This window comes from Flavobacterium aquiphilum, from assembly GCF_027111335.1.
Lineage (GTDB): Bacteria > Bacteroidota > Bacteroidia > Flavobacteriales > Flavobacteriaceae > Flavobacterium > Flavobacterium aquiphilum.
The window spans coordinates 2133434-2364119 of sequence record NZ_CP114288.1 but is presented as its reverse complement, the minus strand read 5'-3'; the positions used below and the strand labels follow the sequence as shown (position 1 = coordinate 2364119).

Sequence of the window (230686 nt, the reverse complement as noted above, 5' to 3'; positions counted from 1 at the left end):
TACCCTTACCGCGTTCTCCCCCTTTTGCATCAAAACCACACCTCCAACCGTTTCTCCTTTACCATTTCGGGTCATTGCTCCGTATCGGGGCGCAAATCCAAATTTAACTTCGGCTATGTCTTTTATCAAAATGGGAACACCTGAATTGTTTTTTATCACAATATTATTGATGTCATCGATATTTTGGATTAATCCTTCGCCTCTAATAAAATAAATATTGGGGCCTTTATCAATATAACTTCCGCCCGTGTTCTCATTATTGTTTTGCAAAGCATCAAAAACATCTATAAGTGTAAGATTATTGGCCGCTAGTCTATCCGGCTTCACCGAAACTTCATATTGTTTTAATTTACCTCCAAAACTACTTACATCGACAACTCCAACAGTTCCCAACAATTGACGTCGAACAATCCAATCTTCAATCGTTCGCAACTCCGTTAAATCATATTTCTTTTCGTAACCTTTTTCAGGAACCAACACATATTGAAATATTTCGCCAAGTCCGGTAGTTGGTGGTAATAATTCAGGCGTACCATATTGCCTTGGAATATTATCGCTTGCCATATTAATTTTTTCATCAACACGTTGCCGCGCAATATTAATTGGTACATTGTCTTTGAAAACAATTGTAATTACAGATAAGCCTGAACGACTTATACTCCGTAATTCAACCATATCCATCAATGACTTAAATTCGGTTTCTAATGGGTAAGTTATAAATTGTTCTACCTCTTGGGTAGCTAAATTTGGAGCGGTGGTAATAACCTGCACCTGATTATTGGTAACATCCGGCAGTGCATCGACACTTAATTGTGTAAACGAATAAACGCCAAGCACAATAAATATCACCAATAAAACTCCTGTTATCAGTTTGTTATTTACTGAAAAATTAATGATTTTGTGTATCATTTTTAAAGTATAATGAATGAGTAAATTTGATCCAAAAAAGATCTATTATATTTGTGAAAAAGCCACAATTTACGATCCCAATTTTGAATAAAAATTGAAATCAGGTTTCATTACACTATTTGAGGAGGTTGCCAAATACTTCCGAAGAAATTGGAAGCCAAAATTGATTTGTATTCAGGGATTTTGTTTTCAACATCTTTTTTGATAATAACAAAATCAAACCTGCAAATGGTATTATCGAAGGCAAAAACTTGTGAATTACAACAATTGCAAATGCAAAAAGGGGAACAGGCATCAAAATCCTGATTATGGTCTGAACTGCTTTTTTCAACAACAGTTTGAGATGAACTATTCTCTTCCCTATCTGCACATGGCAAACAGGAAAGCAGTAAAAAAAGAATTGATAATATAGTACTTGTCCATTTCACGAAAACAAATTTAAATTTTAAAATTAAAAAAAGAATCATTACTACTCAAAAAACAGAAAATAGTGATTTTTATCTTAGTTTTCAGTTGTTTCCTCTACTACTTGAATCAATTCTTGATTTTTTTTTCACCAACAATCAAAATTTCATTCCTCCCCTTAGTTTTAAGAAGAATGCTCTCAACTAATTTCAAACAATCGTCAATACTATTTCCATTAGCATTTACACCAGTATTCAAACCATGATAAGGCTTGTATTTATTCAGATAAGTGACCGAAAACAATCCTAAAGTAGGCGTTCCTGTAGCACTGGCGAGATGCATAATTCCACTGTCTGCTCCAATAAACAAATCCGTATTGGCTATAACAGAACCTATTTCAAAAACATCTTTACTATAAAATGTTGGTGCTTTGAATGAAATTTGGGAAACATTTTCAACCGGTAAAACTTCAATGAAATTATACTCAGGAAATTCTTTTTTCAATTTTCCATAAAAAACTTCCCACCATTCTGTTGAATAACATTTAGCACCTGTTGCGAAAGTAAACAAACAAATAGTTCTTTTCTCATTACCAACTAACTTGCTAACTATTTCCTTCCCTTTTTCTATTTCAACCGAACTTAATTTAATATCTAGTGGAGCAACTGGCAAATTATTCACTTTGAATCCACTTGGCTTAAAAAAGCACGAAAATTATACACCGGATATTTAGCAATATGCTCATCGTCATCATGTCGCAACAAATTAAACTGTGATGCATCACCAAAAAATCTATATTTAGAATCCGAAAATTGAGTAGCCAATCTTCCAGATGATGAATTACAATCAACATTTATAACAATATCGTAGTGTTGTCTTCTCATAGCGAACCAAACTTTGAAATATTCAAATAAATGGTCAAAAGCTTTTTTTGGTAAGACAAAAATATTATCTACATATTCATAATTTTTAAATAATGTCTGAGCCAAAAAACCTTTTCCAAACAAGTCAATTTTTGCCTCCGGAAACATTGCATTTATCTCTTGCAATAAGGGCGTAATCAGTAATAAGTTACCTAAACGATGATTAGGCCTGCAAATCAAAACTCTCTTAATAACATTTGGATTATTACTCAAACCTTTACAACATGAACGAGAACCAATGTTCTTCGTCATTTGACGCATCAAAAATCTTCTGAACCCATTTATCTTCCTAGCGATATCCATTGCCATAATTATTTTATTTTTCCTTAATTCACAACCCATTCATTCATTAAAATCGTAATTCTCTTTTTTTAGTGAATCATTTTTTAAAACCTTTTTAATATTGAAACAATAAAAAACATCCATCATGATTCTGCTTTCCACAGAAACACATAATATTCTGAAACACAATTAGATATTATGCCAGTATGGGTTTTAAAAAACTAAATCAAATAAAATAATCGTTCTTTCAGAATTTATAATAAACTATTGACCATCAACAATCTTAGTAAATTTTCCTGAAGCATCAAAAATAATATCAAAATTCTTCCCTTTTTTTCTTATTTCAGCTTCTTATGTAAGTTTATTTTTATAATCTTTTATTCTTGCCGTTTCCAAAATTTTATTTGAAGGATAATTTTTCTTCAAGTAATCCAAAGAAGTTAAAGGAAGCTCATTAACTATTATCTCAACTTCAAATTCTTTGCGATTTCCCATTTTGCCATAGACAACAGAAGTTCTGATCCCATTGTGTCTAAATTCAGCTTCGTAGAAATCATCTTCTCGTGTCCAAAGTACTTTTTGATTAGGAAATTCTTTTTGAAATGATTCACTAACGATGCTAGGTATTGATACCTTCTTTTGCGACGTTTTCATTTCCATAAATAATGTCACGCAAAAAATTAGCGAAAATATTAAAAACACTTTTTCACCTACTTTCCCAAAATTACTTTTTCGGTTTTCCCGACACGGACCTAAATGGTTGACGGAAGTAACATCTCTCGATTTCATATTTTTGGATTTAAAGTTAGCTGCCTCTAATTTTCTGTTACAAATATTAGATACAATTCTATTTTAAATCTATGCTAAAAAAGAAATTGTAATCTTTTATTTAATTGTCAAAACAAAAGAATGAATTGGGCTTACAAACTTATAAGCTAGCGATAATCCGCTAACTTCAGCTATTTCATTTGCAATGGGCAATCCCAATCCAAGTGACAGATGAGAAGTAGAATCCTTTTGGAAACGTTTACATTTCACAAAACAATTCAAAGAATGATTATAGAAATGCCTATTTTTCAAAATCAAATAATAAACAAACTAATTATATACCTCGAAAAGCTTAATTCTATTGAAATTCTATATTATACCATTTACACATACAAAATAGACCAATCTACTTGTTCTTTTTCTCCAATACTTCCTCAAAAAATAATTCCGTAACTAAGGCTATGCAATGATTTTTATTGTTGTCTTGAAAAAAAACAACTTCGCATCTTTGGACTATTGTGTATATATAAATGGTATTACAATACAATCAATTTAGAAACCGTATATTTCAATTCATCATTCCCAAAGTTGGGGAACTTTACGGATTTTCTTTTTGTTAATCCACTTATTCAATTTATAACACAAAAAAGCAGAACCGCTCCCCACGATTGCTCCTGCCAAAACGTCGGAAGGATAATGCACGCCAAGATACATACGGGAATAACCTACGGCACCTGCCCATAAAAAAGACGGCGCAATAACATACCATTTGGGATAAACCATACTTAATGATGTCGCTGTTGCAAAAGCTGAAGACGTATGTGCCGATGGGAAAGAATAACTGGATTCTTCGGTAACATTATCTATTTCAGGATATGTTTCATAAGGTCTTTCCCTCTTAACTATACTTTTTAAAGCAACAGATATAAATACCGAAGCAGCCAAAGATTCACCAATGAAAATTGCCTTTTTCTTAGTTGTACTGTCTTTTTCGATCATACCAACAGCATAAATAATTATAGGAGTACCTAAACTAACAGGCATCGCACTATTGGTAATCCCTTTCATTGTCGATTCGAGATTAGTATTTCGATTACCATTAATTTTCTTTAAAAGATCAATATCTGCATTTTGAGCATTTGAAATTGAAATACAAAAAAGGAATACAAAAAGGGAAAAAAATTTAGACATATTGACTTTGTAATTTGTTTAAAAAAATCGGCTGTGCCAACTGTCTATTGCAGGAACTTCCCAAGATTCATTGAACTCTTCGATATTGTTAACCAAATTATTAAAAACAATCGTGTTTTCTGTAACCGATTTGTCTTTTACCATTTTTTTGAAATCCATCAATGGTTTGTGTGCAATATGGTCTCCTTGCTTGAAGGTTACATTCATTTTATCCAATAAATCGACATTGTATTTTTTTTCCAAACCTTGGATAAATTCAACTGAAGAATCGATAGAACAACCTGTCGCCGCCTGTACTTCTTGATTTACTGCAATGATTATAAAACGATTGTATTTCAACAAATAGGATGATTCAAGACTAGTTCCATGTGCGGCCCATTCGTTAAGAAACGATTGCAAATCGTTTTCGATTTCAGATAACTCGGCATCCGAAAATTTTCTATTCGATTGATAAATCCAAATTTTGGATTCTTCCGGTAAATTTTCAAAAGGAACGTACATGGTAATTATAATTTTAGATTGCAGATTTTAGACTGCAGATTTATGAATTTATATTTTTTTATTTAAAAGGAGGAAATATATCCAAATCCTACTTGCTTGCCGTTGTAATAAGGAATAAACGCAGATTTTTTGTTTGGATTACTTTTTGAGGCAAATAATTTATTTACTGTCGGAAACAACCAATAGCCCGCTTTTGCACTCAATATCCCGATTCCCGCACCTGCAACAACATCGGTAAGCCAATGACGATTATTATACATCCTGAACGCTCCCGTAAAAGTAGCAACTGCATACCCCGAAACACCGTACCAAATAGAAACATCTTTATATTCCTGATATAAAAATTCAGCTCCCATAAAAGCGGTTGCCGTATGTCCCGATGGAAATGAATTATTACTGGTATGATCCGGTCTTTCAACTTTGGTAATGGATTTTAACCCTGTAACCGTAGCCGTCATTATCAAAAACGAAGTGCCAAGAATAATCGATTTATCCTTCAGATTATTTTTCCCTTCCACACCAAGAGCACCTAAAGCATAGACTGAAGCGGCCGGAGCATATTGCAAAAAGTCATCAACGGTTATTTGTTTGTCGATGTGCTCTGTAACTTCTTCACTGATTTCAGAATTTAAATCTTTCAATTGGTCGCTATTAATTCCAATTACCCCAAATCCGATAAAAGTCGCAGGGATTATTAATTGTTTTACATTAAACTTTAATTGCTTAACAGTAGTTGAATCATGAGGAATTGAATCTTGAAAATTTATTTTAGCTGTCGTTTGAGCAAATAAGGAACTCCCTATTAGTAACATCAAAATGGAAACAAATTTTCTCATAGCTACTTTTTTTACAAATCCTGAGCGTTGGCAATCAATTCGGCTACATCCATTACTTTTACATCACCTTCTTTTTCTTTGTGCTTTACACCATCAGTCATCATGGTGTTGCAAAAAGGACAACCTGCTGCGATAATGTCAGGCTTTGTTTCAAGTGCATCTTCAGTTCTTTCCACATTGATTTCTTTATTACCTGGCTCTGCATCCTTAAACATCTGCGCTCCACCGGCACCACAACACAAACCATTTGCTTTGGAACGCTTCATTTCGACTAATTCGGCATCCAATTTTTGGATTAAATCCCTTGGCGCTTCATATACATTATTGGCTCTGCCCAAATAACATGGATCATGGAAAGTAATTCGTTTTCCTCTAAATTGTCCTCCCTCGATAGTTAAACGCCCTGAATCCAACAATGATTTAAGAAACTCTGTGTGATGAACTACTTCATAATCTCCTCCCAATCCTGAGTATTCATTTTTTAAAGTATTAAAACAATGCGGACAAGCAGTTACTATTTTTTTTATTTCATAAGCATTAAGCACTTCAATATTCATCATGGCCTGCATTTGAAATAAAAACTCATTTCCTGCTCTTTTTGCGGGATCACCAGTACAACTTTCTTCTGTACCCAAAACGGCAAAGGAAACATTGGCACGATTTAAAATCCGAACAAACGCTTTTGTTATTTTCTTTGCTCTATCGTCAAAACTTCCTGCACAACCTACCCAAAATAAAACTTCTGGTTGTTTTCCTTGAGCTAGCATTTCGGCCATTGTTGGCACAACTAAATTTTCTGACATTGTATTAATCTTTATCCCCACCCCAACCCTCCCCGAAGGGGAGGGAGGCAAGAAGTGAATATGTTATTTTATATTTTTACTTAACTATTTTAAAATCATTTTAAAACACTAGCTATGTTACGCTCTTATCTTCCTACTTTACCTCCCTCCCCGAAGGGGAGGGCTGGGGAGGGGATTTCTTATTCATTTTTCCAATTCAAACGATCCTGTTGGCTGTATTGCCATGGTGCACCATTATTTTCAATATTTGTCATCATTGCATTTAAAGGCATTGGTGCGGCACTTTGCTCCATCACAAGATAACGTCTCATATCCATAATGATTGAAAGCGGACTGATATTTACAGGGCATTCTTCCACACAAGCGTTGCAGGATGTACAAGCCCATAATTCTTCGGGAGTGATATAATCGTTTAAAAGCGATTTATTGTCCGGTACAAAAACGCCTTTATTAGCATCGATATTTTTCCCTACTTCTTCTAATCTATCTCTTGTATCCATCATGATTTTACGTGGAGATAATTTTTTGCCTGTTTGATTGGCAGGACAAGAAGAAGTACAACGCCCGCATTCGGTACACGTATAGGCATTTAATAACTGAACCCAATTTAAATCCTGAACATCACTGGCTCCAAATTTAGCAGGAACTTCATTTTCCGAAGCTGGTGCCGCCGCAAATGGATCGGCATTTGGATCCATCATTAATTTCACTTCTGCAGTTACTGATGCCAAATTATCAAATTGCCCTTGCGGATTTAAATTGGCAAAATACGTATTAGGAAAAGCCAATAAAATATGCAGGTGTTTTGAGAAATATAAATAATTCATAAAAACCAAAATACCAACGATATGCAACCACCAAAAGACTTCATTTAACATCATTACCAATTCATTGGACATTCCGTTGAATAATGGAGCAATAAACTGGCTAATAGGAAAAGAACCTGCTTTTATAAAATGAGAAAATCCGCCGGGTACATTTTGCAAATGCAAATCCGTGGCATTCATTAAAAAAAACAAGGACATTAAAGTAATTTCAAAATACAGGATGCAATTAGCATCGCCTTTTGGCCAACCTTTTAAATCCGAGTGGATGAATCTTTTTAGTTTAATGATGTTTCTTCTAATTAAAAACACACTAACTGAAACCAATACCAGTAATGCCAATATCTCAAAAGAACCGATTAAAAAATCGTATGCAACCCCAATCGGAGCAAAAACCCTATGGGTTCCAAATAAACCGTCGATAATAATTTCCAGAAGCTCAATGTTGATAATCACGAAACCAACATAAACTATAATATGAAGTACACCAGCAACGGGTCTCTTTACCATTTTGGATTGCCCTAAAGCAATCATTAGCATATTTCTCCAGCGAGCCTTTGAATTATCGTTGCGATCGACATCAACTCCTAGCTTAATATTTCTAATGATTTTCTTCACATTCGAATAAAAATATCCGAATCCAATAATCAAAACTATGGCAAATAACACATTACTAAGGTAACTCATAGATAGTAGTTTTTATTTTGTTACTGATTCTTCTGGCGAAACATACGGCTTGTTCTTTTTACCAAAAACAGAAACATTAATATAACGCGTAGGATTCAATCTTACATCTTGTAACAGTAATTCCAATTCTTTAGAAGTTCTTTCCAGGTTTTTATACATGGCTTCGTCCTTCATCAATTTACCCATCGTACCTTTTCCGGCTTCCATATCTCTCATTAAACCATCAACTTTGCTTAAAGTCGAATTTAAATTCTTAACCGTCTGACCCAAATCGGCTTTATTCAACGAATCGGAAATTTTAACGAAATTATCAGAAACTTTATTAAAATTAGAAACCACGCCTTTCAATTGTCCTTTGTTTTCGTCCAAAATCACATTGGCGTTTGAGGCTACTTTATGAAACTGCTCCATGGTAGCGCTAAGTTCGGATAAAGTCTTTTTCAAATCTGCTTGCCCTTTTGCATCCAAAACAGAATTGAAACTAGTTATCAACTGATCGGCACTCGCCATTAATTTCTCAACTTTAACCATAACCGGAGACATTTTATCTCCTAATGCAGCCATCATGCCCGCTTCTAAATTTCCTTTTAAGTAATCGCCGCTTTCAGCAATATTTTTGTCAGCATAATTAGGATGTATAGCTACTTGTTTACCTCCTATAAGACTAGCATCATAGATTGTGGCTGTACTTGATTTTGATATTGGAAAATCAGTATTTATTTGTAATTCGGCTAATAAAGTTCCATTATCTTTAATCGAAATGGTTTTTACGATACCAATATTTAGTCCATTGATTGTCACCGGTGCCGAAGGCGCAAGTCCTTCTACATTTGCGTATTCAACATAAAAAGTTTTATATCTGTTGAAAAGGTCTTTTCCTTTTAAAAAACTGTATCCCCAAATGAATAATGAAATTGATGTAATAACTAAAATGGCAGTTTTTATTTCTCTTGTAATTTTCAAAATTTTTATTTTTTAATGGGCAAATTTAATATAAAATATCCTAACTTATTGTTTGGTTGCTTCCTGAATGCTTATTTTTTTTCCGTTTTTAAAAGCAATCATAAAAGCCGAATCATAACCTTTGGATTTTGCTTCACTTAATTGACTTTTGGCTTTCTCATAATCAGCTGTTTCACCATAGAGATATTTATAGATATTATCTTCATAAACAATTGAAACATTTTGTAATCCCTTAAAATTTTTAGGCACCAATGCTATTTTTTTTTGACTTGCCAAAAGCTGAATTTTATAAATAGAACCTGTAGAATCACCTTTAACAGTTGTCGGTTTAAATACTTCAGGAACTTTAGTTTCTTTTTCCTTTTCGGTATTTTCTTTAAGGATTTGCGAAGGCTTTTCACCTACATCTTCTACATCTCCGTCACCGTAAAATTCAAATTTATAACTTATGATTGCATCAGCAATTGCTCGTGCAATGTCATTTTGACCTTCTTCAGAGTTCAGTAAATCTCCTTCCGTCGGATTTGAAACAAAACCGGTTTCAATCAAAACTCTAGGCATATACGCTTTATGAAGAACCATAAAAGGAGCTTGTTTCACTCCTCCATGTCTCAATTTTTTCCCCAGCAAAGCAAATTTATCCTCGACTTTACTCGCTAACGAAATACTGTTGTCCAAATATTCTTCTTGCATCAAAGTCATTCCGATCATTGTTTCCGGAGAATTTGGATCAAAACCTTCATACTTCTTTTTATAATCTTTCTCTAGTGTAATTACAGAGTTCTCTTTTTTGGCAGCTTCAAGGTTCGAAGCAATTTTATTCATACCCATCACATAGGTTTCAGTACCATCTGCGGCAGTATTTTTATTTGCATTACAATGAATAGAAACAAAAATATGAGAATTTGCTCTGTTGGCAATATTGGCACGCTCCACCAAATCAACAAAAACATCCGTTTTTCTAGTGTATATAACATCAATTTTTGGTTGGGCTTCCAAAATCTTACCGACCTTCAAAACAATTGCTAATGCTATATTCTTTTCAATCCTTCCACTATATACAGCACCAAAATCATGATCTCCATGACCGGCATCTAATGTAACTCTAAAATCATTGGATTGACTGAAGGAATCAATAGCTAACATTGTCAATATGAATGTAAAAGCTATTTTTATTTTTTTTGATATAAACATCTAATAGTTAATTTAATTATAAGTCTTCCGTTATAAATTTATGATTTGACTATTTTTGCCAAAAAATTATAGTAATTTTGGCACACGAATACCCGATTCTTCAACATACAAAAATAGCATTTAAACCTTTGCATACAAACTTATTTAATATCGTTTTACTATCAATTTTCCTATCTTTAGGTTGCTCAAATCTGTATTCACAAGATTTAAAAAAGAAACAAACCCCAATCCCTTCTAAGAATCAAGAAGTTAAAAAACAAAAAATTGAAGACAATACTAAAGCAACTGTAGCAGAAACAGCTACCGATACGGTAAAACTAGACACTATAAAAGTTAAAAAAGGCTTTCTTGATGGCCAAGTTAGGTATGTGGCAGAAAAATATGCCAAGATTCAGCAAAAGAAAAAACTCATCACTTTATACGACAAAGCCGAATTATATTACCAGGATATTGAATTAAAATCTGGTATTATTGTCATGGATTATGAAAAAAATGAGGTTTATGCGGGAAGAATAAAAGATTCTCTTGGTAATTACACTCAATATCCAAATTTCAAACAGGGTGAAAATGTTATAGAACCGGACTCCATTCGCTTTAATTTTAAAACAAAAAAAGCATTGATTTGGAACTCTAGAACCACTCAAAGCGAATTCAATGTAAAAGCAGCTATCACAAAAAAGGAAAATGACTCTGTTTACTTTCTAAAAGGAGCACGATTTACAACAGCAAAAGACATTGATGATCCTGAATATTATTTTCAAACCAATAAAATAAAATTTATTCCCGGGAAAAAAATTGTTACCGGTTTTACCAATATGGTAATTGAGGGTGTACCTACCCCATTAATCCTTCCCTTTGCTTATTTTCCACTTTCAAAAGAAACAAGTGTATCAGGGATTATATTACCTTCATATAACGACTCAAATACCAAAGGATTTTCTCTACAAAACGGAGGATATTATTTTGCTTTAAGTGACCATTATAATTTAACACTGCTCGGGGATTACTATACCAACGGAAGTTATGGTATTAACGCGCAATCATCCTATGCCAAACGATATAAATTTCAAGGAAGTGTCAATCTCCGATTTGAGAACAATATCGTAAGCGAAAGAGGGTATCCCGATTATTCAAAAACTAAAATTTACAATATTCAATGGTCTCATTCGCAGGATTCAAAATCTAGCCCAAATTCCACCTTTTCGGCATCGGTAAACTTAGGAAGTAGTCAATATTACCAAAAAACAATTAATCAAGTCAATGTCGGATCTCAATTAAACAACTCTCTGAGTTCTTCCATATCCTACAGTACTGTTTTCCATACTATTCCAGAAGGTCGATTATCGTTGACAGCAACCCATTCGCAAAATACGAACACCAAAGAGATCAATATGACTCTTCCTACCTTACAGTTTAGTTTGGATCGTATTTATCCATTTGCTTCGAATGACGGCGCCAAAAAAGGTTTTTTCAAAAATATCAACTTACAATATAACCTAAACGGTAGAAACAGTTTTAAAACAACTGACTCTTTGTTTTTTAAACCCGAAATGTTCCGAAATTCCGAAATTGGTTTCCAACATACAGTTCCATTAAGTACCAACTTTAAAGTCTTCAAGTATTTCAGTGTTTCCACTTCGATGAATTATGAAGAAGTTTGGTATTTCAAAACCATCGAAAAAACTTATGATAATAATTTAAGCACTGTAGTTACTAAAGAAATCCCTGGTTTTGACGCATTTAGAACCTATTCTTCTTCTACAAGCGTAGGAACAACAATTTATGGTACATTCAATTTCGGAGAAGATAAAATGATCAAATCGATCCGACACGTAATGCGCCCATCGATTTCGCATAGTTATACTCCTAGTTTCGAGAAATACTACGATACTTATGCAACAGATGCCAGTGGTAGAATGCAAACTGATTACACGCGATTTGAAGGCGGTATGTATGGCGCTCCAGGTAAAAGCAGCTCTAATTTCCTTGGAATAAACCTTAGTAACACCTTTGAGGCCAAAGTAGCAGATAAAGATACGACCAAAACTGAACCAAAGAAAATAATGCTGCTTAACAACTTAAACCTTTCTACAAGTTACAATTTTGATGCAAAAGAACTTAACTGGGCACCTGTAAGGGTAAGTGGTGGAACACAGTTCTTTGATAATAAATTGAGTGCCAATTTTGGAGCGACTTTAGATCCATACGCAATTGATAACTCCGGAAACAGAATTAACACTTTCAACATCAATAACGGTGGAAGTCTTTTCAGAATGACAAGTGCAAATTTGACCATGAACTACTCTTTGTCCAGCAAAAAGGAGGAAAAAAAAGACAAGAATACCCAACAAAGGAGAAATGGAGGACGTGAAGACGATTTATTTGGTTCAGATATTGATGTAGGAAGCCAAAGAAAAAGCCAGTTTAATGAAGAGGACGAAGGAAAAGACGTCGTTAGTGAATTTTTTAGGACAAAATTACCCTGGGACATGACCTTTGCCTATTCCCTGACTTACGGAAATAATAACCGAGAGAAAAAAATCACAGGAAATTCCGTCATGATTTCTATGAATACTGATTTAACTCCAAAATGGAAAGCTGGGGTTTCTACAGGATACGATTTTGTTCAAAATGGTGTAACTTTCACTCAATTACGTTTTGAAAGAGATTTGATGAGCTGGAGAATGGATTTTAACTGGACTCCTTTCGGAACAAATTCCAGCTGGAATTTTTACATCGGAATCAAATCTGGAGTCCTAAGCGACATCAAATGGGAAAAAAGAAAGCTTACCAATCAATAGATCTATCCTAAACTCATCTTAACTATGAAAACAATAATTTACACCGAAAATGCTCCAGCACCTATCGGACCTTATAATCAAGCTGTATTAAAAGGTGACACCTTATACATTTCAGGCCAAATCCCATTAAATCCTGCAACTATGGAATTGGTTGCAGACAATATTGAATCGGAAACCAAACAAGTAATGGAGAACTTGAAAGCGATTCTTGAAGAAGCTGGAATGACATTTGAAAATGTGGTAAAAGCCTCCATTTTTATTATGGACATGAATGATTTTGGAAAAATAAATACCGTTTACGGGTCTTATTTTAATGAAAAAACCGCTCCAGCTCGTGAAACGGTTCAAGTGGCTTGTTTGCCAAAAAATGTAAATGTGGAAATATCTATGATAGCTGTGCGATAGCATTAACCAATAATTGCGCCGTTGCTTCATTTGTTGCCAACGGCACATTATGCACATCACAAACGCGTATAAGCATATTTACATCAGCCTCATGCGGATGACTTGAAAGAGGATCTTTGAAGAACAAGACCATTTGAGTTTTACCTTCGGCAACTCTTCCTGCAATTTGAGCATCACCTCCCAACGGACCTGAAAGCATTCTTGTAGTTTTAAAACCTGCCGCCTCTGCTCTACCTCCGGTTGTTCCAGTTGCAATAAACTGTATTTTTTCTTGCTGAAACACTTCACGGTTTTTAATTAGAAATTTAACTATATCTTCTTTTTTACCGTCATGCGCAATAATTGCTATTTCCATAAATTTATATTAATTATTATTAGCTACGTGATAAGCAATCAAACCATCTATTGGTCTTCTTAACACCGTACCCAATTTTAGGTCGTATTTTTCAAAAATCTCAGCTAATTCGTCTTTTAAGTAAAATGCAATGGAGCCTACAAAATGAACAGGTACCTCTCTGCAGTTTTCAAATTGAGTAATCTGATTTTTAATAAAAGATTTCATTTCCTTAAAAATTATCTTTCTGCAAAATTCATGCTCTTTATGTTGAATCAAAAATTTGGCAAAAGTCGCAAGATAAGCATTTGGATTTGGCTCTTTGTACAATTTATTTTTGATATAATCAGGATCAACATCATAATCCTTTTCAAATACATTAGCCAATTCTTTTGGCATTTTATTAAAATAGTACTTTCTGATCAGTCTTTTTCCAAAAACGTTTCCGCTACAATCATCCATTACTATATAACCTAATGACTGTATTTTTTGTTCTAAAACTTTACCGTCAAAATAACTGCAGTTTGAACCTGTACCTAATATACTTACAATTGCTTTTTCACCTTTAGGCGTAGTAGCAAAAACAGCAGCATAAGTATCTTCTTCAACAATAACTATAGCATTTGTAAAATATTCTTTAAAAACCTGAGAAAGAAAAATTTTCATTCTATCAGTACCGCAACCTGCACCATAGAAAAACAAATGCGTTGCATTTTTTTTATTTTGTAATATATCAAAACGATCGTTCAAACGATCAATAATTTCATGTTTATCAAGTATTTCTGGATTTAAACCTAATGTTTGTGTGGTAAACATAACTTTTCCATTGTCGTCTATTGCAATCCAATCTGCTTTAGTAGAACCACTATCAACTATTAATTTCATATGTAGATATTATTTATTGTTTTTTATCGATCACATGTAATTCGCATCTCTTCATTGGTTGCTGCACCCAATTTACGGTCATGCTCATTTCATATTATTTGTTTAATTGGTGAATTTGTTCCTCATTTTAAATACAATCCAATTTCCAGGGAATATTAAATTGAACAAAAAATAAATCCCATTAAATTGAATTAATGGGATTTATTGAATTATTTTTCTTATTTCAAAGAAGAAATATGTACTGCCAAGTCAATTAATTTACTTGAATATCCATACTCATTATCATACCAAGATACTAATTTGAAGAAAGTTGAATTTAATCCAATTCCTGCAGTAGCATCAACGATTGAAGTTCTTTTATCAGAAATAAAGTCTTGAGATACAACAGCATCTTCAGTATATCCTAAAATACCTTTCATGTTAGTTTCAGAAGCATTTTTCAAAACTGACATAATTTCTTCGTATGTAGTTTCCTTAGCTAATTTTACAGTTAAATCTACTGTAGAAACGTCAGCAGTAGGAACACGGAAAGCCATACCTGTTAATTTTCCATTCAAAGAAGGAATAACTTTTCCAACAGCTTTAGCAGCTCCAGTTGAAGAAGGAATGATATTGATTGCAGCAGCACGTCCACCTCTCCAGTCTTTTCTAGAAGGTCCGTCAGCTGTCATTTGAGTTGAAGTTGTAGCGTGTACAGTAGTCATTAAACCTTCAACAATTCCAAAATTATCGTTGATAACTTTAGCTAAAGGAGCTAAACAGTTTGTAGTACAAGAAGCGTTAGAAACGATTACATCTGAAGCTTTTGCAGTTTCGTGGTTTACTCCCATTACAAACATTGGAGCATCAGCAGAAGGAGCAGAAATAATTACTTTTTTTGCACCACCTTTAATGTGCTCGTTAGCAGTGTCAATTGTAGTAAAGATACCAGTACTTTCAGCTACTACATCAACACCTACTTCATCCCATTTTAAGTTAGCTGGATTTCTTTCAGCTGTTACACGGATATGGTTACCGTTTACATACAATTCTCCGTCTTTTACTTCAACTGTTCCATTAAAACGGCCGTGAACTGAATCATATTTCAATAAATACGCTAAGTGATCAACATCTAGCAAATCGTTAATTGCTACTACCTCTACATTGTCTCTATTGAAAGTTTCTCTGAAAACAATTCTTCCAATTCTACCAAATCCGTTTATTCCTAATTTTACTTTTGACATTGTTATTTAATTTTAATTATTTGTTCTTGTTATTATTCTTCTTGTTATTTTAATTTTAGATTGACATGATATCAGAAACACGCAATAAATCCAAATCGATTTCACTGTGCCCTTTAATTGCCAATTCTAATGGAGTAAGTTCGACTTTGTCAGCCAATAAACCTACCATATAATTAGATTTTCCTTCCAATAGACTTTCAACAGCTTTAACACCTAGACGACTGGCCAAAACCCTATCAAAACATGATGGAGCCCCACCTCTTTGCATATGTCCTAAAACCGATACACGAACGTCATATTCAGGGAAATTTGATTCTACATAATCTTTCAGTTCAAAAACAGTTTTACCTATTTTATCACCTTCAGCAATTACCACTATACTTGATGATTTTCCAGCTGCTTTACTTTTTCTCAAAGAATCTAATAAACGATCCAATCCTAGATCTTCTTCTGGAATAAGAATTTCTTCAGCTCCTGCACCAATACCTGCATTCAATGCAATATGCCCTGCATCACGTCCCATTACTTCTATAAGAAATAATCTGTTATGAGAACTTGCGGTATCACGAATTTTATCAATTACCTCAACAACAGTATTTAAAGCGGTATCATAACCTAAAGTATGGCTTGTACCAAATATGTCGTTGTCAATTGTTCCTGGAATTCCCATTACAGGAAAACCATATTCTGAATTAAACAATAATGCTCCGGTAAACGATCCGTCTCCTCCTATCACCACAAGGGCATCAACTCCAGCCTTGACTAAATTTTCATGAGCTTTTTTACGTCCTTCAGGAGTTTTAAAATCCATAGAACGAGCTGACTTTAAAATAGTCCCTCCTTTATTTACTATATTATTAACACTACGGGGGCCCATTTCTTTAAAATCCCCTTCAATCATTCCTTGATATCCTCTATAAATACCAACACATCCTATATTATGAAAAGCACATGTTCGTACAACAGAACGGATAGCGGCATTCATTCCTGGAGAATCTCCTCCAGAGGTTAGAACGCCTATCTTTTTTATTGTTTTTGACATTTTTTTAAGTATTAAAGTGTAAATTTAGCAAATATCGAATATATTTTAGGGCACCTTTCTAACATTTTAATAAAACGACAGCAATTCAAACGTTTTCGTTGATAAGTTTTCACAATTTAAAAAAAACTGTTAGTTTTTTTAAGAAAACACTATTAATTGACTAATTAACTGCAACAATTATCAAATCATCAATGCAAAAAATAGAAAACTAAAAAAAAATATTAAAACATCAAAACGATAACGTTTTCAAAAAAATAATTGGGGATATTATTTTTTAAAATCTAAATCACACAAAAACACCTAAATCAATTTAAACAATTAATCATCTTCAGGAAGTACTGCATCCTGATTTACTTTAGGTTTTTCCTTAACAGGCTCTTTGGGTTTCGTGAAATTTATAAAATCAGGATTCAGATTAGAGTCTGAATTATCAACTTTCTTTTTAGAAGTTTTTACAGGTGTTAATTTATTGTTTTTAAACATTTTATTGACCAACTCCGTAAAACTATCAAAATCCACCTCGTAAGTAATACCGGCGCCTTGTGTATAACCAATATCCTGACCAATATAATTTATATCATTTTCTTTATTGAAAACATGAAAATTAAATGTTCCGTCATCATTTACTCTATATTTGATATCTACTGCTCCAACGATCGCCGATTCATTGACTCCGCCAAATGGAACACCAATTTTACCATTAATAGTAATCCTTTCATTTACTTTTGACGAAACAATAGCTTCTACTCTACCATCAGTTTGGGTACTTGGTCTGTTATCAGGTGAAACTACATTAAAATTCATCTCAAATTTTTCGTTATTTGACTGAACAATATTACCCAGCATACTGGATGCAGTTTCATACATACTCGAAGCCACAGCCTGACTAGATCCATCTTTACCTAAAAAACTTCCTGTTGACAATAAATACAAAGCTTGTGTTTGTCTTACATCTTTATCCGCCAATTCAGTTTGAAGCTCTGATTCCAAAACACTTGTAATAGTAGGGAAATTAATCATGAAATCTGGTTCTGGCCGTGCCAAATCACCTCGTATACCAATTACCACTTCAACATCAACTTTCTTGTTAACATTAGAATTTTCTAATAATAATGCAGGATTTGCAGAAGTTTTATATACAGCTTCCAAATTCAATTGGGCTCTCATTGGATCTCCTTCCCAAATAATAGAACCGCCTTTTTTAACTTTAAATTTCTTATCGATTAATCCGCCGTATTTAAAATTATAGGTTCCATCATAAGGCAAGAAATCCCCCCACATATTGAAAACACCAAGCGTATTGATTTTAAACAAAAGTGTTCCATTTCCACGCCCTTTCATTCCATGTCCTGAATTCCTATCCAAAATAACTTCAACAGTTGCGTTTGGCGTGATTTCAAGATCAAACTCTAATTCAAGTCCGTTATAGTTCTTCGCTTTATTAACTATCCCTTTTTGCAGATTGAATTTTTCTTTCGGAGTGATAAAATGAATAAAACTATTCTCGCTAACACTTTCTGCACTGTTTATTGGTATTTTTAAATCTGATCCTTTTTCGGATTTTGCATCTACTTTAATAAACAAATTATCAGTTGGCCCTTTAATTGAGGCATTTCCATTAATGAATGCTGTCCCAAAATAAGCTGCATCTTCACTGTCTTTTGTATCCAGCACAAGAAGCCTTTTGGAACTGATACCTAAATCCAATTTCCAATCCGAAAAATTCTTATGCTCCACCACTCCATTCAAAATTCCCGTGGTATTGTATTTCGAATCTATCAAAGTGTTATTTCTAAAAAGGAATTTTTCGTCCGTTAGATCGACAATCGTTTTATCTTTCAAAGCATAATCAACTCCTAAATAAGGTATTGATAAACCTCCACCATTTACATAAAGACGACCATTGATGTCGGGTTTTTTCAAAGTTCCGCCAATCGATGCATTTCCAGATACCAAACCTCTTATATTGGAGATAACATCACCTCCCAACGAACTTAAGGTTGCTAAATTGAATCGGTCAAATTTTAAATTTAAATCAAATACTGTTTCTTTGTTTACTATCTCAAAACCTCCATCGGCACTAAAAGATTCCACATCTTTATTTTCAATCGTAGAATACAAGGTGAATTTTTTGAAAGTTTCATCACCTGTTATATCAAAATTTAAAACTCCCAAATCGTATTTATTAACCTTCAAACTGTCAATTCGCAAAGAAGCTGTAGGCTTATAAACTTGCTTGTTCTGATTGTAATTAACTTTACCACTTAAATTTCCGTGGACATCAAAACTTTGCTGAGCAGATGTCAATGCATTGATGTCAAAATTTTTGAACTCTACATTGAAATCTTTGTAGTAATCTCCTTTGAACTCACCATCAAGTTTTACCTCCTGCTCTTTATTGGTAAGTATAAAATCATCCAGTTTAAATTCTGTCAACTTCTTATCAAAAATCAAACGGTTATTCGGTTTATTCAATTCATTCAGGAACCAGAGACTATTTTTTAGTTTAATTTCGGATTTACTGAACCCTATAACATTTTTATTGTCTTTATTAATGGTATGGTATAAATCCAGATTAAAATAATCATTTCCTTTTGAACCACCTTTAAACTCGGTTCTAAAAAACAAAGTATCTTTGGAAGTAACATTGATCAAACTAAAATCACGTATTTTATACATTTTAGTTTTAATACTATCCAACTCAATATAGGCATTATACAATGGGTTTTTATTATCAATTGAAATCCTGATATTGTCAAAAGAATTATCAGCCGCTTTTATATTTGGTGAATTAAAATTGAATTTAAATTCATTGTTATCCGAATTGATATTTCCTTTTACTACAGTATTTTCACTTAACGTTATATCAGGAAAAAACAGTTCGACTATCTTATTATATACTTCAAAATTGAATTTCAAGAATTGACCTTTTTTTACAGGTATAGGCCTATAATTGGTATAAAGGCTACCCAACGAATTTGAAACCAATCCTTTCAATTGGGAAAACTTATACTTCCCTACAATCGTACCATGAGTAATATCCGGAGCTGTGATTTCTATAGTTCGAACCCTTTTATCATCGAAGCTTGAATTTAAGTCAAAATCATTGAATTGATAAGTGTTTTTAGGGTTGGTATAAGTTGCAGTCTGCACGAAAATATTTCCATGCATATCATCCAAAGTATTTCCCAGGCAATTGACTACGATATCTCCATTAAATTTGGCTACACTATCTTTTACAAAATTCAATTTGTTCAACTCAGCTTTGTCAATTTTAATTTTGAAATCGTATTGGCTTTCTTTTTTACTTAAATCAACCAATCCATCAAAATTCATTTTCAAATTTGGATCATCTACAATAATTGATCCTTTATAAATAGGTAATTTGAAATTCCCATTTACTGCAACATTCTTATAATTATAGCCATTATAAGCAACGCTTGATACCATTCCTTTTAACGAGGTATCCAAATATTTTTCTGAAAAACCGTGGCCATCAACGTCAATATTCAAACTTATTTTTGACAAATCTTTATTATCCAACAAATTACCAATATTAAAACCATTCAAAACAACATAACCCGTATAGGCAGCCTTGTCGCTTTGATCCATATTATTAATGATAAATTTCGAATTCACAGCTCCTAAAGCTGTGTTAGCCGCCAAATTCGCATGGATAGAAGTTGTAGTGACTTGGGTATTTCCAACCAATGAAACGTTTCCAAATTTCTTTAAAACTACAGGTAATTTTTTCCCTAAAACATTTGGCAGTATGCCTACTAAATCTTCATAATTTGAGTTCAGTTGATCAAACTTTCCATTCATATAGAATTCTTGATCCTTATCTCCTAAAAGATTTTTAAAATTTATGAAACCAGCAATTTTTGTACCCTTATTATCTTTTAAATATAAATCAAGAAGTTTTAAATTATTTAAAGGTCCGGTAATGTGTGATCTAATTTTAAAATATTGATTCTTTCCTAATTCATTATAAAAACTCCGAACATCATTAGAAGCAATTTTTGATTGTTTCAACTTAAAGTCAAACTCTACTTTATTTACAAAATCAGCGAAATCATCAATTTCATAATTCAATGCGGCATACCCTTTTATACTGGACTCTTTGGTTTCAATTTCCATTTTGTCCAATATCATATGTCGCTGAGTGAAACTATAATTTCCCTTCAGATTTTTCACAAAAAGTCCTCTATGATCCAAAAAAGACATTTTTTGAATATTAGCATACACTTCAGGTCCATAAACCTTGAAATTGGTAACCGATAAATTTAATTTGGTAAAATCAACAGATTTTTTTGTTTCATGGTTTTCATCAGTCAAAACATATCGCCCGTTTGACAAATCAATAGACGTCGCAGTTAATAAGAAGTGTTTTTTTGAAGGTGTTTTGCTTGTACCAAAAGCATCCACAAAGTAATCAAGATTGGTTTTCTTTTCGTTTTTATACGTTTTCATATTAAAAAGAACACCATCCATTGCCAAATCACCAAAAATCAAATCACCATCCAAAATCTTTTTGGCACCCAAAAAAGACGTATTCAATCTTTTTACATAAATCAAAGTGTCTTTATGGTGGTCAATAATCAATACTTTTTTAAGTTTAACTCCTCCAAAAAGTGTAAGCTGTACTTCATCAATGCTCATATTGAGTCCATAATCCTCATTGATGCTCTTCATAAAATGCTGCGCTATTTTAGTCTGAACAACCGGTAAAGTAAGCGCAATAAATAGTACCAACAATAATAATATTAGTCCAAGGAGAGTACGGAATACTATTTTTTTAACCTTTTTGATGAGAATAGATTTTTTGTTTTTTAGTACAAATAAATAATTTGCCTTTAGAAATAACAGATCTTTAACTAAAAAATCTTTAATTTTGGCACAGCTGTAAAATTACTATTTTTAAAGCAATCCATCAAATATACTACAAAATTCATCTGTTTATATGCAAATTCCAAATGTTTATATACTGGCTATAGAAAGTTCTTGTGATGATACTGCCGCAGCAGTATTATGTAACGACAAAGTGCTCTCAAATGTTGTAGCCAATCAACAAATTCATAACCAATACGGTGGTGTAGTACCTGAACTTGCTTCTCGCGCACATCAACAAAACATAGTTCCGGTAATCGAAGCTGCATTAAAAAAAGCTAATATTAACAAAGAACAATTATCGGCAATTGCTTTTACACAAGGTCCCGGACTTATGGGCTCTTTATTAGTGGGAAGTTCTTTTGCAAAATCAATGGCACTGGCATTGGGAATCCCCCTTATCGCGGTTAATCACATGCACGCCCACATTTTGGCTCATTTTATAGACGAAGAAGGTTATAGCAAACCTACCTTTCCTTTTTTGGCATTAACCATAAGTGGAGGGCATACCCAAATTGTCCGTGTTGACGACTTTTTTGATTTAACAATTATCGGTGAAACTACAGACGATGCCGTTGGCGAAGCTTTTGATAAAAGTGCCAAAATCCTTGGTCTTCCTTATCCCGGAGGTCCTTTGGTTGACAAATATGCACAATTGGGTAATCCAAAAGCATTTCCTTTTACAAAGCCAAAAGTTCCAGGATTGGATTTCAGTTTCTCCGGATTAAAAACCGCTATTTTATATTTTATTCAAAAGAAAAAAGCTGAAGATCCTGGATTCATTGAAGAAAACATTAACGATATCTGTGCATCGATTCAAAATACCATTATCGAAATTTTAATGGACAAAATTAAAATTGCAGTAAAAGAAACCGGAATCAATCAGGTTGCAATTGGTGGTGGAGTTTCGGCCAATTCAGGAATTCGAAATACACTGAAAGAAACAGAAACCAAATACGGCTGGAAAACATATATTCCAAAATTTGAATATACCACTGACAACGCTGCCATGATTGGAATTGTAGGATATCAAAAATTTTTAGCACAACGATTTGAAACTGCTGAAGTTGTTTCTAAAGCCAGAATTGAATTTTAATTATGCAGTTATTTTATAACCCTTCAATAGACAAAACAACCGAAAGCTTTTCTTTTGATAAAGAAGAAAGTAAGCATATTGTTAAAGTTTTGCGCAAAAAAGATAGCGACATTCTATTTGTAACCAACGGCTCTGGTCTTTTGTTTAAAACGGAAATCACTTTAGCTTCTGACAGTAAATGTTCCGTTCGAATTTTGGAAATTGAAAAAGCTGAAGCACCAAAACAAAAACTACATTTGGCGGTAGCACCAACCAAAATGAATGACCGTTACGAATGGTTTCTTGAAAAAGCCACCGAAATTGGGATCCATGAAATAACTCCAATTATTTGTGACCGTTCTGAACGAAAAGTAATAAATACCGAAAGATTTGAAAAAATTATTCTTTCGGCAATGAAGCAATGCAATCAGGTGTTTCTCCCTAAATTGAATCCCGCCATTTCGTTGAAAGAATTTATAAAAAATGAAAAATCAGGACAAAAACTAATAGCACATTGTGAAGAAACAAATAAAAAGTCTTTAAAATCAATACTTCAACCCAAAACAGATTACACGATTTTGATTGGTCCTGAAGGTGATTTTTCAAGCAAAGAAATCGAATTGGCATTAGAAAATAATTTCATTCCTGTTTCTTTGGGCGAAACTAGATTGCGAACAGAAACTGCCGCTGTTGTTGCTTGTCACAGTGTTGTGTTTACTAACGAAGATTAGATTTTAAAGCTCAATTCTACAATCTATGCAAAAAGCGGTATTATTCCTTTTATTTTTCTTTTCGATAAACTGTTTTTCACAAGAAATTGCTTTGTTGAAATACAGTGGCGGTGGTGACTGGTATGCAAATCCAACTTCATTACCTAATTTGATAAAATACTGCAATACCAATATAAACACAAGAATAAACCCAAAACCAAGAACTGTAGAACCTGGTAGTCCTGATCTTTTTTCCTATCCATTTGTACACATGACGGGTCACGGAAACGTGGTTTTTAGTGAAAGTGACGCAGCGAACCTAAGAAAATATCTCTTAGGAGGAGGCTTCCTTCATATTGATGACAATTATGGTATGGATCAATACATTCGTAAAGAAATCAAAAAACTATTTCCAGATAATGATTTAGTCGAAATTCCTTCTAACCACCCAATATTTCAAAAACCTTTTGCTTTCCCTAATGGCTTACCTAAAATCCATGAACACGATGGAAAAAGACCACAGGCATTTGGAATATTTATCGAAAATAAATTGGTTTTGCTTTATACTTACGAATGCGACCTTGGTGATGGCTGGGAAGATGCTGAAGTCCATAATGATCCTTTAGAAGTTAGGGAAAAAGCCCTAAAAATGGGTGCTAATATTCTGAATTATATCTTTACAAATTAATTTTATCAGCAATAAAATATCTCATAATACAGTAATTTTCAATTTACTGCGAACGAATTATACTGTCTCCTATTTTTTTAGATAAATAAAACAACTTCAAAAACAATTGGTTTTTAATCAAATCCACTTATTTTTTAATAATTATTAAGATTTTAACTACGTAAATTCACCTAAATTACTGTATACAAAGTCAATAAAATCAATCTTTTTTAAAAATCGGTAAAAATATTTGTTAATAAAAATTGCTATTTAGTTAATTTTGTTATAAAATTGCAAAATAATTAACCAAATAAATATTTTTATAACAAAAACCACTACCAAATGAAAAAATTAATTTTATCAGCTGCAATTGCACTGATGCTGTTTTCTTGTCAAAACGAACAAGGTGATTCTACAAACGATTTAACTAATGCTGTTACACAAAGAAAATGTGCTACACAAGAAGTTCTTGAAGAGCAATTAAAAGCCGATCCAACTTTAGCCATTAGAATGAATCAAATTGAAGCTTTCACTCAAAACGCTTTATTAACCAAACGTTTAGTAAATGGCAAAGTAGTAATCCCTGTAGTAGTAAATGTGTTGTACAGAACTGCTTCAGAAAATATTTCGGATGCGCAAATTCAATCTCAAATTGATGTATTGAACAAAGACTACACTGCTACAAACACTGATTTTTCAAAAATTCCAGCAGAATTTGCTACTGTTGCCGCAAATATTGGAATCACATTTGAGTTAGCAAAAATCAATCGAAAATCAACTACAAAAACTTCATGGGGCACAAAAGATGCCATGAAAAAAACCAAACAAGGAGGACTTGATCCTACATCACCAACCACTAACCTTAACTTATGGGTTTGTACCATTGGAGGCGGAATTTTAGGATATGCCCAATTCCCAGGCGGTGCATCAGCTACTGACGGAGTGGTTATCGATTCAAAATATTTTGGACTATCCGGATCTGCGAATGCTCCTTTCAATTTGGGAAGAACTGCCAGTCATGAAGTAGGTCACTGGATGAACCTTAGACATATCTGGGGTGATGCATCATGTGGAGACGATTTAGTGGCTGACACTCCGGTTGCCAAAGCTTCAAATTTTGGAACGCCTGCTTATCCATTCGTAAGCGCCTGTCTTCCTGCTCATAATGAAATGACCATGAATTATATGGATTACACTGACGATGGAGCAATGTATATGTTCACCAATGGACAAAAATCAAGAATGAGCGCATTATTTGTTTCTGGGGGAGCAAGAGCAGCTTTTGGTCAATAACTGATTTGATATTAATAATGCTGCCAAAAACTCGCGAGTTCATAGCGAGTTTTTTTATGCTTCAATTTTTCTTAATACTTCAAAAAGCACTCAAATTAAATCATGAAATATGCTGCAATAAAAAACAATTATTATTTACATTTTAACATTAAATAATTGTAAATTGCATACAATTAACTGATAATCAAGCAAATTATGAAAAAAATATTTTTACCCCTGGCAGCATTAATAATGCTTTTTTCATGTCAAAATGATGATCAAAATTCTGCTGCTTCACCAACAGAAGCAATTGTTCAACGTAATTGTGCGACGCAGGAAGTTTTGGAAGAACAACTAAAAGCAGACCCAACATTAGCCATTAGAATGAACCAAATAGAAGCTTTTACTCAAAATGCTTTATTGACTAAACGTTTAGTGAATGGAAAAATAGTAATTCCGGTGGTTGTTAATGTGTTGTGGAGGACTGCAGCAGAAAATATTTCAGATGCACAAATACAATCCCAAATCGATGTGTTAAACAAAGATTTCACAGCAACAAACACTGATTTTTCGAATACCCCCACTGAGTTTGCTCCCGTAGCTGCAAACATTGGAATTACATTTGAATTAGTAAAAATCAACAGAAAATCAACTACAAAAACTTCATGGGGAACAAGAGATGCCATGAAAAGTTCCAAAAAAGGAGGTATTGACCCTACTAGCCCAAGCACAACATTGAATATTTGGGCCTGCAAAATTGGAAATGGAATTTTGGGATACGCCCAATTTCCAGGTGGCTCACTCGCCACTGATGGAGTCGTAATCGATTCAAAATATTTTGGCCTTTCCGCAAGTGATAGTTACCCCTACAATCTAGGACGAACTGCAACCCACGAAATAGGTCACTGGATGAATTTGCGTCATATTTGGGGCGATTCTTCTTGTGGTAACGACTTAGTAAACGACACTCCTGTACACAAAACCGCAAATTATGGTGTACCAACCTATCCCTATGTTAGTCTGTGTTTACCTACCCATAACGAAATGACTATGAACTATATGGACTATACTGATGACAGAGGAATGTATATGTTTACCGCTGGTCAAAAATCAAGAATACAGGCGATATTTGTTGCAGGCGGAGCGAGATATGCATTTGCTCAATAAATATAATACTAAAACTTATAATTTTAAACTCGCTACCTGTTAGCGAGTTTTTTTTTAGAGCTTGTTTAAGTTTTATATTTTAGATTTGTTATAGTTTATTTTTGAGCGAAAAGAGGCAAATTTTGCAAAAATAGTTAGGGTTATCTTGAAAAATTTAACGAATTTGTAGCCAAAAAGAAATATAACAAAATAATTAGATGAAATTTAAACAGGGTCTTATATTTATATCAAAATAAAACTACATGATAACATCCAAAATTATTGCAAGTGGAATTTTAAAAGCGGTAGGTGCTTTACTATTAGCTGCTTTGCTACTTTATTTTTTGTACCAAATTCAAAACGTGCTAATTTATCTGTTGGTTTCTCTAGTACTGACTTTAATAGGCCTGCCCTTTTTGGATTTTTTCAAAAAAAGATTAAAATTCAAACATACAATGGCAACTATTGCGGTTTTGTTCATTTATCTTCTAATTATATTGGGATTCATAATGATGTTCATCCCGTTAATTATATCTCAAGGACAAAATTTATCACTTTTAAATACAACTGAAATTGAAAAAAACAGCTTAGAACTTATAAAGCAACTAAATGCCTTCATGGAACTGCACCGTATAGATTCGGAAGCTATTTTTAATCCCGAAAACTTTAAGTCGATAGTCAGTTTCAATATAATCCCAAACTTTCTAAATTCTGTTGTAGGCACAATTAGTAACTTTGGAATGGGACTTGGCTCTGTGCTGTTCATTACCTTTTTCTTTCTCAAAGACAAAACCATATTTTTGAATCTGGCAAAACTGCTAATTCCAGACAATCATGAAAGCAAAATTTTAAATTCCGTCGAAAAAATAAACGTATTGCTTTCACGATATTTTATAGGTTTGCTCATTCAACTTTTCATTGTTTTTATATTGTACACTATAGTTTTGTTTATTTTTGGCATCCCAAATACTTTTGTAATTGCTTTTTTATGCGCCGTACTAAATATTATTCCGTATTTGGGACCTTTGATTGCTTCAATTCTGGCAGCAGTTTTAACAATGCTGAGCAATTTGGGTTCCGACTTTCAATCGGAAATTTTACCAACGACTATTTATGTCTTAATCGGGTTTTGGATTGTGCAATTAATAGACAATAATCTTTCGCAGCCAATCATTTTTTCAAAAAGTGTCAGTTCGCACCCATTAGAAATTTTTCTGATTATATTGATTGCCGGATTCTTGTTTGGCATTATGGGAATGATTATTGCAGTACCTTTATACACTATCATAAAAGTAATCTGCAAAGAATTTTTCCCTGAAAATAAATTTATTCAACAAATAACAAAAAACATATAAATTGAACCTAGACCTTTTAGATTCTAAAATTCAAGAATTTATTAATTCAAATATTGGAGCTCCTGTTTCAAAGTTGGCACTTCAAAAAAATCCTTTTCCTAACGTGGAATGGATTTCTGTTTTAAACCAAATTGCAGCAAAATCAAAGGCAAAAGAAAAACTGCCAACCTGGTTTTCTACTCAAAACATCATTTATCCAAGCAAAATTTCTGTAGAACAAACTTCTTCCGAAAGAACAGCTTTGTACAAAAGCACACTTGTTTCCGGCGACAATTTAATCGACTTAACCGGCGGATTTGGCATTGATGATTACTATTTTTCGAAAAGAATAAAAAACGTTGCCCATTGCGAAATCAACGCTGAATTATCCCAAATCGTAGAACACAATTGTAAGCAATTAAATTGTGACAATATTACTTGTTATGCGGGAGACAGTTTTGAAACCTTATCAAAAACAGATACTAAATGGGATTGGATTTACATAGATCCTTCCAGAAGAAACGATGCTAAGGGCAAAGTTTTTATGCTAAAGGATTGTTTGCCCAATGTTCCAGAAAATTTAGATTTTTATTTTCAAAAATCCGATTCTATTCTAATAAAAACAGCTCCAATACTAGACATTACTGCTGGCATCAGTGAATTAAAACATATCAAATCCATTCATATCGTCGCTGTAGATAACGAAGTAAAAGAACTGCTTTGGGAATTAAATAAAAATTACGAAGGAAACATCTCAATCAAAACCGTAAATGTTTTAAAAGAAAAGCAAGAAACATTTGATTTTATTCTAAATGAAATTCACGAGCAACCATCATTTAGTTTGCCTCAAAAATATTTATACGAACCCAATAGTTCCATAATGAAATCGGGAGGTTTTGACCAGGTTGGTGTTTCCTATGAATTGAATAAACTGCACAAACATTCACATTTATACACTTCAACTGAAAATAAAAGCTTTCCGGGAAGGGTTTTTGAAATTAAAAATTCATTTGCTTACAACAAAAGTACGATGAAGCAACATTTGGAAAATCAGAAAGCCAATGTCACAACTAGAAACTTTTCTGATTCGGTTGAAAGCATCCGAAAAAAATGGAAAATTAAAGAAGGTGGTGATTTATATTGTTTTTTTACAACTGATGAAAATAACACCAAAATTGTCTTAATTTGCACCAAAATTAAATAGAATAAAATCGTCGTAACAATCATTTTTTGCAATTAAATAGACCCGCTAAGCAGATTTTTATACCGATTAAACAAATTTTACATAAATGAAATCGCCATTAACAACAGTTTTTTAAAAACAATTGAATAATCATCGAACACCGATGGAAATAAATTTTAGTGAGATAAACACCAATAAATAAAAGGCGCCCCGAGGGGTAGCGAATTGGCGAAGCATACCATAAATGACAAATAACTTTTACATATATGAAACACTTACTTATTACAACATTATTACTTTTAAGTTTCTCTCTTTTTGCTCAAAAACCTTGTGAATACGCAACAAACGTAACCGATTCCCTTGGAACTTATAAATCCACCAAAGAATATTTAGTAAGTGAAAAAGTGTTTGCCGGGAATTCCAGTTATATTTTCTATTCTTTGGCATTAACAGACGGAGTGCCTACGCTTACAGTACAATTGATACAAAAGAGCAAAGACTTTATGGTTGCTAATTGTTTTGATAAAGATTCCAAAATTTATTTACAACTTCAAAATGGTAAAGTAGTTACCCTTACTCATATAAATCAGGAAAATTGTGGAAGTATGGTTCGAGATGCAAATGGTTTTGACAATAGAGTAAAATCAGGTATTTTTATGTTTCTGAAAGACAACTATGAAGAGCTGAAAAAATCTCCTGTTTCCTTGATGCGAATCAAATACCTGACAGATGTTGAAGACGTTATTATCAGAAAAGAATTTACCGCAGAACTAGACGGAAAAACATATTATCCAGAGACTTATTTTATGGAAAACTTACGTTGTGTGGAGTAGAAACAACAATTTATTAAAATTTAGACCCGGCAGATTTAAAAACCTATCGGGTCTTTTTCATTTACATTCCCATTTAAAATTGGAAACAGTATCATTCAAACCCGCTTTCAAATTGTAATGCCACCATTCGGAATCAAAAGAATTAAAATGTTCTTTGATCATAATCTTTTTCAAAAGCTTTCTGTTGCTTAAAATTTCTTTTGAGAATCCTTCATAATCATGGCTCGCTTCTTTGCCAAAAAAATCAAATTTAGTTCCCATATCCAGTTCTTTTCCGTTAAAATCAACCAACGTAATATCTACAGCTCCTCCTCTATTATGGATGGAGCCTTTACGCGGGTCAGCAACATACTCTGGATTTGGAACTATTGCCCACATCTTTTTTTGAATATCTAAGGGTCGGTAACAATCGAAAATCTTGATTTTAAATCCTTTCTTCATAAATCGCTGATTGGCCGAAATCAATGCTTTTATCGTTTTGTAACGCAAATAACATTCGGCGCAATCATACACTTTGGATTTCAAAAAATTGTCATCAGTCGCATATTTCATATCATAAACAAAATCCTGACTATAGTTTTTTAAATTAACAAAAGTTGTGTCGTTGACTTCAACCCCTAAAGTATTTGAAGCTGTAGATTGCGAAAAACAATTGAATTGAATTAGAAATAAAAAGGCAATTAAAAAAGATTTGAGGGATGCAGTCATGGCGAATAAATTTTCATAAAAATAAGAAATTTTAAAAAGCGACCAAAAACAAAAAATCCCCTCGATTGAGGGGATCTTTGTGAACTCCTTGGTACAAAATTCGAACCTTTTACTGGAAGATTTCCATATTTTAAGCGAGCTAACTACCGTTTAAAAATAAAAGCATTTGATTTCATTATATCAAATCAAATTAACATGATCTGTGGATATGCTAACAAAAACTGTACATTAAGTTAAACTACATTTTTATAATTAATTTGATTGTTAAATTCTTCAATAGTTGCATAATTCAAAGCTGAATGTCTTCTTTTTCTGTTGTACCAAATCTCAATATATTCAAAGACTTCCAGTTTCATTTGTTCTTTAGAAATGAGTTTGTTTCCATAAATCAATTCAGTTTTTAAGGATTTAAAGAAGCTATCCGCTACCGCATTATCCCAACAATTTCCTTTTCGACTCATACTTCGGGTTATTTTTTTATAGGATTCAAGAACATTTACAAACTTTTTGCTGGCATATTGAATACCTCTGTCAGACACGAGAGCTATGCTCGAACTGGCGAAGCAATGGAAAATTAAATCTTGCTCAATATTTCGATTTTTAACAGCCATTTTCCAAGCTCCAAGTGTGGTTTGCTTCGTCTGTTCGCTATCGCTCGGGTCATCTGTACTCATTCCATCGCTTAAACTCCAACCTATAATTTTTCTATCGTACAAATCCATAATAGTGGTCAGATATACAAATCCTTCTTTGGTCTGGATATATGTAATGTCAGACACCCCAACTTTTGAAGGCATATTCACGGTAAACTCCCTGTTTAATACATTTTCAACGACTAAATAATTATGATTAGAATTGGTTGTTACCTTGAATTTCTTGCTTAATTTGCTTCGCAAGCCCAATTCTTTCATATATTTTGAGACGGTAATCCTTGAAATTTTATAGCCTAAACTCTGAAGCTCTAATGTTATTCTGGGACTTCCGTAGCGTTGCTTGGATTTAAAATATACCGATGTTATTTCTTCTTTTGTGGCAATTTTTCGTTGTAATCGTGCACTAATTATTTGTTTTTTCCATCGGTAATAGCTTCCACTGTTCACTTTTAGAACTTTGCACATTTTTTCAATCGGAAATACTTGTTCATTGTTTTTAATGAAACTATAAATCATCGACCGCTCTTGGAAAAAATGCCGATTGCTTTTTTTAATATATCACGCTCCAACTCGGCATCTTTGAGTCTTTTCTCAAGTTCATAGATTTTTTCTTGTTCGGGTGTTAGTTTTAAATTCCCTTTACCTGGAAAACTTCCTTCTCCAAATTCTTCGAACTCTTTACGCCATTTATACAATTGTGGGGCTGTTACTCCTAATTCTCTGGCGAATTCAGATAGGTTTGTTCTCTCATAACTCAATTGCACTGCTTTCTCTTTAAAAGCTTTGTCGTAAACTTTGCGGACTTGTTTCATAGGTTAAAATTAAGATTATTTCTTAACTTTCTGTGATGGCTAAATTAGCATGTCCAAAAGCTTTTTGTCCTCTTTTTTATAATAGGTTGATTAGGTTTTAAAACAGATTGAGGTATCTTATCCCAATCACAAACTGTATTCTTATACCCATTAAGAAAGTCTGAGCCTACAGTCGGTGTAAATGTTTCAAAACTCTCTTCTCGCTCTAAATCATAAGTATGACAACTTAATCCCTCAGCTCCTCCATCCGTTAGATTTACTCTCAAAGTAGTATCTATTTTCTTTCATTTTTGTCAATTAATTTTCTTTCCAATCCTTTATCAAATGATGAAATAAAAACATAACTAACTAATAAAGAAAATAACAAAATAACAACGAATATTAACACTAATTTAGCTTTTAATGTAAGTTTTTTATTGATTATGATCACGAATTTATGTCCCATAATATATTTTGTTTATTTACAATTTTCGTTAAACTTGCCACCAACGTTTTCGGGCTTTGCGTGCGGGCGAGTTTCGGAGCACAAGGCTTCAATTTATTACTAAAGTTTATTAGAAGCACAAAACTTCAAGTTTGCACGTCAGCCTGCCTGACGCAAAACCCGTGTTATAAGCCGTTTTTATTTCTGTCGTCATTGCTTTTGTCATTCTAATTTTTGAACTTAAATAAGTCGTCAATGTTCATTGGATTTGAACTGAATTTTTCTCCAACAGTTGTCCCCACAAATGCTGTTAGAGTAACTTCTTGTCCGACAAAACCTTTCATTTGGTCAAGGAAGCCTTGTTTGAGATTATACATTATTTGATATTGTTCTCCATACTCCATTCGTTTAGGAAAGCTAACTGGCGTGACTGCGTCCATTAATTGAAATGTGTCTGCTGTCCCGTGAAGTGGCTGACTGATTTTGAAGTAAGGCGGGCCAAAGTATCTGTAATCTTTTACAGTGTTTGTAACCGTAACACCAATCATTATACCTGTCATACCGTAAAACTCACTTACTTGAAGGTAAGTAGAAAGATACACTTGTCCTTTGGGTTCTTCTTTTTCTGGAACAGGAACATTTGCTTCGTTTCCTAGTTTTTGAAGGATTTTATTAGCAAGTTCTTCGGGTGGCATTTTACTTATGTCAAGATAACCAAGGGTTGAACGAATTCCGTCAAGTTCTGTCTTGTCAAAACGGACAGGCAAAATGTATTCTTCTTTGTTTTCTATGGCACGAGCAATAGCAGTTCTCACTTCGTAATTTGTCCATACCTTTTGTTCGTAGTGAACTGAAATAAAAGGAACAAAATACTTTGATTGTCGCCTGTAAACATAGTCAAAATGAATACCCAAGTCTTTACCCCACAAGTCAACCTCTTCAAACTTGTCGTAAAAAACACGAACATTTTTGTCTTTAAGAATTTGGGCAACTTTATCAACGTATTCTCTGTCCTCACCAGCGAATGATAATGCAATGTCGTATTTGTATTCCATAATTTTAATGTTTGTTGTGTCTTCCTAAAATGGCTTATAACGTTTTGCAGCTACCCGAAGGGCGGGATTTTTAGCACTAAACTTCATTCGAAGAACTGAACTTTCAGCTACCACAAAACTGTCTGAGAAGCACGAAAACCCGCCTTTTGGGTAGGTGCTGTTATGCACAGATATTCTATTCTCCATATCGACCAAATAGCAGCGTTTGTTGTCCGTCAAACTTCAAATTAAGTTCTCCTGTTTCAGAAATTTCAAAATCAGTATTAAAATCCTTGCTGTCGAATACGTCACCAAAAACTTCAGAAAATATTTCTGCTTTTTCGACAATTGTGTTAGTCTCCACTCCAAGTTTTCTCTTTGCATACGATAATGAAAAATTACCCATTATATCAGCAGCTTGTATCAAAAAGGAATCTCCATCAGATACCACTGAAATACCATCATCTATCAATGTTGGTGAATTAGGATATTGAAGTTTTCTGTAGCCATTATAAATTACATTAAGAAGTTGATTTGATGTCATAGTTGTTGAGCCTATTGAATTTGAAACTTGAATAGTTTGTGTTCCAAATCCTTGGGTTACATTATGACTGTCAACTATTATTTGTATTCCATAATCTGCAGAAAGTGATTTAGTCAAATGTTGTAAAGTAAATAATGGACTTGTTAGCATTTGAGCAGATGAAACCAAATTAGGGTCATCAATATCATTTTTTCCATAGACGTTTTTGATTAATCGTTCGGTAAATGGAATGTACTGATTTTTCCATTCTTGATTCTGTAAAACAACACCAATTAGCGATATTTTACTTTTCTCAGCATACTCTCTACAGAGTTTGAGGAATTGCAAATATTTATCTTTAAATCTCCTTTTATAATTTTTCCCGTGGAATGAATCTAATGCTATTCCATTAAGTAATTCATTTGCCCTTTGAGAAAATTCATCAAGCAGTTCCTTTTCAATTACAAAATAAGACCAACCTTCTAATAGTTGTCTTTCTGTTCCTAAGTCGTCTATTCCAGCTGTTAAAAGTGTCATTTGGCTGTTTTATATTTGTGCATAACTAGTTTATATACGCATAAATAAAACCAGTTTTACGTTTAATTGGTATGTTATGCGCATGTTTTGGTTTAATTTATCAGTGTTTACAAATTTAAAATTATTTCTTACATATCAAAGAAGTTAATTTTTTAAAAGTAGTATTATTTGTAGGGAATGGATAGTGGTTGTTTTTATTGATTGAGAATGCAACTGATTTCTTCGTTAATTGGGCTTTTTTAACGTTGTGTGTGGGATTACATTTGTACTAAGCACTAATGTCCTGCTCAAAAAAAAAACTGCAAAGCGTTAGCACTTTGCAGTTTTGGGGTTCTCGATTCAATTTGAAAAGCTGTCGCATTTCCAATTTACTCGAACTGACGTAACTTTATTTATCAGTGTGCCAACTCGGTTTGGTTTCTGAAAACGAGTTCGTTGTCGAAGGCATCGAGTAGGATGATGCTGTCGGGATGTATTTTTCCGGCGAGGATTTCTTTGGAGAGTTTGTTGAGAACTTCTCTTTGGATTACTCGTTTTACCGGTCTGGCACCAAACTGAGGATCATATCCTTTCTCGGACAAATACTCGATTGCTTGGGGCGTTGCGTCCATTGTGATGCCTTGTTGGGCAAGCATATTGGTAACGCTTTTCAACTGTAAACTTACAATTTTGGTAATATTTTCAGATGTAAGCGGTGTAAACATTACGATTTCGTCGATACGGTTGATGAACTCGGGTCGCACGGTTTGTTTTAACAATCCGAGGACTTCGATTTTGGCGATTTCGGTGGCAGCTTCGATTCCTCCTTTTAGGTTTTCAAATTTTTCCTGTATAATCTGGCTTCCCATATTGGAAGTCATGATGATAATAGTGTTTTTGAAATCGGCCAAACGCCCTTTGTTGTCGGTCAAGCGGCCTTCGTCGAGTACCTGCAACAAGATGTTAAAAGTATCCGGATGTGCCTTTTCGATTTCGTCCAAAAGTATCACCGAATACGGTTTTCTACGCACGGCTTCGGTCAATTGCCCGCCTTCGTCATAACCCACATAGCCCGGAGGCGCACCTACCAAGCGGCTCACGCTGTGGCGTTCTTGGTATTCGCTCATATCGATTCGGGTCATGGCGTTTTCGTCGTCAAAAAGATACTCGGCCAAGGCTTTTGCCAATTCAGTTTTTCCAACTCCGGTTGTACCAAGGAAAAGGAATGTCCCTAGCGGTTTTTTGGTGTCCTGTAGTCCGGCACGGCTACGTCTTACGGCGTCGCTCACGGCCTGAATGGCTTCTTCCTGACCCACAACACGGTGATGCAATTCGGTTTCGAGATGCAATAGTTTTTCGCGTTCTCCCTGCAGCATTTTCATCACGGGAATTCCTGTCCATTTGGCTACCACTTCGGCAATGTCTTCACGGGTTACTTCTTCTCTTATTAGGGAAGTTCCCGATTGGTTTTCGACTAGTTGTTTTTGATATTCAGTCAATCGATCTTGGGCTTCCTTGATTTTTCCGTAACGGATTTCGGCCACTTTACCATAATCGCCGTCACGTTCGGCGCGTTCAGCTTCGAATTTGTAATTTTCGATTTCGGTTTTTACTTCCTGTATGTTATCGGCAACTTCTTTCTCGGATTTCCATTTGGCATAAATTACGTTTCGTTCTTCTTTCAAGTTGGCCAGTTCCAAACCTAAGATTTTGAGTTTGCTCTCGTCTTTTTCTCGCTTAATGGCTTCGATTTCGATTTCCAACTGCATGATTTTTCGGTCCAAAACGTCCAATTCCTCTGGTTTGGAGTTGATTTCCATGCGTAGTTTGGAAGCAGCTTCATCCATTAAGTCGATGGCTTTGTCCGGAAGGAAACGATTGGTGATATAACGCTGCGAAAGCGTTACGGCAGCAATAATCGCATCGTCTTTGATTTGTACTTTATGGTGTGTTTCATATTTTTCCTTGATACCTCTCAAAATCGAAATGGCACTTTCGGTATCGGGTTCCTCAATCATGATTTTTTGGAAACGACGTTCAAGGGCTTTGTCTTTTTCGAAATATTTTTGGTATTCGTCCAAAGTCGTAGCACCGATGGCACGCAATTCACCACGGGCCAAAGCCGGTTTCAAGATATTAGCAGCGTCCATCGCGCCCTCGCCACCACCTGCACCCACAAGCGTGTGGATTTCGTCAATGAAAAGAACAATATCACCTTCGGCAGCGATAACTTCCTTAACCACCGATTTCAGTCTTTCTTCAAACTCCCCTTTGTATTTGGCACCGGCAATCAAGGCTCCCATATCAAGTGAGAACACGATTTTTTCTTTCAGGTTTTCCGGTACGTCACCATCTACAATTCGATGGGCAAGACCTTCGGCAATAGCGGTTTTACCCACACCGGGTTCTCCCACCAGCATTGGGTTGTTTTTGGTTCTTCGGGTAAGGATTTGTAAAACTCTGCGTATTTCCTCGTCACGGCCAATTACCGGGTCAAGTTTGCCTGTTCTGGCCAGTTCGTTGAGGTTTTTGGCGTATTTGTTTAACGAATTGTAATTTTCCTCTGCAGATGCTGAGGTTACACGTTCGCCTTTGCGTAATTCTTCGATGGCGGCTTTGAGTCCTTTTCCGGTTACACCCTGATCTTTTAGGATTTGGGATGCTTTGCTTTTGGAATCGAAAATAGCTAGAATCAGGTGCTCAATGGAAACGTATTCATCGTTCATTTTTTGAGCTATGATTTCGGCTTCGTTCAACGTGGTGTTAGCAGTTCTGGAAAGCTGGATTTCGCCTCCTGAAACTTTTGGAAAGCTCTGAATGGTTGCATCCAAAATTTGTTTGAACAACGGAACATTGACGTTTAGTTTTTTCAAAATAAATGGAGCCACATTTTCATCGACTTCAAAAATGGCTTTGAAAATATGCTCGTTTTCTATTTGCTGTTGCCCTAAACTCTGAACCAATTGTTGTGAAAGTTGTATGGCTTCCTGCGATTTGATTGTAAATTTGTTTATGTTCATGGCTTTTTTTTTTAATACTATTGTAAAGATTTGAGTTGTTAGCGGTTAGTGATTTTTAATTAGCTTTTAGCAAAAACAGCTAAGAAGAATCTTCCGTAGGAAACCTCTTAAGCTGATTTTATGTGTTTGTTTTACTTGCGATTAGTGATAAATAGAAACTATGAACGAATCTTTTTAACCAATCACTTATTGCTAAATTCTACTATTTAATAACTAACTTTGCGAAATAATCATCAAATCGTATTCCAGTCTAAATTTACGGACAATTTGACGTTTTAGCAATGATTTTTATCTATTTTTAAAGACAAAAAGACAGAAAATAAGACAAAATGAGCCTATTTAATTCCCTATTTGGTAGTTCAGAAGAAAAGAAAGAAAAAGAAAGTAAAATTAATTGGATTCCGCTTCAGCATGCGGGACAGTTGGATGAAATGATTGCCTTTTCGAATCAAAAGCCAGCCTTGATTTTTAAACACAGCACCCGTTGCAGCATAAGTAGATTTGCATTAAAGCAGTTTGAAAACGAATATGATTTAGAAGATAGGGTAGATGCCTATTTTTTGGATTTGTTGGAGTACAGAGATATTTCCAATGAAATTGCCAATCGTTTTCAGGTTATGCACCAATCTCCTCAATTATTGTTGATTAAAAACGGAGAATCGGTTTATAATGTCTCACATAGCGATATTGATGCCGGAGAATTGGTAGAAAGATTGTAATAATTTTACCGGAAAATAATTAAACCGTTAAGGAATTAAGTTTGATTAAGATTTAATTTCTTGATGGTTTTTTATTTGTCTAAAAAATGCCAAATGTTGATTTTTAGCCCCGATTGCAGCGACATCCTTTTCCTTTTTTCTCTAAAAAAGGGAAAGATATAGCGGAAAGCGGGAGAAATGTAGCTAGGAATTGCAGATGTTTTGCTCCTAAAAAAATAAATGATTTAAGGTATAATTTTTTTGATTACCCTTAGTTTGTGGGTGTGTTTGCCAGTTTCGGCGTTGTAGATTCCAAGGTGGTCTAATCTGTCGATCCTAACTTTTCCGCTGGCATGGATAATATAGTTGTTTTCCATTATTATTCCCACGTGAATGATTCTTCCTTCGTCATTATCGAAAAAAGCCAAATCACCTGGCTCGCTTTCTTCAATAAAACTCAAGGCTTCTCCTTGTGTGGCTTGTTGTGATGCATCACGCAATAATTTATAACCGTTCAGTTTGTAAACCATTTGTGTAAAACCGGAACAGTCTATCCCGAAAGGTGTTTTACCGCCCCATAAATAGGGAGCGTTCAGGTACATAAAAGCTGAAGTTATTATGTTTTTTCGTGGTTTTACTCCGCTTATTTTAGTTCCTTCAAAATTGAAATTAGCGGTATTAATTTCCGGATTATTTAGAAAAGATAAAGAAGCTCCAAGCGGAATGGGGAGCAATAAATTAGATGGAGCCACAACATATTCAATCAAATCGGCATTGAGAATGATGGCATCTGATGAAAGTTGGTTATAGCAAGCTTCTGAAATCGGTTGAAATTGTTTGGTATCTATCCAGCCTTCGTAATCATCATATTGCAGTTTGATATGAGACCATTGTTTTTCTTGTTCCAAAACTTTAAAATGCTCTCCAAACAATACCTGGGAAACAATTTCGCTTCTGTCACTGGCTTCGGCGCGAAGTGGAATCATGGCTAGATTACAAATTCCAAACATTTATATAAATTAGAAATTAAAAATAATACGAATCGAAAATAGCTGTAAAAATAGTAATTTATTTTAGACAAAACTTCACTTAAAAGCTGTAAAAATTTAAACCATAATAAGTCATATAAGGTCATTTATGACTACGAGTATTAAAATTAAAAAGCCCATAAAAGTTTTTTACTTCTATGGGCTTTAATTTGACTTTGCTTTGAGTTCAGCTTAAATAGTCTTATATCGGTTATATGGTTTAAATAAAGTTTATGCAATATATCTTTCTATAACGAAAGCAGATGCGCCACCACCACCGTTACATATAGCCGCTGCGCCATATTTTGCATTATTTTGTTCCAAAACATTCAATAAAGTAACAATGATTCTGGCTCCTGAACAGCCCAGAGGATGTCCTAATGAAACCGCTCCACCGTTAACATTTACTTTGTCGTTGTCTAATCCAAGTATTTTCGAATTGGCTAATCCAACTACCGAAAAAGCTTCGTTGAATTCAAAATAATCAATTTCGTCTAAAGTAAGGTTGGCTTTTGCCAATGCTTTAGGAAGTGCTTTAGCAGGAGTTGTAGTAAACCATTTTGGTTCTTGAGCAGCATCGGCATATCCTTTTATGTAAGCTAAAGGTTTTAAGCCTAGCGAAATTGCTTTTTCTTCACTCATCAAAACTACGGCTGCTGCACCATCGTTTATCGTTGAAGCGTTTGCTGCGGTAACAGTTCCGTCTTTGGTAAATACCGGGCTTAGCGTTGGGATTTTTGCCAAAGTTACATTGGTGAATTCCTCGTCTTTTGAAATGATAATTGGATCTCCTTTTCTTTGAGGAACGGGAACGGGTACAATTTCATTGTCGAATTTACCTTCGTTCCAGGCTTTGGCAGAACGCTCATAAGACTGAATTGCAAAGTTGTCTTGTTCTTCTCTGGAAATTTTATATTCTGTTGCGCAAAGGTCGGCCGAAACTCCCATCGCATTATTGTCATAAGCGTCAGTTAAACCATCTTTTTGCATTCCGTCGATCATTGTGCTTGGGCCGAATTTTGTTCCGCTTCTCAAATTCATATAATGCGGAATCAAACTCATGTTTTCCATTCCTCCGGCAACTACAATTTCGGCATCGCCGCATTGGATGGCTTGCGATCCAAGTATTATAGCTTTCATTCCCGAAGCACATACTTTATTTACCGTTGTGCAGGCAACATTGTTTGAAAGACCAGCGTAAAGCGCCGCCTGGCGTGCAGGAGCCTGACCTAAACCAGCCTGGATAACTGTTCCCATGAAAACTTCGTCAACTAAATTTGGGTCTAATTGTATTTTTTCTAGTGCACCTTTTATGGCTATTGCTCCTAATTTTGGCGCAGTAACTGTAGATAATCCTCCCATAAAACTGCCGATTGGGGTTCTAACGGCAGAAACGATAACAACTCTTTTGCTCATGTTTATTATATCTTGGTTTGTTTAGCAAATTTAAGATTATTTTATAAAATTCAAATTTTTTGTGTGTTTTAATTGGGGTATTTTTAACTAATCTCAATTTTTGGCTTTTATTTTGTTTGTATTGTTAATAAAATCGATTTTTTATAACAGATTGTAAAAATATGTTTGAATTTAAATTGGAAAGGCGTTTGAACTATTAAAGCTTACTATGATTACTATTTTTTGGAGCAAAAACCTTAGGCGTATTTGGTGACATTGTTCCCGCTTTACGTTACAATCTTTATATTTTTAAAGAAAAAATATAAAGGATTTTCACTGCAATCGGGGCTAAAAGTTGGCAAAAGGCTTTTTTTGTATCATTGGGAAATATGAATTTGGCGCTTTTGCGGTTAAGGGAGTAGTTTCTTAAATAAAAAATGATTTTTTGAGCTGTTGCTATATCTTTGATAGTGAAGTGATTTAAATAAATAGTCGAAAAATATTAAAAAAAAGTGAAGAAATAGTTGTGAGAAACGTAAACATGTCTTAAGTTTGCAACCGCAAATCAGGGCACGTTTCCTTGGTTTTGGAGAGGTGCCAGAGTGGTAATGGAGCAGATTGCTAATCTGTCGACGAGTAATCGTCGCCAGGGTTCGAGTCCCTGTCTCTCCGCAATTTATTTGAAATTTCAAGTAAATTTGCCGAATGTTTTTTCGGGGTGTAGCGTAGCCCGGTTATCGCGCCTGCTTTGGGAGCAGGAGGCCGCAGGTTCGAATCCTGCCACCCCGACAAATTGAAATAATGGACGCATAGCTCAGCTGGATAGAGCACCTGCCTTCTAAGCAGGCGGTCGAAGGTTCGAATCCTTCTGCGTTCACCTTGTGGGACAAGTCAGATTTTTTCTGATTTGTCCCTTTTTTTATATCGTCCAAGTCATTGTAAAATAAGAGCATAAGCCTTAATCCTTCATTAATTCTAGTGGTTCGAACTTCATTTTTTTCAAAAGTGAGTTTTTCAGGAAAAATCAAACCTACGATCTTTCTTTTCCTAATAGTATTGCCTTCTTCATAGAGCGCTGCGAGTTGTGAGATATTACTAAAAGCCTTATTCAACAGAGGCTCAACGCTTGTCATGCTGGTGCTTTCAGTAGTTAGTTGGATTTCAAGCCTGTTTATTTTTTCTTCTGATTCTATTTTTATCTTGCGGTAATCATCGGGGTCTAAATCCCCTGCAATAAGAAGATTTCTTGCCCTTGTCAATCTTATATTTGTTTGGTCAAGTTCAGCCTTCAATTGATTCGCATCACTTCGCTGATGTTTTGTTTTATTTTTAAAAACAGATATTATAGTTTGTTTGTGCAGTTCTAAAAAAGAAAGCGGTCTAACATATTTTTTTATTTCTTCCGCAATTCTGTCGTTTACTACTGGCGCTTTCTCACGGAATGTACAGCCTAATCGGCAGTGGTAATAATGGTAATATTTATAACGGCCTTTAGACGCACTGCCAGTTAGCAGCTTGCCGCATTTAGGACATAATAAATATCCGCGCAGCAGCAATGCAGGATCTACCGTTACAGTAGTTCTTCTCTTTTTTTTGCGCCCTTCCAGTATATCCTGTACATCGTAGAATAATAATTCCGAAATTAAAGGCTCATGCTGTCCCTGGGCTAATTGGCTTTCTTCATCTTTATATTTTGCTATGAATACTTTTCCATAATAAATAGGATTACGTAAAGCCATCCAAAAAGCATTCTTACTGCAGCCAAGCCCTTTTTGATTTGCTAATTTCCAAATCTGTTCTGTATTTAACTGCCCTTTTGATATTTCATTAAATACCCATCGCATAATGTTTGCCTGGTCTTCATTAATGGCAATATACTTTTTGCCTGTTTCTGAAATTTTATTGACGTAACCTAAAGGAGGACGCCCCATAACGCGGCTCTCTTTTTTTGCCCTGCGCATTCCATGGAAAACATTCAATGCCCTGCGGTCATTTTCCACTTCAGGTGCTGCCAGATAAAAGGCAAGCATCATTTTGTTTTCTGGAATAGACAGATCTAATGGCTGTTCTATGCCTTGCGGCTCCACACCAAGTTTGCGCAAGGTGCTTATCATCTGATAGGCATCACCGGCATTTCTGCTAAACCTGTCCCATTTGGTAAAGAGTACCAAATCAGAATGCCCTTTGCGTGCCCGTAATTCAGCCAGGAATTTTTTCCATGACGGCCGGATAAAAGTTTTTGCGGAATGATCTTCAAAAATCACTTTACGAACCTGAATAGAATTTGCTTCACAGTATTTGCGCAGACGTTCTTTCTGGTCGCGTTGCGAATACCCCTTGTCTGCCTGCTCGTTTGCAACCTTTAGATTTGTAGCAAATCGATGCTATCAGTATTGCTCAATTAAAGCCCTCTTTTAAAACAAATCTTTTTCCTACATTATAATAAAATAATTGTATTTTGTCGGCTTTTTAATAAATTTCAGCTATTTTTGTACTGGTTTTTGAGAACTAAAATAACCTGTAAAAGGTAACAGATTGTCTTTCAAATAATTTAAAAAAGAAAGAACTTTTTGGCTGTTTTCATTAACAAAAAAACCAAGGAAAACCGCTCCAATTGTAAAAGTTCCATAAAAAAAAATAGCCCACCGATGAAAATCTTAATTAATTTTTTCGCTTCAATTTATGACGTGGTTTATGATTCGATAGTTTTCATTTTAAAAACTATTATAAAAATACTATTGAAAATTAAAAAATTAGGTCTGATAAACATCTTGATTACTGTTTTTGCATCACTTTATGATTTGGTATATGATCTTATAATTTTTCTAAAAGATTATCTAATATGGACCTTAGATTTCCGCCCTTCCAAATCAACTGATGCTACAGGACACGCTGAGTAAAAGGTAAATTCAAAATGGGAGTAATTAATATTCTTTTAAACAACTCGTATTCATTTTTTTATTAAATTTATAAAGAATTAATAAACAGTATTTTACATTTTATTTTTTCGCTTCATCCCCCCAATTTCTACAAATTGTCCCCACACCTATTCGGATTTGTTTATTTCATGTAATTTATCCTCCAAGAGAATAAATACCATAAAAACAAATTACATTTTATCCTATTTAAGTCATTGTGCTCCAATAAAATTTTTGAAAGTAACTTAAATTAATAATAACCATATTTAAAAACTTAATCAAAATGGAAAATAATGCAAACGAAAAAAGTCTTTACGAACGTCTGGGTGGTACAGAGGGAATAACTGCCATTGCAACCGAAGTTATAGAAGCCCATATGGTCAACCCTGACATTAAAGCAAGATTTCTTCCTCTAAAAGATGACCCAGAACATTTAGCGGAAATTAGAAAGCATGTGATAGAGTTTTTTGTCATGGGTAGTGGAGGTCCTCAACAGTACTCAGGTAAAGATATGCACTCGGCCCATGTTGGAATGAATATTAGTCAAGGAGAATACTTGTGTGTGATGGACGATATTATGTCTGTTCTTAGCAAAAAGAACATTGACGAGCAATCAAAAAAAGATGTTCTGGCTATCATTTATTCATTAAAAGACCAAATGATTGGGGTATAATATCATTATGCTCAAACCTCCACAATCGACACCCACAACGGCAAGTAATTGCACAAAATAAGAAAGCTACAAGAAAATAATTTTGTAGCTTTTTTACATTTATAAAGAAAAAGTCAATCTTTGTAAACATGTATTATCTAAAGAATCTAAATCTCAAACGAACATAGAAGAACGAGTTTGATCGGCAATACGATATGGATTTGAGCAGGGAATATAAACTCACAATCTAAATTCTTGCGAGAGACAACAGACTTTTATTGCTTAACTTTGCCAATCAATAGACAAAGCATTAAAAACAACACCATGAATATTTTAGAATTAATACAAAAAAGATATACTGCGAAAAAATACAACGCGCACAAAGAAATACCACAGGAAAAAATCGAGGCCTTAAAAGAAATTTTGCGTCTCTCCCCTTCTTCCATAAATATCCAGCCTTGGAAATTTACATTTGTGCAAAATCAGGAAGTTAAAACAAAACTGGCTTCGGTTTCTATGCACAATGAAGAAAAAGTAAATCAGGCTAAACTGTTAGTCGTATTTAGTGTTGCCGATGATTTGGATGCTTTTCAAGAAGTGGTGGACAATGAATTACCAGAAGCCAGAAGGAATTGGTACAACCAAATCAAAGCAAGTAAACCGGAAGCCGATTTAAAAACATGGCTATCCCAACAAGTTTATATCTCTCTGGGAGTTGCTTTGACAGCAAGCGTTGCATTGGGCTTGGACTCGACAGCGATGGAAGGGATAGAATCTGATAAATACAAAGCTATCCTAAACATGTCGGCATACAAACCGCTATTTGCAATGGCTGTAGGTTACGCTTCGGAAGATGATTTCAACCGAATTGAAACAACACCAAAATCCAGAAGATTACACGAAAATGTAATTGAAACTATTTAAAACCAATCAAAAAATTACAATCGGAACAGTTATACTTACGATTGATATAAAATATAACGAATGAAATTTAAAGGAATTATTTTTGATTTAGACGGAACACTAGTTAATTCACTTGAAGACATTGCAGATGCAATGAACAGTATTCTCCAAAACCTCAACTACCCTACTCACAGTTACGAAACCTATCAATATTTCATTGGGAGCGGTCTCCGAAATTTGGTAAGTAAATCATTGCCTTCACCCCATAATGACGACAAGCATATCGATCATTGCTACCAATTGATGATTGAAGAATATAGCACTAACTGCACCCGTAAAACCAAACCTTACGACGGAATTAACGAATTATTGGATTACTTGGTTTCAAACAATATAAAACTAAGTGTCTTTTCGAATAAATCGGATGAACTTACTAAGAAAATCACCAATGAATTGTTTCCCGATTGTTTTGATCCAATAGTTGGATTGACTGTCGAAGCATTAAAAAAACCAAATCCATCCGAGGCTATTGAAATCAGCAAAAAGCTAGGATTGAAAACCGAAGAAATCATTTTCGTTGGCGATTCCGGTATTGATATGCAAACGGCTACCAATGCCAACATGCATGCAGTGGGTGTGTCATGGGGATACCGCCCGGAAGATGAATTGATTGCACAGGGTGCAAAACATGTGTTGCATCATCCTTTGGATTTAATCCAGATCTTACAACCAGATGAAATTATAGCCCACAGATAACTCGGAACAAACTTACTTCAAATCAAATATTCGTTTGGCATTAAACAGCATTACAAACAATTTACAGTTCATAACTATTTACACTTTTACCTCTGATTTACATCTCTTTTAATTCTTAAAAACAATAAATTTGTAGGTAACCATATTTTTAGCATCATGAGAATAGAAACCGAACTTAAATTAGGATTTAAAGATGTAATGATTAGACCCAAACGCTCCACTTTAAAGAGCCGATCGCAAGTTTCATTGGAAAGGGAATATAAATTTTTACACAGTTCTTCCATTTGGTCAGGAGTTCCTATCATGGGTGCCAATATGGACACAGTGGGGACATTTGAAATGGCATTGGAACTCGCCAAAGAAAAACTTTTTACAGCCATCCACAAACATTATTCTTTGGAAGAATGGGACAAATTCATGAAAAAAGCTCCCGGAAATATTCAGGAATATATTGCAGTAAGTTCTGGTACGGGAAAAGATGATTTCAAAAAGATTGGAGAAATATTTGGACAATACCCTCAATTAAAATTCATTTGCATTGATGTGGCCAATGGCTATTCAGAACACTTTGTAAGTTTTGTCAAAAAAGCACGCAATCAATATCCTGATAAAGTAATTATTGCCGGAAATGTCGTTACTGGCGAAATGGTCGAAGAATTACTGTTGGCTGGTGCCGATATTATAAAAGTGGGAATCGGTCCCGGATCGGTTTGTACAACAAGGGTAAAAACGGGTGTTGGTTATCCCCAACTTTCAGCCATAATTGAATGTGCCGATGCCGCTCACGGTTTGGGAGGTCATATCATAAGTGATGGCGGTTGTGTCACTCCTGGCGATGTTGCCAAAGCCTTTGGTGCCGGAGCCGACTTTGTCATGCTAGGCGGAATGCTTGCAGGCCATAATGAAAGCGGTGGCGAAATGGTTGAAATTAATGGTGAAAAATATAAAAAATTCTACGGAATGAGTTCAGAAACGGCAATGAACAAACATGTTGGCGGTGTCGCCGAATACAGAGCCAGCGAAGGAAAAACGGTTCAGGTTCCTTACAAAGGAGCGGTTATCGACACTTTAAAAGATATTCTCGGCGGCTTGAGAAGCACTTGCACCTATGTAGGCGCTTCCAAATTGAAAGAACTAACCAAAAGAACCACCTTTATTCGGGTACTCGAACAGGAGAATGTTATTTTCAACAAATAATCATACGAAACACTGGCTGAAAAGCTGGTGTTTTTATTTTTTTAGGAGCACAACAATAGTTTTCATAATAGTTTCAGTCCCGCTGTTCACTGTATCTGTGCCCCTGAACCCCAGGGCCACAGGATGTCGTTTCCATCGGGGCTATCCAAGTAATCTAGTATTTCAGAAATAAATTCAGCCAAAAAGTAGTAGTTTAGCATCAATAAATACTTAAAAGAATAATGACATCAGGTTTTTTCGCACTATTGGATGATATCGCGGCCATTATGGACGATGTGGCTGCAATGAGTAAAATCGCAACAAAAAAAACAGCCGGAATATTAGGAGACGATTTGGCGGTTAATGCCGAAAAAGCATCCGGATTTGTATCTTCCAGAGAACTTCCCGTTTTATGGGCAATCGGAAAAGGTTCATTTATCAATAAACTGATTATATTACCTATCGCCTTTCTGCTGAGTGCTTTTTTCCCTTTGGCAATCAAAATAATATTGGTGCTTGGGGGACTTTTTCTAGCCTATGAAGGTGCCGAAAAAATATACGAATACTTTTTTCCTCACCATCACCCAAAACCCGAAAACATTCCTGAAACTATATCTGAATCTCAAATTTTGGAACTTGAAAAAGAAAAAATAAAATCGGCCATATTCACTGATTTTATTCTCTCCGTCGAAATTGTAATCATAGCGATGAGCACGGTAATAGGAAAACCCATTCAAAACCAAATCGTCGTTGTTTCGATAGTTGCAGTTATTGCGACAATAGGAGTCTATGGCATTGTGGCTCTAATCGTGAGAATGGACGAACTCGGTATTTCACTTATCAAATTGAGTAAAAACAAACCTGGAATAACAAGAACAATTGGAAACATTCTTGTCCAAGCGCTACCCAAAGTGATTAAAAGTTTGGCGGTTCTTGGCACAATCGCTCTGCTTATGGTAGCAGGAGGTATATTTGTACATAACAATGCGTTTTTACATCATTTATTCCCCATATTGCCCTCATTTATAAAAGAATTCAGCATTGGGCTTATAATTGGTTTCATCGTTTTAGGAATTATTACCCTATTCAAAAAAATAACAGGCAAAAAATAATGGAATACATTTAGCAAACACCTATCAAAATTGTTATGAAAATAAATCGAGAATGGCATTTGGAAAATAAAATGCCTAAAAACCCAAGTTTACAACAAAGAATCGAATGGCATTTGGAACACGAAAAAAATTGCAAATGCAGGCCTATTCCGGAAAATCTTTTGGAGGAAATAAAAAAGAAAAACTTTTAACTGGAAAAAATCAAAAAATAGAGACCCGACAGGTTTTAAAAACACAAGTGTTCGAAAGAGTTGAATACGACAAGAAACACCCTATTTTACGTAATATTGTCATTCCGACGCAGGAGGAATCTCCGTTAGAAGCTCGACAAAGATTGGGGATTTTGATTGCGGAATTACTTGCGGAGATTCCTCGTTCCTCGGAATGACATACTTTGAGATTAGTAGGTTGTTTAACGACAAGTTTTTAAGGTCTTCCGAACACTTATGTTTTTAAAACCTGTCGGGTCTATATATTTATTTCAATATTTACACCAATTTTCTCTCCCCTATCTGCTGTCTCCACATCGCATAATAAAGCCCTTTTTCATCAAGTAAATCAAAATGTCTTCCTTGCTCGATAATAGCTCCCTGCTCCAAAACATAAATTCGGTCAGCATGCATAATAGTTGACAGACGATGTGCAATCAATACTGTAATTTGGTCTTGTTTAGAAGAAATGCTTTTGATGGTTTTGGTGATTTCTTCTTCGGTGATGGAATCAAGTGCTGAAGTAGCTTCGTCAAACAACAGCAATCTCGGATTTCTCAACAATGCTCTAGCTATCGACAAGCGCTGTTTTTCACCACCCGACACTTTAATTCCGCCTTCTCCTATGGTTGTATCCAAACCTTTTTCGGCACGGGCCAATAAATTTTGACAAGCCGATTTTTGCAAAACATCATTTATCTCTTCATCTGTTGCATCAGGTTTTACAAACAGCAAATTATCTTTTATCGTCCCCGAAAACAGTTGAGCATCTTGAGTCACAAAACCTAATTGTTGACGCAGCTCTGTTAAGTCTATGTCTTTGACATTTGTTTCATTATAAAAAATAGCACCTTCCTCAGGGGTGTATAAACCTACCAGCATTTTAACCAAAGTCGTTTTACCGCTTCCCGAAGGTCCCACAAAAGCAATAGTCTCGCCCGCTTTAGCTTCAAAAGAAATGTCCTTTACAGCATGCGAAGTCGCGGTTTGATGTTTGAACGAAATATTCGAAAACTTCAAATTGTCGATAAGACCAATTGTTTTTGGATGCACTGGTTTCTCTTCACTTTTGGAATTCATCAATTCGCCAAAATTATCCATAGAAGCTTTTGTTTCATTATAGGTCGCAATCACATTTCCAAGCTCCTGAAGTGGATTAAACAAAAAGAAAGAGAAAAACATCAGCGTGATCAAATCTCCCGGCTTAATAATTCCTTGAAAAATAAACATGTACAGCGCAAAAACCAAACTGGTTCGCATAAAATGAACCGTTGTCCCCTGAACAAAACTCAACGAACGAATAAAACGGACTTTCTTCAATTCCAATCCTAATATTTTTATTGTTGTACTGTTCAAACGATTCACTTCCTGGTCTGTTAGTCCTAGACTTTTTACCAATTCGATATTACGTAGCGATTCGGTTGTAGCACCTGCCAGAGCTGTAGTTTCTCCAAGAATTTCTCTTGAAACTTTCTTGATCTTTTTACCTAAAAAAGAACTGATAAAAGCAATAACAGGAACAGTAGCCAAAAAAATTGGCCCCAAAAGCCAGTGAATATTAATCGCGTATCCCATCACGAATACAATCCCGATCAGCGTTTGAAAAACTAACGAAATAGACAACGTAATAAACTTTTCGCAATCTATTTTTACTTTTTGGAGTTTCCCTAATGTTTCCCCACTTCGTTGATCCTCAAAATCCTGAAAAGGCAATTCCAAAGCCTTTTTGATTCCGTCCGTGTACATTTTCGCGCCAGTTCGCTGAATGATAATATTAGTAAAATAATCCTGGAAGTTTTTAGCAATCCTTGACATCATGGAAGCTCCTAATGATAAGACCAACCAACCCAAAACAGCTTTGGTAAAAAGCCCGAAATTGTTATGGAAACTGGCAACACCAACACCGCATTGATTCAATAATTTACCAATGATGATGGAGTCACACAACGAAAAACACTGATTGATAGCTGCCAAAAACAAGGCTAAAAACAATAAAGGTTTGTGTTCTTTAATATAAGTGTATAATATCTTCATTTTTTTGTCTAAAATTTGGAATACAAAACTACAACTATTGATACGAGTTTTGTAAAAAATTATACCGTTTCCGGTTCATTTATGGTATCAATAACCTTTTTAACTATCCGTAAGTTCTTTAATTTATCCTGATGATTAAAAATTGGACTGGAAATCATCAATTCATCCACACGGGAATACTTGATGAATTCTTTTAATTCCTTAGTCAATGTTTCCCTGCTGCCTATGAAGGAACCCGCAGTCATCTGATTAACATGAAAACGGGATTCTTCGCTCATATCATTCATCAAATCTGACAAAGAATCCACAGGTGGCTGCAATGGTTTTCTGGTATTTTGAACCAAATTCTGAAACATTTGATACAAGCTCGTCGATAAAATTTCGGCTTCATTATCTGTATCGGCGGCAATCACATTCACGCACGCTAACGTTTTGGGTTTGTCCAAATAAATTGATGGTTTAAAATTCTCTCTGTAAAACTCAAATGCCTGAATCATTTGTCTTGGCGCAAAATGCCCCGCAAAAGCATACGGCAATCCATAAGCAGCAGCCAATGATGCACTATCCATACTCGACCCTAAAATCCAAATAGGAACATTGACTCCTTCGGCCGGAAAAGCACGCACTTTTGATTCAGCATTCGCTTCCGAAAAATAATCTTGTAAAGCCTTTACATTCTTTGGAAATCGTTGTGATTCTTCAAAAAAATCAGGTCTGATTGCCTGCGCAGTTTGCGTATCGGTTCCGGGAGCCCGTCCCAAACCAAGGTCAATCCTCTCCGGGTATAAGATTCCCAATGTCCCAAACTGCTCAGCAATAATCAACGGAGAATGATTCGGCAGCATAATTCCGCCTGAACCAACCCTAATATTCTGCGTCTGACTTGCAATATAACCAATCAACACGACCGTTGCCGTACTCGCAACATGAGCCATATTATGATGTTCGGCCAGCCAGATTCGTTTATAACCCAAATCGTCGGCCAGTTGAGCCAATTCTTTTGTTTTTTGCATCGTTTCCGCCGCATTGCTTTCCTGCGTGATAATAGCTAACTCTAATAAAGATATTGGGATTGAGGACTTCATAATCAAAATACGTTTGCACAAAATTAATCATTAACGCTTAGCTATTTATTTTGAGATGTTAATTGAATTATAAATTTTAAACCGAAATACTTTGCATTTATTTTGGAGCAAAACATTTGCCCTTTAATCAAGATTCCTCCTGCTATTCGTTACAATCTTGTGAACCGAACCCCGGTTCACAAGGATTTCCACTACTATCAGGGCCTAAAAAAAAACATGCTGCTTTTTTACAGACATCAAAAAAATAACATCGAATAAAGAACAAACTTTCCAACATTTCATAATTTGAAACTATTTTTTATATATTTGTGTAATCGATTACATTTGAATTATTAATTAAAATTTTTCACTTTTTTTTCATCTAATTCAAAAAATAACATCTAAATAAACGTTATACGCAATTCAAACAAATCCAAAAACGATAAACAAATGACTTCAGCAACGCGGTTAATCACAATACTTTTCGTTTGTTTTTCATTGGCCACAAAAGGTCAAAACTCCGAAAACAAGACGAAAACCAATACCGAGTGGCTGGTAGCTAATTTGCTTCGCGAAAAATCAAACACCACCGAAATTAGCGGAAATCCCCAAATAACAAACTCTCCTTATGGTGAAGCTGTGGCTTTCAACGGAAAGGATGACGCGCTTTTCCTAAACGAGCTACCTCTGAATTCACTTCAGGAATTTACCTTAGAAATGATATTCAAACCGGATCTAAACGGAGTATTCGAACAACGTGTCCTCCATATCGGGGAAAGCAGGGAAAGCCGAATATTACTGGAAATCCGAGCCGTTGATTCCAACTGGTATTTTGATGTTTTTGCTGTTTCCGGAACTAATAAAAAACCACTCGCCAGCGAAAAACTGATTCATCCTCTGGGAAAATGGTATCATGTGGCTTTTGTAGTTACACCAAACAAACTGACTTCTTATGTTAACGGAAAACTGGAATTGCAGGAAGCCTTTACTTTTCTGCCAATTACAACAGGAAAAACCGCCATCGGTGTCCGCCTAAATAAAGTTTCATGGTTCAAAGGAGACATTTACAAAATAAGAATTACTCCAAAAGAAATTAAGCCCGATGATTTCATGCCTTTTTTAAAGGATGAAACGCGTTAATTAAAAACAAAAATCATGAAACAGTCGGCTCAAATCTTACTTCTTTCCATTGTATTTGTTTTCTGCTATGTGTCTAATCTATTTTCTCAGGAAAAGCTGAGCAAAGACATCATTTTCAAAGGAAATCATATTATTTACAAAGGAAAAAAAATCGTACTGGGTCCCAATGCTTTTTTTATTGACGGTCAGCTGACAGATGAAGACGTTTCAAAATATAAATATGTTTATAATTCGGTAAACGAAGCGTCGAAACATTTGACCAATGGAACTGAAACAAACCCAATGGTTTTATACATTGCTCCCTGGGTTTATTGGATTGACAATCCGGACGACCCCGAAATTCGTTTACCTAAAAGCGAAGGAAAACCTCCCATTGGACTAGAAATACAGTGCGAGTGGCTGAAATTTCAAGGATTGACAGATGATCCTCAAAATGTGGTTTTAGCGTCAAACCGCGGGCAAACCATAGGAGCAAAAGGAAATTTTACAATGTTGGACATCAAAGGAGATGGCACCAGTGCCGAAAATCTCACCTTTGGAAATTACTGCAACATTGACTTGGTGTACCCATTAAATCCAAAACTAAACCGTGTAAAACGCAGCTCTGCAATTGTTCAAGGTCAACTTGCTTTTTCAAATGGAGATAAAGTTTTTGCTCGAAATGTCCGTTTTGTAAGCCGTTTGAATTTAGCACCATTTTGGGGTAGCAAAAGAACATTGTTTGACCATTGCCATTTTGAATCCACCGATGATGCTCTAAACGGAACTGCAGTATATCTCAATTGTGACTTTGAATTTTACTCTTCAAAACCTTTTTACAAAACATCAGGCACAGGTGCGGTTTTCCTTAATTGCGATATTAAATCCTTTACCCGGGACCAACAATATTTTGTAAAAGAAAGCGGTTCTGTCACTACGATTGACACCCAATTTACCGGAAAAAATGTAAACTATTTGGGATGGCGTGACATTCCAAATACTGAAGCCCGTTGCTATCAATTCAATACAAGCCTGAACAACAAACCAATAATTTTAAGCAGCGACATCCCAAATATTACTGTTGATATGAGCGAAAAAGAAATTCTGAACGCTTATCGTTTCGAATACAACAACGAGGTTGTTTACAACACTTACAATTTGTTAAGAGGAAACGACAATTGGGATCCAATGAGAATCAAAAGTAAGGTTGAAAATGCCGAGAAGGATACAGGAAGGAACTACTCCTCTATCCCAACACTTTTGACGATTCTGCCTTCGCAAAAAAAACTGGAAACAGGAAAAGACAGCCTCCAGCTGGAAGCTATTATTTATCGTTTTGGAAACTATGAGTTAAAAGGGGAAAAAATAAATTGGAAAATAGCTCCGGAATACCAATCATTGGTAAAACTAAAAGTGAACAGCGAGGGCAAATGCACCCTTATTCCAACCAATGAAGAGAATGAAACAAAAGAAGTTATTATCGTAGCTTCTACAGCGTCAGGATTAGAAGGAGCAAGAGTTCTAAGTATAGCACCTTCTTTTATTGCTCCTCCAAATTTCAAGGAGCTGCCTAAAATCAATAAAACAAGTGATGGTAAATTACAATTGAATTACGCATTGGACATGCTGTATGAAGACCAATCTCAAATTCAATGGTATCGATGTCGTGATAATCAAGGTTCACATCCTATCGAGATAAGTGTTTCCAGATTGAATAAACCATTGAAAACTTACGAGCTTTCGACAGCTGATATTGGTTATTTTATCATGGCAAGCATTTCGCCAAAACACTTGCGTTGCGAAGCAGGAGCCCCAAAAACGATTGTTTTTAATTCTGTTATCTCAAAAACAGATATCAAGCAGTCTTCAAAAGTTTTAGTTCCAAATCTCGAAAACATGTCGGCCAAATACCAACCGGAAATCTTGCCTGGTTTTTGGACACTTGACAGTTTTGCTCCCGCCGATACTAGTGAACACAATTGGACTGGAGACAACAGTAAAGATCCATGGTATTATGGTTCGGGAGAAAATGGTGCGGCCAATGATATTGGTTTTATCCAAGCTACGAAAGGTGCACGGATGCGCTACAATCCTGTTGGTGATTCTTTTGGAAACATGAAAATGAGTTTTACTGCTATTCCAGCCAAAACAGCAGGCCAAGGCTTCAGTAGTGCGAGGTCACAATACATGGATATCGGCATCAAAATGGACAACAAAGAAATGAGTGGTTATGCCCTTCGCATCATTCGCACAACAAAATACAGCGATGCCGTTGATTTTGTCCTGATGAAATACGAAAACGGGAATCCAACAGCTATCAGTAATCCGGTGACAACTTCCTGTTTCCGACCGAATTGCATCATCAATATTGAAATAAAAAACAACAAACTTATCGTTCATGCTGAAAATCCGTTAGACTATTTTGCGGGGAATTACCCCTCAGATGTAGTCAAAAAAGTGGATTTGGAGGCTAATATAACACCAAACCAATTTGGCGGAATTAGTTTTCAGCATACAGGAACGATTGGCAGCGGAGCGACATTGATAAAAGATTTAAAAATAGAATGGCAATGAGAAAAACAATTTCAATGACAATGGCAAATTCAATGAGAAAAAATAAATAATGAATATGATTCTCTTCAAGTTGAAAGCTATTATTTCTACTTTCTCCTTTGGAGATCTTCTAATGAAAGTAAAATGTTGTCCCCTAGCCCCGATAGAAATGGAAATCTTCCGATTTAGAAAAACAAGGCTTTTTAGCCGTAGTTTTTATTAGTCGGGAATTGCAATGAATAGCGGGAGGAATATTGATTGAATAACAAATGTTCTGCTCCAAAAAATAAAAATAAACATAACCCTAAATCAATCACAACCAAAAAAAATAGATTTGTATGAAAATAGATTTAAAAAAATTGGCAATACTCACTGCACTGCTTGGTTTTACAGGCTTTGAATTGCAGGCGCAAAATAATGCCGATGTTAACAGCATCAGTACCAAACCGTTTCAAGATGGTGTAAATCACTGGTACCACATTAAGGACGAGGGCAATATTGTGAATCCGGTTGAAAATCAGCCGCAATACGCCGAGTCGGATTACACCAAAATTGCAGATAACATCCTTTTGTTTCAACGAAATAATGGCGGATGGCCAAAGAATTATGACATGAGAGCCATTTTGACGCCGGAACAAGTGCAAAAAGTCATCGATACCAAAGGAATCTTGCATACTACTTTTGACAATGAAACAACTTACACACATATCTACTATTTGGCGCAGGTATATACGGTAACAAAGAATGAGGCTTATAAAAAAGGATGCCTGAAAGGAATTGATTTTATTTTTGATGCGCAATATGGCAATGGTGGCTGGCCACAATATTTTCCTTTGGAAAAAGGATACAGCCGTCATATAACCTTCAATGACGGAGCTTATATGGGAATTATGAATTTGCTAAAAAAAATTATTGATAATGACCCTAATTTTGCTTTTATTGATGCTAAAACAAAAAATAAAGTCGATAAGGCTTACGAAAAAGGATTGGATTGTATCCTAAAAATGCAAATTGTGGACAATGGAAAATTGACTGCCTGGTGCCAGCAACACGATGAAATCACTTTGCTTCCGGCATGGGCTAGAAAATTTGAACCGCCAAGCATTTGTAACGGAGAAAGCAGCGACATTGTTTTGTTTTTGATGAGTTTGGACAACCCAAATGAAAAGATAATTAAGTCGATAGAAAGTGCCGTGCAATGGTTTGCTGCTTCGCAAATTCATAATACCCGAGTCGAAACATTTGACGCACCTCAATTTGAATCAAAATACAAAACGGTAACCAAAGACAACAGAGTGGTAAACGACCCTGCTGCACCTCCTATTTGGACTCGCTATTATGAATTAGGAACTGAACGCCCTTTGTTTTGCGACCGAGACAGCAAATATTTGTACTCATTAGCTGAAGTGAGCCGCGAAAGACGCGTTGGTTACGCTTGGTACACCTACTCGCCTCAAAAAGTTTTGGATAAATATCCGAAATGGCAAAAGAAATGGGCTCCAACAACTGCTATCATAAAACAATAAAAATGTTTTAATAATTAAAACAAAGCTGTACAATTTTTAAATATATTTGTGTAATCGATTACATAAATCTATTTTTTAAAATTAGCGTTTAAAAAAAATCCACATATCTATAATAATTTAAGAATGAAAAAGAATCCAATTAGCTTACTATGTATTGCTTTGACTGCATTCCTGGCAATTTGTTCCAAAGATGTTGCAGCCCAAAACTCAAAGTCGGTTGTGGCCTACCCGAACGTTGAATTCAAAATGGCAAAAGTACAAGAGCCAATAATACCCAAAAACACGGTAAACATTAAAGATTTTGGTGCTGTAAATGGTGGAACCGTTTTAAACACAAAAGCTTTTGCCGATGCGATTGATGCTGTATCCAAAAAAGGAGGTGGAAAAGTGATTATCCCTCCTGGAATTTGGCTTACCGGACCAATCATTTTAAAAAGCAACATCGAATTGCATGCTGAAGCTGGTGCTTTAATTAAATTTTCAACCAACAAGGATTTATATCCATTGGTACAAACCAGTTTTGAAGGTTTAAACACTTGGCGTTGTATGTCTCCTATTTACGGTAAAAACCTAGAAAACGTAGCTTTCACAGGAAAAGGTGTTTGGGACGGTAACGGACAAGTTTGGCGAATGGTGAAAAAAGGAAAACTTACCGAAAGCCAATGGAAAGCTGTAGTCGCTTCGGGAGGAGTGCTCAACGATAAAAAAGAAAGTTGGTATCCTTCTGAACAGTATTTTAAAGCAGCTACAGCAGGAAATACAGATCAAAATGTACGCTTGGATTTAAAAACTAAAGAAGATTTTGAGGCAATTCGCGATTTTCTTCGTCCGGTTATGGTAAGTATCCAAAACAGTAAAAAAGTTTTATTTGACGGGCCTGTGTTTCAAAATTCTCCTGCATGGAATATTCACCCCTTGATGATTCAGGATTTGATTATTCGTAATGTGACGGTTCGTAATCCTTGGTATTCCCAAAATGGCGATGGTCTTGATGTTGAATCCTGCAAAAATGTTCTTGTTGAAAATTCGAGTTTTGACGTAGGAGACGATGCAATTTGTATTAAATCAGGAAAAGACAAAGACGGTCGTGACCGCGGGATTCCTTGCGAAAACCTTGTCATCAGAAACAACATTGTTTATCATGGACATGGAGGTGTAACTGTAGGTAGTGAAATGTCGGGAGGTGTAAAAAACATGCACGTTTCCAATTGTACTTTTATGGGAACTGATGTTGGATTACGTTTCAAAAGTAACCGTGGACGTGGTGGAATCGTTGAAAACATTTTTATTTCGGACATTTTTATGACTGATATCCCGTCACAAGCTATTTCATTCGACCTTTATTACGGTGGAAAATCCATTGCCGAGACTTTGGCCGAAGGTGGTAATAAAATCAATAATGTTGCTGTTCCGGTAGATGAAAAAACACCACAGTTCAAAAACATCACGATTAAAAACATTACCATAAATGGTGCTTCTCAAGCTGTGTTCCTTCAAGGTTTACCAGAAATGAACCTTGAAAACATCGAAATTTCTAATTTGAATGTTAAAGCAGAAAAAGGTTTCTCAATCATCGATGCTAACGGAATCAAAATCAACAATGCCAAATTGGATATAGAAAACCCTAGCGTTTTTGAAATCTATAACGGTAAAAATTTGTCTATCAAAAACACCGAATTCAATTCGACTTCTCCTAAAGCGGTAAGCATAAATGGTGAAGCCTGCAAAAACATCGAATTGGTTTCAAATCCAAAATTGGATTTCAACCAAAAAACCGTTGTTGGAGAAAATGTTCCCAAAACGGCTGTTAAATTTTAAAAACAAATACTAATTCAACTTGAACCCGTTGGATGCTTTGGCATTCAGCGGGTTTTCCTTTTTCTATAGTTCTAAAATAAAAGGTTTTTTTGCGCCAATGAAATAATAACTCTGTTTATTCCCGTTATTATTAGGATAGCCTTTTGTTGAATTTTTATTTCCCAAAGTAACAAACTATGCAAAAGATAATTCTCATACTCGCCCTAGCTCTGCTATTCGTTTCGTGCAAAAAGGAAAAAGACGAAGTTATTACTGTCAAAAAAACAATTATCCGAAAAGCGCCTAAAAACATTTCATTTCATTTCGAAGACACAAAACAATGGCTCTCTGAAAATCCGATTAACAAACAACTCCAAATTGTTCTTGCCGTTAACCGCATGGATAAATCGCATTTGACAAAAAAGGATTCCATCCTTATCCCCGGGGATTTGAGTGGCGATATTGAGTTTTATCTTCCGTTTCCTTTAGAAGTTCCTTATCTGATTCCTGTCAAAAAGATTGTCTTTTTTTCCTATCCCACACAAACATTTGCAGCTTATGAAAATGGCGAGCTAATTCACACTGGACCAACCAATATGGGGCGAAAATTGGCACAAACGCCTACCGGGCTTTTTTTCACCAACTGGAAAGCTGAAAGAACAACCAGTACTTTTAATGATGAGTGGGACTTGCGTTGGAATTTTAACATTGCGAACAAAGCCGGTGTGGGCTGGCATCAATATGACTTGCCCGGTTATCCGGCCTCGCATTCTTGCTTGCGGTTACTGGAAAAAGACGCCAAATACCTTTACAAATGGGCTGATCAATGGATCTTGAAAGACGATCAAAACATTTTGGTCAAAGGAACTCCCGTGATTGTTTTTGGAAAATATGATTTTGATGCGCCAAAACCCTGGCTGCAATTAACAGAAAATCCTAAAGCTTTGGATATCTCTCCATCCGAAATCGAAAAAATAACCTCACCTTATCTGGACGACATCTTAACGGAACAGGAAAAAAGGGAAAATCGAAAACAATAACTACTACAATATATTAAGTTTAGAGAATAGATATAATTTTCAAACTCTTGCTATATTTCCTATATTTTTTTAACTTTATAATTCATTAACTATAATCTAACCCGAATGAAAATAGCAATTTTAGGCACAGGCGCAGTTGGCACAACAATTGGCTCAAAATTAATTGAATTAGGTCATGAAGTAATGCTAGGATCTAGAAGCAATACGAATGAAAAAGCAACCGAATTTGTAAACAAACATGATAAAAATGCTTATAAAGGCACTTTTGAAGAAGCTGCTACATTTGGCGAAATTATCTTCAATTGTGTCAAAGGAGAGTTCTCTATTGCAGCTTTAAAATCTGCAGGGAGTGGAATTAACAACAAAATCATCATTGATGTATCGAACCCTATTGATACCAGTAAAGGAGCACCTTTAAGTCTAATTCCTGAGCTCTGTAATACCAATTCATTAGGTGAAGAAATTCAAAGAAATTTTCCAAATATAAAAGTGGTAAAAACATTCAACACGATGTGGAGTACCTTGATGATGATTCCATCCATGCTTCAGGATGGTGATCATACGAATTTTATTTGTGGCAACGATGAAGAAGCTAAAAATGAAGTCAAAAATTTGTTGTACGAAATAGGATGGAAAGAAAAATCAATAATAGATTTAGGCGATATCACTGCTGCCAGAGGAACCGAATGTTTAATCTTACTATGGTTAAAAATTTGGGGAGCCACAATTGGAACATTTAGTATTAAAGTGGTCAATTAATCCAAAACAATACTAAAAAACAATAAAATGCCTTCAAAAACAATGCTTTTTGGAGGCGTTTTCATTTATTCTTTTACAAACTAAATACGCTTTTACTCTTTGTAAAAAATAACTACTTTTGCAGTCTAATTTTTTTACCATGTCAAAGAAGAAATACAAAATAGCAGTGATTCAGTTGAATCTAAACGATATTGCTGAAAATAACCTTAAGAAATGTTTGAGTTGGGTGCGCGATGCAGCCAATCAAGGGGCTGAGGTGATTTCGTTGCCTGAGTTATACAGCAGTCATTATTTTTGTCAAAGTGAAGATGTTGAAAATTTTGCTCTGGCAGAACCATTATACAGCACTTCGTTTATTGCTTTTAGTGAATTGGCAAAAGAATTGGGAGTGGTAATCATTGTTCCTTTCTTCGAAAAAAGAATGGCAGGAATTTACCACAACAGTGCTTATATCATCGACACTGATGGTTCAGAAGCTGGATTATACCGTAAAATGCATATCCCGGACGACCCACATTTCTATGAAAAATTCTATTTCACACCTGGTGATTTAGGTTTCAATGCATTCCCTACTCAAAAAGGAAAAATTGGGACTTTAATTTGCTGGGATCAATGGTATCCGGAAGCTGCACGTTTAACAGCCTTAAAAGGTGCTGACGTATTATTTTACCCAACTGCAATCGGTTGGCACCCGCTTGAAAAAGAACAATACGGCGAAAATCAACATGGTGCCTGGATGAACGTAATGAAAGGCCATGCAGTTGCCAATGGTGTATATGTTGCTGCTGCTAACAGAATTGGTTTGGAACAATATATCGAAGGAACTGCTGGAATTCAGTTTTGGGGTTCTTCGTTTATTGCGGGGCCACAAGGAGAAATTTTGGCGCAAGCCTCACACGATAAAGAAGAAATCCTAATTGCTGAAGTTGACTTGGATTTACAGGAAAATGTACGCCAAAACTGGCCTTTCTTTAGAGATAGAAGAATCGATGCCTTTGGTGACATAACCAAAAGAGCGATTGACTAACTAAGTCACTAAGACTCCATATTGCTAAGATTCTAAGAAAAGAAACATAACTTTTTCTTAAGTATAAAACACTAAGCCCCTAAGATTCAAAAATCTTAGGGGCTTCTTTATTTTAAAGTCTTAGCGACTTAATAGCTTAAAATCTTAGTTTAATTCAGGCTGGAAAATTTTAATAGAACCGTCTCCTTCGCAACTTGCCAAAACCAAAGTTCTTTTCGTTGGACTTTTAGAAGCCGGGATAAACAATAGTCCTTCAGGAGCATCACCTGTTTTTAAAGTTTGCAGGTATTTTGGAGCCGTTGGATTGCTTACATCGAAAACCATTACCGCATCAGCGCGTTCCATTCCCACAAAAAGAATTTGCTTATCTCCCATTTTCGTTACATAAACAGCTTCTGGCTCCACACCTTTATCATCACTTCTTCCGTCATCATAAAGACCTGCTTCGTATGCTTTTTTATCTAATTCATTTTTACTGTCAAAAACTATTTGTCCTGTACTAGCATTCCATATTGAAAAAGAACGACCTCCAAAAGCAACCAATTCATCAAGATCACCATCGCCATCAGTATCACCCATTTTCACATTGATATTCAATCTTCCCATATTGGCATCATTTTTTAGCAAAGCTGCATTTGGAAAAGCAATCGGATCCAAAATAACGGAAGAATGGTTTATTCTTCGAACATCTGTAAAAGCAGAATATTCACGGGCATCACCTTCATTTGCAGTAACAATATACTGAACGTTATTCACTTCAAAATTGCTAATGGCATCTGGATTAAACAAGCCTTTCAATTTCCAGGTACTAAAAACGACACCACCATCTTTATCATTAATATCCAAAGCATTTTCAGCCAAATTGTAATCTTTATAACCTAAAGGAAAAAGTTGTGTGATTTTTTTTGATGCTAAATCAATTTTAGCAATGCCATTATTCTCTTGCAAAGTAACCCAAGCTGTTTTTGAATCGGCAGAAACAGTAATGTATTCTGGTTCAATATCGGCGGCAAAATTGTTTGTCGGGCTTGCAATCCTAAACCCTTTCGCTTTTAAATCAGCTAATTGACTCGTAAAACTTGCAAAATTCAAAGTTGTTACAGCATAATTGGACGTTATATCAATAATAGAAACCGAACCGTCCGGGTCTTGCGAATAAGTATCGTTCGGCTCCCCTTCGTTGGCAGTCAAAATAAATTTTCCATCAGGAGAATAAGTAATCATATCAGGCAATGCTCCAACGGCTACTTCTTTTACAAGGGCATAATTTGAAGCTTCAAAAACAGCAACTTTACCCGGATCTTGCTTGTTTATGGTAGATTCCATAGCTACAGCAACTTTTCCATTGTAAGTTGACACGCTATTGGCTGCACCATTATAAACCGTCAAATCAATTTTACCAACTATGGTAGGCTTTGAAGGATCAGAAAGATCAATTATATCAATTCTGTTCACACCACTGTTGTTAACGGTAAAAAGTTTTTTAGTAGTTTCGTCATAAGCACTAATTTCAGCGGCGGCTGTACCTCCAATGGTTATAGAACCAATTTCTTTGAAAGTTGACGGATTTTCATTTACTGTTTCTTCAGTAGGTTTACTTGAATCATTGTTGTTGTTATCACAACCTACTATTAAAAATAATATTGCCAATACAGCTACACTTTTCTTTACCATTTTTATGTTTTTATAATTTTTTTCAAAAGTACTTTTCGCCCTTATAACCTCTATTAAGGAAATATTACGAAAACTTTAACATAACTATTCGGAAGATTTGAATCGCATTTGGCCAAAAATGTAATCCTCATTACTATTTATTAATTCTACTGATTGTTTATCTTTGCACGCATTACAATTAGTATTAAATATGACAACACTTACAAGACGATTTCCTGCAGAATGGGAAAAACAACAAGGAATTTTATTGTGTTTTCCACATAACGGAAAAGATTGGCCGGGGAAATATGAAGCCGTTCAGTGGGCTTTTGTTGAATTCATCAAAAAAGTTGCTACTTACGAACAGGTATTCTTGGTTGTTGCCGATGAAATTCAAAAGAACAGAGTGACCGAAATGCTTGAAATGGCTTATGTAAAAATGAGCAGCGTTTCATTCATTATACATAAAACCAATCGCAGTTGGATGCGTGATTCAGGTCCAATTATTGTAAAAAACGGAGAAAAAAGAGAAGCTTTAAACTTCAATTTTAACGGTTGGGCAAAATATAGAAACATCAATTTGGACAAACATGTTCCTGCCAAAGTTGGTGATTTCCTAAATATTCCTGTTACTCAAGTAATGTACAAAGGAAAACCTGTAATTGTCGAAGGCGGTGCTATTGATGTAAACGGTAGAGGAACGTTATTGACTTCTGAAGAATGCTTGATGCACCCTGATATCCAAGTTAGAAATCCAGGTTTTACCAAAGAAGATTACGAAGCCATTTTCAAAGAATACCTTGGAGTTACCAATGTAATTTGGTTAGGCGACGGAATTGAGGGCGATGACACTCACGGGCATATAGATGATTTATGCAGATTTGTAAATGAAGACACTATTGTAACCATAGTTGAATTGGATCCTAATGACAGCAATTACAAACCATTGCAAGACAATTTAAAAAGACTGCAAAATGCTAAACTTGAAGATGGAAAATCCCCTGTTATAGTGTCGTTACCAATGCCAAAACGAATTGACTTTGACGGATTGCGTTTACCGGCTAGTTATGCCAATTTCTTGATTTTAAACAATTGTGTTTTGGTTCCAACTTTTAATGATGCCAATGACAGAATCGCTCTAAATATTTTGGCAGAATGTTTCCCTGACAGAGAAGTTATCGGGATTAGTGCTATTGACTTCATTTGGGGATTTGGAACGTTGCACTGCTTAAGTCAGCAGATTCCGGAGTAATTTTTTTACCGCAAATTCGCAAATTATTTTCTTAAAGAATTATTAAAAAAAAGACTTGTAGATTTTTATTTCCTACAAGTCTTTTTTTTTTATTCTAATCTTCCTAACTAAAACTTATCCAAGGCTAAAACCTTGGGCTATAAGTTTGAAAATAAAAAACAAATATTTTAAAGATTTAAAGCTTAAAACTTTAGGCTTCTAAACTTTTAAACCTTTTAAACTTCCCTAATCCCTTGTAAAAGGTAACTTTTGGTTGGAACTGATAATCATATCAAATGCATTTTTCGCCTCGTTAAACTCTAAGGTTACACCTGCTTCTTTGGATTCAAATTTATCTTTACCAATTGGTGCAAGTGAAAATTTCGGATAATTGGTAATTTCAGCGTAAAGAACACTGTTTTTTTCGGTGATCTCAATTTTCAAAGGAGCAGCTTTAGTAGAGAATTTACCTAGGTACCCATCCAAAATAATATCTTTTTCAACTACTCCTGTACCTGATTTCCAAGTATTATTGCTTTCATTCACATCCGGGAATGTATGATCGGCATCAATAACTACACTTTCGATTTCTTCGGTAGTTTCTACTTTAAATGACCAATCAACGTTGCGCTGCCAGATCTCAACTGGAAGTTTAACACGGGTTACTTTTCCGCTTTTGGTTTTTACATCCAAAACCACTGGCATTGCCATTTTTTCAAAATTTTCAATAGTGATTATAGCTCCTTTACTTGGGGCATTTTTCACATATTTAACCGAGTTCACACCTTGATCCAATCGCCAGTTATTCACAAACCAACCTCTCCAAAACCAATTTAAGTCCTCACCTGCTACATTTTCCATAGTTCTGAAAAAATCGTCCGGAGCCGGGTGTTTAAAAGCCCAACGCTCTGTATAAGTCCTGAACGCTAAATCAAAACGCTCCGGTCCTAATATTTGTTCCCTTAAAGTAATCAATCCCGAACTTGGTTTGAAATAACATAAAAGACCAATATTTTTTTCTTTCATATTATCAGGAGAACTCATTATTGGTTCATTCTTTGGATTTGTAAAATAATCCGCGTTTTGATGAAGATCTGTTGGCTTAGCTTTATATTCACCATTATTAAAATCAGAAGAACTGATTGAATTAATAAAAGTATTGAATCCTTCGTCCATCCAACCATATAAACGCTCATTTGAACCCACAATCATTGGGAACCAGCCATGACCAAATTCATGGTCTGTAACTCCCCATAAATCCTCTCCTTTTGACTCCCAACCACAAAAAACAATTCCAGGATATTCCATTCCTCCTTCATTACCAGCTACGTTTGTCGCAACTGGATAAGGATATTCAAACCATCTTTTGGAATAATTCTCAATCGAAGTTTTAGTATATTCTGTAGCACGTCCCCAAGCCTCATTCCCTGCACTTTCTACAGGATAAGCAGACAATGCCAATGCTTTTGCCCCACTTGGTAAATTAATTCTGGCTCCATCCAAAATAAATGCCGGAGAAGATGCCCAGGAAAGATCACGAGCATTTTTTATTTTAAAATGCCACGTTTTTTCAGAAGTTGTTCCTGCTTTTGAAGCATTAGCAGCCACTTCTTCAGCAGTACGAATCATAACCGTTTTCTCGCTTTGTTTTGCTTGAGCAATTCTTTTTTGCTCTTCGGCAGTATAAACAGCAGAAGCATTTAGCAACTCACCCGAGCAAACTACAACATGATTCGCAGGTACTGTAATATTGGCATCAAAGTCTCCATACTCCAAATAAAACTCAGAAGCTCCCAAATATGGATTCGTATTCCAACCTCTTATGTCATCATACACACACATACGTGGATACCATTGTGCAATCGTAAAAATTTTACCGTTTTTGGTATCCAAAACTCCCATTCTGTCCGAACCTTCTTTTGGAGAAATAAATGAGAAATCAATTTTAATTTTCACTACACCACCTTTGGCTTTCAAATTATCCGGAAGAAAAATTTGCATTCTCGTGTCAGTAATAGTGTATTTTGCTTCTTTTTCGGTTGATTTTCCGCCTTTTGAAGTAGTAACAATTTTAACAGATTTAATTTTGTGGCCACCGTCAAAAATTTCACCTCTTGCTCCGTTACGGCTTCCCGTCAATGGAATAAGAGCATTTCCTCTGGAATCTGATTTGAATAAATTTTGATCCAAATGCATCCACACAAAAGACATTACATCAGTACTATTATTTGTATAAGTAAGTATTTCGGAACCTACAATTTCATTCGTTTTTTCATTTAATTTGGCAGTTAGTTTGTAGTCTGCCCTATTTTGCCAATATTCATGTCCTGGTGCTCCATTTGCAGATCGTGTTGACGAACCGTTATTGGTATAAAAAAATGGACCAAAGGCATCGTGATAATCGTACTTTGAAACCGGTTGGGTAGTTCCTGTTGGAACTGCATCCTGACTCCATGAGGTATTAAATACAATTAATAAAGCCAATTGAAACAGTACTCTAAAACAATTATTTCTCATATATGGGTGTTTATTGATTTCATTAGGGGAATTTATAAAATTAACGCATCAGAGCTTGACAATCGAATCCCGACCTGTTATGCTTAATTCATAAATTTTATGTTTCTAAAGCAAATTAATGGAAAAAAAAATGAATTTATGCTTAAAATTAAGAATTTGATTAATTTTTAACCTAATATAATTTCCGTTTTCTTTCCTAAAACAAGATTTATAAAATATCTTTACAACACATTTACTAACAAAATATTGTTTCCGTGATTACAACTATAACCAACCAATTTTTAACCGCACAAATTAAACACACAGGAGCCGAATTATGCTCACTAAAAGACAATTCAAATAGAGAATACATCTGGAATGGGAATCCTGATTTTTGGGGAAAGCATTCTCCCGTTTTATTCCCTATTGTAGGCACACTAAAAAACAATAGCTATCAATACGACAATGCTCAATATCAATTATCAAGACACGGTTTTGCCCGTGAAATGGATTTTGAATTAATTGACAAACAAGAAAATAGCGCGACTTTTTCATTAATTGCTCCCCAATCAACTAAAGAAAAATATCCTTTTGACTTTGACTTGCATTTGATTTATACTTTGGATAACAGATCCTTAAAAATTGAATATAAAGTTTTCAATAATGGAGAGTCCACAATGCCTTTTTCAATTGGTGCCCATCCAGCATTTGACTTACCAGGCGATTTTAAAAATTACAGTTTGGTCTTCGAAAAGGAAGAAACTTTAAACTATTATTTACTGGAAGAAGGTTTGATTTCGAATAAAACAAATGAATTAATTTTAGATAAAAATGAATTGCATTTGAACTACAAATTGTTTGAAAATGATGCTTTGGTTTTCAAAAACATAGCTTCAAAATCGATTACCATTTTGGACAAATCCAAACCATTTTTAAAAGTAAGCTACACCGATTTTCCTGATTTAGGAATCTGGACTCCAAACGCGCCTTTTATTTGTATCGAGCCTTGGTTTGGCTATTCGGACACTGTGGAGAAATCTGGAAATATTTTTGAAAAAGAAGGCATTCAACTATTGGAAGCGAAAGCAATTTTTCATTCCGCTTTCAGTATCGAAATTCTCTAATCAACAACAAATTAACGTTATGCTAGAAATTAACTTTTTACCATTTCCAATATTAAAAACAGAGCGTTTATTATTAAGACATGTCAATATAAATGATGCTGAGGCCATTTTATCTTTGCGTTCGAATGACGAAGTGATGAAATATATTCCCAGACCCTATCTTAAGACCAAAGAAGAAGCCTTGGAACTTATCGCAATGTTTGATGATAAAATTGAAAATGGAATTGGTATCAATTGGGGAATTTGCTTTCTTGACGAACCCGAAAAACTCATCGGAATCATTGGTCATTACCGATTAAAACCAGAGCACTACAGAGCAGAAGTTGGCTATATGATATTTCCTGAATACAATGGAAAAGGAATTGTTTCTGAAGCTTTGCAAAAAGTAATTGAGTATGGTTTTAAAGAAATGAAACTACACTCAATTGAAGCCATTTTGGATCCGGAAAACAAAGGTTCGGAGAAAGTTTTATTAAAAAATGGTTTTGTAAAAGAAGGTCATTTTATTGAAAATGAATACTACGAAGGCCGTTTTCTTGATTCGTTGGTTTATTCCCTTTTGAATAAATAACGACACTAAAATATCTTGTGAAGTGAAATCCCCTAGCCCGGATGGAAGCGGCATCTCCCGATTTAGAAAAACAAGGCAATTTAGCCGTAGTTTTTGTTAATCGGGAATATAGCGGACAGCCGGAAAAAGCTCCTAATTATTTGGATTGTAATTTCGGAAGCGTTTTTATATACAATTCCTCAACTTGTTTTCTGGCCCAATCGGTTTTTCGTAAAAAGGTAAGACTTGATTTTACACTTGGATTTAGATTGAAGGATTTTATTCGAATCAGTTCGCCCAAAGTGTCAAAACCATAATAATCCACTAGTGTTTCGACTATTTTTTGGAGGGTAACTCCATGAAGCGGGTCTTTTGAGTGTTGTTTTTCCATGATGCAAATTTATGGCATTTTCCTAAAAACAATTGTCCATTCATTAATTAGTTCCTAAATTTGCGCAACTATGCAAAAAACTGTTAACATACTCAATAAAAGAGCCCGATTCGATTACGAAATCCTTGAAACCTATACGGCAGGAATCGTTTTGGCGGGTACTGAAATCAAATCTATCCGATTAGGGAAAGCAAATATTACCGAAAGTTTTTGTGAATTCAGTAACAACGAACTTTTTGCCATCAATACCTATATTGAGGAATATAGTTTTGGAAACCAATTCAACCATAAAGCCCGTAGCGAGCGAAAACTGCTATTAAACAGAAGAGAACTAAAAAGTCTTGCCCGAAGTGTCCAAGCCAAAGGTCTTACAATAGTTCCGTTAAAATTGTTTACCAACGAAAAAGGTTTGGCAAAACTACAAATTGGGCTTTGCAGAGGTAAAAAAACATACGACAAAAGGGAATCACTTAAGGAACAGGACACTAAACGAGATTTAGACAGGATAAAAAAGTCATATTAAGAAAATAAAAGTAAAATTTTTATTGCTTTTCATGAATTTTGTTTTCAAATTATAATTACTTTTACTTACATTATAACTAAAAAACAAACAACATCATGAGAAAATTATTTGTCGTATTAATCTGTGTATGCTTTGCAAGTTGCGGAAGTAATACATCCATTGTATCAAGTTGGAGAGATCCAAATTCTACACTTGCCAAAGAACAATTCAAGAAAGTATTGGTTGTAGCATTAGTAAAAGATGAAAGCTCAAGAAGAGCTACAGAAAATAGAATCGCTTCGATAAACCCAAAAGTCTTAAATCCATCATATAATTATTTAAACCACCAAAACCTTAACCTTACTCAGGAAGAAAAACTAAAAATTGTTCAAACTGAAGGTTTTGATGGCGTAATCACTTTGCGTTTCATTAGAGCAGACAAAGAAACCCAATATGTTCCTGGGACAGCAAACTACTACGGCGGCATGGGATATCCTGGAATGGGATACGGTTACGTTGGCGGATGGGGTGTTGGTTACGGAGCTGGATTTGGCGGATGGTATGGTGCTTACGCTCCTGCTTACTACACGCCCGGATACTACCAAGAAAACGTTTATTACTACATAGAAACCAATATTTTTGACTTGAAAAACAACAAATTGGTTTGGAGTGCAACTACAAAATCATTGGATGTTTCACACGTAGACACTACAGTTGATGAAATCATGGAAGCTTGTGTACAACAAATGAAAGCCGATGGTTATATGGATCCAAAAGCTAAAGCAAAAAGCTAATCAAAATATTTTTTTAAGTTTAAAACCGTCTGTAAATTATTTTCCAGACGGTTTTTCTTTTTACCGGGTAAAGCCCTTTCAACTTAAACACATTCTTAAATCAAAAAAAATACAACTTGATTGAAATATTCCTACTTTATAATCATGTGATACTTCCCTCAACATAATGAACAATGATTTGATTAAATACAAAATGCCTTTAAACTATTTTCTTGTATAGAATGGTTTATTATCAAGTTCTAGATAAAACAAAAGAGGCAGTCTATTTTGGACAGCCCCCTTGCACTTATTACCTAATAAATTATTGTTTTATCAAAATTTTCACATTATTGTTCAAATCATCTCCTGTAACATTTAAAATGTAAACACCGGGAGTATAACTTTTGTTTAAACGAAGCTTAAAATTCCCTTGACTGTTTCCATTTGTATCCAATACTTCTTTTAAAAGTACAGCTCCAAATTGATTAAGTAAAGTAACGGTCACATTTTGGGAATTGTAATTAGGAACTTCGATATTAGCTTGATTTTTCACAGGATTCGGGTGTACTACAATCTCGTTTGTAGTTATTCTAAAACTCCAAACATCACCAGTTGTTGTCCCATAATCATTGTTGGCATCTACCCTCCAGTAATAATATACTCTTGAAGTCAAATCAAAAGGAATTTGAAACGATGGGCTTTCCGAATAAGGCACATCACCTAATTTACTTAAATTATTAGGATCAGTTCCAAAATACACTGAATAATTTGTAGCATCTATTGTGCTATCCCAAGCTAAATTAAAATTACTTGTCGGTAACTCCAAGAAATAAGAACCGTTTTGAGGAATTGGATTACTTGCTTTTACCGGTGCTGGCGCTGGTGCAGTTATCACTTCGAGCACTTCACTATAATTAGAAGAATCTGTTTTGTTAGTCGCTTTTAATCGATAGTAATATTTGGTACTATGAACAATATCAGTATCGGTATAAGTAGTTGTATTTGCTCCAAACTCTGCAATTCGATTAAAAGCAATTCCGTCCAATGAGCGTTCTAAAACAATATTTGCTTCGTTATTTGAATTATCATTCCAATTTAGAACTGTAGTACTCGAAGCAAGTGGCGTCGCAATGGTACTAGTTTGAAAAGTTAAATTAGATGGTGCATTTATAACCGTCGTATTATAAATAGATGCAATTTCTGAAGCTGATAAAGCATAGTTGAAAATCTTTAATTCATCTAATTTTCCTTTATATGGAGCTGGAGCAGTTCCAACTGCTAATTCTAGTTCACCAATGTTCCCAATAATCAAATCTGTTGGTTCTCCAATTCCAGTCACACCGGTTTCGTCAAGTTCACTCTGAAGCACTCCGTTTAAATAAACACGCAATTTATGAGCTGAAACATCTCTCATCAAAACAACATGTTCCCAATTACCCGTAAAAAATTTAGATCCGGTAGCCTTTATCTCTTTCTTTATAACATCATCATCTATAGCAAAACGAAGTTCCCCACTTTTGAATTCTAGATTATAACGTTTTCCTGTTGCCCCTGTTGTAGTGTTCTTTGTAAATGATCCTTTGCATAAAACATAAACAGAACTTGTTGTTCCTGTTGGCAACAAATTTGGAGCAGCATTCATCCAAAATGAAATAGAAAATGAACCTTTGTTCAAATAAATTTGATCTTGATTAGGAATACTTGCCATGTAGCTGGTATTTCTTGAAGATGCAAAATCAAGAGCATTATTTGCTTTCCCGACAATTCTAACATTAGCATTATCAAAGTCAGAATCTAAATTCCCGTTATTGCCATAGTTTGATAAATCGGTAATTTGAGTACCTTCTAAAGCTGCCTCTTTAAAAGGCCAATGTCCTACCATATCAGCCGGTATATCTGAAATAGTTCTAAAATTCCAAACCGTTCCGGTTGCAGTTCCTTTCGCATTTGAGGCATCTACCCTCCAATAATATTTAGTGTTTGGTAACAAATTTGTAGCTAAATACGAAGGGCTTACCACATAATTCACATCAGCTAATTTGGCTAGATTTGATGGATCTGTACCTAAATAAATTGCGTAAGTTATAGTGTTAGTACTTCCGGTCCATTTCAAGCTTAAACTTCCGTTTGCTAGTTCGGCATAATCAAAACCTGTTGTCGGATTAGGATTTGCTGCTTTTGCAGGAGCTGTAGGTATAGCAGGCGTTGTAAGTGAATTCACTTCACTATAAGCGGAAGATTCCGTAGCTGCGATTGCTTTTACACGATAGTAATATAACGTATTTGGCACTAAATTTATATCGGTAAAAGTAGTTGTATTAGCTGCAACTTGCGCGATTTGTGCAAAAGAAGTTCCATCAGTCGAACGCTCAATTACGAAATTAGTTTCGTTTAGCGAATTGTCTTTCCAGTTTACAACAACTTTGCTTGAAGGGGTTGGTATCTCAACTGAAGTAGCAGTGAAAGTAATTGTTGTAGGAGGAACTATAAATTCAGGAGGTACTGTATTCATTAATCCATTTACATAGACTTCAATGTTTAAGTATTCTGGAGAAACTGTGCTATGAGCAACAGCATCACTAGGATTATTTTTATTCAATCCATTACTGTCTTCCCAAGCATCCGGCATACCGTCATTATCAGAATCTAACGGAGCTGGTGCGCCGTAAACATGCCCAGCACCACCATTCACAAATCCAAACTGATTAGTCAAATCGGTTTGAACATAAACATAAGTAGCTTTGGTTCCTTTTGACATCAAATCAGAAATCATCAAATTATCTACCTGATCGCGCCTTGGATATGATGCACCTGCGCTTGCCACAATTTTATCATAAGCCTCTTGAGCTGTCAGATTTGTGTTTTTCATAGGATAATCATACGGTGCAGATAAAATACTACCAGCTTCTCCGGTAGGGTAACCATTTAAATCCTGAGGAACTAAATTTCCATCTAATATTCCATTCCTGTTATTATCGAAATAATTTCCGGAACCATACAAAAAGAAATTAGCATTACCTCTGCTAAATGGTGTAGTACTTGTAGTGCTAGTATTGGGGCCGCCAATAAAATAATTATTAATGATGTTAACATCTGAACTTCCAGCCGAATCCCCACCCATGATATAAGCTTCCCCAGATTCAGCGTGACCGTAAATATTCCCGAAGTTCCCCCAATTATAAACTACATTGTTTACAAACTCATTAATCCCTTTTATTTTATTATTTCGGGTTTTATTACAGATATATAAATTTTCAATCAAACTAATTTTTCCTCCTGACGGCTGAATCAATCCTCCTGCCGAATGATTGTGACGATGCATTCCCTGACCTATAATACAATTTTGAATTGTAATATTGTCCGGACTTAACCCCTTACTATCCCAATTTATCGAAAAAACTTCATCGGTACCCCAGGTAAAAGTCATATGATCAAAAATCATATTTGCACCATTTGCAAGCCCAGACGCATCCTGATTTTGGGCTGTTCCCCCATAACGAATACGAAGATAACGCGCTATAGTATTACTGGCTCCTGTAAATGTTACTCTTGGCCCCAAAAACACTATTCCTTCACCTGGTGCTGTTTGTCCGGCTATTGTTGTATTAGTGGCAACAACAACCTGAGATAGCAAATTAACGATACCACCAACTTTGAATATTACAAATCGGCCAGATTGGCTTACGGCATCACGAAACGAGCCGGGTCCACTGTCGTTTAAATTGGTTACTAAGTAAATTTGAGGATTAGCTACTCCTCGAGCTCCAGTTGTGTACCTTCCAAATCCCTTTGCTTCGGGAAAGGCTAACGTTTGGGAACTAAGATTCCCTGAACTCAACACAAGTCCGAAAAGCAATACCGCCTTTGAAACTTGCTTAAAAAGTAAAGTCTTTAAATTCATAAACTAATTTGGTTTAGGTTAGTTAAAATTTAAAACAGTCAAAAACACAAATAACTCTTATTCTTGTCTTTATACTATTTTATCGTTAACCCAAATTAGTTTTTATATCTATATGTACTATCCTGCAGTATCCTGTTTTTTAGTACGATTTTTTTTGATTTTAATTTTAGTTCGAATTTTTATTACAGAAAATAAGGATTGTTTATTATGATTAGCCCTAAAAAAACAATCCGATTTTAATTAAGCTTTTAATTTTTATCCTCTAATAAAGGAACAAAACGAAATTCCCCAAACTCGTGTTTTTCAAATTGTGTTTCATTTATGCGAATTAACAGCGTCATAATTTGGACGTCTTCTCCTAACGGAATAACTAGTCTTCCTCCTATTTTAAGTTGTGCCATTAAAGCCTGAGGAATTATGGGAGCACCTGCAGTTACAATGATGCTGTCAAATGGCGCATGATTAGGCAAGCCTTTATAACCATCCCCAAAAGAAAGATGTTTGGGACGAATACCAAGTTTTGGAAGCAAAACAGATGTTTGCTTAAACAATTCATTTTGTCTTTCAATACTGTAAACCTGAGCACCAACCAGACACAAAACAGCCGTTTGGTATCCAGAGCCCGTCCCGATTTCCAAAACTTTATGCCCTTTTTTTATTTCCAACAACTGTGTTTGAAAAGCAACTGTATAAGGCTGGGAAATAGTCTGACCGGCAGCTATCGGAAAAGCTTTATCTTGATAAGCGTAATCTTCAAAACTTGAATTTAAAAATAAATGACGTGGGATTTTTTTAATAGCTTCTAAGACATTCTTATCAGTGATCCCTTTCTTCTCTAAAACGGATACTAATTGATTTCGAAGTCCTTGATGCTTGGCTGTATCTTTCAAAATTTAAGGTTTTATTAAAGAACAAAAATAGAAAACTAAATCAATTTTCAATTCAAATTAAATCCTAATTCTTAGCCTAAATAATAATGAAGATCACAAGAATTTAGTATTTTTATAAATTGGAATTTCTCTTTTAATTACTATTTTTGTGGAAACATCATTATTATGCTGAAAATTGGAGTATTGGGTGCCGGGCACCTAGGAAAAATACATTTGCGTTTATTACAACAATCTAAAAAATATGAATTAGTTGGTTTTTATGATGAAAATCAAGAAAACGCGGAAAGAATAAGCAAAGAATTTGGATATAAAAGTTTCAATACCATTGCAACATTAATTCATGCGGTTGACGTAATTGATATTGTTACCCCTACTCTTTCCCACTACAAATGTGCTAAAGTAGCCATCAAATCAGGCAAACACGTTTTTATAGAAAAACCCATTTCTAATACAGTTGAAGAAGCCGAAGAAATCATTGCACTTGCCAAAGAATATAATGTAAAAGGACAAGTTGGGCATGTCGAAAGATTCAATCCCGCTTTCATAGCTACCAAAAGCATGATTGAAAATCCAATGTTCATAGAAACGCATCGTTTGGCCGAATTCAATCCTCGCGGAACCGATGTTCCTGTTGTTTTGGATTTAATGATACACGATATCGATGCCATTATGAGCGTGGTCAAATCTAATGTAAAGAAAATCGATGCCAGTGGGGTTTCAGTAATAAGCGACACTCCGGACATTGCCAATGCCAGAATTGAATTTGAAAATGGTTGTGTAGCCAATTTAACTGCAAGTCGAATTTCAATGAAAAATATGCGTAAATCACGCTTTTTTCAAAAAGACGCTTATATTTCTGTAGATTTCTTAGAGAAAAAATGTGAAGTGGTAAAAATGAAAGACGCTCCTGAAACTCCCGGTGATTTTGATATGATTTTACAAAATGCCGAAGGGATAAAAAAACAAATTTATTTTGAAAATCCCGACGTTGAACAAAACAATGCTATTCTTGACGAATTGGAAACATTTGCAGATGCAATCAATAATGACACCACCCCAATTGTTACTTTGGAACAAGCTACAGACGCGTTGAGAGTTGCTTACCAAATTATCGATTGTTTTAAGAAATAAAACCAAACCACAGATAAAAGTTTAATGTTTAAAGTCACTTATTGGTCTTTAAATTTTAAACTTTTTTAACTTTTAAATATAAAAAATGAAAATCATTGCCGTAATCGGAGCAGGAACAATGGGTAACGGAATTGCCCATACTTTTGCCCAAAGTGGTTTTACCGTAAAACTAATTGATATTTCCGAAAAATCATTGGATAAAGGAATGTCCACTATTTTTGCAAATTTAGACCGAATGGTTGCAAAAGGAACCATAACCGAAGAAGACAAAGCCAAAACTATAAGTAATATTATTACCTATACCGACATAAAAGACGGAGTTGTAGGAGCTGATTTAGTTGTTGAAGCTGCTACAGAAAATGTGGAATTAAAACTCAATATTTTCAAGCAATTGAACGAAGCTTGTTCACACAACACTATTTTGGCAACAAATACTTCTTCTATTTCTATCACACAAATCGGGGCTGTGGTCGCTCATCCTGAACGCGTAATCGGAATGCATTTTATGAATCCGGTTCCAATTATGAAATTAGTCGAAATCATTCGCGGTTACAATACAAGTAATGAAGTGACAAACATCATTATGAAATTATCCGAAAAACTCGGTAAAACTCCAGTAGAAGTAAATGATTATCCAGGATTTGTTGCTAATAGAATTTTAATGCCAATGATTAACGAAGCAATCGAAACTTTATACAACAAAGTAGCTGGTGTTTATGAAATTGACACGGTAATGAAACTAGGAATGGGACATCCGATGGGACCTTTACAACTGGCCGATTTTATTGGTCTTGACGTTTGTCTTGCCATTTTAAATGTAATGTATGACGGTTTCAAAAATCCAAAATACGCTCCTTGCCCGTTATTGGTAAATATGGTACGAGCTGGAAAATTGGGAGTGAAATCAGGTGAAGGTTTTTATGATTACAGCGAAAGCAAAAAAGCGGAGAAGATTTCGAAACAGTTTGTTTAATAATTTATCAATGTCATGTCCATCCAAATAAACCTTTCCAAAATAAAATCGACTCTTCCAGAACATGTTACTCTGGTTGCGGTTTCCAAAACAAAACCCGTTTCCGATTTAATGCAGGCTTATGATGCCGGTCAACGCGTTTTTGGTGAAAACAAAATTCAGGAAATGGTCGATAAATGGGAACAAATGCCCAAAGATATCGAATGGCACATGATTGGACATGTACAGACCAACAAAGTCAAATACATGGCTCCTTTCGTGAGTTTAATTCACGGTGTCGACAGTTTGAAATTATTGGAAGAAATCAATAAACAAGCCCTAAAAAACAATCGAATCATTGATTGTTTACTCCAAATTCACATCGCCGAAGAAGAAACAAAATTTGGACTTGACGAAGAAGAACTAAAAGCACTTCTAGCCTCACCTTCTTTCAAAGAAATGAAAAACATCCGAATTGTCGGTTTGATGGGAATGGCAACTTTTACAGATAACCAAAACCAAATCAAAAAGGAATTCACACATTTGAAATCTGTTTTTGATTCATTAAACAGTAAAGACGGATCAAGTAGAGATGCACTGCAGTACATCTCTACAATGAAAATATTATCCATGGGAATGTCAGGCGATTATCAATTGGCAATTTCTTGTGGCAGCACAATGGTTCGGATAGGAAGTAGTATCTTTGGAGGGAGAAGTTGATTCTTGATTGAAGATTAAGGATTTTTGATTTCAAATTTAGCGACTGAACACTAAAAAAACTGTAAACTGAACACTGAATTTTGTACGCAATACTCGACATAGAAACCACCGGAGGACAATTCAACGAAGAAGGAATAACGGAGATTGCTATCTATAAATATGATGGTCACGAAATCGTGGACCAATTTATCAGTTTAATCAATCCTGAAATTCCCATTCAGCCGTTTGTGGTCAAACTTACCGGAATCAACAATGCAATGCTTAGCTCAGCTCCGAAGTTTTTTGAAGTCGCCAAACGCATTATCGAAATAACAAACGACTGTGTCTTGGTCGCTCACAATGCCTCATTCGATTACCGAATTCTTCGCACCGAGTTTCGCCGTCTTGGGTATGACTTCAACATAAAAACACTTTGTACTGTAGAATTATCCCAACGTCTATTGCCGGAACAGCCTTCTCATAGTTTGGGAAAATTGGTTCGCGCACTTGGAATCCCTATGGCAGACAGACACAGAGCCAGCGGAGATGCTATGGCAACAGTCAAACTTTTCAAAATGCTTTTAGACAAAGACCTTGAAAAAACCATCACGAAAGAACTAATCAAATTTGAGGTTATCAAAGGCGTTTCTCCAAGATTATTGGATATTATCGAAAGCCTTCCTTCCAGAACAGGAATTTACTACATCCATCGCGAAGACGGCACCATCATATTTATCGGACAAAGCAAAAACATAAAAAAAAGAGTCAATCAGCATTTTACGGGCATAACCAGAACTTCCAAAAAAATCCAAGCCGAAGTTTTCACCGTAACTTTTGAGGAAACCGGAAGCGAATTAATTGCGCTCCTGAAAGAATCAGAAGAAATAAAGAAAAACCGCCCTATTTACAACCGCTCTACTCGCAAAAAAACACTGTCTTGGGCTATTTATGCTGAAAAAGACCAAAATGGCTATCTGAATTTAAAACTTCAAAAAGCCGATGGCCGCAAAAAAGAAATTACGGCATTCGCCAATGAACAGGAAGGAAGAGGCGCCCTTAGCCGCATTACCACAAGTTATCAGTTGTGTGCAAAACTTACAGGCCTTTCCAATCCAAAAAATACCTGTATTCAATATGAAAAAGGCCAATGCGATGGCACTTGTACAGAACAGATAACGCCCGAAGAATACAATTCAAAGGTTCAGGTTTTCATCGACAAAAACCTTTTCGACAACAAAAACATGATTATCATTGAACGAGGAAGAAAAACAGGTGAACACAGCGCAATATTAATCGAAAAAGGAATATTACAAGGATACGCATTTTACGATTTGAACTATCAAATCCTCAAACCTGAAATTCTAAAAAACATCCTTGTGTCAATGCCTAGTAATAAAGATACAAGATCATATATCCAAAGCTATTTGAGAAAACACAGGGTATTAAAAATTATCAATTTCTAATACCAAAATATAAATAATAAGGAGCTAATCCATCTGTACACTGCAACTCCTCATTATTCCCGCAGTTTTTCCAAGACATAAAAGGAGCTTCTTTCAGTCGCTCTTTTATACCAGGAAAAACAAACTGGAATAACTCCGGGGTTTTCGTTACCATCTGGGCTATCAAAAAAAAATGAAATACTTAATTACCATAGTCGGACCAACAGCCATCGGAAAAACATCCTTAAGCATCGACCTAGCCAAAAACTATAATTGCGAAATTGTATCTTGCGACAGCCGACAGTTTTTCAAAGAAATGGCTATTGGAACAGCCGTGCCAAATGCAGAAGAATTGGCCTCCGCACCACACCATTTTATACAAAACAAATCCATTTTTGATAATTATACCGTAGGCGATTTCGAAAAAGAAGCACTTCTAAAAATTGAAGAGTTATTTCAAAAAAATGATTATGTAATACTTGTTGGAGGTTCGGGATTGTATGTGGATGCCATTTTAAAAGGTTTTGACGAGTTTCCGGCTATAGATCATTCCGTCCGAGAAGAAGTAAATTCAAATTACGAAAAACTCGGAATCAAATACTTGCAGGGAAAGTTAGAAATCCTCGACCCAGTTTATTTCAAAAAAATAACTTCCGAAAATCCACAAACCTTGCAAAACCCGCAACGCATGATGCGATTTGTCGAAGTCTGCCTTGGTACAAAAAAACCTTATTCCTCTTTTTTAAACCAAAAGGAAAACAATCGGAATTTCACACCAATCATCATTGGCCTAGAAGCCGACAGAGAAGTGATCTACGACCGAATCAACCAACGTGTCGATATTATGATTAATGAAGGACTTTTGGCCGAAGCACAAGCTTTGTATCCACACAAAGAATTAAATGCCTTGCAAACGGTTGGATATCGTGAATTATTCAGTTATTTTGATGGGGATTTTACTTTGCCATTCGCAATTGAAGAAATCAAAAAAAATACCCGCCGATTTTCAAAACGTCAACTCACTTGGTTCAAACGAAAAGAAAACACACAATGGTTTGATTATTTGATAGATAGAGGAAAAATTATTAATTATTTAAACTCAAAAACATAAAATTCTTACACATATATGATTATATTTGTTTAAACATGATCATATTATGAAGCAAATACTACTTGTTTTTTCCATCTTATTTCTTCTAACTTCTTGTGAGATACAATATGACGCTGAAACTAAAATTGTGGTTACAGGTCAAATTATTGATGAAAATGGAATTCCAATTCCCCACAAAAATATTGATATTACGATATTTGCATTCGATGGTATATATTCATCAGACGATCTAATTTCGTTTGGAAAATCGGACCTAAATGGATATTTCACGATGGTCTTTCCTGCTCCAAAAGGAGATTACGATTTTTTTATTGATATCAATAATATCATCAATCAACCTAATGAATTTGAAACAAAAGAAATAATTGCAAAAAGAAATAATTTCGAAAAATATAAACTCGATTTGAACAAAATCACTTTATACAAAACTGATGCAATTACTAATCTAACCTTACAATTAAATAAAACTTCTTCGAATAAATTACTAAAAGACATCCAAATAGAAGGTAAACTAAGCAATTCTCATATTGATTTAAATTTCAAAAATGAACCATTTAATTTAAATACCAATTATGCTGTTATAAAAAACCAAATTGTTATTCTAAAATACATAATCATTGATACTTCAAATTCTTCTAGCACCCCCTACAGTGTGCCTATTACAATAAACAATGATAAAGTGATCTATATAATTAACTACTAATGATGAGATACAGCATTCTAATATTTTTATTTTGTCTAAAAATATCATACGGCCAAGAAAAAAAGACAAAAACTATAATTACTTTTAAACCCGAATTCAGTCTCTATACTATAGTTCCAATCAACTTTGGCGACAATTATTTAGCGAAAGCTAATAAAGAGCATATAGGAATAGGTACTACTCTTAATCTTATTCAGATACAACATTTCAAGCTGGGAATTGGTTATGATTATATCAATTACTCAATAACTGATGTCTCCAAAGGTGGAAATATCAGCAGTAGCAAGTACAACTCATTTTACGGTTTTTTTACATACAAAATTGATCTTTCAAATAAATTTATTTTACAACCCTATTTAGGCTTAGGCTCTATAAAACTAAACTTAAAAAATGGAAACAGAAGTTTTGGCAATCAAACAGGAACAGATTTTCGGATTGGAATTAACACCGATTATAAATTAAATAAGACTTTTTATGCGTTTGCAGGAATAGGATATATTTCCACAAAATATGATGTACAAACTGTTCCGGAATTAATCTCTTTTTATGATAATTCAAAAATGATTCAAATGAATATTGGAATGAAATTAAATTTTTAATTTTCACTAAATACTCAAAATTACATTTACAGAACTTCTCTCATTAAAATTGAAAAATACTCATTTTAAAAATTAATGAGTCGATTCTTTTTGCAATTTTATTATTTGAAGTTATTTTTGTTTCTAATAAATCAATTTCTCTACTTTTCAAAAAACAAAAAAAATGCCAATTTCAGCAGACTTCACATCGATATTAAGCAAGGAATGGGAAATCAATTTTACCCAATGTACCCCAAACGGTTATCTAAAATACACCGATTTATGCAATCTGCTGCAATTAACAGCTGCTGCCCATTCTGAAGTAGGCGGAATCAGTTTTACTGATATGCAGGAATTTAACCAAGCTTGGGTATTAAGCAGAATGAGAGTCGAAATCAACGAATTACCAAAATGGAGAGATACTGTAACCGTAAAAACTTGGATTAATTCGCTCGAAAATTCCCGTTCGGTTCGTGCGCTAGAAATGTACGTCAACGGCAAAAAAATAATTGGATCCGAAACATTTTGGGCTGTTTTCAATACCAAAGCCCGCAGACCGGAACCTTTAGCCTTACCTTTTGAACATTTTGAATTATTCCCCGATAAAAAAGCAACCGAAGAAGGTTTTTCTAAAATCAACATCAACCCTGAAAAAGAATCTGTCTTTGAAAAAACCGTTTATCTTTCTGACTTGGATATTGTAAATCACGCCAATAACGTTAAATATTTGGAATGGTGTCTCGATCATGTTGATGCAAAAAGAATCTTAAAGCAAGAGATCAAAAGTTTTGAAATGAATTTCTTAAAAGAACTTTCCCTAAACGATCAGGTCATTATTCACGAAAGTGACAATGATGACCAATCGGCCACTACTTTTAGCATAACAAAAGGAGAAAAAAACTGTTTTGCTCTAGAATTGCATTGGAAGTAGGTTCTAAATCTTTAACAAGCAGACTATAAAAACAAAAAAGCTTCGGAATTCCGAAGCTTTTTTTATGGTTTAACAAGAACGATTACTTGCCTTTCACAACTAATCTGAATCCTTCACCGTGAATGTTTAAAATTTCAACATCCTCGTCTTGTTTTAAATACTTTCTCAATTTAGCGATGTAAACATCCATACTTCTTGAAGTAAAATAGTTATCATCTCTCCATATTTTTGTCAAGGCCAATTCTCTTGGCATCAAATCATTTTCATGCAGAATCAGCATTTTAAGAAGTTCATTCTCTTTCGGAGACAACTTAATTGGTTCTTCATCACCAAAAGTTAAGAAACGAAGCTTTGAATTCAGATGAAACTTACCAACATTAAACTCAAATTGAACCGCTTCTGTTTTTACATCAGACGCTTTTCTTTGAATGATAGCTTTAATTTTCATCAATAAAACCTCAGAATCAAAAGGTTTATTCAAATAATCATCTGCTCCGGCTTTATATCCTTTTAAAACATCCTCTTTCATAGATTTTGCAGTAAGGAAAATAATAGGCACATCATTATTTTTTTCTCTTATTTCTTTGGCCAAAGTATACCCATCTTTGTATGGCATCATCACATCAAGAATGCATAAGTCATAGGAATCCTTTTTGAACTTTTCAAAACCTTCCATACCATTTTTAGCCAAAACAACATCAAAATCATTTAGCGATAAATAGTCTTTTAGAACTGCTCCAAAATTAAGGTCATCTTCTACTAATAGTATTTTTTTATTTGTGTTTTCCATACTTTAATTTATTAAAGGTAATTTTATAATGAAGGTACTTCCTTTTCCCTTTTCACTTTCTACATATATTTGACCGTTATGGTCATCTACAATTCGCTTTACATATGCAAGACCCAAACCATGTCCTTTCACATTATGTATGTCTCCGGTATGTTCTCTGTAAAATTTTTCAAAAATCCTTTTTTGAGCAACTTTACTCATACCCACGCCATTATCTTTTATTTTGATGAGGACCATATCTTTGATATTCTCAGTATAAATATCAATTTTAGGGATACCTGCTGTATATTTTATGGCATTTTCCAAAATATTAACTATCACATTTGTAAAGTGAACATCATTCAGCAAAACTGTTTTTCTGATGGCTCCAAAATGAATATCAATAGTTCCTTCTCTGTCTTCTAAAATCAAGTTAACATGTTCGATAGCATCATTAATAACTTCTTCAATGTCGCTTGATTCTTTTATAATATTTAATTCTTTCTTTTCTAATTTAGATATCCTCAATACATTTTCAACCTGAGCATGCATTCGCTTATTTTCGTCCCGAATCATTTCGAGATATTTAAACACTTTCTCTTTGTCCTCAATAATCTTCGGGTTTCGGATGGCATCCAAAGCCAAATTTATTGTAGCAATTGGTGTTTTAAACTCATGCGTCATATTATTGATAAAATCCGTTTTTATCTCCGATATCTGCCTTTGACGAATCAACTGATTCAGAGCACTCGTATAAGCAATAATAATAATTAACGTAAATATGATCGATAATATCGTAATACTCACCAATTCAGACAATAAGAACTTCTTTTTATGCGGAAAAGTAACTAACAGCTTGTACTTTTCATTCCCTTCATTATCAGTAAAAATCGGAATGGAATAAGTGGCATCTTTATCATATTGAAAATTATCCGATCTTATTTTAGTTTGTATTCCGTTACTTAAAATCCCAAACTCAAACTTGGTTTTTACACCATATTCTTCCAATTCTTTTTTAATAATCTCTCTTAAAGCTTCTTTTGTAATTCTCTCTTGGATAGGCATTGCAGAGGCAATATCTTTAAAAAAAATCTCAAATTGGGCATTATCTAAAATATCCAAATTACCAGCCTTCTCAATTCTTTGATCCGGTATTAAACTTTGCTGTATCCCTGAATTATCAAGACTATTTTTATTATAAACTTCCGTAACCCTTTTGGAATTGAAGTTTTTAAAACTTTCATTAGTAAATTTTTTATCAAAAAGTCCAGACGAAATCTTAAAATCCTCGGATATTATACTATTAGAATAAATAATAGTTTGCTTTGTTAATGGATTTTTTTGAACATAATAAAATTCCAACAAATCATTTCTTTTAGGAATTTTACCAGTACTGTCTTTATAATGATTGTATTTATCATAAAAACTGTAAGCTTCACGATTATGCAGTTTTTCAGCAACATTGCCTAACACCTGCTTAACATGAAACTTAAATTGTTCAGCATTATTCTCAAATGAAGTATTAAACCAATAAACCTGCACAAGAATGATCCCGATTAAGGATAAACTCATTAATAATACAAGCAGTCTAAAAAATAGTTTGTTCATTCGAGCAAAATTAGTATTTTAACAATATAATGAATAAAGCATTAACCAAAGATTAACATTTAAGAATTGATTTGTTTAATTCTTAAAAAATTAAGAATTTTAACAATTTCTACCTTTATTGCCTCGATACTAGTATTTTTAATAATAAAATCACTTTTTGATGATTTTTCCTCATCATTCCACTGATTTTTAATTCTTTCTAATACTTTTTCCCTTGTCGTATTATCTCTTTCAATTACTCTTTGAATCCTTACTTCAAGTGGCGCTTCGACATTTATAACAAAGTCACACTTTTTATAACTCCCACTTTCAAATAAAATTGCAGTCTCGTAAATAACAAACGGATTATTTTTGTGATCCAAAAGCCATTCGTCAAAATGTTTTTTTACCGCAGGATGAACAATACCATTGAGTTTTTCCAGTTTTCTGCTATCATTAAAAACAATTTCTGATAACTTTTCACGTAACAAAACACCTTTGTCAAAGACCGTGCTTCCAAATTCTGCTTTAATCAGATTTAGTACGGAATCAGTTTGCATTAATTTTCTAGCTTCTAAATCTGCAATGTAAACAGGAATCCCAAGAGATGAAAATTCATTGGCAACGGTAGTCTTTCCACTCCCAATACCTCCAGTTAAACCGATTATTTTAGTCATATCTTATTTAAAAAACAATTCAGGAAAAGCTTGTTTTGGGTCTTGTTTTAAAATAATTACTTTAATATAAGACTTTAAAAATCCGAGTCCATATCCATAAAACTGTTTCCAAACCGCAATAATGGATAAATATCCAATTTTAATACTCTTATTCTGAATAGAAGACAGCAAAAATAATGCCAAAAAGTAGCCAAAATAAAATTTAAGCAGAATATCTTGATTAAAAATCAACAGTATTAAAGATACAAAAAATCCTATTATAAAAAAAGTAGGAAAGAAAAAAGTTAACTTATTATATTCTGGATACCAGCTATTTAATATTGGCCTAGCCTTTCCAAATTTATTTACCTGAATAGAAAATTTCCCCCAATCTATCCTTCTTTTATGATAAACGAAAGCTTTTGAAAAAAGTCTTGTCTCAAAACCTAAGTTCCACAAACGGATTGATAAATCTGGATCCTCACCTGGATGAATGTTACCAAATCCTCCTGAAGCTAAAAATGCCTTACGAGAAATACCCATATTAAAGCTCCTTGGCTGGAATTTCCCAATCTTTTCAGATCCTCCTCTAATCCCTCCCGTTGTTAGAAAAGATGTCATCGCAAAATTGATTGCCTTTTGAATATCCGAAAAGCTGTCCAAAGCCTTATCCGGCCCTCCAAAACAGTCCACATAATTTTCCTTCAACTCTTTTTCAACCTCCACCAAATAATTCTCTGGAATAATGCAATCGGAATCAAAAATTAAATAGTAATCACCTCTAGCCTTGTCCATTCCGTAGTTTCTGGAATCACCAGGCCCTGAATTGCTCTTGTAGTAATAGCAAATATCCAACTTATCTCCATATTTCGCTGCAACATCCTGACAGCGAATTGTTGAACCATCCTCAATCAATACTATTTCAAAAATTTCTTTATAAGTTGATTTTGTTAAACTTTCTAATAATTCATCTACTTCATCAGGACGATTATAAACAGGAATGATCAATGAAAACAACATAATATAATTGGGTTATTATTATTTTTTAAAAATTTTCCGCAAAGGTACTTCTTTATTAACAAAAAAACCATCATAAAAATGATGGCTTTCTATATCAAGTGTTTCAATCACACTATTTAATCACACTATTCAAACATTTCCATTACTTCCTGACTAACTCCCATATTAGAGAATCCACCGTCATGCAGTAAATTTTGCAAAGTCACTTTACGCGTCAAATCCGAAAACATAACAACAATGTAATCGGCACATTCAGCTGCTGTTGCATTGCCAAGCGGAGACATTTTATCTGCGAAAGCAATAAAACCTCCAAATCCTTTAACTCCCTGTCCTGCTCTAGTAGCAGTTGGTGATTGAGATATGGTATTTACTCTCACTTTTTTATCCCTTCCAAAGAAATATCCAAAACTACGCGCAACAGATTCTAAAAATGCTTTATTATCAGCCATATCATTATAATCAGGAAACACTCTTTGTGCCGCCATATAAGATAATGCAATGATACTCCCCCACTCATTCATTGCATCTTTTTTATACAAAACCTGCATCAGTTTATGGAAAGATACTGCCGAAACATTCCAACCTTTTTCGGTAAACTCATAATTTTGGTTTGTATAATGATTCCCTTTTCGAACATTTACAGACATTCCGATAGAATGCAGGACGAAATCAATATTACCTCCAAGGATTTCAACCGCTTTATCTACCAATGACTCTAAATCTGAAACCGATGTTGCGTCGGCGGGGATAATTTGACATCCGACTTTTTCAGCCAAGGCATCAATATTTCCCAATCGCATTGCCGCAGGTGCATTAGTCAAAACAAATGTTCCCCCTTCTTCATGAATACGTTCGGCAGTTTTCCAAGCAATTGAATTTTCGTCCAAAGCACCAAAAATGATACCGCGTTTACCTTTTAATAAATTGTACATAATGATATTTTTTTTCTTTTTATAATTACAAAAATGCCCAATGTTTCCTTTTAGCCCCGGTTGAAGCGAAAATCCTCTTGTTCTGTCTCGTCCCAAAAGACGAGAAGAACATGAGATTGTAGCGGAAAACGGGAATCCTATTTCCTAAAAAAGCCAAATGCTCCTGCTCCAAAATTAATCAATAAAACTAATTCCATAAAAAAACACCTTATTTCCATGATTAAAAACCATCAAGAAATAAGGTGCTTCAATAATAATAGTGTTCTACTTAAGCGATAGTTGTAACAATACTTGGAATAGCAACAATTTCGTTAGTATCTGCTTTGTAATCAACTCCGTCAAGTCCAAATCCGAATAAATTATAGAAATCAGTTCTATAGCCTTCTAAATCACCTATTTTAGCAAGATTTTCAGTTGTAGCTTCCAACCAAAGTTTGGCAACCTGATCCTGAACATCTTCACGCATTTCCCAATCATCAATACGGATTCTTCCTTTTTCGTCAAGCAAAATTGGTTCTCCTGTATAAAGTCTTTGTTGGTACAAACGTTGAATTTGCTCAATACATCCTTCGTGAATTCCTTTTTCTTTCATTATTTTATACAACAAAGAAATATATAATGGAATAACCGGAATAGCTGAACTCGCTTGTGTTACCAAAGCTTTGTTCACGGAAACATAAGCTTTACCGTTAATCCCTTTCAAGCTATCAGCAATGGTAAATGCAGTAGCTTCAAGGTGATCTTTAGCACGACCGATTGTTCCTTTTCTGTATACCGCTTCTGTCAATGAAGGCCCAATGTATGAATAAGCTACAGTTGTAGCGCCAGGAGCCAATAAATTTTCAGCTTTCAAAGCGTCGATCCACATTGCCCAATCTTCACCACCCATTACAGCAACCGTATTGACAATATCTTCTTCGTTACAAGGCTCGATAGAAACCTCAGAAACTTTTCCTGTATGGAAATCAACTGTTTTATTAGAAAAAGTAGTTCCAATAGGTTTTAAAACCGAACGATGTAAAACTCCTGTATTTGGATTTAATCGTACTGGAGAAGCAAGACTGTAGATAATTAAATCAACTTGTCCTAAATCGGCCTTAATAAGATCAAGTGTTTGTCTTTTTACTTCGTTAGAAAAAGCATCTCCATTGATACTTTTTGCATACAAACCAGCTTTTTGAGCTTCCTTTTCAAAAGCAGCTGAATTATACCAACCTGGCGAAGCTGTTTTTCCTTCCCCTGGTTCTTTTTCAAAAAACACACCAATTGTAGCCGCATCTGAACCAAAAGCGCTCGTGATTCTTGAAGCCAAACCAAAACCAGTTGAAGCCCCAATAACCAATACTTTCTTAGCTCCGTCAATAGGTCCTTTTGATTTTACATATTCAATTTGATTTTTAACACTTTGTTCGCAACCTTTAGGTTGGGCCGTCAAACAAATAAATCCTCTCATTCTTGGTTCAATAATCATATTATTCAGTACGTTAGTTTATACTTTATCTTTAATTTTCAAATTTAATGGGCAAATATAGTCCAATTATTTAGTTCAACAAGGCTTTTGCATGATTTAAGGCCGAATCCGAAATTACAGTTCCCGATAACATTTGAGCAATTTCAAGAACTCGTTCTTCCTCCGTCAATAATTTTAATTCTGATTGGGTATCATCACCAACAGTAGATTTGAACACTTTGAAATGCTCAGTTCCTTTTGCAGCAATCTGAGGTAAATGGGTAATGGCAAAAATTTGCATCTGACTACTCATTCCTTTCATAATTTCCCCCATTCTATTTGCAATTTCACCTGAAACCCCTGTGTCAATTTCATCAAAAATCAATGTTGGTAATTTTGAATATTGCGCCAAAATTGCTTTGACAGCAAGCATAATTCGCGACATTTCACCCCCAGAAGCTACTTTTTTCAATAAACCAAAATCAGTTCCTTTATTGGCGGAAATCAAAAATTGCAACTCATCTTTTCCATTTTCAAAATAAGTTGATGTTCTATTAATCTCCATATTAAAACGAACATTTGGCATTCCTAAAGTCTCCAAAATAGAAACTAATTTTTGTGACAAAAGAGGAATCGCTTCTATTCTGTTTTTGTGTATCACATCGCAAATCTTATCAAGTTCTTTTGTATTCTCATCAACCAATTGTGTCAATTTTGCAATCTCCTCATCAATATTTCCTAATTCTAATACTGAATTTTCAAGATTTCCATGAATTACCAGCAACTCATCTACTGTATTTACCTGATGCTTTTTTTGCAAATTATAAATCAATTGCAATTTTTGACTAATCAAATTTAATTGCTCAGGATCGTTGATTAATTTCTCCGAACAACGATTTAATTCAATTGCAATATCATCAAACTCAATTTTTAAACTTGAAATTCTTTCAAAAAGGGAATGGTAATCAGTCGAAAAATGAGCAATTTTTTGAATAGCATTTTTTATTTCATTCAAATTATGAACCACCCCTACTTGCTCTTCATCGGCTATTGCCAATGATTTATCAAGTGATTCTTTTATAATTTCAACGTTATTTAACTGCTCATAATTTTCTTCCAAGAATTCCTGCTCCCCTGATTTTAACTTCGCAGAAACCAATTCTTCCAAAAGAAAAGTATTATATTCTTGTTCTTTGGAAGCATCAGCCTTTTTCTTAGTCAAGGCATTTAATTTGGATTTATTCGATTTATAGTTTTTTAAAACCGATTGATAATTTACAATCGTATCCAAATTACCAGCAATTGCATCAATGATCTTGAATTGTACTTCTTCATCTGACAATTCCTGAGTTTGCTGTTGCGAGTGAATATCTATCAAATACAAACTCAACTCCTGCAATTCCTGCAAATTTACAGGACTGTCATTAATGAAAGCCCGTGATTTACCGGAAGGCAAAATTTCTCTTCGAATTATTGTTTCGGGTTCATAATCCAAATCATTGGCTTCAAAAAAAGAAGCTAAATTATATTTGGATATATCAAAATGAGCTTCAATAACACATTTTTCTTCTTTATTTTTAAGCGAAGTCAAATCGGCTCTTTTTCCTAAAGCTAACCCCAAAGCTCCCAATATTATTGATTTTCCTGCTCCGGTTTCCCCTGTAATAATCGAAAATCCTTTGGAAAAATCAATTGACAATCTTTCAATTAAAGCATAGTTTTTTATAGCAAGTGAGGTTATCATTTTTGAACTATTATGAGTAGGTTGGATTTAATAAAAATGTAATAAGGCTAATATTTTAGCAATTGCCATTTACTAGAATTTGAAGTAGAAGTTCTATTCAAACTATCTACCAAATCATTTATAGGAATAGAAGGACCTCCTGAAAAAATTGATACAATTTCATCCGATTTTGAATCCATAAAAATTCTTAATAGATAGGAATTTGGCCTGGTTCCGTTCAATTTGGCTAAATTAATCAATGAGCCTTTAATAATTTCTTTAGCTTTCTTCGTGTCTTCGTGCATAATATCTAACCCTGAATAATACTGGAAACTAGATTGTCTGATTTCATTAAAAGTTGAAGACAATAAATCATTTATCAAAATATATCTACTCATTGTCCCATCTGATTGATTCCACCCCTTGTTTCCACCCTGTTGGGCAAGATTAGCAATATTAATGGCTTCCTTAAAATAACGGTCTCCAAACATAGGAATAAAAGTATCTGCATCCATTCCTAAAATAATGTAACTATAAAATGATAGCACTGAAACCAGATTTGAAGAATAACTCGTTGGGTTATAAATCAGATTTTCAAATTCGGTATAATTAAAAGTAAAATCTTTATCATTTATATTCAAAACTGGAGAAGAATAAGTCGAATTATAGATGCTTCTTGAAGATTGCACTTGAATATTAGCTACAAATTGATCCGAACTATAACTCGAAAGGGTAATATACATCGAACAATTCACTTTTTCTTTTTGTGAAAGTGTTTGTCCGGTCCAGTCCGTTTTATTGACAAATTCATTTATGGCGGTTTCCAGCGTTTTGAAAACCTGTTGATTGGGATTGTTTATTTTTTGTGTATTTATCGTTACGGTACAATTCAACTGCTGGGCTTGAATGAAACCACAACTAAAAAATAGAAACCAAACAAATCTAACCATAAAAATGAGCTATTACTTTGTTTAAAATATCATCTGCCACAGCCATTTTGGATTTCAAATCCATTGGCTCTATTTTAAATGCACTATCGATAAAGGTAACTTTGTTAGTATTTTTGCCAAATCCAGCTCCTTGATCCTGTAATGAGTTAAGAACTATCAAATCTAAGTTTTTTTTCTGAATTTTTGCTTTAGCATTATCAATTTCATTTTCAGTTTCTAAAGCAAAGCCTATTAAAAATTGATTTTTTTTAGCTTCACCAAGCGAAGCCAAAATATCTTTGGTTTTTTCCAACTGAATTACAAAATCATCAGCTGTCTTTTTAATCTTTTGCGAAGCGACATCTCTAGGCCTATAATCAGCAACGGCGGCGGCAGCAATAGCCACATCTACCTCATGATAATACTGATGACAAGCTTCATACATTTCCTGAGCTGAAACTACCGGAATCACCTGAACCAGTGAATGATTTATTTTACAATGAGTTGGTCCAGAAATTAACACTACCGATGCTCCTAAATTGGCTGCACTTTGAGCAATGTCAAATCCCATTTTCCCCGAAGAATGGTTTCCAATAAAACGAACCGGATCAATTGCTTCGTATGTTGGTCCCGCAGTAATTAGAATTTTTTTCCCTTTTAAAGGCAATTTACTTTCAAGATCAGCTTCCAGAAATGAAACGATATTTTCTGGTTCTGCCATTCGTCCTTCACCTGACAAACCACTTGCCAATTCGCCACTTTCAGCTGGAATCATTATGTTTCCAAATGCTTTTAAAGAATTGAAACTTTCATGCGTTGATGGATGAGCGTACATATCTAAATCCATTGCCGGAGCAAAATATACAGGGCATTTTGCAGAGAGATAACAGGCTACCAAAAGATTATCGCACAAGCCATTTGCCATTTTAGACAATGTATTAGCAGTTGCAGGCGCAATAACCATTAAATCTGCCCAAAGTCCTAATTCTACATGACTATTCCATTCCTCATTTTTTTCATCTTTATTATAAAATTCAGAAAAAACGGGATTCTTAGATAATGTCGATAAAGTAAGTGGAGTTATAAAATCCTTAGAAGCAGGTGTCATTATCACTTGGACATGTGCACCTGCTTTTATGAAGAGTCTAACTAATGAAGCCGTTTTATATGCAGCGATCCCACCAGAAATTCCCAGCAAAATCTTTTTTCCGCTTAAAACTGACATTAGTCCTATTATTTATTTGCTTCTCTGTGGTAAATTTTACCATCTAACCATTCCTGAACTGCCAAAGCGTGTGGTTTTGGAAGTTTTTCATAGAATTTGGAAACTTCGATTTGTTCTTTATTTTCAAAAACTTCTTCTAAACTGTCATTGTAAGTAGCAAATTCTTCTAACTTCTCAGTCAATTCTTTTTTGATTTCAGAATTAATTTGATTTGCTCTTTTAGCCATAATTGTTATCGCCTCATACACATTTCCAGTAGGTTCTTCAATAACTGTTTTGTTGTAAGTTATTGTATTTACCGGAGCATTTGTCTTTTTTAAATCCATGACTTTATTTATTTATTATATTTTTTCAATTCAACATCAATTTGTGCCAACATTTCGTCAGCCTTTTTTTTGTATTCTGTATCTGGTTTAAATTTAACCAAACTATTATAACTCGCTTTGGCTACATTTAATCGCTCTTCCATTTTTGAAGAAACACTATTTATAGCCAATAAATAAGCGGAATCCAATTTATAATATAAAGCTTTTTCTTTAAATGAAGTTCCAGGATAATCTATTATAAAATTATCAAAAGCAATAATTGCAGATTTATAGTTCGAAATCCTATTATATTCTAATGCATTTTCATAAACCTTACGCTCAATCTTTTCGTTCAATTTTCTAGATAACTCATTCGCTTCGGCGGTATATTTAGAATTTGGATAACGATCTATAAAACCTTGAATCTTTTCTATTGCTTTAAAAGTATCCGTTTGGTCAATGCTGTAAACAGGTGACAACTTTGAATAGCTCTGAGCTCCTAAAAAAGCACATTCTTCTGCTTTTTCACTTCTTGGATATCCTGACATAAAGCTATCGAACTGATATCCTGCCAAATAATATTGTCTGGTTTTATAATAAGATTGGGCAAACATATAAAACAATTTTTCACCCTGAGGTTTTCCTCTATATGCTGGTGCCAATTGCTCAAAAAGACGAATTGCTTTTGAATATTTACCTTCGTCATATAATTTTGAAGCCAATTCATATTTCTTAGCCGGATCTTCGGTTTTTAATGCCGCCTGATAATCACTACAAGAACCTAAAAAAAGAACAACAAACAATACAGATATTATTTTTTTCATTTTATTCACTGATTTTATTTTTATTGTAAATGCAAATTGAATATACAATAAATGCCACCAAAGGTAGGTGGCAAATTTAGTTATTAATTTAGCTATTACAAAATAAATCTTTATTTAAAAAAACAGCTACTTTTTATGTGTTTTTAACCATTTTTTTAACAAATAGAGCTATACGCTCCGCCAAAGATTCATTTACAGGAACCAATGGTAAACGCACAACATTTTCTGAAATACCAAGAACTTGGAACACTTCTTTAATACCAGAAGGATTACCTTGTTCAAATATCATATCAATACAATCAGTCAATAAATATTGCAATTTGAAAGCTTCATCCACCTTTCTGTTCAATCCCAATCGAATCATTTCGGAAAACTCTTTTGGAAAACCTTGTCCAATTACCGAAATTACTCCTGCACCGCCAGCTAAAACAACAGGTAAAGCAATCATGTCGTCACCGGAAATCACCAAGAAATCTTTTGGTTTATTTTTCAACAACTGCATCGCCTGAACTAAATCGCCTGCAGCTTCTTTTATAGCAACAACATTTTCAAAATCATTTGCTAATCTAATAACAGTTGAAGGCAACATATTACTAGAAGTCCTTCCCGGTACATTATACAAAATAACCGGAATTGGTGACGCTTCAGCAACTGCTTTAAAGTGTTGGTAAATTCCTTCCTGACTAGGTTTGTTATAATAAGGAGAAACAGATAAAATAGCAACAAATGGAGACAAATCTCTAGTACGCAATTCCTCAACAACCTTCATTGTATTATTTCCTCCCACACCAAGAACCAAAGGCAATCTACCAGCATTCACTTCAATTACTGTTGCAATTACCAACTCTTTTTCTTCTTGCGTCAAGGTAGCATTCTCTGCTGTGGTGCCTAAAATAACAAGATATTCAATTCCGCCGTCTATGGAAAAATTTACAATTCTTCTCAAAGCTTCAATATCAATTGTAAAATCGTCTTTAAACGGTGTGATCAAGGCAACACCTGTCCCTATTAATGATTGCATAATTTAAATTATATTTTATTTAATATTTTTAAGTACCGAAACAATTCGTTTACAAATCCCTTATAATCATCTGAAGCAATGTTTATCAAAAAATGGTTCAATCTTTTATCAACACTTGAAAAACCTGCTTTGAACTTTGCCTTAGTCCTATTTGTCAAAAGCAACAAAATAGGGTTTTCTTCACTATAATAATTAATCAACAAATCAAACTCTTCTGAAAGAAACTCATTTATTGACTCCTTTGTAAAATTACTTTTAAAATCCAAATCCTTAAATCCAAATGTAGGATTCAAATACTCCTCTTTACTTTTAAAATTATCCCGAAAAGCAATAACTTTAATATTGTTTTCCAAAATTCCATTGGAAACTATTTCTTGTTTCAAGGCGGCTGTTTCTAAAAAATTACTTTCATCAACAATCAAACCAACCTTTACAATGGCAGACCTTAATGACTCCTCCTTAACATTAAAAAGGCTCTTTTTTAAAGTATTTTTTAAGACGAAACTCTTTATATAATCTAAAAACATAGCATTTTTACAAGATTACAAATTTAATTATTTAAGTCACATTAAAGATGGCAAAGCTAAAAAACTATACTGTATATTTAAAACTTTTTGTTACATTCTTAACAATGGTCTTTCATTATTTAATGCCGTAACAAAAAGACAGCTTTCTAAAATGAATGCAAAACCATTCAATTTTATATAAATTAAAAACTGATATAGTATATTTTACAAAAAAAAAGCATCATCGAAAACTAACAAAACTAGCCAAGAAAAATCAATAATCATTTAAATCTTCAATCACATTATCTCTCTCTAAAAAATACCTAACCATGAAGAAATAAGATAAAAATTGAGTGATAATACTAATTAGCGTTAGGAAATAATTATAAAAATAAAACTTATACAGCACAAAGAAAATATCTGAAACTATAAAATTAATACACATTAACATCGCACTAAAAAAGGCGTAAGTACTATTCTTGATATAATTTAAAATTGTAATTATACTCAAAACACTTAAAATCAATCCAAAAAGTACATACAAAGAAAAATTCAGTTCTAAATTTTCCAATTTTAAATTTAAAACTGAATAACAAATTGTTGCTATACCAAGGATTAAAGCGGCAACAGAAAAACTATCTCCAAAACTAAATTTCAATTGTTTGAAATCTTTTTGTGCCAAATATATTAGCAAAACATAAACTAACAATACACACATAAAAGACCCAATCGCAGATTCACTTATTTTCAATAGATTAAAAACATCTCTGGTAAAAAAAAGTAAAAAAATCAATGCCTTCAAAAATGTGATCTTATAATTATTTGAAACCAAATAATAGATAAACAGTGAAGGAATTATTATTGACTTAAAAAAAAGTAACAAAGTTCCGAATCCAAGTAATTTGAATATAATTGCCAAAAAAGAAGTAACAAAAAACAATACAAGTGACGGAGTACTAGCTTTCATTCAACATTGATATAAATTGATCCTCAGAAATTATTGATATGTTAAGTTTGTTTGCTTTTTCAAGTTTGGCAGGTCCCATATTGTCACCCGCAACAACAAAATCAGTCTTTGCAGATATGGAACTCCCAATTTTTCCACCATTATCTTCGATCGCTTTCTTTAATTCATCTCTTGAAAAAGTTGAAAAAACACCCGAAACCACAAATGTTTTACCTGATAATTTATCTGTTGCATTAGGATTTATTTTTTCGATAATTTCAAATTGTACGCCATAACTTTTCAACCTTTTGATAATTTCCCTATTTTCATCATTTTCAAAAAAGTCAATTACGCTTTGGGCAATTCTTTCACCGATTTCATCCACCAAAATCAAATCCATCAAAGTTGCCTGTTGCAATGCGTCAATATTTTTATAATGCTTCGCCAATTTTTTAGCCACGGTTTCACCGACAAATCGTATTCCTAATGCAAACAATACACTTTCAAACGGAATGTTCTTAGAATTTTCAACACCCTTAACTAAATTTTCTGCAGATTTTTGTGCCATTCTTTCCAAAGGCAAAAGATCTTCGACTGTCAATTTGTACAAATCGGCGTAATTATGTACCAATCCATTATTATAAAGCAACGCAACCGTTTCTCCACCAAGTCCTTCAATATCCATCGCTTTTCTCGAAATATAATGCTGAATTCTACCTATAATCTGCGGTGGACAGCCATAATAATTCGGGCAATAATGATTCGCTTCTCCCTCACCTCTTATCAATTCGGTTTCACATTCAGGACAATGTGTTATATATTCTGTTGGTTTGGAATTTTCAGGTCTTTTACTTAAATCAACGGCAATAATTTTAGGAATAATCTCCCCTCCTTTTTCCACAAAAACAGTATCATGGATTCGAATATCCAATTTTTCAATTTGATCCGCATTATGCAAAGATGCCCTTTTAACAATAGTTCCTGCCAATTGCACAGGCTCCAAATTGGCAACTGGTGTAATTGAACCGGTACGTCCAACCTGATACGAAATGGATTTCAATTTAGTAGAAACTTGTTCGGCTTTGAATTTATATGCAATAGCCCATCTTGGCGATTTTGCGGTATAACCCAATTCTTCCTGATGGTGAAAATCATTTACTTTTATCACAACACCATCGGTTTCATACGGCAAATCGTGACGATGTACGTCCCAATATTCTATAAACTCAAAAACTTCATCCAAACTTTTAGCCAATTTAGCTTCTACAGGCGCTTTGAACCCCCAACTTCTTGCCTTTTCAAGCCCTTCAAATTGTGAATCAAACGGTAAATTGGCACCAATCAAAAAATACAGCAAACAGTCCAACGGCCGCTTTGCAACCTCTGCACTATCCTGTAGTTTCAAACTTCCGGAAGCTGTGTTTCTTGGATTGGAATAAGGCGTTTCTCCAATTTCGATCAATTCCTGATTCATTTTTTCAAATCCAGCCAAAGGCAAAATAATTTCTCCGCGAATATCGAATTTTGAAGGATAGCCCTCTCCTTTTAATTTTAAAGGAATGGATTTTATAGTTCTGATATTATTCGTCACATCATCCCCTTGTAAACCATCTCCACGCGTCACCGCCCGCACTAATTTTCCATTTTCGTAGGTAATACTTATCGATGCTCCGTCATATTTTAATTCACATGTATATTCTAATGGCACGTTACCCAAAACTTTTTGGATACGGTTTTCCCAATCGATTAAATCTTCCTTCGAATAGGAATTATCCAATGAATACATGCGGTGTTCATGGGCTATTGTTTCAAAGTTTTTGGTTATCGCTCCTCCAACTCTCTGTGTTGGTGAATCGGCATCAAAAAATTCAGGATGTTTATTTTCCAAATCCTGAAGTTCTTTTAATTTCATATCAAACTCATAATCAGACAATGTTGGCTTATCCAACACGTAATAATTATAATTGTGAAGATTGAGTTCTTCCCTTAAAGTTTGAATGATTTGAAGTGTATCCATAAAACAAAAAATTGGCTATTTTAGTATATCTAATGAGCTACTAAAATAACCAATTTAAATTTTAAAAATCAAATTTATGCCTCGATAATCGAATTAATTTGATTGTACAATTGACCGTCACTTAAAAATGATCCCTGCTGAATCAATTGAAAAATAGAAACATTACGTTCATCTGTAAATTCTTTTTTTCCAACTTTCATTTCAAGCGAATCAGTAAACATATTATCGCTCAACCAATGTAACCCTTCTTTACTTAAGAAATCAACTTCTGGATCCAAAGATTTCAATACAATTGATTTAATGTAAGTATCAAAACACTCAAAAAGAAAAACATGATTTTTTGAGAAAAACTCCAAATAAGTCGCTTTAGTAAGAACACCTTCCCAAATCAAATCTGAAAAAACATCCAATTCCTGCTCAGCAACCTCCGGTTTTTCGGCTTTAATTTTATCCCACTCCGCTTTATCAATTGCCTGGGTAGCCAAAAAATTAGTAAATTCTTGAGTTAACTCTTCAAATTGTTCTTTTGTAAGTCTAGCGTATTTCATTTTAGAAGTTAGAGATTAGAAGTTAGAGATTAGAAGTTAAAAATATGAAATCAGATTTTAGAAATTAAACATGCTATGATAGCAAAAATGCAAAATATCTCCCCTTAGCCCCGATAGAAGTGGAAATCCTTGTTTGCCGGGGTTCGGCAAATAAGATTGCAACGGATAGCGGGACTATGCCGGCTAAAATCCCCAATCTTTCTGCTCCAAATTAATAATGACTCCGGTTTAAACAAAAAAATCCCGATTTGTATCGGGATTTTAAAATATTAATTTAGAAATTATGCTTTTTCAGCGATAATTTCATATGGTAATTCTACAATTACATCTCTGTGTAATCTAACAGTAGCAGCATATTTACCAGTACGTTTTACAACACCAGAAGTAATGAATTTTCTATCAATTTGTTGACCTGCAGCAGCTAAAGCAGCAGCAATATCAATATTTGTAACAGAACCAAATAATTTTTCACCACCTGCTTTTGCAGAGATTTTAATTTCAACAGCTTTCAGAGCTTCAGCCAATGCTTTAGCATCAGCAACGACTTTAGCTTCTTTGTGCGCTCTTTGTTTTAGGTTTTCAGCCAAAACTTTTTTAGCTGAAGAAGTTGCTAAAACAGCAAATCCTTGAGGGATCAAATAGTTACGACCATAACCTGGTTTTACAGATACTACATCATCTTTAAATCCTAAGTTTTGTACGTCTTGTTTTAAAATAAGTTCCATGTTGTTGTCCTTATGTTTTTAGAAGTTAGTCCCGATAGTATCGGGACAACAACTGTTAATTTTTAATTATTTTAATAAATCGGCCACGTATGGCATTAAAGCTAAGTGACGAGCTCTTTTTACAGCTACAGACACTTTTCTTTGGTATTTTAATGAAGTTCCTGTTAAACGACGAGGAAGAATTTTTCCTTGCTCATTAACGAATTTCAATAAGAAATCAGCATCTTTATAATCTACATATTTGATACCTGATTTTTTGAAACGACAATACTTTTTAGTTTTGTTGGTTTCTATGTTTAAAGGCGTTAGATATCTGATATCCCCGTCTTTTTTTCCTGAAGCAGATTGTTGTAATGTTGCCATGATAATTAAGCTTTTTGAGATTTAAGTTTTGCTCTTCTTCTTTCAGCCCAAGAGATAGCATGTTTGTCAAGACTTACAGTTAAGAAACGCATAACTCTTTCGTCACGTCTAAATTCAGTTTCGAAAGCAACAAGAACTTCTCCAGATACTTTGAATTCGAATAAGTGGTAGAATCCACTTTTTTTGTTTTGAATTTCGTAAGCCATTTTTTTAAGGCCCCAATCTTCTTTCGATACCATTTCAGCTCCGCGAGTAGTAAGAAAATCTTCAAATTTGCTTACTGTTTCCTTTACCTGAACCTCAGATAAAACGGGATTTAAAATGAAAACAGTTTCATAATGATTCATAAAAAATTTATTTATTTGTTAAATTGGCTGCAAAAGTAATCTTTTTTTTTGAACCTGCAAGCACAAAACAACTATAATCGACGAACAACTAAAAAAGGTTTGATTTTTTTTAGATTTATAAAAAAAAAAACTATTTTTACTCAACCAAATCAAAAATTTGAAATTATGAAACTTAACTGTGTAGTCGTAGATGACAGTTCAATACAACGGATGATTATTGCAAAGTTAGTGAATAACCACACTAATCTAAATTTGATTGGTGATTTTTCTAACGCAATAGAAGCCAAAAGTTGTATGACTGTTCACACGGTAGACTTAATATTTCTTGATATTGAGATGCCTGTTATTAGTGGTTTTGATTTCCTTGATGGTTTAAAAACCAAGCCCCAGATTATCTTCATTACTTCGAAAGCTGAATATGCCATGAAAGCTTTTGATTATGATGCTACAGATTATCTACAAAAGCCAATTTCTATTGAGCGTTTTAATGCTTCTGTGCGTAGGGCTATTGACCATTACCTCCTTAAGAGAGAGAATAAAGAAGATGAAGGTGAACATATTTTCATCAAAAGCAACCTGAAAAAATTAAAAGTTTTTACTTCTAAAATTAAGTGGATCGAAGCTTTTGGCGATTATGTAAAAGTAGTTACTGAAGATGACAGTAATCTAGTTCTTTCAACTATGAAATCTTTTGAAAATGATTTATCAAAAGACAAATTCATAAGAGTTCACAAATCTTATATCGTAAATATTGACAAAATAGATCGTTTCAACAGTAAGTTTGCCGAAATTGGCGTGACGAAAATTCCTTTGAGTCGCAACAAAAAAGAAGACTTAGTAAAAGCACTTGCCTATTCGTAATTTTACTTTAATAAAAATCAACATTTACAGTAACTTTTATAGCTCTGTATTGTGAAACAGCCTCAAAACTATTCAATATCTTCTGAATAGTTTTTTTTGTGCTTACAATTGACACATTTTGAGGTATCTTTACAATTATACTTCTAATGTACTCATTGCGGATCCTACTAATTGCAGGTTCTTCCGGTCCCAAAACCGGCATGGTCAAATTTTGACTCAACACCTGATACAACCACATGGAACCTTGCTTTAATTTATCAAAATCGCGATGTTTCAAAGTCAATTTTATAATTCTGAAATAAGGTGGATACTTATAAATTTGTCTGTCATACAATTGTTCTTTGTACATCCCTTGATAATCTGAATTCGTGACTTGTTGTATAGTATTATGATTCGGATTATAAGTCTGGATAACTACTTTTCCTTTTTTTTCGGATCTTCCAGCACGTCCCGCAACTTGGGTCATCATTTGAAAACTTCTTTCGAAAGCTCTAAAATCGGGATGATACAACATGGTATCGGCATTCATGATACCAACCAAATTTACATTATCAAAATCCAATCCTTTGGCAAGCATTTGGGTCCCAACCAAAATATCAAATTCCCTATTTTTAAAACTATCGATAATTTTCTCAAAACCAAATTTTCCTCGCGTTGTGTCCTGATCCATCCTTCCTGTTTTTGCATTCGGAAAAATAGTCAATAACTCCTGTTCAATCTGTTCAGTTCCCAAACCTTTAGTTGTTAAATCAACACTATGGCAGGCGTGACAATGGGTAGGCTTTGCAATACTATAACCACAGTAATGACAACGCAGTTGATTCTTATGCTTATGATAGGTCAAACTCACATCGCACGACTGACAATGCGGAACATGACCACAAGTCATACATTCGATTACAGGCGAATAACCCCGTCTATTTTGAAACAAAATCACTTGTTCTCCCAATGACAAAGCCGTAGTGATTTCATCTATCAAAACATCACTAAAATGACCGTTCATTTTTTTTCGAAAGTACTTATCTTTCAAATCAACAAGCAACACTTCCGGCAAACTAACTTTACCAAAGCGTTCTGAAATTTCAACAAAACCAAATTTACCGGATTTTGCATTGTAATAAGTTTCAAGGCTAGGTGTAGCAGACCCCAAAAGCACATTGGCTTTGTGAGCATTGGCCAAAACTATTGCCGCATCACGCGCATGATATCTTGGCGCCGGATCCGATTGCTTAAAAGTCTGCTCATGTTCCTCATCAATAACTATAAATCCCAAATCATAAAACGGCAAAAACAAAGCTGATCGCGCACCAATTACAATTTGAGCTTTTTCAGCATTTGACAAAACCTGATTCCAAACCTCAACCCTTTCATTATTATTGTATTTAGAATGAAAAACAGCCACTTTATTACCAAAATGTGTTCGCAGCCTGGAAACCAATTGAGCGGTCAAAGCAATTTCGGGCAACAAATACAACACTTGTTTTCCCGTTGCCAAATATTCTTCTATGAGTTTTATGTAAATTTCAGTCTTTCCGCTTGAAGTAACGCCATGCAAAAGACAAACCGGTTTTTCTTCGAGAGCTTCTTTTATGGATTCAAAAGCATTTTGTTGGGCAACACTCAATTCCAACTCACCTTCCCTTTCTTTTCCAGAAAAATTGATTCTGTCTTCCTGCAAAAGGTATTCTTCAAGAATTTCTTTTTCTACCAACGCCTTAACAATTGCAGGCGAAGATTGAGAAGTTTCGGCAAGCTTTTTTACAGAAATAGGCTTTTTTTCGGAAGCATTTAATTGGAAGTAATTCAAAACCACTTCTTTTTGCTTATTGGCATTTTTAAGAACTTCGAGTAAATCCTTTAAACCTTCATCCGAATTATATTTTGAATGCAAACGAACGTATCGCACCAACTTAGGTTTATAACTTTCCTGAACTTCTTCTTCAAGAGTCAAAATATTTTTATCAATCATTTTTTGAATAACCGGAAAAATACTTTTTTTATTCAAAATCGAAATAATATCCTGAACCTTCAAAGAACTTTGTTTCTGTAAAGCTTCATAAACCAAATATTCATCATCCGAAAGCAAGCTTTCATCAACAAACAAATCATTTTTTTTAGTTATCACCGTTTCGCTTTCCAATAACAATGCACTTGGCATAGCACTGCGATACACGTCACCAATAGCGCACATATAATAATCGGCAATCCAAGTCCAATGATTGATTTGAAATTCGGTTACAAGTGGAAAATGATCCAAAATTTGATGAATCTCTTTGGCTTCATACAAAGTAGGTTCATTATTGTGAATTTCAATAACAAGTGCTGTGTAGATTTTACTTTTTCCAAACGGCACCGTAACCCTCATTCCTTTTTTCAAAAAAAGAAACTCAGCCTCCGAAATCCTGTACGTAAAAGTCTTGGCAAGTGAAAGCGGTAAAATTACTTCGATGAAAAACATCTATTATTGTTTTGAGATTTAAAGTTTAAAGTTGCCTAATAAACTTTAAACAAAGGAAATTAATTTTTAATTCGGTACCAATATTGTGTTCTTCCAATTAACGAAATACCAATAAAACCTCTTACTTTCAATTTATCATTCTCTTCTAATGTAATGAAGCACTTGTACAATTTCCCGTTATTCGGATCCAAAATTTGTCCATCATTATACTCCTTACCGTCTTTACGCAATCCTTTGATCACCATAATTCCTAGAATCGGCTTGTTTTTATCATCTCCGGAGCATTCATCACAGACTTTATTCTTTTTATTGGCATCAAAAATTTCGACTACCTTACCGTATATTTTTCCTGACTTTTCATAGATTTCCACCACCGATTTTGGTTTCCCCGTTTCATCATCAATTGTTTTCCATTTGCCAATCACACTTTGACTTTGGGCATTAAAAACAATTGAAAAGAACACCACCAAACTGAATACGACACTTTTTTTCATTTCTTTCAAATTATAATTTGCTATTTTTTATTCCCAATCTATGCAATACCAACTTTTAATTTTTTATCGGCAAGAATACAAAATTTCATTTAGTTAATGCTTCCTTGTTGCAGCTTAGCTTCCTCTTTTTCCTTTTTTAGTTTATGAATAGTAGCATTCAATTCAAATCCGAGCAATAAAATCATACAGTTAATCCAAATATAAAACATCATGATTAACAATGTCCCAATCGAACCATACAATTCGTTGTATTTTGAAAACCTTAGTACCCAAATTCCAAAGAAATAAGAAGATATAACAATTAATATCGTCGTAAAAACCGACCCAATACTAATAAACGGAGGCTTATGTGATTGTTTAGTCCCATACCGCAATAAAATAGAACAGGTAATTAATATCATCAAAACAATAAAAATATACCGCCCTAAAATAATTGCCGGAATTTGATCGCTCAAAACATCCTTAATCATTGTGCTTTGTATTACAACCTCAAAAACCACAATAATTGCTACGGTTAACAATAAAATAATCGAGAGCAACAGTGAAATTCCCAAAGCAACAATATATTGGTTCAACCAACCTCTTTTTTCCAAAACATGCTTCGAAGATTCGAATCCTCCAAGAATTGCATTGATCCCATTGGCCATCAAAAAAATGGAAAGGAAAAATCCGGAAGAGACTAATCCAGTATGGCTATTGTTAAGAATATCATTGATAATACTGGCTATTGCATCAAAAGTATTTGGCGGCACTCCTTCCTTTACAAATTGCAGAAAATCATCCTGAAATCCTTCAATAGGTATGTACGGAATTAAATTCAGGATAAATAACGCAAAAGGAAACAACGACATAAAAAAGCTAAACGCCACTGAACTCGCATGGTACGAAAAAGCACCATCAATGACTCCCTGAAAAAACAATTCCAACAAGTCGTATAAAGAGAAACCGCCCAGACCAGGAAATTTAATCCTCTTCAAGACATGCATCAAACTCCTTATGACCGGAATATTTTCGAGTTTAGCCTCAATTTTGAATGTCATATTTCTAAATTGCTTTTAGACTTAAATCCATGTTATAAACAGAATGTGTTAAAGCTCCTGATGAAATATAGTTGACTCCACACTCTGCGTAATTACGCATTGTCTCTTCGGTGATATTACCAGAAGATTCTGTTTGGCATTTATCACCAATCAAAGCCACTGCTGTACGAGTATCTTCATAATTAAAATTGTCAATCAAAATTCGATGCACACCTTCGCTTTTTAAAATTTCAGCAATTTCATCAAGGTCTCTGGCTTCGACAATTATTTTTAAATCTAAATTATTTTCCTTAAGATAAGTCTGTGTTTTAGCAATTGCCAAAGTAATACCGCCGGCAAAATCGATATGATTATCCTTTAACATTACCATATCATACAAAGCGAAACGATGGTTTTCGCCTCCCCCGATTTTCACAGCCCATTTCTCGGCCACACGGAATCCTGGGGTAGTTTTTCTCGTATCCAATACTTTTGTATTGGTTCCCTTCAACAATTGAACATATTTATTTGTCTTGGTAGCAATCGCGCTCATACGTTGCATGGTATTCAGCACTACTCTTTCCGATTTCAAAATGGATTGAGAACTCCCCAAAACATGAAAAACAACATCTCCTTTTTTAACAGGAGTACCATCCTCAATAAAAGTTTCAATTTGCATATTGGCATCAACATATTCAAATATCATTTTAGCTAGTGCTACACCAGCAATTATTCCATCTTCTTTTACCAATAATTTTGCTTTTCCTTGAGCACTTTCCGGAATACAGGCCAATGAACTATAATCACCTGACCCAACATCCTCTCTAATAGAATTTACGATTAAATTTTTTAATTCGTTTTGAAACTGCGCTTCACTAATCATTTTTTTATTCTTTTAATTGAACGCTAAAGTAGGATTTATTTTGTGCAATTAAAAGCAAGTCTCTTTTAAAAAATCAGAATTTCACATATTTTTATTAGCCTGCATTCTTTCAATTATCGAATTATCAAAAGAACAATAAATAAACCCGTTTTTAAAAGAAAACCTGTAAGCATTCGAGTTACTTACAGGTTTTTATTATTTCAGTTTTAAAACTAACTATTCGGTACCGTTTTGATCAATCATATAAATTAAGGCAGCCATAGTTCCTGCACCAAGTTCCAATTCTCTCTTGTTAACGGCATCAAATTTATCATTAGCTGCATGATGATAATCAAAATAACGTTGTGAATCCGGTTTCAAACCTGCTTTCACCATTTTTTCAGATTTCAATGGACCAATATCAGTGCCAGCATGTCCTTTTACAAAACTGTGAATCAAATAAGGCTCAAATAAATTTTTCCAGTTATTTATTTTATTAAAATCGGAATCGTCACATTCAAAAGAAAATCCTCTTGGCGCAAACCCTCCCGCATCACTTTCTAAAGCAAAAATGTGGTTTTCTTTATTTGTTACGGCCAACTCACCATATTTGGTTCCTCCTCTATTTCCATTTTCTTCATTCATAAACAGAACCACTCTAACCGTGTTCTTTGGTTTGTAATTCAAATTTTTAAAAATATTCATTACTTCCATACTTTGCACAACTCCCGCTCCATCATCTTGAGAACCATCAGCCAAATCCCAAGAATCCAAATGTCCACCAACAACCATTATCTTTTCAGGGTGTTCAGTTCCTTTTATTTCTCCAATTACATTATACGACAATACATCATCAAATTGCTGGCAACTTTGTTTAAAATAGAACTTCAAATTAGGGTTACTTTTCAGTTTCTTACTTAACAATTCGGCACCATTCGTACTGATAGCAGCAGTTGGAATGTATTTATCCTTCGGAAGATCACCATAACCTTGAGCGCCAGTATGTGGATAATCATCCAGTCTCAAATTCATTGAACGTACAATTGTACCAACGGCTCCCATTTTGGCAGCTTCTCTCGCACCCCCTCCACGTTGGTCAACAGCTCCCGAATAAGCATCAAAAGATTCGATAACTCCGTCGTACATTGGTCTGTTATAGAAAACTATTTTTCCTTTTATTTTGTCTGGTCCCAAAGCTTTCAATTCATCAAAATTATGAACCTCAACAACTTCTGCAGTTATTCCATTTTTAGGAGTTGCAATAGATCCTCCTAAAGCGCAAATCGGCACAATAGTTTTGTTTTTATTGTCCAAAATATAAGCCGTTTCTTTTTCGCCACGAACCCATTTTGGTACCATTACTTCTTGCAGATATACTTTATCAAAACCCAATTGTTCCATTTGAGCTTTGGTATATTGAACAGCTTTCTCCGCTCCAACTGAACCCGATAAACGTGATCCAATTTTGTTTGACAAATGATCTAGCCAAGAATAACATTGGGAATTTGTCAACGCCGAATTATAAATCTGCTTAAAAAATTGCTCATCTTTATTTTGGGCAAAAACAGCAACACTATTGGCAAAAAGCAGTGAAAGAAGAAGTCTTTTTTTCATTTGGGGCTAATTAATTTATTAAATCGATTTAACAGTTGTGCAATTTCGAAATTATAAAACAAAAAACCGATTTTAAAATCAAAAAAAAATCCTGAAAACTTAAAATTTTCAGGATTTAATAAAAGTACAATTGAAATCATTATTTAATTGGTTCAAAACTAATGGCTGTTCCTCCACCAGGTGCTAAAACCAAACTTAATTTTGATTTACTATTAACCTCAACGGTTCTAATTTTATAAGCCATTGGGTTGTTTTTCCAATCGGCATCTTTGGCATCTTCATAAATGGTTGCTTTGTATTTTTGTCCTTTGGAAAGAAAATCCAAAGCTATCTCTGTTTTTCTTGCATTTTCATCGGTGATTGCACCCAAGAACCACGATTCCTTTCCTTTTGTTTTTCTTGCTATGGTTAAATAATCCCCCGGTTCGGCTTCCAGAATTTTGGTATCGTCCCAATCCACAGCTACGTCTTTGATAAATTGAAAAGCATCCATTCGTTTCTCATAATTTTCGGGTAAATCGGCAGCCATTTGCAAAGGTGAATACATCGTAATATACAATGCCAATTGTTTCGCTAAAGTAGTATGAACCTGCTCCTTTTTATTTTTGTTATAATAACTCATTTTGATTTCAAAAATACCCGGTGTATAATCCATCGGCCCTCCAAGCAACCTAGTAAATGGTAAAATCGTTTCGTGGCTTGGCGGATTCCCTACACTCCAACCGTTGAATTCATTTCCGCGGGCGGCTTCGGCAGCAATGTAGTTTGGATATGTTCGGCTGTAACCCGTTGGGCGGGATGATTCATGCGAATTGAGCATTAGTTTATAATCAGCGGCTCGTCTTGCAACAAAATTAAAGTGATTCACCATTGTTTGTCCGTCGTGAAATTCGCCACGAGGAATAATTCTTCCCACATAACCAGATTTTACTGCCGGATAATCATACTTTTTCATCAAATCGAAGGCACGATCCAAATGACGTTCATAATTCGCAACAGACCCCGATGTTTCATGATGCATAATCATTTTCACGTTTTTCTCTTTGGCGTAAGCCGAAACTGCCGCAATATCAAAATCGGGATAAGGAGTCGTAAAATCGAATACTTCTTCTTTCCAGTTGCCATTCCAATCTTCCCAACCCACATTCCAGCCTTCTACCAAGACACCGTCAAAACCATTTTTGGAAGCAAAATCAATATACCTTTTAGCATTTTCAGTAGTTGCTCCATGTTTTCCGGTTGGAGCAAGACTTTCGGTCAATACATTTTGTGCCACTTGTGATCCTGCATAATCCCATGTTGATTTCCCAACATGCATTTCCCACCAAATCCCAACATATTTCATTGGTTTTATATAAGAAATATCATCCAATTTGCAGGGCTCGTTTAGATTCAGAATCATTTGTGAACCCACAATATCCCTTGCATCGTTGCTAATCATAATTGTTCTCCAAGGCGATACGCAAGGCGCTTGCAAATAGGCTTTGTCACCAATTGCGTTGGGAACTAAAATTGATGTTAATTTGAAATTCTTTGGATCAACATTAAGATGCATTACCGGATAATTGACAACCGCTGCTTCAAAAATATTTACATACAAACCGGTTGGCGACTTCATCATCAATGGCGATTGAACAGCATATTTTCCGGGAATTGACTTTACGCCAATTCCGTTATTCATATCCAATTTTGAATTGTCAATTTCAGAAATTTTGGTTTCGTTATACACATATTCGTTACTGTCAAAATCGCCAGGAATCCAAAAAGTTTTGTAATCTTCAGTCAAATTGAATTGCGTTTCTTCGTCAAAAATAATAAAGTAATTCAGATTTTGTTGTTTAGGAAAATCGTATCTGAAAGCAACACCTTCATCAAACACTCTGAATATGATATTCATTTTTACATTCGTCCCTTTTTGAACCAAAGCAATCGTAAGTTCATTGTAGTGATTTAAAATAGATGATTTTTGTCCCAAAACAGGTTTCCAAGATTCATTGAAAGTTGCCGCTTTTGATGACTGAATTTCAAAGTCAGTATCAAGAGCAGTTTTGTCTTTTAACTTTATCCCCAAAGTACTTTCCTTAACAATTGCTTTTCCATTGTAATCAACAGAATAGAAAGGCTTTACATTGTCAATTAATTTGAAATTGACAGTAATTTTATTGGAGGGGGATTTTACGGTTTGTGCACTAATTGAACTCATTGCAAAAACTAAAATAATAGAAAATAAATGCTTCATTTGGTTATTTATTAATATCTAAACTCAAAAATAATTATTAATCTAATTCTAATTTATTTAAAAGGAACTACAACCTTATAGTAATAATAAGTCTTTTTAAATTTAAAGAATTTACTTAATAAAATACAATTCTTATTCTGATTTAATAATCTTGGCTTTTGAACCAATTCCGCTTTCATTAAAAGCTTCAATGGTAAAATAATAAGTTGTGCCTTTGTCCAAGCCTCTAAAATCATATGAATCTCCTTCGTAAACCATAATATTGTTGTATAATTTATCGGGGGCAATTCCGTAGTAAATTGTATAGCCAACGGCACCTGGCACTTTATTCCAATGAATCATTGCATTTCGAGAATCCTTTGGATTTCTGTCCACTTTGAATCCAGCAACGGTTTTTGGTTTTTCGGATAATCCATTTCCAAAAACACGGAAATCAGAAACCGCAAACAATCCTGAAGCGTTATGAATATTGACCATTTTTACATAACGGGCTTCAATTGGTTTTGTCAATTCCACAAAATCGTGAGGAGCGTCTTTATCATTTTTAGATTTATCAACTACCAAGGTCCAATTTTGGCTATCATCCGACATCAATATTTGGTATTGATAATAAATATCCATCGCCTTATTGTGTTGCGTTGCTTTATGATCGGCGAAATTGATCTGCAATGCATTAATTCTCATTTTTCTGCCCAAATCAATTTGCAGCCATTCACCGGGATTAGCCGTTTTCGCCGACCAATACGACTGAATATCTTCATCAGTCAAATTCGGGGCGTTGTAACAGAATTTTTCGAACACTTTTTTTCCACCCGTGTCGACTCTATGGGTCTCGACTTCCATACAATCTTCCGAAGAAGACACCGTTGCGGCCTTTTTGTATGAAAGCAACATCCACCCCGAGAAAGCACCTTTGGTTTGATCGCGTTTTTCAGTTGGCAGTAGTATTGGATAATCACCATAAGCAGTTATCGAATACATAATATCATCTTTGTCAAATCCGGCGGGAAACATATCGATACGGCGTTCAAAACGATCTTTTACCGAAATCTTGCAGGTTCCTGTGTTCCAGTAATTCCCGAAGTTATCTTCAAAAGTATTTCCATGGCCGGCACCAATTACAAAACCACCGGGTTTATACGACATCGGATTGTGTTTTTGATACGTAAAAGGCCCTAAAGGATTGTTGCCTACGTGAACTCCGTTGGCATAGCCTTTAAATTCGGTTGCGGGAGCTCCATATTGCATATAATATTTTCCATTGTGTTTGGTCATCCAAGCTCCTTCAATAAAATTTCCCCAAGGCGCAGGCTCCATATCATTGTTAGGTCCGAAACGTTCCCAACCATGTTTAGCCGGATCCAAATTGACAACGGGTTTTATTTCGCCATAAGGGTGCTGAATATCCTCAACTTCGGTTGCGGCATACAATTTTTTATAATCATCCTGATTTCCTTTCGGCAGCCACGTTTTATAATCAACCTCAACACCACAAAGCGGTAATTTGCCACTAGAACCGTAATACATATACACTTTTTTATCATCATCCTGAAAAATAGCGGGATCCCAAGTGGGCAACATGGCAACATCAACATGGCGCGTCCAACGCCCAGATTTTGGATTGGCCGATTTCCAAATTGGGTGGTCTTTTTTCCAAGTTGAACCTACATAAAACAAAGTATCGCTTACAACCCAAGCTGCTGGTGCACATTGATCGTCATCGCCCGGAAGACGCTGAAAACTGCCGTAAACAAAATTCCAATCGGATAGGTCTTTACTCCAAAAGAAACCCGCCTGATTGGTGGCAAACAAATAATAATCCCCTTTGTAGGGAATAATCACAGGATCGGCACTGGAACGGCGGGAATCTGGAATTCCGTTATGGTTTGCTGTGGTGTAATTATAACCAATATTAATCGGGTTACAATACGTTGTTGCAGGCCGATTAGAGTCAAACCATTCTGTTTTTCCGTTATTGCTTTGTGCCACACTCATTTGGAAATTCAAAAGCAAAAGCAACATCCCTATTATCTTAAATCTTATCATTTTAAAATCATTTAATGATTATTCAATCTCATTTTTTCTTTAAAACCGCCTAGTACCTGAAATGGAACTTCTAACATTGTCTCCGATGGTTAAAACTTTCAAAAAAGCCTAATGCTTCCTTCTAGCCCCGATTGAGCCGATATCCTCGTAAAGATAAAGGCGAAAGCGGGAACCATGCCTACAAAAAAGCCTCATTATTCTGCTCCAAAAAAAAAAAAATCAAGCTCAGATCAATTACAAAAAAAAGCCCCCCGTCTAACCAAAAACGAAGGGCAAACTAACCAAACTAACCAACCTTATTTAACTAAATTAAAACTTACTTTGTTGGCCGCATCTGAGTTTCCACCAACGAAAACTTCAAACAATCCTGGTTCTGCGACAAATTTCAAATCAGAATTGTAAAATTTCAAATCTTCAACGCTGATTTCGAATGACACAGTTTGTTTTTCTCCTTTTTTAAGTGCTATTTTTTGGAAACCTTTTAATTCCCTAACCGGTCTGGTTACAGAGCCAACTACGTCTCTTATGTATAGCTGAACCGTTTCTTTTCCATCATAATTTCCGGTATTTGCAACATCAATACTAACAGTCACTTTTCCGCCGAAATTCATTTGATTGGATGAAATTTTCACATTAGAATATTCAAAATTCGTATAACTCAATCCGTAACCAAAGGGGAATAATGGTTCGTTTCTTTCATCGATATAATTTGATCTGAACTTTTCGAATTTGCCTTCTTTGTTCATCAAAGGTCTTCCTGTGTTTTTAGCGGCATAATGAATAGGCACCTGCCCTACGCTTCTTGGAAAAGTTGCGGTCAATTTTCCCGAAGGATTCATATCTCCAAACAACACATCGGCGATAGCATATCCTGCTTCACTTCCGGCAAACCAAACATTCAGGATGGCGGGAACGGCCTCATTTTCTTCTTTTATCACCAATGGACGGCCATCAAATAAAACTAAAACAACAGGTTTTCCCGTTTTTAATAATTCATTCAACAAGTCTTTCTGTGCTTGTGGAATCTCCAAATTGGTTCGGCTGCTGCTTTCTCCACTCATTTCGGCAGATTCACCAAGCGCTGCAACAATAACATCGGCTTGGCTGGCAACTTTTAAAGCCTCGGCAATTAATTCTTCTTTAGGACGATTATCTCTGTTCAAAGTTTTTCCAAACATTGTGGCATTGGTTTCGAATGTTTCGTCATAATCAAGGTTGCTTCCTTTGGCATAAAGTACTTTGGTCGATTTACCGGCAACTTCCTGAATACCTGCCAAAAGTGAAATACAGTTTTCTCCTTTTGTCGCGACACTCCAGGTTCCAGACATATTGTTTTTGGCATCCGCCAATGGCCCGATAAGCGCAATTGTTCCCGATTTTTTCAGAGGCAACACTTGATCTTTATTTTTTAACAAAACCAATGATTGTGCCGCAATTTTTCGAGCTTCATCTCTGCTTGCAGCAGTAAATATTTCGGTTTTAGCTCTTTTTTCATCGCAATATTTATACGGATCATGAAACAATCCCAAATCATATTTTGCATTCAAAATAAGCGTTACTGCATGATCGATTTGCTCAATAGTAACTTTCTTTTCATCCAATGATTTTTTCAAAGTACCAGTAAATCCTTCGCCTACCATATCCATGTCAATTCCGGCATTTAGAGCCAAAGCCGATACAGTTTGCAAATCACCCATTCCGTGATCAATCATTTCCGGAATTCCCGTAAAATCGGTAACAACAAACCCTTTGAATCCCCATTGTTTTCTCAAAACGTCGGTCATCAACCATTTGTTTCCTGTGGCAGGGATTCCGTCCACCTCATTAAAAGAAGCCATAACTGACCCCGCTCCTGCATCGATAGCAGCTTTATAAGGCGGGAAATATTCATTGTACATTCTGATATGGCTCATGTCAACCGTATTGTAATCACGACCTGCTTCGGGTGCACCATATAACGCAAAGTGTTTAACACATGCCAAAATGGAATTTTTCTTAGAAAGATCGTCCTGTTCATATCCTTTTACCATCGCTTTCGCAATTTGGCTTCCCAAATACGGATCCTCACCCGAACCTTCAGAGATCCTTCCCCAACGTGGATCACGGGAAATATCGACCATAGGGGAAAAAGTCCAACATATTCCATCGGCACTAGCTTCCTGAGCGGCAATTTGGGCACTTCTTTCAATCAATTTCATGTCCCAGGTACAGGAAAGTCCAAGCGGAATTGGAAAAGTTGTTTCATAACCGTGAATTACGTCCATACCAAAAAGCAAAGGAATTTTCAAACGGCTTTTTTCAACGGCAATTTGCTGTACGTCTCTAATTTTTTGAACCGATTTAATGTTAAATAAACCACCGACCTTCCCTTCTTGGATTTTCTTTGCAACATTAGAACTATTAGCTTGACCTGTAGTAATATCACCCGATGTCGGTAAATTCAACTGACCCAATTTTTCTTCCAAAGTCATTTTGGACAATAACTCGGCAACAAACTCGGTTTTTGGTTTAATCGTAACGGCTTTTTTATTATCTTTCTTTTGGCTGTATCCTAAAAAAATGGAGCCTAAGAATAGAACAATTAATGTCTTTTTCATTTTTTATCTTTTTTTATTTGTTTCAACATCCATGCATAAATTTGTGGATTGTCATAAACCTGAGTCCAGCAATCATGACCTGCATCATTAAAAAGAGTCAACTCAACGTCTTTATTACATTTTTTCAATTCTTTATATATTACCAAATCATTAGCTACAGGAACGACATCATCCATCAAGCCATGAAAAATCCTTACAGGAACAGCATCTATTTTACATATCTCTTCCAGCTGATTGAGGTCTACAAAACCGGAAACAGGAACTATAGCGGCAAACATTTCAGGGTGTTTTAAAGCCAGACTCCATGTTCCCCATCCTCCTGAACTTAACCCAGTAATATATATTCGGTTTTCATCAATATTGTTTTCTTTCTGAATTTTTAAAATCAATTGATATAAAAAATCCGAATTCCATTGCTGTCCTTCCGGACATTGAGGCGCAAGAACATAAGCATCTATATCATGGTTTTTTAAATATTTGAAAGGTCCATGAATTTTCACTTTTTCCACATCAGAACCATTTTCACCAGAACCGTGCAGAAAAATTATCAAAGGTTTTTTTTCCTTACTATCTAAAGGAAAATGCAAAGCGTAACCCAATTCCTGTTTTTGTACTACCTCAATATTTGTTTTGGCTATGATATCTTTTTGTGCAAAAGACATCAATGAAAGCAAAAAAAAAGGTACAATCAGATTGTATTTCATCTACCAAACAGTTTTAAAATCCATATTTTCCAGAATGAAAACCAAGATTCAGCAAACCTTGTTTTACCTCAGGCGCGTTCATGAACAATTTCCATAGCAAACCGGTACGGTAATTTTCTATCATTGGAGCAATCGTTCCTTGGTCTATTGCCAAATAGCGTGGAGTAACCCAATTATAATGTGGCGAAATAGCGTCATAAGGCCCTGCAATTCCTATGTAAGTACTTCGCTTTTCATCATACAAATAATGCAAAAACTTCATACTTTCTTTTGGAGTATATGGAAAAGAAGACAATGCAGCCGTTGGAGTAATAACCCCAAAATCGTTGTCTGTATCATGGGCTGCATAACCGGTTGTTCCATCAGTGTTTCGGGTATAACTTGCTGTAAGACCCCAACATTTTTCAGAATAGCCAGCCCATTTCTTCGGATTGTCAACACAATAAGCATATACAATTTTGGCCTGATTTTGTGTTAATTCCCAATAATTAGCATATTTATCGGTAAGTTGTGAAGGATCTAATCCCAAATAAGAATATTGTGCCCAAAACAACGGGCCAACATTTCCGCTAACGGTATTGTATTTAAATATCAAAGGGATTCCATACTGAGTTTTTGTTGTACCGATAGTTCCGCTTCGTGTCCAACCTTCATGATAAGCAGCAGCAGGAATAGGATGCGTTGGAGAAGCAGCTCCCATGATATAAGCTATCAAACATTCATTATACCCTTCCAATTTGAATTTCATCTCCCATTGATAGGTTGGTGACCAATGCCAATACATAGCATTTTCGCCATTGGTGTACCAACTCCATTCCACACCTTTCCATAAATTATCTGCTTTGGCAGACAATGCTTTTTCCTGAGTGTTTCCGTTTTTAAAATATTCCCGAACGGCAATCAAACCTTGGCATAAAAAAGCCGTTTCGACTATATCACCTCCGTCATCTTTATTGCCAAAAGAAATGGCTTTCCCTGTAGTCCCATCCATCCAATGCGCCCATGCTCCATGAAAACGATCGGCTTTTTCCAGAAAATCCATTGCAGTTGTCATTCGGGTAACAGCTTCGGCTCTTGGAATAAAACCTCTTTCTATTCCAACAATCAAAGACATTAACCCAAATCCAGAACCTCCCGTAGTAACTTTGTTGACCTCGAAACCAGGATCTTCTGTATGATAGCGTTCCCTTCCCAATTTTGAATTGGGTTCGGCATAATCCCAAAAATATTTTATAGCATCTTTTTGAACCTGATCCATGGCTTGTTCATCTGTCAAAGCTGTGACAGGCGCTGTTGGAGTTGTTGGCAAAGGTGTACCTCCAGATTTCCCATCCGATGAATTTGAAGAAGTACATGAATTGAAAAAACTCAAAAAAAATAGTAAGAATAGATGATTTTTCATTTTTATAAATTTAATGGCTAAAAAAATACACACCTGATTCTAGTTGTATTGACCAGGTGTGTATAATCAATTCTTATCTGTTGTCTTTTTCTAATTTGTATAAAAAGCGAACATCGCTTGAAGAAAGTGCTATATTGTAAATTCTAAACTCATCTAATAAACCGGCAAAACTAGTTGCCCAATCTTGTTGACCTCCATTATTTTGAGGTGGTGTAGTTTCAAATTGATGAGTTCCAAATACAATTTTTCCATTAGTACCTACCATTTTAAAATCTCCATATTTTGGCGCACCGTTTATATTGTCAATACTTCCAGGATTATCAGCATATAAAGTAGCCGTACCATTTACACCTGCAGCAGGGGCGTAAGGAAACGATCCTAAATTAGTTGCTAATTCACCATTTATATAAGCAGAGATCATACTTTTGGCTGCATCATAAGAAAAAACTACGTGAACCCATTTGTTCAGATTATTGTCAATGTTAACAATAGCCCCTTGACTTCTCCAAGCCACACCATCTCTACCGTTTTCTAAATCAAATTTTAATCGAATACGATCAGGGTGAGCACTATCTGGATTTTCCAAAAACGCATTTAATCCTCCCCAAAACTCTGTAGGCCGAACCACTGTAAAAATACCTTGAGCTCCTTTTCCTTGACCTGGAGTTGCAGGATCAACTGTATTGGCTGTATTCATCCAGAAAGAAAAGGTAAAACTATTTAAGCCTGTAATAGCAGAACTAGCATTTCCTACAAAATAACGCTCTTGTGAACTAGAACCATTATAAGCATTCCCTTTTGCTCCAACTGCATAACCAATATTAGTTCCCAAAGAATTAGTGATACTACCTTTACTATCAGTCAAATTGTTTTCAAAACTAAATTTAGAAACCAAATTTGCTGTGGCAATCTCATCTGAATTCTCATACCCACCAATCGGTTCATAAGGAATTGGATCATTTACTTTATCGATACTATCTTCACAGCCAACAAACAATGTTGAAGCTAAAACAAAAGAAAGCAAGAAAACATATTTATATTTTTTCATCTTTACAATTTTTAAGAATTAATAACCCGGATTTTGTTGAGACAATCCACCAGCCTGTTTAATGAATGTCGCTGGAATTGGAAACAATTCGTTTTTACCTACGGTAAATACTTTTCCATCAACTGCAAAAGCTGTTTTAGCTTGACCTGTACGAACTAAGTCAAAGAATCTGTCGTGTTCAAAAGCCATCTCCACTCTTCTTTCTCTCCATATCGCATTTCTAATATCTACTTGAGAACTAAAAGTTGTATTTGCTAATCCAGCTCTATTTCTGATCTGATTTAACAAAGGAATAGCGTTCGAAGTTTGACCCAATTCATTTAAAGCTTCAGCCTTCATTAACAAAACTTCAGCGTATCTTAGGTACTTAATATCAACATCTGTTTCCCAAGCATCAGTGTAAGCCGAAGAATAAGCTTTGTAGTTGTATCTTTCGTTTTCCACTGTATTTGGAACAACCCTTCCATCATATAAAGTAGATCCTCTAAAAATGATTGTTGCTGCTTTTCTAACATCGCCAGGTTCGTAAGCATTTACCAAACTTTGTGATGGAGAGTTAAAACCCCAGCCCCAACCTCCGGTACCACGAGCGCCTTGGGTGTTAGAATATCCCTCAATTCCTTTGGCAGGAGCTGCTCCCTGAGCGTAAATTTCAAAAATAGATTCAGAATCAAATTTTCCTGCCGCTCTAAACATTGAAGCATAATCACTTACAATTGAGTATCCTGTAATCTTATTACAATTATCAATTACTTTTTGCCAGTTTTTCTGATACAAACTTACTTTTGCCAATAAAGCATAAGCAGCACCTTTTGAAGCTCTCGATCTTTCATTTACTGAATAAGCTGTTTTTTCAGGTAATGCGGCAATTGCATCATTCAAATCAGCTTCAATAAAAGTGTAAACTTCTGCAGAAGTCTTACGTGTTAACTGCATAATTCTATCTGAATCATTTCCAGGAACCGGTAAATGATCTACAATAGGTACCCCGCCATAGCATTTTACTAAAGTAAAATACATGAATGCTCTTAAAAATTTAGCTTCGCCAATTAATCTAGCTCTTAAATTTGGATCAGCCTTATCTAATTTTGGAATGATATTTAAGGCTTGATTACATCTGTTAATTCCATCATAATTTGCAATAAAAGTACTTTCTGCAGATGGGTTTGAAGCATTATAAGTCAATGCATCCAATACATCCTTATCAGTACCCGTATCTCCGGGTGAAGAACCTTTATCGGCATCATCAGAGGTAATACTTGAAAGACCTATCCATCCGAATGAAGTCATATCCCAATTCAAGAATTTATTATAAATGGCCGTTACAAACTGAGCTGCACCAGCATCATTATTATATAATTCTGTATCTTTTGTAGAAATAGATTCTGTTTGGTCTACATCTAAATAATCGTCTGCACATCCCGCAAAAAAGAACGTTGAAAATACAAACGTTGCTATATATATCTTTTTCATTGTATTAAAATTTTAAATTAGCACCAATTACAAATGATCTTAAAGTTGGATAAGCATCAAGTTCGACACCTTGGGTTCCATAAGGATTTCCATCTCCGTTTAATTCAGGTGAGAAACCAGAGAATTTTTGTGTAATAAATGGGTTAATAGCGTTTACATAAATTCTGCAAGAGCTAATCAAATTATTACTTTGAATTGGCAGTTTATATCCTAATGTAATATTGTTGATTCTAAAGAAATCGCCAGACTCTAAATAATAAGTAGAAGCTACTGGCACTTGATTGAATGGTGCAGGGTTTGAAGCTGTCAAGTTGTTTGTTGTCCAAAAATCTGTAGCAAGAGATTCTTCAATATTTTCTCCAGAAAAACGCTGTGCTTTTTTACCATTATAAACTTTAGCCCCGCTAGTCCCATATCCATCAACTGAAAAATCAAAGTTTTTGTAATTAAACCCTAATGATAATCCGTAATTTGATTTTGGTAAACTAGAGCCAACATATTTTTTATCTGTATTTGCGTTTAATGCATCTTGAGTAACTTTTTCTCCAGCTGCATTATAATACATCATTTTTCCATTTGTAGCATCAAAACCAGCATATTGATAGATATAAAAACTTCCTAATGGCTGACCAACTGTAGTATTATCTAACAATTTTGTATCTTGTCCGTTTCCTAATCCTCCTCCAATAACTGGAGACAGGATAACATCTTTTAAACCAGTAATTTCATTTTTGTTGTTCGAAAAATTACCTCCAACCCAATAACTAAAATCATCAGTAATTTTGTCATCCCAACGCAAAGAAACCTCAAATCCTTTGTTTGAAACTTCTCCAACATGTGCTGGTGAAGCCGATGTGATTCCAGAAGTTAAATATGGCTTAGTATTTAAAATTACGTTTGAAGTATTTTTATCATATACATCAAAAGCTCCTTTTAATCTGTTGTCTAATAATTCAAAATCTAAACCAACAGAAGATTCTTCGGTTATTTCCCAAGATAAACTAGGATCAATTTGAGAACTAATAGTTGTTCCCAGATTTAAAATTGAACCTCCTAAATAAGCATTTGGACCAGATGTATACGACTGATTGTTAAGAGGTACGTTTTGGTTACCTAATCTACCCCAACCGCCTCTTAATTTCAACAAGTTAATCACTTTAACATCTTCCATAAACTTTTCTTTGGTTATAACCCAACCTAAACCAAAGGCGGGAAAATTACCCCAACGGTAATCTTTTCCAAAATTTGAAGACCCGTCACGTCTAATAGTTCCGGTAAACAAGTATTTATCCATTAATTTATATTGGAAACGGCCAAAATAAGATGCCAATTTAGTTTCATTAAAAACCTCATCCTGGTAACTTGTTATATTTGTTTCATAATCATTATCTCCTTTCAAAGACCAATAATTAGAATTTGAATTAACATTTTTTCTAGCTATTGTCAGTTTTTCTCTCGGGCCTTTAACTGAAGTCTCGATACCTGCTGTCAACTCTACATCATGAATTTCACCAAACACTTCATTATAAGTCAGATAATTAGACATATTCCAATTAAAGTATTGTTCTCTGCCTTTAGTCAATAAATTTATATTCGCATTTGGAAATTCATTTTCATAATCACTTGAAACTTTGTTGGGGTTTGCAGCCAACCAAATGTTTTTTGTGTCATCATAATTGTATTGTTTCCAAGTATAAAATTCACCATTAAATTGTGAAGTAAATTTCAATGATTTTATAATCTCATAATCTAACTTCAATCCACCTTGCAAGGTTACACTTCTTTGTTGCTCATCGAAAAAATTCAACTGAGCCACCGGATTTCCAACATTATTAAATGAAGAACCAGTTTCACTTGCAAAACCATCATTGCCTACACGAGACACACCATATTTACCATCAGGAAAATAAACTGGCACAATTGGCGATTGCTTATATGCATTTGTAAAAGCACTCAATGGTTTTGGTACAGATTTTCCAGAAGTAAAACTGAAATTTTGATTTAAAGTCAATTTTTTAGAAATTTTATATTCATTATTATTTCTAAAAGTTGTACGACCATAATCTAAACCATTCAAAACTGCTTTTTCTTCGTAATTTCCTAAACTGAAAAAGTATTTTATGCTTTCTGATGCTCCAGAAATAGAAATATTATTTTGAGTATAAGTTCCTGTTCTGGTAATTTCATCAAACCAATCTGTATTTACAGGCTGATCTTGAGAAAAAGTAGTCGATTGTAATGCAACATTAGAATAGTGGGAATATTTATTGCTCCCAGCCATTTTAACCTTTTTCAAAGGCTCCCTCATACCTGCAAAGCTTTCAATTTCTACAGATATTTTCTCTCCTTTACCTTTTTTAGTTGTAATGATGATTACTCCATTAGCAGCTCTTGTACCGTAAATAGCGAGTGCCGATGCATCTTTTAAAATTTCATAAGAAGTAATGTCGTTTGAGTTTATGTTATTGATGTTTTCTGTTTGCATTCCATCTACAACATATAAAGGAGTTCGCCCTCCCAAAGCAGTACCCAAACCTCTAATAATTACTGAAGGCGTACTACCCGGTAAATCAGATGATATCACCTGTACCCCAGACGCTTTACCTTGAATCGCTTGAGAAGCATTCAATACTTTGGTTTTGGTAATCTCTTCGGCTTTTATAGAAGAAATAGCAGTAGTATTATCTATTTTCTTTCTTGTACCGTATCCAATGACAACCACTTCTTTAAGCGCTGTGTCTTTTGATTCTTTCAGCGTAATGGTCATAGGTGTTAAAGTCGCCGGAACTGATACCGATTCAAAACCGACTAAGCTAATTTTTAATATTGTACCCTCTTTGGCTGCAATACTAAAATTTCCATCAAAATCAGTATCTGCTGAAACATTTCCTGCAACAATAAATGCGCCAGGAACTCCTATTCCAGTCTGATCTACTACTTTTCCTTTGATTACTTGACCAGACATATAGGCTGGAAGGAGAATGAGTGCTAAAAAGCTAAAAATAAAATTTCTCATAGGTTTGTTAAACGTTTAAGTTAGTTGAGCTAAATTAACCAATTACAACGTTGTAGTAGCCGAAGAGACACTACTACATAAATACATCAAACCCTGATAATCAAATAACAAATCCTTATTTTACAGCCATTTATAAAAACATTCAAAAACTACACCGAAGAACGATGATGTAGTGATGATGTATTATAATTCAATAAAAAAAGTATAAAATAAACACAATATTAACAAAAAAATTCACTTTTTTATATGGATAATAAAAATTTAGAAAGCGTTTCATCTTGTGCAAGTCCCAATTTCTTTCTTAAACGATAACGATGTAGCTCCACTCCTCTAAAAGAAATATTCATCATTGGAGCAATTTCTTTGGAGGAAAGATTCATTTTCAGGTAAACACACAGCTTAATATCCTTTGAAGTCAATTGCGGATATTTCTTGGATAAGGCAGTTATAAATTCGTTGTTAATCTGATTGAGATTGGTTTCAAAAACTTCCCACTCATGTTTATTGACAGCATTGATTTTTATTGCTTTTTTGATCTCACTCTTCAGTTTATTGAAATCCGATTCTGTATCAAGGATATTCTGAATATTCTCAATCATCTCGCTTTGCTTGGCTATTGAAAGTGATTTCCCTGCGACTTCTGAAGATTTTGTTTGCAATTCCAATTCCAAAATATGCTTTTCGTACTCCTGAATGTTCAATTCATTTTCGGCTTTCAACTCCATTTCCATAATTTCCTTCTGATGTTTCAATTCCTCTTTTTGCAATTCGAGCTTCTGAATGTATTTCATTTTATTCCACTTATAATAAAGATAAAGGATGAGTCCTATCAAAATCAGATATACAAAAATCATCAAGTTTGAAAAATACCATGCTCTGGCCACTACAAACTGAAAACCGGTTATTCTATTATAATTCAACCCGTCATTACTGTAAATAGTGACATCGTTCGAACCACTATTAAGGTTATTCAAAAGGATTAATCCCTCTTTGACTGGAAAAAAAACTTTGTCCCCATTTATTTTATAAAACAAATCCGGTTTTGACGCACCATAAATTCCTGATATTACATTTATCCTCAGCTCTGAATTATGGTTGATTTTTGAATTATTTTTAACCAAAATATCGTCATTGAAAGCTTCAATCTTAACATTGACATTCTTTTTCCCATCGTATTTAAATTCCATTGAAATAAAACCATCATCCAGATTTAGTAAATAACTGTTTTTATCCCTAAACACTTTCAAGTTTCCATTGATGATTTTTCCTTTATAATATTTCTCCTGAATGCAGTTTTTGATGAATTTAGTCCCTTGAGCACTTATATGATACAAAAGCCCTTCCTGAAGTACCATGAAATGATTTTCATCTATGGCAACAATATCAGAGACATTTTTAAAATTTGTATTAAATAGTTCATTGGGCACCAATTGATTTGCTATGGAATTAAAAGTATACCATGAATTGTCTATTAGAAAGAGAATTTCGTTACGGAATTCAAATATCTTAACCCCAAAGTCATTGTTAATTTTACTGCGTTGGGTCACATTTTCGACTTTGGTGGTCACATAGTCATCATTATAAAGAATACGGTACAAACCTCTGTTATTGTCTGCTGCCCAAATTTCATTTTTCCTGTTTTGTGCAAGATATTTGATTGGTTTTTGTATTCCCGTAATTACCGTTTTTTGCTTTAAATCATTAGAATTATTATAAACAACAACTCCGCTGTAAGTTGCTTGCAGGTACGAATTATTAATACCACTTTTAGTCAAATTCCAGCCTCCGTTAATATTACTCAATTTACTTAACGCATCATTTTTGTAAATGTAGGTTCCTTCGTTGTGGCCAATGAGATACTGATCTTTAATTTTACTAATATTCCAAGCCTGACCTTGTGTATTTTGAATTAATGACAGTTGCTTGTCTTCATACTTAAAAATACCATGATTAGAAGCCATTAAATACCCCTTTGGAGTGCTCGCTACGGAATATACAGACCCTAAAATACCAGAACTGTCATAAAATATTGAAATTGGAGAATTGACTTCGATATGAGTAATTCCGTTATCTAGCCCTAGCCACAAGTCATTTTCACTATCTTGACCAATACTAAGAATTGAGTTGTTCATCAAGACATTATTTCGATTGATATTTTTATATGAACCGTCATTCAAATCGAGAATATAAACACCTTTATTGGCTGTTCCGATAACCAATTTATTGTTTTGGATAAATTGCGCAACATTAATATTGGCAGATTTCAAAATATCATTCAAACTACTCTTCCAGGGACTCAAAACATTGTTCTCAAATACATAAACCCCGCTCTTTTTTGTAAAAAAATAAACCTTATTTTCATGCTTTTGGATGGCGTGAATAACATTATTTTCCAAAAGAGACAATCCATTTACTTTTTCGATTTTTCCGTTAGTCAACCGAAAAATTCCTTTTTCAACTGAAGCGATTAATAATTGATTATCAATAACAAAACAATAGGATATCAAAAAAGGAAATGGCTTTTTCTTTATTGACTTACCGTCAAACACGAAAATACTATTGAAAGACTGAAAATAAATTTTGTTGTTAAACTTAAATATTTTCCATATTTCCTCATTATCTTTTGCATCAAATACTTTTTTCCCTTTTGTAATAGAAACATAATGCATCTTGGCGTTTTTTCGGGACCAATAACCAAATTCCTGATAAGAACCAGAGTAAATTCGGTCTCCATCTACCATTATAGATCGAATAATTGTTTTGTAGGGCAACGTATATTTCTCCCATTTTACGCCGTCATACCTAAGCAAATAGTAATTATTGGCAAAATACATCGCATTGTCATTTCCTTGAACAACATTCCAAATTTGGTTATCACCCTGATAGTTTGATTTGTTATAATTTTCAACAAAAGGAAGTAACTCTTGAGCAAATAATTGCGATGACAAAAAACAGAAAAAAAATATATGAAGTAGTTTCGTTTTCAAAAGAAGAAGATTTTTATCAAATATAATTACATTTCTTCAATAAAATCGACAAAAAAAGCCTCTTATCACAGAGGCTTTTTGATTAAGTTATTTCATTTTTAATTTAATAGCAAATCATAAACCTGATTTGCTATTTCCAATTCTTCATTAGTTGGGATAACCAAAACTTTTGTTTTAGCATCTGCAGTATTGATTTCTCTTATTTCTTTGGAACGAATTTCGTTTTTGGCATCCTCCAATTCAATTCCAAAGAATTCCATATCGGTACAAACCAACTTTCTTATCTCTGCTGAATTTTCTCCAATACCGGCTGTAAAAATAATAGCATCCAAACCGTTTAATGCAGCAGTATAGGAACCGATGTATTTTTTTATTCTATAAGCATTCATAGCCAAAGCCAATTGACAGTCTTTATTTCCTTGGCTTGCCTGAGTTTGAATATCTCTTAAGTCACTATAACCTGTCAAACCAAGCATTCCGCTTTGTTTTTGCAATAAAGTGCTAACTTCGTCTACAGTGTACTTCAATGATTTCATCATATAAAACAACACTGACGCATCTATATCACCACTTCTGGTTCCCATAATCAATCCGCTAATTGGTGTAAAGCCCATTGAGGTATCAATACATTTGCCATCTTTAACAGCAGTAATACTGCAACCATTGCCCAAATGCAAAGTTATTATGTTTTTATACGGCTTATTTACAGATTTTAGATATTGAATTGCTTTTTCTGAAACATATTTATGCGATGTTCCATGAAAGCCATACACCCTAAGTTTATTTTCTGTTAAAAACTGATTCGGTATAGCATATTTATAAGCTTCTTCTGGCATTGTTTGATGAAAAGCTGTATCAAAAACAACTATCTGTTTTGCTTCTACAAAAATTTCTTCAGCAACAATAATTCCCTCTAAATGTGCAGGATTGTGCAAAGGAGCTATTTCACATAATTTTCTTATTTCATCTTTTACTTCCTTAGTTATTAATGTTGTTTCCGAAAAAGAACTTCCTCCATGCACTACTCTGTGTCCAACGGCTTTAATTTCTTCGGTACTTTTTATAACCCCTACTGTATCATCCATCAACAATTGAGAAATCTTTTGCAAACCTATTTTATGATTTGCAATTGGTAATGTTTCTTCAACTTTGACAGCATTGGTCACATAAGTTAAATTTGAAGACTCTAAGCCAATTCTATCCACCATTCCGGAACAAATCACATCGCCTTGAGGCATTTCAATCAATTGGTATTTTATCGAAGAACTCCCCGAGTTTATAACTACTACTTTCATTTTTATTTATTTAATTTGATGAGTACATTGGTAAATACTCATTATTGTTAAAATTCCTGCGCTTGTATTGCTGTGATAACTACTGTGTTTATAATATCATCAATTGTACAACCACGGCTCAAATCATTTACAGGCTTGTTCAAACCTTGTAACATTGGTCCGATTGCCAATGCCCCGGTTTCTCTTTGAACTGCCTTATATGTATTGTTACCTGTATTCAAGTCAGGGAAAATCAATACACTGGCATGACCAGCCACTTCAGAATTTGGCATTTTACTTTGTCCAACTTCTGGATCAACCGCAGCATCATATTGAATTGGTCCTTCAATTTTAAGGTCAGGACGTTTTTGTTTTACAATTTCAGTTGCAGTTCTTACTTTTTCTACCTCATCTCCTTTTCCTGATGTACCAGATGAGTAAGACAACATAGCGATTTTTGGCTCAATTCCGAAAGAAATACTCGAATCAGCAGATGAAATTGCTATTTCTGCAAGTTGTTCTGCAGTTGGGTTCGGATTGATCGCACAATCTCCAAAAACAGAAACACGGTCTTCCAAGCACATGAAAAACACGGAGGATACTACTGACGAATTTGGTTTCGTTTTAATGAACTGTAGCGCTGGTAAAATAGTATGTTGCGTTGTATGCGCAGCTCCCGAAACCATCCCGTCAGCATGTCCTTTGTATACCATCATGGTACCGAAATACGAAACGTCTTCCATTAAATCCCTTGCCATTGCTGGAGTAACATTTTTCGCTTTACGTAACTCATAATAAGTATTTACATAATCGTCATAATGTTCAGATTCTATCGGATTAATGATAGGCACTTTATTAAAGTCAAATTCCAAACCTAATTCGGCTACTTTGCTTTCTATTTGTTTTTTATTTCCAATAATAGAAATATCAACTACATCCATTGCCTGCAAACGAGCGGCAGCAATAATAATCCTTTCGTCATTTCCTTCCGGCAAAACAATATGCTTTCTGTGCGCTTTGGCTCTTTTCACCATATTGTATTGGAACATCTTAGGAGTCATTCCTTCTGCTTTAAAGGCGTTAAACTTATCAATTAACACATCTAAGTCAACGTATTTATCAAAAGTATTGATCGAAGTTTCAATTTTTTGAGTGTTTTGAGCATAAATTTTCGGTTTAATATTACCTATTTCATTGGCAATATGATAAGTGCCTCTTTCTACCGTTATGATTGGCACTACGGACGAAAGCCCTTCTATTAGTTTCAAAATACTATCTTCCGGAACAATATTCCCTGTCAAAACAATCCCTGAAACTGTTGGATAATTAACAGACTCATTTGCCTGCAATGCCCCAAGAATAATATCGGCTCTGTCCCCTGGAACAATAACAAGGGCGTTATCCTTAAGGTGAAGCAAATAGTTACGTAATTGCATAGCACCAATACTATAACTTCCAATTTGATTGTTTAAATACTCTTGACCAAACAATACTTTGGCATCCAATGCTTCAATGATTTCTTGTATCGTAGGATTGTTCAAGCTACCAATTAATGGAATGGAATTGATAAGAACTGATGGCGGCAAGCTTTTTTGCAACGCACTTGATACCAATTCCAAATTCTGAGGTTGTACTTTATTGGCAATAACTGCCAAAACTTCAACTTCTTTTATTTTAAATGAATTATAAGCCAAATTCAAATTATCGACTAATTCATCCAAAGTTTTACCTTCTCCGGATCCCACGATAATGGTTGGAACTCCAAGGTTTTTGGCAATCAAAACATTCATATCAAGTTCGATAACCGTACCTTCTCCTGTAAAACTGGTTCCTTCGACCAAAATAAAGTCAAAACGGTCTTCCAGTTTTTTATATTTTTCAATAATCAAATCAACAACGTCGCCTAGTTTTCCATTGTTTTTTTTCTTGATTAATTTACTTTTTGTTATGGCATAAGCATCTTCATATTTAATATCCAAATCAAAATGTGAAAGTACCATCTCAATATGGGTATCTTTTTTCCCCTCTTCATAATCTTCAATCACAGGCCTGAAATATCCAACCTTTGCAGTTCTTCCCAGTAACATTCTCAATAATCCCAAGGTAATTATTGTTTTACCGCAATTCTCTTCAATAGTTGCAATATAAATAGCTTTTTTCATATTCCTATTTTTTAAAATTTTTATGTTTTCTAAACTTTCATGCAAAATTATACCTTTAATTCCCTTATAAATATGACCAAAATCAGGTTTCATTTGCAAAAATGTAATTTACACACTTAAAAATGTGATTTACACACTTAAATCAAAACCATCTCCGTCTTTTAAAATAAAAAACCATCCCAATTACCACCAAGAACATAAAACCAACTACCAAAAAATAACCATTGCGAAATCTAAGCTCTGGCATATTATCAAAATTCATCCCGTAAACCCCTACAATAAAAGTCAACGGAATGAATATCACCGAGATAACTGTCAGCGTTTTCATAATCTCGTTCATCTTATGGGCCTGGGCTGCAAAAAAGAAATTGGAAGCACTTTCCAAGGCTCCCATATCTGCCTCGATTTGTTCCAGAAGTTCCAGGCATTTTTGATGTAAACGGGTAAAAAAACTAAAATTATCGGGTTCTATTTCATTAAAAACATCGTCTTCTTTAATGCTTTTTATTTCATACAAAGAATCCCGTAGCGGAATAATTGAGCGTTTCAAAAAATTGAAATTATCCCTGTGTTTTTCAATTTTTTCCAAAATAATAGGATCAGCGCTCATTTTTGTAAAATTTATTAACTCCTCTACCTTGTCTTCTTCATTTTCGAGTGTTATATAAAAATTCCCAATAATGGCATCCAATAATACAAACAATAAATAATCTGCCTTCTTATTTCTTACAACCCCCGAATTAGTTCTAATTCGCTCCCGAATGTGCGTAAAAAAATCACTTCTTTTTTCCTGAAACGAAATCAAAATCCCTTTTTTCAACAAAAAACTGATTTGCTCCACCCTAATTTCATCTGAACCTTCGGTTGGTAACATTGATTTTATATTAAAAAACAAAACATCTTTTTCCTCTTCTACTTTGGTCCTTTTGGTTGTATTCAAAATATCGGCCAACATATAATCGGCTATATTGAAATGTCCGGCTATTTTTTTAAGCAAATCAACATCAGTCAATCCGTGAATATTTAACCAATTTTTCTTATTCAAATCAATATGTTTTTCCAAAGACTCAATATGCGCATTCTCATATACATTTACAGAGCAATCGTCATAAACAAACAATTGCATTTCAACCTTTTTGTCTTTGTGTTGTCCCGTATATTCGAATGAATAGGCCTGCACTCGTTTCCCTTTTCTGTATTTGATCTTTCTCATAAAATTATTTGTAAAGTAATATTACAAAAAAATTACAAGACCCTAGCTTTACCTCACAAAAAAACCGAGCCATTTCTGACCCGGTTATTATTATTTAAAATATATTTTACTTTTCAGATATGACAGTATAAGTCAAATTTGTAAAAACGCCGTTAGTGACATTTACAATATCTGGGGTTACAATCGCTGTTTGTAAAACCCCTACTTTTTCACTTTTAAAACTAAATGTTCCTGAAATAGTTTTCTTATCGGTATCAATAGATTTAATTATCAATTCACCACTTACAGGGGAATGTTCTGTATAAGTATTTGCTCCATCTATATAAGTATTTATAAATAAGGCTACATCATCCTCATAAGAATAAGAACGAACAGGCATTCCTTTTGTTGTTGTCAACTCACTTGAGACAGCCAATGCTAACATCTGTTTTCCATCCTGAGCACTAATATCAAAACGTTGTTCTTTTAAAGTTGTTGATTGTATAAGTGATACATTAATGATTTTTGTCCCTACCCAAGGAGTCCCATTAATAGTAGCAGTTATTGAACCTGTCGCACTTTCTGAATCTTCATCTTTACTACATCCAAAAAAAACTAATGACATAACTAATAACCCAATTCCAATGATTTTTTTCATAATAATTCTTTGTTTTATTTTAACAAAAAAAACTATTATTTTTAAAAAAAAAGAAAAATAACACAAAAAAATATGGTATTAAATTCAATCATACAAACAAAAAAACCGAACCATTTCCGGCTCGGTTTACATTATTAAATAAAGATGAATAATTTGTAGATGCATTTGTCAAAACACATCTGCGTTGTAAAGACGCACTGCAGTGCATCTCTACCGTGTGTGTCTCTACCGCACTTCCATACATCTTTACAATGCCACGATACAAATCTTTTCCTTATCACAATCCCATCCAACAAAAAAACCGAGCCAGAAATGGCTCGGTTTTTACTATAATCTAAAAGTCTATTATCTTTTATCTAAAAAAGATTATTTTACTTCTTCGAATTCAACGTCTTCAACATTGTCTCCTTGCGATTGAGCTTGTGGCTCAGCAGCAGCTTGACCTTGTTCTCCTTGAGCATACATTTCTTCAGTAGCTTTTTTCCAAGCAGCGTTAATGTTGTCAAGAGCAGTTTGAATTGCAGGAATGTCTTGAGATTGGTGAGCCATTCTCAATTCAGTTAATGCATACTCGATAGCTACTTTGTTATCATCAGATAATTTAGCTCCAAGCTCTTTCAATTGAGACTCAGTTTGGAAGATCATTCCGTCAGCTTCGTTCAATTTTTCAGCTCTTTCTCTTGCAGCTTTGTCAGCATCAGCGTTAGCTTCAGCGTCTTTTTTCATTCTTTCGATTTCTTCAGCAGTCAATCCAGAAGAAGCTTCGATACGGATATCGTGAGATTTTCCAGTTCCTTTGTCAGTTGCAGAAACTTTGATGATACCATTAGCATCAATATCAAAAGTTACTTCGATTTGAGGAACTCCTCTTGGTGCTGGTGGGATACCGTCTAAGTGGAAACGACCGATAGTTTTGTTATCAGCAGCCATTGCTCTAGCTCCTTGCAATACGTGGATTTCAACAGATGGTTGAGAATCAGCAGCAGTAGAGAAAACTTGAGATTTTTTAGTTGGGATAGTAGTGTTAGCTTCGATAAGAACAGTCATTACACCACCCATAGTTTCGATACCCAAAGACAATGGAGTAACGTCAAGTAACAATACATCTTTTACATCTCCGGAAAGAACTCCACCTTGAATAGCAGCTCCAATAGCAACAACTTCATCAGGGTTAACACCTTTAGATGCTTTTTTACCGAAGAATTTCTCAACTTCGTCAACGATTTTTGGAATACGAGTAGAACCTCCAACCAAGATAACTTCGTCAATGTCAGAAACTGATAAACCAGCATTTTTCAACGCTTTAGCCACAGGAGCCATAGAACGTTTTACTAATGAGTCAGTCAATTGCTCAAATTTAGCTCTTGATAATTTTTTAACTAAGTGTTTTGGTCCAGAAGCAGTAGCAGTTACGTAAGGCAAGTTGATTTCAGTCTCTGCAGAAGAAGACAATTCAATTTTTGCTTTCTCAGCAGCTTCTTTGATACGTTGCAATGACATTGGGTCAAGACGCAAGTCGATACCTTCTTCAGCTTTAAATTCGTCAGCCAACCAGTCAATGATTTCGTGGTCAAAATCATCTCCTCCTAAGTGAGTATCACCGTCAGTTGACAATACTTCAAATACACCGTCACCTAATTCAAGAACAGAGATATCAAAAGTACCTCCACCTAAATCGTAAACAGCAATTTTTTGATCTTTACCTTTTTTATCCAAACCATAAGCCAAAGCAGCAGCAGTTGGTTCGTTGATAATACGCATAACTTTAAGACCAGCAATCTCTCCAGCTTCTTTAGTAGCTTGACGTTGTGCATCGTTAAAGTAAGCAGGAACAGTAATAACCGCTTCAGTAACAGTTTGACCTAAATAGTCCTCAGCAGTTTTTTTCATTTTTTGAAGTGTCATTGCTGACAATTCTTGTGCAGTGTATAAACGACCGTCAATATCCACACGTGGTGTATTGTTGTCACCTTTCACTACAGAATAAGGAACTCTTTTTGCCTCTTCAGTAATTTCGGCAAAAGTGTGTCCCATAAAACGTTTAACAGAAGCAATCGTTTTTGTAGGGTTAGTTACTGCTTGTCTTTTTGCAGGATCCCCCACTTTAATTTCTCCACCTTCAACAAAAGCGATGATAGATGGTGTAGTTCTTTTACCTTCAGCATTAGGGATTACCACAGCTTCGTTACCCTCCATTACAGAAACACAAGAGTTCGTTGTACCTAAATCAATTCCGATTATTTTACCCATTGTTTAATATATTTAATTTTTATTGTGTACTTGTTTAACAACTCGAAGACTCTAAGGCAATGATTATGCCAATATAAAAAACCTAGTAAATTGTCAGTTTTCATAACAATTGTCACAAAACGATATGACAAACTGACATTTCTTCCTCTCCCCGACCCTCTCCACACGAGTGACAGCGAACTGGCGAAGCAAATGAGAGGTAGACTAGGCAAATATACTTTACGTTACCTTATCTATTGCCAATTTTCAGTCTTCTATTTTCTAACTTCCCACTTCTAACTTCTAACTTCTGCCTTCTTTTTAAGGAGCTATTTCCAGCTGTCCGCTGTATCTGTTGTCCCGAACCCCGGGACAACAGGATGCCGCTTCCATCTGGGCTAGGCATTTGTTTTTCATAACAACCAAATCCTTAAAAAAGAGTATTTCACTAAAAATCAATATCTTTAGAGCCTGTTTAAATTTTATTTTTGAAATTTATTATTAGAGGATTTTTGAGTGAAACGAGGCAAATTTTTATAAAATAGCAGAGCTATTGTATAAAAATTTAACGAAGTTGTAGCCAAAAATCGTCATAAGAGAGCCAATAAATAAAACTTAAACAGACTCTTATATACCATTCACACCTATTTATACGCCTTATGAATTGGAAAGCACAGCCCATTACACACAAAAAAGAAAAACGAATAGCCGTTTATTTCGAAAAAAACGCCGATTTAATCGCCCGAATCAAACAACTGGAAGGCGCTCGATGGAGCCAGACTCTAGGCGTTTGGCACTTACCGGATACCGAAGAAAACCGAATCCGGTTCAAAATCCCCTCCTTATCCCACACCGTACCCTCGCCCGAAGGAATAGAAAATATCGAAAAATTCAAACAATGGTTGCGCTCCAAACGCTATAGCGACAGTACCATCAATACTTATAGCGAAGCCTTAAAATCCTTTTTGGTCTTTTACCGAGAAAAAGCCCTAACCGACATCACAAATGACGACGTAATTGTTTTCAATAACAACTACATCCTGAAAAATAACCTTTCAGCATCATACCAACATCAAATTATCAATTCGATAAAATTATTTTTTAAAATCATTAAGAATACTAAAATAGACACTGAAACATTACATCGCCCAAAAAATGCAAAATCACTACCCAATGTTTTAAGCAAAGAAGAAACATTTAGACTAATTCAAATTTAAAACACAGAACATTATTAGCCCTAATCTATTCATCTGGTCTTCGAATTAGCGAAGCAATAAACATGAAAATGACTGACATAGACAGCCAAAGAATGCTAATTCACGTCAAGAATGCAAAAGGAAAAAAAGACCGATACACCCTATTATCAACAAAAGTTTTAAGTTTACTAAGAGAATACTATGCAATTTACAAACCCAAAACTTATTTATTTGAAGGACAATATGGAGGTCAATACAGTAGCCGAAGCGCACAAAACATTTTACAACTAGCCGTCAAAAAAGCAGGAATCACAAAACAAATAAGCCTGCATACGCTTCGCCACAGTTTTGCCACTCACCTATTAGAAAGTGGTACCGATTTGCGCTACATTCAGGATCTATTAGGACATAGCAGTCCTAAAACTACCATGATCTACACACACGTGAGCAGCACCACTTTGAAAAACATCATCAATCCTTTTGACACGTAAGAAATATTCTTATTTTTGTGACTATTATTAAAAAATAATACGCATAAACTAAAACCAAAACTTGCGCATAACATGCCAATTCAACATAAAACCTGTTTAGTTTATGCGCATATAAGATAGTTATGCGGGAGTTATGCCGAAATTACGCAGATGAAAACAATCAGAAAATAAACATTGTTTCCGCAAGTTTACAAAGCAGAAGCGTGAAAATCGGAATCGCTAAAAGAAGTCTGAAATTAGGAATCTGACAATTTACAGACGAAAAACTGAAGTGTGAAAAGCAGAACTTGAAAAGTAAAAGTGTGAAAGTTGGAATCTGCCAACAGAAACCTGAAAAGTTTTTTAGTAGAAAATTAAAACGAAAATTAAAAACAATAAGTTGAAATTGCGAACCGAAAGCAGAAACGTGAAAATTGGAATGTGCCAACAGAAGCGTGAAAGTTTTGTGTGAAAATTGTAATTTCGACAAAATAACCCCCGCATAATCGAGTAGACGGCTCCGCCCCTTATGGAACGGAGTGCGCCTCTCACACCACCGAGCGTACGGGTCACGTACTCGGCGGTTCGCAAAGAGATGGGTTAAGTTCAATGTAAACGTCGGTCAAGGATTGATAGCCACGCTGTTTTAGGCGTTTTAAGGTAATAGTGGTACTCAAAATCGGACTCTGTGCAATTGCCCAACCACCTTTGCGAGTGCGGCTAAAAGCATAAGCGTGACCTTGGTCAACACCAAGCCGAATGAGATTCTTTCTCTTTCGCTCGGGTTTTTTCCAATCATGCCAAATGCAGTAGCGAAGTCGGTTACGCAACCAACCGTCCAAATCACGTAATTTACCCATAATGCTCGTTCCCCGAAAATAGTTTAACCATCCCCGTTGCACTTCTTTTATTTTGGTGATACGTTCCTCGAGCTTGGCTGGTGCGGTTTTGCGGCTAATGTTTTTGAGCTGTTCCTTGAGCTTCTTCCAAGCCTTTTCTGCCACCACCAGTTGATAGTCGTTTTTGCTTCCTTTCCTGTACGTTGGCACAAAACCAAAGCCCAAAATCGTGAAGTTTACCGGGCGTCTAATCCCGCTTTTCTCCTCGTTTATGGTGAGTTGGAGCTTCGTTTTCAGGAATTTGGCAATCACTTTTGCCGTGGCTTTCGCCTGATTTTCAGATTTACAGTAGATACTAAAATCATCGGCATAACGAACGAATTTGAGTTTGCGTCTTGTCATTTCTTTGTCCAATTCATCGAGCAAAATATTAGACAATAACGGACTCAATGGAGAACCTTGCGGAACACCCTTTCTTCGTTTTTGCAGTTTGCCGTTGATTTTTATCGGTACCCGAAGCCATTTTCGTATCAGACGCATCGTGGTTTTGCATTTCACTTTTTGATAGATCAGATTCAGCAGTAAACAATGGTCAACCTCGTCAAAGAAGTTCTTTAAGTCGGTGTCCACGATGTAGTTCAGTCCTTGATGGATGTAATCCCTCGCTTGTCCAACGGCTTGTCGGGAGTTTTTGTTGGGTCTAAATCCAAAACTGTTGTTGCTGAATTCGGGTTCAAATAGCGGTGCGATAACCTTGCGACGTGCTAATGGTTCGGGTTTTCAGTCCGCCCATAAGGGACTTGCACCCTCTGGAAAAATAACACGCTGTAAGATTTGTTTTCTAAATCCAAATTTGTATTTTCGAATTTTTATCAAAGCTTACAGCGTGTGTCCTGCTCATGCAGGGCACACACACTTGCTACAAGAGATTTGTGCATTTGGCTTAATTTAAAAAAGGTCTTGTATTTGGGAAGTTTTGCTTCGCCTGTTCGCTGTCGCTCGGGTGGCAAATCCGAAAATAAGGCTTAATTTAATCCCAAACCTCGCAAAGCACGGGAACGTTAGCGGTCATTGTGAGAGCGACACTCAAAGAACACTGACAACTTAATTTTAATATTTGTAAATATGGACTTTGAACATTACTTAGACAAATTCAAAAAATCTGCTGATAGTCTTGACAAAAGACTTCTAGACCAAAAAAAACTTGAAATTTCTATTGGTATTGTATTGAATTCTGTTTATTTGAAGTTATACAAACGAGAATGGACAAATGATTTAAATAATCCGTTAACTGCGGAGGCAAGAATATTTTTTTCCGTTTGGGTAAATGAAAAGACATTACAAGAAAACAAAGTTTTCTACAATATTCATGCATTAAAACTTAGGAAACTAAATGGTTATTCTATTTTAAGTAGAGAGTTTGCGAATAGTTTCAGAAAACAGTTTAAAACATATCAAAACAATTGGGAAAATGTAAGCGTAAAATTTGGTCCATTGACATTAATGGAAGGGTGGACAGAATTAAAAGAAGAAAATCTTGAAAATATTATTACAAACCTTGCTGACAACTTTATAGAAATTTGTAGCTTAATTGACAATACTCTTAAACCTTTTAAACAAGACAATAGGAAATAAACAACGAACCGCTAACACACGCTATAAAAATTGGGGGCATTGTGGTTAGGCGTTTTCAGCACTTTCTGGTTGGCTTGTCTCGGCGGATACGGGAGTGGCTCCGAAAACCCCAACATTTCATAGCGCAAACCGTTAGCCACAAGTTAACCGAAAAAACGAAGAGAAATAATAAAAAACAACCACAAATATGGCATTTCTAGAAATAAAAAACGATGCTCAAAAAACTCTAATTAATATAAAAGATATCGTATTAGTCCAAGAAGATTTTGACATTGGTTACACTCTAATTCATATTAGAGGATTCGAAGAACCACTAAAAGCCAAAATAGATTTCATTATAATTGCAGACAAAATAACACAAGGTTAAAGTTAAATAAAACGATGAAATACCAAATACCAAATACATATAATTGGTTTGCAAAACTGAATTTAACGAAATTCATTCCTTGGAATTTTGAAACAGAAATTAATCAGAATTCATCAATCAACGAACGATTTAAAATTGAGTGTGAACAAAATCGTGAAGTAATGACTTTTGGGCGTAGACAAGATATGGACACATTTGTAGGGTTTGAAATTAAGGGCGGAAAAGTAACAGAAAATATAATTGTATTTCATCCATCTTTCGGAACAAATGTAAAAGGTTGGAATATAATCGAATCGGAGCATTTAGATTTTTTCGATTTTATGCAAAAAAGAGTTTTACCCGAAATGAAAGAATGGATTACCGAAGATGACGTAAATGACTATATATAAATAACCTGTGGCTAACACTTGCTACAAGAGATTTGGGCAATTGGCTTAATTTGGAAATGGTCCTGTATTTGGGAAGTTTTGCTTCGCCTGTTCGCTGTCGCTCGGGTGGCAAATCCGAAAATAAGGCTTAATTTAACCCCACCCCACCCTTGCAACAAGGGAAAATTAGCGGTCATTGTAAAACGACCACTCACTAATTGACAATTAACAATGAATAAAATAGAAATTACAGAAATCAAGTCTGACCAAATTGAATACTATAAAAAGTTTCTAACTTTTGGGCTAATCAATGACGAAGAAAATTTTCGTATAACACCTAATGACGATTTAAATACATCTTTCCCTACTGAAGACAAATTGGACAGTTTTACACTTGGGGCTTATTCATACAAAGAATTAGTAGGCGTAGTAAGTTTTGCTCGTGACGGTGGAGATAGAGAAAAATTAAGACACAAAGGTATTTTGTTTAGAATGTATGTTTCCAAAAACTTTCGTGGACAAGGAATTGCAAAAAAACTAATTGAAAAATTAATTGAAAGAGTAAAACAAATCCCTGACATTGAACAAATTAATTTGACGGTAATTGCAAATAATGACAATGCAAAAAAACTCTACGAAAAATTTGGCTTTGTAACATATGGCTCTGAAAGCAATGCGATAAAATGGAAAGGGAAATATTTTACTGAAGACCAAATGAAATTGAAACTAAAATAAAGCGAGGAAAAAAATCAACGAACCGCTAACAGTAGTTTGGCAATATGGTGAGATTATGTTTAATTTGAAGATGGTTTTGTACTTGGAAAATTAGTCTTTGACCGAAATATTACGTTTCCTTAATCCGCCACATAGCCAAGAGCCAAAACGTTAGCAAAAAGTTTATCCGAAACGAAAATGAAACGAAAATGAAATCAATAGTCCAACATTTAAGAGAAGAAAAAAACTTAACACAAACTGAACTTGCCCAAAAAAGCGGTATTTCTCTAAGGACAATTCAAAGGATTGAAGCAGGAAATATCCCAAAAGGGTTTACATTAAAAGCTCTTGCAAATGCTTTTCAAACTGAGCCTGAAAAACTTGTACCTTCCAAAAAGATCACAAAAGTTGACAGAGCAAAATTGATTAATTTTTCTAGCTTAATTGGACTTATAATACCTTTTGGCGGAGTTCTATTTCCTTTGATTTTGACATATAAAACAAAAGACACTAAAAATAAGGAATTAGGAAAAAGCATTGTAAGTGTTCAAGTCATTTTAGCAACTGCATTAGCTCTTTCACAAATCATAAGTCCGTTTATTCAAAAAGGATTATCACTACATTTTCCTCTTTTTCTATTGCCCTTATTAATAATTATTTGTCTAAAATTACTCGTGGTTATACTAAACGGCATTAGTTTAAACATTAAAAATGATTTACATAAAAATTTAAAAATCAACTACTTATAAAATCATCAGCAAATTGACGTAAAATTGGCGTATTGTTTTGCCTTCATTTAGTTCCCTAAAATAGACATTTGCAAAAAAAATAATCAAATGAAAATTTTAAAGAAAATCGCGTTAACCTTTTTGGCCTTTTTGGTTTTGGTTGTACTTGGTAGCTATATTTATTTTGACCAAAAATTTACTCCCGAAAAAAACTATTTAATAATAGAAAATGAAAGTGGTTCTATTCCTCTTATGTGGTTGAGTAAAGAAAAAAATGTGTTACTACTTCCCATGCATTTTGATGACGACACTACAACGTATTATTTGCAATTTGACACTGGTTCACCTTATACCGTTTTTTACTCAAAATCAATTAAAAACATCCTTCAAATACAGACAAATGAAGATGTTGCAAAAACATCTTTTTATATCGGAAAAACAAAAATCACTTCCGATAAATTCAAAATTTATAATCTCGGAAATGACACTAAAAATGACTCCTTAAAAATTATTGGGACTATTGGAGCAGACATTTTGGAAGACAGGAAAACACTCATCAATTTTAAAGAAAATTATATTGCTTTAAATCTCTCAAAAGTGCCTACTCAATTTCAAACCAAACTCTTTGATTTTAAATTCAAAAAAAGAAAAATCATTGTTAGCGGTTTATTAAAAGGAAAAGAGGAAAATTTTTTATTTGATTCGGGTACTAGTGCTTATGAATTATTAACCAACAAAGAAGTATGGGAAAACTTGAAATTATATTACTCAAAAATAAACATCGAAAAATCACAATCATGGGATAAAGTTTTAACTGCATATACATCAAACTGTAACCAGAAAATACAGATTTCAAACCACGAAATACCTTTAAATTACGTTACTTATGTAGAGGGATTTTCTCAAGCCCAATACTCAATGATGAAATTTTCTGGAATGACAGGAATGTTGGGAAACAAAATATTTTTAAACAATAGTTTGTACTTTGACTGTACACAAAACAAAATGGGAATAGAATAAGACCTTCTGAGAACCTGTATAGTTATTTCAGGACGATTCACTCACTTTATGTAATTTCTCAAGAGGATTTTGTGTTCTCTTTTTGGATTGATTTTGCTTGGTTTTTCTCGTGTTTTCAAGCACTTTTGAATATAAGTTTCCTTGCTTCTAAATTGCCCAATGCAGGCATTGGAGCTTTGGCTACAACCAAGACATCAATCTGTTGAAACTTTATTATCTTTAATTACAAAATAAAAAAAAATGGATGGAAAAATCAAATATGAATTTTCAGCAAAAACTTGGCAGCATCAAGGTCCAAATGGCTGGTACTTTGTTTCACTTCCAATCGCAATGGCAAAAGAAATAAGAGAAAACCTTAAATGGCAAGAAGAAGGCTGGGGACGATTGAAAGCTGTAGCAAAAATTGGCAATAGTAAATGGGAAACTGCAATATGGTTTGACACTAAACTCAACACCTATTTGCTTCCTCTTAAAGCAGAAATAAGAAAGAAGGAAAAAATCCAAAAAGGCGATGACATTACAACTACTATTTGGGTTTAAAAATAAAATCGACCATCATCTCCAAACTTGTAAAAAAACGGTCAGCAATAGTAGTTTTACCTTAACAAACTGAACTTGATTAATAATTGTCTGCAAATATTTCGCCCCTCAGGAGCTATAGCAGGCTCTAAGCAGTTCCCAAAATTAGAACAAATAAGAAAACCATTAAGATATCCAGTCAAAAGACTAAATATTTTAATGGTTCCCGATAAAATTCTAAACCATTAACGCTTTATAAAACCTATTTTAAATCTTTAGGAAATAAGCTTGAAACCTACAAAGAATAGCATGATTGCAATCGCGTTTCTAAGCATCAAATCAGGCATTTTCCCACTTAACATACTTCCCATATAGATTCCCGGAAGCGAGCCCATCAATAACTGACCAAGTAAAGCCAAATCTAAATTCCCCATTGAAGCATGACCCAATCCGGCAACAAGCGTTAAAGGAATTGCATGTGCAATCTCGGTTCCAACCAATTTTGGCGTTGGTAAAAGCGGGTATAAGAAAAACAAAGTAACTGTTCCTAGTGCCCCAGCACCTATCGAAGTCAGCGTCACAGTAGCACCTAAAAGCACTCCAATTGCTACTGTCAACACATTCTGCGTTTTACTCTCTCTATGAAATTTGTCGCCAGCATGTTTTTCAGAAAAAACCATTATTTTCTTTTTGAATAAAATAGCCACAGAAGTAAAAACCAATGCCCAACCCAAACTGTATTTTATCATATGATTTAAAGCTTCTGTATCGACTTTCAAACTATGAAGTATCCACAAAGTCAATAAAGCTGCTGGTACGCTGCCTAAAGAAAGCCAACCGGTTATCTTCCAGTTAATATTTTTCTTTTTATTATGAACAAAAATACCGCCGGTTTTAGTCACCGCAGCATATAATAAATCGGTACCAACTGCTGTTGTCGGAGGAATATTAAACCATAATAAAATCGGAGTCATCAATGAACCTCCACCTACACCAGTCATTCCTACCACAAATCCTACTACTAATCCTGCAATTACTAAACCTATCTGAAAATCCATAAAATAACTTAATTTTTTTTGCCGACAAAAGTAAACAAAACATCTTATATTATAGTAATCTTATAGGATTAATGTTTTATTTTTAATTCAACGATGCACATCGATAATCAGTAAAGAATCTTCGAAAATTATTCTTGAAGGGCAAATTATTATCAAAATCAATATTATTTTGGTCTAAAATCATAAAAAAAGATTTTTACTAACCAAACAATAAATATTCGGCAATTACCCTATAGGCAAAATAGATTATAAAAATCGATTAAAAATTTAAAAATAAGTAAGAAAATAAAACAAAAACATTTAGATTTTTTTCTTTAAAAGAATTGCAAGCATCTATATTCTTTATCTAAAGAAAAAATGTCATAATCAAAAAACTAAGTCCTTTTTGTAACTTTGCCTTTTTGAAACGCTACAAAATGAACATCAAACTTATCGCGATTGGCAAAACAGACAATAAATCATTACAAACCCTGATTGATGATTACACCAAACGATTGTCTTTTTATATCAAGTTTGATTTGGAAATAATTCCTGATATCAAAAACGTAAAAAACTTATCTGAAAGTCAGCAAAAAGAAAAAGAAGGAGAGCTTATATTATCCAAACTCACTCCAACCGATCAGCTTATTTTATTGGACGAAAACGGAAAAACCTTTTCCAGTGTAGGTTTTTCGGCAGAATTACAAAAAAAAATGAATTCGGGTATAAAAACATTGGTTTTCGTCATTGGAGGGCCTTACGGTTTTTCAGATACCGTTTATGCTAAAGCAAACGGAAAAATCTCCCTTTCTCTTATGACCTTTTCGCACCAAATGGTTCGCTTGTTTTTTATTGAGCAATTGTATCGCGCTTTCACCATTTTGAGAAATGAACCTTATCATCATCAATAAAATTTGCTAAAAGAATTCTATTTCGCTTTTATTAATTTCCGGTTTCAAAATTAAGCATCAGTTTAAAACTCTGAGATTATCAGTTTCCTGATTACCACAAAACAACAACTCGTTAAAAACCAATATTTTACATATAAAAATCTCATTAATTGAAAATAAAAACGTAAATTTAATGTGTTTTTATTAAATCTTAATAAAATTTAATAATTATAGTTTTCAACCTTTTTTCCTAACTCAAAAACGTATAATTATGAAATCTGTTTTAAATTTTTCAGCGATTTTATTATTGTTTTTTATTGGAAATTCATGTTCCAGTAGTGACGATAATTCTACACCAAGCGCACCCTCGCCTGTTATTTCAACTTTTACTGCAACTTTAGGACCTCCCACTGGTGTTACATCAACAGCTTCAGGAAGTGCTACGCTCAAATTGAACGAAACTGCTAAAACTTATGAAATCACAGTAAACTACACAGGACTAACACCTATTCATGGCCATATCCATAGTGCAGACGGAGCAGTTCAACTTCCATTTCCCGATGCAACCGTTGCAAGCTCACCATTTACCTATTCTGCAGCCATAAATGATACGCAAATAACCCAACTTATGGCTGGAACAGATTATGTTAACTTACATACAACTGCTTATCCTGCAGGGGAAATAAGCGGTGTACTTACCAAAACAGGTACTACTGGAGGTGGTACAGGCGGCGGTGGTGGTGGATACTAACATCTCAACCTATCAAAAAAACCTTTCTAATCTGAAGAATAGAAAGGTTTTTTTAATTTTAAAAAAAGACAGAACTAATAAATAAATTCTTCAATTACTGCTTTTTTCGTCATTATACTATCAATAAATATTTTATTCTGAAGATAAACGCCATAACTAGAGTTCTTATCAAAACAACACCTAATTTCAAGGGATTGAACATTAATCTCATCAATCTTTTTCTTCAAATCATTTTTGGAAACCAATTCATTATTGATTTTGATTGTTCCGTCTTTAGCAAAAAAAACAATTATACCTGTTTTAGGTTTTTCCAGTTTATAAAACACATTTGTAAAAGGAATAAAGGCCAGATTTTTGCCAATAGTATCAGCATACGAATAAAAGTTCTGAGCCAACTCATTTTTATGTGCACTGTCGCCACGCTTTTTTTCCTGCAATTTTATTACTTCAGGAATTACCAATTTTAAAGGTAATCTTTTGTCAATATTCAAAACCCAGTTTGTGGTACTGATGCTGTTTTTTCTATTTACTTCAGCCAAAGTATCTTTGCCATTCGTTCTGAAAAAAATGTAAATCGGCGATAAATCCACAATATCTTTTACGATCGTTCTATCAGACTTTGGCAATAAAATATCTTCTTTATTTCCGCAGGAAACGCAAATCAACAATACGATCCCAAATATATATTTTATCATTTTTGATTCAATTTATTAAACAAATGAACACATTCCACAGCTTCTTTCACATCGTGAACACGAAGTATTTTTGCTCCTTTTGTCAAAGCAATTGCATTCAAAAACGTAGTTCCATTCAAAGCCATTTCAGCGCTTACCCCCAATGCTTTATGAATCATAGATTTTCTTGAAATCCCAACCAATAAAGGCAATTCAAGCATTTGAAACAATTCCATTTTATTCATAAGAAAGTAATTTTGATCCAATGTTTTGGCAAAACCAAATCCAGGATCCACAATCAAATCGTTAATACCGTGAGCCCTGGCAACAGCAATTCGTTCCGAAAAATAAAAAAGCATTTCTTTAATTATATCTTCGTACTGCGTGAATTCCTGCATGGTTTGCGGTGTTCCTTTCATGTGCATCATAATGTAGGGAACTTGAAATTTCGCAACGGTTTCCAGCATTTTGTCATCTAGTTTCCCCGCAGAAATATCATTAATAATTGCTGCACCGTTTTCGATACAAACCTTTGCAACTCCCGCCCTGAAAGTATCTATAGACAATATAATTCCCGGAAAATGTTTTTGAAGCAAATTCACAACAGGAATTATCCTTGAAATCTCCTCTTCCTCCGAAACAAACTCAGCATTGGGTTTGCTTGAATAGGCTCCAACATCAATAAAATCGGCTCCTTCATCGAGCATCTTCCCTACTCTTTCCAGAAGTTCCTCTTCATTTTTATACTTACCTCCATCAAAAAATGAGTTGGGAGTAATATTTAAAATCCCCATCACTTTTGGCTCAGACAAGTCGATAAGCTGTCCTTTACAATTTATAGTCATTTCAATTTGGTTTTAGAAACTTTATGTTCTGCATTCAAAAAAATTATTCTTATTTTTGATGCAATTTTTATACAAATATACACCAATAATGAGGAATACTTCACAAGAATTTGACAAGGTGATTGCCATTTGCCGCACGCTTTTTATCAATAAAATGAAAGATTATGGTAGTGCTTGGCGCATTTTGAGACTTCCTTCCCTAACCGACCAAATTTTCATAAAAGCGCAAAGAATCAGAAGCCTACAGGAAAATCAAATCCGTAAAATCGATGAAGACGAAACTGGAGAATTCATCGGAATCATCAATTATTCGATTATGGCTTTGATCCAATTGGATTTGGGCGTGGTGGATCAACCCGATTTAGAAACCGAAAGAGCAACCCAATTATATGATGCAAAAGTAGCCTTGACCAAAGAATTGATGGAAAACAAAAACCACGATTATGGAGAGGCTTGGCGTGACATGCGTGTGAGTTCGCTCACCGATTTGATTTTACAAAAACTGCTTCGCGTCAAACAAATTGAAGATAATAAAGGAAAAACTATTGTTTCCGAAGGAATTGACGCTAATTATCAGGATATGATTAATTACTCGGTTTTTGCGTTGATTTTGATGAACAAAAAATAAATTTCACGAAGCTTTATAGAAACTTTCAAAAAAACTCCCCAAAAAAAATGAAAAACATTATCACACAATTCTCCCGAATTTTCGTCGGAATCCTGTTTATAATTTCAGGATTGATTAAATTAAACGACCCTGTAGGCTTCTCCTATAAATTGGCCGAATATTTCAGCGAACCGGTGTTTAATATGCCAATTTTCGTTCCTTACGCTTTGGCGATAGCCTTATTTATAGTAATCCTGGAAGTTTTTTTAGGTGTGATGCTGCTCATTGGTTTCAAATCCAAATTGACTATTTGGCTTTTGTTACTTTTAATCATAAAGTTCACATTCCTGACTTTCTATTCGGCATATTTTGATGTGGTAAAAGATTGCGGATGCTTTGGTGATGCATTACACCTTACGCCTTGGCAATCCTTCACTAAAGATGTAGTCCTATTGTTCTTTATCTTAATTCTGTTTGTCAACATGAAATTGGTAAAACCTATATTCAGCGATAAAGTTCAAAATAGCCTTGCATTATTGTCTGTTGCTTTGTGTGCATTTATGGGATATTGGGTTATCAATCACTTACCATTAAAAGATTTCCGACCTTACAAAGTTGGAAATAACATACAGAAAGGAATGGAGATTCCTGAAGGCGCTCCAAAATCAGTGGTAGAAATGACTTTCATCTACAAAGTAAATGGTGTTGACAAAGAATTTACAGAAAAAGACTTATCCAACATTCCAGCCGGAGCTACTTTTGTGGATCGAAAAGACAAAGTAATCTCTGAAGGTTACGTTCCTCCCATCCATGATTTTGTAATGGAAAAAGACGGATCTGATTATAAAGAAGAGCTTTTACAAGAGCCTAAATTACTAATGATTGTTGCTTATGATTTGGCTCTTGCCAATGCTGATGGTCTTGCCAAAATGGAGCAAATCAGTAAGGCCGCTTCCGCAAAAGGGTATAAAACAATCGCAATGACTGGTTCAACCCCAGATGAGATTGCAAAAATCAAAAAACAATACGGTATCACTTTTGGTTTTTATTTCTGTGATGCTACTTCGTTAAAAACTATTGAAAGAGCTAACCCAAGTTTTGTAATCCTTGAAAAAGGAACCATAAAACAAAAAGTGCATTACAACGATACTGATGATTTAGTTTTTTAATTTCAATTTATTTCAATAGTAAAATCAGCCTTGTAAGGATATTATTTTCTTGCAAGGTTTTTTTTATTTGTAAGAAATCAAATTCCAAAAAAAATATCAACTATAACGATATTGTGATTGACTTCAACCATTTTCACATCAAAATTCCAAAATCTGTTCGTCTATTTTAGAATTCTTTAGTTAACTTTGTGAAAATTTAATTTTAAATGAAAAAAATAGCCGTTTTAATTATTGCTTTAATAACATTTTCTTGCTCACAAGCACAGAAAACCGAATTCTCCAAAAAGGCACTTTCCGAAACTTTATTAGCTATGGACGGAAATCAGGTTAAATTTAAAGACATCCTGAAAAATCAAAAAGGTAAAACTACAATTATAGAATTTTGGGCTTCCTGGTGTGGTGACTGCGTAAAAGCAATGCCAAAACTAAAAGAACTTCAAGCCAACAATCCTAATGTTTCGTACGTGTTTATGTCAATGGACAAAACAGCGGACAAATGGAAAGCTGGTATTGAAAAACACCAACTAAACGGTTTACATTTTATGGCAAATGATGGTATGAAAGGCGTTTTTGGAACTGCTGTTGACTTAGATTGGATTCCAAGATACATCATTATCGACAAAACGGGAAAAATAGTGGTTTACCGTGCTATTGAAACAGATTTTGATAAAATCGACGCAACTTTAAAAGAGTTGCAGCAAAACCTTTAATTTAAAAAAAACATAAATACTACAAAAAAATGAGAAAGAAGATTGTTGCAGGAAACTGGAAAATGCATAAAAATGCAGCACAAACAAAAGATTTATTAAACGAGTTATTGACTCAAATTCCAGCTGAAACTGCCGCACAAGTAATTGTTGCCCCAACATTTGTAAACCTGGCTTCAGCAGTAGAAAACTTAACACATTCTAATATATCAGTTGCTGCACAAAACTTGCACCAAGCAGAAAGCGGTGCTTTTACAGGTGAAATATCTGCCGATATGCTTAAAAGCGTAGGTGTGAATACCGTAATTTTAGGACACTCTGAAAGAAGAGCAATTTTTCACGAAACTGATGCTTTAATTGCAAGCAAAGTAGATACTGCATTAAAACATGATATGACTGTAATTTTCTGTTTTGGTGAAGAATTAAAAGATCGTCAATCAGGAAATCATTTCAACGTTGTTGAAAACCAATTGAAAGATGGTTTATTCCACATTCAAGCTAAAGACTGGGAAAAAATCGTTTTGGCTTATGAACCAGTTTGGGCTATCGGAACTGGAGAAACTGCTTCTCCTGAACAAGCACAAGAAATGCATGAGTTCATCAGAGAAACTGTTCGTAAAGCATTCAACAGCGATATTGCTGAAGATCTTACTATCCTTTACGGAGGAAGTGTTAAACCAGACAATGCCAAAGAAATTTTCTCTAAACCAGATGTAGATGGTGGTCTTATTGGTGGTGCTGCTTTAAATGCAAAAGATTTCATTACTATTGTAACATCTATCTAAAAAATAGAAAAGGTTTCAAGCTTAACCTTTTTTAAATATACCTTAAACCTGTTCATTAATTTGAGCAGGTTTTTTTTATTTCTAAACTGAAACTCGTCTATTATATCATTCATACGCACAAATAATACTATTTTTTTGGAGCAAGAACATTAGCATTTATAGGAAACATTGCTCCTGCTGTCTACTGTATCTGCGGCCCCAAACCCCGGGGCCACAGGATGCCGCTCCCATCAGGGCTAAAAATCAACATTTTAACTTTAAAACAAAAGTTTGGCACCATTATTGAAAAGACTTTGAATATATAAAAAGTTTTGAAGACTCCGACCCAGTAATACCTAATGCTATTGGCATTTGAAAAGGGAAATTATTACTCGGTCTTACTTCGAAAACTAAAAAAGTATTGTAACTATTTTTTGCAGAAATATATTCGAAAGAAAATATTTTGAGGGTAAAAAGGATAGGAACAATCCGTCGAATTTACAAACCCGATTTGCCCAAAAATCAAAATTAAAAAAGGAAGCGTTGCTTCCTTTTTTTCTTACCCAAAAACATAAAAAAACCAACGAAATCAATCGTTGGTTTTCAAGCTATATCAACTATTTAATATCTCTTATTTCAAGCTTTTCAATTGATCATTTGCATATTGGTTAGCAGGATCAATACCTAAGGTTTTATTAAAATTATCTTTTGCTTTAACTTTATCAGTAGCAGCATAAATAACGCCCAAATTATTATAAGCTTCAACCAATTTAGACTTCATCCCTTTGGCTGCCAACTCTGAAGGATCTTTTTTGCTCGCTGCAGTTACAAAATCTTCGTAATTTTTGGCAACCAATGTGTCATTTTTAAGTAACACCTGAATTCTCGCTTTAAAAAGGTACGCATCCTGAGTTGTTGGCGAAGCTGCAATAATTTTATCCAATGATAAATCAGCTTTATTTAGCGCTTCTATTTGCTTAGGATTCAAATTTTCAATTCCCACACAAGACCAATATATAGACGAAGCAAAATAGAAATTATCCAGCAACGATGGTTTTACTTCCGTATTTGAAATTGCTATTTCATAAACGGCAGCGGCTTTGGAATATAATTTTTTCTCAAAAAGTTTTTTGCCTAAATCTGAGAACTCACTAGTTATAGCAGGAGTTAATTCTAAAGCTTTTTTCAAATCCAAAATTCCTTTACTAATAAGCAAAGTATCAACTGGAGTTGAGAGTACAGCTTTGCCTAATTTTGAGGCTCCCAAATAATAATAGTCCCTACCAATTACTCTATTCGATGGATTAGAAACAAATGGCTCCAATGAATTTATAGCTACGTCCAAATTATTATTGTGATAAGCCGAATAACCCAAATAACGATAAATTCTAGGATTTACCTTGTCGATTTTTGTCATTTCATTAGCTTCAGCTTCAAGCGCTTTGTAGTCTTTGGCTAATATAAGGAAATCGGCATGGCGCATACGGGATTCCAATGAGTAATCCGTTAAAGACATGTATTTTTCATAATATGCTAAAGCCTTTGAAATATGACTTTCATAATTGCTTGGATCATTTAAAGCCCAAAGATATTCGGTTTCAGCAAGTTCGCGATACACCGGCCCATAATTAGGATTCAAGGCTATCACCTCATTAAATGATGTTAATGCTACAGGAAAATTATGGGCATTTTTAATTAAAGTCCCCAACCCCATTTTGGCTCTCAACAAAGTAGCATCAATCATAAAAGCTCCACGATAAGCTTCATAAGCTTCATTTTGCATTTTATTGAATTTGTAAGCATCACCCAAAGCCAATAAAACAGCAGTATTTTTAGGATCAATTAATCGGGATTTGGTCAAAATCTCAATTGCTTTACTATAATTTGGGTTAGTCGAATAGGTATAGGCTTTACCAATAAATACCGACTCTTCCATATTGTTTTTGCTACCATTTTTAGTAGCTAATGCGAAATTTTTCTCGGCTTCGGCAACATCACCTTTATCGAGTGCGATATAACCCAATCCTATATAATTAAAATTTGCTTTGGAGGAGCAAGCAATTCCGGCGTCATAATTCTTTTTGGCGGCATCATAATCCCCTTTCAAAAGACTAACATTCCCCAAAAGAAATCTAGCATACCCGTCTGTAGGCGCTGAAGTTGTTATAGTTTCCAAAGTCTTTTTTGCTACTTCATACTGTTCAGCATCAATAGCGTTTTTTGCTTGCTTTATATCCTGAGCTTGTCCCAAAAAAACAGAAAACAGCATTGCAACGGTATAAATAAAAACTTTTTTCATGATTGATTAATTAATTTATATAATAAAATAGTCCAGCATTAATTTTTAATAAAAACAATTCCACAAATATAAAACAATATGCGGCAAAAATTATTGACTTTTATCATTAAACTATTTAAAATCAATTAGTTATATTTAAAAAACATGATAAAAATCATTTTTTATTTCCAAGAAAAAGCATAATCACAACACAACAAAGAAGAACAAAAATTTTAAATTAGACTTTTTCAAAATCTGGCAAGGCCCTAACTATTCATTTGTAGATAATTACAAAAACCTTGCCATAATAATCCTGTAATATTGGAAACAAAATATAAGATTCGTTACCAAGAAATATTTCTGAAAAAAATATCAAAATCGAATACACTCTGAAATAATACACAAAAACATTCTTTCAAAATATTTTTAAATTTCAAAAAAGGATTGCATCCTATTATTACCTTTGCAAAAAAAATTTAATCATGTCAAATATTTATATAGGATATCATTTTTCTATTGAGCCAAAAGAGCTGGGATCGGAAATATTAATTGCAGAATTAGGAGAAAAAGCTTTTGAAAGTTTTACCGAAACCGAAACCGGTATTTCTGCTTATGTGCAAAAAGATCTTTGGGACGAAATGATATTGGATGACATTCAGATATTACAATCAGAAGAATTTAAAATCAATTATACTTTTGAAGAAATTGAGCAAATAAACTGGAATGAGGAATGGGAAAAAAACTTTGAACCCATCGATGTAGATGGAAGCTGTCACGTTCGCGCACCATTTCACCCAAAAACTGATGCGCAATATGATATTGTAATTGAACCTAAAATGAGCTTTGGTACAGGACATCACGAAACCACCCACATGATGATCCAGCATTTATTAGAAATGGATGTTACTGGCATGAAAACCTTAGACATGGGTTGTGGTACAGCTATTCTGGCAATTTTGGCCGAAATGAAAGGAGCCCAGCCTATTGACGCTATAGATATTGACAACTGGTGTTACCTAAACTCCATTGAAAATGCCGAACGCAACAATTGCAAGCACATAACAGTTTATGAAGGAGACGCTGCCTTATTGAAAGGAAAAAAATATGATTTAATTATAGCCAACATTAACAGAAATATTCTATTAAATGATATGCAAAGTTATGTTGACAGTTTGAATCCGGGCGGAACCATATTATTTAGTGGTTTTTATGAAGAAGACATTCCTTATATTGATGCATCTTGTACAGAAAAAGGATTGACTTATGTTAAAAAACTAAAAAGAAACAATTGGGTATCAATAAAATACGTAAATTAGTATCCCCTTTTTTTAATCAACAGTACAAAAAACTGAAACAATGAGTACATTAGAGCAAATAAAAGAAAAAATTTGGGAAGAAGAAGTAACGACCAAAAACAACGAAATTATAGTTTACAATGATGACGTAAATACTTTTGACCATGTTATAGAAACTTTGGTTCGTGTTTGCGGACACACCTCTATTCAAGCGCAACAATGTTCATTGATAGTACATTTTAACGGTAAATGCACCGTAAAAACAGGAGAATATGAAAAATTAAAAGTACAATGTACTGGATTACTTGAAGCCGGTTTAAGTGCTGAGATAATCTGATACAATTATTTCCAAAAATAAGTCATTTATTCTGAAGCCTATTTGAGCAAGTACAATCTCAAATAGGCTTTTTTTAATGTTAATCGCTTTTGGTTTATTGTTGACAAAGAGCGACGAACAACAACCCAAAAACAATAAGCAACAAACTTAATGAGGCAATTTACTTTTTAAAACACCATAAATAACTGTTCCTATAAGTGCGCCTATAAGCACAATAATTACAGGCATAAACCCTGCTCCTATCAATATAAAAATAGGTCCTGGGCAAGATCCTACCAATGCCCAACCTAATCCAAAAGAAATTCCTCCTAACCAATATCTGGCGTTATCTTTTGGTTTTTCCTGAATTTCAATCGGTAAGCCATCAATGTCTTTTATATTTTTTCTTTTGATAATTTGAATACCAATAATTCCTGTTGCAACAGCAACTCCTATAATTCCATACATATGAAACGATTGGAATTGAAACATTTCATAAATGCGGTACCAAGAAACCGCTTCCGACTTGGTAAGTACTATTCCAAAAAAGAATCCTACCAGAAAATATTTTAATAACTTCATAACCTAGAAAAATAAGGGTAATAAAAAATGAGACATAATCAATCCTCCGATAAAAAAAGCGATAACAGCTTTTAAAGAAGGTAACTGCAGATTACTCAATCCCGAAATTGCATGCCCAGAGGTACACCCTCCTGCATAGCGTGTCCCGAAACCAATCAAAATTCCGCCTCCAAGAAGAATCAAAATACTTTTTGGTGATTGCCAAATTTGTTCTCCAAATAATGATTGCGGCATCAATTGTCCGTTAGGAGCATCAATTCCCATTTGCGCAAGCTGGGCTATTGTTTTGGGATTAATAGTAACATTTGAAGGATCACTCATAAAATGTACAGCCACAAAACCGCCTACCATAGCACCTAAAACAACTACATAATTCCAACGATTCGACCTCCAGTCAAAATCAAAATATTCAAAACGTTTTCCTAGCCCCGTCATCGAACATAGGGACTGAAGATTGGTAGACATACCAAAATTTTTCCCGAAATAAGTCAACAACAGCATCACCATTCCTATTAAAAAACCCGACACGTACCACGGCCAGGTTTGAAAAAATATTTCCATATCAATTAGTTTTTGATACAAATATAAAAGGATTTTGGATATTTCGTCAAATGCCCTCTTTTTAGACAAAAATTCACAAGGATTCCAAATGAATATTGACAGATAGAGTAAAGTTCTTTTTATATTTGTAGTAAGAAATACATCACTTTTAAAAAATTCAAATACTAAAAATGAAAAAAATAGCTTTATTCATTGCAACAATCATAGTACTAGCCTCTTGCGGAAGCATTAAATCTTCCATAAAAAACGTTGACAACAATGCACCTGAACCTGTTTTGGGCAACAATAATGCTTTTATAATTACCCAATACAGCAAAGACAAAAAATATGGCTATGACAAAGACTATCCAGTCAATATTTTTTTCAGAGGTACACGAAATGACACCATTAACCAAAAATATTTTATAAACGCTTTGGCAGGGCCAAAAGGAGAAAAAATAACTTATAAAAAATTAGGAAACTGCTGTCCATTTCCAACCAAAAACAGCGATATGGGTGCCGGATTTTTGGATGTATATGAATTAAGCTGGGAAGGTTTGAAAAAACCAATCATCTTATATATAAACATCTACGAAAGAGGGCAATTAATGGTGCCAATGGGGCTAAGTTTGAAAAAAATCAATTAAAACAAAAGCACTCTTTAACCTTCTTTCAACAATTTTTTCTTAGGCAAAAAAAGATATGGACAGATAAATGAAATCTGTTCCTAATAATCATTTACATTATTAAAATAATCCCCAAAACTAATTCAAGAGTCGCAAAATCGAACTACATTTGCACTTTCAAAAAAAACAAAAAACATGAATATACAAAACATACCGCAAATCAAACATACTGAGAGCGGTAACTTCTTTTTATTGGCTGGTCCATGCGCCATTGAAGGTGAAGAAATGGCGATGCGAATTGCCGAAAGATTAGTAGGTATCACCGACAAATTACAAATCCCTTACGTTTTTAAAGGATCTTTCAAAAAAGCAAACCGTTCTAGAATTGACAGTTTCTCTGGAATTGGAGACGAAAAAGCATTAAAAATTTTGGAAAAAGTATCCAAAACTTTTGGTGTACCAACAGTTACAGATATCCACACCAATGAAGATGCCTCTATGGCTGCCGAATACGTAGATGTATTGCAAATTCCGGCTTTCCTTGTTCGTCAAACGGATTTAGTAGTTGCTGCCGCCAAAACTGGAAAAACAGTTAACCTGAAAAAAGGACAATTCATGAGTCCTGAAAGCATGAAACACGCTGTACAAAAAGTTTTGGACTGCAACAACGAAAATGTGATGGTAACTGACCGCGGAACTATGTTCGGTTATCAGGACATGATTGTGGATTACAGAGGAATTCCAACTATGCAACAGTATGCTACAACTGTTTTAGACGTTACGCATTCACTTCAACAGCCAAATCAAACCGCTGGTGTAACCGGAGGAAGACCGGATATGATTGAAACGGTTGCCAAAGCAGGAATTGCCGTTGGTGTTGACGGTATTTTTATCGAAACACATTTTGATCCTGCAAATGCCAAAAGTGACGGTGCTAATATGCTGCATTTAGATTACTTTGAACCTTTGATGAATAAATTGGTTGCTATTAGAAAAACAATAAACCAATTCTAAAATTTAATACCTACGCATTGAAAACAAATTTTTTATATACTACTTTTTTAGTTCTTTTTTTTACTGTTAATGCATTTGCTCAAGACAATATACCCGTTACTGAAAGATATACTGCTCACAACAAAGGTAAATTCTTCATTTCATGGGGTGGTAACAGAGAGAGCTATACTGAATCTGATGTAAACTTTAGAGGAAAAGATTACAACTTTACTGTTGATAATATGGTTGCTCATGATAAACCAAAAGGTTGGCATGTTGATTACATTAATCCTGCAAACATGACAATTCCGCAAACTAACTTTAGAATGGGATATTTCATTAACGACCATTACAGTGTTGCTATTGGTTTGGATCACATGAAGTATGTTATGAGCCAAGCTCAAATAGCTAATGTTACTGGTTATATTAATTTACCTGCTGATCAATCAGGATCTATTTACAACGGGGTTTATAATAATACTCCTGTAGATATGTCTCAAGGTAATGCTCTGGAAGGTGGTTACGATAAAAATGTTGCTCAGCCAAATGGTACTGCTTTTTTAATGTACGAACATACAGATGGTTTGAACTATGTTAATACTGAGGTTTCCAGACATGATGATATTTCGAAATTATTTAAATTACCAAATACAGATAAATTTCAGATTAACTTAACGGAAGGTTTAGGAGCTGGCCTTTTATATCCAAAAACAAATGCTACTGTGTTAGGAATGCCTCGTCATGATGATTTTCACGTTTCTGGATATGGTCTATCTGCAAAAGCAGGGATTAACTTTACGTTTTTCAAATATTTCTATGTACAAGGTGAGCTAAAAACGGGTTACATCAACATGCAAGATATTAGAACAACAAGTGGAGACGATAAGGCTTCACAAAATTTCTTCTTTTTCCAAAGAATTATTGCTTTTGGAGGTATTTTTAGATTATAAAATAGCTCATATAAAATCAAAATCTCCTTCGGGAGATTTTTAGTATAAGATAGATTTTAGTTGGTTTAATAAAAAAATTATTAATCAAATTTAAAGACATTGAAAACAAAAATTTTACACACTGCTTTTTTAGTTTTATTTTTTACTGCTAATGCTTTTGCTCAAGACAGTACGCCTTCAAATGAATTATATACTGCCCACAACAAAGGTAAATTCTTCGCTCATTGGGGAGGAAACAGAGCTTACTACACTACTTCGGACATACACTTTCAAGGTGACGGATATAATTTTACGGTAGAAAATGCTCAATCGCATGATTTACCAAAAGGTTGGAACATTGATTATATCAAACCGGGAAGTTTAACATCGTCACAAACCAACTGGAAAATGGGATACTTTTTCCATGACAAATTCAATGTTTCTATCGGGATTGATCACATGAAATATGTGATGACCCAAGATCAAACAGCGATGATCAACGGAACTATTAATTTGCCTTCGACTGAAGTTGGCTCTCAATTCAACGGAATTTACAACAACAAACCGGTTGATTTGACTGATGGTAAATTCTTAAAGTTTGAGCACACAAACGGATTAAATTACATCTTTACCGAAGCGGCTTATTACACTGATATTTCTTTGCTTTTTGGAATTACCAATACCGATATTTTCCAACTAAACCTAACCGAAGGACTTGGTTACGGAATATTGGTTCCAAGAACCGATGCAACTGTTTTGGGAAAACAAAGACATGATGAGTTTCATATTTCAGGATATGGATTTTCGGCAGATGCTGGTTTGAACTTTACTTTTTTCAAGCATTTTTACATGCAAACCGAAATAAAAGCAGGTTACATCAACATGACCGATGTAATGACCACTTATAATGACGATCACGCTCAGCACCATTTTTGGTACGGCGAAACCATCGTTTCTTTCGGAGGTATATTCAGATTATAATACTTCAATCGCATACAATTAAAATCTCCTTCGGGGGATTTTTTTGTTTAAAGCCTAAATGTTTTTTAGGAGCAGAACATTGTACTTTTTTAGGAAGTAACCTCCCGCTTTACACTGCAATCTTGCGAACCGAACCCCGGTTCACAAGGATTTCCGTTGCAATCGGGGCTAAATTAGGAACTTTTGTATTTCATAACAAAGTCAATAAAACACGTAACTAAATAAGTTCGAATAGTTGCCAAAAAATCAAGAACCTATTTGATAAATTGTAATCTTTTTTTTCATTATTTTTGAAAACAATAAAGCGAAACAAACCTTCGCTTATCCACCTTTATTCAGGTAGATTGGCGAAGGTTTGTTGAGCATATATACAAGTTGGCAGTAATTTATAAAGAAAGAAATGAAGAAAATGTGGATTATTATCTTAGCAATCTTTTCTGCATACATTGTGTATCTATTTGGATACCCAATAATTTCGTATGAATACTACAATCTTTTAGAATATTGGAATAACAGAAATGCAATAGAATGGAGTAAAGATAAAAAAATAGAATGGTCAGATTTTAAATATGACGGAAATAATCCAAATTGCAAATTTTTTGTTGATTTTAAGTTCAGCACAAGATATAATATCGACAATCCAATATTATTTAGGTCAAAAGCATTATTCCTAAATAAATCATCTTTTATATGTGACACTACAAATAAAAATATTTTAAGAGTAGTTCAAGCTAAATTTGACTTATTAGAAATCTATCGACGAAAAATGTGTAAAGAAGTTGATAGCATTAAAAAAACGGATAGCACTAAATTAACATTAGAGTATTTCCGAAATTTAAATGAAAAATATTATGACCTTTTTAACAATGAATTTGAAAAATATTCAAATAATCCTAACAAATTAAAGTCTTTGGCGGAACTAGAAAAAAGAATCAAAGTAGAACTAAATCGGTAAACTACTGCTAATCGAGTAGACAGCTCCTTCCCTGTTCTTCGAAGAGTTCTCAAAAAAAATTAGTCGGGTGCGCTGCGCGAATGTCTTCAACTTCACACCCACACCTATAAGCAACCAATAAGAGCTTGATTTAACCTAAAATAAGCTTTAGGCTTTATTCCACACAAAGGGACGTGAAGAACCTCCAAAGTTTCACAAAGTAATTAAGCTCAATGTCAAAGGAAATCTCTTTTTCTTTGTGATTTTTTGTATCTCCTTTGGGCTTTTCCGCGAAATGTATTCCTATTTCGGTATTTTGTTTTAAAAATAATCAAAAAAAATATTGCTAATATTAAATTTAATCATTTACTTTGTGTTTCAAAGTACTTTTATATGGATGATAAATATTTAAAAGACATCAGTGACATCAAAAACATGATGAACAAATCCTCTCAATTTCTCTCTTTGAGTGGCCTGGGCGGAATAATGGCTGGCGTATATGCCTTGATAGGCGCTTTTATAGCCCATGAATTAATTGAAAACAATAACAATGATTACGAAAGTCACAGTATCACTTTGGAAAGCAATACTTTTCAATTCATTGTTTTGATTGCTTTTACAGTATTATTTTTATCGATAAGCACCGCAATACTACTTACATACAACAAAACAAAAAGAGAAGGCGAAACAATATGGAACAGCACTTCAAAAAGACTATTGACCAACTTCTTGATTCCATTGGTAACCGGTGGTATTTTTGCCTTACTCTTGTTAGAAAACAAAACCTACGGACTGATCGCACCCATAACTTTGATTTTCTACGGTCTGTCTTGTGTAAACGCAAGCAAATACACGCTTCGGGATGTGCGTTATCTGGGCATAACCATCATAATCATTGGATTATTGGCCACTAAATTCCCTGGTTACGGATTAGAATTTTGGGCTTTAGGTTTTGGTGTCTGCCATATCGTTTATGGAAGCATGATGTATTTTAAATACGACAGGAATTAGATTTCAGATTTATGAAAACAAGATAAATCCAAAAAGAACAACCATGAAAAAAACAAAATATATTTTTGCTATAATTACTTTCCTGATGAGTTTTGGATGCGCGTTATTCATTGCCAATTCCATGTTTGGGAATATTCTTTTTGGTAAACATCCTGCTAGCATTTTGGATAAAATTCAAGAGGGAGACATGATTTTTCAGACTTCCAATTCCAAACAATGTGAAGCCGTAAGAATTGCAACAAATTCTAAATTTTCGCATTGCGGTATTGTATTTATCAAAGAAGGTAAAAAATATGTTTTTGAAGCGGTTCAACCCGTAAAATTCACCCTACTGGAAGATTGGATTACTCACGGGAAAGAAAATCATTTTGTGGTAACCCGATTAAAAAACGCATCGGAAATCCTAAGTTTGCAAACCCTGCAAAAGATGAAAAACTATGCAAATCGTTTGAACAACAAAGATTATGACCTCTATTTTGAATGGTCTGATGATAAAATTTACTGTTCAGAATTAATTTGGAAAATATATAAAAATGGTGCCGGAATCGAATTGTGTCCTCTTCAAAAATTAAAGGATTTCAACTTGAAAGACAAACGGGTACAAGCCCTATTAGCCGAAAGATATGGAAATAAAATCCCTTTTGAGGAGAACGTAGTAGCACCTTCAGACCTGGAGCAATCCAAAATAGTAACCACCATAATTGACAATTACTAAGATTTGAAAAACATAATTCAAAATATAAATAAAGCATTCGACCACCGAATTCGACTAGGAATCATGTCGGTTTTAATGGTCAATGAATCGGCTGATTTCAGTACGCTAAAAGAATTACTAGGCGTTACTGACGGTAATCTGGCGAGTCACACCAAAGCATTGGAATCTGAAAATTATATTGCCATTGAAAAGCAATTCATAGGAAAAAAACCAAACACTAGTTACAGGGCAACCAAAGAAGGCCGTAAAGCTTTTCAGGATCATATAGACGCTCTGGAGAAATTGATACAAAAACGTTAAGCTATTTTTTTATATCACAACTTTGAAATTCAAAGTACTTTTAATTTGAAAAAAGCAAAAAACAAATAGCAAACCTTAGACAATTCAAACTTAAAACAACTTAAACAAAAAATTAAAAATTATGCATCTGATCATCAAACTATTCAACAACAACCGAAAAATCAACAGTATTTTGCTGCTTTTTACAGCTTACAGTCTTATTTTATTAGTCATAAGAGCAAAATTAACTGACTCTATCTACCTCTTTTTCTTAGTCTGGAATCTATTTTTAGCTTTCATTCCATACTTTTTTATCAGCTACTTGAAAAACCAAATCACTTTGCAAAAAAGTAAATTTAAAACACTATTAGTTCTGTTTTCCTGGCTATTATTTTTACCAAATTCGTTTTACATCCTGACTGATTTGATTCATTTATCTCAATCAAACAATCATCTAGTCTGGTTTGACTTGGTTGTGTTTAGTTCCTATGCTTTAATCGGATTTACAATTGGGATCATTTCAATAATCGAATTTGAAAATATAATAGCAAACTACACATCTCCCCTATTTATAAGATTAATAATCCCTTCAATATGTTTTTTATGCGGGATTGGCATATATCTCGGTAGAATTTTACGATACAATAGCTGGGACATTTTGAGCAATCCTACAGAATTATTCCAAGATATGATGTCCTCATTATTATCTACACATGCATTATTGTTCTCTTTCTATTTTGGAATCTACATCTACTTATTCTATTCTTTAAAAAAAATCTATTCAACCATAAATTCTTTTTAAATCATGCAAACTACCCTAATCCACGAAGAACCTTTTGAAGGTCGAACTTCCACAGAACTTGCCCTTGGCTGTTTTGCCATCGGGACATTGTTTTTCATTCTTTTTACGACACTACAAGACACTTCTTTTGTCTTAATCATTGGGTTCATCTTCATTGTTTTTGCAACAATTCTCAATGCAATCATGCTTTGTAATCTGTTGTATCATTTTTACATTTTACCCCAACAGCGAAAATACATTGGAACAAAAATCCTAATTCTGTTAGCCAATATCCCAATAGCATTTTTGTATTTCTCTATTATAATCTATTTCGTAAAAGCAAATTCACCTTTCTAATCAAATAACATTAATCAATAAAAACATGGAAACTCAAGAAAATCAAAACTCTTCCCCTGTCTCATTTTTTCAATCTCTTTTTCAGTCCACAACTGCCAAAATGTTAATGGTAGGATTTTTAACCCTCATTTTACTAATTCCTTTGGAATTTGTCAAAAGTCTAATCAGCGAACGCTCGATACGTCAGGAAGAAGTTATTTCCGAAATTAACGGCAAGTGGGGAGAAAGTGTCTATTTTTATGGCCCCATCTTAAAAATACCTTACACTGTTTTTGAGGAAACGCTATCCACCAACCAAAAAACCAACGAAACGGTAAAACAACTAAAAGCAATTACCAAATACGCTTACTTTTTTCCGGAAGATTTAAAGGCAAAATCCAATGTCACCACTAAGTTGCTCAACAGAAATAACTACGAGTCAGTGGTGTATAGTTCCAAAATGAATTTTTCAGGGCAATACATTCAGCCTGATTTCAGCAGTAAAAATATTCCGCTAGAAAACATTCAATGGAACAAAGCCACAATATTGATAAAAACCACTAACCTAAAAAGCATTAAAGATGAGGTAAAAATCAATATTGGCGGAACAAAATTTACTTTTGAACCGGTTTACAGCAATAATATGAACGATTCTACCCAAGCGCTCGAAACTGGTTTTATTGACTTGAAAAGCATTTTAAAAACTGACAAAACCAACTTCGGTTTCGACATAAACTACAACGGAAGCAAACAAATAAAAATGGTCCCAATTGGAAAAACCACACAATTAAACATGCAATCCAATTGGGCCTCGCCAAGCTTCACAGGTAATTTCCTTCCCGATGACAAAACCAAGAAAATAGATTCTAACGGTTTTGTTGCCAATTGGAAAATCCTTCATATCAACAGAGCCTTTTCACAACAATTCTTTGAAACTTTGCCTGAATTGGGAGCTTATGCCTTTGGAGTTGACTTTGTGATTCCGGTAAACCAATACCAACAAAACGAAAGAGCTGCAAAATATGGTTTTCTGGTAATTGGCCTAACGTTTTTGGTTTTCTTTTTGATTCAATCCATCAGTAAAATCAAAATCCATATTTTCCAATACGCAATGATTGGGCTAGCTTTGATTTTATTTTACACACTACTAATTTCAATCACTGAGCATAGCAGTTTCACAAAAGCATATCTCATTGCAGCCACCGCAGTAATATCGTTGATTGCACTCTACTCCGTTTCAATACTAAAAGGCAAAAAATTTCCATCTTTTATAGCTGCTGCGCTAACCGGATTATACACTTTTATTTATGTAATTATCCAACTGGAAAACTATGCACTTTTGGTAGGAAGCATCGGTTTGTTTGCCATCCTTGCCGCAGTAATGTACTTTTCAAGAAAAATTGACTGGAATAAATAAACAAAAAAAGTCCCTAAAAATATTTTTATTAGTTATGAGCATAATTTATCTAAGATTCTTAATTTGACTTCTACCCAAAGTCTATAAAGCAAAAAAACTACAAAATAATAGAATTATTTTGTAGTTTTTCTGTGTGGAGTTGATCTAGATTCTTTTCTGTGTGGTTCAGTGTAAAGAATTCGGTGAATTGTACTTTGCAAAAATTGATATCAAATTAAACTAATTTCGATCGAGCAATATTAATTAGTGTTTTATCTACCTGATTTTTCGTTTAATTTATTTGCAAAAGAAACAAGTACTACTAGAAGTAGAACCCCTACAACAATACCTAATTGTAACATTAATTGCATTTTAATTTTCTTTTTTGGGTTAAACTTTATTTTTTTTCTCTAGCTAACGTAGAATATTCCTGTATTAGTAAACACCTTATTCTTAACATGTAACTGGCACACAAATAACAAAAAAATAATATTACATCCAAATTTTTTAATAAATGTTTTTTTTGCGTTAAAAAATTGCGTTTTTTAAATTTTTAAGTAAAAATTCTTACTATTCAAAAATCATTGCCTACCACAACCTAATAGTAATATTTTTATCGCTTTAAAAAGTTTAGTACTTTTGAAATCTGATATTTTTATTATGAAAAAAATTATGATTCTGCTGATGGCTCTAGCCATTGGTGTAGCATTATACGAGCAATCCAGTCCCGATAAAAACGTGTACGTTATGGTAGTTGCAATTGTCATTTTTATGATAGGAATGATGAAATTGAGCAGCAAAACCCCTAGTAAAAATCAAGATAAAGAAGAAGACGATGATGTTCAATAAAGGAGATAAGGTTTCGGTTCTTGATGAAGCTGTTGACGGTATAGTCATATCTGTAAAAGATAAGATAGTTACGATTGAAACAGTGGATGGCTTTGTTATGAATTTTGAAGCCAACGAACTGATAAAAACTGGTGAATCGGCTAATTTGATGGAAAACATCAAAGGCATGAACATCAATGAAATCAAAAAAGAAAAGGAGATTCCGAAGCCTCGAAGTTTTGTAAAAGAAAAGAAAGACAAACACGAATTACCAGTACCGGAATTTGATTTACATATCGAAAAACTGGTGCCTAACAAGCGTGGAATGTCAAATTATGATATTTTGACTTTGCAAACAGAAACAGCACAACGCCACATTGAATTTGCAATTCGCAACCGGATTCCAAAAATTGTTTTTATACACGGTGTAGGCGAAGGTATACTGAAAGCCGAATTAGATTTTCTGTTAGGCCGTTATGACAATGTTGTATTTCAAGATGCCAATTACCAAAAATACGGTTCGGGTGCAACTGAAGTGTATTTTAAACAAAACACAAAGTAACAACCAAATCTTGTATTATAAAAAAACGTCAATGTTTATAAAGCATTGACGTTTTCTTTTATTTTTTCACTTTTGACTATTTCGTAGTTTCCAATTCTCCGTATTTATAACTGTTCCCTAATTGAAAGTTGCTATTACCTTTTTCAAGTGTTACATTTTTTAAGACAATAGTATGTTTAAAAGCATTAGGTCCAATTGTAGTAGTTGTTACCTCTATAACACCCCCAGTTCTACCAAGCCATTCTTCTTTGACTGTAGGTAATAATGGTGTGGTTGTCTGGCAAAAATAATCTGGATTCAATACTCCATTAAATAAACGATAAACCAGTTTGTTTGCTATAAGTCCAATTACCCCTGTCCTCGGCTTGTCTATTGGTGTAACTTCATTTACAATTAGTGCAGGATCTATATCTAATGTAAAAGATTCGTTTTCGGTAAAATCATACACTTGACCACTATTGCTACAAATTTTTAAAACCCCTTGAAAACCAAAAGGCAATGCATCAACACCTTTAAAATAATCCCCAAAAGGAAAAGTTTCATAAAATTGCGTTGTACCATCTTCCTTTTTAAAAGTAAGATTTGTAAAAACAATGTTATGATTATAGCCCGTTATTCGGCTACTATTATTGGTTTCATCCAATTTTTTAACGGCTGTTGTAGTTATTTCGATAACACCCGAAGAAGCATACCATTGCTTATTGATAGTTGGAGTTCCAGGAGGAATTAAAGAACAAATATTATTTGAACTTACGGTTCCATTATAAAAATTATAGACAATCTGATTCACAGAATTTACATCTAATTTAATAGGTGTATCCGGATCAGTAGGTTCGGTAACAAAAGTCCCTTCCGGGATATTCAATATTAAAGCTTCACTCTGTTTGAGCTTAAAAATAAGATTGTTATCCGAACAGCTACTTGTTGTTACACTGGAAAAATCAATATTATCGACTATTAAATCACCATCATCACAACCCGAAAAAGCCAATACGCAAATCAAAATTCCTAAAAATCGTTTCATTCCTTAATATTTTGAACAAAAATAGACTTTTTAATTCGTTTCTTAAACTTTAGCGGCTAAATTTCTAAGTTTACAAGAGTCATAGTTTTTAACACTGCAGGATTATGAATTTCCACAATAAAAGAATTAATTACATCATTACATTATTAATTCATCAAAAAACGAAAGCCATATCAAAGAAATAGTAAGCTATAGAATCATTTCAGAAATCCTTATCTTTGTGCCGAATTTTTACTTTCAATGAAAAAATACAAATATTACTTCGCTGCTTTTTTTGCTTTTTTCCTTTGGGGCTTTTTCAGTTTGGGGTTAAAACCTATATCAAACTATGCTTCATTAGACATAATGTTCTATCGTGTTTTTTTTAGTGCACTAACAATAACCACGATAAATCTTCTTTTTAGAAAAAACAATATTCGAAAAAATTGGAATGATTTTTCGGAAATGTCATCTCAGAAGAAAAAAAACACACTTATTTTGACCTTAGTAGGTGCAATTATTTTGTCAGCCAATTGGTTTATTTTTATCTATGTTGTCAACCACGTGAGCGTAAAGGCTGGTTCTCTCGCCTATTTAATTTGTCCTATCTTGACAACTGTTTTTGCTTTTGTTTTGCTTCGCGAAAAATTAACAAAATGGCAATGGTTGGCTGTTTCCATAAGCACTTTTAGTTGTATTATTTTGTCATTAAACCATTTTCAAGACATTCTTTACAGTTTGATAGTGGCGGCAACTTTTGCATTGTATTTGGTCAGTCAGCGCAAAAATAGCGAGCTTGACAAGTTTCTTATCTTGAACATTCAATTGCTTTTTGTTGCTTTGCTTTTTTTACCTTTTTACCCAAAATACAGTGGGGCAATCCCAACCGAACCTTTATTTTATGCCTGTTTATTTAGCATAGTTGTTTTTTTCACAATAATTCCGCTATTCTTAAACTTATACGCATTAAAAGGCATCACCTCATCGACTGTAGGTATCATGATGTACATCAATCCGATAATCAATTTTGGCATAGCTATTTTCTACTTCAATGAGAAAGTTACTTTGCTTCAACTGTTTTCTTATTCTTTAATTTTGTTCTCGATCATTGTTTTTAACAAGAACATTATTTTTGGTAAAAGAGGTAAAACCAAAATAACTGCAGCCGTTTCAAAATCTATCTAAAAAATGAAAAAAGTATATCTCGATAACGCTTCCACTACTCAGGTTCATCCGGAGGTAATAGCGGAAATGACAAAAATATTAACCGAAGATTACGGCAACCCTTCCTCTACACATAGTTTGGGACGCAATGCCAAAAGCATACTTGAACTTTCTAGAAAATCTATTGCAAAGCAACTAAACGCTACTGCAGCCGAAATTATTTTCACTTCCTGTGGCACCGAAGCCAATAACTGGATTATGCGTTCTGCGGTGAAAGATTTGAAGGTAACCCAAATTATTACCAGCAAAATAGAACACCACGCAGTACTTCATACGGCAATGGCGCTCCAAAATGAATATGGTATCGAAGTAGATTATGTAAAAATCAAAGCCAACGGGCAAGTCGATTTAACCCATTTGGTCGAATTATTATCAGGAGGGAAAAAGACTTTGGTTTCTTTGATGCATGTTAACAATGAAACCGGAACAATATTGGATATAGACAAAGTGAGCCAAATTTGCCAAGAACATCATGCTTTGTTCCATTCAGATACTGTGCAATCTGTTGGGAAAATCAAAATTGATCTGCAACGCACTCCTGTTGATTTTATCCTTGCAAGTGCCCATAAATTTCACGGGCCAAAAGGTGTTGGTTTTGCTTTTGTCCGAAAAAATTCTGGGCTACAGCCTTTGTTTTTTGGAGGAGAACAAGAAAAAGGACAACGCCCGGGAACAGAAGCTATCCACCAAATTGCAGGAATGTCAAAAGCCTTGGAACTTTCCTATCAAAATCTTGAATCCGAAAGCCAATATATTGCTTCATTGAAAGATTATGCCATTGAAAAACTAAAAGCAAATTTTCCCGGATTTAAAATCAATGGAGAAAACACACTTTATAATCTGCTTAATGTGGTTTTGCCTTTTGACGAAAGTAAAATTTCAATGCTTTTATTCCATTTAGATATGAAAGGTATTGCTGTTTCGAGAGGCAGCGCTTGTCAATCAGGAAGCATCAAACCTTCTCACGTACTGGCCGAAATGCTGTCCGATGATGATTTGAAAAAACCAAGCATCCGAATTTCTTTCAGCCATTTCAATACCAAAGAGGATATCGATTTATTAATTGAAGGATTGCATTCGGTTCAGAACAGTTAGGGATTATTGTTGTTTCTGTTTCGCTTTTTCCTGTTTTTTAAAATAACCTCTCAATAAAAAACTGTGTTTCATGGCTTCAAGGTCTTCATTTAGGAGAATAGTCGCTTTATTCAGGTTCGTCATTGTGGAATCTATTTTTTTGACCAAATGAGGATCATTGGACAAATAATTAATCGCACCTTTTCCATTTTTTATATTCGAAATCGTAGCGTTTAAATTAGTCACTACATTGTTTATCTCTTGACTGGACTGATCCAGATTATTTACGATTGTGCTAATTTTTTTGGCTGTGGCGGGATCATTCAAAACCCCAATCACACTGTTTTTGTCTCCTAAAGCGCTAACCGTTTTATTCAGGTTCTCAACAATTTCAGTTGTTCCTTTGCTTGTCATTTTTAAGTAATTCATAGTCTGCTTTAAGTCTGATGCCATAATAGTATCATTCAACAAAGTGCCCAATGAACCTTTTCCCTGGTTAATCTCTTTGGTGATTTTAAGTAAATCGACAGTAAGCAAGGCCGCATTTTTATTGGTTACACTCAACGTATTCAACATATCATCGGTACGAACGCGATTAACAGATTGAATGACATCACCTGCCTCAATATGCGGTTGATTTCCTTTTCCTGGAGCGATATTGATTACCATACTTCCTACCAAACCATCAGAACCAATATTCGCCAAAGCATCTTTTTTAATATTCTGAAACATCGATTCATCGATAATCATATCCACATTGATGGTGCTATCATTTATCATCTCGATTCCTCTAACCGTCCCGACGTTGATACCCGCATAGCGAACATTATTCCCCAGCTGCAAACCGTTTACATTGGTAAAAACAGCGGTTAAATGATTGGTGCTTCCAAACATCTTTTGCTTATTGCCAACAAAATAAACTACGAGAACAAAAAGCATCAGTCCCGTTATGACAAAAATGCCTAATTTTATTTTTTCTGAATCTGATTTTTCCATTTCTGTTTATTTTAGTTTCTAAGTTACTAGAATGCTAAGATTCTTAGTAGCTTACTTAAAAAACGCTTGCACTTTGGGATCATGCGAAGTTGACAAACTCTCAAAAGTCCCTTCGGCATAATTTATTCCGTCAATTAATAAAATCATTCGGTTTGAAATCATTCTGGCACAATCCACATCGTGTGTAATAATTATGGATGATGTATTGTATTTTTTTTGAACAGACATCATTAACATCAAAATCTCTTTTGAAGTAATTGGGTCCAATCCGGTTGTGGGTTCATCATACAAAATAATTTTTGGTTTCAAAATTAAAGTCCTTGCCAAAGCAATTCTACGCTTCATTCCTCCAGAAAGTTCATTCGGCATCAGATCGACAGTATTGGCCAAACCGACACTTTCCAACGCTTCCATAACCAGCGGAGTCGTATCTCCTATAATTCCGAACTTTTTAGTATGTCTTCGCAAAGGAAATTCCAAGTTTTCGCGAACCGACATCGAATCATACAAAGCACTCCCCTGAAAAAGAAATCCAACCTCTGTTCGAAGCTCGTCCAAAGCCTCGGGCGAAAGCTGTTTTATGTTCTTATCCATCACCTCAATACTCCCTTCATCTGGTTCCTCCAATCCAATAAGACATTTTATCATCACCGACTTTCCTGAACCCGATTTACCCATAACCACTAGGTTTTCACCTTGAAAAAGTTCCAAATTAAAGCCATCCAGAACAATATTATCACCAAATCTTTTTTTCAGATCTTTGATAACTACAATCGATTTATTATTTTTTACATTCGATTCCATAGCTTCAGATATTATAAAAAACATTGGAAACAAAAACCGCTATAAAGTCGATAATAAAAAGCAACATCGAAGAAAAAACTACCGCCGAATTTGCCGCCAGCCCTACTCCTGCAGTTCCTTTTTTGCAATAATATCCTTTAAAACAACCGACCAATCCGATAGCAAAACCAAAGAAAAAAGATTTGATTGTTGAAGGAATAACGTCAAAAAATTCCAAATGATTGAAAACCTGAGTAAAATAAAGTAAAAAGGAAACGTCTCCTTTTAAATTTTCGACCAAATAGGATCCAAAAAGCCCAACTGCATCCCCAATAAAAACCAAAATAGGCAGCATCAAAGTAGTTGCCAAAATTCGGGTAACCACCAAATATTTAAAAGGATTTGTTCCGGAAACTTCCATAGCATCTATTTGCTCAGTCACACGCATAGAACCCAATTCGGCCCCAATTCCAGAACCTATTCGTCCGGCACAAATCAAAGCAGTTATAATAGGACCAATTTCTCTGATGATGGAAACACTAACCATCGCAGGAATCCATGAAACGGCGCCAAATTGTTGTAAAGTAGGTCTGGACTGTAGTGTAAATACCAAACCGATAATGAATCCGGTAACCCCAACCAAAAGCAGGGAACGGTTCCCCATATTGTAACATTGTCTGAGAAATTCTTTGAATTCTAATGGGCGTTTGAATGCTTGTTTAAAAAAACGCCCGGCAAAATCAGATAGCTCGCCGATCTCGATAAGAAAATTTTTGAATGATTCTATGATTTTAAAAAAACTATTCATTCCATTTGAGAATTAATTTTTAATAAGAATCCTACCCAAATTTACAAATATTCTACTGATTTTCTTCTTTTAAATAATATAAAACCAAGGCGTATTGATTTTAATTTTCATATAAACGCAATCTATTTTGGGTTGTTATCAACTCTTTCTGTAAATTTTCTATTTTTTGCAAAAGATTAAAAACAACATCAATTCCTTCAGGATTCACTTCCAACTCGTGATGCAGCCTGATCATTCGTTCCAAATTATGCACTTGATTTTCATTGATATAAAGCGATTGCTCGATAACTTCAATTTCAATCAAACCCAAATCACGAAGATTGGTAAAAAAAGAACTCTCAACCTGATAGTGAGAGCAAATCGTTTGCAGCAGTATCCAGTTATCTCTGTCCATTTTTTGATCATTTAAATTTTAAAATCATAGTGGCTTATTTTTCTCTCAGCTTCGACAATTCGGAAAATAGCTCTATTTCCTTATGGCTAAGATTGGTAGGCAAAACAATATTATAGGAAATGTATAAATCTCCAAATTCACCTTCTTTTTTATAAACCGGAAAACCTTTTCCTTTCAATTTCACTTTAGTGCCATTCTGAGTCCCTGGTTTAACGGTTAACTTTACTTTCCCATCAAAAGTATTGGCAGTTATTTCTCCTCCCAAAACAGCTGTATATAAATCTATATCAACCGTTGCATACAAATTGTGTTTGTCGAGTTTAAAATTGGTGTTGTTTGCAATATTGAATGTCAGGTACAAATCGCCTTTGGGACCATTATTCGCACCTTCCCCACCTTGTCCCGCAATTTTAATAACTTGGCCATTTTCGACACCGGCAGGAATCGTTAACCGTATATTTCTTCCATTTATGGTAAGAGTACGTTTGTGGGTGGTATAAACATCTTTTAAATCCAAATGCAATTCGGCATTAAAATCTTGCCCCTTAAAAGCTGCTGTACGTCCTCTGCCTCTTGAAGCACCTCCCCCAAACATTGATTCAAAAAAATCCGAATAATCACCGCCGCCTGAAAATCCACTGAATCCTTCAAAACCTCCCTGTTGTCCTCCCGAATGTTGATAGTGCTGCTGTTGTTTTCTGGCTTTTTCATACTCTTCGCCATGCTCCCAGTTTTCACCGTACTGATCATACTTTTTCCGGTTTTCTGGATTGCTTAAAACTTCATTGGCCTCATTGAGTTCTTTGAATTTCCTCTCAGCATCTTTGTCATTGGGATTTAGGTCAGGATGGTATTTACGTGCCAATTTTCGGTATGCTTTTTTGATATCAGCTTCCGTAGCACTTTTGTCTATCTCTAATATTTTATAATAATCTATAAATGCCATTTTATTTAGTTTATCAAATTTGAATCTGTTATAAATTCCAATTTTTGGTTATAACTAAAAGAGAAAAAATAGTTAAAAATAAAGCAGTTTTACATTCAAATTTAATCATTTATTTTGAGAATAATGATTGAACTGAATAGTTATTATAAGATATTTTTTGAATAAAAACTTCGAAAATAATAGTCTGGAAATATGTTTTAGACACCATTAAAAATTTTTCAAAAAAAGGTACTTACATTTTTTTTAATCAATAATTACTTGTTTTCCCTGTTCATTTCTCTTTTTTAAATCAATCAAAAAATCTTTGTAATTAAGAAATTCAGTGTCTTTAGGATTTATCTGAAGCACAAAATTTATTTTTCCCAACAAATGCTCCAAATAATTTTTTTGTCTTATGCCTTTATATTCCTGATGCTCATTGAGACCAAATTTTTTGATATAATAGATTGCTTGCCTTAAAGCATTACGTTTATGAAACACTACTTGCGATTTCTCATTGACTACAACACCTATTACCGTTTGTCTTGTATTGGGAAACATAAGTTTTGTCTTAACCATGTTTATACTAAAACCCATTTCTTCTACAACATCAATCACTTTTTCTAACAGTTCTTTCTCGTCAAAATTACCCGAAAAGCACAAATCATCAGCATATCGGGTATATCGTATCTTTCTTTGTTTGCAAAAATCAAAAATCAAAGCATCAGCCTTTTTAAAAATTAAATTAGAGAGATAAGGACTTGTAGGGGCTCCTTGCGGCAACTCATCATTTTTGGTGCATAATTTTGCCAGTAATCTTGAGATAAATTTTGAATAACCCAAATTCCGAAAGATATTTTGGATTGCATTTATTTTTATAGAAGGAAAAAAATTTTGAAGATCCAATGTCAATACCTTAGGCTGATTTCGATGAAATCTAAGGTTTTCAATAATTTTCACATTGGGTTTATAGGCTTTAGCAACAGGGTTAACGGGAATTTTATACAATATGTTTTTAAGAATCCAAAGCTGAATCTCTTTCAAACTCGGCAACGGTTCAGAAATAAGCCTTTTACCACCGTTCTTTTTAACGATTTCAAAATTTCTATAGAAGTTGTTCGTGTAGAGTGTAGCTTTCTTTAGATATTCTTTTTTGTAGCCAACCAACTGAGCCAAATGGGATGCATTATAGATAACCGGAACATTATGAGAAAATAAAACCATTGCATAATTTAGACAACGATCAATTTCCTGTTTAGCGTAGCCTGACTTTAAGGCTTCTTTTGAAAAAGTGTAACTGTATTGCTCAAAATCCATAACATAAAAATCATTAATGGGCTGCGGGATTTTATATCCCACAGCCCAATTAAGAAACAGGTTTAAAAGGTCGAAGCTCTGCGGAGACCTTTTAAAGCCTGTGCTTGAAAAAGCATTCAATTACAGAGCAGTGACTCACGGCTCCGTTGTTAGTTACTTACTAACAGCTCTTCACGGAATGACCAAAAAACAATTCATTCTGTCTTGGAATAAAAACACTTTTCTTTTCCAATTTCGGAATTTTATTTTTCATGTCCTTTTGAATCCATTCCCCATTTTTTTTATTTTTTGAAGTAAAAAAATTCATTTCAAATCAGATATAAAGACTAAACAAAAAAAACAACACAAAATACTAACAATCAGTTTCTTATACATCAAAAATCATACTATAAATTTACAAAAAAAGTAATAATTACCATCTAGAAACAACCATTTTTTTATGACAATTCATCGTATTCATTTGACTAATCCTGTTTTGATTTTATTGAATTTATCAAAACAAATTCCGATAAATTATCAGCATCTAAAATTCCCACAAGTTCATCTTTTTCCTTGACTAACAAAACGGCTGATTTTTTTTCATAGACTCTTTCTATTATATTTTCTAAGGGTGTATTTATATCAATATAGGATAATTCCCTATCCATGACGTCAAAAATAAGTGCTTCATCTCCCTTTTCTGAAAGGGCCTTTATGATTTGGTCTTTGTTTAGTGTTCCCACAATCCTATTATCTTGCGTTATCAAAAACTTCTTATGTTCGCTATGCAAGATAATTGCAATTGCATTTTTTAAATGTTCGTCGGCTTCTATCGTTTTGTACTCTTTCATAACTACATTCCTTACCGTATATCCCTTGAGCAAATTTTTGAAAATAAGCGACTCTGCCTCCATCTGAGCAGAAAAAATAACAAACAAACCTATCAAAATCAAAAAAGGATTATACAGAACGCCTAAAAAAACAAAAACTACAGCAATAAACTGACCGAAACGAACAGCAATTTTAGTAGCAGCACTTCGTTCCAGTCTAAGAGCAAGTAATGCTCTTAAAATCCTTCCGCCATCCATTGGAAAAGCAGGAATCAGATTAAAAATTGCCAAAGTAAAATTTACTATATAGAAATTTAGAAAAAAATTATTGGCGTTTACACCACTCGATAATTGAGAAGCCAATTCTTCAGAATCATGAGGAATGTAAATAAAAAAATATGTTAGTAGTGCCAATGCAATGTTCACAAGAGGCCCCGCAATGGCAACGAAAAATTCTTCTGAAGGTTTTTCAGGTAACCGCTCCAGCCGTGCAATTCCGCCTATAGGCAAAAGTGTAATACTTTTAGTCTTTATATTAAAGCTTTTTGCAATAAGAGCATGGCCTAATTCATGCAAAACAACGGTCATAAAAACGCACAAAACAAACAATACCGACCATACTGCCTGCATTGAATTTTGACCGTGTTTATAATTCACAAAAACAATAAACAATATTAGGAAAACAAAAGTCCAATGTATAAAAATACCTATCCCTGCGACGCTTCCAAGTTTAAACAATCCTTTCATTTTATTCTATGAATAATATTAAGACAATAAATCCTCTAATAAATATTTGTTTTTCCATAATCTTTCTCAGGAATTTCAATTCCCAATTTTTCGTTTAGAGCTATAATAAATTGTAAAGCATCAAACGAATCTATCCTTAGTCTTTCACTAATATTCTCATTAGGCTTCAATGTTGGAGGTTCTCTATCTGATGCTATTTTATTCCATGAAAAAGAAGCCGGGACTTTTTCATAATCCGAAAGATGATGATCTATATTATTTTTGACTGAAATCATATAATATTTTTAAAAATGAAACCAAACCATGAAAATGCTACTTTATTTTTTCTATCCTTACAGCCGTTACCTTATATTCAGGCGTTTGTACATAATTATCCCTAAAAGATCCTGTTATTTTATTTATAAACACTTCTGAATTATTGAAAGTCGCAAAGCATTCCCCTTTTCGAACACTGTCATCAATTTTAACTTTCAAAAATGCTGTTCCATATTTGCTTAAAATTTTAGCCTTATTCCCTTCTTTTATTTTTATGCAAATGGCATCTTCGGGATGAATGTGAAGAAAATCGGAAGGATTAATGTCTTTATTGGCTGTTCTATAAGTCATTGTCCCTGAATTAAAATGGTACAATTCCCTTCCCGTAACCAGGATAAAAGGATATAATCCTGAGGTTTGCTCAAGTGTAGGAACAAAATCCACTTCGGCAAGATTTGCCTTATCCCCAATTGGGAAGTTTTTTTCATGAAGAATTTTGGTACCGAGATGATTTTCGTCAGGACAAGGCCATTGCAAACCGTCGTTTTCCATTCGCTGATAGGTAATTCCGTAAACTGCTTTCCATGCCTGTCTTATTTCATTCCAAATTTCTTCGGCTGATGTATAGTTGAATAACTCTTTTTTATTCATTTTCTCGGCCAATGCACATACAATTTCCCAATCCGTTTTTACATTATCGGGAGCAGGAATCACTTTTCTGATTCTTTGAATTCTTCTTTCGGAGTTCATGAAAGTGCCGTCCTTTTCAAATGAAGAAGCAATAGGCAGAAACACATTGGCAAATCGTTTTGCAGTTTCGGTCATAAACATATCTTGCACAATAAGTAGATCCAGATTATTGAACGCTTTTTCGGTATGACTTGCATCGGGCATAGTAAAATACACATCGAAACCAACAATCCACATCGCCTTGAGATGACCCAATGCCGCAGTATCAATCATTTCAGGAAGCGTAAGCCCTTTTTTATCAGGCAAATTGGTATTCCAAAGTTTTTCGAACCGTTCTCTCTCTTTCGTCACGGAAACAAGTCCCGTGTAAGAACCCGGTTCGCAACCCATTACGGCCGCACCTTGTACATTATTTTGTCCTCGCAAGGGATTAATTCCAGACCCGGGTTTTCCCATATTTCCTGTAATCAACGCCAGATTTACCAAAGCCATTACCGACTCGGTTCCTTGTGTATGCTCCGTTAATCCAAGTCCGTGAAAACACATTGATGGAGACGCTGTCGCAAATAAACGAGCCGCATCCCGAATTAGCTGTTCCGGAACCTGACATATTTTGACAGCTCGCTCAGGTGTCCATGCACTGATAAATTTTTTGAAGGCCTCCCAACCTTCCACCCGGTTTTTTATATATTTTTCATCAAACAATCCTTCATTTACAATAACATTTGCCATAGCATTAAACAGCGGAATATTAGTCCCTGCTTTTAACTGCAAATGGTATTTTGCATATTTTGAGAGTTCAATTTTTCGAGGATCGATTACAATCAAATTGGTTCCATTCAACACGGCCTGTTTGATTCTTGCCCCAACTATAGGATGACTTTTGGTGGTATTACTTCCCGAAACGAGAATTGTTTTGGCTTTCTCAATATCATCATACGAATTCGTTGCGGCGCCGGTTCCCAACATCATACTCATCGCTTTAGCAGTAGGCTGATGGCAAACCCTTGCGCAATTTTCTACATTATTTGTTCCGATAACGGCTCTTGCAAATTTTTGTATCAGGTAATTTTCTTCGTTTGTCGCTCGGGCTGAACCAATAATACCAATACTGTCTGAACCGAACTCAGTAGAAATCATTTTAAATTTCTCTGAACAAAATGTAAAAGCTTCGTCCCAGGAAACCTTTTCCCATTCTCCATTTTTTCGAATCATGGGATGCTTTATACGATCTTCAACATAATTATAATTCCACGCATATCGTCCTTTCACACAAAGATGTCCCTTACTAACGGGAGATTCCAAAACAGGATGAATCCCTATGATTTTTTCGTTTTTGATTTCAACATTTATCTCGCATCCAACACCACAATAAGCACAAACAGAACGAGTCGTTTTTTCCTGAATGCCATACAAAATTCTATTCTTATCTTCGATAGCACCCGTTGGGCAAGTGTCTGCGCATGCACCACAACTAACGCAGGAACTCTGTCCAAATAAGCCATTGGAATCAGAGACAATTTGTTCCTGGTCTCCTCTCTTTGACATATGCCATACAAACTGCCCTTGCAATTCCTCACATATTCTGATGCATCGCTCGCACTTAATACATTGCGAGGCATCGACTTGGATATAGGGATGAGAAACGTCCTTTACTTTTTTGGCTCTAATCGATAATTCTCCTTTTATACTGTAGCGATTCAACCAATAATGAAACTCTTTTTCAGGAAATTCTTTTAGAGCTGCTTGCGGGTAATTTTTAGCCATCATACCAAGAATCTCTTTTCTGTAATCCTCGATTTCCTTTGAAGTCGTTTCGATTACCATACCCTCGGAAAGCAAGGTGCTACAGGATGGCTGCCAATGTGAATCACCATTTATTTTTACAAGACAGCTACGACAAACCGATGAGGGAGAAATTCGTCTATCCTGACATAACGCAGGAATTTTAATAGCATTGTTTTGCAACAATTCTAGAATGGTTGTTCCTTCGACAAAGGAAAAAAGACGTTTATCTATTTTTACAGAAGGCATTCATTTAATTTTATCGAATTCATTCCTCATTTCTTCTAAAAAAGCAAATACACCAATACAACTTACCTAAAATATATTCTCTCGTATTGATTCACGAAGGTGCTCTAAAACTCAAAAAGTACATCTCAAAACTGTCTATCAAATTAGGCTATACTAACATTTGATTTATCAAGAGGCATTTTTTCGGCATCCAAAATATTTTCAATTCCCCTAATCAACGCATCCGGATTAAATGAAATGCTGTCGATTCCTTCCTCTACCAAGAACTTAGCAAAAGCGGGGATATCACTAGGTGCCTGACCACAAAGTCCAACTTTTATATCCATTTTTCTAGCTACCAGAATAGTTTGTTTTATCAAATATTTCACCGCCGGATTTTCTTCGCTAAACAAATAGCTCACTAACGCTGAATCCCGATCCAAACCTAAAGTCAGTTGCGTTAAATCATTGGAACCAATAGAAAATCCATCAAACAGTTTTGCAAATTCCTCCGCCATCAAAACATTACTCGGAATTTCAACCATAACATACACCTCTAAATCATTGGCGCCTTGCACCAAACCATTTTTTTCCATTTCTGCCAACACCATTTTTCCTTCTTCAACTGTTCTGCAGAAAGGAATCATCAATTTCACATTGGTAAGGCCCATTTCATTACGCACTTTTTTCATGGCTTCGCATTCTAAAGCAAATCCTTTTCGATAAAAATCACTGTAATAACGGGAAGCTCCTCGAAAACCGATCATTGGGTTTTCTTCATCGGGTTCAAAATATTGTCCGCCAATAAGGTTTCGGTATTCATTACTTTTGAAATCACTCATCCTTACAATGACATCCTTTGGATAGAAAGCAGCAGCCACAATAGATACCGCTTTGGCTAATTCATCCACAAAATATTTTTTAGGATCATTATAATCTTTGATCAATTCTTTTATAGTTGAATTAACGTTTTCATCAACCACTTTTTCTGGTTCACACAAAGCCAGCGGATGAATTTTGATCGTATTGGAAATAGCAAACTCCATTCGCATGAGACCAACACCTTGATTGGGATAGTAACTCAACTCGAAAGCCCTTTCCGGATCGGCCAATATTAACATAGGATCCGTTTTTGGCATTTCAAGTTTACTAAAATCTTGCTCTCGCACTTCCCATTTCAAAAAGCCATCATAAATGTTCCCCTCTTTTCCTTCGGCACAGGAAACTGTAATTTCCTGACCATTTTTTATGATTGAAGTGGCATTGCCACATCCAACTACCGCAACAGTTCCCAATTCCCTAGCGACAATGGCGGCATGGCTTGTACGACCACCTTTATTGGTAATAATTGCCGCAGCTTTTTTCATTATGGGATCCCAATCAGGATTTGTCAAATCGGTTACTATAATTTCGCCGTCCAGCAATAGGTTCCCCTCTTGTGGACTATTTAGGATTCGCGCTTTACCGGAAATTATTTTGTCTCCTAATGCAATTCCTTTTACCAAAAGATTTCCTTTTTCTTTTAGTTTATAAACTTCCCGGACTTTTTTATTTATTTTTCCATGAATCGTTTCCGGACGCGCCTGAACGATATAGAGTTTATTGGTAAATCCATCTTTGGCCCACTCAATATCCATCGCTTTTTTATAATGCTTTTCTATTTTATTACACCATTGGGAAAGCTGAATCACTTCAGTATCGTTTAGGGTAAATTGGTTTTGTTTATCCAATGAAGTTTCAGTATTTACAATCGTATTTTCAACTGTTAGCTTTTCGGAATTATCCGAATAAATCATGGTAAATTCTTTTCTGCCACAATTTCTTTTTAAAATGGGGTTTAAATTTTGTTTTTCTAAAGTAGGTTTAAAACCATCCATTCATCCGGAGTAATGCTACCTTGCACGATATTTTCACCTAATCCCCAAGAGCCATTAATGATGATTGTGTTTTCGAAACCAGAATCAGGGTCAATTGTAAACGCTACACCGGAAGACGCTTTATCGCTGCGCACCATTTGTTGAACTCCGACCGAAATGGCGATGTCGAATTTATCGAAACCCATATCAATTCTATATTTTATGGCTCTGTCTGTATATAAAGAAACAAAACAACGGTGCATGGCGGCCATCAATTGCTCTGTCCCACTGATATTTAAAAAGGATTGCATCTGCCCCGCAAAACTTGCTGTAGGCAAATCTTCTGCAGTTGCACTACTACGTACTGCTACATCAAGATTGTCTTTTCCGCATTGTTCACAAAGGAATTGGTAAGCTTTGTTTAACTCTTCTTTAATTTCATCCGGAATTACTGCCGATAAAATCAAGTTTCTTGCTTGTTCTCCAATGACAGAAAGATTAGAGTAATTTATTCTGTCTAATTTTAATAATAATTCGTCAAGTTGTTTAACTAAATTATTTTTTTTGATAAATAAACGGTATCCATTTGCTGTAAGAGCAAAACCGTTGGGAATGGCAACCCCCATGGGGGTAAGTTGGTTATACATTTCTCCAAGTGAAGCGTTTTTTCCACCAACTTTCCCTATTTGTGTTATATCAATTTGATTAAAGAAAAGTATATGATTGTATTTTGACATCTCTTATCGTTTTTTAACGTTAGAATGACATTAGAGTACAAGAATTCTAGTTAAAAAGCATTTTTTAATGCTTTTCAATTGAATAAAAAAATCTGCTTTTAAGTCTATTAACACTAAAAATGAGGCTGTCCATAAATGACTTTTAGTGCTTTATCAACCATTTGACACCATAACGAGAAGCTGTAAGTAGGAATCTTCCCTTAATAGAACCGATTTTATTGTAGTTCAAACTTCAATAAAAGTAACTGAAACAAGAGTAGGTTGTTTGTATTAAATTTTTAAATTGATTAAAATACGACTGTTAAATTCTGTCGTATTTTAATTATTAATGCTAGTAAATTTAATAAAATTTTATGGTTTTATAAAACATTAAAACCTTTTTTATTTTGACAAATTAACAATAAACAACTATTAAACAACAACTTAAAAATAAAACAATACAAAACCTAGCAAATCATTCACTTTTCACGATCTTACTCAAAAAAAGAGATTAAATTCCTATAAATCACAAAAAATCCGTTCTTATATTATTAATTTTTCGACAATCAAAAAGTACAGTTACTTAGTAATCTCCAAGATAAATCCTTTCTTAAATTAGTTAAAAATAATACTGCGTAAAATTTATCAAAACAAATGATTTTACTCTAACAAAAAACCATAATTTTACAATATTAAACTTACAATAAATTTGAAGATACTATGAAAAAACCATTTCTTTCTGTGTTATTTGTTTTCTTTTTAGTAATCAATCTATTTGCCCAAGAACCTACTTTTGTCACTTCAGTTGAAGGAATAAAAGAATATAACTTGCCAAATGGACTGAAAATTTTGCTAATCCCAGATGCCGCGCAATCCAACGTAATTGTAAATATTGTTTATGGCGTAGGTTCCCGTCATGAAGGATATGGAGAATCGGGTATGGCTCACTTACTGGAACATATGATGTTCAAGCGTTCCTCAAAATTTACAGACATCAAAAAAACAATTGCCGATAAAGGTGCAACAGCAAACGGAACAACCTACTATGACCGCACCAATTATTACGAAGCTTTACCTGCAACTGATGAAAATTTAAAATGGGCGCTTGAAATGGAAGCAGATAGAATGGTGACTTCGGCCATCCTTCAAACCGATTTGAATACGGAATTCAGTGTGGTCCGAAATGAGTTTGAAATGGGGGAAAATGATCCATCAGGAGTATTAAATGATCGTATCCTTTCTACAGCTTATTTATGGCATAATTATGGAAAATCAACCATAGGAAGTAAAGAAGATATTGAACGCGTTCCAGCCAGCCGTCTTAAAGTTTTTTATCAAAAATACTATCAACCTAATAATGCCACATTGATTGTAGGAGGAAAATTTGATGAGAAAAAAACCCTTTCCTGGATTAAAGAATACTTTGCCCCAATTCCAAAATCAAAAACTGAAATTGAAAAAACATATACGGTCGAACCAGTTCAAGACGGTGAGCGTTTTGTCGAACTCAAAAGAAATGGTGACCTTCAGTACATTGGTATGGCCTACCATACTCCAAGCTACTCTGACAAAGAATTTGCTGCTAACGATGCTTTGATTTCGATCTTAACTAATAATCCTTCGGGAGTTTTGTATAAAGCATTGGTAGAAAATAAATTATCAACTAATGTTTACGGATATACACTGACAATGAAAGATCCCGGATTCAGCTATTTTGGTTGTGATGTTGCCAAAGACAAAGATATCAATGTCGTTCAAAAAGCCTTTTTGGAAACCATGAACAATGTTCCTAATATGACTTTTACAGAAGAAGACTTAAAACGTGCTAAAAACGAACTATTAAAACAATTTGAAAACACGTATAACAAAACGCTTAACCTTACAGTAGCTATGACCGAATTCATCGGTGCTGGTGATTGGCGTTTGTTTTTTATAAACAGAGACAATATCGAAGCTTTGACAGTTGCCGATATACAAAATGCTGCCAAAAAATACTATTTACAAAGTAACAGAACCTGGGGGCGTTTCATTCCTGAAAAAACAAGCGAAAGAACAAAAGTAAATGACACCCCAGATATTGCAGCTCTTGTAAATGGTTATAAAGGAAAAGCAATGGAAGTCAATACAGGTACTTTTGAAGCTAGTGTTGCCAATATTATGAAATCTACTGAAGAAGGAAAATTAACCTCCGGAGGAAGATACGCTCTATTAGAAAAACCTACAAAAGGAAATAAAATCGAAGGACGACTATTGTTAAGAATGGGAGATGAAAAATCATTGAGCCAAAAATCAATGATTGCAGAATTAACAGCAAGTATGTTAAAATTAGGTACTAAAACCAGAAGCAAAAAAGACATCAACGATCAACTTGACCAATATAAAATTAACCTTAGCACACAAGCAACTGTAGATGGTTTATATGTGAGAATTAGTACCGATAAAGCTAATTTGAGTAATGCTTTAAACTTGGTTCAAGATATTTTAAAAAACCCTTCTTTTGATCCAGCTGAATTTGAAAAATTGAAATTGGAAACCAAAAGCGGATTAGAATCACAAAGAAACGAGCCACAGGCGGTTGCCAGTCAAGAATTGGTAAAAACAATCTCATTGTATCCAAAAACCCATCCTTACTACTCGGAAACAATCGATGAAAGTTTAGCAACCTTGAACAAGATTACGATTGATGACATTAAAAACTTTTACAATACTTTTTATGGCGGATCTAACAGTATAGCGTCATTTGTTGGAGGAATTGACAAAGAGGTTATCAAAAAATTCTTGAGCAGTACTCTTGATAACTGGAGTTCAAAAGTTGCCTACAAAAGAATTCCGACACAATATTTTGACGTAAAATCAAGCGAAAAAACCATTCAGATAAATGACAAAGCAAATGCTGTTTTATTTGGAAAAATAAATTTAAACGTTGGTGAAAAAAATCCGGATTACCCAGCCTTGGAAATGGCAAATGAATTATTGGGTGGAGGATCATTCCTTTCTTCCAGAATTCCGCAACGCTTACGTGAAACTGAAGGATTGAGCTATGGAGCCGGTTCATATATACAAGTTAATGCCATTGACCCTACAGGAAATTGGGGAGTTTATGCCTTTTACAACCCTACAATGAAGGAAAAACTAACAACAGCCCTTAATGATGAAATTCAAAAAGCAATCAGCAAAGGTTTCACCAAGGAAGAATTTGACAGTTCATTAAAATCTTGGTTGCAAAACAGACAAACAATGCTTGGAACTGATGAATTCATTGTTCGTGAACTAAGAGAAAATATGGATTTGGGCAAGACTTTTAAAGACTATGAAGATTTTGAAACCAAAGTAAAAAACTTGGATGTTCAAAAAATAAACAGTGTTTTGGTTAAGTATTTCGATCCTAAGAAACTAGTGATTATTAATGCCGGAGATTTTGTAAAAAAATAGTTTAAACCGAACTGATAGTGAAAAATGTATTGAGCAATCAATACATTTTTTTATGGAAAGAACTGATTCTTATAAATAAAAAAAGAACTAACTTTATCACACAAAACACAAATAAATCATTGTTTTTCAAACACATAAAACAAACAAAAATGGACTTTAGAATCGAAAAAGACACTATGGGCGAAGTGCAGGTTCCGGCTGATAGATATTGGGGAGCACAAACCGAACGTTCTCGAAATAACTTCAAAATAGGTCCACCTGCATCGATGCCAAAAGCAATTATTGAAGGCTTTGCTTATCTCAAAAAAGCTGCTGCCTATACCAATTGTGAATTGGGTGTTTTAAATGTAGAGAAACGGGATTATATTGGTTTGGTTTGTGACGAAATATTGGCGGGTCAACTCTTAGAGGAATTTCCTCTTGTGATCTGGCAAACTGGTTCGGGAACCCAAAGCAATATGAATGTCAATGAAGTCATTGCCAATCGTTCACAAGTACTAAAAAAACTAAGTATTATAGAAGACGAGCCATTTATTAAAGCCAATGACGATGTGAATAAATCACAATCTTCCAATGATACTTTTCCAACGGCTATGCATATTGCTGCCTATAAATTGGTAGTCGAAAATACCATTCCTAATGTCGAAAAATTAAAAGACACGCTCCATAAAAAAGCAATTAAATTCCAATCGGTGGTTAAAATTGGCCGTACACATTTAATGGATGCCACTCCCCTAACTTTGGGTCAGGAAATTTCGGGCTATGTGGCGCAATTGGATCATGGATTGAAAGCACTAAAGAATACGCTACCACACCTTTCTGAAATCGCTTTGGGCGGAACTGCAGTTGGTACTGGCTTGAATACTCCAAAAGGCTATGATAAAAGAGTAGCCGAATATATTGCTCATTTCACGGGACACCCTTTTGTAAGTGCTCCCAATAAATTTGAAGCTTTGGCTTCTCATGATGCGATTGTGGAAACCCACGGTGCCATCAAGCAACTGGCCGTTTCTCTGAATAAAATAGCTAATGATATCCGCATGCTCGCTTCGGGGCCACGCTCAGGAATTGGTGAAATCCTTATCCCCGAAAATGAACCGGGCTCTTCCATCATGCCGGGAAAAGTAAACCCCACACAATGTGAAGCTCTTACTATGGTTTGTGCACAAGTAATTGGTAATGATATGGCAATTACTGTTGGCGGTATGCAAGGACAATATGAATTAAACGTTTTCAAACCGATGATGGCGGCCAACTTCCTTCAATCAGCTGAATTATTGGGAGATGCCTGTCACTCATTTGACATCCATTGCGCACAGGGAATTGAGCCCAACCTCAAACGCATTGAGGAATTAGTAAACAATTCACTGATGCTAGTTACTGCTTTGAATACAAAAATCGGATATTATAAATCGGCAGAAATAGCTCAAACCGCACACAAAAACGGCACCACTCTAAAAGAGGAAGCCGTACGGTTGGGATATGTTACTCCGGAAGAATTTGACGAATGGGTAAAACCTGAGAATATGGTTTAAATTAATGGTTAATGGTTAATTATTTTTTAAAACTTATTCAACGTTAATTTCATTCATAATTAACCATTAACAATTAATAATTATTTTCATTTTCCATCTACATAATCCTGTAAATAACTAAAACGCTCAGTAAGTTTTCCGTTTTCGGTAATTTTGGCTCTTTTGAGGATACCATCTTTGTCTCCGTTGAAAAAAGCTGGTAAAACGTGCTCTGAGAACATTTCACCAAAACCTTCACTGGCATCTTTTGGCAACTCGCAAGGCAAATTATCAACGGCCATGACTACAATTGCAGCAGGATGAAAAACATCCACTTCTTTATTTTCGCTTGGCAAATAACCGTATAGAGGTTCTGCAATAGTCGATGAACGTACTGTACAAGCAATAGGTCCGTCAACATCGCAGGAAATATCAGCCACCACTTTTATCTTGCAATCACTGGCCTGAAGCATTTCGCGGGTTAAAATTGCGGGAGCCTCATTGGCATGAAAATGACCTGTGATATAAATATCCGAAACCTTCGTGAATCGCTCAAAATCGGATACATATTCGGATGGATTATTATGAAAATCGGTAAAATCCAGAACTTGTCCGTCTTTTCTTTTGTTGTAATCCAAAACGTCAATTTGGGTATAGACAGCCTGAGTATAATTTTTGCTTAAATAATTTTCGGGAGTAACCTCTTTAATTTTCATAGCATCCAAAATTTCCTTTGCACCACCACCTACTTTTCCTGTGCCAGTTACTACTATTTTCAAAGGAGGCAAAACCAATCTTTTCAAATGAGTAACTAATGCATCTTTGCCTGATAGTGTTTCGGCTTTTGGCATTTTAAACAATTCGAATTTTATCCCAAAAGCACGAAAAGCATTATAAGTGCCAACAAATCCAGCATAACGGCCAAAACCAATTAATCTGTGATTATGTGAATCCACAATTGTTTCATGATCATAAAGATCAATATTTTTCTCTAAAATAGCCTGCAATAGCTTTCTGTTGTGAGGTTGTTTCTTTATAGTATGCGAAAAAAAGAAATACGCTTTATTCGGAATCAAATTATCAACAGGAACTTCTTTTACACCAAAAAGAACATCGCAATCACTCACGTCATTGACAACTTCAATTCCCATACTTTGGTATTGAATATCGGAAAAAATACGAGTATCCGAACTTTCAACTTTTACAGTACAATCATGATATTTCTGTTTTATTTTGGCCAATTCATTTGGTGAAAAAACAACTCTTCTATCTGGTGGATTCTTTCTTTCTTTGAGGATTCCGAATTTCATTTTAAATATTTAAAAATATAACTTTATATTAATCATTTGTTACAAACATAACAAAATATTTTTGAAATAATTTCATTCTATCGATTTAATTCAAAAAATCAATAAAAATAGTGCAATCCAAACTTTTGAGCAAAACATAATAACAAATATGCTCTTTTTGACAATAATAAATTCCAAACAGAAAATCCGTTCTATATAATTAAGAGCCTGTTTAAGTGTTACAAAATCTTCAATAAAATCAGTTCTATTTTTATATTGAACTAATAAAAACAAAACTGTAATCAATTTCCCCTTTCTCAAAAATACTGTTCATCAATAAGATAAAAACCGATTTCAAAAAAAAGTTAAATTTTAAAAAAAACTATAAATCATACGTTTTTGTTTCTATATATTTGCTTTTCAAGTACCACAAAAATGAATTTGACAAAAAAGGCAATTATACTAAACATCCTGTTCCTAAATTTACTAGTAGGTTCATGTAAAAACGAGATTAAACACGTAGAAAAAGCGGAAATTAAGGACGCTGATCTTCCCAAAAACGTATTACCTAAAATGAAGCCTTTGGTGAATGAAAAGCCAAAACTCACCGCTTCTTATATAGCCGAAAAACATAAAGAAATAGACTCTTTTTACAATAAAAACTGGCCTAATAATAGCATGAACGGTAGTTTTCTTGTTGCCAAAAATGGCCAGATTATCTATGAAAAATACGAAGGTTATGCTAACCTAAGAGACAAAACTCCTATAACAGCTGATACACCTATACATATTGCATCGGTAAGTAAAGTGCTTACCGCGACTGCTGTTTTAAAATTAGTCAATGCCAAAAGAATTGACCTGGATAAAAAAGTTACCGACTATCTCAAAGAGTTTCCCTATCCAGAAGTAACTGTGAGAATGTTACTCGACCATAGAAGCGGGATGCGCAATTACGCCTATTTCACTGATCGTGACAAAACCGTTTGGGACAGACATAATACGTTGACCAACCAAGATATTTTAACCATCATGGGAACGAAAAACATTGGTTTGGAACAAAAAACAGGTACCCGATTTGCCTATTGCAACACCAATTATGCAATGCTGGCTTTGATTATTGAAAAAGTTACTCAAAAGTCGTATAGAGACGCAATGGCTGAAATCATTTTCAAACCATTAGGAATGACGCATACTTTTGTCCTTGATTTTGACAAAGACAAACATAATGTAGCCCCTTCCTATAAAGCCAACAGAGTGGAAATAGGAATTGATTATCTTGACAAAATTTATGGAGATAAAAACATTTACTCTACTCCTAGAGATTTGCTGAAATTCGACAGAGCAAGAAATTCACCCTCCTTCTTAGAACCCGATTTACTTGCCCAAGTATATACAGGATACAGCAACGAACGAAAAGGTACCAGAAACTACGGACTAGGTATTCGAATGATCAATTGGGAAAATGGCAAAAATTTCTACTACCATAACGGTTGGTGGCATGGCTTTACCTCATCATACATTCCTTTGAAAGACGAAAATGTTACCATAATCGCCTTATCTAATAAATTCAATAGAAGCACTTATGCTGTTAGAAAAGTATCTGTATTATTTGGAGATTATCCATTTAAGGTAAAAGATATTGAGTAGGTCTTTGAAAACAGATAAGAGAAAAAAGATATAGATATTATTTTCAATGCTTATATCTATTGACATTGCTAATAAATTAAGCTATATTTGCAAAAGATTTTCTTTTCAACCAAAAATCTAAAAAATGGGGTCGACTGGTTTTGACAGCAAGTCGAATTGAAAAGTAAGCACGTCGAGAACTGGGATAATTCTCGTAAATAAAAGGTCTCAAACTTTTTACACGGCGAAGGAAACTACGCTCTTGCTGCATAATCTGAATTATAGTAAGATTAGCCTCGTCCTACAAGGTAGGAAAGCAGGATTTACCTCGAAAGCTTTGGTTTATAGCGGTCGGTTCAGGTAAATCGTAAAGATAAACCTAGATCTCCACAAGCTTCGGGTGGGTTTCGAAAATTAAGAAGCTAAGCAAAGAGCGGTTGTTCCTGACCTAACTCAGCGTCGAAAACCCATTCAGGAAATAAGCGTGTAGAAAGCTCTTTAGTTGCTTGTTTGGACCCGGGTTCGATTCCCGGCGATTCCACTGGGACAGTTTAAAGCCAACTTTACAAAGTTGTCAAAAACGCAAAAAATGTCTCGAAATCCTTTAAAAGCCTGCAAATTTTAAAAATTTGCAGGCTTTTTTATTTTTCCAATAACTATCAAAATTTTCAAAAGTGCTCCAAATTTTTATGGCAAAACTGTGGCACTTTGCTTCTGGAAAAAAAAGTGCCACAGTTTTGCCATAAAAAAGCACTTAACAAACTGATAGACAACATGTAAAACAACTTAACATCTTGACTAAAGAGCGACATAATTCTATATTTATTAATTTAAAAAAGTGAATTATGTTAGAAAGCAGCTTTGGGCTATGTTTCTTTTTGAAAACGCCCAGAAACAAATCAAAAATCAGATATATTTATCTGAGAGTAACAGTAGATGGAATACCAAAAGAAACATCCACTAAGAGGACTTGGGACATTCAGAGATGGGATCCCAAAACAGAAAGAGCAACAGGAAATAAAGAAGATGCCAGGGCGTTAAATCATTTTCTAGATGCTATATCGAGTAGGATCAACCAATTCAAAATGGATTTAATTTACAATGAAAAATCAATTTCTGCACAACGGATTATTGATTTTGTTTTAGGAAGATTAACTTCCAAAGCAATGCTTCTTGAAGAATTTAAAAAGCATAATGACGAGATGCTAGCATTGGTTCCGCAAGATTATGCTTTGGCAACACACAAACGCTACGAGACAGCAAGAATTCATGCAAAAGAATTCGTAAAATACAAATATGCTACTGAGGATATTGAATTCAGGGATCTGGATTATGATTTTATCATTAGCTACGAATTATATCTTAAGACTGAACGGAAATGTGTAAATAATTCAGTCTTAAAATATATTGCATGCTTAAGAAAGGTGATAAACAGGGCAATCGACAAAGATATAATTGCACAGGATCCTTTCAGGGCATTCAAACGCAAAATGACGAAAACCGTCAAAAGACCACTCACAGCAACTGAATTACAAACACTCGAACAGATCAAAATTACGACCACAAGACTCCAAACTGTCCGAGATATTTTCGTTTTTCAGTGCTATACTGGTTTGGCCTATATAGACGCTTATCAACTTCGTAAAACAGATATAAAAGTAGGCATAGATGGACAACAATGGATAATGTCCGAAAGACAAAAAACTGGTTCTGTGACAAATGTTCCATTGCTTCCCAAAGCCCTCGAAATAATCGAAAAGTACAAAGAACATCCCCTCTGCCTTTCAAGAAACGCTGTCCTACCCGTTTCATCTAATCAAAAAATGAATGCATATCTTAAAGAAATAGCCGACTTATGTGGATTTACTTGTGAATTAAATACACATAAAGCTAGACGTACTTTTGGTAGTACAGTTACTCTTAATAATGATGTACCTATTTCTGTAGTAAAGGAAATGCTGGGGCACCAGTCAATCCGCCAGACTGAGTCGTATGCAATTACTACTGAGCAAACAATTGGCCGGGAAATGATGAACTTAGGAAGCAAACTAAGTAAAACTAGCTCTGCCATTCCCGATGAAGCACTGTCTATGATATCAAAACTAGAAAAAGAATTACAAAAACTAAAGGAACAATTTGGAATTAAATAAAATAAACAACCAACCTTAGTAATTCGGTTGGTTGTTTATTAATATAACAGAACTAGACGTTACAAAATATAATATTTAGTCCTTTAGTGCATTATGCTTATAAGTCATCTCATTAGCAAATAGCTTTCTTACATATTTTTTTAAATATTCTTGTCCATTGCTTGTGTTTTAAATTGCTTTCGATATTTGAGGAATTAATAAATTTTTCTAACTCCTTAGAACCATTACTTAATACAATTCTCATTACTTCCCTTCCCATTACAGCCAAAAGGCTCGTATGCTTTTGTTTTATTTCAGGAGCAAAGGTATCTCCGTGTTCTTAACGCAATAGCAAGGCCAAGCCTTTCAGGTTTGATAAAAAATCTCCACCCATCCGGGTTGTATTTTTTTACCAAAACCTTGCTATTGCTAAACACTCACCTCTTTATGCTCATGAAACAAAACATAGCATACTCCAACTTTACTTCATGACCTGAGTTTAGTTTCCAGCTGTTTCCCGGAGGCGCTTGTTTCAAAACACGGTCTAACGGCGAAGATTCAAACATTTTTTGACTATAAGGATTCAGAGTATTCTCATATTTTAGTGTATTGTAATACCCCAGTATGTCTGTAAGGGCATTTGACTGCATTAAACCGCCATTACCCGCAACAGCGTAAGGCAAATACTCTTTAGCTTGCCTGCCAATACTATCATACTCTATAGGAGTTACAATATCACTCGATTCAAACCCTTTAGTTAAACCTAAAATGCTGGCCTGATTACCATCCACTTTTTGTAAAACAGGGCAATAAAAATACTGACTAACATTGGTATCTGTTGCATAATATAAATAACTCCTGAAATAGGAATTCACTGTTGTGCTGCTCCATTTAAAGTCAGTTCCGCTTATTACCTTATTTCCTGCAATGTCATAAACACCACTTATCCCTGAATAGCCTCCCGTATATGTTGAAGGATGAATCATCCCAACCATCAGATACCAGGTATCTAAAGCTGGCAAATTTCCAACCCAAAAATAAGGATTCGAATTTGCACTACCATCCAAATTGACCACATTCTGTGTTCCATGATATGTTATCCCATTCTGTCCTCCGGTACGTTTTACCCAAACCGCATATTGATATGCCTTAGTTTTATCAATATTGACCAACGATGTATTCCACCCTCCATCTGCATCATTTGAAGCATCATTGACACACCTCCACAATCGATCGGTTTTTCCAAACGGATTTAAGCCATTAATTCTTATATTTTCTATAAGTTGTCCATTTTGAGAAAAAAAAGGTACAGCTCCACTACCTAATGTCCAATTATTTTTCCAATCCAACAGATTGTTATCTAGTTTATTGAAACCTTTGTTTATTCCTGTAGTTTGTTTTAATCTGCCAAGGCCGTCAAAATAACTAATACTTCTCTGAATATCACTTTTTAACAAAGTATTATAATTACTGCTTTGCACCGCTTTCTGAGGAACTTCGGTATATATAAAATTTTCATTACTGAATTGTTGTGCCTTAATACTCTTACCAACAAATAGAAACACAAACAATATGGTTAAATGTTTTGTCATATAATCTTATTTGATTATTAATTAAATATCTTAAAAATCTCTTAACACACTTTTTACTTACGATACATCATTAATTGGCATTGGACCAATAAGTCAATGTTCCTCCCGGGGTCAATGAATAAGCTAAAATAACATCGGAACCAGTTGTTCCATAATAAGTTCCAGACGCACCAACACTTCCGGGACTCACCATAGCATAATTAGTAGAAACAAATCGCTGTCCATATTGTGTAAAACTCCCTCCAATAGATAAACTGGTTCCATTTACTGTCACACTAGCCGTCCCTCCACCAGATGAAGTCGATGCGGATTCAAGCACTGCATAAACATAAATTGGAGACGATAAATTATTTAATACTGTACCATTCAGTGTAGATCCGGCAATTGTCGGATATGTACCTGAATTCTTATAAAATCCTAAAGACAAAGACTTAGTGGTCATTGCAGCTGAAGAAGAAAGACCATCCCCGGATGCGTTGTAAGCAAGCACCTGAATATTATAAGTGGTTGAAGAAGATAATCCCGATATAGAACTTGTTAGACCAGTCACCGTAGTAATATATGCCCCATTATTATATATTTTATAACCAGCGGCACCTGTAACAGCATTCCATGAAAAATTTAAAGATGATGTGGTAGAACTTGTCATGATTAGTCCTGTTGGAGCTGCCAAAATGGTAGACATTGAAACTGAAGAAGATAGATCACTGTCTCCTGAGCTATTATAAGCAAGTACCTGAACATTGTAAATAGTCGAAGGAGATAATCCTGACAAAGACCCTGTAGAAGTGCTAACAGTAGTTATGTAGACTCCATCTTTATATATTTTATAACCTATTGCATCTGTGATCGCAGTCCATGAAAAATTTAAAGTCGAAGCAGTAGCACTAACAAAAGTTAGCCCTGTTGGTGCAGCTGGCAATGTGCTCATAGACACGGCAGCACATAAAGCACCATCACCTGTACCATTACTAGCCAGTACCTGAATACCATAAGAAGTAGAAGTTGTCAATCCTGATAAAGAACCTGTTGTTGCTGGAGCTGTTACTGAATTTATATAGGTACCATTCTTATAAATTTTATAAACGTTAGTCCCTGTTACGCCTACCCATGAAAAGTTTATTGAAGTGGCAGTTGCACTATTTAGAGCCAAGCCTGTCGGTACTCCAGGAACAGGTTTCATGGAAACAGGAGCACACAGAACACCATCACCTCCTACATTGTAAGCGAGTACCTGAACAAGATAATCAGTTGAGGCTGTTAGTCCTGACAAAGAACTTCCTGTTATAGGAGCGGTCACCGAATTTACATAATTACCATCCTTATAAATCTTATAACCAATAGCACCCGCAACAGCTGTCCATGAAAAACTTACTGAAGTAGCAGTTGCGCTACTTAAAGCTAGTCCTGTGGGTTCTACAGGCACTGTACTCATCGAAACTGAAGAACATAAAGCACCGTCACCTCCATTACTATAAGCAAGTACCTGAATGTTATAAGCTGTAGAAGCAGTCAACCCTGATAAGGAACCTGTAGTTGAAGGGGCAGTTACTGAACTCACATAAGCTCCATCCTTATAAATCTTATAACCCGTAGCTCCCGTTACTGCAGTCCACAAGAAATTTATAGACGCGGTAGTTGCGCTGCTAAAAGCCAGTCCTGTTGGTACTCCCGGCAATGTACTCATCAAAACTGAAGTACATAAAGTACTATCTCCTGATACATTAGTAGCCAGTATCTGAACATTGTAACTGTTTCCAGCAGTTAATCCGGACAAAGAACCTGTAGTTGTTGGAGCAAATACTGAACTTATATAAGCTCCATCTTTATAAATTTTATAACCTGTAGCCCCGCTTACTGCTACCCAAGAGAAATTTATGGTAGTAGTAGCTGCACCACTAAAAGTCAATCCTGTAGGTACTCCCGGTAATGTACTCATCGAAACTGAATTACATAGAGTACCATCACCCGACACATTACTAGCCAATATCTGAATATTGTAACTGGTTCCAATGGTTAATCCTGATAAAGTACCTGTAGTTGTTGGAGCGGTCACTGAACTCATATAAACACCATCCTTATATATCTTATAACCCGTAGCCCCCGTTACAGTAGCCCACGAGAAATTTACAGTAGTAGTAGTCGCGCTACTGAAAGTGAGTCCTGTAGGTGCTCCAGGTAATGTGCTCATCGAAACTGAAGAACATAAAACACCGTCTCCAGATACATTACTAGCCAACACCTGAATGTTGTAAGCGGTTGAAGCAGTTAATCCGGACAAGGAACCTGTAGTTGTTGGGGCAGTTACCGAACTCACATAAACTCCATCCTTATATATCTTATAACCCGTAGCGCCCGTTATAGCTGTCCATGAGAAATTTATTGAAGTGGCTGTTGCGCTGCTAAAAGTCAGTCCCGCTGGTGCTCCAGGTAATGTACTCATCGAAACTGAAGTACATAATGCACCGTCTCCCGATGCATTACTAGCCAATATCTGAACATTGTAACTAGTGCCCACTGTCAATCCGGTTAAGGAACCTGTAGTTGTTGGAACGGATACCGAACTTACATAAGTACCATCCTTATAGATCTTATACCCTGTAGCCCCCGTTACTGCTGCCCAAGAAAAATTTACAGAAGCAGCTGTTCCACCGCTAAAGGCAAGTCCCGTAGGTGCTCCCGGTAATGTACTCATTGAAACAGAAGTACATAGAGCACCGTCACCAGATATATTACTAGCCAATACCTGAATATTGTAACTGATTCCGCTAGTTAATCCTGATAAAGAACTAGTAGTTGTTGGGGCATTTACCGAACTCACATAAACTCCATCTTTATATATTTTATAACCTGTAGCCCCTGTTACTGCTGTCCATGAGAAATTTATGGTAGTAGTAGTTGCACTACTAAAGACCAGTCCTGTAGGTGCACCAGATAATGTACTCATTGAAACCGAACTACATAAAGCACCATCTCCCGATACATTAGTCGCCAATACCTGAACATTGTAACTAGTCCCCACTGTCAGTCCGGTTAGGGAACCTGTAGTTGTAGGGGCAGTTATAGAACTCACATATGTACCATTCTTATAAATCTTATACCCTGTAGCCCCTGTTACTGCCGTCCAGGAGAAATTTACAGAAGTTGTAGTTGCATTATTAAACGTCAGTCCTGTTGGTGATCCAGGTAATGTACTCATTGAAACCGAACTACATAAAGCACCATCACCTCCAGTATTATATGCAAGTACCTGAATATTGTAAGCTGAAGAAGCAGTCAATCCTGATAGTGAACCTGTAGTTGTTGGAGCAGCAACCGAACTTACATAAGTACCATCCTTATAGATCTTATACCCCGTAGCCCCCGTTACTGCTGCCCAAGAAAAATTTACAGAACTGGCAGTTACATTACTTAAAATAAGTCCTGTAGGCGCTCCAGGTAATGTACTCATCGAAACCGAAGTACATAAAGCGCCGTCTCCCCCCTCATTAGTAGCTAATACCTGAACATTATAACTTGTCCCTGTACTAAGTCCGGTTAAGGATCCTGTAGTTACAGGCGCATTTACCGAACTCACAAATGCACTGTTTTTATAAATTTTATATGCTGTTGCTCCTGTAACTGCGTTCCAAGAAAAATTAACTGACGCTGTTGTGGCACTATTAAAAACAAGTCCTGTCGGAGTTGCTGGTAATCCTATACATATTCCATTTGCATTGGCAAAATTTTGACCATTAGTTTCTATCTCATTATCAGCTTGAGCATCTGCATCAGCCTGTGAAATTGTTGAGGAATAAATACCTGCAGGAACTGAATAGACATAAGATGATCCTGCTGTACCCCCAGAACAAAACTGTTTATTAAATGTTGCACTTTTATAAACATTTTTAAATGTTGTTACTGTGGTCGAACCTATGCTACAATCTGTTTGTTGACCTAAATAATTATAACAATATCTTTGCAACACATTAGAATCCATATCTTTTATATATTGCAACCTGTTAAAACTGTCATACTCGTAATAGGTAACTAGCCCTTTGGGATCAGTTACACTACTCATGCCTATAAGTGGAATATGTGTATAGGTTATAATAGTAGAATTTGCTAAACCTGAATTATTTCGCAAATTATTAATTGATGTTAAATTAGTTTCATCATAACCATCCAATGCAACTGTTGTAATTCCTAATGCCGTTGCTATTTGTGCATATGTTGCATTTTCTATTTTTGCTATCGGAAGCGTTTTATTATAACCCCAAAGAATGGTTGTAGAGATACCATTTTCTGGGGTATATTGTAAAATATTACCTTTAGCATCATATAAATCATATGTGCCTTTTTTCTCTGAACTTGTGCCTGCTGAGATACCTTTACCAGCAAATAAATATTTAGGGAGAATTAAATTACCAGTGCTGTTATCAGCAGCGTACTGCGTACTTTGACGGGCCAACAACTCTGTATTTTTGCGATTTTCAGTTACCAGTGGAATTCCAGTCATATTATTATTAACCATTGTAGTTTGGATAGGAACATCATTGGCATAATAAAAAGTCGTAGACAATTCATCTTCATTGCTATTCTTTATCGTACTCTTTCGCATTTTACCCTGACCATTATAAGAATAACTTTCTGTGGTAGAAAATTCTTTGCCTCCTAAATACTGTTTAGTTAATTTACCAGATATCATATTCCACTCTGAGATTATAGGATATGTATCATAAGAGAACTTGTGCTCTAAACCAGACTCAAAAGGAATATATTCTGTCTTTAATATAGGCGCTAAATTGCAAACCTCTGATTCCTGTACTATGCTTATTTTTTAATCTCTTATAGTCAAGTATTACTCCTCTATTTACTATTCACGCTAGAATAATATTAATAACTTCTTTAAACCTCGTTACATCAAAAGACTTTTACTACGGATGAATTTATCATGTACTATTTCGTCTCCGAAAATTCTGAAGAATTAATTAATATTTTGACTGAAGAACCCGTCGCATTGACCATCACTTTCAGAGCTAAATGGTGGCCGATTTAAAAAACAAAAACAGTAATCAAATTAACCTCCGTTTTTTCTTTTTTAAAAAATAATTCTTTCATCTGAAAAAATCTCTGTTCCAAAGCGATAAACAATTTTGTGAAGTTTTAAAATTATCGGAATTTTTATTTAAAGTATGACAGATATGAGTTGGAATATGTGCACAATCCTATGCCATGGGGAGGCAATAGGACATACTAAATCAAATAATTTAATAGTAGAATAATTTTTATAAGTAGGAAGTAGATTTATAAATCTAAATTTGTGCCTTTTGCTGACCTTCCTAGCAAAAGTTAGAGTACTTAGGTACAGAATTCATACAATCGCACATCAGATTAACAACTGCTAAAATAAAAGATTTTATCTACCAATTAAATTATGCATAATCTAATTCTAGGAAAAAAAATGTTTGGTTGTTCTAAATAACATTAGTATTATGTGTAGACTTTAGCAATTGTAGCAAGGAGGATGGCACTAACAATAATAGCAGTAGTAGCAATGTTCTTGTGGGAAAATAGAATTTTCAAGAGACTGACAATAAAGGCATTTATAATGTGAGTTATACTTTTAACAGTAATGGCACTATGTTGATTAACTATAGAAATGATTTGCTTAATGGACAATCTGTTGCTTATAGCTACAATAATGACACAAAAAAACTGACAGCCTGTCGAATTGTCCTTCAACTTGCATGGGTATCGAGTACAAAGTTCACAATTACAAACACTTATAACACACCTATAGTCTTACAAAAAAAACAAGTTATTTGATAAATATTTTCAGTTAGTTACATCGCTATTTTATAAAAACACCTATTCTGATACATTCCCCAACTGTATAAAACCAAAAGCCACTCCGTATAGAAGTGGCTTTTTTGAATCTCTTTGCTGGCACGGTTTACTATGTCTGTTCGCTATCGCTTGTGTGCAAAACCGCTATCGTTGACGACTTTATTTTTTCATTACCGAGCCTTCGGGGTATATAACTAACTCTGGAATATTATCTTAGTGTAAGGTAGTTAATTTCTTTCGATGTATCCGTTACCATAGGGATGAACTTTAGAGTAATTCAATGTGCCTACAGTGTAACAATTCTCATTTTCATAATAGGTCGTATTTGGAATACCCTTTTCATCTTGATACCAACTTGTTTTTATAATATATTTCGTAGTATCTAACCGAACATTAATAATTTTTGATTTATCATTTACTAACTGCCATCCCTTTTTTTTTCCCAACCAACATACACCTATTTCATCACCTAATTCTACAACCTCTGAAATATCTAATTTTACATAATTTTTCACAGGTTGAGTTACTACTTTACCTACTGCAATTATTCTTTCATTATTCCCATAATCGCTAAGTATTGATATTACCTGGGATTTGTCCTTCGAATATAAATAAATACAAGTACTCCTTTCATTTGAATCGCAATTAACAAATAACAGACATATTAATGTAGCGAAAAAAATTTTAATCATTTTTTTAAATAATAGTTTCAAATTTAATCTTTAAAAAAGTCAATTTTGTCATTTTCTCTATTCATATTTATCCTATCTTCCAACCGACCCTTTCTGCCTTTTGAGTAACAGGAGCCTCTGTACTAGTCCTAATAAGCATTTGTATCATCGGTCCCATTTGAGTTTCAACTGGTTGAAATGAAGAATTCTTATATGTCTCTAATGCATCAAAACCTAATCTTGCTGCACCCCAAGCAAGTCCAGCTCTACCAGCAACTATTCCAGCCCCCATGTTTCCAAAATCTCTAGCTGAATCACTACCAACTTTGAAACACTACCAAAAAGATGAGCATTACTGCTCATCTTTAAATTATCTATTTCTAAAATTCATTCAATTTCAAAAGGTTAGAATTCTAAAATCTCACATCACTAACTTTGAAACACTACCCAAAATCTGAAATATTTATTTCCTCTTCTTAAGTTTTATTTTTAAATCCAAATCGTAAGTTTTTTTAAAAAAACTTATTGAGTCCATTGCTTTCGCAGAATCATTGTTTGCACGTTTATCCACAATCCAATATTCAAAAGTCTTATTACCGTCTATCAATTCTTTTGTTTTTGCAATAATATAATTATCATCAAATCCATATTCAATAACTTCAGGAGGTATTATTGTCTTACCAAACTTTAAAGTTTTTTCAGGCTTTAAATTTAACAAGATTTGAGATTCATTTGCATCACCCAGATAATAATAATTTTGTCCTAACTCTTCAATATTATCAGCATGATTATAAACCGCTGTCTGATTAGTCGGATTATGTACACATGATAAAGTCACCATACCCAAAATATAAAAGGTGTAGAATTTAGCTTTCATTACAAAATATTTGAAATTGTTTATAGTTTGTTCCATATTTTATTTCCTTAAAGTTCCTGTTCCATACATAAAAACCTTAAAACCATGACTATCATCTAACCCTTTTAAAATTCTATCTCCCCAAACCAATCTATCCCTTTTAGAACTTGGTGGATTAGTATTGCTATGTTGATAATTTTTATCATGATAATCCCAATCATAAACATCCGAATATAACTGTACTGTTCCTTTTTGAGCATCTAAAAGTTTCATTTGAGTATTTCCTAATGCATAGGTTGTATAACGTGAGTTATTACTCGTATAATCTGTATAATCAAATAAATTAACATTTCCTTGAACCCCTTGAACCATATTATTCGAGCTTAATGACCCAAAATCCATTTTAGAAGAATCTAAATAAAGAGCATCATTAGGATTTGTACTGTCTTTTGTGTTTGGGTGGGCTTTAGCCCAAGAAACTCCCTCGTTGATTGTTACAACTCCATCATAATCTGGTCTATCTTTTAGTCCATTAAAATGGTTGAAAGCTTTAAGCTCTGCTTTATCACTAGTAAAAGCATCTTGACCAAGGTTTTTATCGGTAGCTTCTTCTGATGACATCCCTTGGGTAAAATCTTTTTTATTCATTACAATAGCCATACCTTGTAAACCTTTGTTATCTGTACCTAAAAAATTACCGTTAGGGTCATAAATTGGAGACTTAGCTTCCATTCCATCGGGGTCAATAAAATAAACAGGATTATCAAGAGCATAGGTATATGGGCTAAATCTACGAGATTTTTCTGCTAATGGATCAATATTCATCCAACGACCTAGAGCAGGGTCATAATTCCTTGCTCCATAGTCGTACATGTTAAGCCCCAGCTCGTCTTGGAGCTCTTTGCCATTGTACTTATACTTATTGTTCGTATTTACATTTGCTTCATTATATCCTCTCTGTTTTAATCCAAAAGGATAATAATTATCCTCCGAAAGAATATCGCCACTGCTTACTACTCCATTCTTATCCCCATCTTTATAGGCTAAACGAACATTACCCAAATGGTCTTTGTATTGGTAAATATAGTCAATATTCCCATTATTCCAATCCACATACCCCTGTGGTTGAGAGAAAAACTGCAGGTTTCCGTTAAAATATTGAAATCCGCTTGCATAGTCAGTAATGTTGCCATTTACCGTTTTACGCAATTTTGTTCCTGTGGCATCATAATCATAAGTGATTGTTCCTCCTGCCATTTGTATTGTAACGGGAAGATTTAGTTGATTATAGGAAATGTTTGCAATTCCCTTATTCATATCACTGGTCATATTTCCGTTGGCATCATAGCCATAATCAATCGAACTTACAACATCCTTGAATCCTTCGGCATACCCAGTAGCATCACTTACCTTGTTGAGTCGATTACCCAATAAATATTCGTACGTTAAATCATCAATCAGTCCATAATTGCCCGTCCCAAGAATTTGGTTTCCGTTTCTTTTCAATGTTTTTATATTACCATTCAAATCGTAACTTAAAACTTCAGAATACCTATTTTGATTGTCTGCAGCATTAGTCAATCGGTTTAAAGCATCATAAGTATAATTATAGCTTTTCAAACTGGTATCTTGATTGGCTGTTTTCCAAAAACTTTGGCTGATGTTCCCATTAAACAAAGGTGATGGAGCAGTAGAATCATTATAACTCAGTTTGAAACTGAACAGGTCATTCCCTATTGCATTAACATCATTGATCCCTTTCAGCCAGCCACGAACATTGTAAGTGTAATCGATAGTCTGCAAACGATTTTGATAAGTTTTTCCACCCACTCCCACACTAGAGAGCTGTCCAAGTTCATCGTAATTATTACTAACAATAACTTCCAGTGACTGTCCATTCACGGATTGGTCATGAATCAATAACCTGCCTGCATGGTCATATGAATAGTTGTCAATAATTGTAATATCAGCGTATCCCATTTTTTTATGCGTCGTAGTGGTTTGGTTTGGTTTGCCAATAAAATCAAGATCGCTGTTCACCATACTGGTTGTACCCAGAAAATTGTTTTTGCTGTAATTGCAAATAGCTCTTCCCTTGGTATCATAATAAATAACATTGGTGGTCCAATCGGATTTTCCCAAGATGCGAATTTTACTACCCGTTGCCAGTCCCTTGGCATTAGTGATAGGTGTAACTCCATAAATTGCCCCTCCAGAAGGAGCACCTGCGGGAATATCAAAGCCGTAATCGTCATAATAATTGATAGTAAACAAATCGATTCCTGAATTAGGAAAAGCAGTATTGCTGTAATACGCAATGGTTCCGTTTATACTATTGGCTCCCTGTTTGACTTCAAACTGTGCCGTATTACCATTGGCCAGACTTTGTACTGTAGCTCGATCCGCTCCATTTACATATTCGCCCGTATATACTACTCTACCAAAGGCGTCATATTTGGTAAACAGCCATTTATTCTGAATTTTCAGATTGGAATCTTGGGTAAGAATCGGACGGTCCAGTTTGTCATAAACAATATATTCCCATCCTTTTCCCGGAAGTTTTTTTTCTATCAGACGGTTTCTATTGTCATATCTGTATTGATAACACAAATTATTAAGTGTAGCATTATCAATAATGCCATTTGCCAAAGGAGGCAATACATAAGTTAAATTACCAAATATATCATAGACATAATACGTATCATGAGCAACCTGATTGTCATAAGTTCTTTTTAAGACCAAATGACCTTCTTTGTCTTTAAATTCCTCCGTTGTTCTGTCCTTATTATCAATTGGTTTCCAATTTTCGTCTTTGGTAATCATTTTGGATAATTGATTAATGACGTAGATCCCATCGTCTGCCAGAGAGGGATCTTCACTATTACCGTTAACAAACGATACACTGAAACGCCTTACTTGGTCCACACTACTATTGGCTTGGTAATCTAGTTTTATTTCATTCCCACTACCCCATTTCCAAGCATTGCCCGGAGCCGCTTGTTTTAATACCCTGTTGAGAGGAGAAGGCTCAAATTCTTTCTGCGAATATGGATTGACGGTGTTTTCATATTTGGAAGTATTATAAAAAGGGAAGATATCCTGTAGTGCATTGTTTCTGTATAATCCTCCATTATAGGTTTCTGCATACGATAAATACTCTTTTTCTTGTCTTCCATAATTATCATATCCAATAGGTGTGATTATATCTTGGTAATTACCCCCGGCAGCTATGGCTACTTTTTGCATCGGACGACCTAAACCATCAAAGTAAGTGATATTATCTAATTTTTGAGAAGTCGTTAACCCATCAACAGATGTTGAAGACATAGTTGGAGTAATTACACGAACATAATTTTCGTTTATTAATGGTGGGCTTTGCGGACATCCATTATTTGCTATACTGTAATCATTTGGACAGGTGTCCAAGTTATTGGACACAAAGTTCCCATAGGGTTTTGAACATGCCGAAACAGGACTGGAATTAGCGTCTCCAAATCCGTCGTTATCGGTGTCATAATACCAACTTTGTCCAGCAGTAACATTAGCGTTTTGATCATCACAGTCGGAATTGTTTGATACATAATTATAAACTGGCTGGTAGCAATCAGAAATCGGAATTGAATTTGAATCACCATATCCATCTCCATCATTGTCCTTATACCAATTGGTTATGCAACTTAAATCAATGGTAGAACTTAAAAAGAAATAGCTAAAATAGGGATGATTATTTGGATCCAAAGTGTAAATCACTAAATGGTTGTCTTCTATTTTGGCAAAATATCCTGTTTCTCCACTATTATTATAAATCGGCCCCAGTTCAATATTGGGTAGAGCCGGTGATATATTTATTGTAGCGATCGTTCCTGTTGTCATTGTTTGGTTGTAATCCCAGGAAGCGTCAATAAAGATCATCAAATAATTATTATAGACTTGAATTGTCCAGCTAGCTCCATCAGAAGTCCAATCATTTGAGTCAACCAAAAAACGAGATTCAAAACTTTGATAGTAATCCGGATATTGTGTATTTGGTGGAACTATTGGAAGACTACCATTATTGTGATTAATAGGTTTAGCATTGATACAATTGATACAAAACAAAAACAGAATAAGTAAGTATTTTTTCATGATTTAAAAAAATTATTGTTTGTAATTGTATTGGTTCTCTGAAAGGATATTCCCCTGTGCATCAATAACTTGTTTCAAACGGTTAAAATTATCGTACTGGTAATACGTTGTATATCCCTTGGGGTCTGTTATACTTGTAACTCCTATTAATGGATCATAGGTGTAGGTTGTTACCATGGCGTTGGGAAGGGAATTCCTGAGGTTTGCCAAAGCGGAACGCAATGCTCCTTCATTACCCTGATAGTTTATTGTACCATTCGAATTAATGATATCCACGTTCCTGTCATTATCAAGATTAGATTTTGATTGCAAATTGGCTACCTGACTGGATACCTGTGAATAGCTTGCATTCTCTATTTTTGCAATAGGATATTGAGAATCATAGCCCCAAATATAGATTGTCTCCACATCATTAGTTTTTGAAATACTTGAAATATTTCCTTTGTTATCGTAACTGTTATAATTAAGTCTTGTCTCTATTGGGTTTTGGCCTTTTTTAACCTCTACTGATAATGGATAAATATAATTTGTTACATTATTTGCAGTTATCATATTAAGATTATTAATACCAGAATCTGGATTCCAAAATGAATAGTTTGTTTTCTCCAATTTAGTCTGATTAAGACTTGTCGTTTCTGTTTTTTCAATCACAGGAGCTAGTATATTTCTGGCAACCATATTGCTGTAAACAGTAGATGATGGATAATCATACGGATGCGTAAAGTTTGTTGTTAATATGTCTCCATTACTTTTGGTAGTGGTTATTTGAGACACCTGTTTATGGCCATCATAATTATAGTTTGTCTCCTTGGTAATTCCATCCATTGTTTCTGTAACAGAATCCAATCGCTCCCAGGTACTTAAATAAGCAAAATCCAGATAATAAAAAATGGCATGGTCTAAATATTGTCTAGTAGCCGAAATTTTTGGTGCACCAAAGAGATTTATTCCGGGTATCCTATCTAAGATTTCATATGAGTAATGATATTGAATATCCTGTTTTATTGTTCCATTCTCGTTATATGTGGCTTTATTTAACAGTGTCCCCATTTTCCAATTATTAGTTTCAAACGGACCCAAAGGCCAAGCATTTTTAGTGAATAAAGTATATGTATTAAATCCATCATATCTAGAAATCTCAAAATAATGATCCCTTGCTTCTTCATCATATGCACCATCAGTGGAGAACTGATAATCAATATGTCCATTTCCTTGTTCAAATTCTTTAACAAGTCCATATCCGATCATTGGGCCTTCATCTAACTGACTATAAACAGGGTCAGGACTTAACTCTATGGCCCAAATCCAACTATAAGAGGAATTATAATCAGCACAATAATTGCTACCATCATTTACTTCGCATTCTGTAGGGAAAGGGGTCATAAGACCATAATCACTATATTTTAATGTATAGTGCCAATTAGATGAAATGGGATGGCTTAGAACTGGATATTCGTAGACATACTGCTTCTTTTTTTGTAAAGAACCATTGCTGTTAAGATATTCTATTTTGTCTATTTTCAATCCACATAAAGGATTACTATTAAGAGGGTTATCTACTTGTGAATAATAGAAATTTGCTGACCCACCTGTTGGGTATTTAATGGTTTTGAGGGTTCCCAATTTCATATAGTTTATATCGGGACTACGATTTGCGCCAGGAATATTAACATTTACTACAAAATTATCATTGTAAGAATTTTTATCCCACAAATCAGATTCATCAGGCCTGAGACTTTCGTTTAGAGGCGGGACTAAGCTAGTATTGCTATCTTGTCCATTGTAATATCCATCCAAGTCCTGGGCAAGGGAATACTGACTGGGCAATGAATCTTTGCCATCTACTGTTCGTCCGTAATAGTCAAAACCATACGATTCAACAATTTGTCCTGCAGCATCTATTTTATCAAAACCATCAAGATATAGTCTATAATCCATTGCCTTATTATCCCAATTTGAAACGGGAAACTGGTCCGAGTATGGGCCTGTTTTTGGTTTTATGGTTTGGATATTATTTGTTTTAAAATGAAAAGACTGTATTTTATGACTGTGATTGTATACATCTATATAATCTAGCGCTTGTCTATGGTGAAACACGGAATTTTCCGAACCAGGTTGAGCTATGTCTTTTTTTATGAATTCAACAGAATCATTATTTGAGGTATAGATTTTACTGAGCAAAAGACCTGAATGTTTGATTTCATAATTTTCTGAGGATGCCTTTACGTAACTAACACCTGGGTATATAGTATAAAATACAGAATTATGAGGAGGCTTTCCATATTTATCTCCAAGGATATATTCTAAATAAATTGTATGGAATTTATCTGCACTTTCTATCTTAGTTAGATAGTAATCGGTTTGTATTCCGTATAGACTTCCTTTAAGTTCAAAATAATACTTGATTCCATTATCGTCTGTCATCGTTATAGAGGCAATATCAACGATTTCAATTTTCAGGTTGGTATGTTTTCTAAAAACAGGTCCATTTTTCCCCATTTGGAATGTACCTGAATATTGTAAAAAATTAAAATTATAAATCACATCAGTTACTGCATGAGGCCCTGCAAAAGTTAGTAAAGCATTGGTCTTCTCGTTAAAAGTTCCACTAACTGGCAAATCATAACTAAGATGAGTTCCATTATCCTTTGATATTTTAGTAATTACTCCACCGGCATTAAGTGCCCATCCAATGCCTGCCCAAGTTGGGTAGTCTTCAACTTTAATTCCAGATGCGTAATACGAAAGAGAAATCGGAAGTTCAAGACTACCACATTTTAATGTATACAATGGAAAATCAATCTGGGGTTTTCCAGTGTACAAGCTTACAGGAACATCTGCATATCTGGTCAAATTAGCGGCTTCTGGTGTAGGCCGAATTATTTTTGGCAAATCTTGCGAGTAACAAAAAAAACTGATTAGAATAATTAAACTTAGAGTTAGTTTTATTTTCATAATAGTAGTAATTAATTTAAATAAAATATTATTTTGTTATAAATGAAAGTTTTAAGGTTAAAATTTGTCTTAATGAAATCTAACTGTTTTAACAATAAAAATACGTAGCTAATTAATGAAAAAAAAACTACAAAATACAATTTAAATGTAAAAAAAACACTTATATCACAAAGAAAAACACAACCGATTGTTTAACAACAAATTGAGAACCAAAAGTGTTTTTTAACTTAATGTACAGTTTTTGTTAGCATATCCACTAGTGAAATAAGCAAAATTGTAAACGCAAATCACGATTTTATATTCCCAAAACATCCCACAGAAAAGAATAGCAGAATTATTACTGAAGAGGTGTACAATGTAATGAAAAATATGTGGGGATTTGAATGGGGAAAACCTATTGAAAGAGATCTTATTTGGTGGCATTATTCTATAAAACTTCAATGGTTTTTGAAACTTCTTTTAAATGGTGAAACTTGTTTAAGCAGTAGTCAAAATCTAAATAAACTTTTTTCTTCATTCATTAAAGAACATACGGGAACAATCAGCGATATACAAGCCAAAGGATATAATAAATCCTTGGCGTTGGATGCATTAAAAATTAGTCTGCCAAATCCTGATTCATTAAGTTTTGAAGATATATTAGAATTAAAATTTAATCTAAAAGATGAATTGGCATTATTTTATCAAACAATAAATTCTATTGAGGTTAAAAACAAACAATTATTTGATACTAATATACAAAATAACGAATATCAAGCGATATTCTTTAATGAGATTCAAAAACCTCTTAAAGAGCTGGAAGTAAAAATGAGAAATCTGCAGAGTAAAACTTTTAGAAACTTCATCAACAAAATGCAAAACCCTAAATCATACGTTCCAATGATTGGAACTGTTGTCGCTAGTATGCCAATTCACTATGCAATTTTATGTTCTTTAGGAATGACCGCAGGGCTGACATATTCAGAATATAAGGAAGAAAAAAGAGAAGTTGCCAATAACGGCTTATACTTCTTATTAAAATTGAAAAACAATTAAAAACATAGCGGTCGTTTATAATCATAACTTTTTAACATTCTTAATTAATTCTTTCAAGTAATGTCCATGACAATTCTTATAGTTTTTTGCACCACCGCAAAAGCATAAACTTTTCTCATCATTTCCTAAATAAATGTATTTCTCTAGATTCGATTTCCATGTGAAAACTTTCTGTAATTCATCAATTTCATCGTCGTTTAATATTTCAGATAAATCATGATATTCTGCTCGTTTTCCCTTATTTTGGAAATGAAATAGAAGCCTTGCTATACTTATAAAGTCATCAACTAATTTATTTTTAGTAATATTTAATCTTCTATTCTGGATTTGCTTTCCTTCATACTTTACTCTATCATCTTCAATGAACAATATCTTTTCAGGAATAAAATTATTCCCCTTCGGCGAAATATCGTGAAGATTTTCTTCTTGATCTTCCCAAACAGCATGTGCTTCTGCTTCTATTAACAAATTTGACTTCCATATTTGCCATCCCAATATAGCTTTCCCCCCGAAATTTTCTACTTGTGTATTAACAATATTAAAACAATCTAATTCCTTTTTTGTAGTATCGATATTTGTAAAAATTTCTACTGCCTCATAATCCGAATCGATTAATTCTTCAAGTTTTTTAAAATCTTCATCCTCAGGACTAGGAACTTTTATATGCATAAAATCTATGTATTAATTAATTATTATTAATGAAAAGAATTCAAGGATATTGAATTCTTTATAAAATCATTTCCTTTAATTTTCAATGTGAGGCCATCTTTCAAATACTCATTTTCTTTAACAAAATATACATCAGTTAAATTGGTGTGAGATTTAATCCATTTATAGTACTTTAAAACATGTTTGATGTATGACTCAAATGATGATTTCCCTTTTGGAATCATTATTATTATTAATATTCCCGAACGATCGTTCTGTAAAAAATATCCCGCCTTAAATATATCAGCTACAATTGTTTTCCTATTTGGTTGTTTTTCATGCTCTATTAGTATATATTCTTCGTTGAAATTTAGCGCAAAATCTGGGCTATAGTTTTTCTCAATTTCTTCACCTTTAGAAAAAATTAAGTATCCATCACAACAGTGTTCTAATAATTTAAATTCGGAATCCCGCATTTTAAAACTTTTTTTTGATCTAAAAACATATATTTTATCATTATTTAAAAGATAATGAAAATCTTAGGAGAATATGATATAATATTACTTTAGTTCCTTCTCGTTTATGATATCATTCAAACATCCTATTGTTAGCCTATTTTCTATGTTACGAAAGTAGATTTAGTTTAATTATTTTCCTAATAATTTTTCATTATGCCCATAAAAAAGGCCCTCATAAATGAGAGCCTAAATAATTTTTAAAAATAATAACTTACAAGGAAGTTGGTTTAATTCTAACAATTTTCCCATCTTTCATAACAACAAGATCACTATTTTTCATCTTCTTATATTCAATAAGATTTTCATAAACTTTATCCATTGCCTCTATGATCTTCTGCTGAGTAGGCGTTGTCGAATGAAGAGTTTTAGATTTCATACTAGACAGCAATTAAATTACGATAATCGTATTTTTTATATTTTTCAGCATTCTTCTTTTCCCTGTTGAGTTCAATAAGTTCATTTTTTATCTGCACTCTATACCAATATTCAGGTTTAGTATGTGAAAAGGAACTTAATTTTAAAACCAGCTCTGCATTCAGTTTTCTAACTCCAGTAAGATATTTGTGCAGGTTGCTGTCTTCCATTCCAAAATAAACTGCTAACTCTTTTTTGGTCAGATTAAGCGCTTTAAGATACATCTTAACAAAATCAAGAACTTTCAAGACTTCAATATCTTCATTATCATTTCGGATGTAATCTTCTATTCTAAATTGAATTGACAAAAGCTTATTGTTTAACAGCTGTTCTTTAGACTGTTTAGAAGAGTGATGCAGAATAGCTTGTTTTACGGCTTCTCTTTTTTTATCATTCCAAATATCTTCGTATTTGATTTCTTTATTTTTCATAATTCCTGATCTAAAAACTCGTTTATTAATTTTTTTCCTCCCTCAGGCGGGATGAACATAGTAGTGGATTCATCAAATCTAAGTGCATTATACTTTGTTGCATATACTTTCATTAATTTAGACTCATCTTCAATATTTTCTTCTAAAACATCAAAAGCAAGCCAGCCTTGAAAATGATCCTCTCCATTCAAAAAGCTTAGCCTACAGGCATAAGCGATTAGACAGCCAGCAACATTATCGTATTCCCTTACAGTTCCTCTATTATGAGGAGCTACTTCTACAAATGCCATATAAGGTTCAACCTTATCTCTCATTTCAAACGATAGACACCCTTCAATTCTTTCTGAAGTTTCCTCCGAAACTAAAACATAAGTTTCAAAGTTTTTCTTTTTAAAGTGTTTATTAAAATTAAATCTCCATCCTTCTGTGAACGAAGGAAGATTTATTTTCAATTCTTTAGCATTTCCAATTTTAGCATCTACTAAAGTATTTCCTTCAATTTTTAATATTTTTACATCCATTCGCTGAAATAATCGTTAGACAAATATACAAATAAAATTATACAAAACGTACAACTTTAACACGTTTAAAATAAAATAAGGTCTTTTGTATGGAGAAAATAGGTTTCGGAGAGCAACCTTATTTGGTGTACCAACATCACGATGCTGGACATAGTCACTTGCATTTGGTTTCAATAAATATCGAAAAGGACGGCAAACGTATTGACCTGCACCATTTAGGAATTAGAAAATCTGAGCCTGCAAGAAAGGAGATTGAAGAACTCTTTGGACTGGTAAAAGCAGAAGGGAGAGAAAAGAAAGAGGAATTTAGTTTAGAGCCTATTGCAATAGGTAGAGTTCAATATGGTAGGATTGAATCAAAGAAAGCCATATTCAATGTTCTAAATGTAGTTCTGAATCAATACAAGTATTCCAGTCTAGCTGAACTTAATGCAGTGCTAAAACAATACAATGTTTTAGCAGATCGTGGTAATGAAAATTCAAAAATCTTTTTAACAAAAGGATTAATGTACCGAATATTGGACAAACAAGGAAAACCAATCGGTGTTCCAATCAAAGCAAGTAGTTTTTATGATAAACCGACTTTAAAATTTTTAGAGGAAAAATTTAGGAGTAATGAAGTCAGAAAACCCCTTGATAAAACACGGATAAAAAATGCCATTGATATTGCATTACTAAATGATCGAGCAATGTCTATAAACGAATTGGCTAGATTGTTGGAAAAAGAAGGGATTCATCCTGTCTTTAGAAGAAGTGTAGAAGGTCGGTTATTTGGTATTACGTATGTTGACCATACAACAAAAAACGTTTTCAATGGCAGTAGTTTAGGAAAACAATACAGTGCCAAAGCTATCGAAGAACGATGTGGAATAACGGTTAACAGCAAAGGAAAATATGAAAAACTTCCGTCTAACATGGTTTCTAAAAGTTAAAGGATTATAAATGCTTTTTGCTTCTTTAATATTTTTATTTAAAAGATTAGAAAATACTTTATTGACATTAATTTTCCCACCTATCTCACCAATTTTTTCACCTCCAGCCGAAGTGTTTTTTTTCGCATCATAGTCTTTTTTAACATCGGCTTCAGATTTTGCGTTTTCATGAACGTATACTCCTTTATCTCCATCATCATAATTGGCAAGTACCGTTCCAATCACTAACTCTGGAACAAGAGGTAATACTTTTGCTCATTTTAGTTCTTTTAAGACAATGTTAAAACAAAAAAGATGAGCAGTAACACTCATCTTTAAATTGTTTTTTTTTGCAGATATTTACTCTATTTCAATATGTTAGAAATCTAAATTCTCATATCACTAACTTTGAAACATTACCCAATCGTTGCGTTGATATGTCCGAACAGTCGGGGTACATTATCTACCAAATAATAGCCCAATAAATAACAGTTTTTTTCTCTTTACTTACTGCTATACCTTTTGAATATCCATTTAACCATTTTGGAGGCATTTGCGAATTGGGTTTTAAATCAAACTCTTTGAAATAATTCCCGGACTTAGCATCTAAGACATAAATATCAAAGTTTCCATCTAATTTTAAATCACTTTTTTTATTTGGATAATCATAATCTATAAAATTTGGAATAGGGTATAATTTTTCATAGCAATCTTGATTTATTTTTATACTGTCAGTAATAATGACATCTTTCATATTTTCTTCAGAATCGAGTGTTTCGAATCTATTAACAATCAACAAGCATAAATCTTTAGAACTATATTTAGCAATTGTTCTCTTTTTAATGCTATTAATAACCGAATCTATTTTAGTTATATCTAAATTATAATCATATAAGATAAAAGCAACATCATTTTTTGATACGTTCTTACTATTAACTATTTTCCTCGGAAAAGTAGTTAACTTGTTTGGAAAATGATTCGTTAATACAGAATCGAATCCACTCTTAGATTTAATGTATTCTGCATTTAACTTGGAATCTCTGGATTGTCCGTTACATCCCAAAATTAAAAAGCTAATGCTTAGAATCAGACCTATTTTTTTCATTTACTATTTTTATTTTTGAAGAAATTGAGTTAGCGCATCAACAATAATACCTAAAACTCCTAAAACATTTTCGCTGGTTGCTTTTGAACCGTAAATAGCTGTTTTTTCATTACTTTGCCCATAAGGTTTTGTAAGAGTATATTTTGCGGTCTCAATGCTACTATATGGTCCTTCAGACTTGGTAACCTTCATATCAGTTTTTACATCTAATTTTTCTGGCTTAACATACGTTGTTTTACTATCCCCTTTTTGTTCTAAAGTATTGTGTGTTGCAGAAATCCTTTCTTCATTCCCCATTGGCCCACCTGAAACAATTTCCATTTCTTTAATCTTAACCGTTTCAGCTTTCTCATAGCCTTGGTTCTCCATGAATTTTTCAGGATTTTCAACTACCATTGGTCCATTATCACGTATATTACTGTCGCTACCATAGGCTACTTTATCACCAAACATATTATCAGCTCCTAATCTATCGTAGTTTTTCGCATCACCAGCACCAATTTTATCAGCAGTTGCCTGAGTAAGTTTAGATTGACCTTCAACATGTACTACTGCTCCCGTTATGTTATTGACAAACCAATCTGTTGGCCCCATTCCATCAGGGTCAACAAAATGCAGTGGATTGTCAAAGCAATAATTATATGGCGACCATCGCCTCATTTTCTCAGCAAGGGGGTCAATGTTCATCCAACGACCAATAGCAGGGTCATAATTTCTCGCTCCATAGTCGTACATATTAAGCCCCAGCTCGTCTTGCAGTTCTTTTCCGTTGTATTTATACTTATTGTTCGTATTTACATTTGCTTCATTATATCCTCTCTGTTTTAATCCAAAAGGATAATAATTATCCTCCGAAAGAATATCGCCACTGCTTACTACTCCATTCTTATCCCCATCTTTATAGGCTAAACGAACATTACCCAAATGGTCTTTGTATTGGTAAATATAGTCAATATTCCCATTATTCCAATCCACATACCCCTGTGGTTGTGAGAAAAACTGCAGGTTTCCGTTAAAATATTGAAATCCGCTTGCATAGTCAGTAATGTTACCATTTACCGTTTTACGCAATTTTGTTCCTGTGGCATCATAATCATAAGTGATTGTTCCTCCTGCCATTTGTATTGCAACGGGAAGATTTAGTTGATTATAGGAAATGTTTGCAATTCCCTTATTCATATCACTGGTCATATTTCCGTTGGCATCATAGCCATAATCAATCGAACTTACAACATCCTTGAATCCTTCGGCATACCCAGTAGCATCACTTACCTTGTTGAGTCGATTACCCAATAAATATTCGTACGTTAAATCATCAATCAGTCCATAATTGCCCGTCCCAAGAATTTGGTTTCCGTTTCTTTTCAATGTTTTTATATTACCATTCAAATCGTAACTTAAAACTTCGGAATACCTATTTTGATTGTCTGCAGCATTAGTCAATCGGTTTAAAGCATCATAAGTATAATTATAGCTTTTCAAACTGGTATCTTGATTGGCTGTTTTCCAAAAACTTTGGCTGATGTTCCCATTAAACAAAGGTGATGGAGCAGTAGAATCATTATAACTCAGTTTGAAACTGAACAGGTCATTCCCTATTGCATTAACATCATTGATCCCTTTCAGCCAGCCACGAACATTGTAAGTGTAATCGATAGTCTGCAAACGATTTTGATAAGTTTTTCCACCCACTCCCACACTAGAGAGCTGTCCAAGTTCATCGTAATTATTACTAACAATAACTTCCGGTGTCTGTCCATTCACGGATTGGTCATGAATCAATAACCTGCCTGCATGGTCATATGAATAGTTGTCAATAATTGTAATATCAGCGTATCCCATTTTTTTATGCGTCGTAGTGGTTTGGTTTGGTTTGCCAATAAAATCAAGATCGCTGTTCACCATACTGGTTGTACCCAGAAAATTGTTTTTGCTGTAATTGCAAATAGCTCTTCCCTTGGTATCATAATAAATAACATTGGTGGTCCAATCGGATTTTCCCAAGATGCGAATTTTACTACCCGTTGCCAGTCCCTTGGCATTAGTGATAGGTGTAACTCCATAAATTGCCCCTCCAGAAGGAGCACCTGCGGGAATATCAAAGCCGTAATCGTCATAATAATTGATAGTAAACAAATCGATTCCTGAATTAGGAAAAGCAGTATTGCTGTAATACGCAATGGTTCCGTTTATACTATTGGCTCCCTGTTTGACTTCAAACTGTGCCGTATTACCATTGGCCAGACTTTGTACTGTAGCTCGATCCGCTCCATTTACATATTCGCCCGTATATACTACTCTACCAAAGGCGTCATATTTGGTAAACAGCCATTTATTCTGAATTTTCAGATTGGAATCTTGGGTAAGAATCGGACGGTCCAGTTTGTCATAAACAATATATTCCCATCCTTTTCCCGGAAGTTTTTTTTCTATCAGACGGTTTCTATTGTCATATCTGTATTGATAACACAAATTATTAAGTGTAGCATTATCAATAATGCCATTTGCCAAAGGAGGCAATACATAAGTTAAATTACCAAATATATCATAGACATAATACGTATCATGAGCAACCTGATTGTCATAAGTTCTTTTTAAGACCAAATGACCTTCTTTGTCTTTAAATTCCTCCGTTGTTCTGTCCTTATTATCAATTGGTTTCCAATTTTCGTCTTTGGTAATCATTTTGGATAATTGATTAATGACGTAGATCCCATCGTCTGCCAGAGAGGGATCTTCACTATTACCGTTAACAAACGATACACTGAAACGCCTTACTTGGTCCACACTACTATTGGCTTGGTAATCTAGTTTTATTTCATTCCCACTACCCCATTTCCAAGCATTGCCCGGAGCCGCTTGTTTTAATACCCTGTTGAGAGGAGAAGGCTCAAATTCTTTCTGCGAATATGGATTGACGGTGTTTTCATATTTGGAAGTATTATAAAAAGGGAAGATATCCTGTAGTGCATTGTTTCTGTATAATCCTCCATTATAGGTTTCTGCATACGATAAATACTCTTTTTCTTGTCTTCCATAATTATCATATCCAATAGGTGTGATTATATCTTGGTAATTACCCCCGGCAGCTATGGCTACTTTTTGCATCGGACGACCTAAACCATCAAAGTAAGTGATATTATCTAATTTTTGAGAAGTCGTTAACCCATCAACAGATGTTGAAGACATAGTTGGAGTAATTACACGAACATAATTTTCGTTTATTAATGGTGGGCTTTGCGGACATCCATTATTTGCTATACTGTAATCATTTGGACAGGTGTCCAAGTTATTGGACACAAAGTTCCCATAGGGTTTTGAACATGCCGAAACAGGACTGGAATTAGCGTCTCCAAATCCGTCGTTATCGGTGTCATAATACCAACTTTGTCCAGCAGTAACATTAGCGTTTTGATCATCACAGTCGGAATTGTTTGATACATAATTATAAACTGGCTGGTAGCAATCAGAAATCGGAATTGAATTTGAATCACCATATCCATCTCCATCATTGTCCTTATACCAATTGGTTATGCAACTTAAATCAATGGTAGAACTTAAAAAGAAATAGCTAAAATAGGGATGATTATTTGGATCCAAAGTGTAAATCACTAAATGGTTGTCTTCTATTTTGGCAAAATATCCTGTTTCTCCACTATTATTATAAATCGGCCCCAGTTCAATATTGGGTAGAGCCGGTGATATATTTATTGTAGCGATCGTTCCTGTTGTCATTGTTTGGTTGTAATCCCAGGAAGCGTCAATAAAGATCATCAAATAATTATTATAGACTTGAATTGTCCAGCTAGCTCCATCAGAAGTCCAATCATTTGAGTCAACCAAAAAACGAGATTCAAAACTTTGATAGTAATCCGGATATTGTGTATTTGGTGGAACTATTGGAAGACTACCATTATTGTGATTAATAGGTTTAGCATTGATACAATTGATACAAAACAAAAACAGAATAAGTAAGTATTTTTTCATGATTTAAAAAAATTATTGTTTGTAATTGTATTGGTTCTCTGAAAGGATATTCCCCTGTGCATCAATAACTTGTTTCAAACGGTTAAAATTATCGTACTGGTAATACGTTGTATATCCCTTGGGGTCTGTTATACTTGTAACTCCTATTAATGGATCATAGGTATAGGTTGTTACCATGGCGTTGGGAAGAGAATTTCTGAGGTTTGCCAAAGCGGAACGCAATGCTCCTTCATTACCCTGATAGTTTATTGTACCATCTGAATTTATGATATCTATTTTTCTATCATTATCCAGATTGGATTTTGATTGCAAATTGGCTACCTGACTGGATACCTGTGAATAGCTTGCATTCTCTATTTTTGCAATAGGATATTGAGAATCATAGCCCCAAATATAGACATAAGTAATTCCGTCTGTAACGGTCTGGCTATTCAAGTTGTTGTTAGTATCATAGGTGTTTGAGAGTTTAGGACTGAAAGTATAGGGGGACTGCGGATTAAAAGTAATATCCGCACCAGACACCTCTGCTTTGTGTATTGTTAAAGGTAAACCATTTGTACCATACTGAATCTGTTCGCCTGCAATAAGGTCCGAATTACGATAACTACGGACATCCACAGGAGCAATAATGTGTTTATCCTTCAGATTGGAAAGAGTGGTAGCATACTCGGTTGGGTAAAAATATTTCGTTGTAATAGCATTTCCCTTACTATCATATTCCCTAGTCTGTGTAAGTTGTTTATGGTAAGGAGAGTTATACTCAAGTTCTTTTACTGTCTCTATATATTTACCATTGCTATCAAATAGTTTTGTTACCTGCTTCATAGGTTTAGCCATACCGCCTATATCATAATATCGGGCGTAGAAATATTGAATCTCATCTCCAAATGCTGTTACTTTATAGCCAGGTACCGCTTTAAGTGCACGAATATCGTAAGTAATAGAATCCCTAGAGACTAATGTACCATTTTCTGCGTAAGTTTCTTTAGTCAATAGATGTCCTCGTCTCCAATCATTGTTAAGGAAATTCGGAAAAGGGAATGTACAGGAGGAAATACCTTGAGTTTGAAAAGTTGGAGGAGAAGTATATATATAGTCTGTTTGAACCAACGCCGAGTTAAACAATCCCGGAAGTGATACTCCTTCGAAATTAAAATCACCTCCAAATTCAAAATCGGGAGCAAAGCTGTAATTATATACGGTAGAACCGTTACCAGGTGATATTTCCTTGACACCAGTGTAGATCGCATTGGTTCCTGCACCAAGTCTTAATTGAGGTGCACCTTCAACACGGACTATAAACCTGTTGTTAACTGCTAAATAAGCAGGTACTCCAAAAGCAGCTAATTTCCTCCAGTCTCCTTCAAGATCGGGACGTATAGGATCATAACCCGAATTGTACCAAGTATAATAAGGATTGTCTGAACTGAAAAAGCATTTTTCACTGGACATATAATCCGGATATTCATAGTTTTTTATAACAGGAACAGAAGAGGAACTTTCCTTAGTTTCAATTTGTTTGACCCTTAAGCCACCGGTTATCGGCCATAAATAATTGTAATTCTCATAATTTATAGAATGTGTTTCGAATTCAAAATGTGTATATCCCCCTGTAGGAAATATGATTTTATTTAAGGCACATGCCTTAGTTGCCACTGCGTCTGGCTCTCTTGTCCCTCCATTGCTTATACCAAATGCAAAATTTGTTCCGGCACCATACGTACCCGACATCACAAAACTGGACCAGCCATCAATACGGAAAGGCCTATCCTGTGGATTACTTGGGAAAATTGTTTGATTAAAACTATTATTGTAATACCCCCAATGATCTTGGCAAGGTGATAAGCGATAGGGAAGTGTATAAGGATCGTCAGTTTGTGGATCATTATCTCCAAAATACTCAAATCGATAAGGACTTTGTTCACTACCATCTAAAGCTATTTCGCGAAATGAATCCAATCTCAATCGATAATTAAGGCACTGGATTCCACCACCAAATTCTAATCCTATTTTCTTGGAGTTATTAGCTTGGAAATAGCTATAATTAAAACGGAATTTCTTTACCTGTTGATTATTTTTGTCCTTCAATATAATAAAATCAAGCTGATTGTCTGTCATTGATTCACTATCGAGCCTTGGATTAGGAGAGGTTACAAACTCTATTGAATTTCCAGTTGAGCTTGTAATTTTAGTCAGCACAATTCCCTCAACGTCGTCACCACGAGTAATACATGTGTTTGTATACTGATTGGGAATAGTATGCGTGGGGCTGTTTTCACCGACCGCAAAATATGCTTCGCTATAACATCTTTTCTGATAAACAGAAGATATTTTACCGCCCGCTTTATATTCGAATGTGAGCTGCCCTCCTGAAGGGCTTGTTATCTTGGAAAGATACCATGCGCCAACATATGAGGTTCCTCCATCAATTGCGCGTATCTTTTCATGAGCTTTAAATTCATAAACAAAACCTCGTTCATCAGTAATGATAAAATCTCCCCCGGTATATAATGGGTCATTTGTAATACCATCAGCTACAAACTGAATTTTAAAATCTTCATATTGGGTTAAGGTGGCATTGGCAGTTCCGTCCAAGAAAAATTTACCAGCCCTCCCGTTAAAATTATAGTAGAATATATCTGAACCATTATCGGTTACATTTAAAGCTCCATCTCTTAGATTTTGTTTAATTTGATTCACATAGTTCCCTACTGAAGTAGCATTATAACAGTTATTGCAATCGGAAATAGAATTTCTGGTCTGTAAATTTCCATTATATTTATAGCCATCTGGAAGTCCCCTGATTTCTCGGGTAATTACCCCTCCGGCATTTAATGCCCAGCCCAAACCAACCCAAGAGGCTTCTTCGTCAACTTTAATACCGGATGCGTGGTAGGATAATGATATGTCGAGATTGATATCCTTATCAGAAAATTTAATTACAGGCACGCTAATTTCAGGGATTCCTAGGGATAAATTGACAGGAATATCGCCGTATTGACCAAGAGAATAAGTGTTTGGAGAATATACATTGAATTGTTCGTGTCCAATATATTGTGCTGAAATTTTTTCAGTAGTTAGGAATAAAAAAAACAAAACTAATAAAGTATTTGTCAATCGGACAAAGAAATATTGGCATTTAAGGATTGACAAAAGGTTGGTTTGTGAATGAGGAAGGGTCAAGTGCATAATAAAATTATTAATGAGAGTAGTTAATTATTTCTATTTAGACAAAGGAGCTGATATATTTTAGATGCTGGTTTAATTACTTAGGAGATGTATTATTAGTTGGCTAACTACATGGAATGTGGTGATGGAGGTGTTGTATTTTCAAATACAACAAAATCAAACAATTAAGAAACTGCTTAGTCATCTTGTCAATTATTCCTGTTTTTCATATTTATAAAATGAGTTTTAGCATTTAAGTACTATTCTTTATTGCGATTTATTTTAATGTTGTTTTTTTGTAAGATACTGGCTGTAAACGGTATATCTGTTGATTATTATTAGATTATAAATCGGACAAAATCATCAGTTACTTTTCGTGTTAATTTTTTACTAAAATAAAAAAATTATTATTAAAACCATAAAATAATGTGTAAATTCTACATTTATCTTTAGAGTTTAAAGCACTACTTTGAAAGAGATTATTTCTCACAAAATTTCATGTTGTTTTTTTAATAAAAAAGATATATTTGTAAAAATTTAATTATACTTTGCTTTGATGAAAAACCTAACTAAAAGATTGCGATCTTTCAATCTCCAAGAAATGCTGATAGTATTAGCTATTATAGGGATTTTGTTATTGATAGCTTTACCAAACCTTATGCCTTTAATTACAAAAGCCAAAAGTGTAGAAGCACAAGTTCAATTAAAGGCAATTTATAATGCAGAAAAACAGTATTACTTCATGTATTCTAAATACAGTCCGGATTTTACTGAAATTGATTTTGAAGCACCAAAGACTACAAAAGAAAGTGGAAGTGCAAACTATGTTTATGAAATTGTACAATCAAGCAATAGTGATTTTAAAGTAAAAGCTACCGCTATTACTGATTTTAATGGAAATGGAGTTTTTAATGTTTGGGAAATTGATCAAAATGGTGTTCCAAAGCAAATCGTAAATGATTAATGTGGTATTTAAAATTATTATTAATTTTCGTATTTCTTGTTGTTTTATATCAGGATTTTAAAAACAGACTTGTTTATTGGTTTTTATACCCAACCATCGGAATCTTGGCTTTTATTATTCAGTTAAACAATTTACCTATTGAAATTGCTTTGTATAATCTAGGATTTAACTTATTGTTTGTCGGCATTATTTTAAGCATAAGTTTAGTATATCTTAGATTTAGAAACTTAAATTTTAAAAGTACAATCGGACTTGGTGATGTATTATTTTTTGTTTTTATCACCACTACGTTTTCCATAGTCTCTTTTATTGTTTTATTTGTGTTTTCGCTAGTTTTTTCATTGATTTTACATTTGGTTTTAAATTATAAAAAAGAAAAATCCACAGTGCCCTTAGCTGGTTATATGTCTCTCTTTTTTGGTGGTATTTATCTGGTCTCCTTCTATTATAGCAGCACTTTTTTATACGCATTTTAGATGGCAAATTTTGATATCCCAATAGAATTTCAGCAGCTTGTGAAATCAGAACAAGCCTACCATTACAGAATAATTCCTTTCTGTAAAAATCAGCAGGCTGTTGTATTAAAAACGGATGCTTCTGATATAACCTCCCTACAAAATGAATTAAGCATTTTACTTAGTTTTCAGGTTGAGTTACAAACAGATTCTACAGAAAATATCAATCGGTATTTAAGCACGAATTACCGAAAAACTTCTGGTAATGTTTCGGATATTCATTATACAACCGATTTTTTGGAGAAGATTGTATTGAATGCAAAGGAAATAGGAAGCAGTGATATTCATTTTGAACCCTACGAAAAAAATGCACGGGTTCGTTTCCGATTGGATGGAAAACTGAAAGAACAATTTCACATTTCGACCGAAGAATATCCGGTTATTGTAAATAAAATTAAAATTCGAGCCCAACTCGATATTTCTGAAAAAAGGCTCCCTCAGGACGGTCGTATTTCTATTGTTACAGATTTTGAGGATTTTGATGTCCGCGTCTCTGTTTTGCCAACTTTACATGGCGAAAAAGTGGTATTGCGTATCTTAAGTAAGGACACCAGTCATATAGACATAAACTCTCTAGGTTTTACAGATAAAGAATTAGCAGCCTATCTTGAAAATATAAAACGACCAAACGGCATCGTCCTTATTTCCGGCCCAACAGGTTCAGGAAAAACAACAACATTATATGCCACCTTAAAAAAATTAAATCTTCCCAACACCAATATTTTAACTGTAGAGGATCCTATTGAATACACTCTTGAAGGAATTAATCAGGTTCAGCTAAGAGAAAATATTGGGCTTGATTTTGCTGCAACATTAAGGACCTTTTTACGGCAGGATCCAGATATTATTATGGTTGGTGAGATACGTGACGTAAATACGGCCAATATGGCGATTCGTGCTGCCCTTACGGGACATTTAGTATTATCAACTATACACACTAATTCGGCCTGGGCTACAGTTTCAAGGTTAATTGACATGGGAATCCCTTCATTCTTAATAGCAAGTACACTCAATATAAGTGTTGCACAACGCTTAGTGCGAAAGCTGTGTGATTCGTGTAAAACTGAAGAAACTATAAATGCAGAAATCTTTCCAAGCGGATTTAAAATTCCAGATGATCTTACAGTACACCATACCTCAGTAGGCTGTGAACATTGCTATCATACAGGTTATTCAGGAAGAAAAGCGATTTACGAAATATTACCAATTGGATCAGAACTATCCAATTTGATAAAAAACAATCAACTGGATATCAATGATTATTTAGAAGAAAAAAACATTTTTACATTAAAGCGTAATGCTTTAGAATTAATAAAAGAAGGCATTACTTCTGTTGATGAAGTTTTTTCTTTACTCCTATAGATATAAAAATACATACCCAAAAAATACAGTTATACCATTCATGAAAAAAATAATTGCCCTAATTACAATACTGTTTTTTCAAATTTCATTTTCACAGGAGAACAGAATATTACAGCTTAAAAACAATATTGAAGCTATTTCTGCCGATACGCCGGGATTAAACGAAAAGATTAATATTAACATCAAAGAAGCTTCGTTATCAAGTTTTCTATTGGCCGTGTCTCAAATCCATAAATTAAATTTTAGCATTGACACCAATTTAAATAAAATTAATATTGTAAACAATTTTTCAGATGTAACTGTTGGGGATTTGCTTATATTCTTATGCAAGGAATACAATCTTACAATTGATTTTAGTGGAAATATTCTCGCAATAAAACCATACGAAAAACCAAAAGAAATTCAAAAGGACAAAATTATTGATGTTTCCTATGATTTGGGAAAAGATTTACTTTCCTTGAATTTGAAGGATGATAAATTATACGATGTTTTCAAAAAAATCATGGATGAAAGTGGCAAAAATTTAGTTTTTGCACCGGGTTTAGAAAATAATCTATTGACAGCATATATTAAAAATATGCCTTTTGATGCGGCTTTAAATAAATTGGCTTTTGCTAATAATTTGAATGTCACTAAATCTAGGGACAATTTTTACATTTTTGATAAGTTTGAAGGAAATTTTGTAACTGAAGGATCTCCTGATTCTAATGGCGCAACTGTAAGACAAAATAAACCACAGCGACCAAGAAAATCTAATTTCTTCTTTACGGTTCTAGATGCCGAGAAAAGACTGCTCAATGTTGATTTTGAAAACACACCAATTTCAAGTATCGTTTATGACATAGGCCATGAACTTGATTTGGATATGTTTATATCCAGCCCTTTGGAAAGCGCCGGAAACGCAACAGTAAAGGCAAAAAACATTACTTTCGATGAACTTTTGGTAAAACTTTTTGAAACAAAAGCGGACAATAATTCTTCATCAAACAATAATTCACAACAATTTAGTAATAACGGTAATAATTCAATGGCATCCGCCTCTAGCTATACTTTTAAAAAGAATGGTTCTGTTTATTATTTTGGAACTAAAGACCAACTTGTAGTCAGAAATATTAAATTGATTCCTTTAATGTACCGATCCATCGAAATTTTGAATGACCCATCCAAAGAAGGCAGAAGTGCAGGTAGATTAAGCAACACGAATAATTATTCCAATTATAACTCTTTTGATACCACAAGTAACAACAGTACTAGATCGAGTTCTAATTCCAATTACTCAAATGCCAACAGTAACTCTAGCAATAGTGCTGGCAATTATTCGTCATCGGGAGCAAATAGCAGTGGTTCTTCAGAATCAATTTTAACTATTATCCCTGATGAAGTAAAAAAAGATTTAGATATAAAAATTGATAAGGAACTAAATAGTTTCTTAGTAAATGGTCCTGCTGCGAATATTGAACGGTTTGAGTCTTTTATAAAATATATTGACAAAGCAGTTCCCGTTATTTTAATTGAAGTGATGCTTCTGGAGGTAAATCGTAACGCAAAAGTGGAAACAGGCATCAAGGCGGGAATTGGGGACAAGCCGGTAACAACTTCCGGAACTGTATTCCCTAACGCCGATATTAATTTAGGAGCAACAACAATTAACAAAATCATTGACGGATTTAGCGGATTTGGCTCTTTGAATATAGGGAAAGTTGTTCCTAATTTTTATTTAAGTCTAAAAGCGATGGAAACAAACGGAAATTTAAAAATTCGTTCTTCCCCTAGGTTATCTACCCTAAATGGGCACAAAGCTTATTTGTCCATTGGAGAAACAACCTACTATGTAGTCACAAATCAAAATTATTACGGTTCCCAAATCCCTCAGGCTTCTGAAGTAAAAAATTATCAACCTATTGATGCTGAATTATCAGTTAGTATTATGCCATTGGTTTCCGGCAACGGTCAGATTACTTTGGATATTAAAGTAATACAATCTAGTTTTAATGGCCAAAAAGTTGATGCTAATGCGCCTCCGGGAATCAATTCCAGAGAATTCACATCAATTGTTAGAGTAAAAGACGAAGACTTAATCGTGTTGGGAGGACTTGAAGAATCGGTAAAAAATGACTCGGGAACTGGAGTTCCGGTTTTATCAAGAATTCCGGTTGTAAAATGGTTCTTTAGCTCCCGAAAAAGAGAAGATTCTAAGAAAAAACTAAGCGTGTTAATCAAACCTACTGTTATTTACTAATGGCCACATTATCCTTAAATACTTTTTTACTAGGAAATCAATACATTGGCATTGAACATTTCACTTCAAACAATGAAGAAAAAATTGCATTGCTTCTAGTTGAAAAGAAAAAAGAAGGCCTTGTAATTGTTAAAAAAGACAGAGTTAGCTATAATGGGAAAATAGCAGAAAAATGGAATACCAAGCTTCCCTTTTTTTTAGTTATAAATTCGAATCAGGTAATTCAAAAAGAAATTCCAGGCATAGAAGCATCTGATGAAAAACTGTTGCATAAATCTTTTCCAAACACAAACTGGGACGAGTTTTATTACGAAATCTGGAGATTAAAGACAAAATCGGTTATTGCAATTGCGAGAAAGTCTTATATAGACACTTTGCTTAAGGATTATCAAAATCAAAAAATAACTATCGGCGGAATGAGTCTTGGTATCTGTTCTGTTATTGATATCATTGATTATGCCAATGAAAATGAACTGTACACAAATCATCAACGAATAGCACTTGCAGAAGATCAGATAATCACCATTAATCCATTAGAATCTGCAATAACTTATAACATTAATGACCTTCAAATTGAAAACAGACAGTTATTAACTTTTTCAGGAGTTTTAAGATTGATAATAAATAACACTCTAAATACCGGTTCAATAATATCCTTTAGCGAAGTGTTGTATAACGACTATAACCAAAAAGCTTTTTTCAATAAAGGCTTCAAAATAATGGTCGGAATCCTATTGGGAATATTACTTTTAAATTTTATGTTTTTTACGCATTATTATCAGTTAGCCCAAGAATCATCCGAAATCTTATTAGTGAATAAATCTGCGATTGAAAATGTCGGCAAAATAAAACAACGAATTATTGCAAAAGAGGAAAAAGCAAAAGGAATAGACGGGAGAATATCTTCCCGAAGTTCTTTGATTATCAATGAAATCGCCAATAAAGTCCCTGCCTCTATCTTATTAACAGAATTAACTTTCAACCCGTTGGAGAAAAAAATCAAAGCCGATGAAGCAATAGTCACAAAAGATAAAACTATTGTAATTTCGGGTACTACAATTGCCAACCAAGATTTTACAAAATGGGTTGAAGAAATTGAAAAACTAAAATGGGTTGATAAGGTTCTAATAACGCATTTTGGCAAAAATGAAGAGAATGAAACAACATTTTCTATAAATCTAACACTTAGGTAAAATGAATTTGAACAGAAAAAACAAACTGCTGATAATTGGATTTTGTGGTGTGCTTTACATTTGTTATTCATTTGCAATCTCAAATACCATACAGTATTACAGCGAGTACAAAAATAAGCAGGAAGAGATAACTGCAGATAGCAACATGCCAAAGTTAGTGGCGCAATTAGTCCAAAAAGAAAAGCAGTTAGATAAGATGCTGTCAAATTATGACGAAAGCATAACGGAATCATTTCAAAATGATTTACTGAAACAATTGACGTCTTACAGCAATAGCTATCATCTAAAGATTGTGGATTTTAAGGAGCCCCATATGATCTCGCAAAAAGGATTTACCACGACGAGTTATGAATTTTCCCTGGAAGGAACATTTAATGGTTGTTTGGCCGCTCTGAATAAAGTGGAAAACAATCCAATGTTGGGAAGTATCAAACATTTGAGCTTTATCAAAAAACGAAATTATAAAACCAATGCAGACCAATTGTTTGTAGAGGTCATAATTCAAAAAAACAAAGGCCTTTGATTTAGACAAATTATTACTTAAAGCTTATAAACGAAATTCAAACAAAAACTTCAACAGTAGATTTGTTTTTAACAAAATGAATCAAAAAAATCTTTTCATCGAAAAAATATATTTCTCATTAAAAAAAAAGTGCTATGTTAAAAAAAATTGTTGCTTTGTTAATATTGGTCTGTGTTGCCTGTCAGACAACCAAAATCAAGAATGACAGCTACAGATTCTCATCTTCAGTTATCGAATTGGGATGTATTGGGTCTTCAATGCTGTCTAATCGTGAAAATACTTTTGAAGCAAAAGGGTTGCCTGTCCTCAAAAATAATGTTCGGGTAGAAATCGGAGTAGTTCCCTACAATAGAAAATTGAATCAGATTTATAAGGCAAAAGCCAAATACAACCAAAAACAGACCAAAGTGGCATTTATAGACAGCTTGCCCATTAAACCTGAATTGGTAACCATCAAAATTTTGGATATTGTGGGCTTAGTCCACGAAATAAACTCAGACTATAACAGTGATATTTTAAAACTTTTAACCGACACCCAAGATTCAAAAATCATTTCGAGTCTGGCTGTAAGTTTATCAACCGATGAAATCGACAAAATAAGACAATCAGACGCTTTTTATCTAACGAATAATCAATACCAAAAATACACGATTGCCTTATATAAAGAAGGAAAGAAAAGTGCCATAATCGATATAAATCCAGGAACTATAGTAGCATATCAGGTAAGCTCATTTTGTTGGACAAAAACGGCCAGAGGAAATTGGATTGTCGCTGATATCGTAAATGAAAAAAATAAATGTTCCGGAATAACAAAACATAAAATGGCCGAAAAGGAAAACAAAAAAAGTCTTTTCGATATGTAATTTGTCTTTAAAATTGATTAAATTATCTGAATAAATACTATTGTAAAACCATGAATAAAATTTCACTAAAATATTTTTTATTTTTCATCATACTAAGCTTCACTTCTTGTGAAGAAATTCTGTATGTCGAGGATATATCCCAAAATGAAGTTGTGCTTACCGCTCCTGCAAATAATGTAACCTTATCTTTTTCCAGTGTAACATTTTCATGGGAAGCCGTTGAAAATGCTGAAAAATATCATTTACAGATAGCAACCCCAAATTTTACCAATGCCCAAAAAATAGTTTTGGATACAATAATCACAAAAAACTCTTTTACACAACAATTAAATATTGGGAAATATGAATGGAAAGTAAAAGCAGTAAACAGCGCCTATGAAACCGCATATTCGGCAAGAAGTTTTGAAATCTTGAATAATGATGACTTTCAAAAAAACACTGTTATTCTATTGTCCCCAAGCAGTAACTTAATTACTAAAACTCCTTTGCAAAAATTATCTTGGGATCCTATCCTAGGGGCCACAAACTATCAAATTCAAATTTTGGACGAAAACAATACTCTTGTAAAAGAACAAATTACAGATGCAACTCTTCTCAATTACACTTTTGATGAAGGTAAGTTTACCTGGAAAGTAAGGGCAACCAACGGAACCGTTCAAACTCTCTATACTTCAAGAAGTCTTTTAGTGGATACAAAAGTTCCAAACACCCCTACCCTTTCTGGCCCTGTCAATGCAAGTTCCACAACCAATACGAGCATTGATTTTCAATGGAGCAGAACTCCTGTCGCAGGAAGTGCCGAAAAAGACAGTATCTATGTTTATAGTGAAAGCTCGTTAACGAACTTAAATTTTAAGGACAAAGCAACTAGCCCTTACAACAAAACACTTGCATCCGGAACGTATTATTGGTTTGTAAAATCATTTGATGAAGCAGGTAATGAAAGTGCAAAAAGCACAGTCTTTAATTTTATCATAAAATAATTTCCTCCCAATACTAAAACATAAATTAGTTCAAAAAAAAAGAAGAACACTTAAAAGAAAAAATCATAAAAGTTTAATTTTAAGAATTATAAAAATTAAAACTTAACCAAAACAAAATAAGACATAATTGAAAAACAAAAAAAACATATACATTCTGTTGCCTCTAGTTTTATTGGTATGGGGTGCTGTTTTATATCAGCTCTTTTCATTTACAAAATCGGATGAAGTATTGACTGCAGAAAATACAGAATTCAATTTTAAACCTTTAAAGATTAATAAAAGAGAACCTTTTAGCATAAATGTGAATTATAGGGATCCATTTTTAGGGAAATTGTATAACACTGAAACGGCTTCAAAAACAAAAACGGTACATCCCAAAACAACAAAAGTCGTTAAAGAACCTGAAACATTGGCATGGCCAAAAATCATCTACGAAGGTCTTATATCGGATTCAAAGGGTAAAAATAAAATTTTTGTACTCGTTATAAATAACAAAAATTATTATATGAGAATAGGCGACACAGAAAATGAAGTTTTTCTAAAAGATGGTGATAAAGAATCTGTCTATGTCAAATACAAGGGGAATCTTAATATAATAATGATACAGGATTGAAATTGAAACTCAAAATCAAATCCGGAGCTTTACAATTTACGGTCTTTATTGCCGTACTGATTGCTTTGCTTTTATCAGGCCTTATTTTATACGCCTACACTTTTATTTACATGAAAGAGCAATCTAAAGGTGCCATTGAAAATATTCAGATTGCGGATATCGGAATCCAGTCGCTTTTGGAACAAAAAGAATTAAGTACAGATACACTTCAAATTGACTTTCTCAGAAAAGAAAATCAGACCATAAAAACCCATTTATCGCGATGGGGAGTTTTCCAAAAAGGTGTAACAACGACACAATTTCGTAAAAAGAAATTTACTAAAACTGCTATCATAGGATCAGTTATAACTGCAGATAAATCACCTACCCTATATTTACAGGAAACCCGAAATCCATTGACGGTTGTTGGAAAGACAAAAATACAAGGTATTGCCTATTTACCGATTCAAGGAGTTCACTCTGGCTATATTGATGGAAACAGTTATTATGGTTCACAGTTAATTTATGGACGCGTCGAAAAAAGCACATCAGAGCTTCCTAAAACTGAAAAATCTTTTATTGCCACTTTGAACTTTTATCTGAAAGAATATAAAATAAACCATTCAGAAGACTATATCAATTTGAATTCGAGTAGTAGAATTACAAATTCTTTCAAAGAAAAAACAAAGGGATTTTATTCTGAAAATGCCATTACAATAGAAAACAAAACAATTACAGGAAATATTATAATCAAATCGGAAACTTCGATCAAAATAAAAAAAACAGCCTTACTGAAGGATTTGATTCTAATCGCCCCTATTATCGAAATTGAAGACGAAACTAATGGTTGTTTTCAAGCAATCGCCTCAAAAAGAATTACACTGGGCAAAAAATGCAACCTGGCTTATCCTTCTGCTTTACTGTTGTTTCAAGACAATAAAAGTAGTGATGGGGGCAATTCTAACTTCAATTCTTTACCTAAAAACCAAATTTTCATAGATACAGGAAGCAATCTAAAAGGAACCATTACCTACCTCCAGACAAAAGAGACACCTGATTTTCAAACACAAATCGTTCTAGAAAAAGACTCCAAAATAAAAGGACAGGTTTATTGCAACGGTAATTTTGAAATAAAAGGAACTGTTTCGGGCTCAGTTTATACCAAACAGTTTGTCGCAAATCAGTCAGGTTCAATTTTTATGAACCATGTTTATAATGCCACTATTGAGAACCAAAATATACCCGAAGTTTATGGTGGAATAATTTTGGAACAAGAACCAAAAACAGTTTTGAAATGGTTATACTAAAAAAAATAAAATCGGCAACATTGATTGAAGCCGTTGTAGCCACAGTTTTGGTTGTAATCATTTTTATTATCGCGAGTTTAATATTAAACAATCTGGTTTTTAATACTTTTTCAAAAAACACTCATGGAGTCGAAACCAGAATTAACGAATTGGAATACGAAATACAAAATAACGATATAAAATTACCCTATCAGGAAAATTTTAAAGATTGGAATATCAGTATAGAATTAGAAACAGTTTCAACAAAAAAAGTAATTTCTATTTTGGCAGTAAACAATATTTCCAAAAAAGAAATTGCAAAAAAGCAAATCGTATGGTCACAAGAAAATTAAGATCATTCACGTTAGCCGAATTAATAGTAGTCATGATTATAACTGCCATAGTCGTGGGTATGGCATTTAGTGTTTTAAGGATTGTCCAAAAACAGATTCATACCATTCAAAGTAATTTTGATAAAACAAGCGCATTGGTTCTTTTTGAACAAAAATTGTGGCAGGATTTCAATGAACCACATGCCATTTTCTATGATAATGATAAACAATCTCTCATAATGACATCCGAAATTGACACTATAACTTATTCGTTCTACGAAAAATACAGCATGCGAAACCTTGACACGATTAAATTAAAAATAATACCCAGCAAAGCCTTTTTTAAAGGAAAAGAAATAAATTCAGGGCAAATTGATGCCCTGTCTGTATCTGCCGAAACAGAATTACCCGGATATCAGATTTTTGTTTCAAAAAAAAATGACTTAACCTTTTTCATGAATCAGGAAGATGGCCTTTAAAATAGAAAATACTCCAAATAAAAAAAATGTTCAGCCAAAAAGTCAGAATAGTATCGAAGCCCTTCTGAAAAAAGAAATTACTCTTTTTGGAAATAGTTTTAACAACAAAAAAAAGCAGGCTTTTTACCTCGAACTAGCTGTTTTACTTAAAGCTGGTGTAAGCTTTAAGGAAGGACTCTCACTCATTATTGAGTCAGTAAAGAAAAATGCCGACAAAGATTTGATGCAAAACATCTTAAATGAAGTGGTGAACGGAAAACCTTTTTCAGAGGCATTACGCCTTTCAAAATCATTTACAGAATATGAGTATTACTCTATTCAGATTGGTGAAGAAACGGGAACTACTGCACAGGTATGTCAAGAACTGGGATACTTCTTTGAACGCAAAAACGAACAGAAAAGAATTATCATCGCAGCACTTACCTATCCTTCTATAGTACTAAGCACCGCTGTTTTAGTAGTTGTTTTCATGCTGAGTTATGTTGTACCCATGTTTCAGGACATCTTTAAGCAAAACCATATGGAACTTCCAGTCCTGACGCAGTTTATTGTAAAACTGTCGATTTGCACCAAAACGTATGGACTATACTTTTTGGTTACTATTATTGCTTTTATCATTTCAACTCAATTTTTTAAGGATAATCTAAAGTACAAAAGAACTCTTCATTATTTTTTAGTAAAAATTCCTGTTTTGGGTACTTTTATGGCTAAAGTCTATCTGGCACAATTTACCCAGGCAGTTACGTTACTGACCACGGCCAAAGTTCCTTTACTGAATAGTATCCAAATGGTAAAAAAAATGATTCAATTTGTACCATTGCAAGAAGCACTAGAGAAAGTCGAAAACAGTATTCTCAAAGGAAACAGTTTAAGCTCCAGCCTAAAAAACACTCCTCTTTTTGATAACCGAATAATCTCCTTAGTAAAAGTTGCCGAAGAAACAAATCAGACAGAATTTGTTTTTAAACAACTCAGCGAACAATATAATCAGGAAGTGATACAGCAATCAAAACTAATGACTACTGTTTTAGAGCCTTTTATAATTCTTTTTATCGGAGTTTTGGTAGCTGTTTTATTGATAGCAATGTACTTACCAATGTTCCAGTTAAGCAGTGCAATAAACTAGTAGTATCTTCAAATCATCAGGAAGAATAATTTTTGAAAAAAAAAGTACTTGTAATTACGAATCAACCAAATAATGTTAAACAATGAATCTAATGATAATTCCTTAAGAATAAGTATTTAAAATATTTAACAAATTATTCATTACAAAGTATATTATCAAAAATTCAACACAGAACAATTGATTATAATTAAACCACAATAAAACAAGGATTCAAAACATTTTCATACTAGCTTTTTCAATAAATCAAGTCAAAAATTAAGCTTAAAAAAAGCTTAAAAAATATTACATTTTTTATTAGGAATAATTGTCTAAAATAAAATAAAAAAGTAATATTGCAGGAATTAATTTATTTA

192 protein-coding genes, 3 tRNA genes, 1 other RNA gene and 2 pseudogenes (1 of these 198 only partly in view) are annotated in these 230686 nt (G+C 34.4%); 92 read left to right on the top strand and 106 right to left on the bottom strand.

All coding sequences use genetic code 11. The features are described 5' to 3' along the window. The 12 genes from OZP12_RS09865 to OZP12_RS09810 form a co-directional block, all read right to left on the bottom strand. A protein-coding gene (locus OZP12_RS09865; RefSeq protein WP_281228920.1) for an efflux RND transporter permease subunit crosses the window boundary here: on the bottom strand, positions 1-909 show its beginning. 2232 nt of this gene lie to the left of the window's left edge; 909 of the gene's 3141 nt are visible here — the first part of the coding sequence; it begins with the start codon at positions 907-909; the stop codon falls past the left edge of the window. A 110-nt stretch (positions 910-1019) separates the two neighbouring features. Beyond that, on the bottom strand, positions 1020-1337 hold the full coding sequence (locus OZP12_RS09860; RefSeq protein ID WP_281228919.1) for a DUF6660 family protein: 318 nt from the start codon (positions 1335-1337) through the stop codon (positions 1020-1022). Positions 1338-1443: 106 nt separating this feature from the next. Next, a complete protein-coding gene (locus tag OZP12_RS09855; protein ID WP_281228918.1) occupies positions 1444-1995 on the bottom strand; it encodes a glycosyltransferase family 9 protein in 552 nt (183 codons plus the stop codon). Further along, the gene (locus OZP12_RS09850; RefSeq protein WP_281228917.1) at positions 1992-2546 is read right to left on the bottom strand and encodes a glycosyltransferase family 9 protein; all 555 of its coding nucleotides are present in this window, start codon (positions 2544-2546) and stop codon (positions 1992-1994) included. Before OZP12_RS09850 ends, OZP12_RS09855 begins: the two co-directional genes overlap by 4 nt. Positions 2547-2870: 324 nt before the next feature. Then, on the bottom strand, positions 2871-3308 hold the full coding sequence (locus OZP12_RS09845; RefSeq protein WP_281228916.1) for a hypothetical protein: 438 nt from the start codon (positions 3306-3308) through the stop codon (positions 2871-2873). A 555-nt stretch (positions 3309-3863) separates the two neighbouring features. Next, complete coding sequence (locus OZP12_RS09840; RefSeq protein WP_281228915.1) at positions 3864-4478, bottom strand: phosphatase PAP2 family protein; 615 nt, start codon at positions 4476-4478, stop codon at positions 3864-3866. An 18-nt stretch (positions 4479-4496) separates the two neighbouring features. Continuing rightward, on the bottom strand, positions 4497-4979 hold the full coding sequence (locus OZP12_RS09835) for an ABC transporter ATPase (protein ID WP_281228914.1): 483 nt from the start codon (positions 4977-4979) through the stop codon (positions 4497-4499). A gap of 62 nt (positions 4980-5041) precedes the next feature. Next, positions 5042-5815 carry a phosphatase PAP2 family protein gene (locus tag OZP12_RS09830; protein WP_281228913.1) on the bottom strand — a complete coding sequence of 258 codons (774 nt, stop codon included), beginning with the start codon at positions 5813-5815 and terminating at the stop codon, positions 5042-5044. An 11-nt stretch (positions 5816-5826) separates the two neighbouring features. Beyond that, positions 5827-6618 carry a (Fe-S)-binding protein gene (locus OZP12_RS09825; protein ID WP_281228912.1) on the bottom strand — a complete coding sequence of 264 codons (792 nt, stop codon included), beginning with the start codon at positions 6616-6618 and terminating at the stop codon, positions 5827-5829. 179 nt (positions 6619-6797) lie between these two features. Next, a complete protein-coding gene (locus OZP12_RS09820; RefSeq protein WP_281228911.1) occupies positions 6798-8129 on the bottom strand; it encodes a 4Fe-4S dicluster domain-containing protein in 1332 nt (443 codons plus the stop codon). 12 nt (positions 8130-8141) lie between these two features. Then, entirely contained in the window at positions 8142-9092 is a 951-nt protein-coding gene (locus OZP12_RS09815; protein WP_281228910.1) for an MlaD family protein, read from the bottom strand. A gap of 45 nt (positions 9093-9137) precedes the next feature. Then, positions 9138-10286, bottom strand: coding sequence for an N-acetylmuramoyl-L-alanine amidase family protein (locus tag OZP12_RS09810; RefSeq protein WP_281228909.1), 1149 nt, complete (start codon positions 10284-10286; stop codon positions 9138-9140). Positions 10287-10363: 77 nt separating this feature from the next. Here OZP12_RS09810 and OZP12_RS09805 point away from each other — a divergent pair, with 77 nt between their 5' ends. Both OZP12_RS09805 and OZP12_RS09800 read left to right on the top strand, forming a co-directional pair. Further along, positions 10364-13087, top strand: coding sequence for a putative LPS assembly protein LptD (locus OZP12_RS09805; protein ID WP_281228908.1), 2724 nt, complete (start codon positions 10364-10366; stop codon positions 13085-13087). Positions 13088-13111: 24 nt separating this feature from the next. Then, entirely contained in the window at positions 13112-13492 is a 381-nt protein-coding gene (locus OZP12_RS09800) for a RidA family protein (protein WP_281228907.1), read from the top strand. Here OZP12_RS09800 and OZP12_RS09795 read toward each other — a convergent pair. The 5 genes from OZP12_RS09795 to OZP12_RS09775 all read right to left on the bottom strand — a co-directional run bounded on the left by OZP12_RS09795 (position 13473) and on the right by OZP12_RS09775 (position 21671). Beyond that, on the bottom strand, positions 13473-13847 hold the full coding sequence (locus OZP12_RS09795; protein WP_281228906.1) for a methylglyoxal synthase: 375 nt from the start codon (positions 13845-13847) through the stop codon (positions 13473-13475). The genes OZP12_RS09800 and OZP12_RS09795 overlap by 20 nt on opposite strands. 9 nt (positions 13848-13856) lie before the next feature. After that, positions 13857-14711 (bottom strand): N-acetylglucosamine kinase, encoded by an 855-nt coding sequence (locus tag OZP12_RS09790; RefSeq protein ID WP_281228905.1) that lies wholly within the window; start codon positions 14709-14711, stop codon positions 13857-13859. Between the two features lie 218 nt (positions 14712-14929). Beyond that, the gene (gene gap / locus OZP12_RS09785) at positions 14930-15934 is read right to left on the bottom strand and encodes a type I glyceraldehyde-3-phosphate dehydrogenase (RefSeq protein WP_281228904.1); all 1005 of its coding nucleotides are present in this window, start codon (positions 15932-15934) and stop codon (positions 14930-14932) included. Between the two features lie 55 nt (positions 15935-15989). Continuing rightward, positions 15990-16976, bottom strand: coding sequence for a 6-phosphofructokinase (pfkA, locus tag OZP12_RS09780; protein WP_281228903.1), 987 nt, complete (start codon positions 16974-16976; stop codon positions 15990-15992). A 318-nt stretch (positions 16977-17294) separates the two neighbouring features. After that, a complete protein-coding gene (locus OZP12_RS09775; protein WP_281228902.1) occupies positions 17295-21671 on the bottom strand; it encodes a translocation/assembly module TamB domain-containing protein in 4377 nt (1458 codons plus the stop codon). Positions 21672-21939: 268 nt separating this feature from the next. Here OZP12_RS09775 and tsaD point away from each other — a divergent pair, with 268 nt between their 5' ends. From tsaD to OZP12_RS09735, 8 genes are all read left to right on the top strand, one after another. Further along, positions 21940-22962, top strand: coding sequence for a tRNA (adenosine(37)-N6)-threonylcarbamoyltransferase complex transferase subunit TsaD (gene tsaD / locus OZP12_RS09770; RefSeq protein ID WP_281228901.1), 1023 nt, complete (start codon positions 21940-21942; stop codon positions 22960-22962). Positions 22963-22964: 2 nt separating this feature from the next. Beyond that, positions 22965-23672 (top strand): 16S rRNA (uracil(1498)-N(3))-methyltransferase, encoded by a 708-nt coding sequence (locus OZP12_RS09765; RefSeq protein WP_281228900.1) that lies wholly within the window; start codon positions 22965-22967, stop codon positions 23670-23672. Between the two features lie 25 nt (positions 23673-23697). Continuing rightward, positions 23698-24339, top strand: coding sequence for a DUF4159 domain-containing protein (locus tag OZP12_RS09760; RefSeq protein WP_281228899.1), 642 nt, complete (start codon positions 23698-23700; stop codon positions 24337-24339). Positions 24340-24660: 321 nt separating this feature from the next. Next, positions 24661-25611, top strand: a complete 951-nt coding sequence (locus OZP12_RS09755; RefSeq protein WP_281228898.1) for a zinc metalloprotease — start codon at positions 24661-24663, stop codon at positions 25609-25611. Between the two features lie 195 nt (positions 25612-25806). After that, the gene (locus OZP12_RS09750) at positions 25807-26757 is read left to right on the top strand and encodes a zinc metalloprotease (RefSeq protein ID WP_281228897.1); all 951 of its coding nucleotides are present in this window, start codon (positions 25807-25809) and stop codon (positions 26755-26757) included. Between the two features lie 242 nt (positions 26758-26999). Continuing rightward, positions 27000-28091 carry an AI-2E family transporter gene (locus tag OZP12_RS09745; protein WP_281228896.1) on the top strand — a complete coding sequence of 364 codons (1092 nt, stop codon included), beginning with the start codon at positions 27000-27002 and terminating at the stop codon, positions 28089-28091. A gap of 1 nt (position 28092) precedes the next feature. Beyond that, complete coding sequence (locus OZP12_RS09740) at positions 28093-29274, top strand: THUMP-like domain-containing protein (protein ID WP_281228895.1); 1182 nt, start codon at positions 28093-28095, stop codon at positions 29272-29274. A 245-nt stretch (positions 29275-29519) separates the two neighbouring features. After that, entirely contained in the window at positions 29520-30086 is a 567-nt protein-coding gene (locus tag OZP12_RS09735; RefSeq protein ID WP_281228894.1) for a hypothetical protein, read from the top strand. Between the two features lie 57 nt (positions 30087-30143). Here the strand turns inward: OZP12_RS09735 and OZP12_RS09730 are convergent, their stop codons facing one another. From OZP12_RS09730 to clpB, 5 genes and pseudogenes are all read right to left on the bottom strand, one after another. After that, positions 30144-30794, bottom strand: a complete 651-nt coding sequence (locus tag OZP12_RS09730; protein ID WP_281228893.1) for a M15 family metallopeptidase — start codon at positions 30792-30794, stop codon at positions 30144-30146. 233 nt (positions 30795-31027) lie between these two features. Next, a pseudogene (locus OZP12_RS09725) lies at positions 31028-32259 on the bottom strand (IS3 family transposase). Positions 32260-32910: 651 nt separating this feature from the next. Further along, positions 32911-33738, bottom strand: a complete 828-nt coding sequence (locus tag OZP12_RS09720) for a toll/interleukin-1 receptor domain-containing protein (RefSeq protein WP_281228891.1) — start codon at positions 33736-33738, stop codon at positions 32911-32913. A gap of 175 nt (positions 33739-33913) precedes the next feature. Beyond that, positions 33914-34777: a hypothetical protein gene (locus OZP12_RS09715; protein WP_281228890.1), complete on the bottom strand. Its 864-nt coding sequence runs from the start codon at positions 34775-34777 to the stop codon at positions 33914-33916. A gap of 395 nt (positions 34778-35172) precedes the next feature. Then, entirely contained in the window at positions 35173-37776 is a 2604-nt protein-coding gene (clpB, locus tag OZP12_RS09710) for an ATP-dependent chaperone ClpB (RefSeq protein WP_281228889.1), read from the bottom strand. A gap of 329 nt (positions 37777-38105) precedes the next feature. On the opposite strand from clpB, the gene ytxJ reads away from it, so the two are divergent. Beyond that, a complete protein-coding gene (gene ytxJ / locus OZP12_RS09705) occupies positions 38106-38495 on the top strand; it encodes a bacillithiol system redox-active protein YtxJ (protein ID WP_281228888.1) in 390 nt (129 codons plus the stop codon). A 224-nt stretch (positions 38496-38719) separates the two neighbouring features. On the opposite strand, the gene OZP12_RS09700 is transcribed toward ytxJ, so the two are convergent. Then, complete coding sequence (locus OZP12_RS09700; protein WP_281228887.1) at positions 38720-39484, bottom strand: C40 family peptidase; 765 nt, start codon at positions 39482-39484, stop codon at positions 38720-38722. Positions 39485-39733: 249 nt separating this feature from the next. Beyond that, complete coding sequence (locus tag OZP12_RS09695; RefSeq protein WP_281228886.1) at positions 39734-40918, bottom strand: acetyl-CoA C-acyltransferase; 1185 nt, start codon at positions 40916-40918, stop codon at positions 39734-39736. A gap of 567 nt (positions 40919-41485) precedes the next feature. Between OZP12_RS09695 and OZP12_RS09690 the strand changes: the two genes are divergently transcribed. The 3 genes from OZP12_RS09690 (at position 41486) to OZP12_RS09680 (ending at position 41774) form a co-directional block, all read left to right on the top strand. After that, positions 41486-41569 (top strand) — tRNA-Ser (locus tag OZP12_RS09690). Between the two features lie 42 nt (positions 41570-41611). Beyond that, positions 41612-41686, top strand: a tRNA-Pro gene (locus OZP12_RS09685). 14 nt (positions 41687-41700) lie between these two features. Continuing rightward, positions 41701-41774, top strand: a tRNA-Arg gene (locus tag OZP12_RS09680). 730 nt (positions 41775-42504) lie between these two features. Here the strand turns inward: OZP12_RS09680 and OZP12_RS20610 are convergent. Further along, positions 42505-43227: pseudogene (locus OZP12_RS20610) on the bottom strand (recombinase family protein); the annotation flags it as partial. A 318-nt stretch (positions 43228-43545) separates the two neighbouring features. Here OZP12_RS20610 and OZP12_RS09675 point away from each other — a divergent pair. The 7 genes from OZP12_RS09675 (at position 43546) to OZP12_RS09645 (ending at position 48802) form a co-directional block, all read left to right on the top strand. Beyond that, positions 43546-43797, top strand: coding sequence for a hypothetical protein (locus tag OZP12_RS09675; RefSeq protein ID WP_281228885.1), 252 nt, complete (start codon positions 43546-43548; stop codon positions 43795-43797). 301 nt (positions 43798-44098) lie between these two features. Further along, positions 44099-44488: a group I truncated hemoglobin gene (locus OZP12_RS09670; protein ID WP_281228884.1), complete on the top strand. Its 390-nt coding sequence runs from the start codon at positions 44099-44101 to the stop codon at positions 44486-44488. A gap of 303 nt (positions 44489-44791) precedes the next feature. Further along, positions 44792-45391 carry a nitroreductase family protein gene (locus tag OZP12_RS09665; RefSeq protein WP_281228883.1) on the top strand — a complete coding sequence of 200 codons (600 nt, stop codon included), beginning with the start codon at positions 44792-44794 and terminating at the stop codon, positions 45389-45391. Between the two features lie 60 nt (positions 45392-45451). After that, positions 45452-46126 carry an HAD family hydrolase gene (locus tag OZP12_RS09660; RefSeq protein ID WP_281228882.1) on the top strand — a complete coding sequence of 225 codons (675 nt, stop codon included), beginning with the start codon at positions 45452-45454 and terminating at the stop codon, positions 46124-46126. Between the two features lie 156 nt (positions 46127-46282). Beyond that, positions 46283-47323 carry a GMP reductase gene (locus tag OZP12_RS09655; protein ID WP_281228881.1) on the top strand — a complete coding sequence of 347 codons (1041 nt, stop codon included), beginning with the start codon at positions 46283-46285 and terminating at the stop codon, positions 47321-47323. 221 nt (positions 47324-47544) lie between these two features. Then, the gene (locus tag OZP12_RS09650; protein ID WP_281228880.1) at positions 47545-48414 is read left to right on the top strand and encodes a DUF808 domain-containing protein; all 870 of its coding nucleotides are present in this window, start codon (positions 47545-47547) and stop codon (positions 48412-48414) included. Positions 48415-48520: 106 nt separating this feature from the next. Next, positions 48521-48802: a hypothetical protein gene (locus OZP12_RS09645; RefSeq protein ID WP_281228879.1), complete on the top strand. Its 282-nt coding sequence runs from the start codon at positions 48521-48523 to the stop codon at positions 48800-48802. Positions 48803-48902: 100 nt separating this feature from the next. Here OZP12_RS09645 and OZP12_RS09640 read toward each other — a convergent pair whose 3' ends face one another. Continuing rightward, positions 48903-50657, bottom strand: coding sequence for an ABC transporter ATP-binding protein (locus OZP12_RS09640; RefSeq protein WP_281228878.1), 1755 nt, complete (start codon positions 50655-50657; stop codon positions 48903-48905). 59 nt (positions 50658-50716) lie between these two features. Continuing rightward, the gene (locus OZP12_RS09635) at positions 50717-51742 is read right to left on the bottom strand and encodes an LLM class flavin-dependent oxidoreductase (RefSeq protein ID WP_281228877.1); all 1026 of its coding nucleotides are present in this window, start codon (positions 51740-51742) and stop codon (positions 50717-50719) included. Between the two features lie 429 nt (positions 51743-52171). Here OZP12_RS09635 and OZP12_RS09630 point away from each other — a divergent pair, with 429 nt between their 5' ends. The 7 genes from OZP12_RS09630 (at position 52172) to OZP12_RS09600 (ending at position 61542) form a co-directional block, all read left to right on the top strand. Beyond that, complete coding sequence (locus tag OZP12_RS09630; protein WP_281228876.1) at positions 52172-52861, top strand: LamG domain-containing protein; 690 nt, start codon at positions 52172-52174, stop codon at positions 52859-52861. 15 nt (positions 52862-52876) lie between these two features. Continuing rightward, positions 52877-55414, top strand: coding sequence for a pectinesterase (locus tag OZP12_RS09625; protein WP_281228875.1), 2538 nt, complete (start codon positions 52877-52879; stop codon positions 55412-55414). A gap of 317 nt (positions 55415-55731) precedes the next feature. Continuing rightward, positions 55732-56919, top strand: coding sequence for a pectate lyase (pelA, locus tag OZP12_RS09620; RefSeq protein WP_281228874.1), 1188 nt, complete (start codon positions 55732-55734; stop codon positions 56917-56919). A 123-nt stretch (positions 56920-57042) separates the two neighbouring features. Continuing rightward, positions 57043-58737, top strand: coding sequence for a glycoside hydrolase family 28 protein (locus tag OZP12_RS09615; RefSeq protein ID WP_281228873.1), 1695 nt, complete (start codon positions 57043-57045; stop codon positions 58735-58737). A gap of 176 nt (positions 58738-58913) precedes the next feature. Next, the gene (locus tag OZP12_RS09610) at positions 58914-59756 is read left to right on the top strand and encodes a L,D-transpeptidase (protein WP_281228872.1); all 843 of its coding nucleotides are present in this window, start codon (positions 58914-58916) and stop codon (positions 59754-59756) included. Positions 59757-59861: 105 nt separating this feature from the next. Further along, positions 59862-60515 carry an NADPH-dependent F420 reductase gene (locus OZP12_RS09605; RefSeq protein ID WP_281228871.1) on the top strand — a complete coding sequence of 218 codons (654 nt, stop codon included), beginning with the start codon at positions 59862-59864 and terminating at the stop codon, positions 60513-60515. 139 nt (positions 60516-60654) lie between these two features. After that, the gene (locus OZP12_RS09600) at positions 60655-61542 is read left to right on the top strand and encodes a carbon-nitrogen hydrolase (RefSeq protein WP_281228870.1); all 888 of its coding nucleotides are present in this window, start codon (positions 60655-60657) and stop codon (positions 61540-61542) included. 144 nt (positions 61543-61686) lie between these two features. On the opposite strand, the gene OZP12_RS09595 is transcribed toward OZP12_RS09600, so the two are convergent. Then, positions 61687-63216, bottom strand: coding sequence for a choice-of-anchor I family protein (locus tag OZP12_RS09595; protein WP_281228869.1), 1530 nt, complete (start codon positions 63214-63216; stop codon positions 61687-61689). A 190-nt stretch (positions 63217-63406) separates the two neighbouring features. Here OZP12_RS09595 and OZP12_RS09590 point away from each other — a divergent pair, with 190 nt between their 5' ends. Then, positions 63407-64447 carry an agmatine deiminase family protein gene (locus OZP12_RS09590; RefSeq protein ID WP_281228868.1) on the top strand — a complete coding sequence of 347 codons (1041 nt, stop codon included), beginning with the start codon at positions 63407-63409 and terminating at the stop codon, positions 64445-64447. A gap of 225 nt (positions 64448-64672) precedes the next feature. Here OZP12_RS09590 and OZP12_RS09585 read toward each other — a convergent pair whose 3' ends face one another. After that, positions 64673-66943, bottom strand: a complete 2271-nt coding sequence (locus OZP12_RS09585; protein ID WP_281228867.1) for a M1 family metallopeptidase — start codon at positions 66941-66943, stop codon at positions 64673-64675. Between the two features lie 254 nt (positions 66944-67197). Between OZP12_RS09585 and OZP12_RS09580 the strand changes: the two genes are divergently transcribed. Then, the gene (locus tag OZP12_RS09580) at positions 67198-68046 is read left to right on the top strand and encodes an aldose 1-epimerase family protein (protein WP_281228866.1); all 849 of its coding nucleotides are present in this window, start codon (positions 67198-67200) and stop codon (positions 68044-68046) included. Positions 68047-68065: 19 nt separating this feature from the next. Next, complete coding sequence (locus OZP12_RS09575) at positions 68066-68617, top strand: GNAT family N-acetyltransferase (RefSeq protein WP_281228865.1); 552 nt, start codon at positions 68066-68068, stop codon at positions 68615-68617. A 136-nt stretch (positions 68618-68753) separates the two neighbouring features. Here the strand turns inward: OZP12_RS09575 and OZP12_RS09570 are convergent, their stop codons facing one another. Beyond that, positions 68754-68987, bottom strand: a complete 234-nt coding sequence (locus OZP12_RS09570) for a VF530 family protein (RefSeq protein ID WP_281228864.1) — start codon at positions 68985-68987, stop codon at positions 68754-68756. 70 nt (positions 68988-69057) lie between these two features. Between OZP12_RS09570 and smpB the strand changes: the two genes are divergently transcribed. Further along, a complete protein-coding gene (gene smpB / locus OZP12_RS09565) occupies positions 69058-69510 on the top strand; it encodes an SsrA-binding protein SmpB (RefSeq protein WP_281228863.1) in 453 nt (150 codons plus the stop codon). Between the two features lie 95 nt (positions 69511-69605). After that, positions 69606-70283, top strand: a complete 678-nt coding sequence (locus OZP12_RS09560) for a DUF4136 domain-containing protein (protein ID WP_281228862.1) — start codon at positions 69606-69608, stop codon at positions 70281-70283. 301 nt (positions 70284-70584) lie between these two features. Here the strand turns inward: OZP12_RS09560 and OZP12_RS09555 are convergent, their stop codons facing one another. After that, positions 70585-74163: a LamG-like jellyroll fold domain-containing protein gene (locus OZP12_RS09555; protein ID WP_281228861.1), complete on the bottom strand. Its 3579-nt coding sequence runs from the start codon at positions 74161-74163 to the stop codon at positions 70585-70587. A 248-nt stretch (positions 74164-74411) separates the two neighbouring features. Next, positions 74412-75053: a protein-L-isoaspartate(D-aspartate) O-methyltransferase gene (locus OZP12_RS09550; protein WP_281228860.1), complete on the bottom strand. Its 642-nt coding sequence runs from the start codon at positions 75051-75053 to the stop codon at positions 74412-74414. A gap of 165 nt (positions 75054-75218) precedes the next feature. On the opposite strand from OZP12_RS09550, the gene OZP12_RS09545 reads away from it, so the two are divergent. The 8 genes from OZP12_RS09545 (at position 75219) to OZP12_RS09510 (ending at position 82600) form a co-directional block, all read left to right on the top strand. Further along, complete coding sequence (locus tag OZP12_RS09545) at positions 75219-76184, top strand: Gfo/Idh/MocA family protein (protein WP_281228859.1); 966 nt, start codon at positions 75219-75221, stop codon at positions 76182-76184. 85 nt (positions 76185-76269) lie between these two features. Next, positions 76270-77157, top strand: coding sequence for a 3-hydroxyacyl-CoA dehydrogenase family protein (locus OZP12_RS09540; protein WP_281228858.1), 888 nt, complete (start codon positions 76270-76272; stop codon positions 77155-77157). Positions 77158-77172: 15 nt separating this feature from the next. After that, a complete protein-coding gene (locus OZP12_RS09535; RefSeq protein ID WP_281228857.1) occupies positions 77173-77856 on the top strand; it encodes a YggS family pyridoxal phosphate-dependent enzyme in 684 nt (227 codons plus the stop codon). An 80-nt stretch (positions 77857-77936) separates the two neighbouring features. After that, a complete protein-coding gene (locus OZP12_RS09530) occupies positions 77937-79298 on the top strand; it encodes an exonuclease domain-containing protein (RefSeq protein ID WP_281228856.1) in 1362 nt (453 codons plus the stop codon). Between the two features lie 172 nt (positions 79299-79470). Continuing rightward, entirely contained in the window at positions 79471-80388 is a 918-nt protein-coding gene (miaA, locus tag OZP12_RS09525; protein WP_281228855.1) for a tRNA (adenosine(37)-N6)-dimethylallyltransferase MiaA, read from the top strand. 46 nt (positions 80389-80434) lie between these two features. Next, the gene (locus OZP12_RS09520) at positions 80435-81091 is read left to right on the top strand and encodes a hypothetical protein (RefSeq protein ID WP_281228854.1); all 657 of its coding nucleotides are present in this window, start codon (positions 80435-80437) and stop codon (positions 81089-81091) included. Further along, complete coding sequence (locus OZP12_RS09515) at positions 81091-81690, top strand: hypothetical protein (protein WP_281228853.1); 600 nt, start codon at positions 81091-81093, stop codon at positions 81688-81690. Before OZP12_RS09520 ends, OZP12_RS09515 begins: the two co-directional genes overlap by 1 nt. A 163-nt stretch (positions 81691-81853) precedes the next feature. Next, positions 81854-82600 (top strand): acyl-[acyl-carrier-protein] thioesterase, encoded by a 747-nt coding sequence (locus OZP12_RS09510; RefSeq protein ID WP_281228852.1) that lies wholly within the window; start codon positions 81854-81856, stop codon positions 82598-82600. An 82-nt stretch (positions 82601-82682) separates the two neighbouring features. Here OZP12_RS09510 and OZP12_RS09505 read toward each other — a convergent pair whose 3' ends face one another. The 19 genes from OZP12_RS09505 to rpsF form a co-directional block, all read right to left on the bottom strand. After that, on the bottom strand, positions 82683-83390 hold the full coding sequence (locus OZP12_RS09505; RefSeq protein WP_281228851.1) for a response regulator transcription factor: 708 nt from the start codon (positions 83388-83390) through the stop codon (positions 82683-82685). A 3-nt stretch (positions 83391-83393) separates the two neighbouring features. Continuing rightward, positions 83394-84977, bottom strand: coding sequence for a sensor histidine kinase (locus OZP12_RS09500; RefSeq protein ID WP_281228850.1), 1584 nt, complete (start codon positions 84975-84977; stop codon positions 83394-83396). Positions 84978-85036: 59 nt separating this feature from the next. Beyond that, the gene (coaE, locus tag OZP12_RS09495; RefSeq protein WP_281228849.1) at positions 85037-85633 is read right to left on the bottom strand and encodes a dephospho-CoA kinase; all 597 of its coding nucleotides are present in this window, start codon (positions 85631-85633) and stop codon (positions 85037-85039) included. A 3-nt stretch (positions 85634-85636) separates the two neighbouring features. After that, a complete protein-coding gene (locus OZP12_RS09490; RefSeq protein ID WP_281228848.1) occupies positions 85637-86632 on the bottom strand; it encodes a glycosyltransferase family 2 protein in 996 nt (331 codons plus the stop codon). Positions 86633-86757: 125 nt separating this feature from the next. Continuing rightward, positions 86758-87567 (bottom strand): enoyl-ACP reductase FabI, encoded by an 810-nt coding sequence (locus tag OZP12_RS09485; protein WP_281229048.1) that lies wholly within the window; start codon positions 87565-87567, stop codon positions 86758-86760. Between the two features lie 265 nt (positions 87568-87832). Further along, complete coding sequence (gene fabV, locus OZP12_RS09480; protein WP_281228847.1) at positions 87833-89035, bottom strand: enoyl-ACP reductase FabV; 1203 nt, start codon at positions 89033-89035, stop codon at positions 87833-87835. 70 nt (positions 89036-89105) lie between these two features. Next, the gene (gene recN, locus OZP12_RS09475) at positions 89106-90758 is read right to left on the bottom strand and encodes a DNA repair protein RecN (RefSeq protein ID WP_281228846.1); all 1653 of its coding nucleotides are present in this window, start codon (positions 90756-90758) and stop codon (positions 89106-89108) included. Between the two features lie 47 nt (positions 90759-90805). Further along, positions 90806-91687 (bottom strand): type IX secretion system protein PorD, encoded by an 882-nt coding sequence (porD, locus tag OZP12_RS09470; RefSeq protein WP_281228845.1) that lies wholly within the window; start codon positions 91685-91687, stop codon positions 90806-90808. Further along, positions 91680-92891 (bottom strand): bifunctional phosphopantothenoylcysteine decarboxylase/phosphopantothenate--cysteine ligase CoaBC, encoded by a 1212-nt coding sequence (coaBC, locus tag OZP12_RS09465; RefSeq protein WP_281228844.1) that lies wholly within the window; start codon positions 92889-92891, stop codon positions 91680-91682. Before coaBC ends, porD begins: the two co-directional genes overlap by 8 nt. Before the next feature lie 8 nt (positions 92892-92899). Then, complete coding sequence (locus OZP12_RS09460; protein WP_035634966.1) at positions 92900-93217, bottom strand: DNA-directed RNA polymerase subunit omega; 318 nt, start codon at positions 93215-93217, stop codon at positions 92900-92902. Positions 93218-93225: 8 nt separating this feature from the next. Continuing rightward, positions 93226-94020: an outer membrane protein assembly factor BamD gene (locus OZP12_RS09455; protein ID WP_281228843.1), complete on the bottom strand. Its 795-nt coding sequence runs from the start codon at positions 94018-94020 to the stop codon at positions 93226-93228. A gap of 133 nt (positions 94021-94153) precedes the next feature. Beyond that, complete coding sequence (dapA, locus tag OZP12_RS09450; protein ID WP_281228842.1) at positions 94154-95041, bottom strand: 4-hydroxy-tetrahydrodipicolinate synthase; 888 nt, start codon at positions 95039-95041, stop codon at positions 94154-94156. An 8-nt stretch (positions 95042-95049) separates the two neighbouring features. Beyond that, complete coding sequence (locus OZP12_RS09445; protein ID WP_432419523.1) at positions 95050-95568, bottom strand: DUF6913 domain-containing protein; 519 nt, start codon at positions 95566-95568, stop codon at positions 95050-95052. 253 nt (positions 95569-95821) lie between these two features. Then, positions 95822-96229 carry a hypothetical protein gene (locus OZP12_RS09440; RefSeq protein ID WP_281228840.1) on the bottom strand — a complete coding sequence of 136 codons (408 nt, stop codon included), beginning with the start codon at positions 96227-96229 and terminating at the stop codon, positions 95822-95824. Between the two features lie 274 nt (positions 96230-96503). Further along, positions 96504-98510, bottom strand: coding sequence for an NAD-dependent DNA ligase LigA (ligA, locus tag OZP12_RS09435; RefSeq protein ID WP_281228839.1), 2007 nt, complete (start codon positions 98508-98510; stop codon positions 96504-96506). 74 nt (positions 98511-98584) lie between these two features. Beyond that, on the bottom strand, positions 98585-99058 hold the full coding sequence (locus OZP12_RS09430) for a DUF6495 family protein (RefSeq protein ID WP_281228838.1): 474 nt from the start codon (positions 99056-99058) through the stop codon (positions 98585-98587). A gap of 281 nt (positions 99059-99339) precedes the next feature. Then, the gene (gene rplI / locus OZP12_RS09425; protein WP_281228837.1) at positions 99340-99783 is read right to left on the bottom strand and encodes a 50S ribosomal protein L9; all 444 of its coding nucleotides are present in this window, start codon (positions 99781-99783) and stop codon (positions 99340-99342) included. Between the two features lie 66 nt (positions 99784-99849). After that, positions 99850-100146, bottom strand: a complete 297-nt coding sequence (gene rpsR, locus OZP12_RS09420; RefSeq protein WP_026715037.1) for a 30S ribosomal protein S18 — start codon at positions 100144-100146, stop codon at positions 99850-99852. Positions 100147-100151: 5 nt separating this feature from the next. Continuing rightward, entirely contained in the window at positions 100152-100493 is a 342-nt protein-coding gene (gene rpsF / locus OZP12_RS09415; protein WP_281228836.1) for a 30S ribosomal protein S6, read from the bottom strand. A 165-nt stretch (positions 100494-100658) separates the two neighbouring features. Between rpsF and OZP12_RS09410 the strand changes: the two genes are divergently transcribed. After that, positions 100659-101354 (top strand): LytR/AlgR family response regulator transcription factor, encoded by a 696-nt coding sequence (locus tag OZP12_RS09410; protein ID WP_281228835.1) that lies wholly within the window; start codon positions 100659-100661, stop codon positions 101352-101354. A gap of 7 nt (positions 101355-101361) precedes the next feature. Here the strand turns inward: OZP12_RS09410 and priA are convergent, their stop codons facing one another. The 19 genes from priA to dnaK form a co-directional block, all read right to left on the bottom strand. Next, the gene (priA, locus tag OZP12_RS09405) at positions 101362-103812 is read right to left on the bottom strand and encodes a replication restart helicase PriA (RefSeq protein WP_281228834.1); all 2451 of its coding nucleotides are present in this window, start codon (positions 103810-103812) and stop codon (positions 101362-101364) included. Positions 103813-103871: 59 nt separating this feature from the next. After that, on the bottom strand, positions 103872-104306 hold the full coding sequence (locus OZP12_RS09400) for a DUF2147 domain-containing protein (RefSeq protein WP_281228833.1): 435 nt from the start codon (positions 104304-104306) through the stop codon (positions 103872-103874). Between the two features lie 89 nt (positions 104307-104395). Continuing rightward, the gene (locus tag OZP12_RS09395; RefSeq protein ID WP_281228832.1) at positions 104396-105346 is read right to left on the bottom strand and encodes a YihY/virulence factor BrkB family protein; all 951 of its coding nucleotides are present in this window, start codon (positions 105344-105346) and stop codon (positions 104396-104398) included. Positions 105347-105350: 4 nt separating this feature from the next. After that, positions 105351-106208, bottom strand: coding sequence for a carboxylating nicotinate-nucleotide diphosphorylase (gene nadC / locus OZP12_RS09390; RefSeq protein ID WP_281228831.1), 858 nt, complete (start codon positions 106206-106208; stop codon positions 105351-105353). A 216-nt stretch (positions 106209-106424) separates the two neighbouring features. Continuing rightward, positions 106425-107801, bottom strand: coding sequence for a M28 family peptidase (locus OZP12_RS09385; protein WP_281228830.1), 1377 nt, complete (start codon positions 107799-107801; stop codon positions 106425-106427). A gap of 139 nt (positions 107802-107940) precedes the next feature. Continuing rightward, a complete protein-coding gene (locus OZP12_RS09380; RefSeq protein ID WP_281228829.1) occupies positions 107941-110040 on the bottom strand; it encodes a glycoside hydrolase family 97 protein in 2100 nt (699 codons plus the stop codon). A gap of 132 nt (positions 110041-110172) precedes the next feature. Beyond that, positions 110173-112062 carry a discoidin domain-containing protein gene (locus OZP12_RS09375; protein WP_432419527.1) on the bottom strand — a complete coding sequence of 630 codons (1890 nt, stop codon included), beginning with the start codon at positions 112060-112062 and terminating at the stop codon, positions 110173-110175. A 320-nt stretch (positions 112063-112382) separates the two neighbouring features. Beyond that, positions 112383-114683, bottom strand: a complete 2301-nt coding sequence (gene bglX, locus OZP12_RS09370; protein ID WP_281228827.1) for a beta-glucosidase BglX — start codon at positions 114681-114683, stop codon at positions 112383-112385. Then, positions 114680-115387 carry a carboxylesterase family protein gene (locus OZP12_RS09365; protein ID WP_281228826.1) on the bottom strand — a complete coding sequence of 236 codons (708 nt, stop codon included), beginning with the start codon at positions 115385-115387 and terminating at the stop codon, positions 114680-114682. The genes bglX and OZP12_RS09365 overlap by 4 nt, the downstream gene beginning before the upstream one ends. 13 nt (positions 115388-115400) lie before the next feature. Beyond that, positions 115401-116789: a glucoamylase family protein gene (locus tag OZP12_RS09360; protein ID WP_281228825.1), complete on the bottom strand. Its 1389-nt coding sequence runs from the start codon at positions 116787-116789 to the stop codon at positions 115401-115403. 73 nt (positions 116790-116862) lie between these two features. Then, complete coding sequence (locus OZP12_RS09355; protein WP_281228824.1) at positions 116863-117837, bottom strand: LamG-like jellyroll fold domain-containing protein; 975 nt, start codon at positions 117835-117837, stop codon at positions 116863-116865. Between the two features lie 18 nt (positions 117838-117855). After that, complete coding sequence (locus OZP12_RS09350) at positions 117856-119310, bottom strand: RagB/SusD family nutrient uptake outer membrane protein (RefSeq protein WP_281228823.1); 1455 nt, start codon at positions 119308-119310, stop codon at positions 117856-117858. 4 nt (positions 119311-119314) lie between these two features. Continuing rightward, the gene (locus tag OZP12_RS09345) at positions 119315-122326 is read right to left on the bottom strand and encodes a SusC/RagA family TonB-linked outer membrane protein (RefSeq protein ID WP_281228822.1); all 3012 of its coding nucleotides are present in this window, start codon (positions 122324-122326) and stop codon (positions 119315-119317) included. A 242-nt stretch (positions 122327-122568) separates the two neighbouring features. Continuing rightward, entirely contained in the window at positions 122569-125313 is a 2745-nt protein-coding gene (locus tag OZP12_RS09340; protein WP_281228821.1) for a helix-turn-helix and ligand-binding sensor domain-containing protein, read from the bottom strand. Between the two features lie 98 nt (positions 125314-125411). Next, on the bottom strand, positions 125412-126608 hold the full coding sequence (locus OZP12_RS09335; RefSeq protein WP_281228820.1) for an acetate/propionate family kinase: 1197 nt from the start codon (positions 126606-126608) through the stop codon (positions 125412-125414). A gap of 47 nt (positions 126609-126655) precedes the next feature. After that, a complete protein-coding gene (pta, locus tag OZP12_RS09330) occupies positions 126656-128749 on the bottom strand; it encodes a phosphate acetyltransferase (protein WP_281228819.1) in 2094 nt (697 codons plus the stop codon). A 142-nt stretch (positions 128750-128891) separates the two neighbouring features. Beyond that, positions 128892-129962, bottom strand: coding sequence for a magnesium/cobalt transporter CorA (corA, locus tag OZP12_RS09325; protein WP_281228818.1), 1071 nt, complete (start codon positions 129960-129962; stop codon positions 128892-128894). 106 nt (positions 129963-130068) lie between these two features. Continuing rightward, positions 130069-130599, bottom strand: a complete 531-nt coding sequence (locus tag OZP12_RS09320) for a DUF6252 domain-containing protein (protein WP_281228817.1) — start codon at positions 130597-130599, stop codon at positions 130069-130071. Positions 130600-130965: 366 nt separating this feature from the next. Beyond that, the gene (gene dnaK, locus OZP12_RS09315) at positions 130966-132849 is read right to left on the bottom strand and encodes a molecular chaperone DnaK (RefSeq protein ID WP_281228816.1); all 1884 of its coding nucleotides are present in this window, start codon (positions 132847-132849) and stop codon (positions 130966-130968) included. Between the two features lie 638 nt (positions 132850-133487). Here dnaK and OZP12_RS09310 point away from each other — a divergent pair. Further along, positions 133488-134045 (top strand): site-specific integrase, encoded by a 558-nt coding sequence (locus tag OZP12_RS09310; RefSeq protein WP_281228815.1) that lies wholly within the window; start codon positions 133488-133490, stop codon positions 134043-134045. 23 nt (positions 134046-134068) lie between these two features. After that, a complete protein-coding gene (locus OZP12_RS09305) occupies positions 134069-134515 on the top strand; it encodes a tyrosine-type recombinase/integrase (protein WP_349293576.1) in 447 nt (148 codons plus the stop codon). Between the two features lie 548 nt (positions 134516-135063). Here OZP12_RS09305 and OZP12_RS09300 read toward each other — a convergent pair. Further along, the gene (locus OZP12_RS09300; protein WP_281229046.1) at positions 135064-136083 is read right to left on the bottom strand and encodes a reverse transcriptase domain-containing protein; all 1020 of its coding nucleotides are present in this window, start codon (positions 136081-136083) and stop codon (positions 135064-135066) included. 375 nt (positions 136084-136458) lie between these two features. On the opposite strand from OZP12_RS09300, the gene OZP12_RS09295 reads away from it, so the two are divergent. The 7 genes from OZP12_RS09295 (at position 136459) to OZP12_RS09265 (ending at position 140705) form a co-directional block, all read left to right on the top strand. Then, positions 136459-136968: a hypothetical protein gene (locus tag OZP12_RS09295; RefSeq protein ID WP_281228814.1), complete on the top strand. Its 510-nt coding sequence runs from the start codon at positions 136459-136461 to the stop codon at positions 136966-136968. A gap of 187 nt (positions 136969-137155) precedes the next feature. Continuing rightward, positions 137156-137335 (top strand): hypothetical protein, encoded by a 180-nt coding sequence (locus OZP12_RS09290; RefSeq protein ID WP_281228813.1) that lies wholly within the window; start codon positions 137156-137158, stop codon positions 137333-137335. Positions 137336-137349: 14 nt separating this feature from the next. Further along, the gene (locus tag OZP12_RS09285; protein WP_281228812.1) at positions 137350-137724 is read left to right on the top strand and encodes a hypothetical protein; all 375 of its coding nucleotides are present in this window, start codon (positions 137350-137352) and stop codon (positions 137722-137724) included. A gap of 210 nt (positions 137725-137934) precedes the next feature. Beyond that, the gene (locus OZP12_RS09280) at positions 137935-138438 is read left to right on the top strand and encodes a GNAT family N-acetyltransferase (RefSeq protein WP_281228811.1); all 504 of its coding nucleotides are present in this window, start codon (positions 137935-137937) and stop codon (positions 138436-138438) included. A gap of 188 nt (positions 138439-138626) precedes the next feature. Then, positions 138627-139166, top strand: a complete 540-nt coding sequence (locus tag OZP12_RS09275) for a helix-turn-helix domain-containing protein (protein ID WP_281228810.1) — start codon at positions 138627-138629, stop codon at positions 139164-139166. 87 nt (positions 139167-139253) lie between these two features. Further along, positions 139254-140165 carry a hypothetical protein gene (locus OZP12_RS09270; protein ID WP_281228809.1) on the top strand — a complete coding sequence of 304 codons (912 nt, stop codon included), beginning with the start codon at positions 139254-139256 and terminating at the stop codon, positions 140163-140165. 240 nt (positions 140166-140405) lie between these two features. Then, on the top strand, positions 140406-140705 hold the full coding sequence (locus tag OZP12_RS09265; RefSeq protein ID WP_281228808.1) for a DUF1905 domain-containing protein: 300 nt from the start codon (positions 140406-140408) through the stop codon (positions 140703-140705). Positions 140706-140959: 254 nt separating this feature from the next. On the opposite strand, the gene OZP12_RS09260 is transcribed toward OZP12_RS09265, so the two are convergent. Next, positions 140960-141742 (bottom strand): sulfite exporter TauE/SafE family protein, encoded by a 783-nt coding sequence (locus OZP12_RS09260; RefSeq protein WP_281228807.1) that lies wholly within the window; start codon positions 141740-141742, stop codon positions 140960-140962. Between the two features lie 416 nt (positions 141743-142158). Between OZP12_RS09260 and rlmH the strand changes: the two genes are divergently transcribed. Continuing rightward, positions 142159-142632 (top strand): 23S rRNA (pseudouridine(1915)-N(3))-methyltransferase RlmH, encoded by a 474-nt coding sequence (gene rlmH, locus OZP12_RS09255; protein WP_281228806.1) that lies wholly within the window; start codon positions 142159-142161, stop codon positions 142630-142632. Positions 142633-142882: 250 nt separating this feature from the next. After that, entirely contained in the window at positions 142883-143362 is a 480-nt protein-coding gene (locus OZP12_RS09250) for a CHRD domain-containing protein (protein ID WP_281228805.1), read from the top strand. Positions 143363-143436: 74 nt separating this feature from the next. On the opposite strand, the gene OZP12_RS09245 is transcribed toward OZP12_RS09250, so the two are convergent. Further along, on the bottom strand, positions 143437-144057 hold the full coding sequence (locus tag OZP12_RS09245) for a hypothetical protein (protein ID WP_281228804.1): 621 nt from the start codon (positions 144055-144057) through the stop codon (positions 143437-143439). Then, complete coding sequence (folP, locus tag OZP12_RS09240; protein WP_281228803.1) at positions 144054-144881, bottom strand: dihydropteroate synthase; 828 nt, start codon at positions 144879-144881, stop codon at positions 144054-144056. The genes OZP12_RS09245 and folP overlap by 4 nt, the downstream gene beginning before the upstream one ends. Before the next feature lie 88 nt (positions 144882-144969). Between folP and OZP12_RS09235 the strand changes: the two genes are divergently transcribed. The 4 genes from OZP12_RS09235 (at position 144970) to tpiA (ending at position 148149) form a co-directional block, all read left to right on the top strand. Further along, complete coding sequence (locus OZP12_RS09235; protein WP_281228802.1) at positions 144970-145509, top strand: DUF1599 domain-containing protein; 540 nt, start codon at positions 144970-144972, stop codon at positions 145507-145509. Positions 145510-145556: 47 nt separating this feature from the next. After that, on the top strand, positions 145557-146657 hold the full coding sequence (locus OZP12_RS09230) for a BT_3928 family protein (RefSeq protein ID WP_281228801.1): 1101 nt from the start codon (positions 145557-145559) through the stop codon (positions 146655-146657). Between the two features lie 206 nt (positions 146658-146863). Beyond that, positions 146864-147367 (top strand): TlpA family protein disulfide reductase, encoded by a 504-nt coding sequence (locus tag OZP12_RS09225; RefSeq protein ID WP_281228800.1) that lies wholly within the window; start codon positions 146864-146866, stop codon positions 147365-147367. 29 nt (positions 147368-147396) lie between these two features. After that, entirely contained in the window at positions 147397-148149 is a 753-nt protein-coding gene (gene tpiA, locus OZP12_RS09220) for a triose-phosphate isomerase (RefSeq protein ID WP_281228799.1), read from the top strand. Positions 148150-148759: 610 nt separating this feature from the next. Here tpiA and OZP12_RS09215 read toward each other — a convergent pair. After that, positions 148760-150427: a tetratricopeptide repeat protein gene (locus OZP12_RS09215; protein ID WP_281228798.1), complete on the bottom strand. Its 1668-nt coding sequence runs from the start codon at positions 150425-150427 to the stop codon at positions 148760-148762. A 461-nt stretch (positions 150428-150888) separates the two neighbouring features. On the opposite strand from OZP12_RS09215, the gene prmA reads away from it, so the two are divergent. After that, complete coding sequence (gene prmA / locus OZP12_RS09210; protein WP_281228797.1) at positions 150889-151722, top strand: 50S ribosomal protein L11 methyltransferase; 834 nt, start codon at positions 150889-150891, stop codon at positions 151720-151722. Between the two features lie 40 nt (positions 151723-151762). Continuing rightward, positions 151763-152038 carry an ATP-dependent Clp protease adaptor ClpS gene (locus OZP12_RS09205; RefSeq protein WP_281228796.1) on the top strand — a complete coding sequence of 92 codons (276 nt, stop codon included), beginning with the start codon at positions 151763-151765 and terminating at the stop codon, positions 152036-152038. A gap of 147 nt (positions 152039-152185) precedes the next feature. On the opposite strand, the gene OZP12_RS09200 is transcribed toward OZP12_RS09205, so the two are convergent. Further along, a complete protein-coding gene (locus OZP12_RS09200) occupies positions 152186-152599 on the bottom strand; it encodes a DUF6691 family protein (protein ID WP_281228795.1) in 414 nt (137 codons plus the stop codon). A 3-nt stretch (positions 152600-152602) separates the two neighbouring features. Continuing rightward, positions 152603-153160, bottom strand: a complete 558-nt coding sequence (locus OZP12_RS09195; RefSeq protein WP_281228794.1) for a YeeE/YedE family protein — start codon at positions 153158-153160, stop codon at positions 152603-152605. A 170-nt stretch (positions 153161-153330) separates the two neighbouring features. On the opposite strand from OZP12_RS09195, the gene OZP12_RS09190 reads away from it, so the two are divergent. From OZP12_RS09190 to OZP12_RS20605, 9 genes are all read left to right on the top strand, one after another. After that, positions 153331-153786 carry a 2-dehydro-3-deoxyphosphooctonate aldolase gene (locus OZP12_RS09190; protein WP_281228793.1) on the top strand — a complete coding sequence of 152 codons (456 nt, stop codon included), beginning with the start codon at positions 153331-153333 and terminating at the stop codon, positions 153784-153786. 174 nt (positions 153787-153960) lie between these two features. Continuing rightward, positions 153961-154779, top strand: a complete 819-nt coding sequence (gene kdsA / locus OZP12_RS09185) for a 3-deoxy-8-phosphooctulonate synthase (protein ID WP_281228792.1) — start codon at positions 153961-153963, stop codon at positions 154777-154779. Between the two features lie 17 nt (positions 154780-154796). Then, positions 154797-155708, top strand: coding sequence for a hypothetical protein (locus tag OZP12_RS09180; protein WP_281228791.1), 912 nt, complete (start codon positions 154797-154799; stop codon positions 155706-155708). Positions 155709-155807: 99 nt separating this feature from the next. Then, positions 155808-156668, top strand: coding sequence for a hypothetical protein (locus OZP12_RS09175; protein ID WP_281228790.1), 861 nt, complete (start codon positions 155808-155810; stop codon positions 156666-156668). Between the two features lie 400 nt (positions 156669-157068). Next, entirely contained in the window at positions 157069-157623 is a 555-nt protein-coding gene (locus OZP12_RS09170) for a hypothetical protein (protein ID WP_281228789.1), read from the top strand. Positions 157624-157995: 372 nt separating this feature from the next. Further along, entirely contained in the window at positions 157996-158613 is a 618-nt protein-coding gene (locus tag OZP12_RS09165; RefSeq protein WP_281228788.1) for a hypothetical protein, read from the top strand. 43 nt (positions 158614-158656) lie between these two features. Next, positions 158657-159328, top strand: a complete 672-nt coding sequence (locus OZP12_RS09160; RefSeq protein ID WP_281228787.1) for a YiiX family permuted papain-like enzyme — start codon at positions 158657-158659, stop codon at positions 159326-159328. Between the two features lie 3 nt (positions 159329-159331). Further along, complete coding sequence (locus tag OZP12_RS09155) at positions 159332-159628, top strand: winged helix-turn-helix domain-containing protein (RefSeq protein WP_281228786.1); 297 nt, start codon at positions 159332-159334, stop codon at positions 159626-159628. Between the two features lie 121 nt (positions 159629-159749). Next, complete coding sequence (locus OZP12_RS20605) at positions 159750-160409, top strand: DUF1361 domain-containing protein (RefSeq protein WP_432419522.1); 660 nt, start codon at positions 159750-159752, stop codon at positions 160407-160409. On the opposite strand, the gene OZP12_RS09150 is transcribed toward OZP12_RS20605, so the two are convergent. Then, positions 160406-160594 carry a hypothetical protein gene (locus tag OZP12_RS09150; RefSeq protein WP_281228785.1) on the bottom strand — a complete coding sequence of 63 codons (189 nt, stop codon included), beginning with the start codon at positions 160592-160594 and terminating at the stop codon, positions 160406-160408. The two genes, OZP12_RS20605 and OZP12_RS09150, sit on opposite strands and share 4 nt — an antisense overlap. A gap of 176 nt (positions 160595-160770) precedes the next feature. Between OZP12_RS09150 and creD the strand changes: the two genes are divergently transcribed. The 3 genes from creD (at position 160771) to OZP12_RS09135 (ending at position 163510) form a co-directional block, all read left to right on the top strand. Next, positions 160771-162141: a cell envelope integrity protein CreD gene (gene creD, locus OZP12_RS09145; protein ID WP_281228784.1), complete on the top strand. Its 1371-nt coding sequence runs from the start codon at positions 160771-160773 to the stop codon at positions 162139-162141. A gap of 663 nt (positions 162142-162804) precedes the next feature. After that, the gene (locus OZP12_RS09140; RefSeq protein ID WP_281228783.1) at positions 162805-162969 is read left to right on the top strand and encodes a hypothetical protein; all 165 of its coding nucleotides are present in this window, start codon (positions 162805-162807) and stop codon (positions 162967-162969) included. Beyond that, positions 162959-163510 carry a DUF8465 domain-containing protein gene (locus OZP12_RS09135; RefSeq protein ID WP_281229045.1) on the top strand — a complete coding sequence of 184 codons (552 nt, stop codon included), beginning with the start codon at positions 162959-162961 and terminating at the stop codon, positions 163508-163510. Before OZP12_RS09140 ends, OZP12_RS09135 begins: the two co-directional genes overlap by 11 nt. 76 nt (positions 163511-163586) lie before the next feature. Here OZP12_RS09135 and OZP12_RS09130 read toward each other — a convergent pair whose 3' ends face one another. Next, positions 163587-164534, bottom strand: a complete 948-nt coding sequence (locus OZP12_RS09130; protein WP_281228782.1) for a hypothetical protein — start codon at positions 164532-164534, stop codon at positions 163587-163589. Between the two features lie 240 nt (positions 164535-164774). Here OZP12_RS09130 and OZP12_RS09125 point away from each other — a divergent pair, with 240 nt between their 5' ends. Both OZP12_RS09125 and OZP12_RS09120 read left to right on the top strand, forming a co-directional pair. Continuing rightward, complete coding sequence (locus tag OZP12_RS09125; RefSeq protein ID WP_281228781.1) at positions 164775-165698, top strand: EamA family transporter; 924 nt, start codon at positions 164775-164777, stop codon at positions 165696-165698. 3 nt (positions 165699-165701) lie between these two features. Beyond that, positions 165702-166832, top strand: a complete 1131-nt coding sequence (locus tag OZP12_RS09120) for a cysteine desulfurase family protein (RefSeq protein WP_281228780.1) — start codon at positions 165702-165704, stop codon at positions 166830-166832. Positions 166833-166835: 3 nt separating this feature from the next. Here OZP12_RS09120 and OZP12_RS09115 read toward each other — a convergent pair whose 3' ends face one another. The 11 genes from OZP12_RS09115 to OZP12_RS20580 form a co-directional block, all read right to left on the bottom strand. Beyond that, positions 166836-167807, bottom strand: a complete 972-nt coding sequence (locus OZP12_RS09115) for an MlaD family protein (protein WP_281228779.1) — start codon at positions 167805-167807, stop codon at positions 166836-166838. Between the two features lie 51 nt (positions 167808-167858). Then, the gene (locus OZP12_RS09110) at positions 167859-168611 is read right to left on the bottom strand and encodes an ABC transporter ATP-binding protein (RefSeq protein ID WP_281228778.1); all 753 of its coding nucleotides are present in this window, start codon (positions 168609-168611) and stop codon (positions 167859-167861) included. A 4-nt stretch (positions 168612-168615) separates the two neighbouring features. Beyond that, on the bottom strand, positions 168616-169398 hold the full coding sequence (locus OZP12_RS09105) for an MlaE family ABC transporter permease (protein WP_281228777.1): 783 nt from the start codon (positions 169396-169398) through the stop codon (positions 168616-168618). Positions 169399-169498: 100 nt separating this feature from the next. After that, positions 169499-169792: a chaperone modulator CbpM gene (locus tag OZP12_RS09100; protein ID WP_281228776.1), complete on the bottom strand. Its 294-nt coding sequence runs from the start codon at positions 169790-169792 to the stop codon at positions 169499-169501. A 34-nt stretch (positions 169793-169826) separates the two neighbouring features. Further along, a complete protein-coding gene (locus OZP12_RS09095) occupies positions 169827-170738 on the bottom strand; it encodes a J domain-containing protein (RefSeq protein ID WP_281228775.1) in 912 nt (303 codons plus the stop codon). 243 nt (positions 170739-170981) lie between these two features. Continuing rightward, complete coding sequence (locus tag OZP12_RS09090; protein WP_281228774.1) at positions 170982-172034, bottom strand: reverse transcriptase domain-containing protein; 1053 nt, start codon at positions 172032-172034, stop codon at positions 170982-170984. Positions 172035-172498: 464 nt separating this feature from the next. Next, complete coding sequence (locus tag OZP12_RS09085) at positions 172499-173590, bottom strand: site-2 protease family protein (protein WP_281228773.1); 1092 nt, start codon at positions 173588-173590, stop codon at positions 172499-172501. A gap of 35 nt (positions 173591-173625) precedes the next feature. Continuing rightward, on the bottom strand, positions 173626-173865 hold the full coding sequence (locus OZP12_RS09080) for an acyl carrier protein (protein ID WP_281228772.1): 240 nt from the start codon (positions 173863-173865) through the stop codon (positions 173626-173628). A 37-nt stretch (positions 173866-173902) separates the two neighbouring features. Beyond that, positions 173903-176569, bottom strand: a complete 2667-nt coding sequence (gene fdhF / locus OZP12_RS09075; RefSeq protein WP_281228771.1) for a formate dehydrogenase subunit alpha — start codon at positions 176567-176569, stop codon at positions 173903-173905. 143 nt (positions 176570-176712) lie between these two features. Then, positions 176713-178425, bottom strand: a complete 1713-nt coding sequence (ppsA, locus tag OZP12_RS09070) for a phosphoenolpyruvate synthase (protein ID WP_349293575.1) — start codon at positions 178423-178425, stop codon at positions 176713-176715. Next, positions 178401-179141: a PEP/pyruvate-binding domain-containing protein gene (locus OZP12_RS20580; RefSeq protein ID WP_349293574.1), complete on the bottom strand. Its 741-nt coding sequence runs from the start codon at positions 179139-179141 to the stop codon at positions 178401-178403. The genes ppsA and OZP12_RS20580 overlap by 25 nt, the downstream gene beginning before the upstream one ends. A gap of 699 nt (positions 179142-179840) precedes the next feature. Here OZP12_RS20580 and OZP12_RS09065 point away from each other — a divergent pair. Further along, a complete protein-coding gene (locus tag OZP12_RS09065) occupies positions 179841-182552 on the top strand; it encodes a M16 family metallopeptidase (RefSeq protein ID WP_281228770.1) in 2712 nt (903 codons plus the stop codon). Positions 182553-182701: 149 nt separating this feature from the next. Beyond that, positions 182702-184087: a class II fumarate hydratase gene (fumC, locus tag OZP12_RS09060; protein ID WP_281228769.1), complete on the top strand. Its 1386-nt coding sequence runs from the start codon at positions 182702-182704 to the stop codon at positions 184085-184087. Positions 184088-184173: 86 nt separating this feature from the next. Here fumC and OZP12_RS09055 read toward each other — a convergent pair whose 3' ends face one another. Beyond that, positions 184174-185376 (bottom strand): NAD(P)-dependent oxidoreductase, encoded by a 1203-nt coding sequence (locus OZP12_RS09055; RefSeq protein WP_281228768.1) that lies wholly within the window; start codon positions 185374-185376, stop codon positions 184174-184176. 414 nt (positions 185377-185790) lie between these two features. On the opposite strand from OZP12_RS09055, the gene OZP12_RS09050 reads away from it, so the two are divergent. The 3 genes from OZP12_RS09050 to OZP12_RS09040 all read left to right on the top strand — a co-directional run bounded on the left by OZP12_RS09050 (position 185791) and on the right by OZP12_RS09040 (position 189131). Further along, positions 185791-187002 carry a serine hydrolase domain-containing protein gene (locus tag OZP12_RS09050; RefSeq protein WP_281228767.1) on the top strand — a complete coding sequence of 404 codons (1212 nt, stop codon included), beginning with the start codon at positions 185791-185793 and terminating at the stop codon, positions 187000-187002. 126 nt (positions 187003-187128) lie between these two features. Next, positions 187129-187525: a transfer-messenger RNA gene (gene ssrA, locus OZP12_RS09045) on the top strand. Positions 187526-187826: 301 nt separating this feature from the next. Then, a complete protein-coding gene (locus OZP12_RS09040) occupies positions 187827-189131 on the top strand; it encodes a site-specific integrase (protein ID WP_281228766.1) in 1305 nt (434 codons plus the stop codon). 416 nt (positions 189132-189547) lie between these two features. Here the strand turns inward: OZP12_RS09040 and OZP12_RS09035 are convergent, their stop codons facing one another. From OZP12_RS09035 to OZP12_RS09005, 7 genes are all read right to left on the bottom strand, one after another. Beyond that, complete coding sequence (locus OZP12_RS09035; RefSeq protein ID WP_281228765.1) at positions 189548-190702, bottom strand: DUF6443 domain-containing protein; 1155 nt, start codon at positions 190700-190702, stop codon at positions 189548-189550. 70 nt (positions 190703-190772) lie between these two features. Further along, the gene (locus OZP12_RS09030) at positions 190773-195389 is read right to left on the bottom strand and encodes a beta strand repeat-containing protein (protein WP_281228764.1); all 4617 of its coding nucleotides are present in this window, start codon (positions 195387-195389) and stop codon (positions 190773-190775) included. A 1369-nt stretch (positions 195390-196758) separates the two neighbouring features. Continuing rightward, complete coding sequence (locus tag OZP12_RS09025) at positions 196759-197223, bottom strand: hypothetical protein (protein ID WP_281228763.1); 465 nt, start codon at positions 197221-197223, stop codon at positions 196759-196761. Positions 197224-197290: 67 nt separating this feature from the next. After that, positions 197291-197494 (bottom strand): hypothetical protein, encoded by a 204-nt coding sequence (locus OZP12_RS09020; RefSeq protein ID WP_281228762.1) that lies wholly within the window; start codon positions 197492-197494, stop codon positions 197291-197293. Positions 197495-197665: 171 nt separating this feature from the next. Next, positions 197666-198079: a DUF3997 domain-containing protein gene (locus OZP12_RS09015; protein ID WP_281228761.1), complete on the bottom strand. Its 414-nt coding sequence runs from the start codon at positions 198077-198079 to the stop codon at positions 197666-197668. Positions 198080-198118: 39 nt separating this feature from the next. After that, positions 198119-202183: a DUF6443 domain-containing protein gene (locus OZP12_RS09010; RefSeq protein ID WP_281228760.1), complete on the bottom strand. Its 4065-nt coding sequence runs from the start codon at positions 202181-202183 to the stop codon at positions 198119-198121. Positions 202184-202195: 12 nt separating this feature from the next. After that, entirely contained in the window at positions 202196-205138 is a 2943-nt protein-coding gene (locus OZP12_RS09005) for an RHS repeat domain-containing protein (protein ID WP_281228759.1), read from the bottom strand. A 360-nt stretch (positions 205139-205498) separates the two neighbouring features. Between OZP12_RS09005 and OZP12_RS09000 the strand changes: the two genes are divergently transcribed. After that, entirely contained in the window at positions 205499-206173 is a 675-nt protein-coding gene (locus OZP12_RS09000) for a hypothetical protein (RefSeq protein WP_281228758.1), read from the top strand. 21 nt (positions 206174-206194) lie between these two features. Here OZP12_RS09000 and OZP12_RS08995 read toward each other — a convergent pair whose 3' ends face one another. The 5 genes from OZP12_RS08995 to OZP12_RS08975 all read right to left on the bottom strand — a co-directional run bounded on the left by OZP12_RS08995 (position 206195) and on the right by OZP12_RS08975 (position 208705). Beyond that, entirely contained in the window at positions 206195-206842 is a 648-nt protein-coding gene (locus OZP12_RS08995) for a hypothetical protein (protein ID WP_281228757.1), read from the bottom strand. A gap of 26 nt (positions 206843-206868) precedes the next feature. Then, on the bottom strand, positions 206869-207297 hold the full coding sequence (locus OZP12_RS08990; protein WP_281228756.1) for a hypothetical protein: 429 nt from the start codon (positions 207295-207297) through the stop codon (positions 206869-206871). A 253-nt stretch (positions 207298-207550) separates the two neighbouring features. Then, positions 207551-207715 carry a hypothetical protein gene (locus OZP12_RS08985; RefSeq protein ID WP_281228755.1) on the bottom strand — a complete coding sequence of 55 codons (165 nt, stop codon included), beginning with the start codon at positions 207713-207715 and terminating at the stop codon, positions 207551-207553. Position 207716: 1 nt separating this feature from the next. Continuing rightward, positions 207717-208184, bottom strand: coding sequence for a helix-turn-helix transcriptional regulator (locus OZP12_RS08980; RefSeq protein WP_281228754.1), 468 nt, complete (start codon positions 208182-208184; stop codon positions 207717-207719). Continuing rightward, entirely contained in the window at positions 208181-208705 is a 525-nt protein-coding gene (locus OZP12_RS08975; RefSeq protein WP_281228753.1) for a hypothetical protein, read from the bottom strand. The genes OZP12_RS08980 and OZP12_RS08975 overlap by 4 nt, the downstream gene beginning before the upstream one ends. Positions 208706-208794: 89 nt before the next feature. Between OZP12_RS08975 and OZP12_RS08970 the strand changes: the two genes are divergently transcribed. Further along, positions 208795-209637, top strand: coding sequence for a relaxase/mobilization nuclease domain-containing protein (locus OZP12_RS08970; RefSeq protein ID WP_349293573.1), 843 nt, complete (start codon positions 208795-208797; stop codon positions 209635-209637). Between the two features lie 442 nt (positions 209638-210079). On the opposite strand, the gene OZP12_RS08965 is transcribed toward OZP12_RS08970, so the two are convergent. Genes OZP12_RS08965 through OZP12_RS08955 form a run of 3 tightly spaced genes read right to left on the bottom strand, consistent with a single transcriptional unit; the run spans position 210080 to position 217897 of the window. Next, entirely contained in the window at positions 210080-210721 is a 642-nt protein-coding gene (locus OZP12_RS08965) for a hypothetical protein (protein ID WP_281228752.1), read from the bottom strand. Between the two features lie 9 nt (positions 210722-210730). After that, complete coding sequence (locus OZP12_RS08960) at positions 210731-214708, bottom strand: DUF6443 domain-containing protein (protein ID WP_281228751.1); 3978 nt, start codon at positions 214706-214708, stop codon at positions 210731-210733. Positions 214709-214720: 12 nt separating this feature from the next. After that, positions 214721-217897: an RHS repeat domain-containing protein gene (locus OZP12_RS08955; protein ID WP_281228750.1), complete on the bottom strand. Its 3177-nt coding sequence runs from the start codon at positions 217895-217897 to the stop codon at positions 214721-214723. Positions 217898-218432: 535 nt separating this feature from the next. Between OZP12_RS08955 and OZP12_RS08950 the strand changes: the two genes are divergently transcribed. The 12 genes from OZP12_RS08950 to OZP12_RS08895 all read left to right on the top strand — a co-directional run bounded on the left by OZP12_RS08950 (position 218433) and on the right by OZP12_RS08895 (position 230333). Beyond that, positions 218433-218840, top strand: a complete 408-nt coding sequence (locus tag OZP12_RS08950; RefSeq protein ID WP_349293572.1) for a type IV pilin protein — start codon at positions 218433-218435, stop codon at positions 218838-218840. A 476-nt stretch (positions 218841-219316) separates the two neighbouring features. Next, positions 219317-220717 (top strand): GspE/PulE family protein, encoded by a 1401-nt coding sequence (locus tag OZP12_RS08945; protein WP_281228748.1) that lies wholly within the window; start codon positions 219317-219319, stop codon positions 220715-220717. A gap of 40 nt (positions 220718-220757) precedes the next feature. Next, entirely contained in the window at positions 220758-222956 is a 2199-nt protein-coding gene (locus tag OZP12_RS08940; protein WP_281228747.1) for a type II secretion system protein GspD, read from the top strand. Further along, positions 222956-224149, top strand: a complete 1194-nt coding sequence (locus OZP12_RS08935; RefSeq protein WP_281228746.1) for a general secretion pathway protein — start codon at positions 222956-222958, stop codon at positions 224147-224149. The genes OZP12_RS08940 and OZP12_RS08935 overlap by 1 nt, the downstream gene beginning before the upstream one ends. A 1-nt stretch (position 224150) precedes the next feature. Further along, positions 224151-224672 carry a general secretion pathway protein gene (locus tag OZP12_RS08930; RefSeq protein ID WP_281228745.1) on the top strand — a complete coding sequence of 174 codons (522 nt, stop codon included), beginning with the start codon at positions 224151-224153 and terminating at the stop codon, positions 224670-224672. Positions 224673-224806: 134 nt separating this feature from the next. Beyond that, a complete protein-coding gene (locus OZP12_RS08925; RefSeq protein ID WP_281228744.1) occupies positions 224807-225535 on the top strand; it encodes a hypothetical protein in 729 nt (242 codons plus the stop codon). Between the two features lie 50 nt (positions 225536-225585). Beyond that, positions 225586-226518: a hypothetical protein gene (locus tag OZP12_RS08920; protein WP_281228743.1), complete on the top strand. Its 933-nt coding sequence runs from the start codon at positions 225586-225588 to the stop codon at positions 226516-226518. A gap of 127 nt (positions 226519-226645) precedes the next feature. Beyond that, on the top strand, positions 226646-227131 hold the full coding sequence (locus OZP12_RS08915) for a hypothetical protein (protein WP_281228742.1): 486 nt from the start codon (positions 226646-226648) through the stop codon (positions 227129-227131). A 2-nt stretch (positions 227132-227133) separates the two neighbouring features. Continuing rightward, on the top strand, positions 227134-228417 hold the full coding sequence (locus OZP12_RS08910; RefSeq protein ID WP_281228741.1) for a hypothetical protein: 1284 nt from the start codon (positions 227134-227136) through the stop codon (positions 228415-228417). After that, positions 228405-228749 carry a hypothetical protein gene (locus tag OZP12_RS08905; protein ID WP_281228740.1) on the top strand — a complete coding sequence of 115 codons (345 nt, stop codon included), beginning with the start codon at positions 228405-228407 and terminating at the stop codon, positions 228747-228749. Before OZP12_RS08910 ends, OZP12_RS08905 begins: the two co-directional genes overlap by 13 nt. Next, positions 228731-229207: a PulJ/GspJ family protein gene (locus tag OZP12_RS08900; protein WP_281228738.1), complete on the top strand. Its 477-nt coding sequence runs from the start codon at positions 228731-228733 to the stop codon at positions 229205-229207. The genes OZP12_RS08905 and OZP12_RS08900 overlap by 19 nt, the downstream gene beginning before the upstream one ends. Further along, positions 229197-230333, top strand: coding sequence for a type II secretion system F family protein (locus OZP12_RS08895; RefSeq protein ID WP_281228737.1), 1137 nt, complete (start codon positions 229197-229199; stop codon positions 230331-230333). Before OZP12_RS08900 ends, OZP12_RS08895 begins: the two co-directional genes overlap by 11 nt. The last annotated feature ends 353 nt before the right edge of the window (positions 230334-230686 follow it).

Bases quoted from the DNA above. Each gene is read 5' to 3' on its own strand.
- OZP12_RS09850 (WP_281228917.1), bottom strand. From the start codon at position 2,546: ATGGCAATGGATATCGCTAGGAAGATAAATGGGTTCAGAAGATTTTTG.
- OZP12_RS09845 (WP_281228916.1), bottom strand. From the start codon at position 3,308: ATGAAATCGAGAGATGTTACTTCCGTCAACCATTTAGGTCCGTGTCGG.
- OZP12_RS09840 (WP_281228915.1), bottom strand. From the start codon at position 4,478: ATGTCTAAATTTTTTTCCCTTTTTGTATTCCTTTTTTGTATTTCAATT.
- OZP12_RS09835 (WP_281228914.1), bottom strand. From the start codon at position 4,979: ATGTACGTTCCTTTTGAAAATTTACCGGAAGAATCCAAAATTTGGATT.
- OZP12_RS09830 (WP_281228913.1), bottom strand. From the start codon at position 5,815: ATGAGAAAATTTGTTTCCATTTTGATGTTACTAATAGGGAGTTCCTTA.
- OZP12_RS09825 (WP_281228912.1), bottom strand. From the start codon at position 6,618: ATGTCAGAAAATTTAGTTGTGCCAACAATGGCCGAAATGCTAGCTCAA.
- OZP12_RS09820 (WP_281228911.1), bottom strand. From the start codon at position 8,129: ATGAGTTACCTTAGTAATGTGTTATTTGCCATAGTTTTGATTATTGGA.
- OZP12_RS09810 (WP_281228909.1), bottom strand. From the start codon at position 10,286: ATGTTTATATCAAAAAAAATAAAAATAGCTTTTACATTCATATTGACA.
- OZP12_RS09800 (WP_281228907.1), top strand. From the start codon at position 13,112: ATGAAAACAATAATTTACACCGAAAATGCTCCAGCACCTATCGGACCT.
- OZP12_RS09795 (WP_281228906.1), bottom strand. From the start codon at position 13,847: ATGGAAATAGCAATTATTGCGCATGACGGTAAAAAAGAAGATATAGTT.
- OZP12_RS09790 (WP_281228905.1), bottom strand. From the start codon at position 14,711: ATGAAATTAATAGTTGATAGTGGTTCTACTAAAGCAGATTGGATTGCA.
- gap (WP_281228904.1), bottom strand. From the start codon at position 15,934: ATGTCAAAAGTAAAATTAGGAATAAACGGATTTGGTAGAATTGGAAGA.
- pfkA (WP_281228903.1), bottom strand. From the start codon at position 16,976: ATGTCAAAAACAATAAAAAAGATAGGCGTTCTAACCTCTGGAGGAGAT.
- OZP12_RS09775 (WP_281228902.1), bottom strand. From the start codon at position 21,671: ATGAAGAGCATCAATGAGGATTATGGACTCAATATGAGCATTGATGAA.
- tsaD (WP_281228901.1), top strand. From the start codon at position 21,940: ATGCAAATTCCAAATGTTTATATACTGGCTATAGAAAGTTCTTGTGAT.
- OZP12_RS09765 (WP_281228900.1), top strand. From the start codon at position 22,965: ATGCAGTTATTTTATAACCCTTCAATAGACAAAACAACCGAAAGCTTT.
- OZP12_RS09760 (WP_281228899.1), top strand. From the start codon at position 23,698: ATGCAAAAAGCGGTATTATTCCTTTTATTTTTCTTTTCGATAAACTGT.
- OZP12_RS09755 (WP_281228898.1), top strand. From the start codon at position 24,661: ATGAAAAAATTAATTTTATCAGCTGCAATTGCACTGATGCTGTTTTCT.
- OZP12_RS09750 (WP_281228897.1), top strand. From the start codon at position 25,807: ATGAAAAAAATATTTTTACCCCTGGCAGCATTAATAATGCTTTTTTCA.
- OZP12_RS09745 (WP_281228896.1), top strand. From the start codon at position 27,000: ATGATAACATCCAAAATTATTGCAAGTGGAATTTTAAAAGCGGTAGGT.
- OZP12_RS09735 (WP_281228894.1), top strand. From the start codon at position 29,520: ATGAAACACTTACTTATTACAACATTATTACTTTTAAGTTTCTCTCTT.
- OZP12_RS09730 (WP_281228893.1), bottom strand. From the start codon at position 30,794: ATGACTGCATCCCTCAAATCTTTTTTAATTGCCTTTTTATTTCTAATT.
- OZP12_RS09720 (WP_281228891.1), bottom strand. From the start codon at position 33,738: ATGGAATACAAATACGACATTGCATTATCATTCGCTGGTGAGGACAGA.
- OZP12_RS09715 (WP_281228890.1), bottom strand. From the start codon at position 34,777: ATGACACTTTTAACAGCTGGAATAGACGACTTAGGAACAGAAAGACAA.
- clpB (WP_281228889.1), bottom strand. From the start codon at position 37,776: ATGAACATAAACAAATTTACAATCAAATCGCAGGAAGCCATACAACTT.
- ytxJ (WP_281228888.1), top strand. From the start codon at position 38,106: ATGAGCCTATTTAATTCCCTATTTGGTAGTTCAGAAGAAAAGAAAGAA.
- OZP12_RS09700 (WP_281228887.1), bottom strand. From the start codon at position 39,484: ATGTTTGGAATTTGTAATCTAGCCATGATTCCACTTCGCGCCGAAGCC.
- OZP12_RS09695 (WP_281228886.1), bottom strand. From the start codon at position 40,918: ATGAGCAAAAGAGTTGTTATCGTTTCTGCCGTTAGAACCCCAATCGGC.
- OZP12_RS09675 (WP_281228885.1), top strand. From the start codon at position 43,546: ATGAAAATCTTAATTAATTTTTTCGCTTCAATTTATGACGTGGTTTAT.
- OZP12_RS09670 (WP_281228884.1), top strand. From the start codon at position 44,099: ATGGAAAATAATGCAAACGAAAAAAGTCTTTACGAACGTCTGGGTGGT.
- OZP12_RS09665 (WP_281228883.1), top strand. From the start codon at position 44,792: ATGAATATTTTAGAATTAATACAAAAAAGATATACTGCGAAAAAATAC.
- OZP12_RS09660 (WP_281228882.1), top strand. From the start codon at position 45,452: ATGAAATTTAAAGGAATTATTTTTGATTTAGACGGAACACTAGTTAAT.
- OZP12_RS09655 (WP_281228881.1), top strand. From the start codon at position 46,283: ATGAGAATAGAAACCGAACTTAAATTAGGATTTAAAGATGTAATGATT.
- OZP12_RS09650 (WP_281228880.1), top strand. From the start codon at position 47,545: ATGACATCAGGTTTTTTCGCACTATTGGATGATATCGCGGCCATTATG.
- OZP12_RS09645 (WP_281228879.1), top strand. From the start codon at position 48,521: ATGGCATTTGGAACACGAAAAAAATTGCAAATGCAGGCCTATTCCGGA.
- OZP12_RS09640 (WP_281228878.1), bottom strand. From the start codon at position 50,657: ATGAAGATATTATACACTTATATTAAAGAACACAAACCTTTATTGTTT.
- OZP12_RS09635 (WP_281228877.1), bottom strand. From the start codon at position 51,742: ATGAAGTCCTCAATCCCAATATCTTTATTAGAGTTAGCTATTATCACG.
- OZP12_RS09630 (WP_281228876.1), top strand. From the start codon at position 52,172: ATGACTTCAGCAACGCGGTTAATCACAATACTTTTCGTTTGTTTTTCA.
- OZP12_RS09625 (WP_281228875.1), top strand. From the start codon at position 52,877: ATGAAACAGTCGGCTCAAATCTTACTTCTTTCCATTGTATTTGTTTTC.
- pelA (WP_281228874.1), top strand. From the start codon at position 55,732: ATGAAAATAGATTTAAAAAAATTGGCAATACTCACTGCACTGCTTGGT.
- OZP12_RS09615 (WP_281228873.1), top strand. From the start codon at position 57,043: ATGAAAAAGAATCCAATTAGCTTACTATGTATTGCTTTGACTGCATTC.
- OZP12_RS09610 (WP_281228872.1), top strand. From the start codon at position 58,914: ATGCAAAAGATAATTCTCATACTCGCCCTAGCTCTGCTATTCGTTTCG.
- OZP12_RS09605 (WP_281228871.1), top strand. From the start codon at position 59,862: ATGAAAATAGCAATTTTAGGCACAGGCGCAGTTGGCACAACAATTGGC.
- OZP12_RS09600 (WP_281228870.1), top strand. From the start codon at position 60,655: ATGTCAAAGAAGAAATACAAAATAGCAGTGATTCAGTTGAATCTAAAC.
- OZP12_RS09595 (WP_281228869.1), bottom strand. From the start codon at position 63,216: ATGGTAAAGAAAAGTGTAGCTGTATTGGCAATATTATTTTTAATAGTA.
- OZP12_RS09590 (WP_281228868.1), top strand. From the start codon at position 63,407: ATGACAACACTTACAAGACGATTTCCTGCAGAATGGGAAAAACAACAA.
- OZP12_RS09585 (WP_281228867.1), bottom strand. From the start codon at position 66,943: ATGAGAAATAATTGTTTTAGAGTACTGTTTCAATTGGCTTTATTAATT.
- OZP12_RS09575 (WP_281228865.1), top strand. From the start codon at position 68,066: ATGCTAGAAATTAACTTTTTACCATTTCCAATATTAAAAACAGAGCGT.
- OZP12_RS09570 (WP_281228864.1), bottom strand. From the start codon at position 68,987: ATGGAAAAACAACACTCAAAAGACCCGCTTCATGGAGTTACCCTCCAA.
- smpB (WP_281228863.1), top strand. From the start codon at position 69,058: ATGCAAAAAACTGTTAACATACTCAATAAAAGAGCCCGATTCGATTAC.
- OZP12_RS09560 (WP_281228862.1), top strand. From the start codon at position 69,606: ATGAGAAAATTATTTGTCGTATTAATCTGTGTATGCTTTGCAAGTTGC.
- OZP12_RS09555 (WP_281228861.1), bottom strand. From the start codon at position 74,163: ATGAATTTAAAGACTTTACTTTTTAAGCAAGTTTCAAAGGCGGTATTG.
- OZP12_RS09545 (WP_281228859.1), top strand. From the start codon at position 75,219: ATGCTGAAAATTGGAGTATTGGGTGCCGGGCACCTAGGAAAAATACAT.
- OZP12_RS09540 (WP_281228858.1), top strand. From the start codon at position 76,270: ATGAAAATCATTGCCGTAATCGGAGCAGGAACAATGGGTAACGGAATT.
- OZP12_RS09535 (WP_281228857.1), top strand. From the start codon at position 77,173: ATGTCCATCCAAATAAACCTTTCCAAAATAAAATCGACTCTTCCAGAA.
- miaA (WP_281228855.1), top strand. From the start codon at position 79,471: ATGAAATACTTAATTACCATAGTCGGACCAACAGCCATCGGAAAAACA.
- OZP12_RS09520 (WP_281228854.1), top strand. From the start codon at position 80,435: ATGAAGCAAATACTACTTGTTTTTTCCATCTTATTTCTTCTAACTTCT.
- OZP12_RS09515 (WP_281228853.1), top strand. From the start codon at position 81,091: ATGATGAGATACAGCATTCTAATATTTTTATTTTGTCTAAAAATATCA.
- OZP12_RS09510 (WP_281228852.1), top strand. From the start codon at position 81,854: ATGCCAATTTCAGCAGACTTCACATCGATATTAAGCAAGGAATGGGAA.
- OZP12_RS09505 (WP_281228851.1), bottom strand. From the start codon at position 83,390: ATGGAAAACACAAATAAAAAAATACTATTAGTAGAAGATGACCTTAAT.
- OZP12_RS09500 (WP_281228850.1), bottom strand. From the start codon at position 84,977: ATGAACAAACTATTTTTTAGACTGCTTGTATTATTAATGAGTTTATCC.
- coaE (WP_281228849.1), bottom strand. From the start codon at position 85,633: ATGACTAAAATAATCGGTTTAACTGGAGGTATTGGGAGTGGAAAGACT.
- OZP12_RS09490 (WP_281228848.1), bottom strand. From the start codon at position 86,632: ATGTTGTTTTCATTGATCATTCCTGTTTATAATCGTCCTGATGAAGTA.
- fabV (WP_281228847.1), bottom strand. From the start codon at position 89,035: ATGATTATTGAACCAAGAATGAGAGGATTTATTTGTTTGACGGCCCAA.
- recN (WP_281228846.1), bottom strand. From the start codon at position 90,758: ATGATAACCTCACTTGCTATAAAAAACTATGCTTTAATTGAAAGATTG.
- porD (WP_281228845.1), bottom strand. From the start codon at position 91,687: ATGGTTAGATTTGTTTGGTTTCTATTTTTTAGTTGTGGTTTCATTCAA.
- coaBC (WP_281228844.1), bottom strand. From the start codon at position 92,891: ATGTCAGTTTTAAGCGGAAAAAAGATTTTGCTGGGAATTTCTGGTGGG.
- OZP12_RS09460 (WP_035634966.1), bottom strand. From the start codon at position 93,217: ATGGATTTAAAAAAGACAAATGCTCCGGTAAATACAATAACTTACAAC.
- OZP12_RS09455 (WP_281228843.1), bottom strand. From the start codon at position 94,020: ATGAAAAAAATAATATCTGTATTGTTTGTTGTTCTTTTTTTAGGTTCT.
- dapA (WP_281228842.1), bottom strand. From the start codon at position 95,041: ATGCAATCATTAATAGGGACAGGTGTTGCCTTGATCACACCGTTTAAA.
- OZP12_RS09445 (WP_432419523.1), bottom strand. From the start codon at position 95,568: ATGTTTTTAGATTATATAAAGAGTTTCGTCTTAAAAAATACTTTAAAA.
- ligA (WP_281228839.1), bottom strand. From the start codon at position 98,510: ATGGATACACTTCAAATCATTCAAACTTTAAGGGAAGAACTCAATCTT.
- OZP12_RS09430 (WP_281228838.1), bottom strand. From the start codon at position 99,058: ATGAAATACGCTAGACTTACAAAAGAACAATTTGAAGAGTTAACTCAA.
- rplI (WP_281228837.1), bottom strand. From the start codon at position 99,783: ATGGAACTTATTTTAAAACAAGACGTACAAAACTTAGGATTTAAAGAT.
- rpsR (WP_026715037.1), bottom strand. From the start codon at position 100,146: ATGGCAACATTACAACAATCTGCTTCAGGAAAAAAAGACGGGGATATC.
- rpsF (WP_281228836.1), bottom strand. From the start codon at position 100,493: ATGAATCATTATGAAACTGTTTTCATTTTAAATCCCGTTTTATCTGAG.
- OZP12_RS09410 (WP_281228835.1), top strand. From the start codon at position 100,659: ATGAAACTTAACTGTGTAGTCGTAGATGACAGTTCAATACAACGGATG.
- priA (WP_281228834.1), bottom strand. From the start codon at position 103,812: ATGTTTTTCATCGAAGTAATTTTACCGCTTTCACTTGCCAAGACTTTT.
- OZP12_RS09400 (WP_281228833.1), bottom strand. From the start codon at position 104,306: ATGAAAAAAAGTGTCGTATTCAGTTTGGTGGTGTTCTTTTCAATTGTT.
- OZP12_RS09395 (WP_281228832.1), bottom strand. From the start codon at position 105,346: ATGACATTCAAAATTGAGGCTAAACTCGAAAATATTCCGGTCATAAGG.
- nadC (WP_281228831.1), bottom strand. From the start codon at position 106,208: ATGATTAGTGAAGCGCAGTTTCAAAACGAATTAAAAAATTTAATCGTA.
- OZP12_RS09385 (WP_281228830.1), bottom strand. From the start codon at position 107,801: ATGAAAAAAAGACTTCTTCTTTCACTGCTTTTTGCCAATAGTGTTGCT.
- OZP12_RS09380 (WP_281228829.1), bottom strand. From the start codon at position 110,040: ATGAAGCATTTATTTTCTATTATTTTAGTTTTTGCAATGAGTTCAATT.
- OZP12_RS09375 (WP_432419527.1), bottom strand. From the start codon at position 112,062: ATGTTGCTTTTGCTTTTGAATTTCCAAATGAGTGTGGCACAAAGCAAT.
- bglX (WP_281228827.1), bottom strand. From the start codon at position 114,683: ATGAAAAAGACATTAATTGTTCTATTCTTAGGCTCCATTTTTTTAGGA.
- OZP12_RS09365 (WP_281228826.1), bottom strand. From the start codon at position 115,387: ATGAAATACAATCTGATTGTACCTTTTTTTTTGCTTTCATTGATGTCT.
- OZP12_RS09360 (WP_281228825.1), bottom strand. From the start codon at position 116,789: ATGAAAAATCATCTATTCTTACTATTTTTTTTGAGTTTTTTCAATTCA.
- OZP12_RS09355 (WP_281228824.1), bottom strand. From the start codon at position 117,837: ATGAAAAAATATAAATATGTTTTCTTGCTTTCTTTTGTTTTAGCTTCA.
- OZP12_RS09350 (WP_281228823.1), bottom strand. From the start codon at position 119,310: ATGAAAAAGATATATATAGCAACGTTTGTATTTTCAACGTTCTTTTTT.
- OZP12_RS09345 (WP_281228822.1), bottom strand. From the start codon at position 122,326: ATGAGAAATTTTATTTTTAGCTTTTTAGCACTCATTCTCCTTCCAGCC.
- OZP12_RS09335 (WP_281228820.1), bottom strand. From the start codon at position 126,608: ATGAAAGTAGTAGTTATAAACTCGGGGAGTTCTTCGATAAAATACCAA.
- pta (WP_281228819.1), bottom strand. From the start codon at position 128,749: ATGAAAAAAGCTATTTATATTGCAACTATTGAAGAGAATTGCGGTAAA.
- corA (WP_281228818.1), bottom strand. From the start codon at position 129,962: ATGAGAAAGATCAAATACAGAAAAGGGAAACGAGTGCAGGCCTATTCA.
- OZP12_RS09320 (WP_281228817.1), bottom strand. From the start codon at position 130,599: ATGAAAAAAATCATTGGAATTGGGTTATTAGTTATGTCATTAGTTTTT.
- dnaK (WP_281228816.1), bottom strand. From the start codon at position 132,849: ATGGGTAAAATAATCGGAATTGATTTAGGTACAACGAACTCTTGTGTT.
- OZP12_RS09310 (WP_281228815.1), top strand. From the start codon at position 133,488: ATGAATTGGAAAGCACAGCCCATTACACACAAAAAAGAAAAACGAATA.
- OZP12_RS09295 (WP_281228814.1), top strand. From the start codon at position 136,459: ATGGACTTTGAACATTACTTAGACAAATTCAAAAAATCTGCTGATAGT.
- OZP12_RS09290 (WP_281228813.1), top strand. From the start codon at position 137,156: ATGGCATTTCTAGAAATAAAAAACGATGCTCAAAAAACTCTAATTAAT.
- OZP12_RS09285 (WP_281228812.1), top strand. From the start codon at position 137,350: ATGAAATACCAAATACCAAATACATATAATTGGTTTGCAAAACTGAAT.
- OZP12_RS09280 (WP_281228811.1), top strand. From the start codon at position 137,935: ATGAATAAAATAGAAATTACAGAAATCAAGTCTGACCAAATTGAATAC.
- OZP12_RS09275 (WP_281228810.1), top strand. From the start codon at position 138,627: ATGAAATCAATAGTCCAACATTTAAGAGAAGAAAAAAACTTAACACAA.
- OZP12_RS09270 (WP_281228809.1), top strand. From the start codon at position 139,254: ATGAAAATTTTAAAGAAAATCGCGTTAACCTTTTTGGCCTTTTTGGTT.
- OZP12_RS09265 (WP_281228808.1), top strand. From the start codon at position 140,406: ATGGATGGAAAAATCAAATATGAATTTTCAGCAAAAACTTGGCAGCAT.
- OZP12_RS09260 (WP_281228807.1), bottom strand. From the start codon at position 141,742: ATGGATTTTCAGATAGGTTTAGTAATTGCAGGATTAGTAGTAGGATTT.
- rlmH (WP_281228806.1), top strand. From the start codon at position 142,159: ATGAACATCAAACTTATCGCGATTGGCAAAACAGACAATAAATCATTA.
- OZP12_RS09250 (WP_281228805.1), top strand. From the start codon at position 142,883: ATGAAATCTGTTTTAAATTTTTCAGCGATTTTATTATTGTTTTTTATT.
- OZP12_RS09245 (WP_281228804.1), bottom strand. From the start codon at position 144,057: ATGATAAAATATATATTTGGGATCGTATTGTTGATTTGCGTTTCCTGC.
- folP (WP_281228803.1), bottom strand. From the start codon at position 144,881: ATGACTATAAATTGTAAAGGACAGCTTATCGACTTGTCTGAGCCAAAA.
- OZP12_RS09235 (WP_281228802.1), top strand. From the start codon at position 144,970: ATGAGGAATACTTCACAAGAATTTGACAAGGTGATTGCCATTTGCCGC.
- OZP12_RS09230 (WP_281228801.1), top strand. From the start codon at position 145,557: ATGAAAAACATTATCACACAATTCTCCCGAATTTTCGTCGGAATCCTG.
- OZP12_RS09225 (WP_281228800.1), top strand. From the start codon at position 146,864: ATGAAAAAAATAGCCGTTTTAATTATTGCTTTAATAACATTTTCTTGC.
- tpiA (WP_281228799.1), top strand. From the start codon at position 147,397: ATGAGAAAGAAGATTGTTGCAGGAAACTGGAAAATGCATAAAAATGCA.
- OZP12_RS09215 (WP_281228798.1), bottom strand. From the start codon at position 150,427: ATGAAAAAAGTTTTTATTTATACCGTTGCAATGCTGTTTTCTGTTTTT.
- prmA (WP_281228797.1), top strand. From the start codon at position 150,889: ATGTCAAATATTTATATAGGATATCATTTTTCTATTGAGCCAAAAGAG.
- OZP12_RS09205 (WP_281228796.1), top strand. From the start codon at position 151,763: ATGAGTACATTAGAGCAAATAAAAGAAAAAATTTGGGAAGAAGAAGTA.
- OZP12_RS09200 (WP_281228795.1), bottom strand. From the start codon at position 152,599: ATGAAGTTATTAAAATATTTTCTGGTAGGATTCTTTTTTGGAATAGTA.
- OZP12_RS09195 (WP_281228794.1), bottom strand. From the start codon at position 153,160: ATGGAAATATTTTTTCAAACCTGGCCGTGGTACGTGTCGGGTTTTTTA.
- OZP12_RS09190 (WP_281228793.1), top strand. From the start codon at position 153,331: ATGAAAAAAATAGCTTTATTCATTGCAACAATCATAGTACTAGCCTCT.
- kdsA (WP_281228792.1), top strand. From the start codon at position 153,961: ATGAATATACAAAACATACCGCAAATCAAACATACTGAGAGCGGTAAC.
- OZP12_RS09170 (WP_281228789.1), top strand. From the start codon at position 157,069: ATGAAGAAAATGTGGATTATTATCTTAGCAATCTTTTCTGCATACATT.
- OZP12_RS09165 (WP_281228788.1), top strand. From the start codon at position 157,996: ATGGATGATAAATATTTAAAAGACATCAGTGACATCAAAAACATGATG.
- OZP12_RS09160 (WP_281228787.1), top strand. From the start codon at position 158,657: ATGAAAAAAACAAAATATATTTTTGCTATAATTACTTTCCTGATGAGT.
- OZP12_RS20605 (WP_432419522.1), top strand. From the start codon at position 159,750: ATGCATCTGATCATCAAACTATTCAACAACAACCGAAAAATCAACAGT.
- OZP12_RS09150 (WP_281228785.1), bottom strand. From the start codon at position 160,594: ATGATTGCATTGAGAATTGTTGCAAAAACAATGAAGATGAACCCAATG.
- creD (WP_281228784.1), top strand. From the start codon at position 160,771: ATGGAAACTCAAGAAAATCAAAACTCTTCCCCTGTCTCATTTTTTCAA.
- OZP12_RS09140 (WP_281228783.1), top strand. From the start codon at position 162,805: ATGGCTCTAGCCATTGGTGTAGCATTATACGAGCAATCCAGTCCCGAT.
- OZP12_RS09135 (WP_281229045.1), top strand. From the start codon at position 162,959: ATGTTCAATAAAGGAGATAAGGTTTCGGTTCTTGATGAAGCTGTTGAC.
- OZP12_RS09130 (WP_281228782.1), bottom strand. From the start codon at position 164,534: ATGAAACGATTTTTAGGAATTTTGATTTGCGTATTGGCTTTTTCGGGT.
- OZP12_RS09125 (WP_281228781.1), top strand. From the start codon at position 164,775: ATGAAAAAATACAAATATTACTTCGCTGCTTTTTTTGCTTTTTTCCTT.
- OZP12_RS09120 (WP_281228780.1), top strand. From the start codon at position 165,702: ATGAAAAAAGTATATCTCGATAACGCTTCCACTACTCAGGTTCATCCG.
- OZP12_RS09115 (WP_281228779.1), bottom strand. From the start codon at position 167,807: ATGGAAAAATCAGATTCAGAAAAAATAAAATTAGGCATTTTTGTCATA.
- OZP12_RS09110 (WP_281228778.1), bottom strand. From the start codon at position 168,611: ATGGAATCGAATGTAAAAAATAATAAATCGATTGTAGTTATCAAAGAT.
- OZP12_RS09105 (WP_281228777.1), bottom strand. From the start codon at position 169,398: ATGAATAGTTTTTTTAAAATCATAGAATCATTCAAAAATTTTCTTATC.
- OZP12_RS09100 (WP_281228776.1), bottom strand. From the start codon at position 169,792: ATGGACAGAGATAACTGGATACTGCTGCAAACGATTTGCTCTCACTAT.
- OZP12_RS09095 (WP_281228775.1), bottom strand. From the start codon at position 170,738: ATGGCATTTATAGATTATTATAAAATATTAGAGATAGACAAAAGTGCT.
- OZP12_RS09090 (WP_281228774.1), bottom strand. From the start codon at position 172,034: ATGGATTTTGAGCAATACAGTTACACTTTTTCAAAAGAAGCCTTAAAG.
- OZP12_RS09085 (WP_281228773.1), bottom strand. From the start codon at position 173,590: ATGAAAGGATTGTTTAAACTTGGAAGCGTCGCAGGGATAGGTATTTTT.
- OZP12_RS09080 (WP_281228772.1), bottom strand. From the start codon at position 173,865: ATGATTTCAGTCAAAAATAATATAGATCATCATCTTTCGGATTATGAA.
- fdhF (WP_281228771.1), bottom strand. From the start codon at position 176,569: ATGCCTTCTGTAAAAATAGATAAACGTCTTTTTTCCTTTGTCGAAGGA.
- ppsA (WP_349293575.1), bottom strand. From the start codon at position 178,425: ATGGATGGTTTTAAACCTACTTTAGAAAAACAAAATTTAAACCCCATT.
- OZP12_RS20580 (WP_349293574.1), bottom strand. From the start codon at position 179,141: ATGTCAAAATACAATCATATACTTTTCTTTAATCAAATTGATATAACA.
- OZP12_RS09065 (WP_281228770.1), top strand. From the start codon at position 179,841: ATGAAAAAACCATTTCTTTCTGTGTTATTTGTTTTCTTTTTAGTAATC.
- fumC (WP_281228769.1), top strand. From the start codon at position 182,702: ATGGACTTTAGAATCGAAAAAGACACTATGGGCGAAGTGCAGGTTCCG.
- OZP12_RS09055 (WP_281228768.1), bottom strand. From the start codon at position 185,376: ATGAAATTCGGAATCCTCAAAGAAAGAAAGAATCCACCAGATAGAAGA.
- OZP12_RS09050 (WP_281228767.1), top strand. From the start codon at position 185,791: ATGAATTTGACAAAAAAGGCAATTATACTAAACATCCTGTTCCTAAAT.
- OZP12_RS09040 (WP_281228766.1), top strand. From the start codon at position 187,827: ATGTTAGAAAGCAGCTTTGGGCTATGTTTCTTTTTGAAAACGCCCAGA.
- OZP12_RS09035 (WP_281228765.1), bottom strand. From the start codon at position 190,702: ATGACAAAACATTTAACCATATTGTTTGTGTTTCTATTTGTTGGTAAG.
- OZP12_RS09030 (WP_281228764.1), bottom strand. From the start codon at position 195,389: ATGATATCTGGTAAATTAACTAAACAGTATTTAGGAGGCAAAGAATTT.
- OZP12_RS09025 (WP_281228763.1), bottom strand. From the start codon at position 197,223: ATGATTAAAATTTTTTTCGCTACATTAATATGTCTGTTATTTGTTAAT.
- OZP12_RS09020 (WP_281228762.1), bottom strand. From the start codon at position 197,494: ATGGGGGCTGGAATAGTTGCTGGTAGAGCTGGACTTGCTTGGGGTGCA.
- OZP12_RS09015 (WP_281228761.1), bottom strand. From the start codon at position 198,079: ATGAAAGCTAAATTCTACACCTTTTATATTTTGGGTATGGTGACTTTA.
- OZP12_RS09010 (WP_281228760.1), bottom strand. From the start codon at position 202,183: ATGAAAAAATACTTACTTATTCTGTTTTTGTTTTGTATCAATTGTATC.
- OZP12_RS09005 (WP_281228759.1), bottom strand. From the start codon at position 205,138: ATGAAAATAAAACTAACTCTAAGTTTAATTATTCTAATCAGTTTTTTT.
- OZP12_RS09000 (WP_281228758.1), top strand. From the start codon at position 205,499: ATGAAAAATATGTGGGGATTTGAATGGGGAAAACCTATTGAAAGAGAT.
- OZP12_RS08995 (WP_281228757.1), bottom strand. From the start codon at position 206,842: ATGCATATAAAAGTTCCTAGTCCTGAGGATGAAGATTTTAAAAAACTT.
- OZP12_RS08990 (WP_281228756.1), bottom strand. From the start codon at position 207,297: ATGCGGGATTCCGAATTTAAATTATTAGAACACTGTTGTGATGGATAC.
- OZP12_RS08985 (WP_281228755.1), bottom strand. From the start codon at position 207,715: ATGAAATCTAAAACTCTTCATTCGACAACGCCTACTCAGCAGAAGATC.
- OZP12_RS08980 (WP_281228754.1), bottom strand. From the start codon at position 208,184: ATGAAAAATAAAGAAATCAAATACGAAGATATTTGGAATGATAAAAAA.
- OZP12_RS08975 (WP_281228753.1), bottom strand. From the start codon at position 208,705: ATGGATGTAAAAATATTAAAAATTGAAGGAAATACTTTAGTAGATGCT.
- OZP12_RS08970 (WP_349293573.1), top strand. From the start codon at position 208,795: ATGGAGAAAATAGGTTTCGGAGAGCAACCTTATTTGGTGTACCAACAT.
- OZP12_RS08965 (WP_281228752.1), bottom strand. From the start codon at position 210,721: ATGAAAAAAATAGGTCTGATTCTAAGCATTAGCTTTTTAATTTTGGGA.
- OZP12_RS08960 (WP_281228751.1), bottom strand. From the start codon at position 214,708: ATGAAAAAATACTTACTTATTCTGTTTTTGTTTTGTATCAATTGTATC.
- OZP12_RS08955 (WP_281228750.1), bottom strand. From the start codon at position 217,897: ATGCACTTGACCCTTCCTCATTCACAAACCAACCTTTTGTCAATCCTT.
- OZP12_RS08950 (WP_349293572.1), top strand. From the start codon at position 218,433: ATGAAAAACCTAACTAAAAGATTGCGATCTTTCAATCTCCAAGAAATG.
- OZP12_RS08945 (WP_281228748.1), top strand. From the start codon at position 219,317: ATGGCAAATTTTGATATCCCAATAGAATTTCAGCAGCTTGTGAAATCA.
- OZP12_RS08940 (WP_281228747.1), top strand. From the start codon at position 220,758: ATGAAAAAAATAATTGCCCTAATTACAATACTGTTTTTTCAAATTTCA.
- OZP12_RS08935 (WP_281228746.1), top strand. From the start codon at position 222,956: ATGGCCACATTATCCTTAAATACTTTTTTACTAGGAAATCAATACATT.
- OZP12_RS08930 (WP_281228745.1), top strand. From the start codon at position 224,151: ATGAATTTGAACAGAAAAAACAAACTGCTGATAATTGGATTTTGTGGT.
- OZP12_RS08925 (WP_281228744.1), top strand. From the start codon at position 224,807: ATGTTAAAAAAAATTGTTGCTTTGTTAATATTGGTCTGTGTTGCCTGT.
- OZP12_RS08920 (WP_281228743.1), top strand. From the start codon at position 225,586: ATGAATAAAATTTCACTAAAATATTTTTTATTTTTCATCATACTAAGC.
- OZP12_RS08905 (WP_281228740.1), top strand. From the start codon at position 228,405: ATGGTTATACTAAAAAAAATAAAATCGGCAACATTGATTGAAGCCGTT.
- OZP12_RS08900 (WP_281228738.1), top strand. From the start codon at position 228,731: ATGGTCACAAGAAAATTAAGATCATTCACGTTAGCCGAATTAATAGTA.
- OZP12_RS08895 (WP_281228737.1), top strand. From the start codon at position 229,197: ATGGCCTTTAAAATAGAAAATACTCCAAATAAAAAAAATGTTCAGCCA.